This window comes from Citrobacter sp. Cc139 (assembly GCF_030334645.1).
GTDB lineage: Bacteria > Pseudomonadota > Gammaproteobacteria > Enterobacterales > Enterobacteriaceae > Citrobacter > Citrobacter werkmanii.
Genome location: NZ_JAOWDM010000095.1, coordinates 211622 through 388888 on the forward strand (window position 1 = coordinate 211622; position 177267 = coordinate 388888).

Sequence of the window (177267 nt, forward strand, 5' to 3'; positions counted from 1 at the left end):
TGGTGCCCGGACTCGGAATCGAACCAAGGACACGGGGATTTTCAATCCCCTGCTCTACCGACTGAGCTATCCGGGCAACGGGGCGCATTAAACCGTATTCGCGCCTGCCAGTCAATCAAATTTCAGGAAAAGCGGTTCAACCGCTTAATATTACGGCAATCTGTGCATTTGTGCCTGAAGTTTGCACAAATCTTCCAGATCGCCACGATGCCGACAGGTCATGCTAAGCGCAAGAAGGGCAGTATGGCAAAAGAGTGTTTCACTGCATCTTAATCACACGCTGACCAGGGCGGTTAACCGATTAATTCGCACCACCGTGGCGATGGCACGTTTTCAACGACTGATGGCGTTATGCTTACTCACACCGGCCAGGACGGGCTTGTTCGCTTAGGTTAGCGCGCCGCCCATACGGCACTGGGCAAAGCGCAGAATATCTTCCGCCAGACGGTGTGCCGTTTCGACATCAGCATGGCTACGATTCACCAGCATGCGGCTCAGACATCCCTCCAGCACCAGCTCCATCTGTTTGGCGACCATAGCCGGGTCGTCAACTTCCAGCGTAGTCAGTAGCTCATGAGTGAAGTCATGCGCTGCTTTTTTTTGTTGGTCGGCTAACTGGTGGATTGGATGTCCAGGATCGGGATAAAACGTGCAGGCGGCAATGAACAGGCAGCCGGGATAGCGATTATTGCTCACGCATTCGGACAGCGCGCTGTAGCGTGCCAGTAATTTCTGTTCCGCGCTCAGGGTCTCATCCAGCAAAAGCTGACGCCGCCAGATATCCACCCGCTGGCTGAGGTAACGTAACGCATCATACAGGATGGCCTCTTTATCTGGCCAAAAGCGCTGTAGTTCATCAAGCGGATAATCGATACGTTCGGCCACCATTTCCAGCGTGGTATTGGCTATCCCATGAACCTCAAGTAATTTCAGGGCTTCTCCCAGGACATCTTCACGTTGCACGGTATTCTCCTCCGTATTTCCTTTTGCAAGTGTCGCTCACGGTTGACGATCGCGCAAATGTGCGCTGAAGGTCGCTGCATCCATAAATCCCGTTACCCGAGCCTCCGGATGCTCTTTACCCTCGGCATCAAAAAACAGGATAGTTGGCAAACCTAAAACCTGTAGATGTTTCAGGAGAGCGACATCCTTGGCATTGTTTGCAGTTACATCCGCCTGTAAAAGCACCGTGTCGCCTAGTGCTTGCTGAACCTGCGGATCGCTGAAGGTGTACTTCTCAAACTCCTTACAAGCCACGCACCAGTCGGCATACAAATCCAACATGACGGGCCTGCCTTTGGCTTGCGCCAGCACCTGATTTAACGCCTCTACCGAGGCCACCGGCGTAAAGTTAAGGTGTGTCTGGGTTTGAGCATGCGGCATGCCAAACGCCCAGTCCTGCAATGGACGTACACTGACAAGCGCTGCGGCTAACAGGACAATCTGCACGATACGCATCCAGGCGTGCTTTGCCTGCAGGCTGGTAATGAATGCCCAGCTAAAGAACGCGACGCCCAACAGTGACCACAGGCGCACGCCCCATTCGTCGCCAATGATGCGTTCAAGCAAGAAGACGGGAAGCGCCAGGATGACGAAGCCGAAAGCGGTTTTAACATGTTCCATCCATGGACCGCTTTTAGGCAGCAGGCGGTTGCCAAAGACGGTAATCAACATCAGCGGCAAGCCCATCCCCAGCGCGTACAGATACAGCGTACCGCCTCCCAGCCACATATTTCCGCTCTGAGCGATATACAGCAAAATCGCGCTTAGCGGCGCGGTTGTGCAAGGAGAACAGATGAGACCCGCAATCGCCCCCATCGCAAAGACGCTACCGGGAGAGCCGCCTTGCTGGCGGTTACTCAGCAACGTGAGGCGCGTTTGCAATGAGGAAGGGAGTTGCAGCGTGAACAGGCCGAACATAGACAGAGCCAGCAGCGTAAAGATGATGGCAAGACCGATCAGAACATAAGGATGCTGTAATGCCGCCTGAAACTGTAATCCGGCGGCGGCAACAACCAGACCCAGCGCAGTATAGGTGAGCGCCATTCCCTGGACGTAGATAAACGTCAGCAGCAGCGCCCTACCGGTTGATAACCGTTGCTTGCCGCCCAGCACGATGCCGGAAATCAGCGGATACATCGGCAGTACGCAGGGCGTGAAAGCGATGCCAATGCCGATTAGCAATGCCCACAGCGCGGAAAAGGGGAGCTGGGCTGCGGGCTGTGGTTTCTCTTCCGGGGCCTCAGTGACAGGTGCGGTAGCCGGAGCCCCCCCGACAGCGGCTGACACTTCACTTAAGGGGACAGTTTTAGTTTCCGGCGGATAGCAAAAACCGGCGTCGGCACAGCCCTGGTACGTGATCGTTAATGTTGCGCCAGTTGCGGCCTGATTAACCGTGACCGGAATATTCAACTGTTTACGGTAAATCTCACTTTTGCCGTAAAACTCATCTTCATGCCAGACGCCAGGCGGCAGTTTTACCTCGGCAATATCGGCCTGAGATGGCGTAATACTTATCTGTTTGCGATAGAGATAGTAGCCATCTTTGACCTGCCATGAGAGGTTCAGATCGTGTTGGTTTTGCTGAAAATCAAAAACAAACGCCCGATCGGCAGGAACAAACTGCGAGCGGCCGGGCGCGTCAAATAATCCGGCAAAGGTAGATGTGCTGCACAGCAGCAGGATCAGCGTAAGGATGCGTTGAGCCATGAGCGGTAATCAAAGTCTCCGTGAGTGACGGGTAAAACCAGAAGTTCAGGTGTTTGATACGGGTGATGTGACTTCAGGCAATCGAGAAGGGCTTGCTGGTGCGTGACGGTGGTTTTTAAAATCATCTGGACTTCATATTCCTGCTCCAGTTTACCTTCCCAATAATAGAGGGAGGTTGCACCGGGCAGAAGTGTCACGCAGGCTGCCAGCTTTTCCGCCAGCACTTTTGCAGCCAGATCCTGGGCGGTTGCTTCATCCGGAGCAGTACAGAGCACCACAACGGTATCGGGGATGGAAATATCCTGACTCTTTACATCAAGCATAAACACCTCGAAAGAACAGAGTAACCAGCTAAAGAGTGGTCACTATACAACGGACGAGGGAAGGATGTTAGCTAAAGCGGGGTGAGGAGGAGGAACTGCAGGGCGCACGAGCACCCTGCAGAAAAAACTTACAGCATGAAGCTACCCAGCAAGAAGCCGAAGCAGACAGCCAGAACTACACCCAGAGTACCCGGGATGAAGAACGGATGGTTAAAGACGAATTTACCGATGCGGGTTGTACCAGTGTCATCCATCTGAACTGCCGCAACCAGCGTTGGGTAGGTTGGCAGAATGAACAGGCCGGAAACAGCTGCGAAAGAGGCAACAGCGGTCAGCGGGGAAACGTTCAGCGCCAGAGCCATCGGCATCAGTGCTTTAGCGGTTGCTGCCTGAGAGTACAGCAGTGCAGAAGCAAAGAAGAAGATGACGGCCAGCAGCCACGGATGACCCTGAATTACGCTACCTGCAGTATCTTTGATCCAGTCAATGTTGTGAGATACGAAGGTATCACCCAACCACGCAACGCCCAGGATACAAATACAGGCGCTCATACCGGCTTTGAAGGTGCTGGAATTCAGAATGGAGTCAGTTTCAACGCGGCAGATGATGGTAGTCAGCGTCGCGATGCTCAGCATGATGATCAGGATAGCGTTGGTGGTATTCATCAGCGGTTTAGCGACCAGACCAAGGCTTGGGCTGTTAACGATCGCATAGACAACAACGCAAATTACGCCCAGCAGGAACAGCCAAACGGAAGTTTTTGCGCCTGCTTTGATTTCAACTTGTCTTTCACCGCGCAGTTCAACCAAACCTTCTTCCAGACGTTTACGATAAATCGGATCGTCAGACAGTTTAGAGTTGAACAGCATAGTCACCAGGAAGGACATCACCAGAACGGCCAGCAGGGTGGACGGAATAACCACGGACAGCAGGTGAATATAGCTGATGCCATGACCTTCCATTACGGAAGACATGTAAACCACGGCTGCAGAGATTGGTGATGCTGTGATCGCAATCTGAGCAGAAACCACCGCAGTTGAGAGCGGACGGCAAGGTTTGATCCCTTGTTCCTTCGCAACTTCAGCGATAACCGGCAGAGTTGCCAGAGAGATGTTACCCGTACCCGCAAAGATGGTCAGGAAATAGGTCACGATGGGTGCCAGGATCGTGATGTATTTCGGGTTCTTACGCAGCAGTTTTTCAGTTTGATGAACCAGATAGTCCAGACCACCTGCAATCTGCATAGCTGAGATGGCAGCGATAACCGCCATGATAATGGAAATGACATCGAACGGGATATTACCGGGTTTCACGCCGATAGCGGCGAGAACCAGGACACCCAGCCCACCTGCAAATCCAATACCGATACCCCCAAGTCTGGCACCTAAAAAGATTGCCAGCAAAACGATGATAAGTTCTAAAACTATCATATTAGCCTTCCTTGTTGTTTAACAAGTTGATATTAAATTGTTGTTTTTAAGTAACTTCGTGCAAGAAAAAAGGCACGTCATCTGACGTGCCTTCTCTGGTACTACCCTACACGATTACTGCTCGCTTTCATCAGTATAACGTTTTGCTTTATAAGCCGGGTGCATCAGGTTCTGTACTGAGAAGATATCGTCCAGTTCGGCTTCGGTCAACAGGCCGCGCTCGAGGACAACTTCACGTACGCTCTTACCGGTTTCGGCACAAATTTTACCAACGATGTCGCCGTTGTGGTGGCCGATGAACGGGTTGAGGTAAGTAACGATACCGATAGAGTTGTATACGAATGCTTCGCACACTTCTTTGTTAGCAGTAATGCCGCTAACGCATTTTTCCAACAGGTTGTAGCAAGCGTTGCTCAGAATGTGAATGGATTCGAACATTGCCTGGCCGATTACTGGCTCCATAACGTTCAGCTGCAGCTGACCTGCTTCAGACGCCATGGTGACAGTGATGTCGTTACCGATGACTTTAAAGCACACCTGGTTTACGACTTCCGGAACAACCGGGTTCACTTTAGCTGGCATGATGGAAGAGCCAGCCTGCAGTTCCGGCAGGTTGATCTCGTTCAGGCCGGCACGTGGACCAGAGGAGAGCAAACGCAGGTCGTTACAGATTTTGGACATCTTCACAGCCAGACGTTTCAGTGCGCCATGCACCATAACGTATGCGCCGCAGTCAGAAGTTGCTTCAATCAGGTCTTCTGCAGGAACACAGGCAAAACCGGTAACTTCAGCCAGTTTTTTCACTGCCAGCGGAGAGTATTCTTTCGGTGTGTTCAGACCTGTACCGATTGCCGTTGCGCCGAGGTTAACTTCCAGCAGCAGCTCTGCAGTACGCCCAATGTTTTTCACTTCCTCTTTCAGCAGGATGCTGAAAGCACGGAATTCCTGACCGAGGGTCATCGGCACAGCATCCTGCAGCTGGGTACGACCCATTTTCAGGATGTCCTGGAATTCATCGGCTTTTTTCTCGAAGCCTTCACGCAGCTGGTTCAGGGCATCAATCAGTTTGATGATGGATGCGTATACCGCGATACGGAAACCGGTTGGGTATGCGTCGTTGGTAGACTGACATTTGTTAACGTGGTCGTTCGGGTTCAGGTACTGATATTCACCTTTCTGGTGACCCATCAGTTCCAGACCGATATTGGCCAGCACTTCGTTGGTGTTCATGTTGACGGAGGTACCCGCACCACCCTGGTAAACGTCTACCGGGAACTGATCCATGCATTTTCCGTTATTCAGGACTTCATCACACGCCGCGATGATGGCATTTGCCACACTTTTAGGAATGGTTTGCAGCTCTTTGTTGGCCATCGCCGCTGCCTTTTTCACCATTACCATGCCGCGAACAAATTCAGGAATGTCGCTGATTTTGTTATTGCTAATGTAGAAGTTTTCAATCGCTCTCAGAGTGTGAACACCATAGTAAGCGTCCGCTGGAACTTCCCTGGTACCCAACAAGTCTTCTTCGATACGAATGTTGTTTAACATGTGAACCTTCTTTTTCAAGCTGCCAATGATTTGACTAAACACACAGGATATATGTGATTTCGATTGTTTCTCGACCGACGATTATCCCCTGCATCGGTCTGATACTCGAGATCATATGCTGGTTCAGGATTTCTACCGTAATCTGGATCACTTAAAGCGTGGAATTTACCCCTTATTTATTATTCTGTGAAATAGATCACCCCTTTAGGATTAACACTAAATATTAGTGTACAAGCGACTTGAAATTTTGCTAACCACCTCAATATCTGACTGATGCGAGTCACATAATTTTTGAACAGACGTTGTACAAAACGCCTGTTATTAACAGGAGTCCCCTTTGCGCTGGATACCATTACTTGCCATTTTTCTCTATGTTTACATAGAGATATCTATTTTTATTCAGGTTGCCCATGTGTTGGGCGTTCTGATGACCCTGATTTTGGTTATTTTTACGTCGGTTATCGGAATGTCTCTGGTTCGTAATCAGGGATTTAAGAACTTTTTACTGATGCAACAAAAAATGGCGGCAGGTGAAAGCCCGGCTGCAGAAATGATCAAGAGCGTTTCGCTGATTATTGCCGGTCTGCTATTAGTGCTGCCGGGTTTTTTCACCGATTTCCTTGGTCTTCTTCTTTTATTACCCCCGGTGCAGAAGCATCTGACGATGAAACTGCTGCCACATTTGCGTTTTTCTCGTATGCCCGGCGGTGGTTTTAGCGCCGGAACGGGTGGGGGCGAGACCTTTGACGGTGAGTTCCAGCGCAAAGACGAGCATCATGACAGTATCGAACATAAAGACGATCGTCGGGATTAAGCATCAGTATGTAGGCCGGATAAGCGTTAGCGCCATCCGGCACGTGTTCATATGCCGGATGATGGCGTCAGCGTCGACTTATCCGGCCTGCCGGGTAAAAATAACCACAGCGCAGCCAGCATAATCAGTGCATACAGGCTCTTCCAACCCACCATCGCCAGCAATAGCAGACATAGCAAACCGCCAACGATCGCTAATGCGCGATAGTGTCCTTTCAGTAATCGACAACCTGCCAGCATGCACAGCAGATAAATCATAATAAAGATGCCGTTAGCGTAGACGATTAACGCATCGAGATTGATTTGCAGCATATAGATGCACAAGGTACTGACCACGCAGCAACCTAGCACGGCGTTCAGCGCATTGCGCGGAAGGTGACGAGGGGAAAGACGCGCCAGATAACTCCCCGGCTTGTATTGTGCTTGCGACCAGACCAGCCGGGCGAAACTTTGAATATAAATGTTGAGACTGGCAAAGCAGGCCAGATAACCAATAATGCAGGCGACCCACAGTGCCTATACGCCAAACAGCTGTACAACAATTTCTGGCAGTGATGCCGCCGCCGCCATTTTCTCGCCATAAGCGCCAAAATGGAGGACGACGACGGTGCATGCCCAGTAGACAGAACCTGCCAGCAGTAGACCGATCATTAGCGCGCGCGGGAAGTCTCGCTCCGGATTTTTAAATTCAGAGGCCAGGTGGGCAAATGCTTCAAGACCGACAAAGCACCAGAACATCACTGACAGGGCAGCGAACAGTCCGGGAAGCTCAATTTCGCTAATTGCAGGGAAGGGGATTTCACTGGGTTTTAGATCGCCCGCCCACCAGATGGCGACAATCAGGGCCACGATCAGCCCGGCAATGACCGTTTGTAGGTTAGCGCTGGAGCTGGCGCCGCGGGAGCCTATGTACCAGACCAACGCCAATGTACCGAGTTCTGCCAGCAGAAGCTGCTCGTCATGCCAGCCAAACATCGCCTGGCCGAATCCTGCGGCAATATGTAATGCCGCAGGCAAGCCAACCGGGATTACCGACAAAAACAGCCATCCGGTGACGCGCTCCAGGCGCGAACCAAAGGCCATACCGACAAAATGCGCCACGCCGCCCGCGCTGGGGAAATGGCGGCCGAGCACGGCAAAGACAATCGCCACGGGAAAGACTAAAACAATCAGCACCGGCCAGGCCCAAAGACTGTTGTTGCCAGCGACCAGCGCAGCCAGCGCGGGGACGGCAAAAACGCCTGTACCTAATAATGATGTCGACAACAGGCCAACGCCCTGAGCCAGTCCCAGCTCTTGTTTCAGTCCGCTCATAAGTTGTTATCCGGTTATGCCCATTGACCGGGCTACAGCGCAGATTTTGATGGTATCACAATCGGATTTGCTTATGACGACGTGACTGAAATCGTTATGAAATGTGAGGCGTGTCGGTGTTTTGACGGGATTTTCTGCTGATAAAAAATTTTTTTCGCTTGCCCCCTTGAAGTTACAAAAGCCCATCCCCATCTCTCTGGTCACTAGCCGGGAAACCGTTTACGGGCCGGCGTCACCCATAACTGATAAAGACTTTCTCAAAGGAGAGCTATCAATGAGTATTCGTCCGTTACATGATCGTGTGATCGTCAAACGTAAAGAAGTTGAATCCAAATCTGCTGGCGGCATCGTACTGACCGGTTCTGCAGCAGGTAAATCAACTCGTGGCGAAATCATCGCTGTCGGTAAGGGTCGCATCCTGGACAACGGTACCGTACAGCCGCTGGACGTGAAAGTCGGCGATATCGTTATTTTCAACGATGGCTACGGTGTTAAATCTGAGAAGATCGACAATGAAGAAGTGTTGATCATGTCTGAAAGTGACATCCTGGCAATTGTTGAAGCCTAATCCGCGAACGACACTGAACATACGAATTTAAGGGAAAGAGAAAATGGCAGCTAAAGACGTAAAATTCGGTAACGACGCTCGTGTGAAAATGCTGCGCGGCGTAAACGTACTGGCAGATGCAGTGAAAGTTACCCTCGGTCCAAAAGGCCGTAACGTAGTTCTGGATAAATCTTTCGGTGCACCGACCATCACTAAAGATGGTGTTTCCGTAGCACGTGAAATCGAACTGGAAGACAAGTTCGAAAACATGGGTGCGCAGATGGTGAAAGAAGTTGCCTCTAAAGCGAATGACGCTGCAGGCGACGGTACCACCACCGCGACCGTACTGGCTCAGTCCATCATTACTGAAGGTCTGAAAGCTGTTGCTGCGGGTATGAACCCAATGGATCTGAAACGTGGTATCGACAAAGCTGTCGCTGCTGCCGTTGAAGAACTGAAAGCGCTGTCCGTACCGTGCTCTGACTCTAAAGCAATCGCTCAGGTTGGTACCATCTCCGCTAACTCCGACGAAACCGTAGGTAAACTGATCGCAGAAGCGATGGACAAAGTCGGTAAAGAAGGCGTGATCACCGTTGAAGACGGTACCGGTCTGCAGGACGAACTGGACGTGGTTGAAGGTATGCAGTTCGACCGTGGCTACCTGTCTCCTTACTTCATCAACAAGCCGGAAACTGGCGCTGTTGAACTGGAAAGCCCGTTCATCCTGCTGGCTGATAAGAAAATTTCCAACATCCGCGAAATGCTGCCGGTTCTGGAAGCTGTCGCGAAAGCAGGCAAACCACTGCTGATCATCGCAGAAGATGTTGAAGGCGAAGCGCTGGCAACTCTGGTTGTTAACACCATGCGCGGTATCGTGAAAGTGGCTGCTGTTAAAGCACCTGGCTTCGGCGATCGTCGTAAAGCGATGCTGCAGGATATCGCTACCCTGACCGGTGGTACCGTTATCTCTGAAGAGATCGGTATGGAACTGGAAAAAGCCACTCTGGAAGATCTGGGTCAGGCAAAACGCGTTGTTATCAATAAAGACACCACCACCATCATTGATGGCGTGGGCGATGAAGCGGCAATCCAGGGTCGTGTGACTCAGATTCGTCAGCAGATCGAAGAAGCTACTTCAGACTACGACCGTGAAAAACTGCAGGAGCGCGTAGCGAAACTGGCAGGCGGCGTTGCGGTAATCAAAGTTGGTGCTGCGACTGAAGTTGAAATGAAAGAGAAGAAAGCCCGCGTTGAAGATGCCCTGCACGCAACCCGTGCTGCGGTAGAAGAAGGTGTGGTTGCTGGTGGTGGTGTTGCGCTGATTCGCGTAGCGTCCAAAATTGCCGGCCTGAAAGGTCAGAACGAAGACCAGAACGTCGGTATCAAAGTTGCGCTGCGCGCAATGGAAGCTCCGCTGCGTCAAATCGTTCTGAACTGCGGCGAAGAGCCGTCTGTAGTGGCTAACACCGTGAAAGCGGGTGACGGTAACTACGGTTACAACGCTGCAACTGAAGAATACGGCAACATGATCGACATGGGTATCCTGGATCCAACCAAAGTAACGCGTTCTGCTCTGCAGTATGCAGCTTCTGTTGCGGGTCTGATGATCACCACCGAGTGCATGGTTACCGATCTGCCGAAAGGCGATGCGCCTGACTTAGGTGCTGCTGGTGGTATGGGCGGCATGGGTGGAATGGGCGGCATGATGTAATCATGTTGTTCTGAACCTCTCAGAATTGAAAACCCCCGGGCAGAAATGTCTGGGGGTTTTTCTTTTGGTCATCTTTTTAGTATATGATTCAGCTACGGACATAACGTCCAACTAATTGATTATGGGGAATGACATGCACGTGAAATATTTAGCAGGGATCGTTGGTGCCGCGCTACTGATGGCGGGTTGTAGCTCCAGCAACGAACTGAGTTCAGCCGGACAAAACGTACGCTTTGTCGAAGACAAGCCAGGCGCAGAGTGCCAGTTGATTGGCACTGCAACCGGTACGCAGAGCAACTGGCTTTCTGGTCAGCATGGCGAAGAGGGTGGGTCTATGCGTGGCGCAGCGAACGATCTGCGTAACCAGGCCGCAGCAATGGGGGGTAACGTAATTTATGGCGTCAGCAGCCCATCACAGGGAATGCTGTCCAGTTTTGTTCCTACCGCCAGTGAGATGAATGGTCAGGTTTATAAGTGCCCAAACTGATAAAAGCTGTTGATGCCGGATGGCGACGCTAAAGCGTCTTATCCGGCCTACGGTATAAATGATCGTAGGCCTGATAAGCGCAGCGCCATCAGGCATTCTGAGCTTTATGCGCAGACTGAACGCGTAAATGATGTAGCGCGCGCAAACACTGATCCTGATTGAGCTTTTGGGTTTTATCTGCCGTCAACGTTTTGACAAACACCTGGCACGGGACACCGGCAAGTTTTTTCAGTCGTGGGCTGAAGTCCAGAAGGCGTCGGGTAATGGCCTCAGCTTCTTTACTGCCGGAAAGGGCGCGAGTTTTCACTACTGAGCCACAGAATTGAGCTTTACCCTTTTCATCCTTATAGCGGTAGATAATCGCCAGGTAATGGTTAAACAGGTTATGTTTCCATTCTGGTTGTGTATATGAATCATATTCAAGATTATCGTTTTGCTGGCAGTCAACATCGTACAGCGGCAGGAAATCCAGCAGCGATGTCATTCTTAGCGCTAATTCCTGCATGCCAGCATTTTTTATTGCATGAATGATTGCATAGGCTAATACCTGGATCTGCAGTTCATTAATCAGTAATTCGTGGGTTTGTCCGTTATGCAGTGTCAGAGAAAATGCTAAGCTTTCTCCTTTATCATCCACTAACACCAGAGAATTGATGCGACGGTTTATATCCGCATTTTTTAACTCATCTTCCTGAATTAAAGGGATATTCTCGTGCATCTTTTTACTGGCTTTGTCGCGTTCTTTTTCATATCGCAAACGCGCTTCTTCGCTAAGGTGGTGCTTCGCATGGAGTCTGCTCTCCAGAGCGATAAGCAGATCTCTTAGCCCCAACGGTGAGAGAAAAAACAGCGACTCTTTATTTCTTGGTTCTTTGATCTTGAGTGCCAGAGCAATAAATTCATTCTTCTGACGAATAACACCGGTATTAATACCCTTAATACTAATAGCCATTCAGGGTTCTCCCTAACCATATATTTATTGGGAATTTATATTTGTATTAATTTATAAATTTTGCAAATGAGTTGTTGCACAGTACCAGTTAAAATAGCACATATTAAAAGTGCGACTCCACCTGCAAGGATATTAAATACTCGGGATTGGTAGTGAGTGTCCATAATCGGACACTCAATAAGCATTATTGCTGGCGTAATTGCAGATCCAACGGCGTTTTACTGGGTTCTCCGCCAATTTCTCGCGCCAGTTTAGGGACCATATAACCGGAAACCAGCGTCAGCAGTTCACGCACAATCTGACGTGCTTCGTCGTCGCTGACCATAAAGTGGGCGGCACCCTGCACTTTATCCAGTACGTGCAGGTAATAGGGCATAACACCCGCATCAAACAGTGCGTTACTAAGGTCGGCCAGGGTTTGGGCGTTATCGTTAACACCCCGTAGCAATACGCTTTGATTGAGTAGCGTGACGCCTGCTTTGCGCAGTCTGAGCATCGCCTGACGAAACGTCTCATCAACTTCATTGGCATGGTTAATATGATTGACCAGCAGAATTTGCAATGAAGAGTGAGCAAAACGCTCGGTCAGCCCTTCGGTAATGCGCGCAGGGATCACAATCGGTAAACGGCTGTGAATGCGCAGACGCTTAATGTGTGGAATGGTTTCCAGTTGCGTGAGCAGCCAGTCCAGTTCGTGATCCTTGGCCATCAACGGATCGCCGCCGGAGAAGATTACCTCATCTAACTCAGGATGGGCAGTAATGTAGTCCAGAGCGACCTGCCAGTTGCGCTTGTTGCCCTGATTTTCGGCGTACGGGAAGTGTCGGCGGAAGCAATAACGACAATTTACCGCGCAGCCGCCTTTGACCAGCAGCAGCGCCCGGTTGCGATATTTATGCAGCAGGCCAGGAACCACACTGTGTTGTTCCTCCAGCGGATCGGTCGAGTAGCCTGGCGCCGCAACAAACTCTTCCTCGGCGGTAAGTACCTGACGCAGAAGCGGATCGTTCGGATTGCCTTTCTCCATACGCGCAATAAACGCGCGTGGTACGCGCAGGGCGAAAAGTCGTCTCGCGTCGCGTCCGGCCAACAGTTTTTCATCTGCGTCTATATTCAAAAGATGCAGAAGTTCATCGGGATCGGTCACAACATCGGCAAGTTGCGATAACCAATCTTCTCTGGATGGGGTATTTAGGGTTACAATATGCGCCATTTTGTGGCTTAGCTACCAGTTAACAATTTTCAGAGGGCCTTATGGCAACGTACTATAGCAACGATTTTCGTGCTGGTCTTAAAATCATGTTGGACGGCGAACCGTATGCGGTTGAAGCCAGCGAATTCGTTAAACCAGGTAAAGGCCAGGCGTTTGCGCGCGTTAAGCTGCGTCGCCTGCTGACCGGTACTCGCGTAGAGAAAACCTTCAAGTCTACCGACTCTGCCGAAGGCGCAGATGTAGCCGACATGAACTTGACCTTCTTGTATAGCGACGGTGAATTCTGGCACTTCATGAACAACACCACTTTCGAACAGCTGGCTGCAGACGAGAAAGCGGTAGGCGATAACGCTAAATGGCTGCTGGACCAGGCTGAATGCATCGTGACCCTGTGGAACGGTCAGCCGATCTCCGTGACTCCGCCGAACTTCGTTGAGCTGGAAGTTATTGAAACCGACCCAGGTCTGAAAGGCGATACCGCTGGTACTGGCGGCAAACCGGCTACTCTGTCTACCGGCGCAGTCGTTAAAGTTCCGCTGTTCGTACAGATCGGCGAAGTGATCAAAGTGGATACTCGCTCAGGCGAATACGTTTCCCGCGTAAAATAAAACACTTATTTGATCTTGTGGCGCAGGTTGCTGCGCCATACTTTTTCCAGGGCAGGAATGATGAAACGTCTTCTCAGTCTTGTAATGCTAATCCTTTTCACCAGCACCCTACTGGCGGGCTGTAATACCGCGCGCGGCTTCGGTGAAGACATCAAACACCTCGGCAATTCAATCTCTCACGCCGCCAGTTAAACTTCTCACATAATCTGAAAAACGATTGTTTATCCATCACACTTCCGGATCTTGTCTATTATTAAGTAGCTATACACAAACAATATTGGCTAGAAAAGGAAGACGTTATGATTAAGAAGACAATTGCTGCGATCTTTTCTGTGTTGGTACTTTCTTCCGTATTAACTGCGTGTAATACCACGCGAGGCGTAGGGGAGGATATTTCTGACGGTGGTAACGCTATTTCTGGTGCAGCGACAAAAGCTCAGCAATAACGCTCAACGGTACGACGCCGGGTCGTACCGTTAACTTTCCTTATGCGGGAGCGAGAGAAACGGTGAGAAGCGGTTCCCCAGATGAAGCTTCATACGAATATTTCGTTTATAGGTATACACCGTTTTGCCATGAATGCTGAGCGTGGCGGCTATCGCATTGTTGCTCACGCCATCCATCCACATTGACAATACTTTCTCTTCCTGCGGCGTAAGCAGTGGCGTCGGGTTTTCGGCTAATGCTAATGTGGGGCGATCTTGTAGCGCTTCCTGAATCGTGTGTGTGAGTGTGTTTAGCGAGGTGTGTTTGGTTAATACCGAATGAGCGATGGCTTGAGAAGTCGGGACGGATGTGTGCTGTCTATCCGATGATTGCAGTAAAATCAACGGGATGACGCCACAGCTCATGAAAAAGGGCTTAACTGGCGGAGTGGAATGCGCCTCGCTAATAAAACTGTATAAATCCGCAATGACCAGATGCGGTTTCCACTGCAAAATATGCTCTTTTGCCAACAGAAGATTATTAATTCCTGATACCAGAAATGAGGAGCTGAACCTGCCAGAATGATTAAGCAAGGCCTCAATCCCTGTGCGGGTAAAGTGGCATCGGTCAATCACTAAAATTTTAAGCATAAACTTTTCGCATTCAGAAGAGGGGCAATCGACTTTCTGATTTCAGAAAGCCCTTCATCATAGAGAACTCCGATGAGTGCCAAATGCGGGAACTACGCCGCTAATTATGCTTAATTCTTGCTTTTAACAGACGGTGAATAAAAAGGTTGAAATTCATTTTCTGTCGGGCAAAAATGCCATTTCACACACCAGCTTTGCAGGACGACCTGCAAACGCTTCTTTCACCGGGGACGGCCCCATTGTTCTGGAGCCTCATATGTCCTGGATCATTTTATTAATTGCCGGTTTGCTCGAAGTTGTTTGGGCGATTGGCCTGAAATACACCCACGGCTTCACTCGTCTGACGCCAAGCATTATCACCATTGTCGCGATGATCGTCAGTATCGCCATGCTCTCCTGGGCGATGCGCACCTTGCCAGTTGGGACCGCCTATGCCGTCTGGACCGGTATTGGCGCCGTCGGGGCGGCCATTACCGGGATTCTGCTGTTGGGTGAATCTGCCAGCCCGGCGCGTTTGCTGAGTCTGGGGCTGATTGTGGCTGGCATTATTGGTCTGAAGCTGAGCACTCACTAAGCACCAGGCTGTTTCACCCAAATCAGTTTATTGACGTCAAACCCTTCCCGGGTCGCGATAGCCAACATTTGCTGCTTCATTTCATCTGAAATGGTGGGGGTCCGTGAAAGGATCCACAGGTAATCGCGATCCGGACCACACACCAGCGCGTGGCGATATTCCCGGTCGAGCGCAATCACGTTATACCCACCATAGAAGGGGCCGAAGAATGACACCTTGAGCGCCGCCCGATTTGGGTCGCCGGTAAAATAGGCTTTACCCTCCGTTTTTTGCCACATCCCTCTGTCCGGGTTATAGCCCTTATTGATCACGTTGATACCGCCGTCGTCGCGCAAGCTATACGTTGCGGTCACTTTTTCCAGTCCACGTTCGAAGCGATGGTCTAAACGTGCAATTTCATACCAGGTACCAAGATAGCGTTTGGCGTCAAAGTTATTCACAACGGTAACGCCCTTTGGCGGTGTAGGGGAACTGCAGGCGACAACCAGAAATGCAGCGGTAACTGCAGCAACGACGGGCAGAATGCGCATAAGATTTTCCTTACTGTTTTTTGTTAAGTGTAGATGACAGCAGGAAAAGAAGAGGAAGAAACGAGGTCCGCTATAGCGGACCTCATCGTCAGTTACTGCAATTTTTCAAGAATGCGCCAGGCGGCCTCGACGCGAGCAGGGTTTGGGTAGCTTTTGTTTGCCAGCATCACGATGCCGAGATTTTTTTCCGGAACGAACGCAACGTAGCTGCCAAATCCGCCAGTGGAGCCGGTTTTGTGCACCCATGAGGCTTTCACTGCAGGGGCGGGCGGATTGACCTCAACGGCGGGAAGCGCCGCTAACGCGACTTTACTGTCGCTACCGTTGATTATCGAGTCGGCATTCACCGGCCAGTTCAGCATCTCCCAACCTAATCCCTGGTACATATCGCCAATATGCCAGTAACGAGCCTGCGCAATTTCAATTCCCTGTCGGAGCGTTTTCTCCTGCACCTGGCTGGCGTCCATGTTGGCCTGAATCCAGCGAGTCATATCGACAAGGCTGGATTTCACACCGTAGGCTTCGGCATCAAGCTGACCCGGAGATACGTGCACGGGCTTCCCTTCGCGATAACCCCAGGCATAATCCTTTTGTTCGCTCTGTGGAACCGTAATCCAGGTATGCGCCAGTTTTAATGGTTGCAGGACGCGTTTGGTCATCGCCTCTTCATAGCCCATTCCTGAAGGTTTCACCGCCAGTGCGCCAAACAGACCAATACTGGAGTTAGCATACAGGCGTTTAGCACCCGGGGCCCATTGCGGCTGCCAGTTTTGATAAAAGCGCAGTAATGCCGCTTTATCTGTAACGTCGTCAGGTACCTGAAGCGGCAGACCACCCGCCGTATAGGTGGCCAGGTGCAGCAGGCTGATACCCTGCCATTGTTTGCCAGTTAATTCGGGCCAGTATTGGGTGACCGGATCGCTGAGCTTAATTTCACCACGGGCGATAGCATCGCCGCCCAGCACACCGTTAAACGTCTTACTTACCGATCCAAGCTCAAACAGCGTTTGCCGGGTGACGGGGCGGTCATTGGCGATATCGGCTTTCCCCCAGGTAAAGTAATAGGGTTTTCCTTGGTAGATAATTGCCACGGCCATACCCGGAATAGCCTGTTCTTGCATCAGCGGTGTGATGGTACGGTTTACGATATCGGCAATCTGTTGTTCTGTTTTTGCGGCGGCAAACGTGGAGAAAGAGGCTGTCAGCAGCAACGCGCAGCATAACGATTTTTTCATCATGAAATCAGTTCCGTAATAAAAAGCGAAAGGGTGTCCGGGCCCGTCAGACGCAATCAGTTTGTTTGATTTGCAGTGTGTTGACAAACGGTTAAATTTAGCAGCAGATATAAGTTTTTCTAACAGGCCGGATGATGACGCGTAGCTATATTCCTCTTAACTCACTGCGAGCTTTTGAAGCCGCGGCCAGACACCTTAGCTTTACCCGCGCTGCGATTGAGCTCAACGTGACGCATTCTGCCATCAGCCAGCATGTCAAAGCGCTGGAACAGCAGCTAAATTGTCAGCTGTTTGTGCGCGGCTCCCGTGGGTTAATGCTGACGACAGAAGGGGAAAGTCTGTTACCTGTACTTAATGATTCTTTCGATCGTATGGCGGGGATGCTGGATCGTTTTGCTACTAAAAAAACCCAGGAAAAACTTAAAATCGGAGTGGTGGGGACCTTTGCGGTCGGTTGTCTTTTTCCTCTGCTCAGCGACTTTAAGCGTAGTTATCCGCATATTGATTTGCATATTTCAACCCACAATAACCGCGTGGATCCCGCCGCCGAGGGACTGGACTATACCATTCGCTACGGAGGAGGTGCCTGGCACGATACCGATGCACAATATTTGTGTAGCGCGCTGATGTCCCCGCTTTGCTCGCCAGAATTAGCCGCACAGATCAAGGTACCTGCAGACCTCCTGAAATTCCCGTTATTACGCTCTTATCGGCGAGATGAGTGGACGCTTTGGATGCAGGCCGCCGGAGAAGCGCCTCCGTCACCGACGCACAACGTGGTGGTGTTTGATTCGTCCGTCACAATGCTGGAGGCCGCGCAGGCGGGGATCGGGGTGGCGATTGCCCCGGTAAGAATGTTCACTCATCTGCTTGGTAGTGAACGTATCGTTCAACCGTTTCTAACGCAGATTGATCTGGGGAGCTATTGGATAACGCGTTTGCAATCCCGACCGGAGACATCTGCAATGCGTGAGTTTTCCCGTTGGTTGGCTGGGGCTCTGCACAAATAAAAAGGCCCGCCAATGGCGGGCCTGATAGTTAACGCATGCAATTAGATGGTCAGGATACCAATGGCCGTTACAACGGTCAGGATAGCTGCCAGTCCGTAGAATACCCATTTGCCAGCAGGCACGTGGATTTTCAGGTCATGCATCGCGTGATGCATACGGTGTAAACCGCACCACAGCGGCAGGACGATCATCAGGAACAGGAATGCGCGACCGATAAAGCTCTGAGCGAATGCCAGGACGCGTTCATAGCTGAAGGCATCAGGAACAAAGCCCAGCGGCAGCATAATGCCTACCAGCAGAATCATCACCGGCGCAATGATTGCGCTCCACATACCGCCTGCACCAAACAGGCCCCAGAATACGGGTTCGTCAGAGCGTTTTGGATTTGGATTAATCATTCCGGACTCCTTACCAGAACAGGGCAACAAACAGTATTACTACTGTCGCAACCACAGTAACCGCCCAAAGCCCTTTGATGATTGGCTCTGGCCCCATTTTTTCGTCTTTTACGATGATGTTGGCCGCTTTCGGCGCCAGCTCAAACCAGGTCTTGGTATGCAGCAGCGCGGCTGCCAGGGCGATGATGTTAAGGATCACCACCACCGGGTTCTGCAGGAACCCGACAAAGCCAGCCCAGGATTCCACACCGTGCTTAAGCGCAAACAGGCCGAAGATCAGTTCAATACTGAACCAGACAGCCGGAACGGCTGTGCCTTCACGCAGCATGTAAAAGCGATAAAACGGCAGTTTCTTCCACCAGGTGGACGTCATTGGCCGCACATAGGCGTTGCGTTTAGTCGTCATGTTGCACTCCTTAGCGTGGTTTCAGGGTTGCGATAAGAAAGTCTTTTGAACTTTCAACTTTACCCTGCTGAATGGCCGCAGCCGGATCGACGTGTTTCGGGCAGACTTCGGAGCAGTAGCCCACGAAAGTACAACTCCAGACGCCGTTCGGGCTATTCAATTGAGCCATACGCTCTTTCTTACCGTGGTCGCGGCTATCTTCGTTGTAACGATGCGCCAGCGTAATCGCAGCCGGTCCAATGAACTCAGGGTTCAGGCCGAACTGCGGGCACGCGGCGTAGCACAGACCACAGTTGATGCAACCGGAGAACTGATGATACTTCGCCATCTGCGCCGGAGTCTGGGTGTTTGGACCCTGATCCGGTGTACGCGGGTTACCGATGATGTACGGTTTGATCGCTTCCAGGCTTTCGATAAAGTGCGTCATATCGACGACCAGATCGCGCTCAATCGGGAAGTTGCCCAGCGCTTCAACCTTCATACCGTTGGTGTAATCACGCAGGAAGGTTTTGCACGCCAGCTTCGGCACGTTGTTGACCATCATGCCGCAGGAGCCGCAGATTGCCATACGGCAGGACCAGCGATAGCTCAGGTCCGGCGCCAGGTTATCCTTGATGTAGCCCAACGCATCGAGCAGAGACGTGGTTTCATCGTAAGGAACTTCGTAGAAAGCACTGTGCGGCGCGGTATCGGTTTCCGGGTTATAGCGCACCACCTCAACTTTCAGGTTTTTCATCTCAGCCATTCGCCTTCTCCTTCTTATCGGCTGCTTCCGCTTCGCCACCGTAAACACGTTTAGCCGGTGGCAGAGTGGTGATTTTCACGTCGCTGTATTCCAGGCGAGTCGTGCCGTCAGCATCGCGGAAGGCGAGGGTGTGTTTGAGGAAGTTCACGTCGTCACGCTCGGTGCAGCCTTCATCCAGACGCTGATGCGCGCCGCGGGATTCTTTACGCGCCAGAGCGGAGTGCGCCATACATTCAGCAACGTTCAGACCGTGACCCAGTTCGATGGTGTACAGCAGGTCGGTGTTGAAGACGCTGGAGGTATCAGTGATACGCACGCGCTTGAAGCGCTCCTGCAGCTCAGCCAGCTTATCAACGGTTTTCTGCATGAGTTCCGGCGTACGGTAGATACCGCAACCTTCTTCCATGGAGATCCCCATTTCGTCACGGATCTTAGACCAGTTTTCGTTACCTTCCTGGTTAACCAGATCTTTCAGACGTTTTTCAATACCGGCAACCTGTGCATCAAGCGCGGCACTGTTTGCAGCGCCAGCCGTTGCAGCACGTTCCGCAGCCTGTTCGCCAGCCATACGACCGAAGACCACCAGTTCCGCCAGGGAGTTAGAGCCCAGACGGTTAGCGCCATGCAGACCAACAGAGGAACATTCGCCGACAGCGAACAGACCTTTAATGCGGGTTTCACAGTGCTGATCGGTTTCGATACCGCCCATGGTGTAGTGCGCGGTCGGACGTACCGGGATCGGTTCTTTAACCGGATCGACACCCACGTAGGCTTTCGCCAGTTCGCAGATGAACGGTAAACGTTCGAGCAGTTTTTTCTCGCCGAGGTGACGCAGGTCGAGGTGAACCACATCGCCACGCGGAGTGGAAATGGTGTTGCCTTTGCGCCATTCGTGCCAGAAAGCCTGAGAAACTTTGTCGCGCGGACCGAGTTCCATATATTTGTTTTTCGGCTCGCCCAGTGGGGTTTCCGGACCCATGCCGTAGTCTTGCAGATAACGGTAGCCATTTTTGTTGACCAGAATACCACCTTCACCACGGCAGCCTTCAGTCATCAGGATACCGGAGCCTGGCAGACCCGTCGGGTGATACTGAACGAATTCCATATCACGCAGCGGAACGCCGTGGCTCAGCGCCATGCCCATACCGTCGCCGGTTACGATGCCGCCGTTGGTGTTGTAACGGTAAACGCGACCTGCGCCGCCCGTTGCCATTACCACTGCGTTAGCACGGATCTGCACCAGCGTGCCTTCCATCATGTTCATCGCGACGACGCCGCGAGCATGACCATCGTCAACCAGGATATCGAGAACGAAGTGTTCGTCAAAGCGCTGAATCTGTGGGAACTGCAAAGACGTTTGGAACAGCGTATGCAGCATGTGGAAGCCGGTTTTATCCGCGGCAAACCAGGTACGCTCGATTTTCATGCCGCCGAAGCGACGTACGTTGACGCTACCGTCTTCACGACGGCTCCATGGGCAGCCCCATTGTTCGAGTTGCGTCATTTCAGTTGGGCAGTGGTGGACAAAGTAATCCACGACATCCTGCTCACATAGCCAGTCTCCGCCTGCTACCGTATCGTGAAAATGGTAGTCAAAGCTGTCATGATCCTGCGCGACAGCAGCAGAGCCGCCTTCGGCAGCAACGGTATGGCTGCGCATTGGGTACACTTTTGAGATCAGTGCGATTTTAGCGTTGGGATTTGCTTGTGCGGCAGCAATTGCAGCACGTAATCCCGCGCCACCGGCGCCTATAATGGCAAGATCGGCTTGAAAGGTTTGCACGACATTCCTCCAGATTGTTGTTATTTCATCCCCGCCTGAACTCAGATGCTTCATCGGCTTCAAACAGGTTATGAACGCGTTTCCACTGCTCCTTTATAGGTACAATAGTATAGTCTTAGGGATGTGCGGGAAATTTGACGTGTTCGATTTTTTTAGCGTGTCAAAGGGGGGAATTATCATTGAATTTGATTAATTTAATTACTAAACCACCCAATGTCGCTTTTTTTACCTGATTGCCAGTGCTGATTACTACCGCGGGAAATTTGTCTCGTTAGCGCGATACGAGTAGACTTCGTGCCCTTGTCTTAAATCGGAGAAACAACCATGAGCGAAACGGCAACCTGGCAGCCGAGCGCGTCCATCCCCAATCTGTTAAAACGTGCAGCAATTATAGCGGAGATTCGCCGCTTTTTTGCCGATCGTGGCGTGCTTGAGGTTGAGACCCCTTGTATGAGTCAGGCAACGGTAACGGACATCCATCTGTTCCCGTTCGAAACACGTTTCGTCGGCCCTGGACATTCCCAGGGAATGAATCTCTATTTAATGACCAGTCCGGAATATCACATGAAGCGCCTGCTGGTGGCAGGATGTGGCCCGGTATATCAACTGTGCCGCAGCTTTCGCAATGAAGAGATGGGACGTCATCATAACCCTGAGTTCACCATGCTTGAGTGGTATCGTCCCCACTACGATATGTATCGCCTGATGAATGAAGTGGATGATTTGCTCCAGCAGGTGCTGGACTGCTCTCCGGCGGAAAGCCTTTCTTATCAGCAGGCCTTCCAGCGCCATCTGGAGATAGATCCACTGTCTGCAGACAAAACCCAACTGCGGGAAGTGGCGGCTAAGCTGGATCTCAGCAATATCGCCGATACTGAAGAAGATCGGGATACGTTGCTGCAACTGCTGTTCACGATGGGCGTTGAGCCGCATATCGGCAAAGACAAACCGACGTTTGTGTATCATTTCCCCGCCAGCCAAGCATCATTGGCGCAAATCAGTACCGAAGATCACCGCGTGGCTGAGCGTTTCGAGGTGTATTACAAAGGTATTGAGCTGGCGAATGGTTTCCATGAGTTGACCGACGCGCGCGAGCAGCAGCAACGGTTTGAACAGGATAACCGCAAACGTGCCGCGCGTGGCCTGCCACAGCAACCTATCGATACCAACCTGCTTGAAGCGTTAAAAGTGGGCATGCCGGATTGCTCTGGCGTGGCGCTCGGCGTTGACCGTCTGGTGATGCTGGCGCTGGGCGCGGAAAGCCTGGCTGAGGTTATCGCATTTACCGTTGATCGCGCGTAATTTACGCTCTCTCCATACAAAGTGGCGGATAAACAGCCACTTTGTAGCATATTTTTTCATTTACCCTCTAATAGCCACAATTTACATCTGGATGTTTGGTATCTTTCAGGTATCAATTCTGTGTTAATTTTTTATCGCTGAACTCTGCAATGAGAGCAGTGCCAATCGGTGAGCGGCGTTTGTGAAACGCTTGCCAGAGTAAGGGATGGTTTAATGACCCAAACAATAAAAAAGATGAGTCTGATTGGTCTCATCCTTATGATATTTACGTCTGTTTTTGGTTTTGCTAACAGCCCCTCCGCGTTCTATTTAATGGGGTACAGCGCGATTCCATGGTATATATTTTCCGCATTATTATTTTTTATTCCATTTGCTTTAATGATGGCGGAAATGGGTTCCGCCTATCGGAAAGAAGAGGGGGGAATCTATTCGTGGATGAATAATAGCGTTGGGCCACGTTATGCGTTTATCGGCACGTTTATGTGGTTTTCTTCCTATGTGATATGGATGGTCAGCACGGCGGCAAAGGTCTGGGTACCTTTTTCGACCTTCTTATTTGGCGCAGACATGACGCAGCACTGGCGTTTTGCCGGGCTTGAGCCTACGCAGGTTGTCGGGCTGCTCGCCGTCGGCTGGATGATTCTGGTGACCTGCGTGGCCTCACGGGGGATTAATAAGATTGCCCGTATTACGGCTGTAGGTGGAATTGCCGTAATGTGTCTTAATTTAGTTTTGTTGTTAGTGAGTGTCGCTATTTTGTTATTAACGGGTGGCCACTTTGCGCAGGATATTAATTTTATCTCCTCGCCTAATCCGGGATATCAGTCCGGTCTGGCAATGTTGTCATTTGTTGTGTTTGCTATTTTTGCTTACGGCGGAATTGAGGCCGTGGGCGGACTGGTAGATAAAACAGAAAAGCCAGAAAAGAACTTCGCGAAAGGGATTGTCTTTGCCGCTATTGTCATTTCTGTCGGTTATTCACTGGCGATATTTTTATGGGGCGTTAGCACCAACTGGCAACAGGTATTAAGTGATGGCTCGGTCAACCTCGGCAACATCACCTATATCCTGATGAAAAGCCTCGGGATGACGTTGGGTAATGCACTGCACCTTTCCCCGGAAAGCGCGATGGCGTTGGGCGTATGGTTCGCGCGTATCACCGGTCTTTCTATGTTCCTCGCCTATACGGGCGCTTTTTTCACGCTCAGCTACTCGCCGCTGAAAGCGATTATTCAGGGAACGCCGAAGGCATTGTGGCCCGCGCCGATGACCAGGCTGAATGCGGTGGGGATGCCGACGACGGCAATGTGGTTGCAGTGTTTACTGGTGAGCCTGTTTATCCTGCTGGTTTCGTTTGGCGGCGACACGGCCTCAGCGTTTTATAACAAACTGACCCTGATGGCGAACGTCTCAATGACGCTGCCGTATCTGTTCCTTGCGCTGGCTTTCCCATTCTTTAAAGCGCGTACGGATCTGGAAAGGCCGTTTGTGATTTTTAAAACGCGGGCGGCGACGTTACTGACAACCGGCGTGGTGGTATTGGTGGTGACGTTTGCCAACGTGTTCACCATCATCCAGCCGGTGATTGAAGCCGGGGACTGGAACAGCGCATTGTGGATGACCGGCGGCCCGATCTTCTTCTCGCTGCTGGCGATGGCGATTTATCAGAACTATAGCCGTCGCATGGCCAACGAACCTGAGTGGGCGGTGGAGTAACCGTCCTGGCGTATCCGGCCTACAAAGAAGCATTTTCGTAGGCCGGATAAGACCCAACGGGTCGCCATCCGGCATGTCTTGCCTGAATCATGCGCTACAAACTTCCCGCCGGGCGGCTGGCTCTGCCCGCAGAACTTAACGTTCTTCCTGTTTGTTTACCGCCAAGGCTCTCCAGACGCATCTGGAACGGCGGGAATGGCATATCAATACCGTGTTCGCGGAAGCCTGCCAGAATCAGCTGGTGGATCTCATGGCGCAGCGGCATACGGTGTCCCATCTCTGCGGCATAAATACGCAGTTCGAAGATTTGAATCCCCTGCTGCAGATCTACCAGAAAGACTTCTGGCGCCGGGTTATCGATAACCAGCGAACAGCGCTGCGCGGCAGTCAGCAAAATCTGCGTGACCTCCTCGCTGTTAGCCTCTGACGGCGCCGGGATAGTTAACACCACACGGGTGACCGAATCTGACAACGACCAGTTGATAAACTGCTCGGTGATAAAGGCCTTATTGGGCACGATAATCTCTTTGCGATCCCAGTCGCTGATGGTGGTGGCGCGAGTGTTAATCTTCGTCACGCTACCGGTAAGATCGCGAATGGTCACCGTGTCGCCAATGCGAATCGGTTTCTCAAACAGGATAATCAGGCCGGAAATAAAGTTGGCGAAGATTTCCTGCAAACCAAAGCCCAGACCAACACCGAGAGCAGCCACCAGCCATTGCAGTTTGGACCACTCAATGCCGATCATCGAGAAGCCAACCAGACCGCCAATCAGCATCAGCAAATACTTGGTAATGGTGGTAATGGCGTAACCGGTGCCGGGGGTTAAATCCAGATGTTGCAGCAGCGCCAGCTCCAGCAACGCGGGGAGGTTGCGCACTAACTGGGTGGTGATGATAAATACCAGTATCGCGATGAGCACCGCGCCCAGCGTGATCGGCTCTAAGCTTTCCACGCCTTGCACCGTAGAGGTGACATCCCACAACGAGATGTTTTCCAGGAAGCCAAATGCGGAATGAATTTCCGACCACAGCACAATGACTGAAAGCAGGGCGATAAGCATCAGAATAGAGCGCACCAGACGCAGCGATTGCGCGCTGATCGCGTCCAGATCCACTTCGCTTTCATCAACATCAATCGCGCCTTCAAGACTGGTGGAGTGCGGCGGTTCTTCTTCACCCCGCGCGCGCTGCGCCAGCATTTCGGCGCGTCGATGCTTGGCGCGGTCGAACGCCAGACGGCGGCGTTGGATCAGCATCCAGCGGCGGATGACGTGATACACCACCAGTAACAAGAACCAGATAGCCACGGACGTTTCCAGACGCGCCAGCAAAGCTTGCGATGTGGCGAGATAGCCCACTGCGGCCGCGAGGATGGCAATCAGCGGCGCGCCCATCAGCATATTCCATAGCATGCTGTTGACCATGTTATCGCTGTTGCCCTCTTTATCGAGATACAGCGGTATTCCGGCGCGCTTCAGGCTCAGAGTCACGACCGCCAGTGCGCCGCAAATCAGGATAAAGCACAAGCGTCCCAATGAGGCGGAGAATTCCCGGTCATTGAGGTTATCAAACATAATTACCGCCATGATCAGCGGGACAATCAGTCCGATGCTCATCAGGTAATAGTGCATAGCCTTCGCGACGCGATTACGCGGCCAGCCAAAGTGGGCAATGAACAGACCGTTAGGGCGTGCAAAGGTGGCGCAAATCATCACCGCCCATAGCATGGGCACCGTGGCAGTTACGCCATCGCCGATAGCGACGGCCAACGGATAAGGCCAGGCTTCCTGCAAACCGTAACCCAGGGTGGCCCACAGTACCGGTAGCGGCGAGGCGACGAGTATTGACCAGAATACCGTACGTATCGTCAGCCAGAAGTGGTCCTGGGTCACCTTACCCACCCGCGCGGACGAGCGTTCAAGAAAACGGGTAAAGTGTTTGCGAGAATAGAGGCTAAATCCAACCAGTACCAACGCACCGAACAGCGGTAGTAGCGTTTCTTTGCTGGTCAGCATCATGATGCTGGCTTTACCTAACTGATTAAAGGTATCTAATGAGATCAGACGCCGCAGATCCTGAACAATGTCGACAGGCCATGAGAGGGAGATAGGGCTGACGTCAGACGTCCAGAACAGATAGCGGTGCGTCGCTTCGTTGACCTCTTTTAGCGCATCTTCCAGTTGGCTATTGGAGACTTTTAGTTTGGTCAGCTCAAGGATCAGCGTATCGCCACCCTGTAACAGAGAGTTCAGCAATTCACGCTGAGTGCGCAACTGGGCGTTGAGGATGCTGCTCTGTTCCGCGGTCAGCGGTTGCCCATCGGCCTGATGGATCTGGCGTAGTTGCGGCTGCTTATTGAGGAGATCTTCATAGCGCATACGGTGCACGCGTAGCTGCGCCATTTCGGTATCTAACTGCTGAGGTTTGGGCATTTCGGGCAGACGAGACACCTGTGCGCGTAGCGCTTCCCCCAGCATATTCGAGACCCCAAGCCACTGGGACTGTTCGCGCAGCGTATTCAACGCCTGACGCACCTGCAGCGTTTGGCTGGTGGCCTGACGCTGTTGCGACGCGACCAAATCCATACGCTGCGCCTGCTGGTTTAAGGCCTGGGACAGTTCGCGGTTTACCTTGAACTGGTCAACAATGCCTTCGGGCAGCCCCGCGCTGTTTTCCGCCAGCAGTTCGGTACTCTCCAGCGCTCGCTCAGCTTCACGCTGCCGCTGACTGTTGAGTTGATTACGTAATGCCTGCAGATAGGCGTCGAGCTGTTGGCTCTGTTTTTCCGCCAGTTCTGAGCGCATACGCGCCAGTTCCTGACGGTTGTTGGCGGAAAGCTGCGCCAGCTCCAGTTCATCGACCAGGGCTTTGAGTTTGGCGGACTCAGCCTGCATCGCCTGATTCTGCGCGGGATTGGCGTTGGCGGTACCAATACGCCGCTCAAGCTCATTTAGTTGGCGGCGGGCATCGGTTTGCTGTTGAGGAAGCTGACTTAACGAGTCGGCGATTTCCCGGGCGCGATCCTGCTCCTGCTGGGCCTGACGACTCTTTTCCAGCAACTGACTGCTGACCTGGAGGATCTCCTGGTTTAACGCATCAGTTGTCAGTCCGGTTGGTACGTTGCGCGGTTCGTCACGCAGATTGCTAAGCTGTGCGCGTAGCGTTGCGGAGAGCTTGGGGAAGTTATCAATAACCTGCTGGTATTGCGCGGCGCGCTCGAGAGAGCCTTTCCGCTCTTCAAGGGCATTCAGCGCCGACTGGAGCGCCTCGACGGTTTCTGGCTGAGCGGGTTTCGCCGCCTTGGCCTGCTCCAGTTCCTGGGTGAGTTGTTTGGCGTCGGGGGCCGTCGCAGCGTACGCCCCCAGGCTGAGGCACCAGGCCATCAGAAAAGTGATAATCAGGCGCACAGCAGCGATTCCTATGTTTAAGTTTCGTCTTTTTTGTCGTCAACCAGCGGGCTGGCGTCGTGTTCTGCTTCGATCTCTTCTTTCGGCAGCGGGGCAGGTTCTGCCTCTGGCGTCACGAAAGTCTCGGTTGAGATGGCCATTGGCTGACCGATTTTCGTGACTGAAAGGTCCTGCAATTGCTCAACCAGGTTAACTTTGCCCGGTGCGAACAGGTTGATGACGGTGGAACCGAGCTTAAAGCGGCCCATTTCCTGACCTTTCAGCAGTGCCACCGACCCTTCGCTTTCGCCTTCAGGCCAGGTCCAGCGTTTAATTACGCCTTCACGCGGTGGGGTAATGGTGCCAGCCCATACGGTTTCAATGCTGCCAACGATAGTCGCCCCGACCAAAATTTGCACCATTGGGCCAAACTCGGTATCAAACAGGCAAATAACGCGTTCGTTACGGGCAAACAGATTCGGTACGTTTTGCGCTGTCAGGATGTTTACAGAGAAGAGGTCGCCTGGCACGTACATCATTTCGCGCAGGATACCGTTACATGGCATATGTACCCGGTGGTAATCGCGTGGTGATAAGTAAGTGGTCACAAACGTACCGTTGCGGAATTTGTCCGCCATCTGGTAGTTGCCGGCCAGCAGCGCTTCAAGCGTATAGCTGTGCCCTTTGGCCTGTAACAGCTTGTCTTCTTCGATGTTACCTAACTGGTTGACCACGCCGTCGGCAGGCATGACCAGTACATTCGGATCGGTATTGACTGGACGAGCCTCGTCGCGCAGGGGACGAACAAAGAAGTCGTTAAAGGTGCGATAGCTGGCGGTATCCGGCTTTTGCGCCTCTTTCATATCGACCTTGTAATATTTCACGAACAGATCGATCACCAGTTTGGTCAGCCATCCCGCTCGTTTGCTCGCACCCCAGCCCGCCAGGCGAGTGAGCCATAGTTTCGGCAGAATGTATTGTAGCGAAAGCTTAAATGAGTTTAACAAGGTAGCCTCCAGGCCATAATTTGTTCCCGATCCGGCATATGGGCCGGATCCTGAAAAAGGGGACGATTCTAGCGATGCTTAGCTTAGTTGTCAGTTGTCAGTATCAGAAAAGTTTTTACGCGTTTTTACCTGCGCCATGCTTTCCAGGATGCGGTGATAATTTTCAAACCGAGTTTCGGCTATTTCCCCTTTTTCTACAGCCTCACGGATAGCGCAGCCTGGATCGGTATCATGCTTGCAGTCGCGGTATTTGCAATGACCCAGGTAGTCATGGAATTCGACAAAACCATGGGTGATTTGTTCCGGCTCCAGATGCCACAGTCCGAACTCGCGTACGCCAGGGGAGTCGATAACGTCGCCGCCGTGCGGGAAGTGATACAGGCGAGAAGCGGTGGTGGTGTGCTGCCCAAGACCGGAGTTGTCGGAGACATCGTTGGTCAGGATCGCTTCCTGCAGGCCGAGAAGGTTATTGAGCAGGCTGGATTTACCTACACCCGACTGGCCGGCAAAAATACTGATACGACCGGTTAACGCTTCTTCAAGCGGTTTCAGACCGTCTTTCGTGCGGCTTGATACCATCAACACGCGATAGCCAATGTTGCGATAGATATCCATCTGTTCGTTAACGAAGGCCATACCTTCGGCATCCAGCAGATCGATCTTATTCAGTACGATAATCGGTTCAACGTGTAGCGTTTCGCAGGCGACCAGATAGCGGTCGATAATATTAAGCGACAGCTCGGGTAAGATGGCTGAGACAATAACGATCTGATCGATATTGGCGGCAATGGGTTTTACCCCATCGTAAAAGTCAGGACGTGTGAGCACCGAGGTACGTTCGTGAACCGCCTCAACGATGCCTTTGACATTTACCCCTTCTGCTGCCGCTTTACCTGGACGCCAGACTACGCGATCGCCGGTAACCAGCGAACGAATTGTGCGGCGGATGTTGCAGCGGTGAATATCACCGTCAGCAGACTCCACGTCGGCATGCATGCCAAAACGGCTGATAACGATGCCCTCAGCAGTTTCGCCAAACAGGTTGTCGTCATAGTCGGGCTTCTCCGCGGACGTTTTAAGACGACGCTGGTGATTGGCGTTCACACGGCGCTGTTGGCCTTTGGAGAGTTTATTCTTACTCAATCGGACTGGCTCCTGGTCGCCCATGATGGGCAAAACATTTATGATACACGCAATTTTAGATGAATATAGTCACACTGAATGTGACGCTGAAGGGTGGAAAATAGCATGAGTGCCAATGAAAACAACCTGATTTGGATCGATCTGGAGATGACTGGTCTGGATCCCGAGCGCGATCGCATTATTGAAATCGCCACACTGGTGACGGATGCCAACTTAAATATTCTGGCTGAAGGACCGACGATTGCGGTACACCAGTCTGACGAACAACTGGCATTAATGGATGACTGGAACGTACGTACGCATACCGGTAGTGGGCTGGTGGAACGGGTAAAGGCGAGCACCATGGGCGATCGCGAAGCAGAACTGGCCACGCTGGCCTTTTTGCAAGAATGGGTTCCGGCAGGAAAATCACCTATCTGCGGCAACAGCATCGGTCAGGATCGTCGTTTCCTGTTTAAATACATGCCGGAGCTGGAAGCGTATTTCCATTATCGCTATCTCGACGTCAGCACGCTGAAGGAACTGGCGCGTCGTTGGAAGCCGGAAATCCTTGCTGGCTTCACCAAGCAGGGAACGCATCAGGCGATGGATGATATTCGTGAGTCGGTTGCTGAGCTGGCTTACTACCGCGAACATTTTATTAAGCTTTGATTTTGTGGATTGCCGGGTGGCGGCTGCGCCTTACCCGGCCTACGAAAATCGTTCCTGCGAGCTTGCACTAAGTCAGGATTGTCGCTAAATTAAACGACTTGCCGATAAATTCAGCACTTAAACGAAAAAACAAGAAAATCGCTTTTAGGGGGGTTGCAGCTAAACGGATTTCTCGTATAATGCGCCTCCCGTAACGACAGAGAATTACGCGTTACGGCAGCAACAAAAGCAGTACAGATTTGCGGGAATAGCTCAGTTGGTAGAGCACGACCTTGCCAAGGTCGGGGTCGCGAGTTCGAGTCTCGTTTCCCGCTCCAAAATTTGAAAGTGCTTGTTAAGCACAGACGCACCCAAGCGGGAATAGCTCAGTTGGTAGAGCACGACCTTGCCAAGGTCGGGGTCGCGAGTTCGAGTCTCGTTTCCCGCTCCAAAATTTGAAAGTGCTTATTAAGCACAGACCACCAATCGCAGGATTTCGAATTGCGACAAGGCGGCAACTGAATGAGTCCTCAGGAGCTTACTGAAGTAAGTGACTAAGGCGAGTGAAGGCAGCCAACGCAGTAGCGGTTCGAAAGACGAAGATTATGCGGGAATAGCTCAGTTGGTAGAGCACGACCTTGCCAAGGTCGGGGTCGCGAGTTCGAGTCTCGTTTCCCGCTCCAAATTCTTACCTCAAAAAAAATATCCACAACGAAGAATCGCGTTGGGGACGTTTTGTTTCGTCGTTGACATACTCTTGTAAACAGACTTATCCACAGGTCCGGGTATTATTCCTGGAATGCAAAAAACTTCGCCTGGTTAATAGTATCATTTTAACATATTGAAATTACTGGATTAATTATCATTTCAAATTGTTAATGCGATCACTTGACGATTTTTTCCCTCTTGAATATCAATGTGTTTTTATTTTTATACACAAGCTGTGGATGACTTAAGCATCGCGCGGTAGACCCTTTTCGATGACCCTGACTAAACGTTGTTTCTTCGGCAACTGCACCTCAACTACGCAGGCGTTTCGCTTCTCAATTTGCTGAGCAACCGCCCACTCTATGTGTTCGTCGAGAAGTGGGTGCTCACCTCTACGGTTTTCCAGGGCGTTAATTACGGCTTCATCCCAGGGTGCATTGCCCAACGCAACAGCGATATTTCGCAGCCAGCGCAGATGACCAATACGACGAATGGCAGACCCCTCAGTGACTTTTAAAAACCACGCTTCGCTCCAGCTAAACAGCTCTATTAACTCCGGAGCATGAAGCTGCTTGCGTGGGCTAAAGTCATCCTCGACCGTCAACTGCGAATAGCGGTTCCAGGGACAAATGAGCTGACAATCATCGCAGCCGTAAATGCGATTCCCCAACAAAGGACGAAACGCTTCAGGGATAGCGCCTTCCAGTTCGATAGTGAGATAAGAGATACAACGGCGCGCATCTACGGTGTAGGGTTCAACGATGGCCCCGGTGGGACAGATGGTCATACAGGCGACACATTTCCCGCATCCTTCTTCTACTGGCTTATCGACCGGCAAGGGCAAGTCGATCAGTAATTCACCAAGGAAGAAAAATGAACCGGCTTCGCGATTAAGGATAAGTGAGTGCTTACCTGTCCAGCCAAGCCCGGCTTTTTCCGCCAGCGGACGCTCAAGAATGGGCGCGGAATCGACAAAAGGTCTAAAATTCAGCGAAACGCAGTGTTGTTGAATCATCTCGCCCAGCTTTTTTAAGCGGTTACGCAGCAGCTTATGGTAGTCGCGCCCAAGCGCGTAGCGACTGACGTAACCCAGAGAGGGGTTTTTCAACGTGCTGGCAAAGGCCGCCTTGGCAGGGAGATAGTTCATACGTACGCTGATGACACGTAGCGTACCGGGCAATAATTCGTGAGGTCGGGCGCGCATCATGCCGTGACGGGCCATCCAGTCCATCTCGCCGTGATAGTGTTGATCCAGCCAGGCCTGCAGTTTGGGCTCCGCTTCGCTGAGGTCGGTATCGGCAATACCGACCTGCTGAAAGCCAAGCTCCAGCCCCCACTGCTTAATATTTTGCGCTAACTGATTGAGATCGAGGGGATCTGACATGACGGACCATACAATGAAGAAAAACCCCGCAAGTATACCACACTCCATCTGGTACGCCGATGACATCAGGCGGATGGAGCGAGAGGCGGCAGACAGCTTAGGGCTGACGTTGTACGAACTGATGCAACGGGCGGGAGAGGCCGCGTTTCAGGTCGCCCGCGAAGCCTATCCGCACGCTCAACACTGGCTGGTGCTGTGCGGTCATGGCAACAACGGCGGCGATGGCTACGTAGTGGCAAGGCTTGCCAAAGCGCAGGGGCTTGAGGTCACGCTGCTGGCGCAAGAGAGTGACAAACCACTTCCGGAGGAAGCACAGCAGGCGCGCGATGCCTGGCTTAACGCCGGTGGCGTCATTCATGCTGCGGATATTACCTGGCCTGGTAGCGTGGACGTCATCATCGACGCGCTGTCAGGGACTGGCTTAAAACACGCGCCGCGTGAGGCTCTCTCGGTATTGATTGAACGTGCCAATACTTACCCAGCCCCCATCGTGGCGATAGATATTCCTTCCGGCCTGCTGGCGCAAACAGGGGCGACACCGGGTGCGGTCATCAATGCGGCGCATACCGTCACCTTTATTGCGCTCAAACCAGGCCTGTTAACCGGTAAAGCGCGCGATGTCACCGGACGCCTACATGTTAACGCGCTTGGGCTGGACGACTGGCTGGCTGGGCAGAATGCGCCAGTTCAACGTTTTGATGCTCTACAGCTTGCGCACTGGCTGACGCCACGCCGACCTACCTCGCACAAAGGTTCCCACGGTCGGCTGGTGATTATCGGCGGGGACCACGGGACGGCAGGCGCAATACGTATGGCAGGTGAAGCGGCGCTGCGTGCAGGAGCCGGGCTGGTCAAAGTGCTGACCCGCAGTGAAAACATCGCTCCGATTCTGACCGCCAGGCCGGAACTGATGGTTGATACGCTAACGCCGCAGACTCTGGATGAAAGCCTGGCGTGGGCGGATGTTGTGGTCATTGGTCCTGGGCTTGGTCAGCAGGAGTGGGGCAAAAAAGCGCTGCAAAAGGTCGAGAATTTTCGCAAACCGATGCTCTGGGATGCCGATGCGCTCAACCTGCTGGCAATCAACCCCGATAAACGTCACAATCGCGTGATCACGCCGCATCCGGGAGAAGCCGCGCGACTGCTGGGCTGTTCCATTGCAGAAATTGAAGACGATCGCTTACTTTGTGCACAACGTCTGGTAAAACGGTACGGAGGCGTGGTAGTGCTGAAAGGCGCGGGTACGGTTGTTGCTGCTGAACCGGCTGAGTTGGGTATTATTGCTACCGGCAATGCAGGCATGGCCAGCGGCGGAATGGGTGATGTGCTTTCCGGTATTATTGGCGCATTGCTCGGACAGAAGCTTACCCCGTATGATGCAGCATGTGCGGGATGTGTTGCGCACGGTGCGGCGGCGGATGTGCTGGCGGCGCGTTTTGGTACGCGCGGCATGCTGGCGACCGATCTCTTTACTACGCTACAGCGTATTGTTAACCCTGATGTGATTGACGTTTATCATGATGAATCGAGTAATTCCACTACCTGATGAACAGGCGACTTTAGACCTGGGACTGCGGGTAGCCAAAGCCTGTGACGGCGCGACGGTAATTTATTTGTACGGCGACCTGGGAGCGGGCAAAACCACTTTCAGCCGGGGATTCCTGCAGGCGTTAGGTCACAAAGGTAATGTCAAAAGCCCGACTTACACGCTGGTTGAACCCTATTCGCTCGATAATTTGATGGTTTATCACTTCGATCTGTATCGACTTGCGGACCCGGAGGAGCTGGAATTTATGGGGATCCGCGATTATTTTGCCAATGATGCCATCTGCCTGGTGGAATGGCCGCAACAAGGTAAAGGTGTTCTGCCAGACCCGGACGTCGAAATACACATCGAATACCAGGCACAAGGTCGAGAGGCGCGCGTAAGCGCAGTCTCCTCATCGGGCGATTTATTGCTGGCGCGTTTAGCCGATTAACCTTAAGGGTGGCGGGATGATTTATCGCATCAGAAACTGGCTGATGGCAACCCTGGTCCTGCTGTGCGCGCAGGCAGGGGCCGCCAGCCTCTCCGATCTTCAGGTTTCCAACGGCGATCAACAGGCGCGGATTACGCTGAGTTTTATCGGCGATCCTGAATACGCCGTTTCGCAGGATGGGAAACGAACCGTCGCGCTGGATATTAAACAAACCGGTGTGATTCAGGGATTACCGTTGCTGTTTAGCGGTAATAATCTGGTCAAATCTATCCGTTCCGGTACGCCAAAAGACGCGCAGTCTCTGCGCCTGCTGGTGGATTTAACCGAGAACGGCAAAGCCGATGCTGTAAAACGCCAGAACGGCGGTAATTATACCGTCGTGTTTACCATCAAGGCCGATGCGCCACCACCGCCTCCACCGCCTCCGGTGGTCGCGAAACGTGTCGAAGCGCCGGTTGTCGCCCCGCGCCCTACCGAGCCTGCACGTAATCCGTTTAAAGCGGAAAACGATCGCACTACGGCGGTTACCAGCAGTAATACGTCCACGCGACCTGCGGCGCGCGCCAGCACCAATAGCGGCGACAAAGTGGTTATCGCCATTGATGCCGGGCATGGCGGACAGGATCCCGGCGCAATTGGTCCCGGCGGTACGCGTGAGAAAAATGTCACGATTGCCGTGGCGCGTAAACTACGCAGTTTGCTGAATGATGACCCGATGTTTAAAGGCGTCCTCACCCGCGATGGCGATTACTTCATCTCGGTCATGGGACGTTCCGACGTTGCGCGTAAACAAAACGCCAACTTCCTGGTTTCGATTCATGCTGACGCCGCGCCAAACCGGGATGCCACTGGCGCTTCCGTCTGGGTACTGTCAAACCGCCGGGCGAACAGTGAAATGGCTGGCTGGCTGGAACAGCATGAGAAGCAATCAGAATTGTTAGGTGGTGCGGGCGATGTGCTGGCCAACAGCCAGGCCGATCCTTACCTCAGCCAGGCTGTGCTGGATCTGCAGTTCGGTCATTCGCAACGCGTCGGGTATGATGTGGCGACCAGCATGATCGGTCAGTTAGAACGTATTGGCTCAATGCATAAACGTCGGCCGGAACACGCCAGTCTTGGGGTACTCCGTTCGCCGGATATCCCGTCAGTGCTGGTTGAAACTGGCTTTATCAGTAACAACAGCGAAGAGCGTCTGTTGGCGAGCGATGATTACCAGCAGCAACTGGCCGAGGCGATTTACAAAGGATTACGTAACTATTTCCAGGCGCACCCGATGCAAACCGGGCCGCAGGGCGCACCGGCGCAAACCGCCAGCGCCGTGTCGCCTGGCAACACGTTAACAAATTAAGGATTAGCCATGCCGATTCAGGTTCTACCGCCACAGTTGGCGAACCAGATTGCCGCGGGCGAGGTGGTAGAACGGCCTGCGTCAGTGGTGAAAGAACTGGTGGAAAACAGTATCGATGCCGGCGCGACGCGTATTGATATTGATATCGAACGCGGCGGCGCGAAGCTTATTCGTATTCGTGACAACGGCTGCGGGATTAAAAAAGACGAGCTGGCGCTGGCGCTGGCGCGTCATGCCACCAGTAAAATTGCCTCGCTTGACGATCTCGAAGCCATCGTGAGCCTTGGGTTTCGCGGCGAAGCGTTAGCCAGTATTAGCTCGGTCTCTCGTTTAACCCTGACGTCGCGCACGCAAGAGCAGCCTGAAGCCTGGCAAGCCTATGCTGAAGGACGCGACATGGATGTCACGGTTAAACCCGCCGCGCATCCGGTGGGTACCACGCTGGAGGTGTTGGATCTGTTCTACAACACCCCGGCGCGGCGCAAGTTTATGCGCACCGAGAAAACCGAATTTAATCATATCGATGAGATTATCCGCCGCATTGCGCTGGCGCGTTTTGATGTGACGATTAATTTGTCGCACAACGGCAAAGTGGTGCGTCAGTACCGTGCAGTGGCTGCGGATGGACAAAAAGAGCGCCGTCTGGGCGCGATTTGCGGTATGCCGTTTCTGGAACATGCGCTGGCGATTGAATGGCAGCATGGCGATTTGACGCTACGGGGCTGGGTAGCCGATCCTCACCACACAACGACGGCGCTGGCGGAAATCCAGTACTGTTACGTGAATGGCAGGATGATGCGTGACCGCCTGATCAACCACGCTATCCGCCAGGCCTGTGAAGATAAGCTGGGCGCCGATCAGCAGCCGGCATTTGTTTTATATCTGGAAATCGATCCGCATCAGGTGGATGTTAATGTGCATCCCGCCAAGCATGAAGTCCGTTTCCATCAGTCGCGTCTGGTACATGATTTTATCTACCAGGGCGTATTGAGCGTTCTGCAACAGCAGCTTGAAACGCCGCTGCCGTTGGCTGATGACGACGAACCTGCCCCACGGCACATCCCGGAAAACCGCGTTGCAGCCGGACGTAACCATTTTGCCGAGCCCGCTCCGGCGCGTGAAGCTGCTGCACCTCGCTACTCTGCCCCCGCTGGCGGTGGTGGTCGTCAGGCGGGCGCCAGCTGGCCTCATGCCCAGCCTGGATATCAAAAGCAGCAGGGTGAGATTTATCAGCAACTGCTGCAGACGCCAGTTCCAACGCGTAAAGCGCCGGTATCTGAAGCGCCATCGGCTCCTCTGTCCGGCAACAGTCAGGGGTTTGGTCGGGTGCTAACGATTGTCGGTGCGGACTGTGCGTTACTCGAATGCGATGGTCATATTCGGTTACTGGCATTACCTGTGGCGGAACGTTGGCTGCGTCAGGCGCAATTAACGCCGGGACAGGGGGCTGTTTGCGCCCAACCATTACTGATTCCTTTACGTCTAAAAGTGACCGCCGATGAAAAAGCGGCGCTGCAGAAAGGGCAGAGCCAACTGGCCGATCTGGGCATTGAATTTCAACTGGATGCGCAGCATGTGACCATCCGGGCAGTGCCTTTACCCTTACGCCAACAAAATTTACAAATCTTGATTCCTGAACTGATAGGCTACCTGGCGCAGCAGTCCGTATTCGAGCCGGGCAATATTGCACAGTGGATTGCACGTAACCTGATTAGCGAGCATCCGCAGTGGAGCATGGCCCAGGCGATTACGCTGTTAGCGGATGTTGAGCGGCTTTGCCCACAACTCGTGAAGGCGCCGCCGGGTGGTCTGTTACAACCTGTTGATTTACATTCGGTAATGAATGCCCTGAAACATGAGTGATACCCGTAAGGCGAGCCTGCCAAAGGCGATTTTTTTAATGGGGCCAACGGCCTCCGGTAAAACAGCGCTCGCAATTGAATTGCGTAAAGTTTTGCCTGTAGAGTTGATAAGCGTTGATTCCGCCCTTATTTACAAAGGGATGGATATCGGTACAGCCAAGCCTGATGCAGATGAATTACAGGCCGCGCCGCACCGATTACTGGATATTCGCGATCCGTCGCAAGCATACTCTGCTGCGGATTTTCGCCGCGATGCGTTAGCCGAGATGGCCGATATCACCGCCGCGGGGCGTATTCCGCTGCTGGTGGGCGGCACAATGTTATATTTCAAAGCCTTGCTTGAAGGGCTGTCGCCGTTACCGTCGGCGGACCCGGACGTCAGGGCCAGAATTGAGCAGCAGGCGGCAGAGCATGGGTGGGATGCGTTACACCGACAGCTTCAGGAGATCGATCCCGTAGCTGCCGCGCGTATTCATCCAAATGATCCGCAAAGACTTTCCCGGGCACTGGAAGTTTTTTTCATTTCGGGTAAAACTTTAACGGAGCTGACGCAAACGTCAGGAGATGCTTTGCCGTATGAGGTGCATCAGTTTGCAATCGCCCCGGCGAGCCGTGAACTGCTCCATCAGCGAATTGAGCAGCGTTTTCATCAGATGTTAGCTTCAGGTTTTGAAGCAGAAGTCCGGGCGCTTTTTGCCCGTGGAGATTTGCATACGGATTTGCCTTCCATTCGTTGTGTCGGGTATCGCCAGATGTGGTCATACATTGAAGGCGAAATTTCATACGATGAAATGGTTTATAGAGGTGTTTGCGCCACGAGGCAGTTGGCGAAGCGGCAGGTGACCTGGTTGCGTGGTTGGGAAGGGGTGCACTGGCTTGACAGTGAAAAGCCTGACCAGGCGCGAAACGAAGTATTACAGGTTGTTGGTGCTATCGCGAACTGAATGTGTACAATTGAAACGTATCGTGCGCAATTTTTCAGAATCGAAAGGTTCAAAGTACAAATAAGCATATAAGGAAAAGAGAGAATGGCTAAGGGGCAATCTTTACAAGATCCGTTCCTGAACGCACTGCGTCGGGAACGTGTTCCAGTTTCTATTTATTTGGTGAATGGTATTAAGCTGCAAGGTCAAATCGAGTCTTTTGATCAGTTCGTGATCCTGTTGAAAAACACGGTCAGCCAGATGGTTTATAAGCACGCGATTTCTACTGTTGTCCCGTCTCGCCCGGTTTCCCATCACAGCAATAATGCCACCGGCGGCACTGGCAGCAACTACCATCACGGTAGCAACGCGCAAGGTTCATCTGCGCAACAGGACAGCGAAGAAACCGAATAAGGTTGATTGCTGTTTTACATACGGGGAGCCAGCGAACCTGCGTTCCCCGTTGATACATATTAAGGGGTTGACGCTTGTTTGACCGTTATGATGCCGGTGAGCAGGCGGTACTGGTACACATCTATTTTTCGCAAGACAAAGATATGGAAGACCTCCAGGAGTTTGAATCTCTGGTCTCTTCCGCCGGTGTCGAAGCAATGCAGGTGATTACCGGGAGCCGTAAAGCACCGCACCCGAAGTATTTTGTTGGTGAAGGCAAGGCAATCGAAATTGCCGAAGCCGTAAAAGCGACTGGCGCTGCGGTGGTGATTTTTGATCATGCTCTAAGCCCTGCCCAGGAACGTAACCTGGAACAATTGTGCCAGTGTCTGGTTATCGACAGGACTGGTCTTATTCTGGATATTTTTGCCCAGCGTGCGCGAACCCATGAGGGTAAGTTGCAGGTTGAGCTGGCGCAACTGCGCCATATGGCTACGCGTTTGGTCCGTGGCTGGACCCACCTTGAAAGGCAAAAGGGCGGGATTGGTTTGCGCGGTCCGGGTGAAACCCAGCTCGAAACCGACCGTCGTTTGCTGCGTAATCGCATTTTGCAGATACAGTCGCGCCTGGAAAAAGTTGAAAAGCAACGTGAGCAGGGGCGACAGTCGCGTAAGAAAGCGGATGTCCCGACCGTATCACTGGTGGGATATACCAACGCCGGAAAATCCACCCTGTTCAACCAGATAACTGAAGCCCGGGTCTACGCAGCGGATCAACTGTTTGCGACCCTGGACCCGACCCTGCGGCGGATCGACGTCGCGGATGTCGGTGAAACCGTGCTGGCGGATACCGTAGGGTTTATCCGTCACTTACCGCACGACCTGGTGGCGGCATTTAAAGCCACCTTGCAGGAAACACGTCAGGCGACATTGCTGCTGCACGTTATTGATGCAGCAGATTTTCGTGTGCAAGAAAACATCGAGGCCGTCGATACGGTGCTTGAGGAGATCGATGCGCATGAGATCCCGACCCTGCTGGTGATGAATAAAATCGATATGCTGGATGACTTTGAACCGCGTATCGACAGAGATGAAGAGAATAAACCCATTCGCGTTTGGGTTTCAGCGCAAACGGGAATAGGTATACCACAGCTTTTTCAGGCTTTGACTGAGCGGCTTTCCGGTGAGGTGGCGCAGCATACGTTGCGTTTGCCGCCGCAGGAAGGGCGTCTGAGAAGCCGGTTTTATCAACTTCAGGCAATAGAAAAAGAGTGGATGGAGGAGGACGGCAGCGTAGGTCTGCAGGTTCGTATGCCGATCGTAGACTGGCGTCGCCTCTGTAAACAAGAACCGGCACTGGAAGACTATGTTGTCTGATCTGACGGATATGGCCTGAAGATTTTTTCGCCTCTATACCTTGTGGATTTTGCGTAGCCAACGCATCGGCAGCACAAAAGACGCAGGTATAGCATCGCATAACAAATATGGAGCACAAAAATGGCGTGGAATCAGCCCGGTAATAACGGACAAGACCGCGACCCGTGGGGAAGCAGCAAACCTGGCGGCAACCCTGAGGGAAATGGAAACAAAGGTGGGCGCGATCAGGGACCTCCCGATCTGGATGATATCTTCCGCAAACTGAGCAAAAAGCTCGGTGGTCTGGGCGGCGGTAAAGGTACTGGTTCTGGCGGCGGTAGTTCATCGCAAGGCCCGCGTCCGCAACTGGGCGGCCGGGTCTTTACTATCGCTGCGGCCGCTATCGTCATAATCTGGGCGGCCAGCGGTTTCTACACCATTAAAGAAGCGGAACGCGGCGTGGTGACACGCTTCGGTAAATTCAGCCATTTGGTTGAGCCGGGTCTGAACTGGAAACCGACCTTTATCGACGAAGTGACTCCGGTCAACGTTGAAGCCGTGCGTGAACTTGCCGCATCTGGCGTCATGCTGACATCTGACGAAAACGTTGTGCGCGTTGAAATGAACGTGCAGTACCGCGTGACCGATCCGCAGCGTTACCTGTTTAGCGTAACCAGCGCGGATGACAGCCTGCGTCAGGCAACCGACAGCGCACTACGTGGCGTTATCGGGAAGTACACTATGGACCGTATCCTGACCGAAGGGCGTACCGTTATTCGTAGCGATACCCAGCGTGAACTGGAAGAAACGATCCGTCCGTACAACATGGGTATCACCCTGCTGGACGTCAACTTCCAGGCCGCACGTCCGCCGGAAGAGGTAAAAGCTGCGTTTGACGATGCGATTGCCGCGCGCGAAAACGAACAGCAGTACATCCGTGAAGCGGAAGCGTACACCAACGAAGTTCAGCCGCGTGCGAACGGTCAGGCGCAGCGTATTCTGGAAGAAGCGCGTGCTTACAAAACGCAAACCATCCTGGAAGCTCAGGGTGAAGTGGCGCGCTTCGCGAAAATTCTGCCGGAATATAAAGCCGCGCCGCAAATTACTCGCGAGCGTCTGTATATCGAGACCATGGAAAAAGTGCTGAGCAATACCCGCAAAGTCCTGGTTAACGATAAGGGCAGCAATCTGATGGTTCTGCCGCTGGATCAAATGCTGAAAGGCGGTAGTGCGCCAGCAGCAAAGAGTGACAGCAGTTCAAACCTGCTGCGTCTGCCGCCAGCGACGACCTCCAGCACTGGAGCAAGCAACACCTCGTCCACCAGTCAGGGCGATATTATGGACCAACGCCGCGCGAACGCGCAGCGTAACGACTACCAGCGTCAGGGGGAATAACGATGCGTAAGTCAGTTATTGCGATTATCATCATCGTTCTGGTAGTTCTGTTCATGTCTGTCTTTGTGGTCAAAGAAGGCGAGCGCGGTATTACGCTGCGCTTTGGTAAAGTTCTGCGTGACGATGAAAACAAGCCGCTGGTCGTTGCACCTGGCCTGCACTTCAAGATTCCGTTTATTGAATCAGTGAAGATGCTGGATGCGCGTATTCAGACCATGGACAACCAGGCCGATCGCTTTGTCACCAAAGAGAAGAAAGACCTGATTGTTGACTCCTACATCAAGTGGCGCATCAGTGACTTTAGCCGTTACTACCTGGCAACGGGCGGTGGCGATGTTTCTCAGGCAGAAGTCCTGCTGAAACGTAAGTTCTCTGACCGTCTGCGTTCTGAAATCGGTCGTCTCGACGTGAAAGACATCGTTACCGATTCCCGTGGTCGTCTGACTCTGGAAGTCCGTGACGCGCTGAACTCCGGTTCTGCTGGTACGGAAGATGAAGTCGCGACGCCGGCGGCGGATAGTGCGATTGCCGAAGCGGCTGAGCGTGTTCAGGCTGAAACGAACGGTAAAGTACCGGTCATCAACCCGAACAGTATGGCGGCGTTGGGGATCGAAGTGGTTGACGTGCGTATTAAGCAAATTAACCTGCCTGCGGAAGTATCTGAGGCTATCTACAACCGTATGCGCGCTGAGCGTGAAGCGGTAGCGCGTCGCCATCGTTCACAAGGTCAGGAAGAAGCGGAAAAACTGCGTGCAACGGCGGATTACGAAGTAACGAAAACGCTGGCAGAATCTGAGCGTCAGGGCCGCATTATGCGCGGTGAAGGCGATGCAGAAGCCGCTAAACTGTTTGCCGACGCGTTCAGCCAGGATCCTGACTTCTACGCCTTCATTCGTAGCCTGCGTGCATATGAGAAGAGCTTCGAAGGTAACCAGGACGTGATGGTCATGAGCCCGGACAGCGATTTCTTCCGCTACATGAAGACACCGAATACCGCGACACGCTAAAATAGTTTCAGCGGTTTTAAACCAGCAAAACCACCGGCGTCCCCAGGGATGCGGTGGTTTTCTTTTTATATAAGGACGATGGATGAATTCAACAATTTTGCTGGCACTCGCGCTGGTTTTGGTGCTGGAAGGTCTGGGTCCGATGCTTTATCCCGGCGCATGGAAGAAAATGATCTCCGCGATGGCGCAACTCCCCGAAAATACTTTGCGTCGTTTTGGTGGAGGTCTTGTGGTTGCGGGCGTTGTGGTCTACTACATGTTGAGGAAAACGATTGGCTGATCAATAAGTAGCCTAATTTGCGGATTTTAGCATGCAAAAAGTGCTGTATATCTGAAAAAGCGGTGGTAGAATCCATTTTTAAGCAAACGGTGATTTTGAAAAATGGGTAACAACGTCGTCGTACTGGGCACCCAATGGGGTGACGAAGGTAAAGGGAAGATCGTCGATCTTCTGACTGAACGGGCTAAATATGTTGTGCGCTACCAGGGTGGACACAACGCAGGCCATACTCTCGTAATCAACGGTGAAAAAACCGTCCTCCATCTTATTCCATCAGGTATTCTTCGCGAGAATGTCATCAGCATCATCGGTAACGGTGTTGTACTGTCTCCGTCCGCGCTGATGAAAGAAATGAAAGGGCTGGAAGATCGTGGTATCCCGGTTCGCGAGCGCCTGCTGCTGTCTGAAGCTTGTCCGCTGATCCTTGATTATCACGTTGCGTTGGATAACGCTCGTGAGAAAGCGCGTGGCGAGAAAGCGATCGGTACTACCGGTCGCGGTATCGGCCCGGCTTATGAAGATAAAGTGGCTCGTCGCGGTCTGCGCGTTGGCGATCTGTTTGATAAAGCAACCTTCGCTGAAAAACTGAAAGAAGTGATGGAATATCACAACTTCCAGTTGGTGAATTTCTATAAAGTCGAAGCGGTTGACTACCAGAAAGTGCTGGATGATGTGATGGCGATTGCCGACATCCTGACTTCTATGGTTGTTGATGTTTCCGATCTGCTGGACCAGGCGCGTAAGCGTGGCGATTTCGTCATGTTCGAAGGCGCGCAGGGTACGCTGCTGGATATCGACCACGGTACTTATCCGTACGTCACCTCCTCCAACACCACCGCGGGTGGCGTGGCGACTGGCTCCGGCCTGGGCCCACGTTATGTGGATTACGTGCTGGGTATCATCAAAGCTTACTCTACTCGTGTTGGCGCGGGTCCGTTCCCGACAGAGCTGTTTGATGACGTTGGCGAGTTCCTGTGCAAACAAGGTAACGAGTATGGCGCAACCACTGGTCGTCGTCGTCGTACCGGTTGGCTGGACTCTGTTGCCGTACGTCGTGCAGTACAGATTAACTCCCTGTCTGGCTTCTGCCTGACCAAACTGGACGTACTGGACGGTTTGAAAGAGGTGAAAATCTGTGTCGCTTACCGTATGCCGGATGGCCGTGAAGTTACGACTACCCCGCTGGCGGCTGACGACTGGAAAGGTATCGAGCCGATTTACGAAACCATGCCAGGCTGGTCTGAATCCACCTTTGGCGTGAAGGAACGTAGTGGTCTGCCGCAGGCGGCGCTGAACTACATCAAGCGTATTGAAGAACTGACCGGTGTGCCGATTGATATTATCTCAACTGGCCCAGACCGTACTGAAACCATGATCCTGCGCGACCCGTTCGACGCATAATTCTGGTTATGGCGTAGCGTCGAATGGCGCTGCGCTTGCACTATCTTAGGCCGGATGATGCGTTTTGCATTAGAATCCGGCTTAAAATCACGTAAGTTCCTCGCTTTTTTCCTTCCCGAACTGAAATAAATTAGCGACCTGGCTGGTGGCTGGTTTATCATCAATATAATTAATACCACCAGGTTTATCCGTTTTATCCCTTTTCCTGAGGTTGATGTGCAGTTAACAAGTTTCACCGATTACGGATTACGTGCGCTAATCTACATGGCGTCACTTCCCGAAGGACGTATGACCAGTATTTCTGAGGTGACAGAAGTCTACGGCGTGTCCCGTAATCATATGGTCAAAATAATCAATCAACTTAGCCGGGCGGGCTTTGTTACTGCTATTCGAGGAAAAAATGGCGGTATCCGCCTGGGTAAACCCGCTAAGGATATTGATATTGGTGATGTGGTTCGCGAGCTGGAACCCTTATCGCTGGTCAACTGTAGCAGCGAGTTTTGCCACATAACCCCTGCCTGCCGACTCAAACAGGCGCTTTCTAAAGCAGTGCAAAGTTTTCTCACGGAACTGGACAACTACACACTTGCTGATTTGGTTGAAGAAAATCAACCGCTTTATAAATTATTGCTGGTGGAGTGACGAAAATCTTCATCAGAGCTGACAACGGAGGAACCGAGATGTCACAAGATCCTTTCCAGGAACGCGAAGCTGAAAAATACGCGAACCCTATCCCGAGCCGGGAATTTATCCTCGAACATTTAACTAAACGTGAAAAACCGGCCAACCGCGATGAGTTGGCCGCTGAACTCAACATTGAAGGTGAAGAACAGCAAGAAGCGCTGCGTCGTCGCCTGCGCGCGATGGAGCGTGACGGGCAACTGGTCTTCACTCGTCGTCAGTGCTACGCGCTGCCGGAACGTCTTGACCTGCTGAAAGGTACCGTTATTGGCCACCGTGATGGCTACGGCTTTCTGCGCGTTGAAGGCCGCAAAGATGACCTGTACCTGTCCAGCGAGCAGATGAAAACCTGCATTCATGGCGATCAGGTGCTGGCGCAGCCGCTGGGCGCGGACCGTAAAGGTCGTCGCGAAGCGCGTATTGTGCGCGTACTGGTGCCGAAAACCAGCCAGATTGTCGGCCGCTACTTCACCGACGCTGGGGTCGGGTTTGTCGTCCCGGACGATAGCCGCCTGAGCTTCGATATCCTTATTCCGCCGGAAGAGGTGATGGGGGCGCGTATGGGCTTTGTGGTCGTGGTTGAGCTGACCCAGCGTCCAACCCGTCGCACCAAAGCGGTGGGTAAAATCGTTGAAGTATTGGGCGACAACATGGGCACCAGCATGGCTGTTGATATGGCCCTGCGTACCCATGAAATCCCGTATATCTGGCCGCAGGCAGTCGAAAAACAGGTTGCCGGGCTGAAAGAAGAAGTGCCGGAAGAGGCGAAAGTCGGGCGTGTCGATCTACGCGATCTCCCGCTGGTCACTATTGATGGCGAAGATGCGCGTGACTTCGACGATGCGGTTTACTGCGAGAAGAAACGCGGCGGCGGCTGGCGTTTATGGGTGGCGATTGCTGACGTAAGCTATTACGTCCGCCCGCCGACTCCGTTGGATCAGGAAGCGCGCAGCCGTGGCACGTCTGTCTACTTCCCGTCGCAGGTTGTCCCGATGCTGCCGGAAGTGCTGTCTAACGGATTGTGTTCGCTGAACCCGCAGGTAGACCGTCTGTGTATGGTGTGCGAAATGACCATTTCGTCGAAAGGTCGGTTAACCGGCTTTAAATTCTACGAAGCGGTAATGAGTTCCCATGCGCGTCTGACCTACACCAAAGTCTGGCACATGCTGCAGGGCGATCAGGAACTGCGCGAGCAGTATGCGCCGTTAGTGAAACATATTGAAGAGCTGCATAATCTCTACAAAGTGCTGGATAAAGCCCGGGAAGAACGCGGCGGTATCTCGTTTGAAAGTGAAGAAGCGAAGTTTATTTTCAACGCTGAACGTCGTATTGAACGTATCGAACAGACGCAACGTAACGACGCGCACAAGCTGATTGAAGAGTGCATGATCATGGCGAACATCTCAGCGGCGCGATTCGTTGAGAAAGCCAAAGAGCCAGCCTTGTTCCGTATTCACGATAAGCCGACGACCGAAGCGATTACCTCCTTCCGTTCCGTACTGGCCGAACTGGGCCTGGAACTGCCTGGCGGCAATAAACCCGAGCCGCGCGATTACGCTGAATTGCTGGAGTCGATTGCCGACCGTCCTGACGCGGAAATGCTGCAAACTATGCTGCTGCGCTCGATGAAGCAGGCGATTTACGATCCAGAAAACCGGGGTCACTTTGGTCTGGCGCTGCAATCTTATGCGCACTTTACCTCGCCGATTCGTCGTTACCCGGATCTCTCTTTGCATCGTACAATTAAATATTTGCTGGCGCAGGAGCAGGGCCATAAAGGCAACACCACGGAAACCGGTGGCTATCATTATTCAATGGAAGAGATGCTGCAACTGGGCCAGCACTGTTCGATGGCCGAACGCCGTGCTGACGAAGCTACGCGCGACGTCTCTGACTGGCTGAAGTGTGACTTCATGCTGGATCAGGTGGGTAACGTCTTTAAAGGCGTAATTGCCAGCGTGACCGGGTTTGGCTTCTTTGTCCGTCTTGACGAACTGTTTATCGACGGTCTGGTGCATGTCTCCTCCCTGGATAACGACTACTATCGCTTTGACCAGGTTGGGCAGCGTCTGACGGGTGAGTCAAGCGGTCAGATGTATCGCCTGGGCGATCGTGTGGAAGTTCGCGTGGAAGCGGTCAACATGGACGAGCGTAAAATCGATTTCAGTTTGATCTCCAGCGAACGTGCGCCGCGCAATGAGGGCAAAACCGCACGCGAAAAAGCTAAAAAAGGCGATGCAGGTAAAACTACCGGTAAACGTCGTCAAATGGGCAAAAAGGTGAATTTCGAGCCGGACAGCGCATTCCGCGGCGAGAAGAAAGGCAGAGCCAAACCTCAGGCGGATAAAAAAACGGCTGAGAAGAAAGGCGATAAAAAAGCGAAAAAGCCATCGGCAAAAACGCGTAAAATCGCTGCCGCCACCAAAGCTAAACGTGCGGCGAAAAAGAACGTCGCACAATAACAGCCATAAACTGTAAGTCGGGCAACTATTATGTTGCCCGGCGTTACGCACAAACTATTAACGAGTACATTCATGAGTGAAATGATTTACGGCATCCACGCGGTGCAGGCTCTGCTGGAACGTGCGCCTGAGCGCTTCCAGGACGTCTTTATTCTCAAAGGCCGTGAAGATAAACGCCTGCTGCCGTTGATCCATGCACTGGAAGCGCAGGGCGTTGTCATTCAGTTGGCTAACCGTCAGTTCCTGGATGAGAAAAGCGAGGGTGCGGTACATCAGGGGATTATTGCGCGCGTGAAGCCGGGTCGTCAGTATCAGGAGAACGATCTGCCGGATCTGATTGCTGCGCTCGATCAGCCGTTCTTTTTGATCCTCGATGGCGTCACCGATCCGCATAACCTGGGCGCATGCCTGCGTAGCGCGGATGCTGCTGGTGTACATGCGGTTATCGTACCGAAGGATCGTTCCGCACAGTTGAATGCGACGGCGAAAAAAGTGGCCTGTGGCGCGGCTGAAAGCGTACCGCTGATCCGCGTAACTAACCTGGCGCGCACGATGCGAATGCTGCAGGAAGAGAATATCTGGATTGTGGGCACCGCTGGCGAAGCCGACCATACTCTCTATCAGAGCAAAATGACCGGACGTATGGCGCTGGTCATGGGGGCTGAAGGCGAAGGAATGCGTCGTCTGACCCGCGAACATTGTGACGAACTGATCAGTATCCCGATGGCAGGGAGCGTTTCGTCGCTAAACGTTTCAGTCGCGACCGGCATCTGCCTGTTTGAGGCCGTTCGTCAGCGCGGCTAATTCATTCTCAATTTCTCTCAAGCCATCCCCTGGGATGGCTTTTTTGTGACCTTCATCCCAGGCACTCTCTTGTCTGGCTGGCCATACTTAAGGCCACGGCCATTGACGGAGGGAAACACAATGCACTGGCAAACGCATACCGTTTTTAACCAACCTGTACCGCTCAATAACAGCAACTTATACCTGTCCGATGGCGCCCTGTGCGAAGCGGTTATCCGCGAAGGGGCGGGCTGGGACAGCGATGTGTTGGCGAGTATTGGCCAGCAGCTAGGTACCGCGGAGTCGCTCGAACTGGGTCGCCTGGCTAATGCTTTTCCACCCGAGCTTTTGCGCTACGATCCGCAGGGGCAGCGACTGGACGATGTGCGTTTTCATCCTGCCTGGCATTTGCTGATGCAGGGGCTGTGCGCCAACCGCGTGCATAACCTTGCCTGGGAAGACGAAGCGCGGCAGGGAACATTTGTTGCCCGCGCGGCGCGTTTCATGCTGCATGCGCAGGTGGAAGCAGGCACGTTGTGTCCGGTAACCATGACTTTTGCCGCCACGCCGCTGTTACTGCAGATGCTACCTTCACAATTTCACGACTGGTTTACGCCGCTGCTAAGCGACCGTTATGACTCGCATTTATTGCCTGGTGGGCAAAAGCGTGGGCTGCTGATCGGTATGGGAATGACCGAGAAACAGGGGGGCTCAGATGTGTTGAGCAATACCACCCAGGCGGAACGCCTCGCAGACGGCTCGTATCGGTTGGTGGGACATAAGTGGTTTTTCTCTGTGCCGCAAAGCGATGCCCATTTGGTGCTGGCGCAGGCAAAGGGGGGATTATCCTGCTTTTTTGTACCGCGATTTTTACCCGATGGTCAACGTAATGCTATCCGTCTCGAGAGGCTGAAAGATAAGTTAGGCAACCGCTCCAATGCCAGCTGCGAAGTCGAATTCCATGATGCTATTGGCTGGCTGCTGGGCGAAGAAGGAGAAGGTATACGCCATATCCTGAAAATGGGTGGTATGACGCGTTTTGACTGTGCGCTCGGTAGCCATAGCATGATGCGACGTGCCTTTTCCGTGGCGATTTATCATGCGCACCAACGACAGGTATTTGGCAAGCCATTGATTGAACAGCCGATGATGCGTCAGGTCTTAAGCCGAATGGCGCTCCAACTGGAAGGCCAGACTGCGTTACTGTTTAGGCTGGCACGGGCCTGGGACCGCCGCGCTGATGCCAAAGAAGCGCTGTGGGCTCGGTTGTTTACGCCAGCGGCGAAATATTCTGTCTGCAAAAGCGGGATGCCGTTTGTCGCTGAGGCGATGGAAGTATTGGGTGGGGTTGGCTACTGCGAGGAGAGTGAGCTGCCACGTCTGTACCGTGAGATGCCGGTAAACAGTATCTGGGAAGGCTCCGGCAATATTATGTGTCTTGATGTATTGCGGGTGCTGGCAAAACAACCCGGTATCTACGATATGCTCAGCGAAGCCTTTGCCGAGGTCAAAGGGCAGGATCGTCATTACGATCGGATGGTTCGTCAGTTGCAGCAACACCTGCGTAAACCCATTGAAGAATTGGGACGGGAGATTACGCAGCAGCTTTTCCTGCTCGGTTGCGGGGCGCAAATGTTGCGCTATGCCTCTCCGCCAGTGGCGCAGGCCTGGTGTCAGATGATGTTGGATACACGTGGTGGACGACGATTGTCTGAACAGGTACAGAATGATCTGCTGCTACGGGCAACGGGAGGATTACGGTAATAATATGCCTGATGGCGACGCTGGCGCGTCTTATCATCAAAGCAGGCCAGATAAGTTTACCCCATCCGGCAATCTGTTACGCATAGAGTATGGCCTGGACGCGCCAGTTATCGGGGTGCTGATCTTCATACATTTGAATGATCCGATACCATGAAGCACCTTGTTCATCCGCTTTTAACGCAACGACACGTTCTACATCCTGCGGATTTCCTGCAATGTTACTGACGGATATCAGCCCTATTTCGTTCAGGCCGGTAACACAGTCAGCACTGGCGAACTCGGCAGACTGCGCCGTAGTACCTACCAGTCCGGTAGAAAGCAGCAGTGAGGATAAGGCTAGTGATTGTTTCATCGTCAGCTCCATTATTCGTACCCCTACACACGGCAGGGCATTCCATCGCGATAATAAACCTCAAGCTTCCTGCTGTTGGTTTATTGTGCACAGGTAAACGCATAGGGGCGCAAAGCAATGTAAAGCTGACTAAATTTCAAACCAATGTTATTTACGATACAAAATCGCTTGTGAATACCATTGGCCTGTCACAATGGTCTCATCGACTAATAAGACCACATAATAATCAGCTTTTGCCGCGACGGCTTTGTCGCGGATTTCAGCCAGCGCATCATCCGGTGAGCCTCTTACCAGCGCGCTAACCGTCCCTATTCGCTGTAACCCATTACTCTGGTTACGGCGGATCTCCTGCGGGTGGTCGGCAACGGGAGGTGCGGGTTGCGGCGTCCCCTGTAGCACGCTACAGGCGCTTAAAAATAAAACCAGCAACAAAGAGGCAAACCGACGCATAACTCTATCTCGTTTCCTGATAGCCATAGTGTAGTGCCTTATTAATTTCCCTTTAGGGGAATGTTCCCGAATTGTTATCTCTCACGCGATTTTCGAATGAAAATGTTGCGAAAGCGTAACCCAGTTCTCAACATTATGAATCATTGTCGAACACATTCGCTTGCGTTAAGTATTGCTGCGTGGCATACCAGAAAGAAAGAGGCGACAAATGATCGAAATTGAAACACGACAGTTGGCGGGTATCCCTGTCCTGCACGCCGTTCCGGCTGGCAAACGCGCATGTTCACTCCCCTGTATTATTTTCTATCACGGATTTACATCTTCCAGCCTGGTCTACAGCTATTTTGCCGTTGCTCTGGCTCAGGCTGGATTCCGGGTAGTGATGCCAGATGCGCCAGACCATGGTGCCCGCTTCAAGGGTGACGCACAGGGGCGGATATACCGCTTTTGGCACATATTGCAGCAAAACATGCAGGAATTTTCGACGTTACGTGCGGCGCTGGTGGCAGAAAATTGGCTGTCAGATGAACGGCTTGCCGTAGGCGGGGCGTCAATGGGGGGCATGACGGCCCTGGGCATTATGGCTCGTCACCCCGAGGTGAAATGTGTAGCCAGCCTGATGGGTTCGGGCTACTTTACCCGGCTTGCGCAGACGCTTTTTCCGCCTTTATTGGTCCAGACGCCAGAACAGCAGGCTGCGTTTGATGCCCTCATCGCGCCGCTGGCCGAATGGGAAGTGACGCACCAGTTGCCATGCCTGGCCGACAGACCGTTGCTACTATGGCATGGGCAGGAAGATGATGTGGTACCGGCTATTGAAACTTTTCGCTTACAGCAGGCGCTGATTCAGGCAGGTCTGGACAATAACCTGACCTGTCTGTGGGAAGCAGGCGTACGCCACCGCATTACGCCAGAAGCGCTGGCTGCGACGGTGACGTTTTTCCGCCAGCATCTTTAAACGCGCATAATGCTTACACCCTGAGCTTCGAGCTGTTGCAGGATCTCAGGGTCCGCATTTTTGCCGGTAATCAGCATATCGATTTGATCGGCGCGGCTGAACAGCATCCCCGCGCGTTCACCGACCTTACTGCTATCGACCAACACCACCAGTTTACCCACCACGTTAAGCATCTTCTGCTCCGCCATCGCGGTCAGCATATCGGTTTTATACAGTCCATCTGCGGTCAACCCTTTACCGCTGGTGAACATCCAGTGCCCGGCATACAGGCTATTTTCACTACCTTGTGGGCTAAGCGTGATGGATTGGCTTTTGTTGTATTGTCCTCCCATGATGATCACGCTCTCGTGCTCCTGGTCGATCAAATAGTTCGCCAGCGGCAGATAATTAGTGATGATCTGCACTGGCTTGCCGCACATTTCACGTCCGAGCAGGAAGGCGGTCGATCCGCAGTTGATCACCACGCTTTCACCGGCATTCACCAGTTGAGAGGCCGCTTTGGCAATGCGAACCTTTTCATCGTGGTTCTGCGCCTGATGCAGATTCATTGGCGTCCAGCGCGGGCGCTGCTGAGTGATGGCTTCTGCGCCGTTACGAACTTTCTTGAGTTTGCCGCTTTCGTCGAGTTTGTTGATATCCCGGCGGGCTGTGGCGGGTGAAATCCCCAGGCGCTCAATTACGTTCTCAACGGTAACAAAGCCCAACTGCGCCAGCATATCCAGCAATATTTGATGTCTTTGTGCTTCAGTCATGAGCTATTCCGATACAAATTGATTTGAAAAGATGATATTTGAAATAGCCTGGAAATACTAAAGTAAATGGGGAAAAAATGCCGGGTTATGCCCGGCATTTGGTGTGAATCACAAGAAGGATTTAAACGGTAGATCCGGTTCAATTGTGAAACAGTCATCAAAGCCGCGTGGATAGTGATATTCAAAGTTATCTTTATCCAGCGGCCAGGTGAATTTGCCACCTACCTGCCAGATGAATGGCTTAAAGCCATACTTCAGCCGATCTTTTTTCATCTCCCACAGCACGCGAATTTCCTGAGGATCGGCCTGGAAATTTGACCAGATGTCATGATGGAAGGGGATGACGACTTTTGTATTCAACGCTTCGGCCATACGCAGCATGTCGGAGCTGGTCATCTTGTCGGTAATGCCACGCGGGTTTTCGCCATAGGATCCGAGCGCGACGTCGATCTGATGCTCATTGCCGTGTTTTGCATAATAGTTGGAGTAGTGTGAGTCGCCGCTGTGATACAGCGTGCCGCCCGGTGTTTTGAACAGATAGTTAACGGCGCGCGCGTCCATACCGTCCGGCAGCACGCCCGCCGCTTTCTGATCGGCGGGAAGAGTAATCAACGCGGTACGATCAAAAGCATCAAGCGCATGAATTTCAATATCTTTCACTTTAACCACATCGCCGGGTTTTACCACGATGCAGCGATCTTTCGGCACGCCCCAGCCGACCCACAGATCCACACAGGTTTGTGGCCCAATAAACGGCACGTCGTCCGCGCAGTTCTGCATGACCGCAGCCGCGACATTAACGTCGATGTGATCGTTATGATCGTGCGTAGCCAGCACCGCATCGATCTGGCGAATCGCAAACGGATCAAGTACAAACGGCGTAGTACGCAGGTTTGGCTGCAGTTTCTTCACGCCCGCCATGCGTTGCATCTGGTGACCGGTTTTCATCAGCGGATTACCGTGACTTTGCTTACCTGTTCCGCACCAGAAATCGACGCAGACGTTAGTCCCGCCTTCTGACTTTAGCCAAATTCCGGTACAGCCAAGCCACCACATAGCAAAGGTGCCAGGTGCGACCTGTTCCTGTTCGATCTCTTCATTCAGCCAGCTTCCCCACTCCGGGAATGTGCTCAGAATCCATGATTCGCGCGTGATGCTTTTTACTTTACTCATCGCATTTACCTTCATGTTGGTTCAAGTTGAATCAAATTGTGATTTATTTTGATTGATACTGACATCAATTTATCAAGAAGGCAATGCGTGGATTTTTCTGATTCCGTCGTAAAGCGTCTATTACTCACAACGTAGCGGGATGCTTTGTAGCAATCTATTTTTGTATTTTATTGTTTTTATGAGTTTTATTTTTTGCTCTATGAATGTTCCATAAAACCCTGATTCGGGTAAGAGATTTATTTGCGTACTCCATCACATTTAATCAAATTCAATCTTGTTGTGATTACTTTTGAAAATTAGAGTGGGGGCACAACATCCTGAACATCTGTAATGAATGTTCAGCAACTTTGTCTACTGGAGATCGTTATGGAGATCCTCTACAACATCTTTACCGTCTTTTTTAATCAGGTCATGACCAACGCGCCGTTGCTGTTGGGTATTGTGACCTGCCTCGGCTACATCCTGTTGCGCAAAAGCGTCAGCGTCATTATCAAAGGCACGATCAAAACGATTATCGGTTTTATGCTGCTGCAGGCGGGATCGGGCATTCTGACCAGCACGTTTAAACCGGTGGTGGCGAAGATGTCCGAGGTTTACGGTATCAATGGTGCGATTTCCGATACGTATGCCTCCATGATGGCAACCATTGAACGTATGGGAGACGCTTATAGCTGGGTAGGTTATGCCGTGCTGTTGGCGCTGGCGCTGAACATTTGTTACGTCTTGCTGCGGCGTATTACCGGCATTCGCACCATCATGCTCACTGGGCACATCATGTTCCAGCAGGCGGGCTTAATTGCGGTCTCTTTCTATATCTTCGGCTATTCCATGTGGACCACCATTATCTGCACGGCGGTGCTGGTGTCGCTCTACTGGGGGATTACCTCCAATATGATGTACAAGCCGACGCAGGAAGTGACCGACGGCTGCGGTTTTTCCATCGGCCACCAGCAGCAGTTCGCTTCATGGATTGCCTACAAGGTCGCGCCTTATCTGGGTAAAAAAGAGGAGAGCGTAGAAGATCTCAAACTGCCTGGCTGGCTGAATATCTTCCATGACAACATCGTTTCGACCGCGATTGTCATGACCATTTTCTTCGGGGCGATCCTGCTCTCTTTCGGCATTGATGTGGTTCAGGCGATAGCGGGGAAAACGCACTGGACGGTGTACATCCTGCAGACCGGTTTTTCGTTTGCCGTGGCGATCTTCATCATCACCCAGGGCGTACGTATGTTCGTCGCCGAACTTTCAGAAGCGTTCAACGGTATCTCCCAGCGTCTGATCCCGGGCGCGGTATTGGCGATTGACTGTGCCGCCATCTATAGCTTTGCGCCGAATGCCGTTGTGTGGGGCTTTATGTGGGGCACCATCGGCCAACTGATTGCGGTCGGCATCCTCGTGGGCTGCGGCTCTTCCATCCTGATTATTCCTGGTTTTATCCCAATGTTTTTCTCCAACGCCACCATTGGCGTGTTCGCGAACCACTTTGGCGGCTGGCGCGCGGCGCTCAAGATTTGTCTGGTGATGGGGATGATTGAAATCTTTGGCTGCGTCTGGGCGGTGAAACTCACCGGTATGAGCGCGTGGATGGGGATGGCGGACTGGTCAATTCTGGCGCCGCCGATGATGCAGGGCTTTGCCTCCATCGGCATCGCGTTTATGGCCGTCATTATTCTGATTGCACTGGCTTATATGTTTTTCGCAGGACGCACGTTGCGCGCTGAGGAAGACGCAGAAAAACAACTGGCAGAACATTCTGCTTAATAAGGAGTTCCGATTATGACCGTACGTATTCTGGCTGTGTGTGGCAATGGGCAGGGCAGTTCCATGATCATGAAGATGAAAGTGGACCAGTTTTTAACCCAGTCAAATATTGACCATACAGTGAACAGCTGCGCAGTGGGTGAGTACAAAAGTGAACTGAACGGCGCGGATATCATCATCGCCTCTACCCATATTGCCGGTGAAATTGCCGTAACTGGCAATAAATATGTTGTTGGCGTACGCAACATGCTGTCGCCCGCCGATTTTGGACCAAAACTGCTGGAAGTGATCAAAGCGCATTTCCCACAGGACGTGAAGTAAGGATACGGCATATGAAATTACGTGATTCGCTGGCAGACAATAACGCCATCCTGCTACAGGCCGAGGCCAACACCTGGCAGGAAGCGGTAAAGCTGGGCGTCGATCTGCTGGTTAAGGCCGACGTGGTTGAACCGCGCTACTACCAGGCCATTCTTGATGGGGTTGAACAGTTTGGTCCGTACTTTGTGATTGCGCCAGGACTGGCGATGCCGCACGGGCGCCCGGAAGAAGGCGTTAAGAAGACCGGCTTTGCGCTGGTGACGCTGAAAACACCGTTGGTGTTTAACCACGAAGATAACGACCCGGTGGATATTCTGATCACGATGGCGGCGGTCGACGCCAACACGCATCAGGAAGTGGGCATCATGCAGATCGTGAATCTGTTTGATGATGAAGCCAATTTCGACCGTCTACGTGCCTGCCGCACCGCGCAGGAAGTGCTGGATTTAATTGATAACGCCACTGCGGCGGCTGTTTAAAAGGATACCGAAATGTCATTACCTATGTTGCAGGTTGCGCTGGATAACCAATCAATGTCTTCTGCGTATGAAACGACGCGTCTGATCGCCGAAGAGGTCGATATCATTGAGGTGGGCACCATTCTTTGTGTTGCTGAGGGCGTACGTGCCGTACGTGACCTGAAGGCGCTCTACCCACATAAAATTGTGCTGGCGGACGCCAAAATCGCCGATGCGGGTAAAATTCTCTCTCGCATGTGTTTCGAGGCCAACGCTGATTGGGTCACTGTTATCTGCTGTGCGGATATCAATACCACCAAAGGTGCGCTCGAGGTGGCGAAAGAATTTAACGGCGACGTACAGATTGAACTGACCGGTTACTGGACCTGGGAACAGGCTCAGGAGTGGCGTGACGCGGGTATCGGGCAGGTTGTCTATCATCGCAGTCGTGATGCGCAGGCCGCAGGTGTGGCGTGGGGAGAGGCGGATATCAGTGCCATCAAACGCCTGTCTGATATGGGCTTTAAAGTCACCGTCACCGGCGGTCTGGCGCTGGAGGATCTGCCGCTGTTCCAGGGGATCCCGATTCACGTCTTTATCGCTGGCCGCAGCATTCGTGATGCCGCTTCTCCGGTTGAGGCGGCGCGTCAGTTCAAACGTTCCATCGCCCAGTTGTGGGGCTAAGGAGCGACTATGCTGTCGAAACAGGTCCCGCTCGGTATTTATGAAAAAGCGCTCCCTGGAGGGGAGTGCTGGCTGGAGCGCTTGCGGCTGGCGAAAGAGTTAGGTTTTGACTTTGTCGAAATGTCGGTTGATGAAACCGATGCCCGCCTCGCGCGCCTTGACTGGAGCCGCGAGCAGCGTCTGGCGCTGGTGGCCGCCATCGCCGAAACGGGAGTACGTGTACCTTCTATGTGCCTGAGCGCTCACCGCCGTTTCCCGCTGGGGAGCGAAGATGATGCGGTGCGCGATCAGGGACTGGCGATCATGCGGAAAGCCATTCAGTTTGCGCAGGATATTGGTATTCGCGTGATTCAACTGGCGGGTTACGACGTCTATTACCAGCAGGCTAATAACGAAACGCGTCGTCGATTTCGCGAGGGGCTAAAAGAGAGCGTTGAGATGGCAAGTCGCGCGCAGGTGACGCTGGCGATGGAGATCATGGATTATCCGCTGATGAATTCGATCAGTAAGGCGCTGGGTTATGCCCACTATCTCAATAATCCGTGGTTCCAGCTGTATCCCGATATCGGCAATTTGTCGGCGTGGGATAACGACGTGCAGATGGAGTTGCAGGCAGGAATAGGCCATATCGTGGCCGTTCACGTGAAGGACACCAGACCCGGCGTGTTCAAAAATGTGCCGTTTGGTGAAGGTGTTGTCGATTTCGAACGTTGTTTTGCGACGCTCAAACAGAGTGGGTATTGCGGGCCATACCTGATTGAGATGTGGAGTGAAACAACGGACGATCCGGCGCGTGAAGTGGCGAAGGCGCGCGATTGGGTGAAAGCGCGGATGGCCAGCGCAGGTCTGGTGGAGACGGTGTAATGCAAAAACTTAAACAGCAGGTTTTTGAGGCCAACATGGATCTGCCGCGTTATGGGCTGGTGACGTTTACCTGGGGTAACGTCAGCGCCATCGACCGCGAACGGGGGCTGGTGGTGATTAAGCCCAGCGGCGTCGACTACCAAACAATGACAGTGGATGACATGGTGGTTGTGGATCTGCACGGCAACGTGGTGGAAGGACGCTATCGTCCTTCTTCCGATACCGCCACCCATCTGGCGCTGTATCGCCGCTATTTATCTCTTGGCGGCGTGGTGCACACCCACTCAACCCACGCGACGGCATGGGCGCAGGCGGGTCTGGCAATTCCGGCACTCGGCACGACGCATGCGGATTACTTCTTTGGCGATATCCCCTGCACGCGGGCATTAACTGAAGCAGAGGTTCAGGACGAGTATGAGCTGAATACCGGCAAGGTGATTATCGAAACGCTGGGGAACGTGGAGCCTCTGCATACGCCCGGCGTAGTCGTGTATCAGCATGGTCCGTTTGCCTGGGGTAAAGATGCGCACGACGCGGTACACAACGCTGTGGTGATGGAAGAGGTCGCAAAAATGGCATGGATTGCGCGTGACATTAATCCGGCCCTCAGCCCCATCGACAGTTATCTGATGAATAAACACTTCATGCGTAAGCACGGCCCAAACGCCTACTACGGGCAGAAGTAACGTCTTTGCCCCGGACAACGTGCATCTGCGGATGTGCGTCACCGATCTGTTCGGGGCAATCTTCAGCGTTGCTGGTAAGCTGCTGGCGTAAATCGCATTCCTGCTAAAACCAACGCACAAATGGCAGCACCAGCGTAAAACGTCGAGGCTGCGCCCAACGTTTCCCACAGAATGCCCGCGCCGGTACTGGCTAACAGCAGGGCGATGCCACTGATCAGATTAAACATACCGAAGGCCGTACCGCGTAGTTCTGCTGGCGCGGTATGCGCAATCATGGCAGCCAGCAACCCTTGCGTCATGCCCATATGAATCCCCCACAGTCCCACGCCTATCAGTAACGTGCTCCAGTGGTGACTCAGCGCCAGAGTGATATCCGCCGCGATCAGGACCAGCAGGCCCGCCTGTAACATGCGGGAGTGGTTCATGCTGTCAGACATTTTTCCAAAAGGATAAGCCGACAGACTGTAGACCAGATTCATGGCGACCATCACCAGCGGAATGGCAAACAGCGGGATATCCATTTGATATGCGCGCAACACGAGAAACGCTTCGCTAAAGCGGGCGAGCGTGAAGAGCGCGCCCAGTCCCACGACCCACCAGTAGGCTGCACTCAACTTTTTCAGGTTTTCCCGTCGTAACGGATTGGTGCGTTTATCAGTGACGGGGGTTTTCGGTTCACTCAGGCCAAACCATAGCAGGGCGATAGAGAGCACCCCAGGGATGACGGCAACCCAGAAGATAGTGTGAAAATCGTTGTTCCATAGCAGCATTAGCCCGACGGCGAGCAGGGGGCCCAGAAATGCGCCAATGGTATCCAAAGACTGGCGCAGACCATAGGCGGCGCCGCGGATCTCGGACGGGGTGACATCCGCGACTAACGCATCCCTGGGAGCGCCGCGAATACCTTTACCCACACGATCAATCATGCGAGCGCTGAGTACCATGCCTGATGAGCCCGCCATCGCGAACAGGGGCTTACTCAGCGCCCCCAAACCATAACCGAGCATCGCCAGCCCTTTGCGCTTTCCCAGATAATCACTGAGAACGCCGGAAAAAACCTTAATGATCAGCGCGGTGGCTTCAGCTAATCCTTCAATCAGGCCAATGATAATGACGCTGGCTCCCAGCGTGGTTGCCATAAACAACGGCAACAGGCTATGGATCATTTCGGAGGAGACATCCATGAGCAGACTCACGCCGCCCAGCACCCAAACGCCTTTTGGTATGCGATTCAGCGTTGCATAGCGTGCAAACATGGTTTCGCCCCAGAGTATCAGTTCGGTAATGCTTTATTTAATCAGTAAATGATGACCAGGATAAGATACAAAGAAAAATAATTCTCATTTACCTGATGTGCAAAAAAAAGCCCCCGGTGAGGGGGCAAGTCAAACGGTGGCAATGTTCTCGTTGGTTGTTTCTGGTGTTAGCGATAAATATCCGCACTGGCGTGCATATTTCCGTTACTGCCGGGTTCCCTGGTGAGGATCACGTGGTAGTAGTTTGCGCCTTGCGCATCGGTCTCTTCATTCAGGGCCTGAGTGGCTTCACTTTCAGTGGCGAAGTTATGATTTATGTAAATGACGCCTAAGCTCTGCACATCATCCATATTCCTGGCCTGATGATTGTCAATTTGGATGGCTGCCGTTGCATTTGCACTGAGCAAAAGCACAGCCAGAAGGGTTAAAACACGGGCTCGCATATGTACCTCCTCGACTGCGGTCTCTGGTTGCTTCTCTCCTGTGAGTGATGAGCTTCTGATGTAATTTTAACCGCTGCCGGCGCAGGCGTTAGCGACCATTTCTGATGCAGTTGTTCAAAAAATTACCGCATGCCCGCCTTTTCTTTTATTTACAGGTAACTGATAGATACCGCTGCGTTAAAAAATACCTGTCTTTCGCGCACAAGCTCATACCAAATAGTCAATTTAAACGGATGGATACCCTGTTTATAGTGAGCCGTATAATTAATATAACTTTATGATAATAAGGCAAAAACTTATGGATACTTCATTCATGGATTTCAGCTACTTCGTGATTATGTTTATGGTCGCGCTGGTGGCTGGCTTTATTAACGTGGTGTCGGGCGGCGGTGGGTTTCTCTCTATTGGCGCACTGTTAATTTCTGGTTTACCTCCGGCGAACGCGCTGGCAACCAACAAAATTCAGGCGCTGGGCAGTTCGCTAACCTCCGGGATTTACTTTTTACGCCGGGGACATATCAACGTGCAGGAGCACAAGTATGTCTTCCTGTCTGCTTTTATCGGCTCAGCGTTAGGCACGACGCTCATTCAGTTCATTGAACCGGAGGTGTTGAAAAAACTGCTTCCGGTACTAATTATCGCCGTCGCCATCTACTTTATTTCCGCTCCCAACCTTAGCGAACCGAAAAGAAAGCCGCAGGTATCCCTGTTTTTCTTTTCTCTGATCTGCGGCGGCTGCATTGGCTTTTATGATGGATTTCTTGGCGCTGGTGCGGGTTCCTTTTATACGCTCTGCTATATCCTGTTGTGGGGATACAGCATCGATAAGGCACAAATTCACTCGAATTTTATTAACCTTGCATCGAACATCGCCTCGATTTTGTTCTTCATTTTCGGCGGCAAAATGATCTGGTCGCTGGGGCTGGTGATGTTTGCCGGACAATCGCTCGGCGCGCGCCTGGGCGCAACGGTGGTACTGACGCGCGGAAAGAAAGTTATCCGGCCGATGATTGTCATTGTCTCCATTTGCATTAGCGTCAAAATGCTGCTGGATATGTATTAATGGCGACATGGTAAATAATCGTACAAGCACCTTGAGTTTACCGGCTGACCCCAGTATTATGACGCGTCATTTTTCAGCCGACCTTTAACACGTTCCTTGCCTCCATGGGCCTCGGCTGACCCAGACAGGAGGCTGAATAATCCGTAAGGAGCAATTCGATGCGTCATTACGAAATCGTTTTTATGGTCCATCCTGACCAGAGCGAACAGGTTCCGGGTATGATCGAACGCTACACTGCTGCCATCACTGGCGCAGAAGGCACGATCCACCGTCTGGAAGACTGGGGCCGCCGTCAGCTGGCTTACCCGATCAACAAACTGCACAAAGCTCACTACGTTCTGATGAACGTTGAAGCGCCGCAGGAAGTGATCGATGAGCTGGAAACTACCTTCCGCTTCAACGATGCCGTTATCCGCAGCATGGTTATGCGTACTAAACACGCTGTTACCGAAGCATCTCCGATGGTTAAAGCGAAAGACGAGCGCCGTGAGCGTCGCGATGATTTCGCAAACGAAACCGCAGATGATGCTGAAGCTGGGGATTCTGAAGAGTAATTTCTGATGACCAACCGTCTGGCGTTGTCCGGCACCGTGTGCAGGGCCCCCCTTCGAAAGGTCAGTCCATCAGGAATTCCTCATTGCCAGTTCGTGCTTGAGCATCGTTCTGTGCAGGAGGAAGCCGGGTTTCACCGGCAGGCGTGGTGCCAAATGCCCGTTATTGTTAGCGGACACGAAAACCAGGCCATTACTCACAGTATAACGGTCGGTAGCGCAGTAACCGTTCAGGGGTTCATCTCTTGCCATAAGGCAAAGAACGGCCTGAGCAAAATGGTTCTGCATGCCGAGCAGATTGAATTGATAGATTCTGGAGACTAGCCATATGGCACGTTATTTCCGTCGTCGCAAGTTCTGCCGTTTCACCGCGGAAGGCGTTCAAGAGATCGACTATAAAGATATCGCTACGCTGAAAAACTACATCACCGAAAGCGGTAAGATTGTCCCAAGCCGTATCACCGGTACCCGTGCAAAATACCAGCGTCAGCTGGCTCGCGCTATCAAACGCGCTCGCTACCTGTCCCTGCTGCCGTACACTGATCGTCATCAGTAATCGGTCACGGTCCATTAATACGACTTTGAGAGGATAAGGTAATGCAAGTTATTCTGCTTGATAAAGTAGCAAACCTGGGTAGCCTGGGTGATCAGGTTAACGTTAAAGCGGGCTATGCTCGTAACTTCCTGGTACCACAGGGTAAAGCTGTTCCTGCTACCAAGAAAAACGTTGAATTTTTCGAAGCGCGTCGCGCTGAGCTGGAAGCTAAACTGGCTGACGTTCTGTCCGCTGCTGAAGCTCGTGCTGAGAAAATCAACGCACTGGAAACCGTAACCATCGCGTCTAAAGCAGGCGACGAAGGTAAACTGTTCGGTTCCATCGGTACTCGCGACATCGCTGACGCTGTAACTGCAGCTGGCGTTGAAGTAGCTAAGAGCGAAGTTCGTCTGCCGAACGGCGTTCTGCGTACCACTGGCGAGCACGAAGTGAGCTTCCAGGTTCACAGCGAAGTGTTTGCTAAGCTGACTGTAAACGTAGTTGCGGAATAAGTTTTTATTCTGCTAACCGCGTAAAAGCGCCGGCCTAGTGTCGGCGTTTTGCTTTTCTGTTCCCCGTCTTTCTCTCTGGCTATTCTTTGTCCTTTTCGGGATAATCATAAAAATAAAACATTATTTCAAAGTGGTGATGGAATGGAACCAACGCACCAACCTCTGTTTGCGCGTAAAAATGTTGTCTATCTGAGCGCGGCATTCTGCTGCTTGCTGTGGGGGAGCGCCTATCCGGCGATCAAAAGTGGATACGAGATCTTCCAGATTGCCACGGATGACATTCCCTCGAAAATTGTCTTTGCCGGCTATCGCTTCCTGTTTGCGGGATTATTGCTGCTCCTGCTGGCGGTGGCGCAGCGTAAACCGATTGGTCGGTTAAGCCCGCGTCAATATGGTCAGCTCACGCTGTTGGGGCTGACGCAGACTTCGCTGCAATATATTTTCTTTTATATTGGCCTGGCGTTCACCACAGGGGTGAAAGGGTCCATCATGAACGCGACTGGCACGTTCTTCAGCGTGCTGCTGGCGCATTTTATCTATCAGAACGATAAACTCAGCTACAACAAGGCGCTGGGTTGTATCCTGGGTTTTCTTGGCGTGATGGTGGTGAACTTTAACAGCGGACTGGATTTTAGCTTCAGCCTGTTAGGGGACGGCTCGGTAGTGATGGCAGCCTTTATTCTCTCCGCCGCTACGTTATACGGCAAACGCATTTCTCAGACGGTCGACCCGACGGTAATGACAGGGTATCAACTGGGCGGTGGCGGTCTGGCGCTGGTGATCGGCGGTTACGCTTTTGGTGGCTCGCTGACCGTACACGGTGCGTCTTCGTTGGCGATTCTGGGCTACCTGACGTTGCTCTCTTCGGTGGCATTTGCCTTGTGGAGTATTTTGCTTAAACACAACCGCGTGGGGATGATTGCGCCGTTTAACTTCCTGATCCCGGTTTCAGGCGCGGTACTGTCGGCCATTTTCCTCGGCGAAAATATTCTCGAATGGAAATATGCAGTAGCGTTGGTGCTGGTCTGTTCGGGGATCTGGTGGGTGAACAAGGTGAAACGCTAACGCTTCACCTTGCTGCCTGATGGCACTGCGTGGCTATCGGGCGCGAATAAAACTGCCGTTAGGCTGGCGGGTAAACAGGACCTGCTGGCCATTACCCGTATCGATGGTTAACCCTGTCACTACGCCACTGGCATTCTGCCTGATCTGCACCATCTGTCCGTCTTTCAAATTGCTCAGCGGTTTTCCGGCCCCTTCTACCTGCGCCATGGCGTACACATCGGTTGGCGGGAGATTGTGGTCACGGAATACCTGGGCCAGCGTTTTACCCGAATCTACGCGGTAGGAACGCCACTGCTGGTCAATTCCACTATCCGGCTGGAAAGGTTGCGTCTGTGGCTGAGATTGCTGGGCCTGCGGCTGTGCGTCTGGTTCCCCTTCCTGGATGGGTTCCGGCGCAACCGGCGCGACCTGGCCAGGGTCGTTTTGCGGGGCGACCAGTTGTGCCTGAAGCTGGGCCTCCGTTGGCGGCTGTGACTGCGACTGCAAATCCAACTGGGCAGTACGCGCGACCACTGGTGCATCGCTGTTGTCGCTGGAAGGGAGCAGGAAACCGATCACCAGCACGATAGCAGCAGCAATAATGCCGCGGCGGTGCATCGGCGGCAGCGGGTCCATAATGCGAAAATTGTCCGGTGCATGCCAGATTTTCGCCAGGGTTGGTTTTAATTCAAAGCGCCCGGGCATGGCTTTCCTCCTGCTCCGCGTCTCGTTCCTCAGTCATAGAGTATAGATCGCTAACTCTATGATACTTGTTCGGGTACCCGCTTTCGTGACATTCATGCGGACAATAGTCATTGTTTCTTTTTCCTCGCGATTTGTCATCAGTTCCCGAGACAAAGTTTTACCGGATGCGGCATGGCTGATATGCTGCCCGCTACTTTACATCCGATGAAAGGAAATATGATGGCTACCCCGACTTTTGACACTATCGAAGCGCAAGCAAGCTACGGCATTGGTTTGCAGGTAGGACAGCAGCTGAGCGAATCCGGTCTGGAAGGGCTGTTGCCTGAAGCGCTGGTAGCGGGTATCGCTGACGCGCTGGAAGGCAAGCATCCGGCAGTGCCGGTTGATGTTGTGCATCGCGCACTGCGTGAAATCCACGAGCGTGCTGATGCAGTTCGTCGCGAGCGTTTCCAGGCTATGGCCGCTGATGGCGTTAAATATCTGGAAGAAAACCGTGAGAAAGAGGGTGTGAACAGCACTGAATCCGGTTTGCAGTTCCGTGTTCTGACCCAGGGCGAAGGTGCTATCCCGGCACGCACCGACCGCGTTCGCGTGCATTACACTGGTAAACTGATCGACGGTACCGTGTTCGACAGTTCTGTCGCACGTGGCGAACCGGCTGAATTCCCGGTTAACGGCGTCATCCCTGGCTGGATTGAAGCGCTGACTCTGATGCCGGTGGGTTCCAAATGGGAACTGACGATTCCTCAGGAACTGGCTTACGGCGAGCGTGGCGCTGGCGCGTCCATTCCTCCGTTCAGCACGCTGGTATTCGACGTTGAACTGCTTGAGATTCTGTAAGCAGTGACTTCTGTTCCCCCCGAGGCCGGGGGGAGCAAAGAAATAGCGTGAAAAGCTATAGTTACGCCGTTGTCGATATTTTATCTTGCAAATGCCTCACCAGCGTGTATTTTTGTGAGCTGATTCGCGCTATCAGAGTGATATGACACTCACTTTAAACATTAAATTAACATTATATCTAAATCTTAGTATTCATCCCGCCAATTCTTACCTAATATCGATGAGTCCTGCTAACAGGATCGTCGTATCATAGACACACTAAAGGCCGTAGAGCCTGAACAACACAGACAGGTACAGGAAGAAAAAACATGGTAGATCAGGTAAAAGTCGAAGCCGCAGAAGAGGCTTCGTCTGAACAGTCGCTACGGCGCAATCTCACAAACCGTCATATTCAACTTATTGCCATTGGCGGCGCTATCGGTACCGGCCTGTTTATGGGCTCCGGTAAAACTATTAGTCTTGCCGGACCGTCGATCATCTTTGTGTATATGATCATCGGTTTCATGCTGTTTTTCGTGATGCGGGCAATGGGAGAGTTGCTGCTCTCGAATCTGGAGTACAAATCATTTAGTGATTTTGCCTCCGACCTGCTTGGGCCATGGGCCGGGTATTTTACCGGTTGGACTTACTGGTTCTGCTGGGTTGTTACCGGGATGGCCGACGTTGTCGCCATTACGGCGTATGCGCAATTCTGGTTCCCTGAACTCTCAGACTGGGTCGCCTCGCTGGCGGTGATCGTGCTGCTGCTGAGCCTTAACCTCGCCACGGTAAAAATGTTCGGTGAGATGGAGTTCTGGTTTGCGATGATCAAAATCGTTGCCATTATCGGTCTGATTGTCGTCGGCCTGGTTATGGTGCTGACGCACTTCCAGTCGCCAACTGGCGTTCAGGCATCGTTCACGCATCTGTGGAATGACGGTGGCTGGTTCCCGAAAGGGCTGAGCGGCTTCTTTGCCGGCTTCCAGATTGCGGTGTTCGCGTTTGTGGGCATTGAGCTGGTGGGGACAACCGCTGCGGAAACCAAAGATCCGGAGAAATCTCTGCCGCGCGCCATTAACTCGATCCCGATCCGTATCATCATGTTCTACGTTTTCGCGCTGATTGTGATTATGTCCGTCACGCCTTGGAGCTCGGTGGTGCCATCCAAGAGCCCATTCGTTGAACTGTTTGTCCTGGTTGGTCTGCCCGCGGCGGCGAGCCTGATCAACTTTGTGGTGTTAACTTCTGCGGCCTCTTCCGCAAACAGCGGCGTGTTCTCTACCAGCCGTATGCTGTTTGGTCTGGCGCAGGAAGGCGTGGCGCCTAAAGCGTTTGCCAAGCTGTCTAAACGCGCGGTTCCGGCGAAAGGTTTAACCTTCTCCTGTATCTGCCTGTTGGGCGGCGTGGTGATGCTGTATGTGAATCCGAGCGTGATTGGCGCGTTCACCATGATCACCACCGTGTCGGCGATTCTGTTCATGTTCGTATGGACCATCATTCTTTGCTCGTACCTGGTGTACCGCAAGCAGCGTCCGCACCTGCATGAAAAATCAATCTACAAGATGCCGCTCGGTAAGCTGATGTGCTGGGTGTGTATGGCATTCTTTGTTTTCGTACTGGTACTGCTGACGCTGGAAGAGGATACTCGCCAGGCGCTGATTGTGACGCCGCTGTGGTTCATCGCGCTGGGTCTGGGCTGGTTGTTTATCGGTAAGAAACGTATGGCAGGCGTGCGTTAAGCGTAGCCATATCGGACATAAAAAAGGCCACATAAGCAGTGGCCGAATTCGGACTTCAGGAAGGCGCTCTCGGGCGCCTTTTTTTATTCACCTGCGAGGGCACGCGGGAACAACACATTATTTTCCAGACTGATGTGTTCCATCAGGTCGTCGATCATCTCGTTAATGCCGTTATACATGGCTTTCCAGGTGGTGCAGGCTTCTGGCGGCGGCGTCACATTATGGGTGATGTGTTTGATCACTTCGACCAGTTCACCGGCATCGTCATGCTCGCTTTCCATCACGCTGATTGGTCCCATTGCCTGGCTACCCATACCCTGTTTAATCATCGGGAACAGGATCTGCTCTTCCTTCATCATGTGGCTGGACAGCTCTTCATGCAGCATGCTCAGGTTCTTCGCCAGACCACGCGGTACGTTCGGTTTGTCTGCGTGGACGCGTTCAACTTTCGTGGCCTGCAGGATCAGTTCCGGCAGCTGTTCGCGGTGTCTGTCGTGATAGCGCACGATGATATGGTCGATGATTTCAGCCAGCGCCACGGTACGCCAGTCTTTCTCCAACGGCTGTTCAGCCAGCTGCGCGAGCTGCGCCTCGATAGCGTCTAAATCCAGCTCTTTACGTGCGGCAGCGCGTGCCAGCGTTTGCTTACCGCCGCAGCAGTAATCCATATCGTATTTACGAAACAGGGCCGAAGCGCGAGGAATAGAGAGCGCCAGTTCACCTAAAGGTTGATCGCGATAAGACATTGCCGTTACCTCATTCTCAATAATATAAGGTGTATTTTAAATGCAACTTATAAAGAAGGCTATAACCCTTTCGGGGTGGGGTGTTTTGTGATGAGCGTCACGAAAATTTCTTATTTCGTTAAGGTGCTGAATCTTATTGAAAAGGGGAAAAATGGCGAAAAAAGCCGCGTCACAAGATTAAATAAGCGCACGCCGCTGCCGATAGTTAGACCTCAGACAATACCTGCATAATAAAAGGCAACAGATGTTCAAACGAATCAAAGTGATAACCTTACTTATCACCGTGTTACTCGCGCTGGGCGCGATGCAGCTCATCTCCGCAGGCGTCTTTATTGGCGCACTCAATAACGATAAACAGAACTTTAATGTCTCTCAGCTTTCCAGTCAGAACGTGGCTGAATTTACCGATGCGTGGATTAGCCTGAACCAGGCTCGCGTCACGCTCAACCGGGGGATGCTGCGTTTACAGGGAACGATGGCCAGCGAGATCAACGGTGGTCAGTTGAAAGAACTGGTGAACACGGCAAATCGTCTGCTGGCCGAGTCGAAAGAGCATTACGATAAATACTACGCCCTGCCAGAAACGCCGGGGCTGGATGAGCGTCTGGCCGATCGACTGGAAGAACAGTACGGCATCTATTCTGCGACGCTGGCTAAAATGAACGCGTTGCTGGCTGAAGGTAAGCTGGAAGAGATGTTCAAGCAGAATGCTGAGCAGAAGCAGACGGCCATGCAGGAAGTGTATCGGGAATGGCGTGCCGCGCAAACGGCGCTGGCCACTGCCGGCGTGCAGGACAATGAGAGTGATTACCGCAAGATAATCTGGCTGTTGTCTGCCGTGATGCTGGCTGTCGTCACTGTGATTGTCGCCAGTTGGCTGGCGATGCAGCGCGTGTTGCTCAAGCCGCTACACGAGGTGATGGGACATATTCGCCACATCGCTGCGGGTGACCTGACGCATAGCATCAACGCCGATGGCAGCAATGAAATGGCGCTGCTGGCAAGTAATGTGCGTGACATGCAGCAGGCGCTGGCGAATACGGTCAGCGTGGTGCGTGACGGGGCTGACACTATCTACACCGGCGCGGGTGAAATTGCCGCAGGCAGTAACGATCTCTCTTCACGTACTGAGCAGCAGGCTGCCTCTCTGGAAGAGACCGCTGCCAGCATGGAACAACTCACCGCCACCGTGAAGCAGAACGCGGATAACGCGCGTCAGGCGACCAGTCTGGCAAAAAACGCCTCACAGACGGCGCTGAAAGGTGGAACCGTGGTTGATGGCGTAGTGCGTACGATGGACGAAATCGCCACCAGTTCCAGCAAAATCGCGCAAATTACCTCTGTTATCGACGGTATTGCCTTCCAGACCAATATTCTGGCGCTGAACGCGGCGGTAGAAGCGGCGCGTGCGGGCGAACAGGGCCGTGGTTTTGCCGTGGTCGCTGGCGAAGTTCGTACTCTGGCGCAGCGTAGCGCTCAGGCGGCAAAAGAGATTAAGGCGCTGATTGATGACTCGGGCAATCGGGTCAATGCCGGTACGGCGCTGGTGCATGAAGCAGGCGAAACGATGGCGGAGATTGTCAGCGCCGTGACCCGCGTGACCGACATTATGGGCGAAATTGCCTCTGCTTCTGATGAACAGAGCCGGGGTATCGATCAGGTAGGCCAGGCCGTTGCCGAGATGGATCGCGTGACGCAGCAAAATGCTTCGCTGGTGGAGGAGTCCGCTTCCGCTGCCGCCGCGCTTGAAGAGCAGGCAGCACGACTGAACCAGACCGTGGCGGTATTTAAAGTGTCGCGCCGGATGGCGGCGTAAACGCCTTATCCGGCCTACATGAGATCGTACAGTCCTTGTAGGCCTGATAAGCGCAGCGCCATCAGGCATCCCCTGAAACCGGCACTACCGCCGGTTTCTGCAGTTTTGACCGCACCGCAATTACCACGCCTATTACCAGTAGCGCAATACCGCTTAGCGTCAGCAGCGGCGGAAAAGCCTGGCGCAGCATAAAGGTATACAGCAGGCCAGCCAGCGTTTCGAAGACAATCAGCGGGCCGAGGATCACCGTCGGCAGCTTCTGGCTGGCGACGTTCCAGCACAGGGCGCCCACCCACGAACACAATACCGCAATGGCTATCATCAGGCCGATAAACACATCCGGACGCGGGCCGAAGGGCAGGGCGAAACCTGGCGTTTGCCCATGCAGCCACAGACATGCTGCAATGTACCCCAGCAGAGAAACGGGCAGCGTCACCAGCGCCTGAGCCGTCGCCCACATCATCGGATGCTTATCTGGATTCTCGCGCAGCCAGCGGGCATTACGCAGTGCATACCACGCCCAGCACACCACTGAGACAAGCGCCAGCACGATACCAGAGCCATAACGCCAGCCGCTGAAATCGGGTAATCCCTGGTTCAGCTCCGAGATATTCACGCACAGCAGGCCAATAGCAATCAATATCAGCGCAGGTGACAGACGCCACCAGGATAATTTACCGTCACGCTGGCTATAGAGCAGGTTGGCGAAGACCGGGATCACCACCGGTAATGTACCAATAATCATCGTTGATACCGGCGCGCCGGTACGCTGGATGGCGCTGGCCAGGCAAACGTAATAAATCAGGTTACCCATCATCGTTAGCGCCAGCGCCGTTATCCAGTCTTTACCCGTCAGTTGGCGCAGACGTGCGCGTCCCAGCCAGGCGATCGGCACAGCAATCAGCCCCAGCGCCAGATAGCGTCCCATCGACTGTAATACTGCCGGGTATTCCGGCACGATCAGCGGCCCGACAAAAATTAATCCCCACATCAGCCCTGCCAGCAGGGCGTACAGCACGCCGCTAATCATTGTTAACATCCACATCATTAAACATTGCGTTGAGTGTAGGTAGGGAGAGTGCAGCCGTATTGTATGAGATTGCGCATTAGCGCGAATAAACCTGCTTCTGATAACGTACCGGCGTAATGCCGTAACGATGAGTAAATGCGCGGGTGAGATGCGACTGGTCGGTCAAACCGGTTGCGGCGGCGACCTCTGCGGCGGGCATTCCGTGAGTGAGAAAACCTTTGGCTCGCCACAGGCGAATGGCCATCAGCATTTGGTGCGGCGTAACGTGGAAATGAGACTTAAACTGGCGTTGAAAATGCCAGGGACTCAGTGAGGCAACCCGCGCCAGTTCGTCGAGCGTTATCGGGTGCATGTAATTATCATGCAGATACTCGCGTACCCGTTCAAAGCGATGCGCCCCTTCTGCAGATGTTGGCGCATGGCGGGCCAGCGGCTGGAAGGTGTCGATCAGATCGAGCAATAACCCTTTTTGCGCCAGCGCATCCTCTGTGTTCCACAGGCCGTGGATCAGCGAGCAGATCTGGCGCGAGCGCAGCGGATCGTGACGCGTTACGTCATGAAACCACCAGTGGCGGATCCCGGTGACCTCTTCCAGAAGATCGGGCTCAAGATAGATCATCCGATAGCGCCAGCCGTCGGCGGTTTCGGCTTCGCCGGTATGCAGCTCATCGGGATTCATGGTGACGACAGAATGGGCGGGCGCGACGTACTGCGTACCGCGATAGCGAAAACGTTCGGCTCCGGCTTCTATCGCGCCAATGCCAAACGCTTCATGGGTATGTGGTTCAAAGGCGTAACGTGAGATGTGCGCATGATACAGTTCAACGCCCGGCACCTGCGCCAGATGGCGAAAGCGGGCGCTGTCTTTTTCATCAATAAACTGCTCAGGTACACCTTGCACGTTTTCTCTCCCCACGCATCATCCTGTCATTATCAGAGAGGATGCGCGGGGATGCCACCACAATTAACTAATTTTTAACACCTATACGATGCCTTTGACGCTGTCAGCCAATGATGTGGTTGGGCGGCCAATCAGTTTGCTCAACGTATGGCTGTCATCGAACAGACCGCCTTTAGAGGCGCCAACGTCAGAATCAGCCAGCATCTCCGCCAGCCCGGCAGGCAGACCAAAGCCTTTCAGCGCTGCGGCAAAATTAGCTTCGCTCAGGTTCTGATACACCACTTTTTTACCGCTCTGCTTTGCCAGCTCGGCAGCCAACTGGCTCAGGGTCCAGCCTGCATCGCCCGCCAGTTCGTAGGTTTTACCGGCGTGCCCCTCTTCACTGATGATGCGCGCGGCGGCAGCGGCATAGTCGGCGCGGGTTGCCGAGGCGATTTTGCCTTCTCCCGCCGCCCCGATAAAGACGCCGTGTTCCAGTGCAGCTGGCGCGCTGGCGAGATAGTTTTCGGTGTACCAGCCGTTGCGCAGTAGCGCATAAGCGATACCGGATTCAGCCAGCATCTTCTCGGTGGCGACGTGTTCATCGGCCAGCCCCAGCGGGGAGGTGTCGGCGTGCAGCAGGCTGGTGTAGGCGATAAATTTCACGTGGGCAGCCTTTGCTGCGTTAATCACGTTGCGATGCTGCGGGGCACGTTGTCCCACTTCGCTGGAGGAGATCAGCAGTAGCTTGTCGATACCTTGCAAGGCAGTCGTAAAGGCGGCTTCGTCGCTGTAATCCGCCTGGCGAACGGTAATGCCCTGCTGGCTAAGCGCCGTCGCTTTAGCGGGGTTACGCACGATAGCCACAATCTGGCTGGCAGGAACGGTTTTCAGTAGCGATTCAATAACGTGTTGGCCCAGTTGGCCGGTGGCGCCGGTAATTGCGATCATGGGGTAACTCCTTGGTATTGGTCTTGTGTTTAATCACGCTAACACTTAAACTTACTTATAGTAAGTACGCACAAAAAGGTTAGTATGAAAATGACAGCGTCGACCCTCTCCCAGCAATTACGCGATGGCAATTTGTTTGCCGAGCAATGCCCTTCACGCGAGGTGTTAAAACACGTCACCAGCCGCTGGGGCGTGTTAATTCTGGTGGCGCTGCGCGACGGTACGCACCGCTTTAGCGATTTGCGCCGGAAGATGGGCGGCGTCAGCGAAAAGATGTTGGCGCAATCTCTGCAGGCGCTGGAGCAGGACGGATTTATCAATCGGGTGTCTTATCCGGTGGTGCCGCCGCACGTGGAATATAGCCTGACGCCGTTGGGCGAGCAGGTGAGCGATAAAGTCGCCGCGCTGGCGGACTGGATAGAACTGAATTTGCCGCAGGTTTTGGCGCAACGGGAAGAGCGGGTTGCGTGATAGGTTGGCAGTGTGTTTTTAGGCCGGATAAGACGCTGTTGCGTCGCATCCGGCACGAGAGTTACTTACTCAAATCCAACTGATAAATCGCAAAGCCGATATCATCGGTAGCGACTTTTTTCAGCGGGTATTGTCCTTTCTCTTTGATAAACGCTGCGGCTTTCTCAGACGGTGACGTTTCAAAACGAATATCCAGTGGCGTATCACTGTGAATCGGCGCCAGACGCCAGTTGTTATCTGCCGCCGGATGAATTTCACCGGCACGCTTCGTCTCAGCACCAATCCATGCGGCCAGCACCGAGCGGTTTTCATCTGGTGACGCAAACGCGATGTGGTTGTCTCCGGTTCCGGCAAACTTACCGCCATAGGCGCGATAGTTATTGGTCGCGACGAGGAAGGTGGCGTTAGGGTCGACAGGCTTACCGTTAAAGGTCAGATTCTTAATCCGCTCTGCTTTTGGGTTGATGGTCTGGCACTCGCCGTCGTAGCGGGCGGGCTGTGAAACATCAATCTGATAATTCACGCCGTCGATCACGTCAAAGTTATAAGTACGGAACCCATCCCAGTTGATCAGCGACTGCGGCTTGCTGCTGTGAATATCAATTTGATTAAACTGCCCGGCGGAACATTCCAGCCACTCTTTCACCTCTTTGCCGCTGGCTTTCACGACCACCAGGGTGTTGGGATAAAGATACAAATCAGCGGCATTACGGAAGGTTAACTGGCCTTTTTCGACTTCGACAAAGCTGGCCGGATCGTTCTTGCGTCCACCGACCTTAAACGGCGCGGCCGCGGAAAGTACCGGCAATTTTGCCAGGTCCGGATCGCCCTGAATAAAATGTTCCACATAGGCTTTCTGGGCGTTATTCACTACCTGCACGGTCGGGTCATCCTGAACCAACGCCAGGTAGCTGTACATGTTGTCGGCGGATTTACCAATTGGTTTGCTGACGAATTCACGGGTGGCGTCGTGATCGGCTTTCAGGATCTCTACGATTTTTTTGTCTTCACCGGCCAGTGATTTTTTCGCCGCGGCGTCATAAATGGGGCGTGCCTCTGCTTTCGCCTGGCTGACCTGCCATTTACCGCTGTCGTTATTCAGTACCAAATCCACGACGCCCAGATGATCGCCCCACATGCCCGGCATCACCGCCGGTACGCCATTGAGCGTGCCTTTCGCGATATCCGCGCCTTTAATATTGGCAAAATCTTTACCCGGGAAAACGGCGTGAGCATGACCAAACATAATGGCATCCACACCCGGTACTTCACTGAGATAATAAACGGAGTTTTCCGCCATCGTCTGATACGGGTCGGCAGAAAGGCCGGAGTGAGCAATCACCACCACGACATCAGCGCCTTTTTTCCGCATTTCCGGCACATACTTACGCGCGGTTTCGGTGATGTCATTTACCGTCACTTTGCCGCTAAGGTTAGCTTTATCCCAGGTCATGATTTGTGGTGGCACAAAGCCGATATAGCCAATCTTCAGCGTCTGCTTGTTACCTTGCTGGTCGACCACCTCAGTTTCTTTGATCAAGTAAGGTGTAAATAGCGGCTTTTTGGTCTTAACATCGATGATATTGGCGTTAACGTAGGGGAACTTCGCTCCGGCCAGCGCGTTATGCAAATACGCCAGACCGTAGTTGAATTCATGATTGCCGAGGTTGCCCACCGCGTAATCCAGCGTATTGAGCGCCTTATATACCGGGTGAGTTTCGCCCGCTTTCAGCCCTTTGGCCGCCATGTAATCCCCGAGCGGGCTGCCCTGAATCAGATCGCCGTTATCAACCAGCACGCTGTTTTTGACTTCACCACGCGCGGCGTTGATCAGACTTGCCGTGCGCACCAGGCCAAATTTTTCAGTCGGCGTGTCTTTGTAATAATCGAAATCCATCATATTGCTATGTAAATCAGTGGTTTCCATTATTCGCAGATCAACGGTCGCGGCATTCACGCTGGCTGCAATCAGCGTTGCCAGAAGCGTTGCACTAAACTTAATCATCAGGGGCATCCTTTTAAGATCTAAGCCACAAAAGAAAATGTATATAAATCTTCTTGCTTACAGAACTGTGAATCATGACATGAATATAGCGTTTAAAACCGCAGACGCTATCACAGTTGGCGGATCCCCTGACGATCGGGTATAAGTAAAACAACGAGTTAACACCACTGACAAACGAGGTGGAGAATGTTAGAACATGTATGCCAGCTTGCACGGAACGCGGGCGATGCCATTATGCAGGTCTACGATGGAATCAAACCGATGGAGATTACCAGCAAGCAGGATGATTCTCCGGTCACGGCGGCGGATATCGCTGCGCACACGGTGATCCTCGAAGGATTACAGGCGCTGACGCCGGATATTCCGGTTCTGTCTGAAGAAGCTCCTCCTGGCTGGGATGTTCGCCAGCACTGGCAGCGCTACTGGCTGGTGGACCCGCTGGACGGTACCAAAGAGTTTATTAAACGTAACGGTGAATTTACCGTCAATATTGCGCTGATTGAACAGGGAAAGCCGGTGCTTGGCGTGGTTTACGCGCCAGTAATGAAGGTCATGTACAGCGCGGCAGAAGGTAAAGCGTGGAAAGAAGAGTGCGGTGCGCGCAAACAGATCCTGGTACGTGACGCGCGTCCACCGCTGGTGGTAATTAGCCGCTCGCATGCCGACAATGAGTTAAAAGAGTATCTGCAACAACTGGGCGAACACCAGACCACGTCGATTGGCTCGTCGCTGAAATTCTGCCTGGTGGCGGAAGGGCACGCGCAGCTGTATCCGCGTTTTGGACCAACTAACGTCTGGGACACCGCCGCTGGCCACGCCGTTGCCGCCGCAGCCGGAGCGCACGTTCACGACTGGCAGGGGAAACCGCTGGACTACACCCCACGTGAATCGTTCCTCAACCCCGGCTTCCGGGTCTCTATTTACTGAGCAATTTATGCAGCAGGGCAATCACCTGCTGCACCTCTTCCTGTGTTAATGCACCATCTTTTGCCCACTGTACGCGTCCGTCCTTATCGAGTACCGCAATAGCGGAGCTTTCTTCATCCAGTTGCCAGGCTTTACGCGCAATGCCGTTGCTGTCGACAATAAATTGTGACCATGGATAGAGCTTCTTGTTGCTCTCCAGACTGCTGCGCACAAACATACCGGAGCCGGGAATGGCGTCATCCGTGTTGACGATAGTGGTGGTCTGGTATTTGTCGTGCGGCAGGTTCGCTGCTTTGATGGCTTCAATCAGGTTCGCGTTTTTCTCTTTAGCGGAGGTGCGCCCGGCGATGTGTTGCACAATCCGTACTTTGCCGGGCAGTTGCGCGCTATTCCAGCTTTTGTAGCTAAACTTATCGTTATCAAGAATCAGTTCGCCGCGATCGGCGATCCCCACCGGTGGTACGCGCTGGTTAGTCTCAAACTTATGGGCGGAGGCAATCATCGGCAGCAGCAGGCACGACAGCGCCAGCAGTTTTCGTAAGGTCATAGGTTTTCCTTCTTTCTTTATTTTGCAGGTGATCCGACCACTTGGGTCTGGAATTTAATCATATGTGCGATTGATGCTTTTTCCCGCAAGTGCGATGCCAGTTTGCGGACGGGCGCACAAATCCTGCGAAAATCGAAGGCTTATACTGAAGACAGCGAAGCGTTGAAAAGATAATTCTGAATAATTGTAACTTGAAGGTAAATAAACTTATACACGCTGGAAACATCAACGAGATAGTCTATAGTCATAGGGCATTAAAATTTGCGCCTGAGGATTGTCGGACCGATTGTGGTACCGCAAAGGCGTAATGCTCAGCAGGAGACAACAATGAAAATTTTCCAACGATACAACCCGCTGCAGGTGGCGAAGTACGTGAAGATCCTGTTTCGTGGACGGTTATATATCAAGGACGTAGGCGCTTTTGAATTTGATAAGGGTAAGATTCTTATCCCAAAAGTGAAGGACAAGCTGCATTTCTCGGTGATGTCCGAAGTTAACCGTCAGGTCTTGCGTCTGCAAACTGAGATGGCTTGATCAAAGTGCTATGCGGTAGTTAAAAAAACGGCTCCAGGACTGGAGCCGTTGATGTTTCTGCAAGGCGCTATGACGCCTTCGCCTCTTCCTTCGCATCCGGCAGTTTCGGTACCAGAACGGTAGGTTTACTGTCCAGACGCGTCACCAGCAGCTGATCGATCTTATAGTTATCGATATCCACCACTTCAAATTTGTAGCCTGAATATTTCACCGAGTCGGTGCGTTTCGGGATTTTACGCAACATGAACATCATAAAGCCGCCGATGGTCTCATAGTTGCCGGACTGCGGGAATTCGTCGATATCCAGGACGCGCATGACGTCATCAATCGGCGTACCGCCGTCGACTAACCATGAGTTTTCATCACGCGCCACGATCTGCTCTTCCAGGCCCTGACCGACTAAATCGCCCATCAGCGTCGTCATCACATCGTTGAGCGTGATAATCCCCACCACCAATGCATACTCGTTCATGATGACGGCAAAATCTTCGCCTGCGGTTTTGAAGCTTTCCAGCGCTTCAGAGAGCGTCAGCGTATCCGGGACAATCAGCGTATTGCGGATCTGCACGCCGCTGTTCAGCGCCATGCTCTGGTTGGCCAGCACGCGGTTGAGGAGATCCTTTGAATCGACATAGCCAATGATGTGGTCGATATCTTCGTTACACACCAGGAATTTGGAGTGCGGGTGTTCCGCCACTTTGTTCTTCAGGCTCTGCTCGTCTTCGTGAAGATCGAACCAGATAATATTCTCACGCGAGGTCATTGAAGACGGTACGGTACGGGATTCCAGTTCGAACACATTTTCAATCAGCTCATGTTCCTGCTTGCGCAGAACACCCGCCAGCGCACCGGCTTCGACCACGGCGTAAATGTCGTCTGACGTGATGTCATCTTTACGCACCATCGGGATTTTAAACAGGCGGAAAATGTTATTTGCCAGACCGTTAAAGAACCACACCAGCGGGCGGAAGACCAGCAGACAGAAGCGCATCGGGTTGATGATACGCAAAGCCACAGCTTCTGGCGCAATCATACCGATGCGTTTCGGGGTTAAATCCGCGAACAGGATGAACAGGCCAGTAACCAGTGAGAAGGACAGAATAAAACTTAACTGTTCGGACAGCTCTGGAGCGAAGTACTTTGAGAACAGACTGTAAAACGCCGGGGAAAAGGCCGCATCACCAACGATACCGCCGAGAATGGCGACCGCGTTAAGGCCAATCTGCACCACGGTAAAAAACATGCCGGGGTTTTCCTGCATCTTCAAAACACGCTGTGCGTTTACATTGCCTTCATCGGCAAGCAGTTTAAGTTTGATTTTGCGTGATGCGGCAAGCGAGATCTCGGATATCGAGAAAAACGCACTCACGGCGATCAGGCAGAGAATGACTAAAATACTGTTTAACATATCTTATCCGACCGTTCGGGTCAGATCCTCGGAAGGGAGAAGTTGATAAATCCGTGTGAAATACACATTGAAAACCGGCTCGTGGAAGTGAGCCGGTAAATTCAGAAGCTAGTATAGCGTAAGGTACTGTAACGTCGCCAGAGGGGTAAATTTATCCTTGTGGTGGCAAACACACGCCAATCCCGCCAATTCCACAATATCCGTAAGGGTTTTTGTGCAGATATTGTTGGTGATCGTCTTCGGCATAATAGAACGGGGTTGCCGTACTGATTTCCGTTGTAATGGTCCGCTCGTCGCCAGCGGCGGTCATCGCCGCCTGAAAACGCTCAAGGCTGGCCTGTGCTGCGGCGGTTTGCTCTGGCGTTAAGGGATAAATAGCGGAACGATACTGCGTACCCTGGTCGTTCCCCTGGCGCATACCTTGCGCCGGGTCGTGATTTTCCCAGAACACCTGCAGCAGTTGCTCGTAGCTGATAACATGCGGGTCATAGACGACGCGTACCGCCTCGGCATGCCCGGTATCGCCAGAGCAAACTTCCCGATAGGTCGGGTTAGGGGTATAGCCGCCGGTGTATCCGGCTGCGGTGCTGTACACGCCGGGTAATGACCAGAATAAACGCTCCACGCCCCAGAAACATCCCATGGCGAAAAGGGCGATTTCCATACCGTCGGGCACGTTGGTCATCGAATGTTGGTTAACCGCATGCAGCGTTGCCACTGGCATCGGGGTGTTGCGTCCAGGTAGCGCATCTGCTTGAGTAACGAGATGCTTTCTATCAAATAAACTCATGGCCGTTCTCCCGAAATCAGTCATTTGGGTTAAGGTTGTAACGAGACGCGTCTTTGCCCACAATAAACGGCATGAATACGTCTAGAGTTAAACATAAGAAATATTTGGGTTGCCGTCTGTTTTTCAACTCTTATTGTTGATTTTTTGTTAAGCCGAGGAACGGCATAGTATTTTTTTCCAGGGGTGGGAAAAAAGGATATTCAGGAGAAAATGTGCCACATATCCGTCAGTTATGTTGGGTGGGATTACTGTGCTTAAGTGGCTCCGCCGCCGCCGCGAATGTTCGCTTACAGGTCGAAGGATTATCAGGACCGCTGGAGAAAAACGTCCGTGCGCAGCTGTCCACGATTCAAAGTGATGAAGTCACGCCAGACCGACGCTTTCGTGCGCGCGTTGATGATGCCATCCGCGAAGGGCTAAAAGCGCTGGGCTACTTTGAGCCGACCATCGATTTTGAGCTGCGCCCGCCACCGGCGAAAGGACGCCAGGTGCTGATTGCCAAAGTAACCCCCGGCGAGCCGGTGCTGATTGGCGGCACCGAAGTGATTCTGCGCGGTGGCGCGCGTACGGATAAAGATTACCTGGATCTGCTGAAAACGCGCCCGGCAATCGGCACCGTGTTGAATCAGGGAGACTATGACAACTTCAAAAAATCCCTCACCAGCGTGGCGCTGCGCAAAGGTTATTTCGACAGTGAATTTAATAAAAGTCAGCTTGGAATAGCGCTTGAGCGCCGTCAGGCGTTCTGGGATATCGATTACAACAGCGGCGAACGCTATCGCTTTGGGCATGTCACCTTTGAAGGCTCGCAAATTCGTGATGAGTACCTGCAAAACCTGGTGCCATTTAAAGAAGGTGAAGCGTACGAGTCGAAAGATTTGGGGGAACTGAACCGTCGTCTGTCGGCGACCGGATGGTTTAATTCTGTGGTTGTCGCGCCGGAATTTGATAAAGCCCGCAAAACCAAAGTGCTGCCGCTAAAAGGCGTGGTCTCGCCGCGTACCGAAAACACCATCGAAACCGGGGTTGGTTATTCAACTGACGTCGGGCCACGGGTGAAGACCTCGTGGAAAAAGCCGTGGATGAACTCCTATGGCCACAGCCTGACCACCAGCGCCAGCATCTCTGCGCCAGAGCAGGTCCTTGATTTTAGTTATAAAATGCCGCTGTTAAAGAACCCGCTGGAGCAGTATTACCTGGTGCAGGGCGGCTTTAAGCGTACCGATTTAAACGACACCGAGCAGGACTCCACGACGCTTGCGGTTTCCCGCTACTGGGATCTCTCCAGTGGCTGGCAGCGCGCGATTAACCTGCGCTGGAGCCTCGACCACTTTACGCAGGGTAACGTCACCAATACCACCATGCTGCTCTATCCGGGCGTGATGATTAGCCGGACGCGTTCGCGCGGCGGTCTGATGCCCGTCTGGGGCGATTCACAGCGTTATTCCATTGATTACTCCAATACGGCCTGGGGCTCAGACGTTGATTTCTCCGTCTTCCAGGCGCAAAACGTCTGGATCCGCACGCTGTACGACAGGCATCGCTTTGTGATGCGCGGTAACCTCGGCTGGATTGAAACCGGGGACTTCGACAAAGTGCCGCCGGATCTGCGTTTCTTCGCCGGGGGCGATCGCAGTATTCGCGGCTATAAATACAAATCTATTTCGCCTGAAGGCAGCGACGGTAAGCTGAAAGGGGCCTCGAAGCTGGCAACCGGCTCGCTGGAATACCAGTACAACGTGACCGGGAAATGGTGGGGCGCGATGTTTGTCGATAGCGGCGAAGCGGTCAGCGATATCCGCAAAAGCGATTTCAAAACCGGCGCCGGGGTCGGCGTACGCTGGCAATCGCCGGTCGGTCCCATCAAGCTCGACTTTGCCGTTCCTGTCGGCGACAAAGATGAACATGGTTTACAGTTTTACATCGGTCTGGGGCCTGAATTATGAGTTTATGGAAGAAGATAAGCCTCGGCGTGCTGATTTTTATCCTGCTGTTGTTAGGTACGGTGGCGTTTCTTTTCGGCACCACCTCGGGCCTGCACCTGATCTTCAAAGCAGCTAATCGCTGGGTTCCGGGGCTGGAAATTGGTCAGGTCACCGGCGGTTGGCGGGATTTATCGCTCAAAAATATTCGTTATGACCAGCCTGGCGTGGCGGTGAATGCCGGCGAAGTGCATCTGGCCGTCGGGCTGGAGTGTCTTTGGGATAGCAGCCTGTGCGTCAACGATCTGTCGCTGAAAAATATCAACGTGGCGATCGACAGTAAAAAGATGCCGCCTTCAGCACCGGTTGAGGAAGAGGATAGCGGCCCGCTTAACCTTTCCACACCTTATCCGATTACGCTTTCACGCGTGGCGCTCAACAACATCAATATCAAAATCGATGACACCACGGTTTCAGTGCTCGATTTTACCTCCGGCCTGAACTGGCAGGAAAAAACGCTGACCCTGAAGCCAACGTCATTACAGGGCCTGCTGATTGCCCTGCCTAAAGTGGCGGAAGTGGCGCAGGAAGAGGTCGTTGAACCGAAGATTCAAAACCCGCAGCCGGATGAAAAACCGCTCGGCGAAACGCTAAAAGATCTGTTCTCAAAGCCGGTGCTACCGGAAATGACCGATGTCCATCTGCCGCTCAACCTCAATATTGAAGAGTTTCGCGGCGAGCAACTGCGCGTGACCGGGGATACGGATTTAACGGTGCATAACATACTGCTCAAAGTGAGCAGTATTGACGGCAACATGAAGCTCGACGCGCTGGATATCGACTCTAATCAGGGCACGGTAAACGCCAGCGGTACGGCGCAGCTCACCAACACATGGCCGGTAGATATTACCCTCAACAGCACGCTGAACGTTGATCCATTAAAAGGCGAAAAGGTGAAGCTGAAGGTCGGCGGCGCGCTGCGTGACCAGCTGGAAGTCGGCGTCAATCTGTCTGGCCCGGTTGATATGGATCTGCGTGCGCAAACGCGTCTGGCAGAAGCCGGATTACCGCTCAATCTGGAAGTGGTGAGTAAGCAGGTTTACTGGCCGTTTACCGGCGACAAGCAATTCCAGGCCGATGACATTAAGCTCAAGCTGACCGGCAAAATGACCGACTATACGTTGTCGATGCGTACCGCGGTGAAAGGGCAGGATATTCCTCCGGCTACCATTACGCTGGACGCCAAAGGCAACGAACAGCAGATTAATCTCGACAAACTGAGCATTGCGGCGCTGGAAGGGAAAACCGAACTGAAAGCGCTGGTGGACTGGCAGCAGGCGATCAGTTGGCGCGGGGAGTTAACGCTGGATGGTATCAACACCGCGAAAACAATCCCGGACTGGCCGTCAAAGCTGAATGGTCTGGTGAAAACGCGCGGCAGTCTGTACGGCGGAAGCTGGCAGATGGAGATTCCTGAGCTGAAGCTGACCGGTAACGTGAAGCAGAACAAGGTTAATGTAAACGGCTCGCTGAAGGGGAACAGCTACCTGCAGTGGACGATCCCGGGCCTGCATCTGGAACTGGGGCGCAACAGTGCGGACGTGAAAGGGGAACTGGGGGTTAAGGACCTCAATCTCGACGCGACGATTGATGCCCCGAGCCTGGATAACGCACTGCCGGGATTAGGCGGCACGGCGAAAGGGCTGGTAAAAGTTCGTGGTACGGTAGAAGCGCCACAGCTGTTGGCGGACATCACCGCCCGCGGCCTGCGCTGGCAGGAGCTTTCCGTTGCTCAGGTTCGCGTCGAAGGCGACGTGAAATCGGCGGAGCAAATCGCCGGTAATCTCAACGTTCGCGTAGAACGGATTGTACAACCTGACGTGAATATCGGCCTGGTGACGCTCGATGCCAAAGGCAGTGAGAAGCAGCATGAGCTACAGCTGCGCATCCAGGGCGAGCCGGTCTCAGGGCAGCTCTCCCTGGCAGGCAGCTTTGATCGCAAAGAGCAGCGCTGGAAAGGGGAATTAAGCAATACCCGTTTCCAGACGCCGGTTGGTCCGTGGGCGCTCAATCGTGCGATCGCGTTGGATTATCGCAATCAGGAGCAAAAAATCAGCATTGGGCCGCACTGCTGGAACAACCCGAATGCGGAGCTGTGCGTACCACAAACCATTGATGCTGGTGCAGAAGGACGCGCGGTGGTGAATCTCAACCGTTTCGACCTGGCGATGCTGAAACCGTTTATGCCGGATACGACTCAGGCCAGCGGGGTGTTCACCGGCAAAGCCGATGTCAGTTGGGACACGACCAAAGAGGGGCTGCCGCAGGGGCAGGTCACGCTTTCCGGGCGTAACGTGAAGGTCACGCAAAGCGTGAACGATGCGCCGCTGCCTGTGGCATTTGAAACGTTGAATCTGACCGCCGACCTGCACGACAACCGTGCCGAGCTGGGCTGGCTGATTCGCCTGACTAATAACGGGCAGTTTGACGGAAAGGTGCAGGTGACGGATCCACAAGGGCGCCGTAACCTGGGCGGTAACGTCAATATCCGCAACTTCAATCTGGCGATGGTGAACCCTATCTTCTCACGTGGTGAAAAGGCCGCGGGGACGATCAACGCCAACCTGCGTCTGGGCGGCGATGTGCAAAGCCCGCAACTGCTTGGACAACTGCAACTGAGCGGACTGGATATCGACGGTAACTTCATGCCGTTTGACATGCAGCCAAGCCAGTTAGCTGTTAACTTCACCGGAACACGCTCAACGTTGGCGGGTGTGGTGCGTACGCAGCAGGGGGAAATCAACCTGAGCGGCGACGCAGACTGGAGTCAAATAGACAATTGGCGGGCGCGCGTTGCGGCGAAAGGCAGCCGGGTGCGGATCACCGTGCCGCCGATGGTGCGTCTGGATGTCTCGCCGGATGTGGAATTTGAAGCGACACCGAGCCTGTTTACCCTGAACGGCAATGTCGATGTGCCGTGGGCGCGTATCGTGGTCCACGATCTGCCGGAAAGCGCGGTAGGGGTGTCCAGCGATATGGTGATGCTTAATAACGATCTGCAGCCCGAGAAACCACAGACCGCCGGGATCCCGATCAACAGCAACCTGAACATCCACGTCGGTAATAACGTGCGTCTTGATGCCTTTGGTCTGAAAGCGCGTCTGACGGGCGATCTGAAGGTGGTGCAGGATAAACAGGGGCTGGGGCTTAACGGGCAGATTAATATCCCGAGCGGTCGCTTCCATGCCTATGGTCAGGATCTGATTGTGCGTAAGGGCGAGCTGTTATTCTCCGGTCCGCCGGATCAGCCGTTGCTCAATATTGAAGCGATTCGTAACCCGGATGCTACAGAAGATGACGTGATCGCTGGCGTTCGCGTCACGGGCACGGCTGATGAACCGAAAGCGGAGATCTTCTCCGACCCGGCGATGTCGCAGCAAATGGCGCTGTCCTACCTGCTTCGTGGGCAAGGACTGGATAGTGAACAGAGCGACAGCGCGGCGATGACTTCAATGCTTATTGGCCTGGGGGTTGCACAAAGTGGTCAGGTTGTGGGTAAAATCGGGGAGACATTTGGCGTAAGCAATCTGGCACTGGACACGCAAGGGGTGGGGGACTCATCTCAGGTCGTTGTCAGCGGATACGTACTGCCAGGTCTGCAGGTGAAATATGGTGTGGGTATATTTGACTCCTTAGCGACACTCACGCTACGTTATCGTCTGATGCCTAAGCTATATCTGGAAGCAGTGTCTGGCGTAGATCAGGCACTTGATTTGCTCTATCAGTTCGAGTTTTAGCAATGCGAATATTTGTCTATGGCAGTTTACGAACCAAACAAGGCAACAGCCACTGGATGACCAATGCCCTGTTGCTGGGAAATTTCAGTATCGACAACTACCAGTTGTACAGCCTGGGCCACTATCCAGGCGCCGTTCCGGGAAATGGAACAGTACACGGGGAAGTTTATCGTATTGATAACGCCACGCTGGCAGAGCTTGACGCTCTGCGTACCCGTGGTGGTGAATACGCACGTCAGCTAATTCAAACGCCGTACGGAAGTGCATGGATGTACGTGTACCAACGTCCGGTTGATGGCTTAACGCTGATTGAAAGCGGTAACTGGTTAGACAGAGACCAGTACTGATGTGAACACGCCACCTTCGGGTGGCGTTGTTTTATGTGCCTGCCGCACTCGCATCAGGACACAAAAAAGCCCCGACATGCGGGGCTTAGCATCAAAAGTAAGAATTACTTCTTCGCGCGCTCGAAGGAAGCAACGATTTCAGCTTTAGCAGCTTCTGCGTTGTCCCAACCGTCAACTTTCACCCATTTGCCAGCTTCGAGGTCTTTATAATGCTCGAAGAAGTGGGTGATCTGCGCTTTCAGCAGTTCCGGCAGGTCGGACACATCTTTGATGTGATCGTATTCTTTGCTCAGCTTGGTGTGCGGTACCGCAACCAGTTTCGCATCTTCACCGGATTCGTCGGTCATTTTCAGAACGCCAACCGGACGGCAGCGGATCACTGAACCAGGCTCCAGCGGGTACGGAGTCGGGACCAGAACGTCAACCGGATCGCCATCCAGAGACAGAGTGTGGTTGATGTAACCGTAGTTGCACGGATAGAACATCGCGGTGGACATGAAGCGGTCAACGAACAGGGCGCCGCTCTCTTTGTCAACTTCGTATTTGATCGGATCTGCGTTGGCAGGGATCTCGATAACAACGTAGATATCTTCCGGCAGGTCTTTACCGGCAGGGACGTTGAGTAAGCTCATGTCTGTTTCCTTTAAATAAGCTATGGCAAACAAGTGGCGGGTATTATAGCCAACTCGCGCGGAATGTCTCCGCTTGTTTTCGCTTTCTTTACTCCCATTTTCTTCTTTTTGCTCCTCACTGGTGACAGAAAAATCCATATCTTCAGCCGCATTTTTCATAGTGATATGAAAGCGATTACAAACTTGTGATTAACGTTTTATTTACTTTTTTGAAGTGTGATGTAACGCAATCCGTTACATGCTCAATTGTCTATAGTTTTTTCGCGACGGTTTATTAACCAACAATAATCACCCTACGAGGACGCACTTATGTGGAAGCGCTTACTTATAGTCACAGCAGTTTCGGCAGCCATGTCGTCTATGGCAATGGCAGCCCCTTTAACCGTAGGATTTTCGCAGGTTGGCTCTGAATCCGGCTGGCGCGCCGCAGAAACCAACGTGGCGAAAAGCGAGGCCGAAAAGCGTGGAATTACGCTGAAAATCGCTGACGGCCAGCAAAAGCAGGAAAACCAGATTAAAGCAGTCCGTTCATTTGTTGCCCAGGGCGTCGATGCCATCTTTATTGCACCGGTCGTGGCGACAGGTTGGGAGCCGGTGTTAAAAGAGGCCAAAGATGCCGACATTCCGGTCTTTTTGCTCGATCGTTCCATCGATGTAAAAGACAAATCTCTCTATATGACTACCGTCACCGCCGATAACGTGCTGGAAGGCAAATTGATCGGCGACTGGCTGATAAAAGAAGTGAACGGCAAGCCGTGTAACGTCGTTGAGCTACAAGGAACCGTTGGCGCCAGCGTGGCGATCGATCGTAAGAAAGGGTTCGCTGAAGCCATCGCTAACGCGCCAAACATCAAAATTATCCGCTCTCAGTCCGGCGACTTCACCCGCAGTAAAGGGAAAGAAGTGATGGAGAGCTTTATTAAAGCGGAAAACAACGGCAAGAACATCTGCATGGTTTACGCCCACAACGATGACATGGCGATCGGCGCTATTCAGGCGATCAAAGAGGCGGGCCTGAAACCAGGCAAAGACATTCTGACGGGGTCAATCGACGGCGTACCGGATATCTACAAAGCGATGATTGATGGTGAAGCCAACGCCAGCGTCGAGCTGACGCCGAACATGGCAGGCCCGGCATTTGACGCGCTGGAGAAATTCAAAAAAGACGGCACGATGCCTGAGAAGCTGACCATTACCAAATCGATCCTCTATCTGCCGGATACCGCGAAAGAAGAGCTAGAGAAGAAGAAAAACATGGGCTACTGAGCCTTCATGAAACTGCCGGGGGGCGCTGCGTTTGCCCGGCCTACATTAAGCTCTTTGTAGGCCGGATAAGGCGTTACGCCGCCATCCGGCATTTGTTGCCTGATGGCGCTGCGCTTATCAGGCCTACGAAACGCCGTGACCTCGTACCGGAGGAATGCCATGACCACCGACCAACACCAGGAAATCCTCCGTACAGAGGGCTTAAGTAAATTCTTTCCCGGCGTCAAAGCGCTGGATAACGTGGATTTCAGCCTGAGACGCGGCGAGATCATGGCATTGCTCGGCGAAAACGGGGCGGGAAAATCGACGCTGATCAAAGCACTGACCGGTGTATACCATGCCGATCGCGGCACGATCTGGCTCGAAGGCCAGCCTGTCTCCCCCAAAAATACCGCCCATGCCCAACAGCTGGGAATCGGCACTGTGTACCAGGAAGTGAACCTGCTGCCCAATATGTCGGTAGCGGATAACTTGTTTATTGGCCGCGAACCGCGGCGCTTTGGCCTGTTGCAGCGCAAACAGATGGAAAAGCGCGCGACGGAACTGATGGCGTCGTACGGTTTTTCCCTTGATGTGCGCGAGCCGCTGAACCGCTTTTCCGTGGCAATGCAGCAGATCGTCGCCATTTGTCGGGCGATCGATCTCTCTGCGAAGGTACTGATCCTCGATGAACCTACCGCCAGCCTCGATACCCAGGAAGTTGAAATGCTGTTCGGCCTGATGCGGCATCTGCGCGATCGCGGCGTCAGTCTGATCTTCGTCACCCACTTCCTCGATCAGGTTTATCAGGTCAGCGATCGCATCACCGTCCTGCGTAACGGCGGCTTTGTGGGCTGCCGTGAAACCCATGCGCTGCCGCAGATCGAACTGGTCAAAATGATGCTGGGCCGCGAACTGGATACCCACGCGTTACAGCGTGCGGGCCGCACGTTGCTGAGCGATAAACCGGTGGCGGCGTTTAGTGATTTTGGTAAGAAAGGCACTATCGCCCCGTTCGATCTGCAAGTGCGTCCCGGTGAGATCGTCGGTCTCGCCGGACTGCTGGGATCCGGGCGAACGGAAACGGCGGAGGTGATCTTCGGCATCAAACCCGCCGACAGCGGCAGCGCACTGATCAAAGGTAAACCGCAGACCTTGCGATCGCCGCATCAGGCTTCGTGCCTGGGGATCGGTTTTTGCCCGGAGGATCGGAAAACGGATGGCATTATTGCCGCCGCCTCGGTGCGGGAAAATATCATTCTGGCGTTGCAGGCGCAGCGCGGTTGGTTGCGCCCCATTCCCCGCAAAGAACAAAACGAGATTGCCGAGCGCTTTATTCGCCAGCTTGGTATTCGTACCCCTAACGCCGAACAGCCGATCGAATTTCTCTCTGGCGGCAATCAGCAAAAAGTCTTGCTGTCACGCTGGTTACTGACCAAACCGCAGTTTCTGATCCTCGATGAACCCACGCGCGGGATCGACGTCGGCGCGCATGCCGAGATCATCCGTCTGATCGAAACGCTGTGCGCCGATGGTTTGGCCCTGCTGGTTATCTCATCGGAACTGGAAGAACTGGTGGGTTATGCCGATCGGGTCATTATTATGCGCGATCGCAAACAGGTGGCCGAGATCCCACTGGCTGAATTGTCCGTCCCGGCGATCATGAACGCCATTGCGGCCTAAGGAGACTATGGTGATGCCTCAATCTCTCCCTCAATCCAATCCGCCTGAACGACGGTTTCATTGGCCCAAGGGAATGCCACAGCTGGTGGCGCTACTGCTGGTGCTGCTGGTGGACAGTCTGGTCGCGCCGCACTTCTATCAGGTGATTTTGCAGGATGGTCGGCTGTTCGGTAGCCCGATTGATATTCTCAACCGCGCCGCACCCGTGGCGCTGTTGGCGATTGGTATGACGCTGGTGATTGCCACTGGCGGCATTGATCTTTCCGTTGGCGCTGTAATGGCCATTGCCGGGGCGACGACCGCGGCGATGACGGTGGCCGGGCACAGCCTGCCGGTAGTGCTGCTTGCCGCCTTAGGCTCCGGCATTCTGGCGGGATTGTGGAACGGAGTTCTGGTGGCCATCCTCAAGATCCAACCGTTCGTCGCCACGCTGATCCTGATGGTTGCCGGGCGCGGCGTCGCGCAGTTGATCACCTCCGGGCAGATCGTCACCTTCAACTCGCCTGAGCTTTCCTGGCTTGGCAGCGGCTCACTGTTACTGTTCCCCACGCCGGTGATTATTGCGCTACTGACGCTGGTGGTGTTCTGGCTGCTGACGCGGAAAACGGCGCTGGGCATGTTTATTGAAGCGGTGGGTATCAACATTCGCGCGGCGAAAAACGCCGGGGTCAACACCCGCATTATTGTGATGCTTACCTATGTCTTGAGCGGCCTGTGTGCCGCTATCGCCGGGATCATTGTTACCGCGGATATTCGCGGCGCGGATGCGAATAACGCCGGATTATGGCTGGAGCTGGACGCTATTCTGGCGGTGGTCATTGGCGGCGGTTCGCTGATGGGCGGGCGCTTTAACCTGCTGCTGTCGGTGATAGGCGCGTTAATTATTCAGGGGATGAACACCGGGATTTTACTGTCGGGCTTCCAGCCGGAACTGAATCAGGTGGTCAAAGCCGTCGTGGTGTTGTGTGTGCTGGTTGTGCAGTCACAACGCTTTATCAGCCTGATAAAAGGAGTGCGTGGTCATGATAAAACGTAATTTACCGCTGATGATCACCCTCGGCGTGTTTGTGCTGGGCTACCTCTACTGCTTGACGCAATTTCCGGCTTTTGCTTCCACCCGGGTGATTTGCAATATCCTGACCGATAACGCTTTTTTAGGGATTATCGCCGTCGGCATGACCTTCGTGATTCTCTCTGGCGGGATCGACCTTTCCGTTGGCTCGGTGATTGCCTTTACCGGCGTATTTCTGGCAAAGGCGATTGGCTACTGGGGGATTTCTCCGTTACTGGCCTTCCCCCTGATTCTGCTGATGGGCTGTGCGTTTGGCGCGTTTATGGGATTACTGATTGATGCGCTGAAGATCCCGGCGTTTATCATTACCCTGGCGGGAATGTTCTTTTTGCGCGGCGTTAGCTATCTGGTTTCTGAAGAGTCGATCCCGATTAACCATCCGGTTTATGACACGCTCTCCAGTCTGGCATGGAAAATTCCCGGAGGCGGTCGTCTGAGTGCGATGGGTTTGCTGATGCTGGCGGTGGTGGTGATTGGCATCTTCCTCGCGCACCGTACACGGTTTGGCAATCAGGTATATGCGATTGGCGGCAACGCCACCTCTGCTAACCTGATGGGGATCTCCACCCGCAGCACCACCATCCGTATTTATATGTTGTCTACCGGCCTGGCCACGCTTGCCGGCATTGTTTTTTCAATTTACACCCAGGCCGGTTATGCGCTGGCGGGCGTCGGTGTCGAGCTGGATGCGATTGCCTCAGTCGTGATTGGTGGTACGCTGTTGAGCGGCGGAGTGGGTACGGTTTTAGGCACCTTGTTTGGCGTGGCTATTCAGGGCCTGATCCAGACCTACATTAATTTTGACGGCACATTAAGTTCCTGGTGGACCAAGATCGCGATTGGCATTTTATTGTTTATTTTTATTGCCTTACAACGCGGTCTCACGGTGCTTTGGGAAAATCGTCAAAGCTCGCCGGTCAGCCGCGTAAGCACGGCGGCGATACCAAAGTAACGTCCTGATTTTTCAAGAGACATTTAAATACCTAAACTTTTTCCGGTTGTAGTCGATAGGTTCTGTACAGGTCTGTTTTAACCCTACAACCGGAAATATAACAATGCCAAAATCCCTTTCAATTCGATCAAGTTTGTTGGTGTTATTGTCTCTGCTGGCGTTTCTGCTGTTGCTGACCGGCGGGATGGGGCTATACGCCTCTACCCGCATTATTACTTCATTGATTTATCACGGTATTATGAGTGCAGCAATGCTGGCGGCCATCGCCTTGCTGGCGGTTATTTGGTTTATGCTGCGAAATAAGTTTCTCAAACCGCTGGATAACATTGTTGAACAGCTGGAACGTCTGGCGACAGGCGATTTGTCGCCAGTTAGCGCGCCGTCGGCCAGCGCTGAATTCAACCGTCTCAATGCGGCAATGGATGAAATGCGCCATGCGCTGGGCGACTCGGTGCAACGCGTGCGTGACGCCAGCTCGCAAATTGATATCGGTAGCCGTGAACTGACGGCCGGAAACCAGCATCTGGCGCAGCGTACTGAATCGACAGCCACGTCGCTGGAACAGACCGCTGCCAGCATGGAAGAGTTAACGGCGACCGTGAAACAGAATGCGGACAACGCCGAACAGGCGCACCAGTTGGCAAAATCGGTATCGGATACCGCCGATCGCGGCAGCGAGATGGTGTGCTATGTGATCGAGAAAATGCGCGATATTGCCGGCAGTTCCAGTCGTATTGCCGACATCCTTAGTGTGATAGACGGCATCGCATTCCAGACCAATATTCTGGCGCTCAATGCCTCTGTTGAAGCGGCGCGGGCCGGTGAGCAAGGACGGGGTTTTGCGGTTGTCGCAGGTGAAGTACGTAATCTGGCCAGCCGCAGCGCCGAAGCGGCAAAAGAGATCCGCGCGTTAATCAGCGATTCGCACACTCACGTCGGTGAAGGTAGCGAGCTGGCGCAGCAGGCGGGCGAAACCATGGATGAGATTGCCACTGAGGTGATGCGCATGACTAAGCTGATGCGTGAAATCGCCAGCGCGTCCCAGGAGCAGAGTCGCGGCATAGAGCAGGTGAATATCGCGGTGATTCAGATGGATGAAACGGCGCAGCAAAATGCGGCACTGGTACAGCAGTCTTCAGCGGCTACCCGCTCGTTGGAAGAGCAGTCACATGCGCTGCTGGAGGCGATGGCGGCGTTTAAGCTACAGACAACGTAACCGAACGTAGGCCTGATAATGCGAAGTCGGTCACTGCATCATGCCGATTGCGACTTCGCTTATCCGGCCTACAACGTACAGTAGGCCGGGATAGGGCGTTTACGCGTCCGGGAACTCGCGGATAAAGCGTTCTACATCTTCAACCATATGGTCATTGCCCACGAAGAAGGAACGGCGCTGGTGCAGGCTTTCCGGAATGATATCCAGAATACGTTCTTTACCATCGCTGGCTTTGCCGCCCGCCTGCTCGGCCAGGAAGGCCATCGGGTTGCATTCGTACAGCAGACGCAGTTTCCCTTGCGGGTGGCTGGCGGTGCTCGGGTACAGGTAGATCCCGCCCTTCAGCAGATTGCGATGGAAATCCGCAACCAGAGAGCCAATGTAGCGCGAGGTGTACGGGCGCTGGGTTGACTTATCTTCTTCCTGACAGAATTTAATGTACTTCTTCACGCCATTCGGGAATTTGATGTAGTTGCCTTCGTTAATGGAGTACGTGCTGCCTTTTACCGGGAAGCGCATACGTTCCTGGCTGAGGCAGAACACGCCCAGAGAAGGATCGTAGGTAAAGGCATGTACGCCACAGCCGGTGGTATATACCAGCATGGTGGAAGAACCATAAACCACATAGCCCGCAGCAACCTGCTTGTTGCCCGGCTGCAGGAAATCCTCTTCCGTAACCGGTGTGCCGACTGGGGTTACGCGGCGGTAAATAGAGAAAATCGTACCGACAGAGACGTTAACATCGATGTTGGATGAGCCATCCAGCGGATCCATTAGCACAACATATTTTGCGTGTTCGCAGCCTTCGAAGACGACGATTTCATCCTCTTCTTCCGAGGCAATGCCCGCCACAATGTCGCGCGCCTTCAGTGCAGCTTTCAGTTTTTCGTTCGCGAACAGATCGAGTTTCTGCTGAACCTCTCCCTGCACGTTCTCAGCACCGCTGGCACCCAGGATATCGACCAGACCGGCCTTGTTGATATCGCGGTGGATGATCTTGGCGCCCAGCTTTATTGCCGACAACAAAGCAGTGAGTTCACCGGTAGCATGAGAAAACTCGTGCTGCTTTTCGACAATAAATTCACCTAACGTTTTCATAACACTTTCCCTGCAATTTATGTGGAGTAAAGCGACCGCAACAATATTAACAAATATTTCCATTGTTGCGCTTAGGTGAATCGCGCCAGCAAACTACGGAATATCCTGAAATGCGTTTCTCACTTGCCGGACATGTGCGTAAAATGGCCCCCAGATTAAAAAAGGATAGTGACGTATGCGCATTCATATTTTGGGAATTTGTGGCACTTTCATGGGCGGTCTGGCGATGCTGGCGCGCTCGCTTGGTCATGAAGTAACCGGTTCGGACGCCAATGTGTATCCGCCGATGAGTACCTTACTTGAGAAGCAAGGCATTGATTTAATTCAGGGTTACGATGCCAGCCAGCTCGACCCGCAGCCGGACCTGGTGATCATCGGCAACGCCATGACCCGTGGTAATCCCTGCGTGGAAGCGGTGCTTGAGAAAAACATTCCATACATGTCCGGCCCGCAATGGCTGCATGACTTTGTGCTGCGCGATCGCTGGGTACTGGCGGTTGCGGGTACGCACGGTAAAACCACCACTGCCGGAATGGCGACCTGGATCCTTGAAGCCTGCGGCTATAAGCCTGGCTTTGTGATCGGCGGCGTTCCGGGCAACTTTGAGGTTTCTGCGCGTCTGGGCGAAAGCGACTTCTTCGTGATTGAGGCGGATGAGTACGATTGCGCCTTCTTCGATAAGCGTTCTAAATTCGTGCATTACTGCCCGCGTACGCTGATCCTCAATAACCTTGAGTTCGATCACGCAGACATCTTTGACGATCTGAAAGCTATTCAGAAACAGTTCCATCACCTGGTACGTATCGTGCCGGGCCAGGGACGCATCATCTACCCGGAAAACGACATTAATCTGAAACAGACGATGGCGATGGGCTGCTGGAGCGAACAAGAGCTGGTGGGTGAACAGGGTCACTGGCAGGCGAAAAAGCTGACCACCGATGCATCCGTTTGGGAAGTGTGGCTGGACGGTGAAAAAGTGGGCGAGGTGAAGTGGGGCCTGGTCGGCGAACATAATATGCACAACGGTCTGATGGCGATTGCGGCTGCCCGTCATGTTGGCGTAGCGCCTGCCGACGCGGCGAATGCGCTGGGCTCGTTCATCAACGCCCGTCGTCGTCTTGAACTGCGCGGCGAAGCGAACGGCGTGACGGTGTATGACGATTTTGCTCACCACCCGACGGCGATTCTGGCAACGCTTGCCGCACTGCGCGGTAAAGTGGGCGGCACCGCGCGCATTATCGCGGTACTGGAACCTCGCTCGAACACCATGAAAATGGGCCTGAGCAAAGACGATCTGGCGCCGTCGTTAGGACGCGCGGATGAAGTGTTCCTGCTGCAACCACCGCATATTCCGTGGCAAGTGGCGGAAGTCGCTGAAGCCTGCGTTCAGCCTGCGCACTGGAGCGGCGATGTGGATGCGCTGGCAGATATGGTGGTGAAAACCGCACAGCCTGGCGATCACATCCTGGTGATGAGCAACGGCGGGTTTGGCGGCATTCATCAGAAACTGCTGGATGGCCTGGCGAAGAAAGCTCAGGCAGAAGAAGAGTAAAAAATGCCCGGTGGCGCTACGCTTACCGGGCCTACGATGCGTTGTAGGCCGGATAAGGTATTTGCACCGCCATCCGGCACTTTCGGCAGACGAAGAGGTTACGCCTCGTTTTCCGCCAGTTCACGCAGGTACTGGAAAATCTGACGCGCTGATTTCGGCGGCTTGTTGCCCGCTTTTTCTTTCCTGGCGTTACGCACCAGAGAACGCAGTTGCTGACGGTCGGCGTCAGGCCACAGGTTCATCACTTCTTCGATGGCTTCATCGCTGCCGTCAACCATACGGTCACGCAGTTGCTCCAGCTTATGGAAGACAACAACCTGCTGGTTGTGACGGTTTTTCAGCTTGTCCAGCGCCTGACGGATAGGATCAACATCGCGCTGGCGCAACATTTTGCCAATCAGTTGCAGCTGGCGGCGGCGACCTTCCATCTTAATGCGCTGGGCCAGCTCAATGGCGGCACGTAAATCCGCGTCGAGCGGGATTTTATCCAGCGCGTTTTTCCCCAGTTCTACCAGTTCCACACCCAGGCGTTTTAACTCCTCGGCGTCACGTTTTATTTCACTTTTACTGACCCAGATAATTTCATCGTCTTCGTCTTCGATGTCATCACCGGGAACGTCGTCGAGCCAGTCTTCGGGCTGCTTAGTCATGTCAGGCTCCTTAAAAAAAGAGGCTAATGTTACCAGTTAAGATGCGCACTGAAAAACGGTTCTCTGTTAGACTTCAGAGAAACTCTCTCTACATTATGGCATTTGCGATGAAAGTAATCTCACAAGTTGAAGCGCAGCGTAAGATTCTGGAAGAAGCGGTCTCGACAGCTCTGGAATTAGCGTCAGGTAAGTCGGATGGCGCGGAAGTCGCTGTTAGCAAGACCACGGGTATTAGCGTCAGCACCCGTTATGGTGAAGTGGAGAACGTAGAATTCAATAGCGATGGTGCGCTGGGGATTACGGTTTATCACCAGAACCGTAAGGGCAGCGCATCCTCCACCGATTTAAGCCCGCAGGCGATTGCCCGTACCGTGCAGGCCGCGCTGGACATCGCTCGTTACACCTCGCCGGATCCGTGCGCGGGCGTGGCAGATAAAGAACTGCTGGCCTTTGATGCGCCCGATTTGGACCTGTTCCACCCCGCGGACGTTTCCCCTGACGAAGCCATCGAACTGGCTGCTCGTGCTGAACAGGCAGCGCTGCAGGCTGATAAGCGTATCACCAATACCGAAGGCGGCAGCTTTAACAGCCACTATGGCATCAAAGTGTTTGGTAACAGCCACGGCATGCTGCAGGGCTACTGCTCCACGCGTCATTCCCTTTCCAGCTGCGTGATCGCGGAAGAAAATGGCGATATGGAGCGTGATTACGCTTACACCATTGGCCGGGCGATGGGCGATCTGCAAACGCCGGAATGGGTAGGGGCAGACTGTGCGCGCCGTACCTTATCGCGCCTGTCTCCGCGTAAGCTTTCCACCATGAAAGCGCCGGTTATTTTCGCCAATGAAGTGGCGACCGGACTGTTCGGACACCTGGTCGGCGCGATTGCTGGTGGCTCTGTATATCGCAAATCCACCTTCCTGCTGGACTCGCTGGGCAAACAAATTCTGCCGGAATGGTTGACCATTGAAGAGCATCCCCATCTGCTGAAAGGGCTGGCCTCCTCGCCATTTGACAGCGAAGGCGTACGCACAGAGCGCCGTGACATTATTAAAGACGGCATTTTGACCCAGTGGCTGCTGACCAACTACTCTGCCCGTAAGCTGGGGCTGAAGAGCACCGGTCATGCGGGCGGTATTCACAACTGGCGTATTCCCGGACAAGGTCTAAGCTTCGAGCAGATGCTCAAAGAGATGGGCACGGGCCTGGTGGTGACTGAGCTGATGGGGCAGGGCGTAAGCGGCATTACCGGCGATTACTCGCGCGGCGCGGCGGGCTTCTGGGTCGAAAACGGCGAAATTCAGTATCCGGTGAGTGAAATTACCATCGCCGGTAACTTAAAAGAGATGTGGCGTAATATCGTCACCGTCGGCAACGATATTGAAACGCGCAGTAATATTCAGTGTGGTTCAGTCCTGTTGCCGGAGATGAAGATCGCCGGGCAATAAAACCCGTCATACTTCAAGCTGTGGCGTGAATTATTGAGGGCATCTGGCGTTTGTTTATTTTTGAATAATAAAAAAGGAAGTGAGCAATGCGTAAACACCTGTTAGCGATCGTCGCAGCTTCAACGCTGATTCTTGGTTCTTCTGCGTTTGCAGCCGATCTTGAAGACGATATGGGGATCCTCAACGACAACCTGAAAATCGTCGAAAAAACGGATAATGCGACTGAGCTGAAAGACGCGTTAACCAAAATGCGTGCAGCCGCGCTGGACGCGCAAAAGGGAACGCCGCCGAAGCTGGAAAACAAATCCCCGGACAGCCCGGAGATGAAGGATTTCCGCCACGGCTTTGACACGCTGATCGGTCAGATCGACGGCGCGTTGAAGCTGGCGAACGAAGGTAAAGTCAAAGAGGCGAAAGCCGTTGCGGAAGACCTGAAAAAAACACGCAACGAAAACCACAAGAAGTTCCGTTAATTTGCTCTATCCGGCCTGCATAATTGTAGGCCGGATAAGACGCCAAAGGCTATCCCCGTCACATTTTTTCAACTTTAGAGCTAGAGAAATCATTCGCCGAACAGGCTGTTTTCTGCTCATCTCTTGCGATGCCCGTCACAGTTTCCCGCCTCTAAAGCGCAAATATCGCCTTTTCTGCGGCATAGATCACTATCGCTGCGCCTCTTTCCACTTCGAAGTGGAAAACAACTCGCTACAAACTTTTAACCCCCGCCGCTAATTTACCCTCAGAGCCATTAGTGGGGTAAGACGAGTGAATAACGGAGCTGTAATGAATGACATGGGGGAATCGGTTGAACTGGCCGACCGCATGCTGGCGCAAGTGTATGCCTTGCTGCGTGAACGCCACATTATTCCCAACGCCGTACAGGAACAGATGCTGACGTCGCATGTTCGCGCCATGGCGCACCGCTCGGTAACGGGTGAACCCTTACCAGAAGTCGATGCCAGCTTGTTTGATGAAATATCTGCCGAATCAATGGCGCTTGCCCGCGACGTGGTCGCTGAGTTTGGCAATCTTCCTGAGGAAGAGGCCTGGCTGCTGTCGGTGCACTTCGAAGTCGCGAAAGACAACCTTTAAGGAGCAAAAGATGGATCAAATTACCGTAGTGATTGGCGATCGCCTGGGTAAAGGCCAGAAAGTGGCGGCAGGCGTTGAGAAAGCGGGTGGCCGCGCGGTCGTGGTGCCGGGTGTCGCGGCAGATATGAAGCTGGGCGATGTGATGAAAGCGGAAAACGCCACCTTTGGGATCTCGTTTTGCGGTAGCGGCGGGGCGGGCGCGATTACCGCGCAAACCAAATATGGCTACAAGGCGAAATATGGCATGCGCTCGGTCGATGAAGGGGTAACCGCCATCAACGAAGGCTGCAACGTGTTGGGGTTCGGTTTTATGGACAAAGAAGAACTCGGTGAGCGCCTGGTACAGGCGTGGCAAAAGAAATACGGCGCTTAAGCATGAAAGAGCAATTCACCACCACGGTGAGAGTCACGGGCAAGGGGGAGGCCAAAGCGCGCGCCTTTGCCGATGCTCTGAACCACGTTCAGGCTGCGGTGATGAAAGCGTCCCCGCATATCTTACTGCGTATTGAGCCACAGGATGTACAGGTTGTTCAAGCGCGTGAAACGGTGCGCAAAGAGGCGTTTTTGTTCCTCTTCCTGCGCCGGGAAAGACGCACCTTCAGCGTGGAGCTGGACGTGACCGTCAACGTGACTGCCATCAATCTCGACAAGGTGGATTTCGTTACGCAACGCTGATCTTTTATTAAAAGGCATAATTATGTTCCTGATAATATTAATAAAATCGCTCATCATCGGCGGCCTGGTTGGCGTCGGTGTCGGCGCTGGGGCTGCACGCATGTTTCATGCGCCGACCACTCAAGGGATGGGCGCGTTTCGTACTCTGGGAGAACTGAATTCCTGTGAAGGGGATCCGGCTTCTCACTTCTCATTCGGTCTGGGCTTTTTCTTTAACGCCTGGGCTTCTTCCGTTGCCGCAGGGGCGTTCACGCAGGACGTCGACCATCGCATCATCCCCAACTGGGGGGGCGCCGCGCTGATGATCAAAAATCGCAACGTTGGTGAAACGCTGCACGATCCTAAGCGCATGGCGATCGCCTGCGGTGTTATCGGCATGATTGTCGTGACCTTCCTGAACCTCACCGCGTCATCCGTACCGGAAGCGCTACAGGTTACTGCCGTTAAGGTGCTGGTGCCCGCGGCAAACCTGCTGGTCAACACCGTGATGCCAGTGATCTTCTGGCTGGCGGCGATTGATGCCGGCAAGAAATCCGGCTTCTGGGCTACCGTTTTTGGCGGCGCGGCGCAGTTAATTATGGGTAACGCCGTCCCGGGTCTGGTTCTGGGCATTTTGATCGGCAAAGGTGTTGAAGAGAGTGGCTGGAACCACGTGACGAAAGTGATGATGGTGGCTATCGTCGCGCTGTTCGTCCTGAGCGGCTTCTTCCGCGGCTTCGACATGAAGATGATCGAATCCTTCCATCTGACCGTGCCTGACTGGTTGGAACTTATCCATAACTCGCTCAGCGGTAAATAACGGAGGCCATCATGGAACAGAATAAAGGTTTTTGGTTCGCCGACTGGTCGTTTCCGATCTTCGTTGGCCTGCTCTCATCCGGCGTGTTTGCCGGAACGCACATGTACTACCTGTACGGTATCGGCGCATTCAACGAAGTGGCGTTCGTGGCGATGTTGAAAGCGGGAATGGACACCGGCTCCTACGGGGCGGTAGCGGCATTTGGCGCCAGCTTCCTGTTTGCCCGCATCATTGAAGGTTCGCTGGTGGGGATTCTGGATATCGGCGGGGCGATCCAGACCGGGGTCGGGTTAGGCGTTCCGGCGCTGCTGCTGGGCGCGGGCATTATCTTCCCGGTCGCCAACTTCGCTGCCTCGCTGGTCACCGGTCTGGTGATTGGTCTGGCGATTGGCTACATCATCATTCTGGCGCGTAAGTTCACCATCAATCAGAGCGACTCAACCTACGGAGCGGACGTGATGATGGGGGCCGGTAACGCTTCTGGCCGCTTCCTCGGTCCCTTGATTATCCTCAGTGCGATGACGGCTTCTATTCCGATTGGCGTGGGTTCGCTGCTGGGTGCGCTGCTGTTTTATATCTGGCAAAAACCGATCACCGGCGGGGCGATTCTCGGCGCGATGATCCTCGGTTCCATCTTCCCGATTGCGATTAGCTAACTGTTGATTTGTAGGCCGGATAAGGCGGTTACGCCGCCATCCGGCAAAGGAGAGAACGATGTTTGATTTACTCCTGCGCCATGCGCGTCTGGTCGATGACACGCTGACTAATATTGCCCTTCAGGATGGCAAAATCGCGGCGTTGGGTGACGTTGATGGTTCGGCGTTGAAAACCATTGACCTGCGCGGCGAATGTTACGTTAGCGCGGGTTGGATTGATTCTCACGTTCACTGCTACCCGAAATCGCCGATTTACCACGACGAACCGGACAGCGTGGGTATTGCCACTGGCGTAACCACCGTAGTGGATGCCGGGAGTACTGGCGCTGATGATATTGACGATTTTTACACGCTGACCCGTGGCGCGGCCACCGAAGTATATGCGCTGCTAAATGTTTCACGCGTTGGGCTTATTGCCCAAAACGAGCTGGCTGACATGGCCAATATTGACGCCGATGCGGTGCGGCAGGCGGTGAAACGTCACCCGGACTTTATCGTCGGCCTGAAGGCGCGCATGAGCAGCAGCGTGGTAGGGGTTAACGGCATCACGCCGCTGGATCGCGCCAAAGCGATGCAGGCGCAAAACGGCGACCTGCCGCTGATGGTACACATCGGCAACAACCCGCCAGATCTGGATGAGATCGCCGAACGCCTCACCGCGGGCGACATTATTACCCACTGCTACAACGGTAAGCCGAACCGCATTCTGACGCCGCAAGGTGAGTTGCGGGCGTCAGTGACGCGGGCGATTTCACGCGGCGTGCGTCTGGATGTTGGGCATGGCACCGCCAGCCTGAGCTTTGCGGTGGCAAAACGCGCTATCGGCCTGGGTATTTTGCCGCACACCATCAGCTCCGATATTTACTGTCGCAACCGTATCAGCGGCCCGGTGCATTCCCTGGCGAATGTGATGTCGAAATTCCTCGCCATTGGCATGTCGCTTCCGCAGGTCATTGAATGCGTTACCGCCCATGCTGCCGATAGTCTGCGCCTGAAACAGAAGGGGCGACTGCAGGTCGGTCTGGATGCCGATTTAACCCTCTTTACGCTGAAACGCCAGCCAACCGTGCTGGTAGATGCAGAAAACGACAGCCTGCAGGCTGAACAACTGCTGGTGCCGCTTGCCGCAATACGTGCGGGCAAGGGCTATATGACCGAACAAGGGAGCGCGGAACATGCCTTCGATTTTTGAGAAATACAAATTAAAACAGGTGATTAACACATCAGGCCGCATGACGGCGCTCGGTGTCTCTACGCCGCGACCCGAAGTGGTTGAGGCCGCGATGGCGGGGATGAACCAATACTTTGAGATGAAAGACCTGGTGAATAAAACCGGTGACTACATCGCGAAATTGCTGGAAGTGGAAGGGGCAACCGTTGTCTCCTGCGCTTCGGCCGGGATCGCCCAGTCGGTCGCGGCTGTGCTGGTTAAAGACAGCGACTGGTTGCTGGAGAACCTGCACGTCACGCCCATCGACAACAACGAAATCGTGTTGCCCAGAGGCCACAACGTCAACTTTGGCGCGCCGGTGGGCACCATGGTAGCGCTTGGCGGCGGCAAGGTCGTAGAAGCCGGTTATGCCAATGAGTGTTCCGCGGCGCAACTGGCGGCGGCCATCACACCGCGCACCGCAGCCATTCTGTATATCAAATCTCACCACTGCGTACAGAAAAGTATGCTCAGCGTGGAGCAGGCTGCGGTGGTGGCGCGCACGCATAATCTACCGCTGATTGTGGACGCGGCGGCGGAAGAAGATTTGCAGTGCTACTACCGCGTGGGCGCAGATCTCGTTATCTACAGCGGCGCGAAGGCGATTGAGGGGCCAACCAGCGGTCTGGTGATCGGTAAAACTCAATACGTTGAGTGGGTAAAACGTCAAACGGCGGGTATTGGCCGGGCAATGAAGGTGGGTAAAGAGGGAATACTTGGCCTGACCTGCGCTATTGAACTGTACCTCAACGCGCAGAAGGAGAGCGGTGCGGAAATGGTCGAGAAAATGACGCCGTTTATTAATAACTTGAATCAGCTTCACGGCGTGAGCGCCCGCGTGGTGTGGGACAGCGCAGGGCGCGACATCGCACGCACGGAAATTAAGTTTGACGAAGCGGTAACCGGGATCGCCACAGGGGAACTGGTCGACGCGCTGAAACAAGGGGAGTACGCGATTTACTTCCGCGGTTACAAAGCCAATGAAGGCATTATCGAAGCCGATGTACGCAGCGTTGATCGCGCGCAACTGGAGATTGTGGCCCGTCGAATTGGTGAAGTGATTTCGCAGGAGAAAAAAGCATGAAACTGATCCCTAATTTTTATCGCGACCGCGTCTGCCTGAACGTACTGGCAGGCTCCAAAGAAAACGCCCGGGAGATTTACGCGGCGGCGGAAGGGCACGTGCTGGTTGGCGTACTGTCAAAAAATTACCCGGATGTCGCAAGCGCGGTAACGGATATGCGTGAATACGCGGCGCTTATCGACAATGCGCTCTCCGTGGGGCTGGGGGCGGGCGATCCTAACCAGTCGGCGATGGTCAGTGAGATTTCCCGTCAGGTGCAGCCACAGCATGTTAATCAGGTCTTTACCGGCGTGGCGACCAGTCGCGCGCTGCTGGGCCAGCAGGACACGGTGGTCAACGGTCTGGTTTCACCAACCGGTACGCCGGGACTGGTAAAGATATCCACCGGTCCGCTAAGCAGCAAAGCGCCGGACGGCATTGTGCCGGTAGAAACCGCCATTGCGCTGCTCAAAGATATGGGCGGTAGCTCAATTAAATACTTCCCAATGGGCGGCCTGCAATGCCGTGACGAGTACATCGCGGTCGCCCGGGCCTGCGCGCGTCATGATTTCTGGCTGGAGCCAACGGGCGGGATCGATCTGGATAATTTCAGTGAAATCCTGCAGATCGCCCTCGATGCCGGCGTGAGCAAAATCATTCCTCACATCTATAGTTCGATTATTGATAAGGTGAGTGGTAACACCCGTCCGGACGACGTACGCCAACTGATGGCGATGACCCGGGCCTGCGTAGGCTAATTGACAGATGAGGAAACTGACGTGCGATTCCCCAACCAACGTTTAGCGCAGCTATTTGGCATGTTGCAAAACGAAGCGCTTCCACAGGACGAGCTGGCGCAGCGGTTGTCGGTTTCCACACGCACCGTACGGGCGGACATCACCGCGCTAAACGCGCTGCTCTCCCAGTATGGCGCGCAGTTTGTCCTCAGCCGGGGTAACGGTTATCAGCTCAAAATTGACGATCCGGCAAGTTTTCATACCTTGCAGACGCAGCAGCCCGACTCGTTGCTGCGTATCCCACGCACCAGCCAGGAACGGGTTCACTGGCTGGTGGTTCGCTTTCTGACTTCGGCCTTTTCACTGAAGCTGGAAGATTTGGCTGATGAATGGTTTATCAGTCGCGCGACGCTGCAAAACGATATGGCAGAGGTGCGCGAGCATCTGCAACGTTATCATCTGACGCTGGAAACGCGCCCGCGACACGGCATGAAGCTGTTCGGCAGCGAGATGGCGATCCGCGCCTGTTTGACCGATCTGTTGTGGATGCTGGCACAGCAGGATCCGCAGCACCCATTGGTGACGGAAGAAGCATTGAATGCCGGGCTTCCTGAGCGGCTGCAACCCGTTTTGCAGGACATTTTCGCCCGTTTTCATATCCGCCTGACCGATGAGGGCGAGTTGTTTTTGCGCTTGTACTGCGCGGTGGCGGTACGGCGGATTAGCGAAGGGTATCCGCTACCGGAATTTGCCGCAGAAGAAGCCGAGCAATCTGTATGCCTGGCCACACGGGAAATCGCGGCGGTATTGCATCGGTTGGCGGATAAACCGCTCTCCATTTCTGAAGAGAACTGGCTGCAGGTGCATATTGCCGCTCGCCAGGTTCAGGAGATCGCTCCCAGTGCTATTAATGCGGATGATGATGAAGCGTTGGTCAATTACATCCTGCGGTTTATCAACAGCCAGTACAACTACAACCTGTTGAATGACAAGCAGTTACATGCCGACCTGCTGACGCATATTAAAACGATGATCACCCGGGTGCGTTACCAGATAATGATCCCCAATCCGCTACTGGAAAATATTAAACAGCACTATCCGATGGCATGGGATATGACGCTGGCCGCCGTCTCGGGATGGGGAAAATATACGCCGTACACCATCAGTGAAAATGAGATTGGTTTCCTTGTCCTGCATATCGGCGTTGGGCTGGAGCGTAGTTACAACATTGGTTATCAAAGGCAACCGAAAGTTCTGCTGGTATGCGATGCCGGAAATGCGATGGCACGGATGATTGAAGCGGTGTTGGCACGTAAGTATCCGCAGATAGAAATCGTCGATACCGTGACGCTACGCGACTACGAACAGCGGGAAAGCATCAGCGAAGACTTCGTGATTTCAACCGCGCGGCTCGGAGAAAAAGATAAGCCTGTGGTGATGATTGCGCCGTTCCCTACCGATTATCAACTGGAGCAGATTGGCAAACTGGTGCTGGTCGACAGAACCCGTCCGTGGATGCTGAACAAATTTTTCGATGCCGCCCATTTCCGCGTTATCGATGGCCCAATGGATCAACAAACGTTGTTCAATACACTATGCCGTCAGTTGCAGGATGAAGGCTTTGTTGATGCGGAGTTTCTTGATTCGGTGGTCGAGCGTGAGGCCATCGTCAGCACTATGCTGGGTGACGGCATCGCCCTGCCGCACTCCCTCGGTCTGTTGGCAAAGAAAACGGTGGTCTACACCATTCTTGCCCCGCAGGGTATTGCCTGGGGCGATGAAACGGCGCACGTGATCTTCCTGCTCGCTATCAGTAAAAGCGAGTATGAAGAAGCAATGGCGATTTATGATATTTTCGTCACTTTCCTGCGCGAGCGGGCCATGACGCGACTCTGCGGCTGCCGGAATTTCACCGAGTTCAAAACGGTCGCCATGGAGTGCGTGAGTCGCTTTTAAAGACGCTGCGATTATCCTGCAGCGTCGTCTCCTGCAATCGTTCCCCCCTTAATTTCAAGGGCATCACATCACGGCACAACGGTCATTACCTGGCCGGGGAAGCTAATCTGGATCACGCCGCCCCACATGCAAATCAGCTTTGACTGGGCGGTGAGTGCGGGCATATTTCCCACTAATACCGTGGGTGAGCCCGGCGCCCAGGGGGCCGGTGTGGCGGGGATACACGGCATTGGCGTCAGCACGCCGAGCGCCGCCGCGGTTGCGGCTGCAACGGTCGGGTTAGCGATGCTGTTGCACATCCCGAACGGCAGAATGTTTACAAACGGTTTGTTATCCATAATATTCGCCATCGGCATGTTGTTGACGATGGTTCGGCTGGTGGGCAACACGTTCAGCGTAGCTGGCGCTATACCAAACGAGCATTGCAGCATCGCGCCAGTACATACGGCAGGACAACTCATGGCAGTACCCCCAATTGTTTCCACAGTCGGCGAGCGGACTCATCGCCGCTAATCAGTTCATTGAGCAATTCAGGTAGCGGCGTATTCCCCCAGGCAAAGGCGCGATAGAGCAGATAAGGCACCGGGCTGTGTGGTTCAGTACGTGCCAGGTAATCCGCGACCTCTTTAATCATCCGATACGCTTCCCCGCGGTGGGCAAATGCAACGGGATTACCAGGCGCTGGTGCCGCTTCTTGTACGACAGGCTGTGAGGGGGCTGGCAAGTTAGCCCCCAATGCTTGCAGGCAGGTTTTAATTTTTTGTTCCAGCGGATTGAAAGACGGTGCGGATGCTGCGGGCCAGCCCTGACATACGGTATTAAGCCGCGTAAGCCATTCAAGACTTGCTGTTAGCGCCGTAACGATCGACTCTTCCGCCCCGGGTAGGGGAACGTCTGATAATTTTCCCTGCTGCCACTGTGATAAGGAGATATGCTCTCCATTCGCTATAAATAGCGGAGCTTCGGCGACCAGAACGGCGTAATGCTGCGCCATCCAGCAAAGTGGGGCGGCGCGATAATCATAGTCGCCCTCTTTGATTTTTGGGTGCAATTCCTCTGGATAACGCTCCAGCGCCAGCGTGGCCAATGCCAGCGCATCGGGCAAAGACGTTAAGCCTTGTGACCGAATCCATGCCTCACCCAGCCAGCTCATAATCACCAGATCCTTGCTGAGCGTTTTTGTCAGCGACGTGGCGATCTGTGCGACGGCGTCCCAGTCAGCGCGTCGCGGCGTGCTTTGCCAGACGCCCGTGGGCAGCGTTTCGTCATCCTGCTGGCGAGCGGCGACCAGTCGGTCGAACTCTGGTGAATAGCGGATCGCGTCTCCGCACGGTTTATCCGCCTGAATAGGCGTCAGTAATGCCTGAATATGTTCCATCATTTTCCTTGTGATAATCCCTGTTCGGTAAGCGGTACCCACGGTAGCGGCGCTTTGCCCTGTGCATCCAACAGCGCGATTTGCCAAAAGACGGTGGTTTGTAACTGTTGCTGACCATCTCCCACAGGAAGCGAAAAGCGTAATGGCAGCGGTTGCGCCAGCGCGCCGCCGACGCGCTGTTGTTTGATCATCCTCAGCAGTGACCATGCCCCCTGCCAGCGCCAGCGACCAGTATCACCGCTTACCGTTACACCTGTCTGTGACAGACCTGGCATTGGTCGCCAGGCGGAGTTAGTTGCCCAGCGTAGACTAAAGTTAAGGCTGTCTCCGCTACGCCAGTGCAGATCCGTCGTGCCGCCGGGGTAGCTTATTGCCTGTTGATTGCCGGTAAGCCGCCAGTCGGCAATTTGGTCAGCGCCGACCTCGCGGTGACGAGAGGTGCGCCAGATAACGCGTAACGTAACCCCTTCCGGACTGACCAGCGCGGAAAGTAATGGCTGCGCCGCCGCCAGTTGTTGAATCAATGGCGGCTGCGCAGAGAGCGTTTCTGGAGGGAGCTGCGCGAGTAAAGTCGTGAGTTCGCGAACCCGATCGACATCGGCATCCGGTGCCTGTGGCGCGGCGGTAAAGGGGAAATGCCCCGCCAGCCAGACGTTGTACAGTGTGAAGATTTGCCCCACCGCGCCAATGCTCGCCTGCTGGCGTAGCTGCTGGCATGTTTGCTGCGATGCGTTTACCAGCGCGTTCAGCGATTGGCTGTAAAAATCGTTACCGCCGGAAGTGGTGAACTGCGCCAGCTCGCTCTGACAATTCTGAGCGGAAAGCGTGGGCAGCGCGGCGGCAAGCGTGGTCATTTGCATCGGCGGGCTGCCAGGATCCTGTTGTTGCAGCCGCTGCATTGTGGCCAGTGAACTGCTCCAGCGGACGATAAGCTGGTTTTCCGTCGTGGTAAGCCATGGACGCTGTTTGTCGAGCCAGTCGATATCCTGCTGATAGCGGGTCAATGCGCCGGAGATTTGCGCGGCTTGCGCGTTGGCCCAACCGGCAATCTTCTGCCCGCTGACCTGCGCCTGCTCTGCCGTGGCGTAATTCACGGCGGGAGGGGCGATCGCCGGCAGTAACGCGCCGCCGTCCTGGCGCACGCGGGCAATCACCTGGGCTGCGGCCTGCTGACGTAATGCGATGGCAAACTGAGGACGATTAAGCTGGTTGAACGCGTCAATGAGTTGATCCGCGCTAGCCGTACTGAGATTGCTATGGTCAGGTGACTCGGCAGCCCCCGTGTACAGTGCCTGAAGCATGGCGTTTTCAACTGCTTGCCGGGCCAGCATAGTGAGTTTGGGACGCCAGATACTGTCCGGAAGTTGTTGTATAAAACGCTCATATCCGCCAAACAGCGCCAGTGCCTGCTGGAGTTGTAGATTCCCGGGATAGCCTGCTGTTGTGTCGGTCGGCAGGCTCGCCCCACGCTGCCAAAACGGTTGATTGAGCAGATCGCGCAGGCTTTTTTGCAGCGCGACAACATCCGGTGACACGCTGAACTCGCCTTCCGGCGACTGCTCGGTTAGTGAGGAGAAATGCAGACGGGAACCATCGACCTGTGCCAGAAAGCGTTGGCGCAATAAGGCTTCATGACGTAAAACTTCTTGAATCACATCATTGTCGATCAGTCTGAGCGTGCGTGCCTGGGTGAGGAGCTCATCCAACGGCAGCCGAATAGGTGAGTGAGTCGCATCGCGGCTAAGATTATTAATCGTAGTTAGCGTGGCCTGTAAACGGCTGACCTGACGGATTAAGGAACGCACAAATAGCGGAGTAACCCGTGAGTCATTGCTGAATAACGTCAGTAACTGTTCGAGCTGCTCTTCGTTGTTATCCAGACTGGTGTTGCCATAATTCTGCTCCAGCCAGCGCATCGTTTCGCGAGAAAAATACTCGCTGTTTCGCTGCGTTAATTCACTGGCGTCAGGCAATTTGAGGCGTGAAAGGTTGAGGGTGGCAATCATCCCATTCAGACGATCCTGCGACGGTAGCGATTCTGTATCTACGGTCACGCCCCAGATGCTGGCGCTGACGTTTGCCAGCGTCTGTATAGTGGGTTGCTTCACCTGCATTAATTGCAGTAATGGTAAATAACGCGACTCCATTTGCTTTGCCTGGCTAAGCAGGTGCTGAATCTGGCGGTAACGCTCCTCGGGCAGTAGCTCCTCCTGCTCTGACATCTTCTCACTTTGACTTTGCAGACAGATGCTGTTGGTCGCAGGTAATAACAGGCTGGCTAACGTGGCGTTATTAAAGGTGTCCCGTAATTTTGTGTCGGTATGGCTGAACAAGGAACCGGGCCAGACAACAGATCGAAACTGCCACTGCGGAATACCGTTAAGCACTCGCCAGTACAGTGCGGTGGATCGTTCGCCGGCGTTATTGGCGCGCAGGGTTTGTGTGGCCAGCACTTGCAGACGATCGTGTAGTAAAACGGCGTTGGTATGTTGGTATTGCCAGCTCCAGATCATTGCCGCCAGCCAGATAACACAAAGGCAGCTATAACAGGCGAGGGTAATGAAATGGCGGCGCAGATTCAGGCGCAGCAGGCGGCGGACCGGGAGCGCCAGACCACGCTCGGCGGCAATTTTGCCGCTCAGTAGCGTCTGGCAAAACTGCATCCGTGGTTTATCATGGGTTAGCGTACGGGCGACAAACCAGATCCCACGCAATAGTGGAGGTTCATCGCGGGCGTTGCTGTTAAACAGAGAATCGAAATAATCATGCAGCGGGGCGGCTAGCGGCAGGAGGTTTTCCGGCAGACGAAACAGATCTTCCGGCGTATTTCCCCGCAGCGCGCCGAGTTCCGTGATGAGCATGCGCAGTGAGCTTCGGGTATTGTCCAGCGCGCTGTCTATCCACTGTGGCTTCCAGATGGCCTCTCTGGCGACCGGGATGGCGCTGCCGATGGGGCTGTGACGAGCCTCCTCCGGCAACATGGCTAACAAAGACGAAGCCCCTTCCAGTGCTTCTACACCGCTTATCAGCAGGTAGACCGGTAAACTCAACCCACATACTTGCTGTAGCTGTTGGCAGTTGTTCAGTAGGCTGGCGCGAGCGGCTTCATCGCCCTGCAGCACATCCAGCGACAGGGTGATAATCAGCGCGTCCAGTGGACGCTGCGGACGACTTTTCACCAATGCCGCGAGCATTTTTTGCCAGTCATTCTGGCGAATAAGCCGTTTTTTCGCGGCAGTTTGCAACGTTTGCGGCAGGCACAAAACACTACACTGAGGGTTAAACCACCATTGCCCGAACCAATACTCCTGGCCGTCGGTGAGTGACCAACTGCGACAAAGCAGACGGTTATCTTCTTCGCCGCCCAGCATCAGTATGCGCATACTGTCGTAAGGATCCTGACCGCCGCAGGCGCGCTGGATCTCTTTTTGCGCACGGATGAACGTATCGTTGCGGTATTCCCACTGCCACCAGACGCACCAGAGGGTCATCGCCAGCAGCACCAGCACAATAATCAGCAGAGTCAGCCAGTGTTGCATCACCTGGAATCTCCCTGGCAGGACTGGGTCACCGGGAAATCAGGCAACGTATTCACGCCGATAGCATCTTCAATACTTAGCCACAATCGTTGGCTTAACAGCAGCAGAGCGAGCAGTATGATGAGGGCAATCAGGTGCAGACGTGAGTTGTCAGGCAGGCGACGGTGTGCCGGAAGCTGTAATGGCGTTCCCAGTGCTGCGGATTCCATTCGCTGGGCAATATCGCTGAATCTGGCGTCATGCTGGAAAGCAAAATGCCATAGCAGGTGACAGGTTTCCTGGTGGGTCTGTGGATCAAAATCGTCACGCCGGGAACCGAACCCCAGCGTCAGGCAACGTAAATAAAGCGCGGCTAAATCGCGCTGTCCGGGGCTGCGCTCATTGAGTAACGCGGTGATCTTATGAGGGATCAGATCGCCGGCGCTATGGGTCTGCCACAAATGGTACTCCAGCGGGCAACTCTGCCAGAGTGAGAGGGCTGGCCAGTCGCCATAGAGTACAGATTCATCAATCAGCGCGACCAGGGCGTAAACCGCGTCATCAATCTGCTGCTGAAAGGGGGTACCCAATTCACGGATTAGACGTCGGTTATACTCTGCCACCGCCTGACTGGCGTACTCAAAAGCCTCCGTGTGCAATTCATCAGGCGGCAGCGTGGTGCTTTTCCAGCGTTCAAACTGCGCCAGCCAGCGAGAGAAGACGTCATCAAACAGACGGCAGGCAGGCATATCAGGATTCGTAGGCGTCATGGCGATCCTCCTGACGGTAAAGCATGATCCGCTGCGGCATGTCATCGGTTTCATGCAGCGGAGCAATGACCAGCGGCGTCTCTTTTTCAAACCACTGGGTGGTAAGCGTTAACGTGAACAGGGCGATACTGCTGTCGACTTCCCAGTCGCCGTGCTGTTCGGCGGACAGTGGAGCGAGTGTCATCCCATGCATTCGCTGACGACGCAAAACGGCCAAAAACGGTTGGCTGGCGATAAGGCTCTTTTGTAACCAGCTTTCTGCTCTAAAGGTGCTGCCAGCAGGCATCAGCAGACCAATCACCACCTGTTCTCCGGCATGGATATTCGCGGGGAGCTGAAGCGAAAACATGTTATCCAGTTTGCTGAAGTTGATCCGTTGATAGCGGCGATGAATATGCGCCAATTGATTTTTCAACATGGTGAAAAGGGAGGCGAATGCCGGCTGCATGTTTTGATAATCGAAGGTCGGCAGCAAGGGCAGGGTTTTATCCTGGGTCAGAATTGCCGTCTGCCCGAGAAATAAACACAGCGCGCGGTAAAGATCCTCAGGGTGTGGACGCCCACCGTTAATCAGGCTTTCCAGCAGCGGTAAAGCCCCTTGAATACTTTGTAACGACAGCGTTAGCCACAGCCAGTCATGGGTGCGTTGGCTCTGTTGCGCCAACTGCATTTCCCGGCTTAAAAACAGAATTTTTTCTCTTGCCTGTAAGCAGAGTTGTCGCGTGTTGCGGGAAAGATAGCTCTCTTCACTGACGCTGGGCGAGGGCGGAAACCAGTCGCTCTGACGAAATCCTGCTTCGGTATACACTATCTGAAGTAGCGGCAGACAGATTAAATCGGCGCGTTCATGCTGACAAACCAGGCGTGGTGCGGGCTGCCACAGCGAAATACTTTCAGGAAATTCTCCGCTGCTCAGATCCGGCATTGGGGCGCTGTTCGTTGAGCGATAGCGGTCATTCATCAACTGCCACTGTCCGGCGCGGTTTAGCGGCGGCAGCGCCAGCCAGAGAATATGTTCACTGTCCGGCGCGGCGGGGAGCAGATGTTGGCAGTCGAACTCCAGCGGCGAGTCGCGGCTGATATCGTACTCAACCGGCGTGCCATCGGGCATGATTGCCTCAAGACGCAGGATACGCAGCATACCGGCACACAGTGCGGCTTCGTCGATATGTAGGTGGTTAACGCCCCAGAATCCGGGATTGGCGCACCGCGCCAGCATGGCGGGAAGCATTTCATTGCGCAGCGCCTGTAACTGGAAATGTTGCGGCAACATCGCCATCCCTTCGTACCAGCAGACCATTGCCGGAATCGTGCTCATAGTATCTTCCTTGTTCAGGGCGCCAGAATTGCCTCATCCGTCATCAGTAGCAGATGCAGTGAACTGACTTTATCCAGCCGGAGCCGGTGATCGCCTTCACTGCGATAACGTGCAAACAGTAGCGTTGCTTCTGTCGTAACGCCCTGCAGGGGATTTTCTTGCGCAACAAAACGTGAACCTGGCACCAGTTCCAGAGACCAGACGCGAAATCCGTCAGGGTTATCACGCAATAATTGTGATTTGGCATTAAACCACTGTGTCGCGGAGAGTGACTGGACGGTGGGTAACAGCGCGCTATCGGTAATAGCGACAATATCCACTGCTACCGGTGCGTTATCATTCGCATCCGGAACTGTTTCAATAATTACATCATTAAATGCCACACGGTTTTGCCACAATGAACAGCCGCTATTCAGTAACGTTAAGGTACTGAATAATATTAATATGGCCGAATGGCATATGCCGCTTTTCATATAAAGTCCTTTTATATTGTTATAAGAACGGTAATTAATGGTTGAGGTTTGTTTTTTGATTTAAATCATTATTCAGCGCGGATTATAAAATAAAAAACGTTTTACTTGATTTATTCACATGGTGAATTAGTTTTGTTGAAAATATCATTTCAGTGATTATTTATTTGTATCTTATTGATTTTAATTGGTTGTTTAATTGCTTTTGATTTTTATCAAAGCGGCGATCCTGGTGTAAAAACTGAAAAATTAAGTTGATATTTATTTTTTGTTGTGTTTTTTATATTGCATGTAGTTATTCAGAAAAATCTATTTTCGAATAATGGTGCGGCAAAAATAGCACCAGGGATACTATTGCAATAAAAAGGATTAAATATGGCAGAGAGCATTCAGCATAAACTCAACCGTATTAGGCCGCCGCGCGTGCAAATAACCTATGACGTGGAAACTGGTGGCGCGATTGAGAAAAAAGAACTTCCTTTGGTTGTTGGTATTTTAGCGGATCTATCCGGGCATCCAGCATCTCCACCGGCCAAATTACGTGAGCGCCGTTTTGTTGAAATCGATCGTGATAATTTCGACGATGTACTCTCTTCTGCCTCGCCTCGTCTGGCGATACAGGTTGAAAATCGTCTGGCTAATGATGGCAGTAAACTGAACGTAGAACTCCACTTCAACGAATTCGACGACTTTTCTCCTCTCAATATCATTAATCAGGTTAAACCCCTCCAACGTCTTTTTCTTGCCCGTCAACGCTTACGCGACCTGCTAACCAAACTGGATGGTAACGACGATCTGGATACGTTGTTGCAGCAGGTAGTCAATGACAACGCTGAGCTTCAGGCGTTAAGACCCATTGCTGAAGAAAAACCGACTGACAACGCGTAACTAAAAAGGGGAAGAACAATGGACAATGTTCAGGAACAAGCTGAAACCGGTGGGCAAACCGTTACGCTGAGCGTGCTGGACCGCATTATTCAGGAAGGGCGGATGGCGCGCGATGAGCTACAGCAGACCTACGCGCGTGACATGCTGGAAGAACTGGCTACGCAGATTCTTGATGAAGGGATGGTGATTGAAAGCGATACCGTAGCGATGATCAACCACCGCATCGCGCAGATTGACGCGCTCATCAGCGACCAGTTGAATGAAGTATTACATCACCCGGAGATGCAGAAACTGGAAGCCTCCTGGCGTGGCCTGCATCAATTTGTGATGAATACCGAAACCAGCACCCGGCTGAAATTGCGTCTGCTGAATGTGTCACGTAAGGAGTTGCAGGACGATCTGGAAAAAGCGGTCGAGTTTGACCAGAGCACGTTGTTCAAAAAACTGTATGAAGATGAATACGGGACTTTCGGCGGCAACCCTTACAGCGTGTTGGTGGGCGATTTTGAGTTTGGTCGACATCCGCAGGACGTGGCGCTGCTGGAGAAAATCTCCCAGGTGGCGGCAGCGGCCCATGCGCCATTTATTGCTGCCGCCAGTCCGCGCTTATTTGATATGGGATCGTTCGCTGAGCTGGGCGTCCCGCGCGATCTGGCGAAGATCTTCGAAAGCACCGAATTGATTAAATGGCGAGCCTTCCGCGATAGCGATGACTCCCGCTATGTCTCGCTGGTGTTACCGCATGTGTTGCAGCGTCTGCCGTACGGACCGGATACGGTGCCGGTAGAAGGGGTGAACTTCGTTGAAGATGTTAACGGCATGGACGCGAGTAAATACCTGTGGGGCAACGCCGCATGGGTGCTGGCTAACCGCATTACCGAGGCATTTGCCTTGTATGGCTGGTGCGCGGCGATTCGTGGCGCTGAAGGCGGTGGACTGGTGGAAGATCTTCCAGCGCATACCTTCTCTACGCCATCCGGCGATATCAGTCTGCGCTGCCCAACGGAGATAGCCATCACCGATCGCCGTGAGAAAGAGTTGAACGATCTCGGGTTTATCGCGCTGTGCCATAAAAAGAATACTAACACCGCCGCGTTCTTTGGTGGACAAACGACTAATCAGGCAAAAATCTACAACACGCCGGAAGCCAACGCCAACGCGCGCATTTCAGCGATGCTACCGTACATCCTGGCCGCCTCGCGCTTTGCGCACTACCTGAAGGTTATTATGCGCGACAAGATTGGCAGCTTTATGAGCCGTGACGAGATCGAAAGCTACCTCAACAACTGGATTGCCGATTATGTCCTGCTCACCGACAGCGCCCCACAGGAGATCAAAGCGCGTTATCCACTGCGCGAAGCGCGGGTGGACGTAAGTGCTGTGCCTGGCAAGCCGGGAGTCTATCGCGCGGTTGTATTCCTGCGTCCGCACTTCCAGTTAGAAGAGTTAACCACTTCTATTCGTCTGGTCGCCGAACTGCCGCCACCGGCAGCCGCTTGATCATTAAGGAGATAAACCATGGATGCGATTTTTTTAAAGCTCGACGATATCAAAGGCGAAAGTCAGGTTGATGGATTTAAAGATCAGATAGAGATCATGTCCTACAGCCATAACGTCGCAATGCAGGTCACCAACGACGTCAGTAACACCGAACGCACCTCCGGACGGGCGCACGTGGGGGAAATGTCGCTGACCAAGTTTGTCGACCTTTCCACGCCGAAGCTTAACGAGTACTGCTGCAGCGGGAAGATGATTAAAGAAGCCGTGTTGACGTTATGTCGGAATGATGACGGCAAAATGCTGCCACTTATCGTGTATACCCTGGATAACGTGATTATCTCGCATCTGAGCGTGAGCGGCGGTTCCGGCGGTAAGCCGGTGGAAACGATGTCGCTAAATTTCACCAAAATTAAATGGGAAATTACCGCTCAGAAACTGGGAGGTCAGAAAGAGGGTAACGTCTCTTCCGTCTGGGATATGGCGATGAATAAGAAACCGTAACTTGAGGTAATGCCCATGTCACTACCCGTCGCGCTGCTCGACAGACTGATGGATGAGGACATTACGCCGCGTGAGTCGGTTTGCCGGGAGTTGAGAAGACTGTTCAACTCCCGTGCGGCAGAAGATGCTGACACATTGCCGGTGCTGCTTGCCTGGGGCGTCCCGGAATGGCACGGGCTGAACGCGGGCGATGAACGGGTGCTGCGTTGGTATTGCCGTCAGCTGCGCGCTGCTATTTTGCGCCATGAGCCCCGGATTCAGGCGCTGATCGTGAGCGTAAAAGATGCCCATCATCAGACGCTGGCGCTGCAACTTGACGCGATGCTGTGGAACGACGACGAACCGCTAACGCTGGAGCTGGCGTACCAAAATGGCGGTTGGCGATAACCCGTATCAGGGGAGATCAATGGACGATCGATTGCTTGATGATTATCTGCAAGAGCTACGATGGCTGCGAACCGCCAGCGGTGAATTCGCTCGTCGGCATCCGCATGTTGCTTCCCGACTGCGGCTGAGTGAATTCGATTGCCCGGATCCCCATGTTGAACGACTTCTGGAAGGCTTTGCGTTGCAAAGTGCCAGGCTGCATCAGCGTCTTGATGACGGCTTTGGTGAGCTATGCGACTCGCTACTGGAACAGCTCTCTCCCCATTTGTTACGCCCTTTTCCTTCTTGCGCAACCGCTTGTTTTACCGCCGATCCGCTGGCGGGCGATCTGAGTCAGGGCTACACGCTTCCTGCTGGAACGCCGTTATACGCGCAAACGGAAAGTGGAGAAACAGTCTGGTGGCGCACGGCGTTGGCGCAAACGCTGTGGCCTATCGAGATTGAAAATGTTGTCTGGTGTGATGCCGCACAGGCCCGGCAGTTGAGCGGAATGGCGCAGGCGCGTGGCGCATTGCGTATTCAGCTACGTTGCCTGCCGCCGCATCAGTTCTCAACGTTGGCGGTAACACAGTTGCGCATTCATCTCAGCGGTTCGCCGCAAATCAATGCCACGCTGTTTGATTTGTTATATGCCCATGTCATCGGGCCGCTGCGCCCACATCCCATTGGCCTGCTGAATGCCGAAAAGATTTTGCCCAGCGAACCGGGCGTAGAGTCCAGCGTGCTGGCGCTCAGTGCCTGGATGAACTGTCCGCAGACGCTGATGTATTTTGATTTACCGCTGCCGTCGACGGGCGAGGGCGACAGTATCACGGTGTGTATCCCTTTCGACAATGCTCCACAGGCAGCACAGCATATTAAACCTGGCGATATTCGTCTGGGCTGCGTGCCGGTAATAAACCTTTTCACTCGCACCTCAGAGCCGCTGTTTGTCGAACATACCCAGAGCGAACATCGGCTGGTCGCCGATCATCATGACAAAAATGTGCACATCTACCGCGTACAGGCGCTGTGGATGAGTCGCCGTGAGAAAGCCTGGCGCGTTCCTGCGTACTACTCAGCCCAGGGACATAGCGAGGCCCGCTGGTTCTGGTATGCACGGCGTCACCGCCACCAGGGGAATACGCTGTGGCTAACGCTGGTGGACAGCCGTTTTGACCCGTATGTAGCGGATGAAGAAACCAGTCTGACGGCAACGCTCTGGTGCAGCAACGGTGAGCAGGCTGCACAACTTACAGCGGGAACGCCATTGACCTTCGAAGTGCCGGGCCCGGTTGCGCAAGTACATTTATTGGGTACGCCGACCACGCCTTCTGAGCCAGCATTACAGCGGGACACGCGCTGGAAGTTGCTTTCCTCGCTGGCGCTCAATCACCTGTCGCTGGTGGAAGGCGAGATGGCGCTGGCGTCGCTGAAAGAGCTGCTGGCGCTGTACGCCCCTTCCGCCGCGTCACCCGCCGTCTGGCAACAGATTAATGGTATTCGCGAGATGCGTTGCCAACGGGTCAGTGAGCATCGGGGAGGTGATGCCTGGCGCGGTTGGCATAACGGCATCCGGGTGACGTTAACGCTTGAACCACAATCATTTACTGGCAATAGCCGACTGCTATTTGCCGGCATCATCGCCCGTTTTCTGGCTCGCAATGCCACCGCGAACTGCTTTGTTCGTACGGTATTGCAGGAAGATGGAGAGGAACTGTCGCTATGGACAGAAGCCGAACAGACCGCGCTGATAGCGTAATCGCCCTATTGCGGCGCGAGCCGTGGCGCTTTTCGCTCGAGCAGTGTATCCGCATCTTACGGGCGAGCGGTGAAACGCCCGCGCTGCGGGGGGAACTGGGGCTGGCGTTCACGCCTGCGGAGGTGTCGCTGCGCGACGGTACCCTTCAGGTCCACAGCCTGGGGCCGGGCGGAGCCGATGGGGTGCTGCCCTACGGCTGGCTGGAATGGCTGCAACAGGCGGCGCAGGATAAAAACAGCGCGTCGCAGGACTTTATTCATCTGTTTCAACAGCGCTTGATTCAACATCACTGCCGTAGCCTGAGCCTGTATCGGCTGGCAACGCCTTACGCCAGGCGAGAAGATGCGCCGGGGTTTACGCTGATGCGGGTGCTGTGTGGTTTTGATCTGGATGCCGTAAAAAAGCCTCAGTCTGGGCAGCTACAGCGTCTGCTGTCGCAAAGTAGCGGGCTGGCGAATCGTCGGCGTTCAACGGCGGGATTTGTGGTGCTGGTGGCGGCAACGCTCGGTATCACCGTCCATATTGAGGAGTTTATCGGGCGCTGGCAATCCTTGCCGCTGGCGTCTCAAAGTCGGACCGGGTGTCGGCTGGGGCGCAATAGCGTCGCCGGTCGGCGAATATGGAATCAGCATGCGGCGCTACGGGGGCATCTGCGTGCGGAAAATGCCGCGCAGTGGCGAACATTTTTACCTGGCGGGCGGGGATTTATTCAACTGAGCAAATTAGCGGAAATCTGGTTTGGTGCGGGAATAACGCTGGAATTGATGATGCGCGCAACCCTGACTCTGGATCATCGCTTAACCCGCGCTGCGCCGCCGCGTCTGGGTTATACCGCGCAACTGGCAGGGCGCAAGCCCGCCATGTTCCATTGCCAACAGCATCTTGAGGAGAACAGTAAATGGATTTGAAAGCGCTGGTAAAACGACTGAACCCAATTTGTTTTCGTGCGCTGGAACAGGCCGCCGAACGCAGCCGGGCGCAGGGACACTGGTTCGTTGAGCCGGAGCATATGCTGCTGGCTTTACTGGATGATGAACACTGTGATTTAGCGTATTGCCTGAGCAACGCGGCGATCTCCACCGATACGTTACGTGAAGAGATCCAGCGTGCTCAGGCGCAGTTCAAAACGGGCTGTACGCGGATGCCGGTGTTTTCCGTACACCTGATAGAGCTACTGGAAGGGGCGATTTTGCAGGCGACGTTCCAGCGTATTCCTCTGGTTCGTTCGGCCTTATTGCTCCTGACCTTACTCACCCGAGAACGGCTGCGTACCCAGTTGGCGCAGGGAATGCCACTATTGTTACAGCTTCCGGCTGCGGAGCTGGAAAGCCAGTGGCAGAACTGGTGTCGCAACTCCGTTGAGGAGGCTGCAGACCCTGACAAGGGCGAATCCCCGAAGCGTGAAGGCGGGGTTCTGGATCAATATACGCACGATCTGACGCGTGACGCGCGGGAAGGGCGGATCGATCCGATCATCGGGCGCGACGCGGAGATCCGCCAGTGCATCGACATCCTGCTGCGTCGCAGGCAAAACAACCCGATTCTGGTGGGTGCGCCAGGTGTGGGCAAAACCGCCGTCGCCGAAGGGCTGGCGCTGCGCATTGCCGAAGCCAGCGTGCCGCCGCCGTTGCGTGATGTCGCTCTGCTGGCGCTCGATCTTGGCTTGTTGCAAGCGGGAGCGGGCGTGAAAGGTGAATTTGAGCAGCGACTAAAAGGCGTCATTGACGCCGTTAAAAAATCCCCGCAGCCGATTATTTTATTTATCGACGAAGCCCACACGCTGATTGGCGCGGGCGGCGCCGAGGGGGGTAATGATGCCGCCAACCTGCTGAAACCGGCGCTGGCGCGTGGTGAACTGCGTACCATCGCCGCCACCACCTGGCAGGAGTACAAAAAATATTTCGAGAAAGATCCGGCGCTGGACCGGCGTTTTCAGCGTATCCAGATCGAGGAACCGGACGAGAACAGCGCGGTAATCATGCTGCGGGCGGTGGCCGATAAACTGGAGGCGCATCACGGGGTACAAATTCTGGATACGGCGATCCGCGAGGCGGTGCGCCTCTCGCAGCGCTATATCTCTGGTCGCCAGTTGCCGGACAAAGCGATCAGCGTGCTCGACACCGCCTGCGCGCGGGTGGCGCTGGCGCAGCATGACGTGCCGCCCCAGCTTGAGGAGATCCGTCAGCAGCAGGCGGCTATTGAAGAAGAGAGCGAACGCCTGAACCGCGAGCTGCTGGTCGGCGTCGATCATCACGATCGACTGTGTGAACTGGAAGCGCAGGCGGAAAAACTCCACCAGCAGGCGCGGGAAGTGGAAGGACGCTGGCAGGATGAGCGTCAGCGGGTCGGCGAGCTACAGGCCGCCCGTCAGCGGATGCTGGATCTCAGCGCGCGGCTGGACGATGACGAGGAACTGGAGCAAGAGCTGGTGGAGTGCGCCGCGCTGATCGGCAAACTGGAAACTGCCGCCGCCCAGCTACGTGACGAAGTGCCGCTGGTGCCGGACTGCGTCGATCCCGCCACGGTGGCTTCGGTGAGCAGCGGCTGGACCGGGATCCCAATCGGCCAGATGCAGACCGATGAAGCCCACGCCCTGCGCACGCTGGTTGCACGGATGAGCGAACGGGTAATGGGACAACAGGCCGCGCTGGAGACCATCGCCCAGCGGCTGCGCGCCTATCGCAGCGGCCTGACCGATCCGCAAAAGCCGGTCGGCGTGTTTCTGCTGGTGGGGCCAACCGGCGTGGGTAAAACCGAGACCGCCTATGCGCTGGCCGATGCTTTGTACGGCGGCGAACGCAATCTGATCACCATCAACCTGTCTGAATACCAGGAAGCGCACACCGTCAGCCAACTGAAGGGCGCGCCGCCGGGCTACGTTGGCTACGGCAGCGGCGGGGCGTTAACCGAAGCCGTGCGCCGTCGCCCCTATTCGGTGGTGCTGCTCGATGAAATCGAAAAGGCACACCCGGATGTGCTGGAGGCGTTTTATAACGTCTTCGATAAAGGGGTAATGGAAGATGGCACCGGGCTGATTGTTGATTTTAAAAACACGGTGATGCTGGCAACCAGCAATGTCGGCGCAGAGTTAATTCTTGATACGCCTGCAAATGAATTAAACAGCGAGCGGTTTAATGAGGCATTGCGCGAGGAGTTATTAAAGCATTTTCGCCCGGCGTTTTTAGCAAGGATGACCACGGTGGCCTATCGGGCATTGGATGAAAAAATATTAAAAGGGATTGTGCTGGCGAAACTGGAGAAATTATCACAGCGATATTTCGTGGCGACGGGGGAGAAATTAAATATGGAAGATGGATTAGTCGAGAGGGTGATGGAGAAGTGTAAGGGAGTCGGGGCCAGGGATGTTGAGAATTTGGTGGTTGGGGAAGTGATGGAGAGAAAATTACAAGTTATTAATTGAGTCGTATCTATAAAAGGAGAATAATATGTGGCCATTTAAATGGGATGTTGATGATGGTGATACGAAACTTGCCTTGTTACGAACGAACCCTGAGTCGACACTCTTACAGTATGTTTTTCTTGTCGATATTGCTAAAGGTGTAATTTTAAATTCAGGGAATTGTAGTGTGAAGTGTGTTAAAGTAAAAGATAAAATATATAAGTTGATATTAACAAATAACTCCGGTAGTGATTGGTATTTCCCCTTTGTTACCAATGGATTGGGAGGGGTTGGAAGTTGTGAGGTTCCAATTCCTCAAAATAATGGAGCGTTGGCCATATCAACAGGAATGAATGGTTGTGCATTACAGGTAAATAAAAATGATAGAAAATTTATCTTTTTTCATGATTCAGATGGGACATCATTAGGTAAAATTACTGTGCAGGGAGAATGCGTCTGTAGAGTGGAATATAGGGATTATGCTGGCCCTTTTTATTCTGGTGAAAAATTTTTAAAAGAAAAGAAATTTGGTGATGGCTATTTTTCATATTATCCTATATGTGTACACCATGAAAATAAATGGAAGGTTTTTTATTCTGGGGTATATCACTCCCCAGTTAGTAATAAATATGAAAAATTATATGATGTTTTTCCATGTAAAACATCTTTTTATGACGAGTGAATGAATTTAATTATAACCACCTCCGCGCCGTTAACCGGGCAACAGACCATAATGCCATGGTTTTGGTGTAGTAAAAGCATTTTTAATGATGCTTTTAAAAGTACCTTTTGTGGCCTATACTAAAACCTCATTAACGAGGAAACAACCATGCCATTTCACATACTGACCAAAACCGCAGCCAGCATCACCGACCTGAAACGTAACCCGATGGGGACGGTTAACGCAGGGGAAGGTGAAGCGGTGGCGATTCTGAACCGCAATGAGCCAGCGTTTTACTGCGTGCCGCCTGCGGTCTATGCGTATTTGCTGGAGCTGGCAGAAGATGCGGAGCTGAACCGTATCGCCGACGAACGTGAAGGTGGAAAGCGAATACAGGTGTCTTTAAATGACCTATAGTCTGGAGTTTTTAGATATTGCGCTCAAGGAGTGGCGCAAACTTTCACCCACATTACGCGAGCAGTTCAAAAAGAAGCTAGCGGAACGGCTAGAGAACCCTCATGTCCCTGCCGCCCGCCTGTCTGGCAAATTACACCGTTATAAAATCAAGCTACGCAGTGCCGGGTATCGTCTGGTCTATCAGGTCGAGGACGAGCAGGTTGTCGTTCTTGTGATCGCCGTGGGCAGACGTGATGGCGATGAGGTTTATCATCAGGCTAACCGGCGCTAGCGCTATCGTTGAAAAAGGACTTCCCCATGCCCGATACCACTATCATCAAACTCACCGCCCCAACCCTGACCGGCCTAACCGCCACAACAGCGCAAACCGAATCCCAACTTAACGGCCTGACCACCGCCACCGTCGCGGGAACCACCTCCGCGCCGTTAACCTTAGACAGCGCGCTGGCAACCCATCTTACCGCGACAATCAATAATGCCGACTACGACGGGCTGATTGCCGAAGCGCACCAGCTTCCGGCGACCAGCAATGCCGATCGCTACCAGTTTGTGCTGCGCCCGTGGCTGTGGTGGCTGACACTTGCCAGCAACAACCGTGTGTTTCAGAACCTCAGCGCGCAGGAGATCGTCGAGAAGGTGTTTAAAGACGCCGGGTTTAGCGACTACAAATTTCAACTGAAAAGCAAACCGGCGAAGCGTGAATACTGCCTGCAATACAACGAAAGCGATTTTAATTTTGTCTCGCGGCTGCTGGAGCAGGAGGGGATTTTCTGGTTCTTCACCCACGCAGCAGGCAAGCATACGCTGGTGCTGGCGGATGATAACAGCGCCTTCCCGCCGATACCTGGCGATAAAAAGGTCAAGTATCAGGCCGCACAGAGCGGCGCGCGGGAAACCGGCATGATTCGTTCGGCGCAGCTGCGTTTGCAGACCACCACCCAGGGCTTCCAGAGCAGCGACTATAACTACGAGCAGCCAAAAGCCGCGCTGTTTGCCCAGGCCGGGGAGAAGAAGGGCGAGATGCAGTATCAGCATCCGGGGCGTTTTAGCGTTAAAGCCGAAGGCGACGCGCTGACGGCGTGGAAGGTTAACGCCCTGAAAGCGCAGGCGAAACAGCTGGTCGGTGAAAGCGACTGCGCGGCGTTGATGGCCGGGCACTGGTTTACGCTAACCGATCATGACGACAAATCTCTGAACATCGACTGGCTAATCACCGCCGTTAGCCACGAGTACGACGGTGAACGCTATCGCAACCGCTTCACTGCTATTCCAAAGGCCACGCCGTATCGCCCCCTCGCCGTGACGCCACAGCCCTTTATGCATACGCAAACGGCGACGGTGGTGGGTAAAAGCGGCGAGGAGATCTGGACCGACAAACTTGGTCGGGTGAAGGTGCAGTTCCCATGGGACAGAGAGGGCAAAAGCGACGAAACCAGCTCCTGCTGGCTGCGGGTGGCGACGGCGTGGAGCGGCAACGGCTTCGGCGCGCAGTTTATCCCGCGCATCGGTCAGGAAGTGGTGGTGAGCTTTATCGACGGCGACCCGGATAAACCGCTGATTACCGGCTGCGTCTACAACGGCGCGAATGCGCTGCCGTACGCACTTCCGTCGAACCAGACCCAGTCGGGCATTAAAACCAAAAGTGAAAAAGGCTTCAACGAACTACGCTTCGACGACAAAAAAGATGCCGAGCTGCTGGCGATGCAGGCGCAAAAAGACTTCCAGCTTACCGTGCTCAACGACAGCAAAACGACTATCAGCCATGACGACATTCAGAACGTCAAAAACGACCGCACGCGTACCGTTGAAGAGGGCAACGAAACCGTCACCCTAAAAAAAGGCAATCGTGCGGTGAAAATCGAAAAAGGCAGCGACACACTGGAGGTAAAAGAGAAGCGCAGCGTGACGGTGAAAGGCGATCAGGAGCACGTCATCGACGGCAACGAGACGCATAAGGTAAAGGGCAACTACACGCTGAACGTCGATGGCAACCTGACGATTAAGGTCAGCGGTACGCTAACTCTCGAGAGCGGTAAAACGTTGGACATCAAGAGCGGGTCGGGTCTTAACGCCAGCGCGTCGGGCAGCATGAAGCTGGATGCCACCAGCATAGCCAGTGAAGCGAAAGCCTCGCTGACCCAGAAAGCCGCAACCATCAGCCACGAAGCAAAAGCCACGCTCACCAGCAAAGCCAGCGCGACCCAAACGGTGGATGGTGGCGGGGTGCTGATGATTAAAGGTGGCCTGGTGAAGATTAACTGATGAGCGATACGCAGGAATATCACCTGGATAACACCCTGCTACGGGCAAATCTTGCGAACGACCAGCTAAACGGTGAGACGAGAATTGAAGAGAACGGACGCCTGCTGGCAGTTTTGCGATATCAACAGGGGGCGCTGCATGGGGTAATGGAGCGCTGGCATCCTAACGGTCAGCTAGCTATGCAGCAGGCGTATCGTGAGGGCAGGCCGGACGGTATTGCTCGTTACTTCTCGGAAAACGGCGAGCTACTGCGAGAAGAGCAGTGGCTTGACGGCCTGCTGCACGGCGAATGCCGCAGCTTTTATCCTTCCGGGCAGCTACAGCAGCGTGAGCAGTGGAGTCAGGGGTTGCGTCACCAGCTCAGCGAACAGTTCTATCCGGACGGCTCGCTTGCCCAGCGTCTCTGTTACGAAAAGGGGGTACTGAAAGGGGAAGCGGAGCGCTGGCTGCCGGATGGGCGTGCCATTGATGCCCGTGGTAAAGCGCAATCGCGAATGAGTAAATGGACGGAGAGGCTGTGAACACGCCTCTCCTGAGTGATTTTATCGCAAATGATGCACGACCTGGTTGCTGCTACCGCGCCAGATCAGCGCCGGGTCTTTGAGGTCCTGCACAAATTTGCCATCAACCAGCACGTTGATGAGATCCACCACCTGCATCTGTGCGGCGTTGAGTTCATCGAGCTTGTAGCCGGTCCACACCCAGATATCTTTCCCCGGACACTCAGCGCGAATACGTTGCACCAGTTGCAGAATATCCGGCACGTTCTGCGGATGCAGCGGATCGCCGCCCGACAGCGAAATTCCCTGACGGTGAATACGCGTGTCGTTCAGATCGGCAATGATCTTATCTTCCATCTCTTTGGTAAACGGCTCGCCGGAATTGAGCCGCCAGGTGCTTTTGTTATAGCAACCGGGGCATTCGTGCACGCACCCTGACACAAACAGGGTGCATCGGGTTCCTGGGCCGTTGACGATATCGACAGGATAGTATTGATGGTAGCGCATAGAGGATGTCCAGAAAGCATGTAGGCCGGATAAGGTGCTTGCACCGCATCCGGCAACATTGTGATGCCTGATGGCGACGCGATTGCGTCTTATCAGGCCTACGGCCTTTGCAAACGGATATTAACCGATCTGCCCATTGCCTAAATGCTTAACGCGGCGCTTCACTTCTTCCTGCTTACCGGCGTTAAACGGACGTGCGTCCGGGCTGCCTAAATAACCGCACACGCGGCGCGTGACCGACACGCGCGCGGCGTCGTGGTTACCACATTTCGGGCAGGTGAAGCCTTTACTGGTGCACTCGAACTCACCGGTAAAGCCGCACTCGTAGCATTCATCGATTGGCGTGTTGGTGCCGTAATACGGCACGTGCTGATAGCTGTAATCCCAAACGTCTTCCAGCGCTTTCAGGTTGTGCTGAATATTCGGGTACTCGCCGTAGCAAATGAAGCCCCCGCTCGCCAGCGGCGGGTACGGCGCTTCGAAATCGATCTTGTCGTACGGGTTCACCTTTTTCTCCACGTCGAGGTGGAAGCTGTTGGTGTAGTAACCTTTGTCGGTTACGCCCGGCACCACGCCAAACTCGGCGGTATCCAGACGGCAGAAGCGGTCACACAGGTTTTCACTCGGCGTGCTGTACAGGCTAAAGCCATAGCCGGTCTCGTCTTTCCACTGATCGACCGCCTGACGCAGACGTTCCACAATGGCGATACCTTTGGCGCGCAGCTGCTCGCTGTCATAGACATGTTTGTCGCCAAACAGCGCGTTGATGGTCTCATGAATGCCGATGTAGCCCAGAGAGATAGAGGCGCGACCATTTTTAAAGATCTCAGACACGTCATCGTCCGCTTTCAGACGCACGCCGCAGGCACCTTCCATGTACAGAATGGGCGCAACGCGGGCTTTTACGCCTTCCAGACGCGCGATACGGGTCATCAGCGCTTTACGCGCCAGCACCAGACGGTCGTCGAGCAGTTTCCAGAAGGTGGCTTCATCGCCATGGGCTTCCAGCGCGATACGCGGCAGGTTGAGGCTGATAACGCCGAGGTTGTTGCGACCATCGTGAACCTGTTCGCCGTTCTCGTTTTCCCAGACGCCGAGGAAGCTGCGGCAGCCCATTGGCGTTTTGAACGAACCGGTGACTTTGACCACCTGATCGTAGTTCAGGATGTCCGGGTACATACGCTTGCTCGCGCACTCCAGCGCCAGCTGCTTGATATCGTAGTTCGGATCGCCAAACTTGTGGTTCAGACCATCGCGAATCGCGAACACCAGTTTCGGGAACACCGCGGTTTTACGGTTTTTACCGAGGCCAGCAATGCGGTTACGCAGAATAGACTGCTGGATCAAACGTGATTCCCAACTGGTGCCCAGGCCAAAACCAAAGGTGACGAACGGCGTCTGACCGTTGGCGGTATGCAGGGTGTTCACTTCATACTCTAGGGACTGGAATGCGTCGTAGCACTCTTTCTCGGTACGGGAATGGGCATAACCGTCGGCGTCCGGGATCTGCCATTCTTCAGCGGTTTTGCGATGTTTATTAAAGCTCTCGGTCACGAACGGCGCGAGAACTTCATCAATACGGTTAATGGTAGTACCGCCATAAATATGGCTGGCAACCTGCGCGATAATCTGCGCGGTCACGGCGGTCGCGGTAGAGATGGATTTTGGCGGCTCAATCTCCGCGTTACCCATCTTAAAGCCCTGCGTCAGCATGCCTTTCAGGTCGATCAGCATGCAGTTAAACATCGGGAAGAACGGCGAGTAGTCGAGATCGTGATAGTGAATATCACCACGCTCGTGCGCCTGGACAACATCACGCGGCAGCAGGTGTTGGCGCGCATAGTGTTTGGCGACGATACCGGCCAGCAGGTCGCGCTGGGTCGGAATCACTTTGCTGTCTTTGTTGGCGTTTTCGTTCAGCAGAGCAGAGTTGGTTTGCTCAACCAGACCACGAATTTCCTGGTTCAGACGGCCACGTTTTTCACGCTGGATATCACGGTCGTGGCGATATTCGATGTACGCACGGGCGAGTTGTTTGTACGGGCCAGACATCAGCTGGTTTTCTACCGCTGTCTGGATCTCGTTGATATCGACCTGGCTGCGCTCATTCATCAGGCTACTAACGACTTCTGCGACGGTGGCACAGTAATCTGCGTCATCGACTCCCGCTGCTTTAGCTGCACGCAGAATGGCTTCTTTGATGCGCTCTGATTTAAACGGCACTTTACAGCCATCTCGTTTCATCACATGCGGTGTCATGATCACTCCATATTTATAAGAACAGGTTATCCACAGAGGTTGGGGAAGCGACCATGGCTTTATTCATCTCTATTGCCAATGACTTCCCGCAATCCTGACCCACGTTATCCACAATTCCACCGTGAAGCGGTGCATTGTAGTTGTAGCAATTATAGGCGATTAATACAACATATTGGGTCGGCGTGCATTTTAAGTTCTATATGTAGTGATTTGCATCAAGGATGTTTACGATTTTTTTGATGTAGCGCAAAGTAAAAATCGGAGCGTACAGATGACGGGCGCTACAGCCGATTGTAAATTACCCCTGGAAAATTCTGATTAATTATTCAGCAAAAACAGGAAGGTAAGCTGAGCGTAGGCGACAACGCCCGGCCACGCTATGCGTACCGGGCCTGAACATCATTGCAAGCTATTTTTGCACCCACCAGACGGCTTCAAAAGGGCGCAGCGTCATGTCAACGGGTTGGCTGGCGACCTCGGCATAGTTGTGCATCAGCACCTGCCAGTTTCCGTCGGCATGCGTCGGTTGCCAGTTCTGGAAGGTATCGCTCAGGTTGGCTATGACCAGCAGCCGCCGTCCTTGCCATTCGCGCTGATAACACCATACGTGTGGGCTGTCTGGTAACAGATCCTGGTAATCGCCCCAGGTGATAACCGGCTCCGTTTTACGCAGGGCGATCAGCTTCTGATAGGTGTAAAACACAGAATCAGCATCATCAAGCGCCGCTGCAACGTTGATCTCGGCTGCGTTGTCACACAGATTGATCCACGGCTCGCCCGCGGTGAAGCCCGCGTGTTGGCTGGCATCCCACTGCATTGGCGTGCGGCTGTTATCGCGGGATTTACTGGCGAGGATTGCCAGCAACTCTTCGGCATCGCGTCCCTGCCTGTTCAGTTCGGCGAACATGTTATGGCTTTCTACATCGCGGTAATCAGTAATCTGGCGGAAGTGCGGGTTGGTCATGCCAATCTCTTCCCCCTGGTAGATATAGGGCGTACCCTGCATACCGTGCAGCACCATCGCCAGCATTTTGGCGGCGGGCACACGGTATTTCCCTTCATCGCCAAAACGCGACACGATGCGCGGCTGATCGTGGTTACACCAGAACAGCGCATTCCATGCGACGTTGTGCATGCCCTGCTGCCAGTGGCGGAACAGAGTTTTGAGCGCCACGTAGTCCGGTTTGGCTAACGTCCATTTTTCACCGTTGGGGTAATCCACCTTCAGGTGGTGGAAGTTAAAAGTCATCGACAGTTCGCTACCGTCCAGCGCGGCGTATTGCTGACAGTTTTCCAGCGTGGTGGAAGACATTTCGCCGACCGTCATCAGGCTACGTGGGGTGAAAACGTCGCGGTTCATCTCGCGTAAAAACGCATGCGCGCGCGGACCGTCGGTATAAAAACGGCGGCCATCGCCGTCGGGATCGTTCGGGAAGTCCTGATCTTTGGAGATAAGATTGACTACGTCGAGGCGCAGGCCGTCCACGCCGCGATCGGCCCAGAACTCGCACACTTTTTTCAGCTCGGCGCGTACCGCCGGGTTTTGCCAGTTCAGGTCGGCCTGCTCCGGGGCAAAGAGATGCAGATAATACTGCTCGCTTTCGGCGTGCCAGCCCCAGGCGCTGCCGCCAAATTTTGACTGCCAGTTGTTCGGCGGGGTGGTCGGTTCGCCGTCGCGCCAGAGATAAAACTGACGATACGGGCTGTCTTTATCCAGCGCCTCACGAAACCAGGCGTGCTGGGTTGAGGTGTGGTTAAACACCATATCCAGAATAATGCGTATGCCGCGCGCTTTCGCCGCTGCTACCAGTTCGTCAAAGTCTGCAAGCGTGCCGTAAGCCGGGTCAACTGACATGTAGTCGGCGACATCGTAGCCGTTATCAACCTGCGGCGAAATGTAGAACGGCGTCAGCCAGATAGCGTCCACGCCCAGCTTTTGCAGATAGCCGAGGCGCTGCGTTACGCCGCGCAAATCACCCGTGCCGCTGCCGGTGGTGTCCTGAAAACTCTTGGGATACACCTGATAGATAACGCCGTTTTGCCACCAGTGTGGAATATTCATTGCTGTTTCCTGGAGATACGATGGGGCGCAACTGCGCCCCGAAGAAAAGTTACACAATCTGTAATGTGCCCTGACGGTATTTACGCTGGTAGACGAATGAGGTCAGTACCATCGGGATAACGATCGCGATGACCATCGCCATGCCAAACACCTGCCAGTAAGTCGGCTGAATGGAGAGGATTCCCGGCAGGCCGCCGACGCCAATGCCGTTCGCCATCACGCCGTTCAGGCCGCACAGCAGACCGGCGAGACCGGAGCCGATCATCGCGCACAGCATCGGGAAGCGGTATTTCAGGTTGATCCCGTACATCGCCGGTTCCGTTACCCCGAGATAAGCCGAGATCGCCGCAGGTACTGATATTTCGCGTTCATTGTGTTTGCGGCTGGAGATAATGATGCCGACCACCGCAGAAGCCTGAGCGATGTTTGACAGCGCAATCAGCGGCCATACCGGCGTACCGCCCATGCTCTGGATCATCTGCATGTCGATAGCCAGCGTGGTCTGGTGTACGCCGGTGATCACCAGCGGCGCATACAGGAAGCCGAACAGTGCCGCGCCAATCGGCGCAAAGCTGCCGGTCATCAGATGACGAACCGCGAACGCCACGCCGTCGCCGATCATGCGGCCAAACGGACCGATAAAGGCGTGCGCAAGGAATACCGCGAGGATCAGCGAGCACACCGGGACGATCACCAGATACAGATAATCCGGGACGATGCGTTTCATGCGCGTTTCAATAAATCCAAGCGCCAGACCAGCCAGCAGTGCCGGGATAACCTGCGCCTGGTAGCCCACTTTCTCTATGCTGAACAGGCCGAAGTTCCACACTTCCGGCACCTGTTGACCGAGCAGATAGGCGTTCATCAGCTGCGGCGAAACCAGGGTCACACCCAGCACAATACCGAGGATCGGCGTACCGCCCATTTTCTTCACCGCTGACCAGCAGATCCCGACAGGCAGATAGAAGAAGATCGCTTCGCCAATCAGCCACAGGAAGTCGTAGAGGGTTTTCAGCGACGGATGCATCTGCGCCAGCGTCTGGCCGTTACTCATTGGCAGATCGCCGATCACATTGCGAAAACCTAAGATCAAGCCGCCGCTAATCAGCGCTGGCAGCAGAGGGAAGAAGATCTCTGCAAAATGAGAAATGAGCTGTTCATGCCACTTCATGTTCTGCCGCGCGGCTTTTTTCGCCTGCTCTTTGTCGGCACTGGCCTGGCCGGTGGTCGCCAGCAGCGCTTTGTAGTAATCGCCCACCTCGGTACCAATCACCACCTGAAACTGCCCGGCGTTGGTGAAGCAGCCTTTGACCATCGGTAACTGCTCTATCTCTTTTGGCCTGGCATTCGCAGGCTGATTCAGCACAAAACGCAGGCGAGTGATGCAGTGGCTCACCGTAGCGATATTGTCGCGCCCGCCTACCAGCTCAATCAGCCGGTCGATGTCTGCTTGTTTTATTTTGCTCATGATGACGTGTATTCCCCGTAGGCCGGATAAGACGCGTTAGGTCGCCATCCGGCAACTCCCGCGTTGTTGGCGCAAGAGTATATCTTCGATGAATATTTAAAAACGGGAACGTTCCCGAAACGCAGCGAAGATCACAAATTAGCGCTCAGAAAGCGATCAGGCGAGGGTGGAGGGAATAACGATTTGTCGCGGTTCGCTACGGCCGTTGATCTGCTCGATCAGCTGCGAGGCCGCTTGTCGTCCGGCTTCAGCGTAACCGGGATCGACGGTGATAATTTCCGGATGGAGGAATTTCATTAGCGGTGTGTTGCCCACACTCGCCAACTGCAGATTATCAATCCGCTGCTCCTGCAGATATTTGCTGACCCCAAGGGCAAGGGTATCCGTCGCGCAGACTAAGGCGGTGGTTTCCGGGGTGATGACATTGGCGGCCTGCTCATAGCCCTGCTTCATGGCCAGGCCCGGTAGTGCGGCAACCGGATGCAGTTTGTGTTTCTTACAGAATGCCAGGTAGGCTTCATGACGGCGCTTACCGGTGGTCACGTCGCTATGGGGGACGCCAAGAAAGCTAATATGGCGGTGGTCGCGATCGTATAAACGCTGCATCAGGGTATGAATAGCGCCCTCATCGTCATAGCAGACGGAGGCAAAGCCTTTGGCATCTCTGGCCAGCAGCACCAGAGAATCCTGCCAGGAGGTGAGCATCGTTTCGGTAATGCCGGTAAAACCAAACAGCACCACACCGTCAATATTACGGCGTCTGAGCATGCCCAGATGTTCTTCGACCAGTTCAGGCGAGAACTGGCTTTCCATCATGATCGGATCGTAACCCTGTTCATAAAAAGCGGGCAGCATGGTCTGCACGGCGAGATTTTCTGAAAGAGAATCCAGGCGCGTGACGATAATCGCCACCACCTTGTCGCTTTGCCCACGCATGGCGCGTGCGGAGCGGGAAGGGGAAAAACCGTGCTGATTCATCACCGCTTCGACGCGTTCACGGGTACGTTCGCTGACGCCGCTTTCGTTGTTGAGAACGCGGGAAACCGTGGATTTCCCCACGCCGCTTAAGCGGGCGATGTCTTTAATGGTCAGCCGATTTTGCATCCTGTTTTCCCGTGTCGCGTGTGAAGTTATGCCAAAAGAGAATAACTTTACTCAAGCACAGTGCAATGGGCAAAGTCTGGTATACGTTTGGTTTAGTTTCTATGCTTTATCATACCGCCATAATTGCCACAAACCTTATGGTTTTCTGCGTATAATCCGCAGCGCTTATCATTCACTTACCGGAGGCTATATGGATCCCGATCCCACCCCTCTCCCGAGACGGAGAAACACAACTTTCCGGTAAGCCTGTCTTTCACTGTCTTACCGGATGCGTAAGACAGTGACGTTCTGACGTCCCTGTTGTGATTTTAAAATTGCCATCAGGCAAGGCTTTGCCACGCCTGAAAGATTTACTGCGCCTGTTAAGACTGGCGCAGGGGGACTGCCTATGTTCAAAAATATGACTCGCCAGCTGTTTGCCCGGCTTAACCGCCATTTACCACATCGTCTGGTGCATCGCGACCCGTTGCCCAATGCGCAGACCGTTGCCAGCACACCGATCCCGCCCTCGCTGAGCGAACATTGCCTGAAAATGGCGCTGATGGACGAAGCCGCGCTGTGGAAAACGTTTGGCGCACACCCGGAAGGATTAAACGCCGCAGAGGTCGAGAGCGCCCGCGAAATCCATGGCGAAAACCAGTTGCCGGCGCAGAAGCCGTCGCCGTGGTGGGTGCATCTGTGGGTCTGCTACCGCAATCCGTTTAATATTCTGCTGACCATTCTTGGCGCCATTTCCTATGCCACTGAGGATCTGTTTGCTGCTGGCGTAATCGCGCTGATGGTCGCCATCTCGACGCTGCTGAATTTTGTGCAGGAGGCGCGTTCCACCAAAGCGGCAGATGCGCTAAAAGCGATGGTCAGCAACACCGCCACGGTGCTGCGCGTTATCAACGAAAAAGGCGAGAACGGTTGGGTTGAACTGCCGATTGACCAGTTGGTACCCGGTGATGTCATCAAGCTGGCGGCAGGGGATATGATCCCGGCGGATTTACGTATCGTCCAGGCGCGCGATCTGTTTGTGGCGCAGGCTTCGCTGACCGGTGAATCGCTGCCCGTGGAGAAAGTCGCAACCAGCCGCGACCCGCAGCAAAGCAACCCGCTGGAGTGCGATACTCTGTGCTTTATGGGGACCAACGTGGTGAGCGGCACGGCGCAGGCTATCGTGATTTCGACCGGAGCCAATACCTGGTTCGGGCAACTGGCGGGGCGCGTCAGCGAGCAGGAAAGCGAGCAGAATGCCTTCCAGAAAGGGATCAGCCGCGTCAGCATGTTGCTGATCCGCTTTATGCTGGTGATGGCGCCCATTGTGCTCATCATTAACGGCTATACCAAAGGCGACTGGTGGGAGGCGGCGCTGTTTGCGCTGTCTGTTGCGGTGGGGCTGACCCCGGAAATGCTGCCGATGATCGTCACCTCGACGCTGGCGCGCGGGGCGGTGAAGCTGTCTAAACAGAAAGTCATCGTCAAGCACCTTGATGCCATCCAGAACTTTGGCGCGATGGATATCCTGTGCACCGATAAAACCGGGACCCTGACGCAGGATAAAATTGTGCTGGAGAATCACACTGATATCTCTGGAAAACCCAGCGAGCACGTTCTGCATTCCGCGTGGCTGAACAGCCATTACCAGACCGGGCTGAAGAATCTGCTGGATACGGCGGTACTGGAAGGCGTGGATGAGGAGTCTGCCCGCCAGCTTTCTACCCGTTGGCAGAAAATCGATGAGATCCCGTTTGATTTTGAACGTCGCCGCATGTCGGTGGTGGTGGCGGAAGAAACGGATGTGCACCACCTGGTGTGCAAAGGCGCGCTGCAGGAGATCCTCAGCGTCTGCACCCAGGTGCGCCACAACGGCGAGATTGTCCCCCTGGATGAGGGCATGCTGCGTCGGGTGAAACGCGTTACCGATACGCTGAACCGCCAGGGGCTGCGCGTAGTGGCGGTGGCCACCAAGTACCTGCCCGCGCGTGAAGGTGATTACCAGCGTATTGATGAGTCGGATCTGATCCTCGAAGGCTATATCGCGTTCCTCGATCCGCCGAAAGAGACCACCGCGCCGGCGCTGAAGGCGCTGAAAGCCAGTGGTATTACGGTGAAAATTCTCACCGGCGATAGCGAGCTGGTGGCGGCAAAAGTGTGCCATGAAGTGGGGCTGGATGCGGGCGATGTGGTGATTGGCAGTAGCATTGAAGGATTAAGCGATGACGAACTGGCAACGCTTGCTCAGCGCACTACGTTGTTTGCCCGCCTGACGCCGATGCACAAAGAGCGCATTGTCACGCTGCTCAAGCGTGAAGGCCACGTGGTTGGCTTTATGGGCGATGGCATCAACGACGCCCCGGCGCTGCGCGCGGCGGACATCGGTATCTCTGTTGATGGCGCGGTCGATATTGCACGTGAAGCGGCGGATATTATCCTGCTGGAAAAGAGCCTGATGGTGCTGGAAGAAGGGGTGATCGAAGGACGCCGTACTTTTTCTAACATGTTGAAGTACATCAAAATGACGGCCAGTTCTAACTTCGGTAATGTGTTTAGCGTGCTGGTGGCGAGCGCCTTTTTACCGTTCCTGCCGATGTTGCCGCTGCACTTACTGATTCAGAACCTGCTGTATGATGTATCCCAGGTGGCGATTCCGTTTGATAACGTCGACGAAGAGCAGATCAAAAAGCCCCAGCGTTGGAATCCCGCCGAACTGGGCCGCTTTATGATCTTCTTTGGGCCGATCAGCTCGATCTTTGACATTCTGACCTTTTGCCTGATGTGGTTTGTCTTCCATGCCAATACGCCAGAGCATCAGACGTTGTTCCAGTCGGGCTGGTTCGTGGTGGGCCTGCTGTCGCAAACGCTGATTGTGCATATGATCCGTACCCGTCGCGTGCCGTTTATCCAAAGTCGCGCCGCATGGCCGCTGATGCTAATGACGCTGGTCGTGATGGTGGTGGGCATTGCATTGCCGTTCTCGCCGCTGGCCAGCTATCTGCAATTACAGGCGCTGCCGCTGAGCTACTTCCCGTGGCTGATTGCGATTCTGGCGGGCTACATGACATTGACCCAATTAGTGAAAGGTTTTTATAGCCGTCGCTACGGTTGGCAGTAAACATCAAACTTCTCAGCAGGATGGTGTAAATACCATCCTGCATTTCTCTTTTTCATTCGAAAGATATTCTCGCGAAATAGTAGTGTTTTATTTTTATTGAAATGCTAACTGAGAGAATTAGTATCAAATCGCCTTCTTTGCGTTGTTTTTTTATCAATAAAACGATCTGCGTTGCAAAAATGAAACACTGTGCTAAAAATTATTAGCATCTGCGATTTTTTGTGAACGCAGTCATCGAAATAAATTGTTACACCAGCTAGTCTGCGCAGGTAACGTCGTTAAGAAAGTTTCTCGCTGCCCGTTTTAATTCCGGCAGTCATTTGCTCTGCAAGCTATTCCTGTTAATGGATATTATGAACTTCTGGAGAAGGACAAATGAAACTGACAAAAAACCTGTTAAGTCTGTGTATTGGCGCGTCCGTATTACTGGCGAGTCATGCAACGCTGGCACAAACTTTTCGCGCCGCGGATGTGCATCCGGCTGATTACCCGAACGTCGTCGCAGTGAAACATATGGGGGAGAAACTCAGCGCCGCGACCGATGGCCGTCTGGAGATTAAAACATTTCCAGGTGGCGTGTTAGGTGATGAAAAACAGATGATTGAGCAGGCGCAATTAGGCGCTATCGATATTATTCGCGTCTCAATGACGCCTGTTGCCGCTATTCTTCCTGAAATTAACGTATTTACCCTGCCGTATATCTTTCGCGATGAAGACCATATGCATAAGGTCCTTGACGGCATGATCGGTCAGGAGATTGGCGACCGCCTGACGGCCAATACGAAATCGCGGCTGGTATTCCTGGGTTGGATGGACGCCGGGACGCGCAACCTGATTACCAAAAATCCGGTGGTGAAACCGGAAGATTTACACGGTATGAAAATCCGTGTTCAAGGGAGTCCGATAGCGCTGGATACCCTAAAAGCGATGGGGGCTAACGCCATCGTGATGGGCGTCAGCGAAGTGTTTAGCGGTATGCAGACCGGCGTTATTGATGGTACGGAAAATAACCCGCCAACATTTGTTGCGCACAACTATTTACCGGTCGTTAAAAACTATACCTGGAGCAAACACTTTATTATTCCTGAGCTTTTTCTGTTTTCCAAAGCCAAATGGGATAAATTGAAAAAAGAAGACCAGGAACTCATTATTAAGCTCGCCAAAGAAGCGCAGGTTGAACAACGCAAACTTTGGCAAGAATATAATGCGAAATCTCTGGAAACTATGAAAGCCAATGGCGTTCAGTTCCACGATATTGATACGGACTATTTCTATAAAGCCACGCAGTCAGTGCGGGATAATTACGGTAAAGACCACCAGGATTTGATCAAACGTATTCAGGATGTGAAGTAATTCATCAGGCGGAGGGGAGCAATCCTCTGCCTGAGTCTTTTGATTAATTCGAGGTGATAATTATGGGTGAATGCTATTCATCGGTAATGGATTTTCTTTATCGGGTCTCTATGTGGATTGCTGGTGTCGCATTATTGGTTATGGTCGCCATTATCCCTATTGGCATATTCGCACGCTATGTCCTGAACAATGCCCTGTCATGGCCTGAACCGGTCGCCATTCTTTGTATGGTGACGTTCACCTTTATTGGCGCGGCGGTGAGCTATCGCGCAGGTTCGCATATCGCGGTGAGCATGGTGATTGACCGTCTGGGGGAGTCCGCCCGTCGTTACTGCTCGATTGTCGCAGATATCATGTTGGTGGCGATCAGCCTGTTTATTCTCTGGTATGGAATCAATCTGTGTCTTGAGCTGTGGGACCAGCCTGTCGCGGAATTCCCGCTTTTAAGCGCCGGGCAAAACTATCTGCCGTTGCCGATTGGCTCCGCCATCACGCTGCTGTTTATCGCAGAAAAGATTTTCCGCGGCCCGCAATATCAACGTCCCGTTGTCATGCTGGGTTCAACCAGCTAGTTACCGCCCCCATTTCATTAAGGAAAGCAGATGGATGCATTTATTCTCGTCTTTACGCTTGGCATTATGCTGGCGATTGGGGTACCGGTAGCGTACGCGGTTGGCATTAGCGCCATCATTGGAGCCTGGTATATTGATATTCCGCTGGAAGCCGTGATGATCCAACTGACCAGCGGAGTAAACAAGTTTTCGCTGCTGGCGATCCCATTCTTTATTCTGGCCGGGGCAATCATGGCGGAAGGCGGGATCGCGCGCCGCCTGGTGAATTTTGCCTATATTTTCGTTGGCTTTATCCGCGGCGGGCTGTCGCTGGTAAATATCGTCGCCTCGACCTTTTTTGGCGCAATTTCAGGATCGTCGGTGGCCGATACCGCTTCTATCGGTTCAGTGATGATCCCGGAGATGGACAAAAAAGGCTATCCGCGCGACTTTGCCGCGGCGGTAACCGCCAGCGGCTCGGTGCAGGCGATCCTCACGCCGCCCAGCCATAACTCGGTTATCTACTCGCTGGCAACGGGCGGGACGGTGTCGATTGCCGCGCTGTTCATCGCCGGGATCCTGCCGGGCCTGTTGCTGAGCTTTAGCCTGATGGTGATGTGCGTGGCTTTTGCCCATAAACGCGGTTATCCAAAAGGGGAGCGCGTACCGTTTCGCCAGGCGCTGAAGATTTTCGTCGATACGCTGTGGGGATTAATGACGGTGGTGATCATCATGGGCGGGATCCTGTCAGGTATCTTTACCGCAACGGAATCCGCGGCGATTGCCTGTCTTTGGGCCTTCTTTGTCACCATGTTTATCTATCGTGACTATAAATGGTCTGAGCTGCCGAAGCTGATGTTCCGCACGGTGAAGACGGTCACTATCGTGATGATCCTGATAGGCTTTGCCGCCGCGTTTGGGGCCGTCATGACCTATATGCAGTTGCCGATGCGGATTACCGAAGCCTTCACCAGCATCTCGGATAACAAATATGTCATCCTGATGTGCATTAACATCATGCTGCTGCTGATCGGTACGCTGATGGACATGGCGCCGCTGATCCTGATCCTGACGCCAGTGCTACTACCGGTGACCAACGCGCTCGGCATTGATCCGGTTCATTTTGGTATGATCATGCTGGTGAACTTAGGGATTGGCCTGATTACGCCGCCGGTGGGTTCGGTGCTGTTTGTGGCCAGTGCGGTAAGTAAGCAGAAAATCGAGCAGGTGGTGAAGGCGATGCTGCCATTCTACCTCGTGCTGTTCCTGGTGCTGATGCTGGTGACATACATTCCGGCGATTTCGCTGTTTCTGCCGAAACTGTTTGGCGTGATGTGATAAATGCCCGGTGGCGCTCGCGCTTACCGGGCCTACAAACTACGCTTGCATAGGCCGGATTACGCGAAGCCGCCATCCGGCACAAGGTGGTTTAGCGACGAACGGCGATCGCTTCAATCTCGATTTTCACGTCTTTCGGCAGACGAGCAACTTCCACGCAAGAACGCGCCGGGAAGGTCGCGTTGTGCTCGGTGAAGAACGCTTCGTAGGTGGCGTTGACGGTAGCGAAATCGTTCAGGTCTTTCACGAAGACGGTCGTTTTAACGATGTCGCCCACTTTCAGACCTGCTGCTTCAACGATAGCTTTTACGTTTTCCAGCGACTGACGCGCCTGAGCGGACACGTCTTCCGCTACGGCGCCGGTTTTCGGATCGACCGGGATCTGACCGGAAGTGATTACCATGCTACCCAGGTCAACACCCTGTACGTATGGGCCGATTGCTGCTGGTGCATTTTCCGTCGCGATAGTCTTGCTCATGATTTCTCCTGAATTACAGCGGTAATAGAATGTTCCCGCTCATTATAGGGAGCAGGGATCTCATAACCAACCCTAATTAGTTGGCCAGCACCACATAATGCGAAAACTCTTTTTCACAGTATTTGCATTTGAGTGCGATGTCATCAGCACGCTTTTTCACTGCAAAACTGGAAGAAACCGGCTCAGCATGACTGATGCAGTTGCTGTTCGGGCACACCAGCACGTTGTCGATGCGCTCTGGCAGACTCGGACGTGATTTACCCACCACGTCGTAATTATCAATGCGGTTCACCGTTGCCTGCGGCGCATACAGAGAGAGCTGGTTAACCTGCTCGTCGGTCAGGAAGGTATTTTCAATTTTAATCAGGTCTTTACGACCCATCTCACCGGACGGCAGATTCAGACCGATGGTGATTCGCTGGTCGGTTTCTGTCAGCTTGAACAGCGTCAGTAATTTAAAACCAACCTGTGCGGGAATATGGTCAATCACGGTGCCACGTTTGATGGCTTCAACCTGCAGTTTGTTATCGTGTGTCATCTCTTTTTCTCCCTTACAGTGCCAGTTCGCTATTCAGTACCAGTGCCAGTAACGCCTGGCGGGCGAAGATGCCGTTGCCAGCCTGCTGGAAATACCAGGCGTGCGGCGTCTTATCGACGTCGGTGGTGATTTCATCAATACGCGGCAGCGGATGTAGTACCTTCATATTGGCTCTGGCGCCGTTCAGGTCGCTGGCGCGCAGGACAAACTGTGCTTTCACGTTGGCGTATTCGGATGGGTCCAGACGCTCTTTTTGTACGCGGGTCATGTAGAGGATATCGACTTCCGCCATCACCTCTTCGATAGTGCCATGCAGGCTCCAGGCGATGCCCTTTTCAGTCAGCATATCCAGAATGTACTGCGGCATGGCCAGCGCATCCGGGGCGATGAAGTAGAAGCGGTTGCCTTCAAACTTCGCCAGCGCCTGGGTTAAAGAGTGGACGGTGCGGCCATATTTCAGATCACCCACCATGGCGATTTGCAGATTGTCCAGGCGGCCCTGTGTCTCCTGAATGGTAAACAGATCCAGCAGCGTTTGGGTTGGATGCTGGTTAGAGCCGTCGCCCGCGTTAAGAACCGGAACGTTACCAGAGAATTCTGTTGCCAGACGCGCGGCGCCTTCCTGCGGATGACGCATGACGATGGCGTCGACATAGGTGCTGATGACGGAAATGGTGTCAGCCAGCGTTTCGCCTTTTTTGCCCAGAGACGTGTTGCTGCTGTCAGAGAAACCTACCACACTGGCGCCCAGACGGTGCATAGAAGTTTCAAAGGATAGACGGGTGCGGGTGGACGCCTCAAAGAAGCAACTGGCGATGACCTTATGCTTTAACAGCTCCGGTTGTGGGTTCGCTTTTAATTTCGCCGCCGTTGCGAGGACCAGATTGAGGTCATCGCGGCTGAGGTCGTTTATGGAAATGATGTGTTTTTGATAGAGCGGGTTAGCCATGTTTATCTCCTGACGCCTGGGCAAAAAAAAAGCCCCTCAATTGAGGGGCTCGGAATGGGTGATCAACGGAAAGAAAAACGGCAGGCCAGCGTCCTTTTTCAGACGCGGTAAGACAAAATGTCGTACACACTGAACCATACATCCTCCCGGCAAATTGTCCGCGATTATACTCAGCTACGTTATGGGATCAAGCGAAAAATGCACGATTTATTCATCGCAAACGGTTCTTCTGAATTTTAATTCATTTTAAAGAGATAATTAATCTGCTTGTGAACCAGGCCCGTTCGCTGCACGACGCGCGGCGCGACCCAGACGATACTGCTGCCGGCAATGACGCCCAGAATTTCCGGCAAGGCGTGATAATCGAGGATTCTGGCAACCGCGCGACCATATCCTGCAGCGGTGTGAATGAGGATAAACTCGCTATTGTGTTCTATGCTGACCACCATTTCAGCGATCGATCGCGCCGCATCAGGAGCGGGTCGTGACTGAGGATTGACAGAATAAATTTTTTGCCCTTTTGTATTTCTTATTTTTATGGCCCCAAGCAACTTCAGCAAACGAGACACCGTCGACTGACTAATACTGGTAAAGCCGTGGCTTTGCAGATCGCGGCGCAGCGCTTCCTGGGACAGGTAGCTTTTTTCGCTAATCAGGCGCTGACACATCGCCAGCTGTTTTTGCTCTTTGGCAGAGTAATCATCGAATTCCTTCATAAAATCACCTTATATTTCTTATCTGTATCAATGCGATGGCGAAATTCACCACATTTGCAGTATCAATAACGGCTCAAACGGGCGGTTGTGCAGAAAAACGAGAGAACGATCAAAAAAGCCGTCGGATACCGACGGCTAAAAGAGCTACAGCATCGCGCCGATACTCAGGACGACCATGTTCAGTAACGTCAAAATAAGCAGTAACGGAGCGACCCATTTCAGGTAACGCACATAGGGAACGCGCGCGATGGCCAGTCCCCCCATCACAACCGCAGAGGTGGGCGTAATCAGATTCACAATGCCGGAAGCGGATTGATACGCGGTGACGACCAGATCCCTCTGTACATGCGCGAAGTCGGCCAGTGGGGCCATAATGGGCATGGTGAGGACCGCCAGCCCAGAGGACGATGGGACCAGGAAGGAGAGCAACACTTCCAGCCAATAGGTCACATTGATGAAAATGGTGGTGGAAAGGCCGGAGACTATATTTTCGGCGCTGTGCAAAATGGTGTGAGTGATCATGCCGTTATCCATCACCACGACGATGCCGCGCGCAATACCGATAATCAGCGCCACGCCAAGCAGATCCCGCGCACCGTCAATGAACGTACTGGTAAATGCCTCTTCACTCATGCGGGCGATTACGCCGACGATAATCGCAGCAGCCAGAAAGACAGCGGATATTTCTGCCATCCACCATCCGAGTACCGCCACCCCATAGATCATTACCGCAAAGGCGGCGGCGAAAATCAGCAGGATCCATTTCCGTGTTGCCGTGAATTCCAGATTGGTATTGGCGCGACTACCGAGAAAATGGGCGCGGTTTTCCTCCATTTTATCCGCCACGATAGACAGCTCAGGATGGCTGCGAACTTTCCGGGCATAGCGCATGACCCACACCACGCAGATCACATAGCCGACGACCAGCAGCAGAATGCGCATCAGCATTCCCTGGGTGAAGGGGATCCCGGCCGCGTTGGCAGCGATAACCGTTGCGAACGGGTTAATGGTCGAACCGAGTGTGCCGATACCTGCGCCGAGCAAAACGGTCGCAGCAGCGACCAGTGGATCAAAGCGGGCCGCCATCATTACCGGGACGAGCAGCGTGTAAAAAGGTAGCGACTCTTCCGCCATTCCGTAAATCGTACCTCCGGCGGCGAAAAGTCCCATCAGGATGGGGATCATCCACTCTTCTTTGCCGTTAAGCCTGACCGTCACGCGTTCGATACCGGCGTCGATGGCCCCCGTTTTGTTTACCACGCCGAGAAAACCGCCGATGATCAGGACAAACAGCGCCACATCAATGGCGCCGGCGGTGTAGGTCTCGTGATTATAAAGACCGTCAATTGGCGCCAGCAGTACAGCGGTAATACCTTGTGGATGCGCCTCTGTGGGGGCATAAGTCCCGGCAACCGGCACTTCTTTACCCAGGGTCGCATTCATCGCCATCTGGTATTTCCCTGCCGGGACAATCCAGGTCATAACAGCGACGAGTGCAATAAGAATAAACAGGATGGTATACGCGCTGGGAAATTTGAATTTGCCCATGATGTTCTCCGGATAGCTCGGGCATATGCCGTCAGGCGACATATGCCCGCAGGGGTTAGTCGCCGAGTGTCGCTACCATGACCGCTTTGATGGTATGCATCCGGTTTTCTGCTTCGTCGAAGACGATGGAGTGTGCTGACTCGAACACCTCTTCCGTGACCTCAAGCCCTTTCAGGCCGTAAGCCGCTTCGATTTCACGCCCAACTTTGGTGTGTTCGTTATGGAAGGCGGGCAGACAGTGCATAAATTTCACATGGGGGTTGCCGGTTGCGTTGATGACTCGCTGGTTAATCTGGTAAGGCGTCATCAGGCTTACGCGTTCTGCCCATGCCTCTTTGGGTTCGCCCATGGAGACCCAGACATCGGTATAGAGGAAATCCACGTCGTAAACGCCTTCCTCAACGTCCTCTGTGAGCGTAATGCGCGCGCCTGTCACGCTGGCGATTTCACGGCATTCGGCAACCAGCGTCTCATCCGGCCAGAAGGATTTAGGGGCGACGAGGCGGATGTCCATCCCCATTTTCGCCGCGCCAACCATCAGCGAATTACCCATGTTATTGCGGGCGTCACCGAGGTAGGCGAAGCTCAGTTCAGGTAAGGTTTTGCCCGGCGCGTGTTCCAGCATGGTCATCAGATCCGCAAGGATCTGCGTAGGGTGAAATTCGTTGGTCAGTCCGTTCCATACCGGAACACCGGCGAACTGCCCCAGTTCTTCGACGATCTCCTGGCCATATCCGCGATATTCGATACCGTCGTACATACGGCCTAACACGCGGGCGGTATCTTTCATCGATTCTTTGTGACCAATCTGTGAGCCGCTTGGGCCGAGATAGGTCACCTGCGCGCCCTGATCAAAAGCGCCAACTTCAAAGGCGCAACGGGTGCGGGTTGAGGTTTTTTCGAAGATGAGCGCGATATTTTTACCGACCAGCGTCTGTCTTTCGCGTCCGGCCTTTTTCGCCGTTTTTAATTCGATAGCCAGATCGATCAGGTACTGGATCTCTGCCGGGGTATAGTCGAGCAATTTAAGAAAATTGCGATTTTTTAAGTTAACAGTCATCAGAATGTCCTTATGTAGGCCGGATAAGGCGCAGTCGCCCATCCGGCAAAATGGGTCATGCGTCGTAAGCAATGGTTTCGGGCCGAATCAATGTGCCTTTCTCTCCCGAGAGAATGGCCGGACCGTCGGCCAAGGAGCCGATGCCTGCTATCCCCTGGCATTGAGAGACAAAATTCGCGCAGGCGGTAACTTTCGGCCCCATAGAACCGGCGTCGAACTGCATCTCGCCGAGTATTTCGGGGGTGACCTGAGCCAGAGGGCGCTGGGTGGGTTTGCCCCAGTCGAGGTACACCGCGTCGGCATCGGTCAGGATGAGCAACGCATCAGCATGAAGCTGGCTGGCGAGTAGGGCGGCGGAGAGATCTTTGTCGATCACGGCTTCAATGCCGTGGTAGCCATCGGCTTTTTCCACGACCGGCACACCGCCGCCGCCATTGCAGATGACCAGATGATCGCGGGCGATCAACGCCTGGATCGCGTCACTTTCAACAATACGTTTGGGCTGCGGAGAGGGCACAACGCGACGGAACGCTTTACCATCGGCTTTGAAAACCCAGCCTTTTTCCACCTGTAATGCACTGGCCTGGGTTTGGTCGTAAATGGGGCCGATATATTTGGTGGGATTGCTGAAGGCTGGATCGTGGGCATCGACTTCAACCTGCGTCAGCAGGACGCTAATTTCTCGCTGTGGAAGCTGGTTTTTCAGCGCCTGTTGCAACATATAGCCAATCATTCCCTGACTTTCCGCGCCGAGAATGTCGAGCGGATAGGGGGTGACGCTGGCGTAAGCGCTGTTTTGTAACGCCAGCAGTCCAACCTGTGGGCCATTGCCGTGTACCAGAATCACACGCCACTGTTGCGTAAGCCGGGCGATGGTTTTTGCCGCCAGCTCAATATTCTTACGTTGGATGTCTGCTTCCAGCGGCTCGCCGCGTTTGAGCAGCGCGTTGCCGCCCAGAGCCACAACCAGGGTCGGTTTATTTTCCATGACGTCTCCTTAAATACCGTCGCGTTCCAGTGGGCAGCTCATGCAGCGCGCGCCGCCGCGTCCGCGTCCAAGTTCGTCGCCAGGAATGGGTAAAACGGTGATGCCGGCTTTGTCGTATTTCTCGTTGGTCCAGATATTGCGCTCGTAACCCACAACCACGCCGGGACGTAGCGTCAGGACGTTGTTGGCGTCATTCCACTGTTCACGTTCGGCTTCGAAGGCGTCACCGCCGGTGGTAATCAGGCGAATTTGATCGAGCCCCAGCGCTTTTTCCAGCGCATGAACCAGCGTACTTTCCTGCGTCCGTTTCAGGCCGCCGCGCCCGTCTGGCGTCAGAGTCCAGCACTGCACGTCCGGGCGCACCACTTCCGGGTAGACAGAGAAGGTATCGATATCAATGTGGGTCATCACCGTGTCGAGATGCATACAGGAACGATGCTTAGGCAGTTCGACCGCGATGACGCGCTCTGCCTGGCGATGCTTGAAGAGTGATTGGGCAAGGAACTCGATTCCTTGTGGCGTGGTGCGCTCAGACATGCCAATAAGTACCGCACCGCGACCAATGACCAGCACATCTCCACCTTCTAATGTGGCGTGGTCGTAATTAATATTTTCATCACCGAAATATTTAATAAATTCACCATCGGCAAATTGCGGGTGCCAGCGGTAAATCGCCCGCAGATTATTAGTTTCTCGTTGCCGGGCGGTTTTAGCCATCGGATTAATCGACACGCCGTTATATATCCAGCAGGAGGTGTCGCGGGTAAATAAATGATTGGGCAATGGCTTCATAATAAAATCATTAATATCATGAGTATCCACCACCATATTTTTTATAGAGGCAGGGATTTCGCCATAGGTCAGCCCGCCGCTTAAATGCCGTGCCAGTTCCCGGTGCTGCATGTCCGCAAGCCAGGCGCGGACATCGGCGGCGAAAGTGGGTCCAAGGCGATAATCAGAAATTTGCGTATCCAGCAGCCAGCTTTTAGCGTCGGGAATATCCAGGGTTTGTGTTAATAAATCAGTGAGTAACAGAACCTCAATTCCCTCCTGGCGCAGCGTGTTGGCGAAAATGTCGTGCTCTTCACCTGCACGTTCTACCGAAAGCACATCATCAAAAAGCAGCTCCTGACAGTTGGATGGCGTCAGCCTTTTTAAGCTGAGATTAGGGCGATGCAGCATCACGCTACGTAATTGACCGATTTCAGAACCGACATAATGCTTTTCCATCATTATTCCTTTAATTCGATTTTAAAAAATAAAGAGGAGATGGCTGCAAATGCAATTTATTGCAGTCATGATTTTTCAGCTGATTTCAGAATCTATATTTAGATCTTATTTGATACGGAAACGTGATTTGTTTCACAGTCGGTTCGATATTTGAATTTGCTTTCCTAATATATGAGATGGCTCTGAGATTTTAAAAAATAATAAATTCAATAACTGAATTGCTACGCATGAATATGTCTTGTTATTTATCTATGTTAATTTTATGTACATTTTTAAAAATATATACACTTAATAATCATTTGATTTTTATGTATTTTTTATTATGAGATGAATGTTTATGCGGTTCTGTGATTCTATTATTTGTACGGGACAGTTTATTGCCAAATAAATATGGTGGTGAACAAAGCGAGCGGGGGAGGTGTGAATTGTGATCGACGGCTGGGTTTTATCATAACACGTTCAAAACCAGCAAGTTACCAGCAAAGAGAAAAATGAGGGGGTAAGAGTTATGCAGTGTTTATGCATAACCTGATGCGTTAGGTTAACAACTATCTAACATCATCAGCGATAAACATGCGTTGCCGCAAAATATCGGTAATTAGGAGTGGTATGGCAGGCCGTTTTTTCGTATAACAACAAAAATGAAACGATGTTTTAATAAAGGGGTTTGAGATGATTGTCGGCAATATTCACAACCTGGGTGCCTGGCTGCCGGAAGAGCTGCGTCAGGCGATTGAGCACATTAAAACGCATGTTACGGATGCGACGGAAAAGGGTAAGCATGACATCGATGGCGATCGCCTGTTTTATCTGATTGCCGAAGATATGACGGAGCCGTTTGCACAGCGCCGTGCCGAGTACCATGCCCGCTATCTGGATATTCAGATCCTGCTCAAAGGGCAGGAAGGCATGACCTTCAGTACGCAGCCTGCGGGCGCGCCGGAAACTGACTGGCTGGCGGATAAAGACATTGCCTTCCTGCCGGAAGGGGCACAGGAGAAAACGGTGGTGCTGAACGAAGGTGACTTTGTGGTGTTCTATCCGGGGGAAGTGCATAAACCGCTGTGCGCAGTCGGCGCTCCGGCGCTGGTACGCAAAGCGGTGGTGAAATTGCGGGTGGAATAAGCGTATTTGCCGGGGGGCGGCTTCGCCTTGCCCGGCCTACGGTAGCGCGGTTGTAGGCCGGATAAGATGCTGAGCATCGCCATCCGGCAAATCAATCACGCAACGCTATTATTTGGAAAGCGTCGCCACCATTACTGCTTTAATGGTGTGCATCCGGTTTTCCGCCTGATCAAATACGATGCTGGCGGGTGACTCAAAGACGTCGTCGGTCACTTCCATCCCGCCGTGCAAACCGTACTGTTGCGCCATTTGTTTGCCAAGCGTGGTTTGATCGTCATGGAACGCGGGCAGGCAGTGCAGAAATTTAACCTGCGGATTGCCGGTGAGCGCCATCATCGCGCTGTTTACCTGATATTTGCGCAGCAGCGCAATACGCTCGGCCCACTTCTCTTTCGCTTCGCCCATTGACACCCATACGTCGGTGTAGATGAAGTCTGCACCTTTTACGCCCGTGGCGACATCTTCCGTCAGCGTAATATTGCCACCGTTTTTCTGTGCCAGCGCTTTGCATTCTGCCACCAGACTCTCATCCGGCCAGCAGGCCTGCGGCGCAACCAGACGCAGATCTAACCCGGTTAACGCGGCGGCTTCCAGCATCGAATTGCCCATATTGTTACGGGCATCGCCGGTGTAGACCAACGCCATCTCATTAAATGCTTTACCCGGCAGGTGTTCCTGCATAGTTAACAGATCCGCCAGTAACTGGGTGGGATGAAACTCGTTAGTTAATCCATTCCACACCGGCACCCCGGCATATTCCGCCAGCGTTTCCACCACTTCCTGACCGTGACCCCGATACTGAATACCGTCGTACATGCGGCCGAGTACGCGGGCGGTATCTTTAATCGACTCTTTATGCCCAATCTGGCTGCCGCTTGGCCCGAGATACGTTACGCGAGCGCCCTGATCGTATGCGGCAACTTCGAAAGAGCAACGAGTACGAGTCGAGTCTTTTTCGAAGATGAGCGCGATATTTTTACCGGTGAGTTGAGCGACCTCGGTGCCGTTTTTCTTATCTGCCTTGAGCTGCGCGGCGAGCTTGAGCAGTGACGTGAGTTCAGCAGAGGTGAAATCAAGCAGTTTCAAAAAGTGCTTCTGATAAAACGTAGACATGGTTTCCTCACATGGCTTAAGCCATTTATTGAATTAAAATTCAATTTATATGGATGTTTATTCATTTGCAACCTTGTTTAACAAATCTTTCCTGGAAAGGTGGAGGCAATGACAGCGGTATGTGACAATAAGAGTATCGGCAGGACATTATGAGGAACGAGCCATGGCAAACCCGGAACTACTGGAAGAGCAGCGTGAAGAAACACGCTTGATTATTGAAGAGTTACTCGAAGATGGCAGCGATCCAGACGCGCTGTACACTATCGAGCATCACCTTTCCGCGGACGACTTTGAAACCCTGGAAAAAGCGGCAGTAGAAGCCTTCAAGCTGGGTTATGAAGTGACCGAGCCGGAAGAGCTTGAAGTCGAAGAAGGCGACACGGTTATTTGTTGTGACATCCTCAGCGAATGCGCCCTGAATGCCGAGCTGATTGACGCTCAGGTTGAGCAACTGATGAACCTTGCTGAAAAATTTGAAGTGGAATACGACGGTTGGGGAACCTATTTTGAAGACCCGAACGGCGAAGAAGGTGAAGATGGCGACGATGAAGACTTCGTCGACGAAGATGATGACGGCGTGCGTCACTAAGTCATCTGCTGACCTGCGGTAGCCCAGGCTGCCGCAGGCCAAGGACAACGTATGGATTACCCGCAAATACTCTCCCCGATCCACAACTTCCTGCAATGTAAAACGCCTCAGGCCTGGCTTGATAAAGCGCGAGACCCGGCGAATCTGCCGCTGTTACTGACCGATCACCTCGTCTGCGAACTGAAAGCGGCGCAAACGGCAATGCTGCTGGTGCGTAAGTATGCCGCGGATAAACAGGGATCGCAGGCGCTGCTGGACTGGCTAAAACCCTATGAAGCCTTTGCTTTCAGGGAAGGGGATGAGCCGGATTTTATCGCACTGAATAAACAGATAAGCAAAAGCGTTATGCCGCAAACCGACGACCCGTGGGGACGAAAGCTTATCGACAGCATGGTGTTGCTGATCAAAGAAGAGCTGCATCACTTCTCGCAGGTACGCGAGGCGATGACGATCCGCAATATCCCTTACATCAAAATTACCGCCAGTCGTTACGCCAAAGGTATGCTCAAAGAGGTTCGCACCCACGAGCCGCTGACGCTGATCGACAAGCTGATTTGCGGAGCGTATATCGAAGCCCGTTCCTGTGAACGGTTTGCCGCGCTGGCGCCGTATCTGGAGGCGGATTTGCAGGCGTTTTACCTGTCGCTGCTGCGATCCGAGGCTCGGCACTATCAGGATTATCTGGCGCTGGCGCAGCAGGTTTCTGCTGACGATATCAGCGACCGGGTGCAGTTTTTTGGCGAAGTCGAAGCCGCGCTGATTACCTCCCCTGACGACGAGTTCCGCTTTCACAGCGGCATACCGGCTTGATTCCTTCTGTGACGCGCGGTGTTCAATCATCGCGCGTTTTACCTCTTCCCCATTTCTGCTAGCAAAATCTGGTGGCTGGAAATCGCCCGCCGCTGCCGTAATAATCAAAATACACGAAGGGGGAAATATATCTCCTTACTCGAGATTGTTTTGCATAAGGATGGTTAATGAACTGGGCTCACGTATTGTTAGCAGGCTATATCGGGGTGGTGATTGCCATCGTCGTTGGCATGTTCCGTAAAAAAGGGTGGCTGGGCAAGATCTCTGGCGCGGTGGTCTTTGTGGTGGCGATTATTGCGTGGAATCTGTTTGATGTGCACTACATGATCCCACGTGAAAACCCGGATTATGGTCTGACCGAAGAGCAGCAGTTTGAAAAGGCGATGCTCTCTAATCCGGCGTTTCAGGTGATTAAGGAACAGGAGCCTGCGCTGACGCAAAAAATAATCAGCCAGGCAGCGCAGATGAAAAAAGCAGGGAGCAGTGAACAGCAGGTTATCGACGCGATACAGCCGCAGATTCTTCAGTTGCAAATGGCACGATTGCAGCAAGCTCCTGATGCCAATGTCATTGAATATATGAAAATTAATCTTGAGCAGATCGCCGCTGTGGCCAAAATAGGTGATGACGAATGCTTCCGCTTCCTGTTTCCGGCGGTAAAAGGTGGGATTAACCCGGCACGTCTTGTTCCGCGTGAGATCATGGATCGTCGTATGGCGAGTGACATGAGCATGATGTACGCCTCTCACGGACCGAAAAAACATACGGTTACGGCAGAGGAAAAGCAACTGGCGCTTCAGGACCTGCAAAGCATCAGCCCTGGCCTGGTACAGCGCTATGGACCGGATATTCAAATCATGGCCGATCCGACTAAAGCTGTCGGCAAAGAGAAGATTGCCTGTGAGATAGTGCAGGATCTCTGGTCACAGGTGTTGAAGCTGCCGACCGCGCGTTCGGCCGGCGTGATTCGTCTGATGCTTTCGGCTGAGATGCAGTAAGGTCAATATGGCCCCTCGGCGTAAGGTCAGAGGGGCTTTAACATCCGCACTTCACAATCCACATGCCCGGTACAGCCCAGCGCTTCGCTGATGTGCTCAAAGCCTAAATGTTCATACAGGCGAATAGCCTCGGTCAGAAACGCGGTCGTTTCCAGATAGCACTGCTTAAAACCCTGCTCACGGGCGTGATCCAGCGCCATCAACGCCAGCTTTTTCGCCAGCCCCTGGCCGCGTACGCTCGACAGGAAATACATCTTCTGCAGCTCGCAAATGTCCGGCTCGCTACAGCCTAACGGCGCGACGCCGCCGCCGCCCACCACCTGACCATTCTGCTCAACGACCCAATAGGCTGCGCCCGGCTGGCTGTAAACCTGGAACAGTTCATCCAGATTTGGGTCGGCCACGGTATAGCCTTTATCAGCGGTAAGCCCGTATTCGGCGGAAACCTGGCGGATAACGCGGGCGATGGCGGCGTTATCGTCGGCGGTAAGACGACGCAGCGTCGCAAAGACAGGGGTAGTAACACTCATAGCGAACTCATGACAGAAACGTGGAACATATGCAGTTAATAACACTGCGGGGAGGGGAAGTGCAAGCGATGATAATTCAATAAAAAGCCTCTGATGCACACGCTCAGAGGCTTTTTATTCGTCAGTGGTGTCGGATGCGCTACGCTTATCCGACCTACGTTGACGCTGCCCGTTGGCCGGATAAGCGCAGCGCCATCCGGCAAATATACGGGCACGATGATTACAGCGCGGCGATAACCGCCTGCTGCTCAATCAGTTTCGCTTTGGCTTCCGCGTAACCGTCCAGCTTCTCACGCTCTTTGGCGATCACCGCTTCCGGCGCACGAGCGACGAAACCTTCGTTGGAAAGTTTGCCTTCGATACGGGCAATCTCACCTTCGATTTTCGCCACTTCTTTCGCCAGACGCGCCAGCTCATCTTCTTTGTTGATGAGGCCAGCCATCGGGATCAGCAGTTCGGCGCCGTCGATGATTTTGGTCACGGAAACCGGACCTTTGTCATCGGCAGGCAGCACGGTGATGCTTTCCAGACGCGCCAGGTTCAGCAGGAAGCTACGGTTGTCGTTCACACGACGCATCGCGTCAGCGCTGCAACCACGCAGCAGCAGCTCCAGCGGTTTGCCCGGCGCGATGTTCATTTCCGCACGGATATTACGTACGGCGACGATCGCCTGCTTCAGCCATTCGGTATCGGCCAACGCGGCTTCATCAACCTGCGCGGCGTTATATTCCGGGAACGGCTGCAGCATGATGGTGTCGGCGGTAATACCGCAAATGACCTTCACGCGCTGCCAGATAGTTTCGGTGATGAACGGGATGATCGGGTGCGCCAGGCGCAGCAGACCTTCCAGCACGGTGACCAGCGTATTGCGGGTGCCGCGCAGTTCAGACTCGGAACCTCCGGTCATCACCGGTTTGGTCAGCTCCAGATACCAGTCACAGAACTGGTTCCAGGTGAATTCGTACAGAATGCCCGCGGCGATGTCGAAGCGGAAGTTATCCAGCGCTTCGCGGTACGCTTTAACGGTCTGGTTGAATTCAGCCAGGATCCAGCGGTCTGCCAGCGACAGGGTCATTTCGCCGCCGTTGAAGCCGCAATCCTGACCTTCAGTGTTCATCAGCACAAAGCGGCTGGCGTTCCACAGCTTGTTACAGAAGTTACGGTAACCTTCCAGGCGCTTCATATCCCAGTTGATGTCGCGACCGGTCGATGCCAGCGCCGCCAGGGTAAAGCGCAGGGCGTCGGTGCCGTGCGGCTCAATGCCGTTCGGGAACTGCTTCTCGGTACGTTTGGCAATCTTCTCAGCCAGCTGCGGCTGCATCATGTTGCCGGTACGTTTTTCCAGCAGTTCCGGCAGGGAGATGCCGTCGACCATATCCAGCGGGTCGATGACGTTACCCTTGGATTTGGACATCTTCTGGCCTTCGTCGTCACGGATCAGACCGGTCATGTAGACGGTATGGAACGGCACCTGCGGCTTGCCGTTTTCATCTTTGATGAAGTGCATGGTCATCATGATCATGCGGGCAATCCAGAAGAAGATGATGTCGAAGCCGGAAACCATCACGCTGGTTGGGTGGAACTGACGCAGCGCGTCGGTGTTTTCCGGCCAGCCGAGGGTGGAGAAAGTCCACAGCGCGGAGGAGAACCAGGTGTCGAGAACGTCTTCGTCCTGACGAAGCGCAACGTCGGCGCCGAGGTTGTTTTCCTGACGCACTTCGTCTTCGGTACGGCCTACATAAACGTTGCCGTCGTTGTCGTACCATGCCGGGATACGGTGACCCCACCACAGCTGACGAGAGATACACCAGTCCTGAATATCACGCATCCAGGAGAAGTACATGTTTTCGTACTGCTTAGGCACGAACTGAATGCTGCCGTTTTCAACGGCTTCAACCGCCGGTTTCGCCAGCACGTCGGCACGGACGTACCACTGGTCGGTCAGCATCGGTTCGATAACCACGCCGCCACGGTCGCCGTAAGGAACGGTCAGGTCGTGCGGTTTGATCTCTTCCAGCAGACCCAGGGCGTCAACGGCTGCGACGATCGCTTTACGCGCGGCAAAGCGTTCCAGCTTCTGGAATTCAGCCGGAATCGCGTTGGAGTAAACGTCGGACTCTTCGCCTTTGGTGTCGTACACTTCCGCAGTTTCACGGATGTCGCCGTCAAAGGTCAGAATGTTGATCATCGGCAGGCCGTGACGTTTCCCGACTTCGTAGTCATTAAAGTCGTGCGCCGGGGTGATCTTCACGCAGCCGGTGCCTTTTTCCATGTCGGCGTGTTCGTCGCCCACGATCGGAATACGGCGGTCAACCAGCGGCAGGACAACGAATTTACCGATCAGATCTTTGTAGCGCGGATCTTCCGGGTTAACGGCCACGCCGGTATCCCCGAGAATAGTTTCCGGACGAGTGGTAGCGACGACCAGGTAATCTTTACCGTCTGCGGTCTTCACGCCGTCGGCCAGCGGATAGCGGATGTGCCACATTGAGCCTTTGGACTCGCGGTTTTCCACTTCCAGGTCAGAGATGGCGGTGCGCAGTTTCGGATCCCAGTTCACCAGGCGTTTGCCACGGTAAATCAGGTCTTCTTTGTACAGGCGAACAAAGACTTCTTTCACGGCATTGGAAAGACCTTCGTCCATGGTGAAGCGCTCGCGCTCCCAGTCAACGGAGTTGCCGAGACGGCGCATCTGACGGGTAATGGTGCCGCCAGATTCCGCTTTCCACTGCCAGATTTTGTCGATAAACGCTTCGCGACCGTAGTCGTGACGAGTTTTACCTTCTTCAGCGGCAATCTTACGCTCAACCACCATCTGGGTCGCGATACCCGCGTGGTCGGTACCGGCCTGCCACAGGGTGTTTTTGCCCTGCATGCGCTGGTAGCGGATCATGGTGTCCATGATGGTTTGCTGGAAAGCATGACCCATATGCAAACTGCCGGTGACGTTCGGCGGCGGGATCATGATGCAGAAGGACTCTTTGCTTTCATCGCCGTTAGGTTTGAAATAGCCCTGCTTTTCCCAGTGCTCGTAAAGCGGCTGTTCGATATCTTGTGGGTTATATGTCTTTTCCATTATTTCCAGGTTGCCGTATTCAGGTTAAAACCAGCCACGCGGTATGCTTTGTAGCGATCGCGTGCCGATTGTTTCAAAGAATCTTCGTAAGGGACGAAGTCTATCACTTCTGTGAAAGCGGTGGCAAAATCTGCAAAGCCAACGCGCAAACTGATCAGCAGGTCGCGCGGGCTGCTGTTGCGTTTTTCCGGCCAGGCAATCTCTACCGGCGAGCCGCCTCTGGGACCTTCACCCGCCAGATTATGCGGCACGAAGCTTTCTGCCGGTCTTGCCCACAGGGCTTCATCAAGGCGAAAGGCCTGCTTTTCGTTTTCGCAGGCGATCAGCACACGCTTGCCAGCACGCCAACGTTCTGCGGCAATTTCACACACCAGTTGCTCGACGGCGCTTAAGCCATCAACGGTAGTGTCATTATCCAGAAGATAGAACGTCGCATTCTTCATATATGGGGCTTCTTGTGGTGGATTTAAATACAAGGCCGGGTGACCCGGCCTTTTCGCCTGATGGCGACGCTCGCGCGTCTTATCAGACCTACAGCTTACTGCTTTGTAGGCCGGATAAGCGTAGCGCCATCCGGCATTTACACATTACTCGTCGCCGTTAAATCCGGCGCGATTGAGCAGGAACTGCGACAGCAGCGCTACCGGACGACCGGTGGCGCCTTTGGCTTTACCGGAACGCCATGCGGTACCCGCGATGTCCAGGTGCGCCCAGTTATATTTACGGGTAAAGCGCGACAGGAAGCAGCCCGCGGTGATAGCACCGCCAGGACGGCCGCCGATGTTAGCCATATCCGCAAAGTTGGACTCCAGCTGTTCCTGAAATTCATCACCCAACGGCAGACGCCACGCGCGGTCGCCCGCCTGCTCGGAAGCACCGATCAGCTCGTGCGCCAGCGGATTGTGGTTCGACATCAGGCCGGTGATGTGATGGCCCAATGCAATCACGCACGCGCCGGTCAGCGTTGCCACATCAATGACCGCTTCCGGTTCAAAACGCTCGACATAGGTTAACACGTCGCACAGTACCAGACGGCCTTCAGCATCGGTGTTCAGTACTTCAACGGTTTGACCAGACATGGTCGTCAGCACATCGCCTGGGCGATACGCGCGGCCGCCCGGCATGTTTTCGCAGCCCGCCAGTACGCCGACGACGTTGATTGGCAACTGTAGCTCCGCCACCATGCGCATCACGCCGTAAACCGCTGCCGCGCCGCACATGTCGTATTTCATCTCATCCATACCTTCGGCAGGTTTGATGGAGATACCGCCGGAGTCAAAGGTTAACCCTTTACCCACCAACACGATCGGGCGTACGTCTTCGGATTCGACACCTTTATACTCAATCACCGACATCAGCGATTCATTTTGCGAACCATTGCCGACCGCAAGATAGGAGTGCATGCCCAGCTCTTTCATCTGCTGCTCACCGATGACGCGAGTGACAACATTTTTGCTATAGCTGTCAGCCAACTGACGCGCCTGAGAAGCCAGGTAGGCGGCGTTACAGATATTCGGCGGCATATTGCCGAGATCTTTTGCCGCTTTGATCCCGGCGGCAATCGCCAGGCCGTGCTGAATGGCACGTTCACCGCTGGTCAGTTCGCGGCGGGTCGGTACGTTGAAGACCATTTTACGCAGCGGACGACGTGGTTCGCTTTTGTTAGTCTTCAACTGATCAAAGCTGTACAGCGTTTCCTGGGCCGTCTCAACGGCCTGACGTACTTTCCAGTAGTTATTGCGGCCTTTGACGTGCAGCTCAGTCAGGAAACAGACGGCTTCCATCGAGCCTGTATCATTCAGGGTATTTATAGTTTTCTGAATGACCTGCTTATACTGACGTTCATCAAGCTCACGCTCTTTACCACAACCGATGAGGAGAATTCGCTCAGACAGGACATTAGGAACATGGTGCAGCAACAGGGTTTGACCCGGTTTGCCTTCCAGTTCGCCACGACGCAGCAGTGCGCTGATGTACCCGTCGCTGATCTTGTCGAGCTGCTCTGCAATCGGAGAGAGGCGGCGTGGTTCAAAGACGCCCACAACGATGCAGGCACTCCGCTGTTTCTCCGGGCTACCGCTTTTTACACTGAACTCCATGCACTACGCTCCTGAATCTTAAAGACAACGGCGGTGGCTACGGATAGAATTGCAAGCTTTCGTAACTCATTCCCGCTGTTGCGGTGACTTCGTGTTAATCTTAACGTTATTACGGCATTGGCACGTCAGAACAATTTCTGAGAGGTGGATCCGTTGAGTATAATGATCTTAGCGACGATTTCGACGACTCAAGAGAATAAATGACGTTTAAGCCATGAAACAAGCTAAATTCCGGCAAAAGACGGGTTTTTACGGGCGTATTTAAAGTGATAATCATAAGATATCTGGTTCGGGAAACGCTCAAAAGCCAACTTGCGATCCTTTTCATCCTGCTTTTGATCTTCTTTTGTCAAAAGTTAGTCAGGATCCTTGGTGCGGCGGTTGACGGTGATATCCCGGCGAATCTGGTGCTCTCGCTGCTGGGGCTGGGCGTGCCAGAAATGGCGCAACTTATCTTGCCCTTAAGCCTGTTCCTCGGGCTGCTGATGACGCTGGGCAAACTGTATACCGAAAGTGAAATTACGGTCATGCACGCCTGTGGGCTGAGCAAGGCTGTGCTCGTGAAAGCGGCGATGGTGCTGGCGTTGTTTACCAGTATTATTGCGGCGGTTAACGTGATGTGGGCCGGACCATGGTCCTCCAGGCATCAGGACGAAGTGCTGGCGGAAGCGAAAGCTAACCCCGGCATGGCTGCGCTTGCTCAGGGGCAATTCCAGCAGGCGACTAACGGCGGTTCGGTGCTGTTTATCGAAAGCGTTGACGGCAGCAACTTCAAAGATGTATTCCTCGCGCAAATCCGCCCGAAAGGTAATGCCCGTCCTTCGGTGGTGGTGGCTGATTCCGGACATCTTACCCAGATGCGCGATGGCTCCCAGGTCGTGACGCTGAACCAGGGCACGCGCTTTGAAGGGACTGCGCTGCTGCGTGATTTCCGCATCACTGACTTCCAGGATTATCAGGCGATTATTGGCCATCAGGCTGTGGCGCTGGATCCAAACGATACCGACCAGATGGATATGCGTACGCTGTGGACGACCGACAACGATCGTGCTCGCGCGGAGCTGACCTGGCGTATCACGTTAGTATTCACCGTATTTATGATGGCGCTGATGGTCGTACCGCTGAGCGTGGTGAACCCGCGTCAGGGGCGCGTACTGTCGATGCTGCCCGCCATGCTGCTCTATTTGCTGTTCTTCCTGGTCCAGACATCCCTGAAGTCGAACGGCGGCAAAGGTAAGCTGGATCCGGTGTTCTGGATGTGGACGGTTAACCTGGCGTATCTGGCGCTGGCGATTGTACTTAACCTCTGGGATACGGTGCCTATGCGCCGCTTGCGTGCCCGTTTTATGCGTAAAGGAGCGGTATAATGCAGCCCTTTGGTGTACTTGACCGCTATATCGGTAAAACCATTTTCACCACCATCATGATGACGTTGTTCATGCTGGTGTCGCTCTCCGGGATCATCAAGTTCGTCGACCAGCTGAAAAAAGCCGGGCAGGGGAGCTACGATGCGATGGGCGCCGGGCTGTATACCCTGCTCAGCGCACCAAAAGATATCCAGATTTTCTTCCCGATGGCGGCGCTGCTCGGCGCGTTGTTGGGGCTGGGCATGTTGGCCCAGCGTAGTGAACTGGTGGTGATGCAGGCTTCCGGATTTACCCGTATGCAGGTGGCGCTGTCGGTAATGAAAACCGCGATTCCGCTGGTGCTGTTGACGATGGCCATCGGTGAATGGGTGGCGCCGCAGGGCGAACAGATGGCGCGTAACTATCGTGCCCAGCAGATGTACGGTGGCTCGCTGCTCTCTACGCAGCAGGGATTGTGGGCGAAAGATGGTGACAGCTTTGTCTACATTGAGCGGGTGAAAGGCGACGCCGAGTTAGGCGGAATTAGTATCTACTCCTTTAATGATAAACGCCGTTTGCAGTCCGTTCGCTATGCCGCGAGCGCGACGTTTGACCCGGAGCAGAAGGTGTGGCGTCTGTCGCAGGTGGATGAATCTAACCTGACCGATCCAAAGCAAATCACTGGTTCGCAGATGGTGAGCGGGACCTGGAAAACCAACCTTACGCCCGACAAGCTCGGCGTCGTCGCGCTGGATCCTGATGCGCTCTCGATTAGCGGTCTGCATAACTACGTGAAGTATCTGAAGTCGAGCGGCCAGGACGCCGGACGTTACCAGCTCAATATGTGGAGCAAAGTCTTCCAGCCGTTGTCAGTGGCGGTCATGATGCTGATGGCGCTGTCGTTTATCTTTGGCCCGCTGCGTAGCGTCCCGATGGGCGTGCGCGTGGTGACAGGGATTAGCTTCGGTTTTGTGTTCTATGTGCTGGACCAAATCTTTGGCCCATTAACGCTGGTGTACGGCATTCCGCCGATTATCGGCGCGTTGCTGCCTAGCGCCAGCTTCTTCCTGATAAGCCTGTGGTTGATGCTGCGTAAGTCGTAATATCCGCCCCTCCCGTAGTGCGGGAGGGGCGTTTCACTGCTAGCGTTTTCTGCCGCCCATCAAACTTCCCAACATGCCGCGAATTATCTGATTAGTGACCTGTCGCGCCGCGCTTTTCGCCACGCTCTGTACTACGCCATCGCGCTTACCGCCGCGTGGTCCGGTGCTGCCAAACAGAATATCTTTCAACCCCCCGAGAATACCGCCATCCACGTCGATCGCTTTACCGTTGGCGGGAGGCGTATTTTGCTGCTCGGTGCTGGCCTGTACGCCTTGCTGTAAACGCTCATAGGCGGACTCACGGTCGACCTCTTCCTCATATTTTCCATACAATGAGGAGTGATTAATCAGCCCGTTGCGCTCGTCGTCGGTTACCGGTCCCATGCGCGAGCACGGCGCAATTACCATCGCCCGTTCCACCACTGAGGGGCTACCTTTGGCATCGAGGAAGGAAATTAGCGCTTCGCCGGTACCCAACTCCTGAATGGCTTTTTCAGTATCAAATGCCGGATTGGCGCGCATAGTTTGCGCCGCGGTTTTCACCGCTTTCTGATCTTTCGGCGTGAAGGCGCGCAGGGCATGTTGCACGCGGTTCCCCAACTGCCCGAGTACGTTGTCCGGAATATCGGACGGGTTTTGCGAAACGAACCACACGCCGACCCCTTTCGAGCGGATCAGGCGGATTACCTGTTCAATTTTATCCAGCAATACCTGCGGGGCGTCGTTGAACAACAAATGGGCTTCGTCGAAGAAGAACACCAGTTTTGGTTTTTCCAGATCGCCGGCTTCCGGCAGTTGTTCATACAGTTCGGAGAGCATCCACAGCAGGCTGGCGGCGTACAGTTTGGGCATCTGGTACAGCTTCTCGGCGCTGAGGATGTTGATTACCCCTTTACCGCTGGCGTCAGTGCGCATCCAGTCTTTGATATCCAGCATCGGCTCGCCAAAGAAGTGCGCCGCTCCCTGTTGTTCCAGCGACAGCAGTCCGCGCTGGATAGCGCCCACCGAGGCGCTGCTGATGTTGCCGTACTGGTTCTGGAACGATTTAGCGTTATCGCCGATGTACTGCGTAATGGCCCGCAGATCTTTGAAATCGAGCAGCAACAGACCCTGGTCATCGGCAATACGGAAGATAATATCCAGCACGCCGGACTGCACATCGTTGAGGTTCAGCAGACGCGCCAGCAGCAGCGGCCCGAGGTCAGATACTGTTGCCCGCACCGGGTGGCCTTTTTCGCCGAAGATATCCCACACCGTGACCGGATTCGCATGCGGTTGCCAGTCGGTAATGCCGATGTTTTTCAGGCGGGCGAGCAGCTTTTCAGAGGCTTGTCCTTCCTGCGCTACGCCGGTTAAGTCACCTTTTACGTCGGCCATAAATACCGGCACGCCAATCTCAGACAGCGATTCGGCCAGTTTCTGTAGCGTGACGGTTTTACCGGTCCCGGTCGCGCCGGTAATCAGCCCGTGACGGTTGGCCATGCCTGGGAGTAAAAACAGTTCGGTGTCCGGCGTGCGGGCGACTAGCAGGGGTGCGCTCATTGAGATTTCCTCCATTTATCCTGCCTGGAGTATAGGCAATATGAATGAAAGAAAGTATGAGCAAGGGAGATAAAAAATCTTAAAGCGTATGGCCGTGATAAATCTGATACCCCAAATCCACGGTGTTGTGGTTATGGTCGTTGTTCTTGATTTTGCTCAGCAACATTTGCGCCGCCATACGGCCAATGTCGAAACGCGGGGTGATCACGCTGGCGAGGCTTGGGATCATCTGCCGCCCCATCTCCAGTCCGTGAAAACCAGCAATCGAGATCTGTTCCGGAACGGCCAGCTCGCGTTCGCGGCACAGCAGCAGCGCGCCCATCGCAATATCGTCGTTGGTGCAAAAGACGCCGTCTAAATCCGGATGCGCGGCGAGCGCGTCCCGCATCATCTGGGTGCCGAGATGAATGGACGAAATAGAACGCGGATTAACGCGCAGCGGTGACAGACCCCGCCGCGTCATGGCATCGCAATAACCGCGATAGCGCTGTTCATCGCGGACGTCGTCTTTCGAACCCAGATAGAGGATTTTGCGGCGTGGGCGTTTATCCAGCATGGTGCTGACCATATCAAACGCCGCCTGACGGTTATCAAAGCCCACCTCCATGTCCAGACGGTCACCCTGAATATCCATCAGCTCGACCACCGGAATATTGGCTGAACGCAAAAATTTAACCGTGCGCAGAGTGTGATATTTCTCGGACAGAATAATGCCGTCGATATTGTACGACAGCAGGTTGATCACCGACTCTTCCTCGGATTCCCGGTCATAATTGTAGTTGGCGATCAGCGTCTGATAGTTATGGTCCGAGGTGACCGACTCAATACCGGCCAGAATGTCAGCGAACAGCTGGTTTTGAAACGAGGGGATCAGCACGCCGAGCGTATAGCTTTGCGCATTCAGCAGCATCGCGGGCGCGCGGTTGGGGATGTAATTAATCTCCTCCATAATCTGCGCAATGCGTTCACCGGTTTCCTTTGCGACCTTTTTCGGCGAGCGAATGTAGCGGCTCACCGTCATTTTGGTCACGCCCGCCAGTGTGGCGATATCTTGCAAAGAAATTCTGTGGTTCCTCATTTTCTCTCCCGTGCCGGGGAGCGCTGACCTGTGCTCCCCGGTGATGACCGTCTTAATGCAGGATGGCGTTCAGCGCCAGTACGCCCAGCAGACCCATAATGGAAATCAGCGTCTCCATCACCGTCCAGGTACGCAATGTTTCCCCAACGCTGAGATTAAAATAGCCTTTAAACAGCCAGAATCCCGGATCGTTAACGTGGGAGGCAATCACGCTGCCCGCGCCGGTAGCCAGCACCATCAGCGCCGGGTCGGCGTGAGTAACGTTAATAATCGGCAGCACCACGCCTGCGGTGGTGATCGCCGCCACGGTCGCAGAACCGAGCGCGATACGCAGCAATGCGGCGACCGTCCAGCACATCAGCAGCGGAGAGAGCGACGTGCCGGTCATCAGGTGCGAGATATACTGCCCCACGCCGCTGTCGACCAGTACCTGCTTAAACGCACCGCCCCCGGCAATGATGAACACAATCATCGCGATTGCGCCGATAGAGTCGCCAATGATATCCATAATTTGCTCGATCGTCCGTCCGTTACGTCGACCAAGGGTAAAAATGGCCAGCACGATGGCGATAAACAAGGCGACCGCAGGGTTGCCGATAAACTCAAAGAATACCCGCACGCTGTTGGACTTCGGCAGCGTAATTTCACATACCGCCGCCACCGCCATCAGTATGACCGGGATAACCGCCGCAAAGATACTGTTCCAGAACGACGGCATCTCTTCTTCGGTGAACAGATGCGGGTTGAATAACCCTTCCGGCGGCGCTTTCTCAAAGCGGGTCAGCAGTTTAGAAAACAGCGGCCCGGCGACAATTACCGTCGGGATGGTAATAATAAAGCCGTACAGCAGGGTGGTGCCGAGATTGGCCTCGAAAATGGTGGCAATCGCGGTGGGGCCCGGATGCGGCGGCAGGAAACAGTGGGTTACGGACAGCGCCGCCACCATCGGCACGCCGACATACAGCAGCGGCAGACCTGAAGAGGCCACCACCGTAAATACCAGCGGCAGCAGCAGAACAAAGCCGACTTCGAAGAACATCGCCAGACCGACGACCAGACCGGTGATCACCAGCGCCCACTGCACACGTTTCTTACCGAACGTGTCAATCAGCGTGGTGGCGATGCGCTGGGCTGCGCCGGTATCGGAGATCAGCTTGCCGAGCATCGCGCCAAACCCGAGGATCATCGCCAGCCCGCCGAGCGTCCTGCCGATCCCATTTTGTATAGAGTGCAGAACGGCCTGAGCATCCATCCCTTCGGCAAAACCGACGACCGCCGCCACCAGGACCAGCGCAATAAAGCCGTTAACTTTAAAGCCAATCATCAGGACCAGAAGCAGCGCGACGCCTGCCGCAATTATTATTAATGGCATAATCGTTTCTCTTATATCCCCGTCATACTTCAAGTTGCAGGACAAAATGCTTTTGGCATTTTGTCCTGCAACTCGAATGATTTCGGGAGGGTGCCAGTAAGGCAGCGCCTGGGCGCTGCGTGATGTTGCGTTGTGTTGTATCAGACGGCGACCAGCATGCCGCCATCGACGAACAACAGGTGCCCGTTAACAAAATCGGATGCTTTGGAAGAGAGGAATACCGCCGCGCCGATCAGCTCCTGCGGATCGCCCCAGCGCGCGGCAGGCGTACGTTTACACAGCCAGGAGGTAAAGGCTTCATCCTCGACCAACGCTTTGGTCATTTCAGTTTTGAAGTAGCCCGGCGCGATACCGTTGACCTGGATATTGTGGCGCGCCAGCTCAACGCACATCCCACGGGTGAGCATTTTTACCGCGCCTTTCGAGGCAGCGTACGGCGTAATGGTGTCGCGGCCCAGTTCGCTCTGCATGGAACAGATGTTGATGACCTTCCCGGCCTGGCGCTCCACCATGCGGCGAGTGACCGCCTGCGAGACCAGGAACACCGCCGTCTGGTTAACGGCAATCACATCGTTCCAGTCCTGTTCCGGGAACTCGGTAAAGGGATGGCGGCGCTGGATACCGGCGTTATTCACCAGCACATCAATTTGGCCAATGTCTTTTTCGATATGCTCGATGGCGGCATCAATGTCCTGTTTCTGCGTAACATTGAATGGCGCGGCAACGGCGCGGATCCCTTCCTGCTGCAGTTTGGCGACGGCGGTCTCCGCGCGCTCTGGCGTAATATCATTGACGATAATCTGCGCGCCATATTTACCCAGGCCGGTCGCCAGTAAATAACCAATACCCTGAGCCGAACCGGTGATCAGAATGTTTTTGCCGTCCAGTGAAAAAAGATCGTTCATCATGTTATTCCTTATTTTGTTTCTGCAAAAACGAGCTGGACCTTTGCCGCCTGGGTTTTGTCCCCGGCGAAGATCAGCGCTTGTTCAAGCTCGGTAAATGGATATTCGGCGCTGAGTAACGGCAGCGGATCGATAACGTTATTTGCCAGCCACGACACCGCGGTGTTGAACTCAGTGGTAAAGCGGAACGAACCTTTGAGCGCGATCTCTTTGCCGATCAGCATCATCATCGGGAAGTCCGGCACCGCGCCGCCCATGCCGACCTGCACCATCACGCCTTTTGCGCGGGTCACTTCCAGACAGGTGGTGATTGAGGACGGATGACCGGAGACTTCGAAGCTAACGTCGAAGTAGCCTTTCTCTTTTTTCCACTCCTCGAGCGAGTCCTGCTGCGGATTAATCAGCGTGTCGGCCCCCATCTGCTGGGCAAGCGACAGCGAACGTGGGCTGATATCAGCACAGACAATCTCTGCCGCACCGAGCGTTTTTACCGCGCTGACGATCAGGCAGCCGATAGGACCGACGCCGGAGATAAACACGCGCTTGCCCTGCAGGTCGCCCGCTTCATGCGCGGCGTGGATCGCGACCGCTAACGGTTCGGCAAAGGCCATGACTTTTTCATTGGCCTCTTGGGGGTAGGGGATACACTGCGCGGTATCGACGGTTTTAAACCGGGTAAAACCGCCGTCGACATGGGGAAAATACATGGCGCTACCAAAAAAGCGCATTTTCGTGCACTGGTTTTCTTCGTGCTGCAAACAGTATTTACAGTGGCCGCACGGCTTCGACGGATTAATCGCCACTGACTGACCTTCATATAATTCTTTGGAGTCGCTGTGCACAACTTTACCAATAACTTCATGGCCTAAAATCATCGGCGCTTTAACAGTGAAATTACCGACTTTCCCTTCCTGGTAATAATGTAAATCGGAACCGCAAATACCACCGCGGGTAATTTTTACTAGTGTTCCTTTATTATCCCATTCAATATTTTGGTCGGTAATGGCAACAGTTTTCTTACCCGCGACAACGCAGGATTGGGTTTTGACTTGCATAAATGCCTCACTGGTCAGGTAGTAACCTCGACAGCATTAAAACGGTTTTAATTATTATTATTTGTGAAGTAAGTCACGCCGGAAAATTGTTACACTACAATGTTACGCATAACGTGATGCGCCTTGTAAATCTGTGCGGTCGTGCCGAAAAAAGGTGAATTCTGCAATGTGCAAGGCGTAGTATCGCCTCATGGAATATAAATCTGGAGTTTTTTGATGGCCGGGGACAGTTATATTTTAATGGGCGTTTCGGGGAGCGGTAAATCTTTAATTGGCAGCAAAATTGCCGCTGTATTATCGGCTAAATTCATTGATGGCGACGATCTTCATCCAGCCAAAAATATTGATAAAATGTCTGAGGGTATTCCATTAACCGATGAGGACAGACTTCCCTGGTTAGCGCGATTAAATGATGCCTCGTACAGTTTATATAAAAAGAATGAGACCGGATTTATTGTCTGCTCATCATTAAAAAAACAGTACCGCGATATATTGCGGCAGGGCAGCCCGAATGTGCATTTTCTATGGCTGGATGGTGATTACGAGACCATTCTGGCACGCATGCAGCGTCGGGCAGGGCATTTTATGCCGGTGGGCTTGTTAAAAAGCCAGTTCGACGCGCTGGAGTGTCCGCAGGAAGATGAACGCGATATTGCCCGCATCGATGTGAACCATGACATCGAGCATGTGACGGAACAGTGCCGCAAGGCGGTGCTTGCGTTTCGTAGCGGGCAATAGGCCCAGCCCCTTGCGGGACTGAGCCCTGCATCAGAAGTCGGCTTTCAGCACCACGCGGTAGCGGGCTTTGCCGTCGCGCACGTGCTGGATAGCTTCGTTAATTTGCGACATCGGGTACAGTTCGGTGGTCGGCGACACCTTGCTGCGCCCGGCAAACTTCATCAGTTTACGCAGCTCGAAGGGCGTACCGGTCGCCGAACCGGAGATGCTACGATCGCCGGCAATTAAGGTAAATGCCGGCACCGGCAACGGTTTCAGCACCGCACCGACGGTATGGAAATTACCGCCGTAGGCCAGCGCTTCAAAATAGGGCTGCCAGTCGAGGTCGACGTTAACCGTGTTAATGATGAGATCGAACTGGCCCGCCAGCGCTTTTAGCGCATCCGGATCGCGGCTGTTGACCACCTTATCCGCTCCCATCGCCAGTACCTCCTGCTCTTTCGCCGGATTTGAGCTGAACGCGGTCACCTCGCAGCCCATCGCGTGTAACAGTTTAATGGCGATATGCCCCAGGCCGCCGATACCGATCACCCCGACGCGGCTGGTGGCAGTGATGTGGTGCATCAGTAGCGGTTTGAACACCGTGATACCGCCGCACAGCAATGGGCCAGCCGCCGCCAGGTCGATGCTTTCCGGCAGCGGGATCACCCACTGCCAGTCGGCCCGCAGCTTCTCGGCAAAGCCACCGCGATTGAGAATCGTGGGAACGGAACCTTGCAGGCAGTTAATCTGATTACCGCTGATACAGGCGTCGCAATGCCCGCAGCTGCGCGCCGTCCAGCCAACGCCGACGCGCTGGCCAACTTTCAGACCCTTATCCTGCACCGCGCTGCCTAGCGCCGCCACGCGACCAATCACCTCATGCCCGGCAACCAGCGGATAATGAGAGAACCCCCATTCGTTGTCGATCATCGACAAATCGGAATGGCAGATACCGCAGTAATCGACCTGTACCTCGACATCTTCCGGCTTAAGCTCGCCCGCATCATATTCATAGAGTTCGAGTTCGCTGCCCGCCGATTTTGCGGCGTAGCTTTTTATCATCGACATCGTGTTTCCCTCAGTGTGGTGTTGAATTGGAAGTGTAGAGCATGGGGAAACGGGACGCTTCGCAGAACGGGGGCTTAAGGAGGTTATTGCGGGGGCTAAACCGTGATGTTGATTGCAGCTCCGAAAGGTAATGCTGAAATTTTCAACACTTAGCGAGCCATACGCACGCTGACGCTTGCATGGTGGCGCATGACAGGTATAATCCACAACGTTTTCCGCATCCCTTCCGTGCCGGAGTGGCGAAATCGGTAGACGCAGTTGATTCAAAATCAACCGTAGAAATACGTGCCGGTTCGAGTCCGGCCTTCGGCACCATCGGAACATCAATAGACGTCAACGGACTTCTTTTTTTGTGCCTGAAATCCAGCATTCGCAAGGCTTTCCTCGCTTTTTCACTCAACCTAAGTCAACCTGATTCAATCTACATCAACTTACTGATGTGGGTACAACTGCGGGTATATCCCGGTTCGATAATGTTTGTACCCACGCAGAACCCTTGAAAGGATACTCATCATGGCTCTGAGTGATGTGAAGGTTCGTTCGGCTAAGCCTGAAGCAAAAGCCTATAAACTTACTGATGGCGACGGCATGGTATTGCTGGTTCACCCTAACGGTTCCAAATATTGGCGACTGCGTTATCGCTTCGGTGGTAAAGAGAAGATGCTGGCGCTGGGGAAATACCCTGAGGTTTCGTTGGCGGATGCCAGAGCACGCAGGGATGAAGCCCGTAAGCTGTTAGCTAATAGTGTCGATCCCAGTGAGAATAAGAAAGTCGTTAAGGTAGAGCAGGAGCAAGAGGCAATAACGTTTGAAGTGGTAGCCAGAGACTGGCACGCCAGCAATCAAAAGTGGTCTGCATCGCATAGCGCTCGTGTATTAAAAAGTCTCGAAGATAATCTCTTTGCTGCCATTGGTAAGCGGAACATTGCAGAACTGAAAACGCGAGACCTACTTGTACCCATCAAAGCTGTCGAGTCATCCGGACGCCTTGAAGTCGCCGCCCGTTTACAACAGCGTACTACCGCGATTATGCGCTTTGCTGTGCAGAGTGGGTTAATCGACTACAACCCCGCTCAAGAGATTGCCGGTGCGGTTGCTACGGCGAAAAGACAGCATCGTGCTGCTCTTGAACTGAACCGTATTCCAGAATTACTTCATCGCATAGATCACTATTCTGGCAGACCCTTAACTCGATTGGCTGTTGAACTGACTTTGTTGGTCTTCATCCGTTCAAGTGAGCTGCGTTTTGCCCGTTGGTCAGAAGTAGACTTTGAAACGGCCATGTGGACGATTCCTGGTGAGCGTGAACCACTGGAAGGTGTTAAACATTCTCAACGTGGTTCAAAGATGCGGACGCCCCATCTTGTTCCCTTATCGCGTCAGGCCTTAGCTATTCTGGAAAAGATCAAAAGAATGAATGGGAACCGAGAGCTTATTTTTGTAGGTGATCACGATCCGTGTAAACCCATGAGTGAGAATACGGTGAACAAGGCTTTGCGAGTGATGGGCTATGACACGAAAATGGAAGTGTGTGGGCATGGTTTCAGGACGATGGCTTGCAGTTCTCTGATTGAATCAGGATTGTGGTCGAGGGATGCAGTGGAGCGGCAAATGAGCCACCAGGAACGTAACTCTGTGCGGGCGGCTTATATCCATAAGGCTGAACATCTGGGAGAAAGAAGGTTGATGTTGCAGTGGTGGGCTGATTTTTTGGATGCCAATCGAGAAAGCAGAGAAGAACCGTTTAATTTTCGAAAAAACTAAAAAAAAATTGTTCAATTAAAACAGCGACTTTACTCGTATTTCGGTATGTAACTGGAACAATTACTCACGTAGTAGGCTATGTACTTCTTGCAATATTGAGTGCACATACGTATATTTACCCTATCGCTAGGTAGTACGCTACCTACGACGATAGGGGAGTGTCCATGTAGTGGGGCTACAGTTCACTCTCATTACTCTGATAGAAATCGCTAATCGAAGAGGAATGAAAAATATGAATACTAAAAAATACCAGCCTACTCTGTTAAATGCAACTGCAAAAAGACTCCGTATGGCGCCTTTAGCAATACTTTTATACGTTGTGCCTGCCTTATCATTTCAAATGGACTTGGAAGTTCACTCGGGTGATACGAACATCAAGCAATCAATCACTTTAAAAACTAACTAATGGAGAGGGGAGAGGCTTCTCCCCTAAAAGCCTATGAGCGTTATCGTTAGATTGGAAGAAATTGCAGACATCCGTTTAGGGATGCCGTTTAAAACGGCTATAAAAGACCTTGGCGATGATGGTAAGTGTTATTTAATACAGACGAAAGATATTGATACAGAAGGGCTTTTGCGTATGGATGAACTTGCCAGAGTATCTCCTCCGGTTGACCCTAAAAAACACTATCTCCAGGCCGGGGACATTCTTTTACGCTTGAGGGGGCCAGTTTTTGCAGCTGGAATGTTTACGGGTTCAAAAAAACTACCTAGTGTTACAAGTAATCAAAACGCAATAATTAAATGCAAAGAGAATGATGTTTTACCAGATTATTTACAATGGTACATTAATTCACCTTTAGGTCAGGATTATTTTAACAGGATGAGTGAGGGGACTAACATCACTAAAGTTAGCTTGAAAACCCTTTCTGATATGGAGATTAAATTGCCTCCTATAGAGGTTCAAAATAATGTCGTTAGAATAAAAAATAACTGGGAAAAGCAAAGGGATATTCATAGGAAGATTATCAATAATGGTAACTTACTCTACCTCAATATTTGCTTCAAACTGCTTAAAGAAGGTAATTAACTATGTCAACAGTTGATGATAAAGAAATTAAAAATGTAGTTTGGGACATATTCAGTGTTTACAAAGGAAGTTTGGATTCTATACAGTTTCTTGATTACATGCTTTCTTTGTTATTTCTAAAGTATGTATCTGATTTAATATGTGATATCCATGAAGATAAAGTGGTTGATGATGACTTGAAATTAAAGGTGCTGTTGTCTAATACCCCTGAGGATATGAGTTTCAATTATATATATTCAGGTGTTAATGATAGAGGGATAGGTGAAAGGATTAATACGGCACTCAGCTATTATGATGAAGTTATTTTTCAGAAATTTTACAAATGTGAAAGAGATGTCTTTAGAGATATAGACTTTACATCTGACAAGCTTGGACCTCGTAAAGAGAGAGAGGCTTTTTTAAGTGAGTTAATGCATGCCCTCAATTCTAAAGTCTTTCAATTTAATAGTTACAATAATGGCCATGATAGAATAAAGGCAATATGTGGTTTTTTATTTGAGAAAGTTGCATCTGATGCAGGTCTAAGAGGTGGTGGTTTTTATACGCCATATGGCGTCTCGGTATTGTTATCTAAGTTGGTTACACCCGTTCCAGGTGATTCGATTTATGATCCAGCATGCGGCACTGGCTCACTTTTATTAAGAGCTATGCAAGAAATAGCATATCGTAATCAGTTTCAGGATTATAAATTATATGGCCAAGAGATATTGAAGTCATCATGGAATGTTGCTTGTATTAATATGTTTTTACATGGTGTGTACTCCTGTAGCATAAAATGGGGCGACGTCCTGCTGGATCCTAAATTTCATGACTCTAAAGGCGAACTAGAAAAGTTTGACGTTGTACTTTCAAACCCACCATTTTCAGTATCCAATTGGGGATATGAAGAGGCATTAAAAGACAGATTTGGTCGGTTTGGTCTAGGAATTCCACCACAATCCAAAGCGGATTATGCATTTATTTTGCATATGATTGCATCTATGAAAGATAAGACAGGGCGGATGGCACTTGTTGCCCCGCATGGGGTTTTATTTCGAGGTGCAAGTGAAGCTTTGATTAGAGAGAATTTAATTAAAGAGAATCTGTTGGATGCTGTTATTGGTCTTCCTGAACGTTTATTTTTATCAACTAATATACCAACGGTGATTTTGATTTTCAAAAAAAATAGAAATGATTCAAATGTATTGTTTATTGACTCAACTATGTTTTTCTTAAAATCAAAGGGACGGAATTATTTAACCGTCGAAAATATTGAACAAATATCTGATATTTATCATAAAAGACATGATGTGGAAAATCTTTCACGCGTTGTCAGCTTTAGTGAAATTAAGGGTAATGACTATAATCTTAATATTACCAGATATGTAAAGCGTGAAGAGGAAACTCAAGATATTGATCTATACTCTTTAATCTATGAACAAGAGAAATTACAAGAAGAACTTCGTTCTTTAGAAAAAGAAATGAAATTGTATATCCATTTTTAAGTGTTCGGCTAGTACCTATCGGTACTAGCTTTTTTTAATATTATTAATTGAATATATTCGCTTTAATATGACCAGTGATTATAAGCCAAGGGCATTTTATTCAACTTAGCTCTGTGTTCGCGCCAGTTCGGTAGGTACATGTTCATCAGGCCGATAAAACGCTCATTGTGCTTGCGTTCGTGTAGATGAATTAGCTCGTGAACCACAATGAATTCAAGGCATTCAGGAGGTTTTTTCACCAGTTCGAGATTGATCCAGATACGTGCGGTTTGGGGGTTACAGCTACCCCATTTAGTCTTCATTCGCTTGATGCCAACATAACTGGCTTCAACTTTAATTTCCTGCTGCCATTTTGCCATTAACTTAGGCAGTCTTTGTTTTAAAATACCGCGATACCACTGGTTGAGAACAGCTTCCCGCTGGGACGTATCATAATGTGGAGGTACTTTCATGCGTATCCAACCACCCTGAAGTTTCACTTCAGCGGGCTTATCTACTAAAACTACATCCAGCCGATATCCTCTTCCCCAAAGGTAATGTGTTTCGCCACTACACATTTCTCGTTCACTCTGGCGCGGCTGAGCCTGAAATTGTGCTTGCTGCTGTCGAATCCAAACCAGCCTTCTGACAACAGCCATCCTGATAGCTGTGTCTGACAGAGTGACGGGAGCTGATACTCTTACTCGGCCATCCGGAGGCAGTACGCTGATATGCAAGTTTTTGATTGGCTTGCGCTGCAAATCGAGAGTGAGCTCACCAAAGGTAACCAATGGCATCAGCGGTACTCCTTCTGTACCTTCACCAGAGCCATAACATCCGCGACCGTCACTGAATAACCTTTAATTTCTTCTGCGATAGCAAAGCTGATCTCGCGCTCTTTAAAACGATCCCCATACCAGTCGGCCTTTTTAGTGTGACGTACTGCAGTATCTATCTTTAAAACTAACACTTCATCCTGCCCGAGGTTGTCATACAACGCTTTCTTGGCGAGGGTATCAATACTTACTGGATAAGTACTTTTACTACCTGACTGCGGATGTTTAACCTGCTTCGCTAGTTCACGTACGTGCTCCAGATAATCTTGATAGGAGATCGCCTGTTGACGACGAAGTGCGATCAGTTCATCAAGCAATACCGACATTTTTTCGTAGTATTTCGGGTTGACTGGGTTTTCATCAACAATGGTTCTGCGAACGTTATTTTCAATCGCTTCAGCCATAGCCTCTTGGTTGCCACGCATGTCAGCTGGAAGTCCATCCAGTGCTTCTTCCCCGCGTTCAATAATCAACTCAAGCAGTCCTAGTTCCTCAAAATCCATAAGGGTTTCACTAGGATCGGCATCCACCCAAAGATCCAGCATCTGCCGCATACCTGGCTCGAATTGTTTCATGTCCACGAAATCGCCACTGGCTATTTTGATTTCATTGCGGACTTTTGTATAAAACTCAACATCAATGCGGATTTGATTTGCCTCCTGCTCGCTATAACCAGCATCTGTTAGCTCACCTGCCAGATTGGTAAAAGCACGGATAAGCTTCGCCACGGATTGATACAATGTCAGACGTAAAGCTTCTTTCTCAGATAACTGCTCTATCGACGCCCCTGATTCCCCACAGAAATAATGCTGATAATCAAGTTGATTGCGTGGCATTTTTACTGGTTCGCAAAGGGTACGAACGGCATCCAGAGCACCATCCAGATCGATTTTTGCCTGTTGCAATCGATCTTTCAGTAAACCGGCTACATCTTCTTTGTCGTAACCGTCAAAGGCTTCTGCGGTGTAGTCCTGAACTGTTTTTTCCAATGAGCGGAAAAGGTCTTTATAGTCGACAATATAGCCGTATTCTTTATCTTCACCATCCAACCGGTTAACGCGACATATCGCCTGGAAAAGGTTGTGATCAGCCATTTTCTTGTCGATATAGAGGTAAGTTGCTGAAGGAGCATCAAAGCCAGTTAATAACTTATCAACGACTATCAGTAGGCGCATCTGGCCCGGTTCTTTAATGAAGCGTTGTTTGACCTCTTTTTCAAAATCACTTACACGTTTGGCTGCTTCAGCCTCAGGCTGTTCAAAATACTCCGCAAGCATTTTGCGATAGATGTTGTACTTGGCCAGTTTCTCAGTCAGTCCTTCACCGCTCTCCTCGCCTTTAATCTCACTGGCATTTGGCTGGTAGCTCGTCACAATCGCACATTTACCGGCAAAACCAGCTTCACTAAACATCTCATAGCATTTGCAGGCCTGATAGACGCTGGAACAAACCAGCATAGCGTTACCGCGGCCGTCGGCGAGTCGTGGCTTTTGTTCAAAATCGAGAAGGATGTCAGCCACAATCTGTTCCAGTCGCGAGCGGCTCGACAACAGCTTCTGCATCGAAGCCCATTTCTGCTTGAGTTGCTGTTGGCCAAGGCGAGAAAGTTTAGATGTCTTAGCATCAAACCACTGGTCGACTTTTTTCTGAGATTTGACCCGCTGATCGATGTCACGAGCTTCGTAGCGCAGGTCCAGTACAACCCCATCATTGACTGCTTCATCAAATTTATAAGTGTGGATATAAGGCCCGAAGACCTCCACTGACTTCTTCTTATCTTTCTTCATCAGAGGGGTACCGGTGAAACCGATAAATTGTGCATCTGGCAAAATGCTTGTCATTGCCGAATGCAATTTGCCGGATTGGGTTCGGTGGCACTCATCCACAAACACGAATAATTTTCCCTTCGGGCTAAAATCGGCAGGGATATTTCGTTTCATTTGTTCGATAAAATCGTCCGTGTCAGCATCTCTGTCTTCCTCCTCCTGACGACCAAACTTATGCACTAACGAGCATATAAGCCAGGGCTTGGTTTGATTCAGGCGAGTCACCAGATCTGCGCCGCTTCTGGTGCGAAGGATCTCTTCTTCCACACCGTTAAACACTTTCTCGATCTGTTCATCAAGTTCTGTACGGTCGGTAATGATCAAAACTCGGCTGTCGGTAATATTTTCTCTGATCCATTTTGCTAGCCAAACCATAGTCAGACTTTTACCACTGCCCTGGGTATGCCAGATAATCCCGCCTTCATTGCGTTGAATAAACGGTTTCGTTGCAGTGACGCCAAAATATTGGTTATGACGGCAGGTTTTTTTCACTCCAGCATCGAAAACGATAAAGTCGTGGATCAATTCCAGCAGGCGCTGTTTATTACATATCTGAGCCAGGTGACGATCAAGCATGTTGGCGTGGGGGGATTCAGCGGCTTCTTTCCATTGAAGGTAATATTTCTCCGGCGTTTCAATTACACCATAGCGAAGCCCTTCTAAATCATTACCGGCCATCACCAGTTGGATGGTAGTGAAGAAGTTGCGGATAAAGGCTTTTTGCTGATTATCGAGGTTTTGGCGGATGCCCTCTGAGACTGACACTGTAGAACGTTTTAGCTCAATGACACCAAGCGCAATACCGTTAACATACAGCACCAAATCCGGGCGCTTTTTATTTTCACCGTTGTAGGTTACTTCTTCAGCTATAGCAAAATCATTGGCTTCTGGATTTTTCCAATCTACCAACCACACGGTTTGATTCTGCTCACCAGCACCTTCTTTATCCTTTACGCCGTAGCGTAGCAGGCGATACACCTCTTTGTTTGCATCATAAAGGATACGGCCTTCACCGAGGCTTGCGGCTCGATCCAGTTGCCGTAATGCTCTGGCTATTAGTACTTCTGAAACGCCGCGTTTTGTTAACCAGGCAGAAACTAAGCCTGGTTCGATGTTCCGGTTGTCTTCTCTTTTGTGCCAGTTACCAAGATAGTGATAACCGAGATGATCGGTGAATAACTGGATAACACGTTTTTGTGTCATGCGTTCACGTTGACCTACACTGTTCATAACACCTCCCTAAATACGCTATCACTACCACCGGCACTGGTTAACACTGCCAGCATTTCTGCTTCGTGAGTGGCGATTTCTTCTTCCCCCCACTGATTGTTCTTCTTCATCAGCTCCATCATGGCGAGCAGTTTCAGACTATCAATTTCATTACGTTCAAGGCTCGCTTCGAAGTACTCTTGCTTTTGTTTTGGCTGGAAATTACTAAGTCGCGAATTCTTGCTGTGGCTAATCAGGCTGAGGTTGCCGAAGGAATGCAACGATGTATCTGGTAATGTCCTAAAGCCATCCATGGGGTGCTGAGGGTAGAAATGCTCTACTGAACTTCGGAACGTAAATTCAAAACGTTTCACTACCTCAGCTTTATTTCTGTCACGACACCAAAGTAAGTAGTCCAGGTAATTGAACACCAAGTTGTTTGCTATCATACCAAAGCGCATCTTCTTCTGAGTCTTGTCCGACAGTACCACAGGTTGGAGAGGTGCCCCTTTACCGTAGATGATCTCAAAATATGATTTTGGTTCTTGTTCTGCTAGGAAGTTTTGAAAGACAAACGCGGAGGCGAGATGCTCCAGATAACCGAGGTACTTCCTTGCATCTATCTGGTTTTCAGCGGAATGGGCATTAAACAGATAGTACAAAGCTCCATTCAACCAGTGTTTATAAACCAGAGTAGGGGTTGAAACATGGAATGCGGAAAGTAGCATCAGAATCTGTCGGTTGATGTCTACATAGCTACCATCATCTTCATTAAACGTATTGGTATAGCTGGTGCTCTTTTCCGAATACCAACGCAGGCGCTTCAAACTCCAGCTATCGCTACCTTTCGCGAACTCTCGTTTTATCACGAACTGATCAAAAAGGTATTTGCATTTGAGAAGTGCAAAGACGAAATCCTGTACCGTTTTAACCGGGTCATTCTGCTTTAATAACTGAAGTTCGAACTGGTCGATTAATTGTTTGTCATCAAGCGGAACATCCACTCTGTCCTTTCCAGTTTGGCTACAGACACGCAACACATTGTAGTGGTTTACTGAATTTGGCCACCTGAACAGAGGTGATATGCTCATCTCAGAACAATACAGGTGTCCCAATGAAAAAAAGAAATTTCAGCGCAGAGTTTAAACGCGAATCCGCTCAACTGGTCCTTGATCAGAACTACACAGTTGCAGCTGCGGCCAGTGCTATGGACGTGGGGCTTTCTACCATGACGCGATGGGTAAAGCAGTTACGGGATGAACGACAGGGCAAAATACCTAAAGCCTCTCCTATAACCCCAGAACAGATTGAAATACGTGAGCTAAAGAAAAAGCTACAACGCATCGAAATGGAAAACGACATATTAAAAAAGGCTACCGCGCTCTTGATGTCAGACTCCCTGAACAGTTCTCGTTAATCGAGAAACTCAGAGCGCAGTATCCTGTGGTCACACTCTGCCACGTGTTCGGGGTTCATCGCAGCAGCTACAAATACTGGGTGAAAAGCCCCGAAAAGCCAGACGGCAAGCGGGCTGTATTACGTAGTCAGGTTCTGGAGCTGCATAACATTAGCCATGGCTCTGCTGGCGCGAGAAGTATCGCCATTATGGCAACCCTGAGAGGCTTCAGAATGGGACGCTGGCTTGCCGGCAGGCTCATGAAAGAACTGGGACTGGTGAGTTGTCAGCAACCCACCCACCGGTATAAACGGGGTGGTCATGAACACATCGCTATCCCAAATCACCTTGAGCGACAGTTCGCAGTGACAGAGCCTAATCAGGTATGGTGCGGCGATGTGACGTATATCTGGACAGGCAGGCGCTGGGCTTACCTCGCCGTCGTTCTCGATTTGTTCGCCAGGAAACCGGTAGGCTGGGCAATGTCATTCTCACCGGACAGCAAGCTAACCATCAAAGCGCTGGAAATGGCGTGGGAAACCCGAGGTAAACCAGCGGGAGTGATGTTCCACAGTGACCAGGGTAGCCACTACACAAGCAGGCAGTTCCGGCAGTTACTGTGGCGTTACCGGATCAGGCAAAGTATGAGCCGACGCGGAAACTGCTGGGATAACAGCCCGATGGAACGCTTCTTCAGAAGTCTGAAAAACGAGTGGGTGCCAGTGACAGGCTATATAAACTTTAGCGAAGCAGCTCATGCGATCACAAACTATATCGTCGGGTATTACAGCTCGCTAAGGCCGCATGACTATAACGGTGGATTACCTCCAAACGAATCGGAAAACCGATACTGGAAAAACTCTAAAGCCGTGGCCAGTTTTAGTTGACCACTACA

The 177267-nt window shown here is 53.1% G+C and carries 168 protein-coding genes, 5 tRNA genes and 2 pseudogenes; 101 read left to right on the forward strand and 74 right to left on the reverse strand.

The genetic code is table 11. The features are described 5' to 3' along the window. The 6 genes from OGV69_RS24300 to aspA all read right to left on the reverse strand — a co-directional run bounded on the left by OGV69_RS24300 (position 1) and on the right by aspA (position 6013). A tRNA-Phe gene (locus OGV69_RS24300) sits at positions 1 to 76 on the reverse strand. Between the two features lie 311 nt (positions 77 to 387). Then, entirely contained in the window at positions 388 to 963 is a 576-nt protein-coding gene (locus OGV69_RS24305) for a transcriptional regulator (protein WP_069324722.1), read from the reverse strand. A gap of 36 nt (positions 964 to 999) precedes the next feature. Then, positions 1000 to 2709 carry a protein-disulfide reductase DsbD gene (locus OGV69_RS24310; protein WP_069324723.1) on the reverse strand — a complete coding sequence of 570 codons (1710 nt, stop codon included), beginning with the start codon at positions 2707 to 2709 and terminating at the stop codon, positions 1000 to 1002. Then, on the reverse strand, positions 2685 to 3032 hold the full coding sequence (cutA, locus tag OGV69_RS24315) for a divalent cation tolerance protein CutA (protein ID WP_003025447.1): 348 nt from the start codon (positions 3030 to 3032) through the stop codon (positions 2685 to 2687). The genes OGV69_RS24310 and cutA overlap by 25 nt, the downstream gene beginning before the upstream one ends. A 128-nt stretch (positions 3033 to 3160) precedes the next feature. Further along, a complete protein-coding gene (dcuA, locus tag OGV69_RS24320) occupies positions 3161 to 4462 on the reverse strand; it encodes an anaerobic C4-dicarboxylate transporter DcuA (RefSeq protein ID WP_038636462.1) in 1302 nt (433 codons plus the stop codon). A 114-nt stretch (positions 4463 to 4576) separates the two neighbouring features. Next, entirely contained in the window at positions 4577 to 6013 is a 1437-nt protein-coding gene (gene aspA, locus OGV69_RS24325; protein WP_032940252.1) for an aspartate ammonia-lyase, read from the reverse strand. Positions 6014 to 6350: 337 nt separating this feature from the next. Between aspA and OGV69_RS24330 the strand changes: the two genes are divergently transcribed. Continuing rightward, entirely contained in the window at positions 6351 to 6827 is a 477-nt protein-coding gene (locus OGV69_RS24330; protein WP_038636465.1) for an FxsA family protein, read from the forward strand. 47 nt (positions 6828 to 6874) lie between these two features. Here OGV69_RS24330 and yjeH read toward each other — a convergent pair. After that, positions 6875 to 8140 (reverse strand): annotated as a pseudogene (yjeH, locus tag OGV69_RS24335) (L-methionine/branched-chain amino acid transporter). A 274-nt stretch (positions 8141 to 8414) separates the two neighbouring features. Here yjeH and OGV69_RS24340 point away from each other — a divergent pair. The 3 genes from OGV69_RS24340 (at position 8415) to OGV69_RS24350 (ending at position 10885) form a co-directional block, all read left to right on the forward strand. Continuing rightward, positions 8415 to 8708, forward strand: a complete 294-nt coding sequence (locus OGV69_RS24340; protein ID WP_000027827.1) for a co-chaperone GroES — start codon at positions 8415 to 8417, stop codon at positions 8706 to 8708. Positions 8709 to 8751: 43 nt separating this feature from the next. Beyond that, positions 8752 to 10398 carry a chaperonin GroEL gene (groL, locus tag OGV69_RS24345; protein ID WP_006686275.1) on the forward strand — a complete coding sequence of 549 codons (1647 nt, stop codon included), beginning with the start codon at positions 8752 to 8754 and terminating at the stop codon, positions 10396 to 10398. A gap of 133 nt (positions 10399 to 10531) precedes the next feature. Then, the gene (locus OGV69_RS24350) at positions 10532 to 10885 is read left to right on the forward strand and encodes a DUF4156 domain-containing protein (RefSeq protein WP_038636474.1); all 354 of its coding nucleotides are present in this window, start codon (positions 10532 to 10534) and stop codon (positions 10883 to 10885) included. An 88-nt stretch (positions 10886 to 10973) separates the two neighbouring features. Here OGV69_RS24350 and yjeJ read toward each other — a convergent pair whose 3' ends face one another. Together yjeJ and epmB are read right to left on the reverse strand one after the other, a co-directional pair. Next, a complete protein-coding gene (gene yjeJ, locus OGV69_RS24355; protein ID WP_069324724.1) occupies positions 10974 to 11837 on the reverse strand; it encodes a YjeJ family protein in 864 nt (287 codons plus the stop codon). A gap of 184 nt (positions 11838 to 12021) precedes the next feature. Next, positions 12022 to 13050 (reverse strand): EF-P beta-lysylation protein EpmB, encoded by a 1029-nt coding sequence (epmB, locus tag OGV69_RS24360; RefSeq protein WP_038636478.1) that lies wholly within the window; start codon positions 13048 to 13050, stop codon positions 12022 to 12024. A 41-nt stretch (positions 13051 to 13091) separates the two neighbouring features. Between epmB and efp the strand changes: the two genes are divergently transcribed. From efp to ecnB, 3 genes are all read left to right on the forward strand, one after another. Then, entirely contained in the window at positions 13092 to 13658 is a 567-nt protein-coding gene (efp, locus tag OGV69_RS24365) for an elongation factor P (protein ID WP_006686282.1), read from the forward strand. 57 nt (positions 13659 to 13715) lie between these two features. Beyond that, the gene (gene ecnA / locus OGV69_RS24370) at positions 13716 to 13850 is read left to right on the forward strand and encodes a lipoprotein antitoxin entericidin A (protein WP_016151394.1); all 135 of its coding nucleotides are present in this window, start codon (positions 13716 to 13718) and stop codon (positions 13848 to 13850) included. A 107-nt stretch (positions 13851 to 13957) separates the two neighbouring features. Beyond that, positions 13958 to 14104: a lipoprotein toxin entericidin B gene (ecnB, locus tag OGV69_RS24375; protein ID WP_032940256.1), complete on the forward strand. Its 147-nt coding sequence runs from the start codon at positions 13958 to 13960 to the stop codon at positions 14102 to 14104. 30 nt (positions 14105 to 14134) lie between these two features. Here the strand turns inward: ecnB and OGV69_RS24380 are convergent, their stop codons facing one another. Then, positions 14135 to 14734, reverse strand: a complete 600-nt coding sequence (locus OGV69_RS24380) for a LuxR C-terminal-related transcriptional regulator (RefSeq protein WP_069324725.1) — start codon at positions 14732 to 14734, stop codon at positions 14135 to 14137. 256 nt (positions 14735 to 14990) lie between these two features. Between OGV69_RS24380 and sugE the strand changes: the two genes are divergently transcribed. Then, entirely contained in the window at positions 14991 to 15308 is a 318-nt protein-coding gene (gene sugE / locus OGV69_RS24385) for a quaternary ammonium compound efflux SMR transporter SugE (protein WP_038642963.1), read from the forward strand. Here the strand turns inward: sugE and OGV69_RS24390 are convergent. After that, positions 15305 to 15838: a lipocalin family protein gene (locus OGV69_RS24390; protein WP_038636486.1), complete on the reverse strand. Its 534-nt coding sequence runs from the start codon at positions 15836 to 15838 to the stop codon at positions 15305 to 15307. The two genes, sugE and OGV69_RS24390, sit on opposite strands and share 4 nt — an antisense overlap. A 92-nt stretch (positions 15839 to 15930) precedes the next feature. Then, positions 15931 to 17076 carry a CMY-2 family class C beta-lactamase gene (blaCMY, locus tag OGV69_RS24395; protein ID WP_069324726.1) on the reverse strand — a complete coding sequence of 382 codons (1146 nt, stop codon included), beginning with the start codon at positions 17074 to 17076 and terminating at the stop codon, positions 15931 to 15933. Positions 17077 to 17207: 131 nt separating this feature from the next. Here blaCMY and ampR point away from each other — a divergent pair, with 131 nt between their 5' ends. Beyond that, on the forward strand, positions 17208 to 18083 hold the full coding sequence (gene ampR, locus OGV69_RS24400; protein ID WP_069324727.1) for a LysR family transcriptional regulator AmpR: 876 nt from the start codon (positions 17208 to 17210) through the stop codon (positions 18081 to 18083). Between the two features lie 41 nt (positions 18084 to 18124). Here ampR and frdD read toward each other — a convergent pair whose 3' ends face one another. From frdD to frdA, 4 genes are read right to left on the reverse strand one after another with little or no spacing between them, the layout of a single operon-like run. Continuing rightward, the gene (frdD, locus tag OGV69_RS24405; RefSeq protein ID WP_003025535.1) at positions 18125 to 18481 is read right to left on the reverse strand and encodes a fumarate reductase subunit FrdD; all 357 of its coding nucleotides are present in this window, start codon (positions 18479 to 18481) and stop codon (positions 18125 to 18127) included. A 10-nt stretch (positions 18482 to 18491) separates the two neighbouring features. Continuing rightward, a complete protein-coding gene (gene frdC / locus OGV69_RS24410) occupies positions 18492 to 18887 on the reverse strand; it encodes a fumarate reductase subunit FrdC (protein ID WP_006686290.1) in 396 nt (131 codons plus the stop codon). A 10-nt stretch (positions 18888 to 18897) separates the two neighbouring features. Then, positions 18898 to 19632, reverse strand: a complete 735-nt coding sequence (gene frdB, locus OGV69_RS24415) for a fumarate reductase iron-sulfur protein (protein ID WP_006686291.1) — start codon at positions 19630 to 19632, stop codon at positions 18898 to 18900. Next, positions 19625 to 21415, reverse strand: a complete 1791-nt coding sequence (gene frdA / locus OGV69_RS24420) for a fumarate reductase (quinol) flavoprotein subunit (RefSeq protein ID WP_038636496.1) — start codon at positions 21413 to 21415, stop codon at positions 19625 to 19627. The genes frdB and frdA overlap by 8 nt, the downstream gene beginning before the upstream one ends. A gap of 324 nt (positions 21416 to 21739) precedes the next feature. On the opposite strand from frdA, the gene epmA reads away from it, so the two are divergent. After that, a complete protein-coding gene (gene epmA / locus OGV69_RS24425; RefSeq protein ID WP_003830517.1) occupies positions 21740 to 22717 on the forward strand; it encodes an elongation factor P--(R)-beta-lysine ligase in 978 nt (325 codons plus the stop codon). Positions 22718 to 22930: 213 nt separating this feature from the next. Further along, complete coding sequence (gene yjeM, locus OGV69_RS24430; RefSeq protein ID WP_038636500.1) at positions 22931 to 24433, forward strand: glutamate/gamma-aminobutyrate family transporter YjeM; 1503 nt, start codon at positions 22931 to 22933, stop codon at positions 24431 to 24433. 94 nt (positions 24434 to 24527) lie between these two features. On the opposite strand, the gene mscM is transcribed toward yjeM, so the two are convergent. The 3 genes from mscM to rsgA all read right to left on the reverse strand — a co-directional run bounded on the left by mscM (position 24528) and on the right by rsgA (position 29971). Beyond that, positions 24528 to 27842: a miniconductance mechanosensitive channel MscM gene (gene mscM / locus OGV69_RS24435; RefSeq protein ID WP_038636503.1), complete on the reverse strand. Its 3315-nt coding sequence runs from the start codon at positions 27840 to 27842 to the stop codon at positions 24528 to 24530. Positions 27843 to 27859: 17 nt separating this feature from the next. After that, entirely contained in the window at positions 27860 to 28828 is a 969-nt protein-coding gene (gene asd / locus OGV69_RS24440) for an archaetidylserine decarboxylase (protein WP_069324729.1), read from the reverse strand. A 90-nt stretch (positions 28829 to 28918) separates the two neighbouring features. Beyond that, positions 28919 to 29971, reverse strand: coding sequence for a small ribosomal subunit biogenesis GTPase RsgA (gene rsgA / locus OGV69_RS24445; protein WP_176722617.1), 1053 nt, complete (start codon positions 29969 to 29971; stop codon positions 28919 to 28921). A gap of 105 nt (positions 29972 to 30076) precedes the next feature. Here rsgA and orn point away from each other — a divergent pair, with 105 nt between their 5' ends. The 4 genes from orn to OGV69_RS24465 all read left to right on the forward strand — a co-directional run bounded on the left by orn (position 30077) and on the right by OGV69_RS24465 (position 31284). Continuing rightward, positions 30077 to 30622, forward strand: coding sequence for an oligoribonuclease (gene orn, locus OGV69_RS24450; RefSeq protein ID WP_006686300.1), 546 nt, complete (start codon positions 30077 to 30079; stop codon positions 30620 to 30622). A gap of 241 nt (positions 30623 to 30863) precedes the next feature. Beyond that, a tRNA-Gly gene (locus OGV69_RS24455) sits at positions 30864 to 30939 on the forward strand. A 37-nt stretch (positions 30940 to 30976) separates the two neighbouring features. Then, a tRNA-Gly gene (locus OGV69_RS24460) sits at positions 30977 to 31052 on the forward strand. Positions 31053 to 31208: 156 nt separating this feature from the next. Beyond that, a tRNA-Gly gene (locus OGV69_RS24465) sits at positions 31209 to 31284 on the forward strand. Positions 31285 to 31553: 269 nt separating this feature from the next. Here OGV69_RS24465 and queG read toward each other — a convergent pair. Beyond that, the gene (gene queG, locus OGV69_RS24470) at positions 31554 to 32693 is read right to left on the reverse strand and encodes a tRNA epoxyqueuosine(34) reductase QueG (protein ID WP_069324731.1); all 1140 of its coding nucleotides are present in this window, start codon (positions 32691 to 32693) and stop codon (positions 31554 to 31556) included. Here queG and nnr point away from each other — a divergent pair. From nnr to OGV69_RS24545, 15 genes are all read left to right on the forward strand, one after another. Beyond that, a complete protein-coding gene (nnr, locus tag OGV69_RS24475; protein WP_074458527.1) occupies positions 32692 to 34239 on the forward strand; it encodes a bifunctional ADP-dependent NAD(P)H-hydrate dehydratase/NAD(P)H-hydrate epimerase in 1548 nt (515 codons plus the stop codon). The two genes, queG and nnr, sit on opposite strands and share 2 nt — an antisense overlap. Then, positions 34211 to 34672, forward strand: coding sequence for a tRNA (adenosine(37)-N6)-threonylcarbamoyltransferase complex ATPase subunit type 1 TsaE (tsaE, locus tag OGV69_RS24480; RefSeq protein WP_008786002.1), 462 nt, complete (start codon positions 34211 to 34213; stop codon positions 34670 to 34672). Before nnr ends, tsaE begins: the two co-directional genes overlap by 29 nt. 16 nt (positions 34673 to 34688) lie before the next feature. Then, positions 34689 to 36020: an N-acetylmuramoyl-L-alanine amidase AmiB gene (gene amiB, locus OGV69_RS24485; RefSeq protein WP_159121918.1), complete on the forward strand. Its 1332-nt coding sequence runs from the start codon at positions 34689 to 34691 to the stop codon at positions 36018 to 36020. A gap of 9 nt (positions 36021 to 36029) precedes the next feature. Next, entirely contained in the window at positions 36030 to 37883 is a 1854-nt protein-coding gene (gene mutL, locus OGV69_RS24490; RefSeq protein WP_069324733.1) for a DNA mismatch repair endonuclease MutL, read from the forward strand. Beyond that, positions 37876 to 38826: a tRNA (adenosine(37)-N6)-dimethylallyltransferase MiaA gene (gene miaA / locus OGV69_RS24495; RefSeq protein WP_038636521.1), complete on the forward strand. Its 951-nt coding sequence runs from the start codon at positions 37876 to 37878 to the stop codon at positions 38824 to 38826. The genes mutL and miaA overlap by 8 nt, the downstream gene beginning before the upstream one ends. Positions 38827 to 38910: 84 nt before the next feature. Beyond that, positions 38911 to 39219, forward strand: coding sequence for an RNA chaperone Hfq (gene hfq, locus OGV69_RS24500; protein ID WP_003025584.1), 309 nt, complete (start codon positions 38911 to 38913; stop codon positions 39217 to 39219). Positions 39220 to 39293: 74 nt separating this feature from the next. Continuing rightward, entirely contained in the window at positions 39294 to 40574 is a 1281-nt protein-coding gene (hflX, locus tag OGV69_RS24505) for a ribosome rescue GTPase HflX (protein WP_003025589.1), read from the forward strand. A 120-nt stretch (positions 40575 to 40694) separates the two neighbouring features. Then, positions 40695 to 41948 (forward strand): FtsH protease activity modulator HflK, encoded by a 1254-nt coding sequence (gene hflK, locus OGV69_RS24510; protein ID WP_069324734.1) that lies wholly within the window; start codon positions 40695 to 40697, stop codon positions 41946 to 41948. A gap of 2 nt (positions 41949 to 41950) precedes the next feature. Next, positions 41951 to 42955 carry a protease modulator HflC gene (gene hflC / locus OGV69_RS24515; RefSeq protein ID WP_003830491.1) on the forward strand — a complete coding sequence of 335 codons (1005 nt, stop codon included), beginning with the start codon at positions 41951 to 41953 and terminating at the stop codon, positions 42953 to 42955. Positions 42956 to 43037: 82 nt separating this feature from the next. Then, positions 43038 to 43235 carry a DUF2065 domain-containing protein gene (locus OGV69_RS24520; RefSeq protein WP_006686310.1) on the forward strand — a complete coding sequence of 66 codons (198 nt, stop codon included), beginning with the start codon at positions 43038 to 43040 and terminating at the stop codon, positions 43233 to 43235. 102 nt (positions 43236 to 43337) lie between these two features. Further along, positions 43338 to 44636 carry an adenylosuccinate synthase gene (purA, locus tag OGV69_RS24525; protein WP_003025606.1) on the forward strand — a complete coding sequence of 433 codons (1299 nt, stop codon included), beginning with the start codon at positions 43338 to 43340 and terminating at the stop codon, positions 44634 to 44636. Between the two features lie 216 nt (positions 44637 to 44852). Further along, the gene (gene nsrR / locus OGV69_RS24530) at positions 44853 to 45278 is read left to right on the forward strand and encodes a nitric oxide-sensing transcriptional repressor NsrR (RefSeq protein WP_069324735.1); all 426 of its coding nucleotides are present in this window, start codon (positions 44853 to 44855) and stop codon (positions 45276 to 45278) included. Positions 45279 to 45316: 38 nt separating this feature from the next. Then, on the forward strand, positions 45317 to 47779 hold the full coding sequence (rnr, locus tag OGV69_RS24535) for a ribonuclease R (RefSeq protein ID WP_069324736.1): 2463 nt from the start codon (positions 45317 to 45319) through the stop codon (positions 47777 to 47779). 72 nt (positions 47780 to 47851) lie between these two features. Continuing rightward, positions 47852 to 48583, forward strand: a complete 732-nt coding sequence (rlmB, locus tag OGV69_RS24540; RefSeq protein WP_038636534.1) for a 23S rRNA (guanosine(2251)-2'-O)-methyltransferase RlmB — start codon at positions 47852 to 47854, stop codon at positions 48581 to 48583. A 120-nt stretch (positions 48584 to 48703) separates the two neighbouring features. Further along, positions 48704 to 50326 (forward strand): isovaleryl-CoA dehydrogenase, encoded by a 1623-nt coding sequence (locus tag OGV69_RS24545; RefSeq protein ID WP_038636537.1) that lies wholly within the window; start codon positions 48704 to 48706, stop codon positions 50324 to 50326. 76 nt (positions 50327 to 50402) lie between these two features. Here the strand turns inward: OGV69_RS24545 and yjfN are convergent, their stop codons facing one another. Both yjfN and bsmA read right to left on the reverse strand, forming a co-directional pair. Further along, positions 50403 to 50678, reverse strand: a complete 276-nt coding sequence (gene yjfN, locus OGV69_RS24550; RefSeq protein WP_077223936.1) for a DUF1471 family protease activator YjfN — start codon at positions 50676 to 50678, stop codon at positions 50403 to 50405. 147 nt (positions 50679 to 50825) lie between these two features. Further along, on the reverse strand, positions 50826 to 51155 hold the full coding sequence (gene bsmA, locus OGV69_RS24555; protein WP_038636544.1) for a biofilm peroxide resistance protein BsmA: 330 nt from the start codon (positions 51153 to 51155) through the stop codon (positions 50826 to 50828). A 181-nt stretch (positions 51156 to 51336) separates the two neighbouring features. Here bsmA and yjfP point away from each other — a divergent pair, with 181 nt between their 5' ends. Beyond that, positions 51337 to 52086 carry an esterase gene (gene yjfP, locus OGV69_RS24560; RefSeq protein WP_069324737.1) on the forward strand — a complete coding sequence of 250 codons (750 nt, stop codon included), beginning with the start codon at positions 51337 to 51339 and terminating at the stop codon, positions 52084 to 52086. Here the strand turns inward: yjfP and ulaR are convergent. Beyond that, positions 52083 to 52838 carry an HTH-type transcriptional regulator UlaR gene (gene ulaR, locus OGV69_RS24565; protein WP_006686325.1) on the reverse strand — a complete coding sequence of 252 codons (756 nt, stop codon included), beginning with the start codon at positions 52836 to 52838 and terminating at the stop codon, positions 52083 to 52085. The genes yjfP and ulaR overlap by 4 nt on opposite strands. A gap of 108 nt (positions 52839 to 52946) precedes the next feature. Continuing rightward, a complete protein-coding gene (ulaG, locus tag OGV69_RS24570; protein ID WP_038636551.1) occupies positions 52947 to 54011 on the reverse strand; it encodes an L-ascorbate 6-phosphate lactonase in 1065 nt (354 codons plus the stop codon). A 366-nt stretch (positions 54012 to 54377) separates the two neighbouring features. On the opposite strand from ulaG, the gene ulaA reads away from it, so the two are divergent. The 6 genes from ulaA to OGV69_RS24600 are packed head-to-tail and all read left to right on the forward strand — an operon-like array spanning position 54378 to position 58788. Then, positions 54378 to 55775, forward strand: a complete 1398-nt coding sequence (ulaA, locus tag OGV69_RS24575; protein WP_069324738.1) for a PTS ascorbate transporter subunit IIC — start codon at positions 54378 to 54380, stop codon at positions 55773 to 55775. A 15-nt stretch (positions 55776 to 55790) separates the two neighbouring features. Then, positions 55791 to 56096: a PTS ascorbate transporter subunit IIB gene (gene ulaB, locus OGV69_RS24580; RefSeq protein ID WP_069324739.1), complete on the forward strand. Its 306-nt coding sequence runs from the start codon at positions 55791 to 55793 to the stop codon at positions 56094 to 56096. Positions 56097 to 56107: 11 nt separating this feature from the next. Then, positions 56108 to 56575 carry a PTS ascorbate transporter subunit IIA gene (ulaC, locus tag OGV69_RS24585; protein WP_038636563.1) on the forward strand — a complete coding sequence of 156 codons (468 nt, stop codon included), beginning with the start codon at positions 56108 to 56110 and terminating at the stop codon, positions 56573 to 56575. Positions 56576 to 56587: 12 nt separating this feature from the next. Beyond that, positions 56588 to 57238: a 3-keto-L-gulonate-6-phosphate decarboxylase UlaD gene (ulaD, locus tag OGV69_RS24590; protein ID WP_032940270.1), complete on the forward strand. Its 651-nt coding sequence runs from the start codon at positions 56588 to 56590 to the stop codon at positions 57236 to 57238. A gap of 9 nt (positions 57239 to 57247) precedes the next feature. Beyond that, the gene (locus tag OGV69_RS24595) at positions 57248 to 58102 is read left to right on the forward strand and encodes an L-ribulose-5-phosphate 3-epimerase (RefSeq protein ID WP_038636566.1); all 855 of its coding nucleotides are present in this window, start codon (positions 57248 to 57250) and stop codon (positions 58100 to 58102) included. Next, positions 58102 to 58788, forward strand: a complete 687-nt coding sequence (locus tag OGV69_RS24600; protein ID WP_069324740.1) for an L-ribulose-5-phosphate 4-epimerase — start codon at positions 58102 to 58104, stop codon at positions 58786 to 58788. The genes OGV69_RS24595 and OGV69_RS24600 overlap by 1 nt, the downstream gene beginning before the upstream one ends. A gap of 62 nt (positions 58789 to 58850) precedes the next feature. On the opposite strand, the gene OGV69_RS24605 is transcribed toward OGV69_RS24600, so the two are convergent. Together OGV69_RS24605 and yjfY are read right to left on the reverse strand one after the other, a co-directional pair. After that, on the reverse strand, positions 58851 to 60044 hold the full coding sequence (locus tag OGV69_RS24605) for an MFS transporter (protein ID WP_069324741.1): 1194 nt from the start codon (positions 60042 to 60044) through the stop codon (positions 58851 to 58853). Positions 60045 to 60211: 167 nt separating this feature from the next. Next, positions 60212 to 60487 (reverse strand): DUF1471 family protein YjfY, encoded by a 276-nt coding sequence (gene yjfY / locus OGV69_RS24610; RefSeq protein WP_038636575.1) that lies wholly within the window; start codon positions 60485 to 60487, stop codon positions 60212 to 60214. A gap of 298 nt (positions 60488 to 60785) precedes the next feature. On the opposite strand from yjfY, the gene OGV69_RS24615 reads away from it, so the two are divergent. From OGV69_RS24615 to OGV69_RS24640, 6 genes are all read left to right on the forward strand, one after another. Next, on the forward strand, positions 60786 to 61550 hold the full coding sequence (locus tag OGV69_RS24615) for a TSUP family transporter (protein ID WP_038636579.1): 765 nt from the start codon (positions 60786 to 60788) through the stop codon (positions 61548 to 61550). A gap of 158 nt (positions 61551 to 61708) precedes the next feature. Next, entirely contained in the window at positions 61709 to 62104 is a 396-nt protein-coding gene (gene rpsF, locus OGV69_RS24620) for a 30S ribosomal protein S6 (RefSeq protein WP_003025672.1), read from the forward strand. 6 nt (positions 62105 to 62110) lie between these two features. Continuing rightward, on the forward strand, positions 62111 to 62425 hold the full coding sequence (gene priB / locus OGV69_RS24625) for a primosomal replication protein N (protein ID WP_006686338.1): 315 nt from the start codon (positions 62111 to 62113) through the stop codon (positions 62423 to 62425). Between the two features lie 4 nt (positions 62426 to 62429). Next, positions 62430 to 62657, forward strand: coding sequence for a 30S ribosomal protein S18 (gene rpsR, locus OGV69_RS24630; RefSeq protein WP_000135199.1), 228 nt, complete (start codon positions 62430 to 62432; stop codon positions 62655 to 62657). Positions 62658 to 62698: 41 nt separating this feature from the next. After that, a complete protein-coding gene (gene rplI, locus OGV69_RS24635; protein ID WP_003025676.1) occupies positions 62699 to 63148 on the forward strand; it encodes a 50S ribosomal protein L9 in 450 nt (149 codons plus the stop codon). A gap of 141 nt (positions 63149 to 63289) precedes the next feature. Next, positions 63290 to 64213, forward strand: a complete 924-nt coding sequence (locus OGV69_RS24640; RefSeq protein WP_069324742.1) for a DMT family transporter — start codon at positions 63290 to 63292, stop codon at positions 64211 to 64213. Positions 64214 to 64246: 33 nt separating this feature from the next. Here OGV69_RS24640 and OGV69_RS24645 read toward each other — a convergent pair whose 3' ends face one another. Next, on the reverse strand, positions 64247 to 64897 hold the full coding sequence (locus OGV69_RS24645) for an OapA family protein (RefSeq protein ID WP_069324743.1): 651 nt from the start codon (positions 64895 to 64897) through the stop codon (positions 64247 to 64249). 219 nt (positions 64898 to 65116) lie between these two features. Between OGV69_RS24645 and bamJ the strand changes: the two genes are divergently transcribed. Together bamJ and cycA are read left to right on the forward strand one after the other, a co-directional pair. Then, complete coding sequence (gene bamJ / locus OGV69_RS24650; RefSeq protein WP_038642968.1) at positions 65117 to 65737, forward strand: BamJ family beta-barrel-assembly machinery protein; 621 nt, start codon at positions 65117 to 65119, stop codon at positions 65735 to 65737. A 308-nt stretch (positions 65738 to 66045) separates the two neighbouring features. Further along, positions 66046 to 67455, forward strand: a complete 1410-nt coding sequence (gene cycA / locus OGV69_RS24655; protein WP_038636591.1) for a D-serine/D-alanine/glycine transporter — start codon at positions 66046 to 66048, stop codon at positions 67453 to 67455. Positions 67456 to 67538: 83 nt separating this feature from the next. Here cycA and ytfE read toward each other — a convergent pair whose 3' ends face one another. Beyond that, the gene (gene ytfE / locus OGV69_RS24660) at positions 67539 to 68201 is read right to left on the reverse strand and encodes an iron-sulfur cluster repair protein YtfE (RefSeq protein WP_069324744.1); all 663 of its coding nucleotides are present in this window, start codon (positions 68199 to 68201) and stop codon (positions 67539 to 67541) included. Between the two features lie 244 nt (positions 68202 to 68445). Here ytfE and OGV69_RS24665 point away from each other — a divergent pair, with 244 nt between their 5' ends. Beyond that, on the forward strand, positions 68446 to 70017 hold the full coding sequence (locus OGV69_RS24665; RefSeq protein WP_069324745.1) for a methyl-accepting chemotaxis protein: 1572 nt from the start codon (positions 68446 to 68448) through the stop codon (positions 70015 to 70017). 61 nt (positions 70018 to 70078) lie between these two features. Here OGV69_RS24665 and OGV69_RS24670 read toward each other — a convergent pair whose 3' ends face one another. From OGV69_RS24670 to OGV69_RS24680, 3 genes are all read right to left on the reverse strand, one after another. After that, positions 70079 to 71047, reverse strand: a complete 969-nt coding sequence (locus tag OGV69_RS24670) for a DMT family transporter (RefSeq protein WP_069324746.1) — start codon at positions 71045 to 71047, stop codon at positions 70079 to 70081. 76 nt (positions 71048 to 71123) lie between these two features. Then, positions 71124 to 71948 (reverse strand): AraC family transcriptional regulator, encoded by an 825-nt coding sequence (locus tag OGV69_RS24675; RefSeq protein WP_038642970.1) that lies wholly within the window; start codon positions 71946 to 71948, stop codon positions 71124 to 71126. Positions 71949 to 72029: 81 nt separating this feature from the next. Then, complete coding sequence (locus tag OGV69_RS24680) at positions 72030 to 72878, reverse strand: SDR family oxidoreductase (protein ID WP_069324747.1); 849 nt, start codon at positions 72876 to 72878, stop codon at positions 72030 to 72032. A gap of 90 nt (positions 72879 to 72968) precedes the next feature. On the opposite strand from OGV69_RS24680, the gene OGV69_RS24685 reads away from it, so the two are divergent. Continuing rightward, positions 72969 to 73349, forward strand: a complete 381-nt coding sequence (locus OGV69_RS24685) for a winged helix-turn-helix transcriptional regulator (RefSeq protein ID WP_038642973.1) — start codon at positions 72969 to 72971, stop codon at positions 73347 to 73349. Between the two features lie 61 nt (positions 73350 to 73410). On the opposite strand, the gene cpdB is transcribed toward OGV69_RS24685, so the two are convergent. Further along, the gene (gene cpdB, locus OGV69_RS24690; RefSeq protein WP_069324748.1) at positions 73411 to 75354 is read right to left on the reverse strand and encodes a 2',3'-cyclic-nucleotide 2'-phosphodiesterase; all 1944 of its coding nucleotides are present in this window, start codon (positions 75352 to 75354) and stop codon (positions 73411 to 73413) included. A 186-nt stretch (positions 75355 to 75540) separates the two neighbouring features. Between cpdB and cysQ the strand changes: the two genes are divergently transcribed. Continuing rightward, complete coding sequence (cysQ, locus tag OGV69_RS24695) at positions 75541 to 76281, forward strand: 3'(2'),5'-bisphosphate nucleotidase CysQ (protein ID WP_069324749.1); 741 nt, start codon at positions 75541 to 75543, stop codon at positions 76279 to 76281. Here the strand turns inward: cysQ and OGV69_RS24700 are convergent. Continuing rightward, positions 76271 to 76828, reverse strand: coding sequence for a YtfJ family protein (locus tag OGV69_RS24700; RefSeq protein ID WP_038636612.1), 558 nt, complete (start codon positions 76826 to 76828; stop codon positions 76271 to 76273). The genes cysQ and OGV69_RS24700 overlap by 11 nt on opposite strands. Before the next feature lie 327 nt (positions 76829 to 77155). Here OGV69_RS24700 and OGV69_RS24705 point away from each other — a divergent pair, with 327 nt between their 5' ends. Next, positions 77156 to 77362 carry a DUF1107 domain-containing protein gene (locus OGV69_RS24705; protein ID WP_003025710.1) on the forward strand — a complete coding sequence of 69 codons (207 nt, stop codon included), beginning with the start codon at positions 77156 to 77158 and terminating at the stop codon, positions 77360 to 77362. 67 nt (positions 77363 to 77429) lie between these two features. Here the strand turns inward: OGV69_RS24705 and paeA are convergent, their stop codons facing one another. Next, positions 77430 to 78770 (reverse strand): polyamine export protein PaeA, encoded by a 1341-nt coding sequence (paeA, locus tag OGV69_RS24710; protein WP_003025713.1) that lies wholly within the window; start codon positions 78768 to 78770, stop codon positions 77430 to 77432. 151 nt (positions 78771 to 78921) lie between these two features. Further along, positions 78922 to 79560: a peptide-methionine (S)-S-oxide reductase MsrA gene (gene msrA, locus OGV69_RS24715; protein WP_032940276.1), complete on the reverse strand. Its 639-nt coding sequence runs from the start codon at positions 79558 to 79560 to the stop codon at positions 78922 to 78924. Positions 79561 to 79772: 212 nt separating this feature from the next. Here msrA and tamA point away from each other — a divergent pair, with 212 nt between their 5' ends. Genes tamA through OGV69_RS24730 form a run of 3 tightly spaced genes read left to right on the forward strand, consistent with a single transcriptional unit; the run spans position 79773 to position 85626 of the window. Then, the gene (gene tamA, locus OGV69_RS24720; protein ID WP_069324750.1) at positions 79773 to 81506 is read left to right on the forward strand and encodes an autotransporter assembly complex protein TamA; all 1734 of its coding nucleotides are present in this window, start codon (positions 79773 to 79775) and stop codon (positions 81504 to 81506) included. After that, on the forward strand, positions 81503 to 85279 hold the full coding sequence (gene tamB, locus OGV69_RS24725; RefSeq protein WP_069324751.1) for an autotransporter assembly complex protein TamB: 3777 nt from the start codon (positions 81503 to 81505) through the stop codon (positions 85277 to 85279). The genes tamA and tamB overlap by 4 nt, the downstream gene beginning before the upstream one ends. Positions 85280 to 85281: 2 nt before the next feature. Continuing rightward, positions 85282 to 85626 (forward strand): gamma-glutamylcyclotransferase family protein, encoded by a 345-nt coding sequence (locus tag OGV69_RS24730; RefSeq protein WP_003025723.1) that lies wholly within the window; start codon positions 85282 to 85284, stop codon positions 85624 to 85626. A 104-nt stretch (positions 85627 to 85730) separates the two neighbouring features. On the opposite strand, the gene ppa is transcribed toward OGV69_RS24730, so the two are convergent. Beyond that, positions 85731 to 86258: an inorganic diphosphatase gene (ppa, locus tag OGV69_RS24735; protein ID WP_038636623.1), complete on the reverse strand. Its 528-nt coding sequence runs from the start codon at positions 86256 to 86258 to the stop codon at positions 85731 to 85733. 309 nt (positions 86259 to 86567) lie between these two features. On the opposite strand from ppa, the gene ytfQ reads away from it, so the two are divergent. The 5 genes from ytfQ (at position 86568) to OGV69_RS24760 (ending at position 92426) form a co-directional block, all read left to right on the forward strand. Next, positions 86568 to 87524 carry a galactofuranose ABC transporter substrate-binding protein YtfQ gene (ytfQ, locus tag OGV69_RS24740; RefSeq protein ID WP_038636626.1) on the forward strand — a complete coding sequence of 319 codons (957 nt, stop codon included), beginning with the start codon at positions 86568 to 86570 and terminating at the stop codon, positions 87522 to 87524. 159 nt (positions 87525 to 87683) lie between these two features. Then, complete coding sequence (gene ytfR / locus OGV69_RS24745) at positions 87684 to 89186, forward strand: galactofuranose ABC transporter, ATP-binding protein YtfR (RefSeq protein WP_038636628.1); 1503 nt, start codon at positions 87684 to 87686, stop codon at positions 89184 to 89186. 13 nt (positions 89187 to 89199) lie between these two features. Continuing rightward, positions 89200 to 90222 (forward strand): galactofuranose ABC transporter, ATP-binding protein YtfT, encoded by a 1023-nt coding sequence (gene ytfT / locus OGV69_RS24750; protein WP_038642975.1) that lies wholly within the window; start codon positions 89200 to 89202, stop codon positions 90220 to 90222. Next, the gene (gene yjfF / locus OGV69_RS24755; RefSeq protein ID WP_069324752.1) at positions 90209 to 91210 is read left to right on the forward strand and encodes a galactofuranose ABC transporter, permease protein YjfF; all 1002 of its coding nucleotides are present in this window, start codon (positions 90209 to 90211) and stop codon (positions 91208 to 91210) included. The genes ytfT and yjfF overlap by 14 nt, the downstream gene beginning before the upstream one ends. A 103-nt stretch (positions 91211 to 91313) precedes the next feature. Continuing rightward, complete coding sequence (locus tag OGV69_RS24760; protein WP_074458528.1) at positions 91314 to 92426, forward strand: methyl-accepting chemotaxis protein; 1113 nt, start codon at positions 91314 to 91316, stop codon at positions 92424 to 92426. Positions 92427 to 92525: 99 nt separating this feature from the next. On the opposite strand, the gene fbp is transcribed toward OGV69_RS24760, so the two are convergent. Next, a complete protein-coding gene (gene fbp / locus OGV69_RS24765; RefSeq protein WP_032940279.1) occupies positions 92526 to 93524 on the reverse strand; it encodes a class 1 fructose-bisphosphatase in 999 nt (332 codons plus the stop codon). 175 nt (positions 93525 to 93699) lie between these two features. On the opposite strand from fbp, the gene mpl reads away from it, so the two are divergent. Continuing rightward, entirely contained in the window at positions 93700 to 95076 is a 1377-nt protein-coding gene (mpl, locus tag OGV69_RS24770) for a UDP-N-acetylmuramate:L-alanyl-gamma-D-glutamyl-meso-diaminopimelate ligase (protein WP_038636634.1), read from the forward strand. A gap of 98 nt (positions 95077 to 95174) precedes the next feature. On the opposite strand, the gene yjgA is transcribed toward mpl, so the two are convergent. Further along, positions 95175 to 95726 carry a ribosome biogenesis factor YjgA gene (gene yjgA, locus OGV69_RS24775; RefSeq protein WP_038636638.1) on the reverse strand — a complete coding sequence of 184 codons (552 nt, stop codon included), beginning with the start codon at positions 95724 to 95726 and terminating at the stop codon, positions 95175 to 95177. 95 nt (positions 95727 to 95821) lie between these two features. Between yjgA and pmbA the strand changes: the two genes are divergently transcribed. From pmbA to OGV69_RS24830, 11 genes are all read left to right on the forward strand, one after another. Next, on the forward strand, positions 95822 to 97174 hold the full coding sequence (gene pmbA / locus OGV69_RS24780; protein ID WP_038636641.1) for a metalloprotease PmbA: 1353 nt from the start codon (positions 95822 to 95824) through the stop codon (positions 97172 to 97174). 86 nt (positions 97175 to 97260) lie between these two features. Further along, positions 97261 to 97647 (forward strand): cytochrome b562, encoded by a 387-nt coding sequence (gene cybC, locus OGV69_RS24785; protein WP_038636643.1) that lies wholly within the window; start codon positions 97261 to 97263, stop codon positions 97645 to 97647. Positions 97648 to 97957: 310 nt separating this feature from the next. Continuing rightward, positions 97958 to 98266, forward strand: a complete 309-nt coding sequence (locus OGV69_RS24790; RefSeq protein WP_016151467.1) for a PRD domain-containing protein — start codon at positions 97958 to 97960, stop codon at positions 98264 to 98266. A 10-nt stretch (positions 98267 to 98276) separates the two neighbouring features. Beyond that, a complete protein-coding gene (locus OGV69_RS24795; RefSeq protein ID WP_038636646.1) occupies positions 98277 to 98639 on the forward strand; it encodes an SFCGS family glycine-rich protein in 363 nt (120 codons plus the stop codon). Positions 98640 to 98641: 2 nt separating this feature from the next. Then, positions 98642 to 98941, forward strand: coding sequence for a DUF4312 family protein (locus OGV69_RS24800; protein WP_038636649.1), 300 nt, complete (start codon positions 98642 to 98644; stop codon positions 98939 to 98941). A 22-nt stretch (positions 98942 to 98963) separates the two neighbouring features. Continuing rightward, positions 98964 to 99740: a DUF4311 domain-containing protein gene (locus OGV69_RS24805; protein WP_069324753.1), complete on the forward strand. Its 777-nt coding sequence runs from the start codon at positions 98964 to 98966 to the stop codon at positions 99738 to 99740. A gap of 11 nt (positions 99741 to 99751) precedes the next feature. Further along, a complete protein-coding gene (locus OGV69_RS24810) occupies positions 99752 to 100396 on the forward strand; it encodes a DUF4310 family protein (protein ID WP_038636652.1) in 645 nt (214 codons plus the stop codon). A 58-nt stretch (positions 100397 to 100454) separates the two neighbouring features. Next, positions 100455 to 101588 (forward strand): amidohydrolase/deacetylase family metallohydrolase, encoded by a 1134-nt coding sequence (locus OGV69_RS24815; protein WP_069324755.1) that lies wholly within the window; start codon positions 100455 to 100457, stop codon positions 101586 to 101588. Further along, the gene (locus OGV69_RS24820; RefSeq protein WP_061382749.1) at positions 101572 to 102690 is read left to right on the forward strand and encodes a DgaE family pyridoxal phosphate-dependent ammonia lyase; all 1119 of its coding nucleotides are present in this window, start codon (positions 101572 to 101574) and stop codon (positions 102688 to 102690) included. Before OGV69_RS24815 ends, OGV69_RS24820 begins: the two co-directional genes overlap by 17 nt. Next, positions 102687 to 103427: a 2-dehydro-3-deoxy-phosphogluconate aldolase gene (gene dagF, locus OGV69_RS24825; protein ID WP_069324756.1), complete on the forward strand. Its 741-nt coding sequence runs from the start codon at positions 102687 to 102689 to the stop codon at positions 103425 to 103427. The genes OGV69_RS24820 and dagF overlap by 4 nt, the downstream gene beginning before the upstream one ends. Before the next feature lie 21 nt (positions 103428 to 103448). Continuing rightward, positions 103449 to 105362 carry a BglG family transcription antiterminator gene (locus OGV69_RS24830; protein WP_038636668.1) on the forward strand — a complete coding sequence of 638 codons (1914 nt, stop codon included), beginning with the start codon at positions 103449 to 103451 and terminating at the stop codon, positions 105360 to 105362. Between the two features lie 68 nt (positions 105363 to 105430). On the opposite strand, the gene OGV69_RS24835 is transcribed toward OGV69_RS24830, so the two are convergent. The 6 genes from OGV69_RS24835 to OGV69_RS24860 are packed head-to-tail and all read right to left on the reverse strand — an operon-like array spanning position 105431 to position 112819. Further along, positions 105431 to 105823, reverse strand: coding sequence for a DUF4280 domain-containing protein (locus OGV69_RS24835; protein WP_069324757.1), 393 nt, complete (start codon positions 105821 to 105823; stop codon positions 105431 to 105433). Beyond that, complete coding sequence (locus tag OGV69_RS24840; protein WP_247681470.1) at positions 105820 to 106743, reverse strand: type VI secretion system protein TssA; 924 nt, start codon at positions 106741 to 106743, stop codon at positions 105820 to 105822. The genes OGV69_RS24835 and OGV69_RS24840 overlap by 4 nt, the downstream gene beginning before the upstream one ends. Then, a complete protein-coding gene (locus OGV69_RS24845) occupies positions 106740 to 110279 on the reverse strand; it encodes a type VI secretion system protein (protein WP_247672824.1) in 3540 nt (1179 codons plus the stop codon). Before OGV69_RS24845 ends, OGV69_RS24840 begins: the two co-directional genes overlap by 4 nt. After that, complete coding sequence (locus tag OGV69_RS24850) at positions 110279 to 111028, reverse strand: DotU family type IV/VI secretion system protein (protein ID WP_069324760.1); 750 nt, start codon at positions 111026 to 111028, stop codon at positions 110279 to 110281. Before OGV69_RS24850 ends, OGV69_RS24845 begins: the two co-directional genes overlap by 1 nt. After that, on the reverse strand, positions 111009 to 112346 hold the full coding sequence (gene tssK / locus OGV69_RS24855) for a type VI secretion system baseplate subunit TssK (protein ID WP_069324761.1): 1338 nt from the start codon (positions 112344 to 112346) through the stop codon (positions 111009 to 111011). The genes OGV69_RS24850 and tssK overlap by 20 nt, the downstream gene beginning before the upstream one ends. 14 nt (positions 112347 to 112360) lie before the next feature. After that, complete coding sequence (locus tag OGV69_RS24860; RefSeq protein WP_038636684.1) at positions 112361 to 112819, reverse strand: hypothetical protein; 459 nt, start codon at positions 112817 to 112819, stop codon at positions 112361 to 112363. A gap of 372 nt (positions 112820 to 113191) precedes the next feature. On the opposite strand from OGV69_RS24860, the gene tssB reads away from it, so the two are divergent. The 12 genes from tssB (at position 113192) to OGV69_RS24920 (ending at position 125094) form a co-directional block, all read left to right on the forward strand. Beyond that, entirely contained in the window at positions 113192 to 113704 is a 513-nt protein-coding gene (gene tssB / locus OGV69_RS24865; RefSeq protein ID WP_038636686.1) for a type VI secretion system contractile sheath small subunit, read from the forward strand. A gap of 18 nt (positions 113705 to 113722) precedes the next feature. Continuing rightward, on the forward strand, positions 113723 to 115204 hold the full coding sequence (tssC, locus tag OGV69_RS24870; protein WP_069324762.1) for a type VI secretion system contractile sheath large subunit: 1482 nt from the start codon (positions 113723 to 113725) through the stop codon (positions 115202 to 115204). Positions 115205 to 115222: 18 nt separating this feature from the next. Continuing rightward, positions 115223 to 115705, forward strand: a complete 483-nt coding sequence (locus OGV69_RS24875) for an Hcp family type VI secretion system effector (protein ID WP_038636693.1) — start codon at positions 115223 to 115225, stop codon at positions 115703 to 115705. Between the two features lie 9 nt (positions 115706 to 115714). Further along, positions 115715 to 116092 carry a type VI secretion system baseplate subunit TssE gene (gene tssE, locus OGV69_RS24880; RefSeq protein ID WP_038636696.1) on the forward strand — a complete coding sequence of 126 codons (378 nt, stop codon included), beginning with the start codon at positions 115715 to 115717 and terminating at the stop codon, positions 116090 to 116092. Between the two features lie 19 nt (positions 116093 to 116111). Next, entirely contained in the window at positions 116112 to 117833 is a 1722-nt protein-coding gene (tssF, locus tag OGV69_RS24885; RefSeq protein ID WP_069324763.1) for a type VI secretion system baseplate subunit TssF, read from the forward strand. Continuing rightward, positions 117797 to 118741 carry a type VI secretion system baseplate subunit TssG gene (locus OGV69_RS24890; protein WP_069324793.1) on the forward strand — a complete coding sequence of 315 codons (945 nt, stop codon included), beginning with the start codon at positions 117797 to 117799 and terminating at the stop codon, positions 118739 to 118741. The genes tssF and OGV69_RS24890 overlap by 37 nt, the downstream gene beginning before the upstream one ends. Continuing rightward, positions 118732 to 121254, forward strand: a complete 2523-nt coding sequence (gene tssH, locus OGV69_RS24895; protein ID WP_286469543.1) for a type VI secretion system ATPase TssH — start codon at positions 118732 to 118734, stop codon at positions 121252 to 121254. Before OGV69_RS24890 ends, tssH begins: the two co-directional genes overlap by 10 nt. A 25-nt stretch (positions 121255 to 121279) precedes the next feature. After that, complete coding sequence (locus OGV69_RS24900; protein ID WP_110496142.1) at positions 121280 to 121915, forward strand: hypothetical protein; 636 nt, start codon at positions 121280 to 121282, stop codon at positions 121913 to 121915. Between the two features lie 147 nt (positions 121916 to 122062). After that, positions 122063 to 122311: a type II toxin-antitoxin system Phd/YefM family antitoxin gene (locus OGV69_RS24905; RefSeq protein WP_038636704.1), complete on the forward strand. Its 249-nt coding sequence runs from the start codon at positions 122063 to 122065 to the stop codon at positions 122309 to 122311. After that, positions 122301 to 122582 carry a type II toxin-antitoxin system RelE family toxin gene (locus tag OGV69_RS24910; RefSeq protein ID WP_038636706.1) on the forward strand — a complete coding sequence of 94 codons (282 nt, stop codon included), beginning with the start codon at positions 122301 to 122303 and terminating at the stop codon, positions 122580 to 122582. The genes OGV69_RS24905 and OGV69_RS24910 overlap by 11 nt, the downstream gene beginning before the upstream one ends. A gap of 26 nt (positions 122583 to 122608) precedes the next feature. Further along, positions 122609 to 124573 (forward strand): type VI secretion system Vgr family protein, encoded by a 1965-nt coding sequence (locus OGV69_RS24915; RefSeq protein WP_069324765.1) that lies wholly within the window; start codon positions 122609 to 122611, stop codon positions 124571 to 124573. Further along, positions 124573 to 125094, forward strand: coding sequence for a toxin-antitoxin system YwqK family antitoxin (locus OGV69_RS24920; protein WP_069324766.1), 522 nt, complete (start codon positions 124573 to 124575; stop codon positions 125092 to 125094). Before OGV69_RS24915 ends, OGV69_RS24920 begins: the two co-directional genes overlap by 1 nt. 21 nt (positions 125095 to 125115) lie before the next feature. Here the strand turns inward: OGV69_RS24920 and nrdG are convergent, their stop codons facing one another. From nrdG to treR, 5 genes are all read right to left on the reverse strand, one after another. Continuing rightward, positions 125116 to 125580, reverse strand: coding sequence for an anaerobic ribonucleoside-triphosphate reductase-activating protein (nrdG, locus tag OGV69_RS24925; protein WP_069324767.1), 465 nt, complete (start codon positions 125578 to 125580; stop codon positions 125116 to 125118). Positions 125581 to 125700: 120 nt separating this feature from the next. Continuing rightward, positions 125701 to 127839: an anaerobic ribonucleoside-triphosphate reductase gene (nrdD, locus tag OGV69_RS24930; RefSeq protein ID WP_038636715.1), complete on the reverse strand. Its 2139-nt coding sequence runs from the start codon at positions 127837 to 127839 to the stop codon at positions 125701 to 125703. Positions 127840 to 128248: 409 nt separating this feature from the next. Then, positions 128249 to 129901 (reverse strand): alpha,alpha-phosphotrehalase, encoded by a 1653-nt coding sequence (gene treC / locus OGV69_RS24935; protein ID WP_069324768.1) that lies wholly within the window; start codon positions 129899 to 129901, stop codon positions 128249 to 128251. A 49-nt stretch (positions 129902 to 129950) separates the two neighbouring features. Continuing rightward, a complete protein-coding gene (gene treB / locus OGV69_RS24940) occupies positions 129951 to 131369 on the reverse strand; it encodes a PTS trehalose transporter subunit IIBC (RefSeq protein WP_038636721.1) in 1419 nt (472 codons plus the stop codon). A gap of 156 nt (positions 131370 to 131525) precedes the next feature. Then, positions 131526 to 132473, reverse strand: coding sequence for a trehalose operon repressor TreR (gene treR, locus OGV69_RS24945; RefSeq protein WP_038636723.1), 948 nt, complete (start codon positions 132471 to 132473; stop codon positions 131526 to 131528). Between the two features lie 190 nt (positions 132474 to 132663). On the opposite strand from treR, the gene mgtL reads away from it, so the two are divergent. From mgtL to OGV69_RS24965, 5 genes are all read left to right on the forward strand, one after another. Continuing rightward, positions 132664 to 132717: a mgtA regulatory leader peptide MgtL gene (gene mgtL, locus OGV69_RS25245; RefSeq protein WP_223229530.1), complete on the forward strand. Its 54-nt coding sequence runs from the start codon at positions 132664 to 132666 to the stop codon at positions 132715 to 132717. Positions 132718 to 132861: 144 nt separating this feature from the next. Next, positions 132862 to 135570, forward strand: coding sequence for a magnesium-translocating P-type ATPase (mgtA, locus tag OGV69_RS24950; RefSeq protein WP_069324770.1), 2709 nt, complete (start codon positions 132862 to 132864; stop codon positions 135568 to 135570). A 375-nt stretch (positions 135571 to 135945) separates the two neighbouring features. Continuing rightward, positions 135946 to 136923 (forward strand): TRAP transporter substrate-binding protein, encoded by a 978-nt coding sequence (locus OGV69_RS24955; protein WP_069324771.1) that lies wholly within the window; start codon positions 135946 to 135948, stop codon positions 136921 to 136923. Positions 136924 to 136985: 62 nt separating this feature from the next. Further along, positions 136986 to 137495 (forward strand): TRAP transporter small permease, encoded by a 510-nt coding sequence (locus tag OGV69_RS24960; RefSeq protein WP_038636733.1) that lies wholly within the window; start codon positions 136986 to 136988, stop codon positions 137493 to 137495. A 30-nt stretch (positions 137496 to 137525) separates the two neighbouring features. Further along, a complete protein-coding gene (locus OGV69_RS24965) occupies positions 137526 to 138812 on the forward strand; it encodes a TRAP transporter large permease (protein WP_003839607.1) in 1287 nt (428 codons plus the stop codon). A 91-nt stretch (positions 138813 to 138903) separates the two neighbouring features. Here OGV69_RS24965 and ridA read toward each other — a convergent pair whose 3' ends face one another. The 5 genes from ridA to pyrL all read right to left on the reverse strand — a co-directional run bounded on the left by ridA (position 138904) and on the right by pyrL (position 140915). Then, positions 138904 to 139290 (reverse strand): 2-iminobutanoate/2-iminopropanoate deaminase, encoded by a 387-nt coding sequence (gene ridA, locus OGV69_RS24970; protein ID WP_000047544.1) that lies wholly within the window; start codon positions 139288 to 139290, stop codon positions 138904 to 138906. 76 nt (positions 139291 to 139366) lie between these two features. Continuing rightward, positions 139367 to 139828, reverse strand: a complete 462-nt coding sequence (gene pyrI, locus OGV69_RS24975) for an aspartate carbamoyltransferase regulatory subunit (RefSeq protein ID WP_069324772.1) — start codon at positions 139826 to 139828, stop codon at positions 139367 to 139369. A gap of 13 nt (positions 139829 to 139841) precedes the next feature. Further along, entirely contained in the window at positions 139842 to 140777 is a 936-nt protein-coding gene (pyrB, locus tag OGV69_RS24980; RefSeq protein ID WP_038636743.1) for an aspartate carbamoyltransferase, read from the reverse strand. A gap of 2 nt (positions 140778 to 140779) precedes the next feature. After that, positions 140780 to 140833, reverse strand: a complete 54-nt coding sequence (locus OGV69_RS25250) for a pyrBI operon leader peptide (RefSeq protein ID WP_106875647.1) — start codon at positions 140831 to 140833, stop codon at positions 140780 to 140782. Beyond that, complete coding sequence (pyrL, locus tag OGV69_RS24985) at positions 140814 to 140915, reverse strand: pyr operon leader peptide (RefSeq protein WP_003025819.1); 102 nt, start codon at positions 140913 to 140915, stop codon at positions 140814 to 140816. The genes OGV69_RS25250 and pyrL overlap by 20 nt, the downstream gene beginning before the upstream one ends. Between pyrL and OGV69_RS24990 the strand changes: the two genes are divergently transcribed. Next, entirely contained in the window at positions 140895 to 141017 is a 123-nt protein-coding gene (locus OGV69_RS24990) for a hypothetical protein (protein WP_087857458.1), read from the forward strand. The two genes, pyrL and OGV69_RS24990, sit on opposite strands and share 21 nt — an antisense overlap. Here OGV69_RS24990 and OGV69_RS24995 read toward each other — a convergent pair. The 5 genes from OGV69_RS24995 to arcA form a co-directional block, all read right to left on the reverse strand. Continuing rightward, the gene (locus OGV69_RS24995; protein WP_038636746.1) at positions 141014 to 141493 is read right to left on the reverse strand and encodes an arginine repressor; all 480 of its coding nucleotides are present in this window, start codon (positions 141491 to 141493) and stop codon (positions 141014 to 141016) included. The genes OGV69_RS24990 and OGV69_RS24995 overlap by 4 nt on opposite strands. Positions 141494 to 141637: 144 nt before the next feature. After that, complete coding sequence (locus OGV69_RS25000; RefSeq protein ID WP_038636748.1) at positions 141638 to 143041, reverse strand: YfcC family protein; 1404 nt, start codon at positions 143039 to 143041, stop codon at positions 141638 to 141640. Between the two features lie 55 nt (positions 143042 to 143096). Continuing rightward, a complete protein-coding gene (gene argF / locus OGV69_RS25005) occupies positions 143097 to 144101 on the reverse strand; it encodes an ornithine carbamoyltransferase (RefSeq protein ID WP_069324773.1) in 1005 nt (334 codons plus the stop codon). A gap of 55 nt (positions 144102 to 144156) precedes the next feature. Next, positions 144157 to 145089, reverse strand: coding sequence for a carbamate kinase (arcC, locus tag OGV69_RS25010; protein ID WP_038636753.1), 933 nt, complete (start codon positions 145087 to 145089; stop codon positions 144157 to 144159). 9 nt (positions 145090 to 145098) lie between these two features. After that, entirely contained in the window at positions 145099 to 146319 is a 1221-nt protein-coding gene (gene arcA, locus OGV69_RS25015; protein WP_038636756.1) for an arginine deiminase, read from the reverse strand. Positions 146320 to 146991: 672 nt separating this feature from the next. Here arcA and OGV69_RS25020 point away from each other — a divergent pair. Further along, positions 146992 to 147444, forward strand: a complete 453-nt coding sequence (locus OGV69_RS25020; RefSeq protein ID WP_038636759.1) for a YhcH/YjgK/YiaL family protein — start codon at positions 146992 to 146994, stop codon at positions 147442 to 147444. Positions 147445 to 147552: 108 nt separating this feature from the next. Here OGV69_RS25020 and argF (OGV69_RS25025) read toward each other — a convergent pair whose 3' ends face one another. Both argF (OGV69_RS25025) and argL read right to left on the reverse strand, forming a co-directional pair. After that, on the reverse strand, positions 147553 to 148557 hold the full coding sequence (gene argF, locus OGV69_RS25025; RefSeq protein ID WP_069324775.1) for an ornithine carbamoyltransferase: 1005 nt from the start codon (positions 148555 to 148557) through the stop codon (positions 147553 to 147555). Beyond that, positions 148527 to 148622: a putative translational regulatory protein ArgL gene (gene argL / locus OGV69_RS25420; protein WP_371414783.1), complete on the reverse strand. Its 96-nt coding sequence runs from the start codon at positions 148620 to 148622 to the stop codon at positions 148527 to 148529. The genes argF (OGV69_RS25025) and argL overlap by 31 nt, the downstream gene beginning before the upstream one ends. 98 nt (positions 148623 to 148720) lie before the next feature. Between argL and rraB the strand changes: the two genes are divergently transcribed. The 3 genes from rraB to OGV69_RS25040 all read left to right on the forward strand — a co-directional run bounded on the left by rraB (position 148721) and on the right by OGV69_RS25040 (position 150954). Further along, the gene (gene rraB, locus OGV69_RS25030; RefSeq protein WP_005134179.1) at positions 148721 to 149146 is read left to right on the forward strand and encodes a ribonuclease E inhibitor RraB; all 426 of its coding nucleotides are present in this window, start codon (positions 148721 to 148723) and stop codon (positions 149144 to 149146) included. Between the two features lie 51 nt (positions 149147 to 149197). Continuing rightward, positions 149198 to 149956, forward strand: coding sequence for a tRNA isopentenyl-2-thiomethyl-A-37 hydroxylase MiaE (miaE, locus tag OGV69_RS25035; protein WP_038636766.1), 759 nt, complete (start codon positions 149198 to 149200; stop codon positions 149954 to 149956). A gap of 167 nt (positions 149957 to 150123) precedes the next feature. After that, on the forward strand, positions 150124 to 150954 hold the full coding sequence (locus OGV69_RS25040) for a topoisomerase II (RefSeq protein ID WP_069324776.1): 831 nt from the start codon (positions 150124 to 150126) through the stop codon (positions 150952 to 150954). A gap of 26 nt (positions 150955 to 150980) precedes the next feature. On the opposite strand, the gene OGV69_RS25045 is transcribed toward OGV69_RS25040, so the two are convergent. The 4 genes from OGV69_RS25045 to pepA all read right to left on the reverse strand — a co-directional run bounded on the left by OGV69_RS25045 (position 150981) and on the right by pepA (position 156659). Further along, positions 150981 to 151484 carry a GNAT family N-acetyltransferase gene (locus OGV69_RS25045; RefSeq protein WP_038636772.1) on the reverse strand — a complete coding sequence of 168 codons (504 nt, stop codon included), beginning with the start codon at positions 151482 to 151484 and terminating at the stop codon, positions 150981 to 150983. A gap of 220 nt (positions 151485 to 151704) precedes the next feature. Continuing rightward, a complete protein-coding gene (locus OGV69_RS25050) occupies positions 151705 to 154560 on the reverse strand; it encodes a valine--tRNA ligase (protein WP_038636776.1) in 2856 nt (951 codons plus the stop codon). Next, positions 154560 to 155003 carry a DNA polymerase III subunit chi gene (gene holC, locus OGV69_RS25055; RefSeq protein ID WP_038636780.1) on the reverse strand — a complete coding sequence of 148 codons (444 nt, stop codon included), beginning with the start codon at positions 155001 to 155003 and terminating at the stop codon, positions 154560 to 154562. The genes OGV69_RS25050 and holC overlap by 1 nt, the downstream gene beginning before the upstream one ends. A 144-nt stretch (positions 155004 to 155147) precedes the next feature. Further along, entirely contained in the window at positions 155148 to 156659 is a 1512-nt protein-coding gene (pepA, locus tag OGV69_RS25060) for a leucyl aminopeptidase (RefSeq protein WP_038636783.1), read from the reverse strand. Between the two features lie 153 nt (positions 156660 to 156812). Between pepA and OGV69_RS25065 the strand changes: the two genes are divergently transcribed. From OGV69_RS25065 to lptG, 3 genes are all read left to right on the forward strand, one after another. Then, positions 156813 to 156863 (forward strand): hypothetical protein, encoded by a 51-nt coding sequence (locus tag OGV69_RS25065; RefSeq protein ID WP_212723231.1) that lies wholly within the window; start codon positions 156813 to 156815, stop codon positions 156861 to 156863. Positions 156864 to 156925: 62 nt separating this feature from the next. Beyond that, complete coding sequence (gene lptF, locus OGV69_RS25070; RefSeq protein ID WP_038636786.1) at positions 156926 to 158026, forward strand: LPS export ABC transporter permease LptF; 1101 nt, start codon at positions 156926 to 156928, stop codon at positions 158024 to 158026. Next, a complete protein-coding gene (lptG, locus tag OGV69_RS25075) occupies positions 158026 to 159108 on the forward strand; it encodes an LPS export ABC transporter permease LptG (RefSeq protein WP_038636788.1) in 1083 nt (360 codons plus the stop codon). The genes lptF and lptG overlap by 1 nt, the downstream gene beginning before the upstream one ends. 39 nt (positions 159109 to 159147) lie before the next feature. Here lptG and OGV69_RS25080 read toward each other — a convergent pair whose 3' ends face one another. The 5 genes from OGV69_RS25080 to idnD all read right to left on the reverse strand — a co-directional run bounded on the left by OGV69_RS25080 (position 159148) and on the right by idnD (position 165060). After that, positions 159148 to 160650: a helicase HerA-like C-terminal domain-containing protein gene (locus tag OGV69_RS25080; protein WP_069324778.1), complete on the reverse strand. Its 1503-nt coding sequence runs from the start codon at positions 160648 to 160650 to the stop codon at positions 159148 to 159150. A 79-nt stretch (positions 160651 to 160729) separates the two neighbouring features. Continuing rightward, the gene (gene idnR / locus OGV69_RS25085) at positions 160730 to 161728 is read right to left on the reverse strand and encodes a DNA-binding transcriptional regulator IdnR (protein ID WP_038636791.1); all 999 of its coding nucleotides are present in this window, start codon (positions 161726 to 161728) and stop codon (positions 160730 to 160732) included. Positions 161729 to 161780: 52 nt separating this feature from the next. Then, the gene (gene idnT, locus OGV69_RS25090) at positions 161781 to 163100 is read right to left on the reverse strand and encodes a gnt-II system L-idonate transporter (protein WP_286469544.1); all 1320 of its coding nucleotides are present in this window, start codon (positions 163098 to 163100) and stop codon (positions 161781 to 161783) included. A gap of 140 nt (positions 163101 to 163240) precedes the next feature. After that, on the reverse strand, positions 163241 to 164005 hold the full coding sequence (gene idnO, locus OGV69_RS25095; RefSeq protein ID WP_069324779.1) for a gluconate 5-dehydrogenase: 765 nt from the start codon (positions 164003 to 164005) through the stop codon (positions 163241 to 163243). Positions 164006 to 164016: 11 nt separating this feature from the next. Then, positions 164017 to 165060: an L-idonate 5-dehydrogenase gene (gene idnD / locus OGV69_RS25100; protein WP_069324780.1), complete on the reverse strand. Its 1044-nt coding sequence runs from the start codon at positions 165058 to 165060 to the stop codon at positions 164017 to 164019. A gap of 216 nt (positions 165061 to 165276) precedes the next feature. Between idnD and idnK the strand changes: the two genes are divergently transcribed. Then, positions 165277 to 165798: a gluconokinase gene (gene idnK / locus OGV69_RS25105; RefSeq protein WP_069324781.1), complete on the forward strand. Its 522-nt coding sequence runs from the start codon at positions 165277 to 165279 to the stop codon at positions 165796 to 165798. 30 nt (positions 165799 to 165828) lie between these two features. On the opposite strand, the gene ahr is transcribed toward idnK, so the two are convergent. Next, positions 165829 to 166848 carry an NADPH-dependent aldehyde reductase Ahr gene (ahr, locus tag OGV69_RS25110; RefSeq protein ID WP_069324782.1) on the reverse strand — a complete coding sequence of 340 codons (1020 nt, stop codon included), beginning with the start codon at positions 166846 to 166848 and terminating at the stop codon, positions 165829 to 165831. Positions 166849 to 167078: 230 nt separating this feature from the next. On the opposite strand from ahr, the gene OGV69_RS25115 reads away from it, so the two are divergent. From OGV69_RS25115 to OGV69_RS25135, 5 genes are all read left to right on the forward strand, one after another. Further along, positions 167079 to 167163, forward strand: a tRNA-Leu gene (locus tag OGV69_RS25115). Between the two features lie 198 nt (positions 167164 to 167361). Further along, positions 167362 to 168612 (forward strand): tyrosine-type recombinase/integrase, encoded by a 1251-nt coding sequence (locus tag OGV69_RS25120; protein ID WP_069324783.1) that lies wholly within the window; start codon positions 167362 to 167364, stop codon positions 168610 to 168612. 232 nt (positions 168613 to 168844) lie between these two features. Then, positions 168845 to 169018 carry a hypothetical protein gene (locus OGV69_RS25125; RefSeq protein ID WP_158698693.1) on the forward strand — a complete coding sequence of 58 codons (174 nt, stop codon included), beginning with the start codon at positions 168845 to 168847 and terminating at the stop codon, positions 169016 to 169018. Between the two features lie 33 nt (positions 169019 to 169051). Next, entirely contained in the window at positions 169052 to 169642 is a 591-nt protein-coding gene (locus OGV69_RS25130; protein ID WP_069324784.1) for a restriction endonuclease subunit S, read from the forward strand. A 2-nt stretch (positions 169643 to 169644) separates the two neighbouring features. Further along, a complete protein-coding gene (locus OGV69_RS25135) occupies positions 169645 to 171126 on the forward strand; it encodes a type I restriction-modification system subunit M (protein ID WP_069324785.1) in 1482 nt (493 codons plus the stop codon). Between the two features lie 62 nt (positions 171127 to 171188). Here OGV69_RS25135 and OGV69_RS25140 read toward each other — a convergent pair whose 3' ends face one another. The 3 genes and pseudogenes from OGV69_RS25140 to OGV69_RS25150 form a co-directional block, all read right to left on the reverse strand. Continuing rightward, entirely contained in the window at positions 171189 to 171902 is a 714-nt protein-coding gene (locus OGV69_RS25140) for a M48 family metallopeptidase (protein ID WP_069324786.1), read from the reverse strand. After that, positions 171902 to 174997 carry a type I restriction endonuclease subunit R gene (locus OGV69_RS25145; protein WP_069324787.1) on the reverse strand — a complete coding sequence of 1032 codons (3096 nt, stop codon included), beginning with the start codon at positions 174995 to 174997 and terminating at the stop codon, positions 171902 to 171904. Before OGV69_RS25145 ends, OGV69_RS25140 begins: the two co-directional genes overlap by 1 nt. After that, a pseudogene (locus tag OGV69_RS25150) lies at positions 174994 to 176019 on the reverse strand (HNH endonuclease family protein); the annotation flags it as partial. The pseudogene OGV69_RS25150 and the gene OGV69_RS25145, both read right to left, overlap by 4 nt. Positions 176020 to 176090: 71 nt before the next feature. Here OGV69_RS25150 and OGV69_RS25155 point away from each other — a divergent pair. After that, positions 176091 to 177259 (forward strand): IS3 family transposase gene (locus OGV69_RS25155; protein WP_114140367.1). Its coding sequence is split into 2 segments (ribosomal slippage): positions 176091 to 176340 and positions 176340 to 177259, totalling 1170 coding nucleotides; the frame shifts between segments, so codons are not numbered across the junction. The last annotated feature ends 8 nt before the right edge of the window (positions 177260 to 177267 follow it).

Coding starts and splice junctions, on each gene's coding strand:
- OGV69_RS24310 (WP_069324723.1), bottom strand. CDS start 2,709: ATGGCTCAACGCATCCTTACGCTGATCCTGCTGCTGTGCAGCACATCT.
- cutA (WP_003025447.1), bottom strand. CDS start 3,032: ATGCTTGATGTAAAGAGTCAGGATATTTCCATCCCCGATACCGTTGTG.
- dcuA (WP_038636462.1), bottom strand. CDS start 4,462: ATGATAGTTTTAGAACTTATCATCGTTTTGCTGGCAATCTTTTTAGGT.
- aspA (WP_032940252.1), bottom strand. CDS start 6,013: ATGTTAAACAACATTCGTATCGAAGAAGACTTGTTGGGTACCAGGGAA.
- OGV69_RS24340 (WP_000027827.1), top strand. CDS start 8,415: ATGAGTATTCGTCCGTTACATGATCGTGTGATCGTCAAACGTAAAGAA.
- groL (WP_006686275.1), top strand. CDS start 8,752: ATGGCAGCTAAAGACGTAAAATTCGGTAACGACGCTCGTGTGAAAATG.
- OGV69_RS24350 (WP_038636474.1), top strand. CDS start 10,532: ATGCACGTGAAATATTTAGCAGGGATCGTTGGTGCCGCGCTACTGATG.
- yjeJ (WP_069324724.1), bottom strand. CDS start 11,837: ATGGCTATTAGTATTAAGGGTATTAATACCGGTGTTATTCGTCAGAAG.
- epmB (WP_038636478.1), bottom strand. CDS start 13,050: ATGGCGCATATTGTAACCCTAAATACCCCATCCAGAGAAGATTGGTTA.
- efp (WP_006686282.1), top strand. CDS start 13,092: ATGGCAACGTACTATAGCAACGATTTTCGTGCTGGTCTTAAAATCATG.
- ecnA (WP_016151394.1), top strand. CDS start 13,716: ATGATGAAACGTCTTCTCAGTCTTGTAATGCTAATCCTTTTCACCAGC.
- ecnB (WP_032940256.1), top strand. CDS start 13,958: ATGATTAAGAAGACAATTGCTGCGATCTTTTCTGTGTTGGTACTTTCT.
- OGV69_RS24380 (WP_069324725.1), bottom strand. CDS start 14,734: ATGCTTAAAATTTTAGTGATTGACCGATGCCACTTTACCCGCACAGGG.
- sugE (WP_038642963.1), top strand. CDS start 14,991: ATGTCCTGGATCATTTTATTAATTGCCGGTTTGCTCGAAGTTGTTTGG.
- OGV69_RS24390 (WP_038636486.1), bottom strand. CDS start 15,838: ATGCGCATTCTGCCCGTCGTTGCTGCAGTTACCGCTGCATTTCTGGTT.
- blaCMY (WP_069324726.1), bottom strand. CDS start 17,076: ATGATGAAAAAATCGTTATGCTGCGCGTTGCTGCTGACAGCCTCTTTC.
- ampR (WP_069324727.1), top strand. CDS start 17,208: ATGACGCGTAGCTATATTCCTCTTAACTCACTGCGAGCTTTTGAAGCC.
- frdD (WP_003025535.1), bottom strand. CDS start 18,481: ATGATTAATCCAAATCCAAAACGCTCTGACGAACCCGTATTCTGGGGC.
- frdC (WP_006686290.1), bottom strand. CDS start 18,887: ATGACGACTAAACGCAACGCCTATGTGCGGCCAATGACGTCCACCTGG.
- frdB (WP_006686291.1), bottom strand. CDS start 19,632: ATGGCTGAGATGAAAAACCTGAAAGTTGAGGTGGTGCGCTATAACCCG.
- epmA (WP_003830517.1), top strand. CDS start 21,740: ATGAGCGAAACGGCAACCTGGCAGCCGAGCGCGTCCATCCCCAATCTG.
- yjeM (WP_038636500.1), top strand. CDS start 22,931: ATGACCCAAACAATAAAAAAGATGAGTCTGATTGGTCTCATCCTTATG.
- orn (WP_006686300.1), top strand. CDS start 30,077: ATGAGTGCCAATGAAAACAACCTGATTTGGATCGATCTGGAGATGACT.
- nnr (WP_074458527.1), top strand. CDS start 32,692: ATGACGGACCATACAATGAAGAAAAACCCCGCAAGTATACCACACTCC.
- queG (WP_069324731.1), bottom strand. CDS start 32,693: ATGTCAGATCCCCTCGATCTCAATCAGTTAGCGCAAAATATTAAGCAG.
- tsaE (WP_008786002.1), top strand. CDS start 34,211: ATGATGAATCGAGTAATTCCACTACCTGATGAACAGGCGACTTTAGAC.
- amiB (WP_159121918.1), top strand. CDS start 34,689: ATGATTTATCGCATCAGAAACTGGCTGATGGCAACCCTGGTCCTGCTG.
- mutL (WP_069324733.1), top strand. CDS start 36,030: ATGCCGATTCAGGTTCTACCGCCACAGTTGGCGAACCAGATTGCCGCG.
- miaA (WP_038636521.1), top strand. CDS start 37,876: ATGAGTGATACCCGTAAGGCGAGCCTGCCAAAGGCGATTTTTTTAATG.
- hfq (WP_003025584.1), top strand. CDS start 38,911: ATGGCTAAGGGGCAATCTTTACAAGATCCGTTCCTGAACGCACTGCGT.
- hflK (WP_069324734.1), top strand. CDS start 40,695: ATGGCGTGGAATCAGCCCGGTAATAACGGACAAGACCGCGACCCGTGG.
- hflC (WP_003830491.1), top strand. CDS start 41,951: ATGCGTAAGTCAGTTATTGCGATTATCATCATCGTTCTGGTAGTTCTG.
- OGV69_RS24520 (WP_006686310.1), top strand. CDS start 43,038: ATGAATTCAACAATTTTGCTGGCACTCGCGCTGGTTTTGGTGCTGGAA.
- purA (WP_003025606.1), top strand. CDS start 43,338: ATGGGTAACAACGTCGTCGTACTGGGCACCCAATGGGGTGACGAAGGT.
- rnr (WP_069324736.1), top strand. CDS start 45,317: ATGTCACAAGATCCTTTCCAGGAACGCGAAGCTGAAAAATACGCGAAC.
- rlmB (WP_038636534.1), top strand. CDS start 47,852: ATGAGTGAAATGATTTACGGCATCCACGCGGTGCAGGCTCTGCTGGAA.
- OGV69_RS24545 (WP_038636537.1), top strand. CDS start 48,704: ATGCACTGGCAAACGCATACCGTTTTTAACCAACCTGTACCGCTCAAT.
- yjfN (WP_077223936.1), bottom strand. CDS start 50,678: ATGAAACAATCACTAGCCTTATCCTCACTGCTGCTTTCTACCGGACTG.
- bsmA (WP_038636544.1), bottom strand. CDS start 51,155: ATGGCTATCAGGAAACGAGATAGAGTTATGCGTCGGTTTGCCTCTTTG.
- yjfP (WP_069324737.1), top strand. CDS start 51,337: ATGATCGAAATTGAAACACGACAGTTGGCGGGTATCCCTGTCCTGCAC.
- ulaR (WP_006686325.1), bottom strand. CDS start 52,838: ATGACTGAAGCACAAAGACATCAAATATTGCTGGATATGCTGGCGCAG.
- ulaG (WP_038636551.1), bottom strand. CDS start 54,011: ATGAGTAAAGTAAAAAGCATCACGCGCGAATCATGGATTCTGAGCACA.
- ulaA (WP_069324738.1), top strand. CDS start 54,378: ATGGAGATCCTCTACAACATCTTTACCGTCTTTTTTAATCAGGTCATG.
- ulaB (WP_069324739.1), top strand. CDS start 55,791: ATGACCGTACGTATTCTGGCTGTGTGTGGCAATGGGCAGGGCAGTTCC.
- ulaC (WP_038636563.1), top strand. CDS start 56,108: ATGAAATTACGTGATTCGCTGGCAGACAATAACGCCATCCTGCTACAG.
- ulaD (WP_032940270.1), top strand. CDS start 56,588: ATGTCATTACCTATGTTGCAGGTTGCGCTGGATAACCAATCAATGTCT.
- OGV69_RS24595 (WP_038636566.1), top strand. CDS start 57,248: ATGCTGTCGAAACAGGTCCCGCTCGGTATTTATGAAAAAGCGCTCCCT.
- OGV69_RS24600 (WP_069324740.1), top strand. CDS start 58,102: ATGCAAAAACTTAAACAGCAGGTTTTTGAGGCCAACATGGATCTGCCG.
- OGV69_RS24605 (WP_069324741.1), bottom strand. CDS start 60,044: ATGTTTGCACGCTATGCAACGCTGAATCGCATACCAAAAGGCGTTTGG.
- yjfY (WP_038636575.1), bottom strand. CDS start 60,487: ATGCGAGCCCGTGTTTTAACCCTTCTGGCTGTGCTTTTGCTCAGTGCA.
- OGV69_RS24615 (WP_038636579.1), top strand. CDS start 60,786: ATGGATACTTCATTCATGGATTTCAGCTACTTCGTGATTATGTTTATG.
- rpsF (WP_003025672.1), top strand. CDS start 61,709: ATGCGTCATTACGAAATCGTTTTTATGGTCCATCCTGACCAGAGCGAA.
- priB (WP_006686338.1), top strand. CDS start 62,111: ATGACCAACCGTCTGGCGTTGTCCGGCACCGTGTGCAGGGCCCCCCTT.
- rpsR (WP_000135199.1), top strand. CDS start 62,430: ATGGCACGTTATTTCCGTCGTCGCAAGTTCTGCCGTTTCACCGCGGAA.
- rplI (WP_003025676.1), top strand. CDS start 62,699: ATGCAAGTTATTCTGCTTGATAAAGTAGCAAACCTGGGTAGCCTGGGT.
- OGV69_RS24640 (WP_069324742.1), top strand. CDS start 63,290: ATGGAACCAACGCACCAACCTCTGTTTGCGCGTAAAAATGTTGTCTAT.
- OGV69_RS24645 (WP_069324743.1), bottom strand. CDS start 64,897: ATGCCCGGGCGCTTTGAATTAAAACCAACCCTGGCGAAAATCTGGCAT.
- bamJ (WP_038642968.1), top strand. CDS start 65,117: ATGGCTACCCCGACTTTTGACACTATCGAAGCGCAAGCAAGCTACGGC.
- cycA (WP_038636591.1), top strand. CDS start 66,046: ATGGTAGATCAGGTAAAAGTCGAAGCCGCAGAAGAGGCTTCGTCTGAA.
- ytfE (WP_069324744.1), bottom strand. CDS start 68,201: ATGTCTTATCGCGATCAACCTTTAGGTGAACTGGCGCTCTCTATTCCT.
- OGV69_RS24665 (WP_069324745.1), top strand. CDS start 68,446: ATGTTCAAACGAATCAAAGTGATAACCTTACTTATCACCGTGTTACTC.
- OGV69_RS24670 (WP_069324746.1), bottom strand. CDS start 71,047: ATGATTAGCGGCGTGCTGTACGCCCTGCTGGCAGGGCTGATGTGGGGA.
- OGV69_RS24680 (WP_069324747.1), bottom strand. CDS start 72,878: ATGATCGCAATTACCGGCGCCACCGGCCAACTGGGCCAACACGTTATT.
- OGV69_RS24685 (WP_038642973.1), top strand. CDS start 72,969: ATGACAGCGTCGACCCTCTCCCAGCAATTACGCGATGGCAATTTGTTT.
- cpdB (WP_069324748.1), bottom strand. CDS start 75,354: ATGATTAAGTTTAGTGCAACGCTTCTGGCAACGCTGATTGCAGCCAGC.
- cysQ (WP_069324749.1), top strand. CDS start 75,541: ATGTTAGAACATGTATGCCAGCTTGCACGGAACGCGGGCGATGCCATT.
- OGV69_RS24700 (WP_038636612.1), bottom strand. CDS start 76,828: ATGACCTTACGAAAACTGCTGGCGCTGTCGTGCCTGCTGCTGCCGATG.
- OGV69_RS24705 (WP_003025710.1), top strand. CDS start 77,156: ATGAAAATTTTCCAACGATACAACCCGCTGCAGGTGGCGAAGTACGTG.
- paeA (WP_003025713.1), bottom strand. CDS start 78,770: ATGTTAAACAGTATTTTAGTCATTCTCTGCCTGATCGCCGTGAGTGCG.
- msrA (WP_032940276.1), bottom strand. CDS start 79,560: ATGAGTTTATTTGATAGAAAGCATCTCGTTACTCAAGCAGATGCGCTA.
- tamB (WP_069324751.1), top strand. CDS start 81,503: ATGAGTTTATGGAAGAAGATAAGCCTCGGCGTGCTGATTTTTATCCTG.
- OGV69_RS24730 (WP_003025723.1), top strand. CDS start 85,282: ATGCGAATATTTGTCTATGGCAGTTTACGAACCAAACAAGGCAACAGC.
- ppa (WP_038636623.1), bottom strand. CDS start 86,258: ATGAGCTTACTCAACGTCCCTGCCGGTAAAGACCTGCCGGAAGATATC.
- ytfQ (WP_038636626.1), top strand. CDS start 86,568: ATGTGGAAGCGCTTACTTATAGTCACAGCAGTTTCGGCAGCCATGTCG.
- ytfR (WP_038636628.1), top strand. CDS start 87,684: ATGACCACCGACCAACACCAGGAAATCCTCCGTACAGAGGGCTTAAGT.
- ytfT (WP_038642975.1), top strand. CDS start 89,200: ATGCCTCAATCTCTCCCTCAATCCAATCCGCCTGAACGACGGTTTCAT.
- yjfF (WP_069324752.1), top strand. CDS start 90,209: ATGATAAAACGTAATTTACCGCTGATGATCACCCTCGGCGTGTTTGTG.
- OGV69_RS24760 (WP_074458528.1), top strand. CDS start 91,314: ATGCCAAAATCCCTTTCAATTCGATCAAGTTTGTTGGTGTTATTGTCT.
- fbp (WP_032940279.1), bottom strand. CDS start 93,524: ATGAAAACGTTAGGTGAATTTATTGTCGAAAAGCAGCACGAGTTTTCT.
- mpl (WP_038636634.1), top strand. CDS start 93,700: ATGCGCATTCATATTTTGGGAATTTGTGGCACTTTCATGGGCGGTCTG.
- yjgA (WP_038636638.1), bottom strand. CDS start 95,726: ATGACTAAGCAGCCCGAAGACTGGCTCGACGACGTTCCCGGTGATGAC.
- pmbA (WP_038636641.1), top strand. CDS start 95,822: ATGGCATTTGCGATGAAAGTAATCTCACAAGTTGAAGCGCAGCGTAAG.
- cybC (WP_038636643.1), top strand. CDS start 97,261: ATGCGTAAACACCTGTTAGCGATCGTCGCAGCTTCAACGCTGATTCTT.
- OGV69_RS24790 (WP_016151467.1), top strand. CDS start 97,958: ATGAATGACATGGGGGAATCGGTTGAACTGGCCGACCGCATGCTGGCG.
- OGV69_RS24795 (WP_038636646.1), top strand. CDS start 98,277: ATGGATCAAATTACCGTAGTGATTGGCGATCGCCTGGGTAAAGGCCAG.
- OGV69_RS24800 (WP_038636649.1), top strand. CDS start 98,642: ATGAAAGAGCAATTCACCACCACGGTGAGAGTCACGGGCAAGGGGGAG.
- OGV69_RS24805 (WP_069324753.1), top strand. CDS start 98,964: ATGTTCCTGATAATATTAATAAAATCGCTCATCATCGGCGGCCTGGTT.
- OGV69_RS24810 (WP_038636652.1), top strand. CDS start 99,752: ATGGAACAGAATAAAGGTTTTTGGTTCGCCGACTGGTCGTTTCCGATC.
- OGV69_RS24815 (WP_069324755.1), top strand. CDS start 100,455: ATGTTTGATTTACTCCTGCGCCATGCGCGTCTGGTCGATGACACGCTG.
- OGV69_RS24820 (WP_061382749.1), top strand. CDS start 101,572: ATGCCTTCGATTTTTGAGAAATACAAATTAAAACAGGTGATTAACACA.
- dagF (WP_069324756.1), top strand. CDS start 102,687: ATGAAACTGATCCCTAATTTTTATCGCGACCGCGTCTGCCTGAACGTA.
- OGV69_RS24835 (WP_069324757.1), bottom strand. CDS start 105,823: ATGAGTTGTCCTGCCGTATGTACTGGCGCGATGCTGCAATGCTCGTTT.
- OGV69_RS24840 (WP_247681470.1), bottom strand. CDS start 106,743: ATGATGGAACATATTCAGGCATTACTGACGCCTATTCAGGCGGATAAA.
- OGV69_RS24845 (WP_247672824.1), bottom strand. CDS start 110,279: ATGCAACACTGGCTGACTCTGCTGATTATTGTGCTGGTGCTGCTGGCG.
- OGV69_RS24850 (WP_069324760.1), bottom strand. CDS start 111,028: ATGACGCCTACGAATCCTGATATGCCTGCCTGCCGTCTGTTTGATGAC.
- tssK (WP_069324761.1), bottom strand. CDS start 112,346: ATGAGCACGATTCCGGCAATGGTCTGCTGGTACGAAGGGATGGCGATG.
- OGV69_RS24860 (WP_038636684.1), bottom strand. CDS start 112,819: ATGAAAAGCGGCATATGCCATTCGGCCATATTAATATTATTCAGTACC.
- tssB (WP_038636686.1), top strand. CDS start 113,192: ATGGCAGAGAGCATTCAGCATAAACTCAACCGTATTAGGCCGCCGCGC.
- tssC (WP_069324762.1), top strand. CDS start 113,723: ATGGACAATGTTCAGGAACAAGCTGAAACCGGTGGGCAAACCGTTACG.
- OGV69_RS24875 (WP_038636693.1), top strand. CDS start 115,223: ATGGATGCGATTTTTTTAAAGCTCGACGATATCAAAGGCGAAAGTCAG.
- tssE (WP_038636696.1), top strand. CDS start 115,715: ATGCCCATGTCACTACCCGTCGCGCTGCTCGACAGACTGATGGATGAG.
- tssF (WP_069324763.1), top strand. CDS start 116,112: ATGGACGATCGATTGCTTGATGATTATCTGCAAGAGCTACGATGGCTG.
- OGV69_RS24890 (WP_069324793.1), top strand. CDS start 117,797: ATGGACAGAAGCCGAACAGACCGCGCTGATAGCGTAATCGCCCTATTG.
- tssH (WP_286469543.1), top strand. CDS start 118,732: ATGGATTTGAAAGCGCTGGTAAAACGACTGAACCCAATTTGTTTTCGT.
- OGV69_RS24900 (WP_110496142.1), top strand. CDS start 121,280: ATGTGGCCATTTAAATGGGATGTTGATGATGGTGATACGAAACTTGCC.
- OGV69_RS24905 (WP_038636704.1), top strand. CDS start 122,063: ATGCCATTTCACATACTGACCAAAACCGCAGCCAGCATCACCGACCTG.
- OGV69_RS24910 (WP_038636706.1), top strand. CDS start 122,301: ATGACCTATAGTCTGGAGTTTTTAGATATTGCGCTCAAGGAGTGGCGC.
- OGV69_RS24915 (WP_069324765.1), top strand. CDS start 122,609: ATGCCCGATACCACTATCATCAAACTCACCGCCCCAACCCTGACCGGC.
- OGV69_RS24920 (WP_069324766.1), top strand. CDS start 124,573: ATGAGCGATACGCAGGAATATCACCTGGATAACACCCTGCTACGGGCA.
- nrdG (WP_069324767.1), bottom strand. CDS start 125,580: ATGCGCTACCATCAATACTATCCTGTCGATATCGTCAACGGCCCAGGA.
- nrdD (WP_038636715.1), bottom strand. CDS start 127,839: ATGACACCGCATGTGATGAAACGAGATGGCTGTAAAGTGCCGTTTAAA.
- treC (WP_069324768.1), bottom strand. CDS start 129,901: ATGAATATTCCACACTGGTGGCAAAACGGCGTTATCTATCAGGTGTAT.
- treB (WP_038636721.1), bottom strand. CDS start 131,369: ATGAGCAAAATAAAACAAGCAGACATCGACCGGCTGATTGAGCTGGTA.
- treR (WP_038636723.1), bottom strand. CDS start 132,473: ATGCAAAATCGGCTGACCATTAAAGACATCGCCCGCTTAAGCGGCGTG.
- mgtA (WP_069324770.1), top strand. CDS start 132,862: ATGTTCAAAAATATGACTCGCCAGCTGTTTGCCCGGCTTAACCGCCAT.
- OGV69_RS24955 (WP_069324771.1), top strand. CDS start 135,946: ATGAAACTGACAAAAAACCTGTTAAGTCTGTGTATTGGCGCGTCCGTA.
- OGV69_RS24960 (WP_038636733.1), top strand. CDS start 136,986: ATGGGTGAATGCTATTCATCGGTAATGGATTTTCTTTATCGGGTCTCT.
- OGV69_RS24965 (WP_003839607.1), top strand. CDS start 137,526: ATGGATGCATTTATTCTCGTCTTTACGCTTGGCATTATGCTGGCGATT.
- ridA (WP_000047544.1), bottom strand. CDS start 139,290: ATGAGCAAGACTATCGCGACGGAAAATGCACCAGCAGCAATCGGCCCA.
- pyrI (WP_069324772.1), bottom strand. CDS start 139,828: ATGACACACGATAACAAACTGCAGGTTGAAGCCATCAAACGTGGCACC.
- pyrB (WP_038636743.1), bottom strand. CDS start 140,777: ATGGCTAACCCGCTCTATCAAAAACACATCATTTCCATAAACGACCTC.
- OGV69_RS24990 (WP_087857458.1), top strand. CDS start 140,895: ATGTCGTACACACTGAACCATACATCCTCCCGGCAAATTGTCCGCGAT.
- pyrL (WP_003025819.1), bottom strand. CDS start 140,915: ATGGTTCAGTGTGTACGACATTTTGTCTTACCGCGTCTGAAAAAGGAC.
- OGV69_RS24995 (WP_038636746.1), bottom strand. CDS start 141,493: ATGAAGGAATTCGATGATTACTCTGCCAAAGAGCAAAAACAGCTGGCG.
- OGV69_RS25000 (WP_038636748.1), bottom strand. CDS start 143,041: ATGGGCAAATTCAAATTTCCCAGCGCGTATACCATCCTGTTTATTCTT.
- argF (WP_069324773.1), bottom strand. CDS start 144,101: ATGACTGTTAACTTAAAAAATCGCAATTTTCTTAAATTGCTCGACTAT.
- arcC (WP_038636753.1), bottom strand. CDS start 145,089: ATGGAAAATAAACCGACCCTGGTTGTGGCTCTGGGCGGCAACGCGCTG.
- arcA (WP_038636756.1), bottom strand. CDS start 146,319: ATGGAAAAGCATTATGTCGGTTCTGAAATCGGTCAATTACGTAGCGTG.
- OGV69_RS25020 (WP_038636759.1), top strand. CDS start 146,992: ATGATTGTCGGCAATATTCACAACCTGGGTGCCTGGCTGCCGGAAGAG.
- argF (WP_069324775.1), bottom strand. CDS start 148,557: ATGTCTACGTTTTATCAGAAGCACTTTTTGAAACTGCTTGATTTCACC.
- argL (WP_371414783.1), bottom strand. CDS start 148,622: ATGAATAAACATCCATATAAATTGAATTTTAATTCAATAAATGGCTTA.
- rraB (WP_005134179.1), top strand. CDS start 148,721: ATGGCAAACCCGGAACTACTGGAAGAGCAGCGTGAAGAAACACGCTTG.
- miaE (WP_038636766.1), top strand. CDS start 149,198: ATGGATTACCCGCAAATACTCTCCCCGATCCACAACTTCCTGCAATGT.
- OGV69_RS25040 (WP_069324776.1), top strand. CDS start 150,124: ATGAACTGGGCTCACGTATTGTTAGCAGGCTATATCGGGGTGGTGATT.
- OGV69_RS25045 (WP_038636772.1), bottom strand. CDS start 151,484: ATGAGTGTTACTACCCCTGTCTTTGCGACGCTGCGTCGTCTTACCGCC.
- OGV69_RS25050 (WP_038636776.1), bottom strand. CDS start 154,560: ATGGAAAAGACATATAACCCACAAGATATCGAACAGCCGCTTTACGAG.
- holC (WP_038636780.1), bottom strand. CDS start 155,003: ATGAAGAATGCGACGTTCTATCTTCTGGATAATGACACTACCGTTGAT.
- pepA (WP_038636783.1), bottom strand. CDS start 156,659: ATGGAGTTCAGTGTAAAAAGCGGTAGCCCGGAGAAACAGCGGAGTGCC.
- lptG (WP_038636788.1), top strand. CDS start 158,026: ATGCAGCCCTTTGGTGTACTTGACCGCTATATCGGTAAAACCATTTTC.
- OGV69_RS25080 (WP_069324778.1), bottom strand. CDS start 160,650: ATGAGCGCACCCCTGCTAGTCGCCCGCACGCCGGACACCGAACTGTTT.
- idnR (WP_038636791.1), bottom strand. CDS start 161,728: ATGAGGAACCACAGAATTTCTTTGCAAGATATCGCCACACTGGCGGGC.
- idnT (WP_286469544.1), bottom strand. CDS start 163,100: ATGCCATTAATAATAATTGCGGCAGGCGTCGCGCTGCTTCTGGTCCTG.
- idnO (WP_069324779.1), bottom strand. CDS start 164,005: ATGAACGATCTTTTTTCACTGGACGGCAAAAACATTCTGATCACCGGT.
- idnD (WP_069324780.1), bottom strand. CDS start 165,060: ATGCAAGTCAAAACCCAATCCTGCGTTGTCGCGGGTAAGAAAACTGTT.
- idnK (WP_069324781.1), top strand. CDS start 165,277: ATGGCCGGGGACAGTTATATTTTAATGGGCGTTTCGGGGAGCGGTAAA.
- ahr (WP_069324782.1), bottom strand. CDS start 166,848: ATGTCGATGATAAAAAGCTACGCCGCAAAATCGGCGGGCAGCGAACTC.
- OGV69_RS25120 (WP_069324783.1), top strand. CDS start 167,362: ATGGCTCTGAGTGATGTGAAGGTTCGTTCGGCTAAGCCTGAAGCAAAA.
- OGV69_RS25125 (WP_158698693.1), top strand. CDS start 168,845: ATGAATACTAAAAAATACCAGCCTACTCTGTTAAATGCAACTGCAAAA.
- OGV69_RS25130 (WP_069324784.1), top strand. CDS start 169,052: ATGAGCGTTATCGTTAGATTGGAAGAAATTGCAGACATCCGTTTAGGG.
- OGV69_RS25135 (WP_069324785.1), top strand. CDS start 169,645: ATGTCAACAGTTGATGATAAAGAAATTAAAAATGTAGTTTGGGACATA.
- OGV69_RS25140 (WP_069324786.1), bottom strand. CDS start 171,902: ATGCCATTGGTTACCTTTGGTGAGCTCACTCTCGATTTGCAGCGCAAG.
- OGV69_RS25145 (WP_069324787.1), bottom strand. CDS start 174,997: ATGAACAGTGTAGGTCAACGTGAACGCATGACACAAAAACGTGTTATC.